Origin of the sequence: Caulobacter sp. CCUG 60055 (assembly GCF_022750545.1) — a bacterium.
In the GTDB taxonomy this organism is placed as follows: domain Bacteria; phylum Pseudomonadota; class Alphaproteobacteria; order Caulobacterales; family Caulobacteraceae; genus PUIC01.
In genome coordinates, this window is sequence record NZ_PUIC01000001.1 from 559,942 (window position 1) to 780,960 (window position 221,019).

A 221,019-nucleotide genomic window follows, 5' to 3' on the forward strand; every position below is an offset into this window, starting at 1 on the left:
TCGGTCCGATGCGGGAAAGCGGCGTAGACCCGCTCGCGATAGGCCGTCAGGAAGGCCTCGCGCTCGCCGTCGTCGACCAGGGCTTCGAGATAGGGCCGCAGCCCCGTGCCGCGCATCCAGTCGACCACCGCGTCCTCGCCTTCGAGCACGTGCAGATAGGTGGTCGTCCAGATGTCGACGCTGCGGGCGAGCGGCCGCAGCCAGTCGTAGTATTCGCTGGCCGAGGCCACCGGCCGCACGCCGCGAACGCCGCGAAGCCGCTCGGCCCACGGCCCGTGGGCGGCGGCGTCGCGCAAGGTGCGGTGCCAGTCGCTGTCGAAGGACACCGGCATCTGGCAGGCGAAGACGCCGCCCGGAGCCAGGCCGCCGACCAGCCGGGGGAACAGCGCCTCGTGGCCGCCGACCCATTGCAGCGCGGCGTTGGTGAAGATCAGATCGGGCGGCGAGGCCGGCGCGAAGCCTTCGATGTCGCCGAGAATCCAGTCGACGCGGGCGTTGCGACGCCGCGCCTCGGCCAGCATTTCAGGACTGGAATCGAGTCCGTGCACCACGGCCTGGGGATGGCGCGCCGCCAGCACGGCCGCATGCTCTCCGGTGCCGCAGCCGAGGTCCCAGATTTCGCGCAACGCCGCGTCCTGCGGAATCTGCAACAGCAGATCCAGGGCCGGACGGTCGCGGTAGGTCTTGTAACGCTCGTAGAGCGCCGGGTCCCAGGTCGTCATGCAGCCTTCCTACACCGGAACGCCGCCGCCCGTCATGCTTCGACCGCGTCGCGGCCGGGCCGCCGCGTCGTGGCGGCCCGCCGGTCAGTCAGTCGTCCCGATGCACGCGCTCGCGCCGCTCGTGGCGCTCCTGGGCTTCCAGGCTGAGGGTGGCGATCGGCCGCGCGTCGAGCCGGGCCAGGCCGATCGGCTCGCCGGTCTCTTCGCAATAACCGTAGCTGCCGTCCTCGATCCGGCGCAGGGCTTCGTCGATCTTGGAGATCAACTTGCGCTGCCGGTCGCGCGTGCGCAGCTCCAGAGCCCGATCAGTCTCCGACGAGGCGCGGTCGGCCAGGTCGGGATGGTTCTCGGTCTCTTTCTGGAGATGGGAGAGCGTCTCGCGGGATTCGCGAAGAATCTCTTCCTTCCAGTCGAGCAGCTTTTGCTTGAAGTACTCGAGCTGACGCTCGTTCATGAATTCCTCGTCCTCAGAAGGACGGTAAGCTTCTTTTTGCACCAGTACCGCGGTCGCCTGCATTGACGTTCCCACGCTGTTACCTGCATGCCCCCAAAGCAGAGCGTGGCCGCTTATACCAAAACGTGTGCGGCGTTCAACGCACGTCGTGCGCCCAACGCCTTCAGACCGCCGCCCGGGCCGCCTCCAGCTTGGCCATTTCGACCGCCGCACGCGCCTCGATCTCGTCGAGCACGCTCTCAAGCCTTGAATCTTCAGTGTTTTCCCGCTGATCGCGAACGGCCGCGGTGAGACGTCGCAGGGCGTCCGGCGACACCTCTCCATCGAGCAGCGCGACCTTCACCTCGTCGAGGACGTCGAGAATCCGCCCGGCGCGACTCACCGCCCGCCTGCGGCGCTCCAGCGGGCCGCCGACGTCCTGCAGCGCCAGGAGCGCGTCGAGCGAGGCGATTCCGGAGGTCGCCCCGGCGCGGGCGGCGGGCGCGGCCTCCTGCGCGCTGTCGGCCGGGCCCAGCGAAAAGCTGTCCGCGCTCGCCCGCCGCGCCGAGCGCGACGGCGACGCCGAACCCACGTCGCTGGAGCCATTGACCTTCATCGTCCACCTCGACTCGTTTGCGCCATGATGACCGAGTTCTCGGGCAAGGTGCAGCTTTGTCCCTTGCAGTATGGTTAACCCCGGCAAATCTTGCCGCCGCCGAAACGCCGGCGTTAACGATAAATCCTGCTGATTTCACAGGTTTTCCCGCGCCCTCCAGTTGGCACGAAGCTCGCATGTCGCGCAGGGCCGGCGATCCCGCCGTCTGGCCCTGCAGGTAGTCCATGCGCCTCCCGTCGCTTCGCATGCTCGCTCTCGCCCTCGCCGTCGCCGCCCTCGGCGGCGCGCCGGCCATGGCCAAGTCGCGCATCAAGGACATCGTCGATTTCGAGGGCGTGCGCAGCAACAGCCTGGTCGGCTACGGCGTCGTCGTCGGCCTCAACGGCACCGGCGACACCCTGCGCAACTCGCCGATGACCAAGCAGAGCCTGGAGGCCATGCTCGAACGCCTGGGCGTCAACACCCGGGCCGGCAACCTCAACACCAAGAACGTCGCCGCCGTTATGGTCACCGCCCGGCTGCCGGCCTTCGCCGCTTCCGGCTCGCAGATCGACGTCACCGTCTCGGCGATGGGCGACGCCAAGAGCCTCCTGGGCGGCACCCTCCTCGCCACCCCGCTGGTGGGCGCCGACGGCGAGGCCTACGCCCTGGCCCAGGGCACGGTGCAGACCGGCTCGGTCTCGGCCCAGGGCGCTTCGGGCTCGTCGGTGACCAAGGGCGTGCCCACCGCCGGCCGCATCGCCAGCGGCGCCTCGGTCGAGCGCGAGATCGGCTTCCAGCTCGCCAATATGGGCCAGCTGCGGATGACGCTGCGCAACCCCGACTTCACCACCGCCCGCCGCATCGCCGACGTCATCAACCGCGTCTATCCCGGCGCGGCCGCGGCCGAAAATCCGACCATCGTGGCGCTGCGCGCGCCCGCCGGCCGCGACATGGTCAGCTTCATCACCGGCGTCGAGCAGCTGGAGATCGAACCCGACGCCCCCGCCAAGGTGGTGATCGACGAAGTCGCCGGCGTCATCGTCATGGGCGAGGCCGTGCGCATCTCCACCGTCGCGGTGCAGCAGGGCAACCTGACCATCTCGGTGCAGGAGACCCCGGCGGTCAGCCAGCCGCCGCCCTTCGCGCCCAAGGGCGCCCAGACCGTGGTGGTCCCGCAGTCGCAGATCACCGTCAGCGAGGAGCAGGGCAAGAAGTTCATCCAGCTCAAGCAAGGCGCTTCGCTGGCCACCCTGGTCGCCGGGCTGAACGCCCTGGGCGTCACGCCGCGCGACATGATCTCGATCCTGCAGACCATCAAGGCCGCCGGCGCCCTGCAAGCCGACATCGAGGTGCTGTGATGAGCGTCGGAGCCGCCGCGACCGCCGTCCCCCTCGACGTCCTCAAGCCGTCGACGCCCGCCGCGGCGCACGCCGCCGACCGCGAGAAGATCGCCAAGACCGCCAGGACGTTCGAGGCCCAGGTGCTGTCGACGATGCTGCAGTCGATGTTCGCCGACGTGAACATCTCGCCCCCCTTCGGCGGCGGCGCGGGCGAGGACGCCTTCAAGTCGTTCCTGACCGACGCCTTCGCCAAGAAGATCGCCGCCCGCGGCGGCGTCGGCATCGCCGCCTCCGTCCAGCGCGAAATGCTGAAGATGCAGGGACTGACCTGAGGATCACGCCATGAGCCAGACCACTTCCGCCCCCTCCGAGCAGGTCGAGCAGCTGATCGCGCTGACCGAGCGCCTGACCGGACTGATCGCCCAGGAATGCCAGGCGTTCGAGGCGCGCCGTCCCCAGGACGCCGCCGCCCAGCTGGAGGAGACCTCCAAGCTGGCCAACCTCTACAGGCATGAATCGATCCGCGCCCGGCGCGACGCCAAGATCATCGCCGACGCCCCGTTGGAGCAGCGCCTGCGCCTGATCCGCGCCACCGAGGGCTTCGACGCCGTGCTGGCCCGCCACGGCCGGGCGCTGGAGGCGGCCAAGACCGTCACCGAGGGCCTGGTCAAGGCCATCGCCGAAGAGGTGGCCTCGCAGCGCGCCAGCGGCGCCGGCTACGGCCCGGGCGCCGAGCCGACGACCGCCGACGCCACGGCCATCACCCTCAACAAGCGGGCCTGACCCCCGTCAGCGTCACCGTGTGGCCGACGCCGACGGCTTCCAAGAAGTCGGCGTCGTGGCTGACCGCCAGCAGCGCGCCGTCATAGCCGCGCAGGGCGCTCTCGACGGCCTCGATCGACTCCAGGTCGAGGTGGTTGGTCGGCTCGTCGAGGATCAGAAGCTGCGGCGGCGCCGGGCCGCAGAGCACGCAGGCCAGGGCCGCCCGCAGCCGCTCGCCGCCGGACAGCTCGCCGACGCGCCTGTCCCCCGCCTCCGCTCGGAACAGGAACCTGGCCAGGGCCGCGCGGCCGAGGTTGTCGGCGGCGGCGGGATGCAACCGGCGGAAATTGTCGATCAGGCTGTCCTGCGGCCGCAGGATCGCCGCGTGCTGGTCGAGCATGGCCACGCCGCCAGCCCGGACGATCCGTCCCCGCCGCGGCGCCAGCCGCCCCGCCGCCAGCTTCAGCACGGTGGTCTTGCCCGCCCCGTTCGGCCCGGCCAGGGCGACACGCTCGGGGCCGGTCAGGCGAAGCGACAGGCCGGCGACGAGATCGGGACCGGCGCCATAGCCGAACGAGACCTCCTCCAGGGCCAGCAGCGTCCTGCCCGGCGGCAGGCCGGTCGGCGGCAGGTCGAAGACCAGCGACGACGCCCGCTCGACCCTGCTCTCGGCGGCGGCGCGAGCCTCGGCGGCTTCGGTCCGCCGGCGCTCGGCCAGCCGGTTCTCCTTGCCCCCGCTCTCTTCGGCCCGCTGGGCCCGGGCGCCGAGCAGTATCCTCGGCTCGCCGCCCTTGGCGGCGGAGCGGCGGCCGGCGCCGTCGCGGCGGGCTTTTTTCTCGCGGGCGCGCTGCGCCTCGCGCGAGGCCTGCGCCACGGCCCGCTCGGCCTCGTCCAGGTCGCGCCGGGCCGCCGCCCGCTCCTGGGCCCTCCGCTCGACGTAGAGGTCGTAGTTTCCGCCGTAGACGCCGGCGCCCAGGGCCGACAGCTCGACGATGCGGTCCATCCGGCGCAGCAGATCGCGGTCATGGCTGACCACCACAGCGCCGCCGCGCCAGCCGGCCAGGACCTCGGCGACGATGCGCCGGGCGTCGCGGTCGAGGTTGTTGGTCGGCTCGTCCAGCAGCAGCATGTCGGGCTCGCGCGCCAGCAGCCCGGCCAGGGCCGCGCGGGTCGCTTCGCCGCCGCTGAGCGACGCCGCCGCCCGCGCCACGTCCAGGCCCGCGAGGCCGACTTGGGCCAGCGCCGCGTCGAGGCGCGCCGGCAACAGCCAGTCGGCGTCGGCGAGGTCGGCGGCCTCGCCCTCGCCCCGTTCGATGCGGTCGAGACGCTCCAGATCGGCGGAAACGCCCAGCAGGTCGGCGACCGTGGCCTCCGGGTCGGGCGCGACGCTCTGGCGCAGGACGCCGACGCGCCCCTTGACCGAGATCGTTCCGGCGGCCGGCGCGGCGAGACCGGCGATCAGGTTGAGCAAGGTGGTCTTGCCGGCGCCGTTGCGGCCGACGAGGCCGGTGCGTTCGCGGGCGAAGGCGAGGTCGAGGCCGTCGAAGAGAAGCCGGCCGTCAGGCGTGCGGCAGGACAGGCCCGCGAGCGTGATGATGGAAGACATGGAAGACCGTGATCGAGTGGGCGGAGCGGGCGAAGCTGGCGTCCGTCGCGCTGATCATGGCGGCCTCCATCAAGGGTTACGGGGTTCGATATAGGCGGGTCCGGCGGCCGACGCTAGCCGGGCGGCTGCGCCTGCCGCCGGACGACGGCGTCGATGTCGGCGCCGGCCGGCAACGTCCCGTAGCTTCGCCCCCAGTCGCCGTCCAGGCGCGAGGCGCAGAAGGCGTCGGCCACGGCGGGCGGAGCGTGCCGGACCAGCAGGGCGCCCTGAAGCAGCAGCGCCATGTCCTCGGCCAGGCGCCGGGCCCCGGTTTCGGCGACCGGTCCGGCCAGCCGGTCGGCGACCGACCGCACCGCGCGGTCCAGGCGCGGATCGGCGCCCTTGGCCAGAGCCGTTTCGGCGACATAGGCCTCGACCGCCGCCGGCTCCTTGCGCAGGGTGCGCAGGACGTCGAGGGCGATGACGTTGCCCGAACCTTCCCAGATCGCGTTCAGCGGCGCCTCGCGATAGAGCCGGGCCAGGGGCGCCTCTTCGACATAGCCGGCGCCGCCGTGGCACTCCATGCACTCGTAGACGAAGTTCGCATTGCGCTTGGTCAGCCAGTATTTGCCGAGCGCCACGGCCAGGCGCGAGAACGCCTTGTCCTCCTCGGTCTCGGCGTCGAAAGCGCGGGCGACGCGCATGGTCATGGCCGCGGCGGCCTCGTACTCGACCGCCAGGTCGGCGATCACCGCCTGCATCGCCGGCTGGTCGATCAGGGTCTTCTGGAACACCCGCCGGCCGCTGACGTGGTGCGCCGCCTGGGCCAGGGCCATGCGCATGATCCCCAGCGTGCCGGCCATGGTGTCGAGCCGGGTGTGGTGGACCATGTCGATGATGACGTTGACGCCCCGCCCCTCCTCGCCCAGCAGCAGGGCGTAGGCGTCGTGGTACTCGATCTCGCTGGAGGCGTTGGACTTGTTGCCCAGCTTGTCCTTCAGCCGCATGACCTGGACCCCGTTCCGCTCGCCGTCGGGCGTGATGCGCGGAACCAGGAAGCAGCTCAGGCCGCCCTCGGCGTAGGCCAGGGTCAGGAAGGCGTCGCTCATCGGCGCCGAGCAGAACCACTTGTGGCCCACCAGACGGTAGGCCTTGCCGGGCCCGCCCTGGCCGTCGAGCGGATAGGCCTTGGTCGAGTTGGCGCGCACGTCGCTGCCGCCCTGCTTCTCGGTCATGGCCATGCCGATGGTGACGCCGGCCTTCTCGGCGACCGGCCGCAGCGGCGCGTCGTACTTCCCGCCCAGCAGCTTGCCCAGCCAGGGCGCGGCGACGTCGGGCTGGTGGCGCAGGGCCGGCACGCTGGCGTAGGTCATGCTGATCGGGCACATCACCCCGGCCTCGGCCTCGGTGAACAGGGCCAGCAGGGCGGCGTGGGCGACGTGGCCGCCTGGACGGCCGGCGGTCCAGGCGATGTCGTGGATGCGGTGGTCCATCGCCAGCGTCATCAGCTCGTGATAGGCGGGATGGAACCGCGCCTCGTCCAGGCGGCGGCCGTAGCGGTCGAAACCGACCAGCTCGGGCGGATAGCGGTTGGCCGTCTCGCCCAGGTCGAGCACCTGCTCCGAACCCGCCGCCTCGCCCAGCGCCGACAGCGGCGCCTCGGTCCAGGCCCCGCCCTCGCGCACCGCCGCCTCGCGCAGCGCCGCGTCGGTCAGGAACAGGTTGCGTCCGGCGAACGGCGGCGGCTGGTTGAAGACCTCGTGCGTCTCCAGATGGGTCGCGGGGGCGAAGCGAAGCATGACGGCGTCCTCCTGCCGGCGATCATAGCCCGGCGGACGCCAGGGCAGGCAACCGATGACACCCTGCTGACAAGTCCTGTCAGCAGGGTGACGTTTGTTCGCAAATTGTTCTTGTGTTAATAGCGACTCCAAGCACTACATTCCGGTATCCCGCTGCGACCCTCCGCGGCTGAAGGCGTTTCGTTCAGGTCATGGCCGATCATCAGAATTTCATCCGCGTCCGCGGCGCGCGCGAACACAATCTGAAGGATGTCAGCGTCGACATCCCGCGCGGCGAGCTGGTGGTGCTGACCGGCCTGTCCGGCTCCGGCAAGAGCTCGCTCGCCTTCGACACCATCTACGCCGAGGGCCAGCGCCGCTATGTCGAGAGCCTGTCGGCCTATGCGCGCCAATTCCTGGAGCTGATGTCCAAGCCGGATGTCGACCTGATCGAGGGGCTGTCGCCGGCCATCTCCATCGAGCAGAAGACCACCAGCCGCAACCCGCGCTCGACCGTCGGCACCGTCACCGAGATCCACGACTACATGCGCCTTTTGTGGGCGCGGGTGGGCGTGCCCTATTCGCCGGCCACCGGCCTGCCGATCGAGAGCCAGACCATCAGCCAGATGGTCGATAAGGTGACCGCCCTGCCCGAGGGCGAGCGGCTCTACCTGCTGGCCCCCGTCGTGCGCGGGCGCAAGGGCGAGTACCGCAAGGAGATCGCCGAGTGGCAGCGCGCCGGCTTCCAGCGGCTGAAGATCGACGGCGAGTTCTACGCCATCGAGGACGCCCCGGCCCTCGACAAGAAGTTCAAGCACGACATCGACGTGGTGGTCGACCGCATCGTCACCAAGCCGGGCCAGGAGCAGCGCCTGGCCGACTCGATCGAGACCGCCCTGCGACTGGCCGAGGGCGTGGCCGTGGCCGAATGGGCCGGCGTCGAGGACGGCGAGACCGAGCCCCGGCGCATGCTGTTCTCGGAGAAGTTCGCCTGCCCGGTCAGCGGCTTCACCATCACCGAGATCGAACCGCGGCTGTTCTCGTTCAACAACCCGTTCGGCGCCTGCCCGGTGTGCGACGGCCTGGGGGTCAAGCTGACCTTCGACGCCGACCTCGTCATCCCCGACAAGGACAAGACCCTCTACAAGGGCGCCATCGGGCCGTGGGCCAAGTCCCCCTCGCCGTTCTACACCCAGACCCTGCAGGCCCTGTCGACCCACTACGGCTTCTCGATGGAGAAACCCTGGCACAGCCTCCCCGACCAGGCCAAGCGGGTGATCCTGCAAGGCACGGGGACCGAGAAGATCAAGTTCGCCTATGATGACGGCGCGCGGAAATACGAGGTCGCCAAGCCGTTCGAGGGCGTCATCCCCAATATGGAGCGCCGCTTCCGCGAGACCGACAGCGCCTGGGTGCGCGAGGAGCTGGGCCGCTATCAGTCCGAAACCCCGTGCGAAGCCTGCGGCGGCGCCCGCCTGAAGCCCGAGGCCCTGGCGGTCAAGATCGCCGGCCGCAACATCGCCGAGGTCTCGACCCTGGCCATCCGCCCGGCGCGGGACTGGTTCTCCGGCCTGGAGACCCAGCTCACCGACAAGCAGATGGAGATCGCCCGGCGGATCCTGAAGGAGATCAACGACCGCCTGCGGTTCCTGGTGGACGTCGGCCTCGACTATCTGAACCTGTCGCGCGGCTCGGGCACGCTGTCCGGCGGCGAGAGCCAGCGCATCCGCCTGGCCAGCCAGATCGGCTCGGGCCTGACCGGCGTGCTCTACGTGCTGGACGAGCCGTCGATCGGCCTGCACCAGCGTGACAACACGCGCCTGCTGACCAGCCTCAAGGGCCTGCGCGACCTCGGCAACTCGGTGCTGGTGGTCGAGCACGACGAGGAAGCCATCCTCACCGCCGACTACGTGATCGACATGGGGCCGGCCGCCGGCGTGCACGGCGGCAATATCGTCGCCGAGGGCAAGCCGGCCGAGATCATGGCCAACCCCAACAGCCTGACCGGCCAGTACCTGACCGGGACCCGCGAGATCGAGGTTCCCGAGGACCGCCGCCCCTTCTCGAAGAAGAAGATGCTGCGGGTGGTCGGCGCGCGCGGCAACAACCTCAAGGACATCACCGGCGAGATCCCCGTCGGCGTGTTCACCTGCATCACCGGCGTCTCCGGCGGCGGCAAGTCGACCTTCACCATCGAGACCCTGTACAAGGCCGCGGCCCGGCGGCTGAACAACGCCTCGGACGCCCCTGCCCCTTACGACCGCATCGAGGGGCTGGAGAATTTCGACAAGGTCATCGACATCGACCAGTCGCCGATCGGCCGCACGCCGCGCTCGAACCCGGCCACCTATACCGGCGCCTTCCAGCCCATCCGCGACTGGTTCAGCCAGCTGCCGGAAGCCAAGGCCCGCGGCTACGGCCCCGGCCGGTTCAGCTTCAACGTCAAGGGCGGCCGCTGCGAGGCCTGCCAGGGCGACGGCCTGATCAAGATCGAGATGCACTTCCTGCCCGACGTCTACGTCACCTGCGACGTCTGCAAGGGCAAGCGCTACAACCGCGAGACCCTGGAGATCCTGTTCAAGGGCAAGTCGATCGCCGACATCCTCGACATGACCGTCGAGGAGGCCGCCGAGTTCTTCAAGGCCGTGCCGCCGGTGCGCGACAAGATGGAGACGCTCAAGCGGGTCGGCCTGGGCTACATCCATGTCGGCCAGCAGGCCACCACCCTGTCCGGCGGCGAGGCCCAGCGGGTCAAGCTGTCCAAGGAGCTGTCACGCCGGGCGACCGGCCGTACGCTCTACATCCTCGACGAGCCGACCACGGGCCTGCACTTCGAGGACACCAAGAAGCTGCTCGAGGTGCTGCACGAGTTGGTCGACCAGGGCAACACGGTGGTGGTGATCGAGCACAATCTCGACGTCATCAAGACCGCCGACTGGCTGGTCGACTTCGGTCCCGAGGGCGGCGACGGCGGCGGCCTGATCGTCGCCTCGGGCACGCCGGAGAAGGTCGCGGCCACGCCGGAAAGCTGGACCGGCCGCTATCTGGCCGAGGTGCTGGAGCGGCACGAGACCCGTCGCCGCGAACGCGTCGCCGCGCTCAAGCGCGCCTGACGCCGCCGGGCGAAGGCGTAACGCCTTCGTCCGGGGCCTTTGCTCGGACCGCCCGTTAGAACACCTCGGAAGGATCGGCGGTCAGGGACTGGTAGATGCTGGCGGACGGCCCGACGAGCAGGGTCAGGCCCAGCGGCCAGAGCAGGGCCGAAAACACCAGATAGATCAGGGTGATCGGGGTGAAGTACGTGGCCATGGAGGTGGTGTCGGGCTTGAACACCGCGCCCGCCGCGCCGACGCCGCCCGTCACCGCCGCCAGCGCCATGAAGATGGTCAGGCCCAGCATGTAGACGATGAAGGCGAAGATCGCCGCCAGCATGTAAGCGCCGAGGATCGGCCAGAACCGTCCCTTGGTCAGCCGCCACGAGGTCGGCAGGCTGATCTGGCGGGTGTCGAAGGCGACGGCGTTGGTCAGGGACAGCCGCACGACGATGAACAGCAGCGCGCCGATCGCAGAAATGACGACGGGGACGCCGACGAAGACCGCCGCCACCTTGCTCATCGCCGCGACCGAGATGATGACCACGACGGCGGCCAGGACCAGGCCGAAATAGGCGGCGAACACCACCAGCCCGACCAGCAGCAGGGCGCCCAGCTGCAGCAGTTCGTCGACGCCGAAACGCAGATAGCCCGCCCGATCCTCCTGGGGACGCAGGACGGCGCGGTAGGTCGCCGCGTAAAACACCGCATAGACGGCGAAACCGATCAGGGACGCCACCAGCAACGCCGGGGCGGCCTGGGCGAAGGCCGCGCTGATGGCGGTGGGATCGTTCTTCAGTTCGGGCGATTCCAGCCGGGCCAACGCGCCGCCGCCGAACAGGATCATGCAGCCGCCGCTGATCACGGTCTGCACGAACATGACGGCGGCCCACCACAGGATGATCTGCGGCTTGGACTGGATGAGCCGAAATCCGGTGAAGGCGGCATGCGTCGCCGAGAACTTGTTCATCGCTTCCCCTTGTCGCCCGCGCCGGCGGGATTCGCGCCGACGCCCCTTGGCGGCGCGCAGTTAGACACAAGTTCGGACGCGAGGCGACAGGCCCTGACCCGGCGGCGGCCCCGAACGCCTAGTCCATGCCCGCGCCGTGGTGGGCGACGAACGCCTTGTAGGTGTCGAGCGCCACGCCGGTCATGATGGTGACGAGCACGGTCTGCATCAGGGCGTAGAACACCTGCGAGACCACGGCGCCGAAGGTGAAGTACCCCGCCAGGGTGCTGGTGTCGGGCGCCAGCGCGGCGCCGACGTCCGAGAGCGCCCCGCCGGTGGAGAGCACCACCACGGCCATCAGGATGAAGGCCAGGACCATCACCGCCACGAACACCACCAGATACATCACCGCCGCCAGCAGATAAGCCCCGGTCAGCCGCCAGAACACGTTGCGGGTCAGGCGCCAGGGCTCGCGCAGGGCGATGCGGTGCTCGTCGATGGCCAGGGCGGCGGCCGGGGCCAGCCGCACGAACACCACGATGGGGATCAGGAAGCTGGCGATGTCGCCCAAGAAGTGGACGACGACGCCGGCCGGGGTGTTCTGCAACAGGGTCAGGGCGACGCTGAGCAGGCCCTTGACCGCCGTCACCGCCACGAACCCGACCAGGAACACGATGAGCAGCAGCCGCAGGATGCGCCATTCGTCCGAGCCGAAGCTCAGGGTCGCGGGGCGGCTGCGGTGCAGATAGAGGCGGAAGGCCGAGGCGGCGACGATGGCCATGGTCAGCACGCCGAGCAGGTTCGAGACGATCAGCACCGGGGCCATGGACGGCAGCAACGCGACCATGGCCGCCAGGTCGGGCGGATTGGCCTGGCGCAGGGCGTTGAAGGCGACGAGCACCGAGCGCGGGGTCATGTAGTCGTTGGCCAGGGCCGTGGCCAGGTTACCGATGAAGAACACGCCGGTCCACGCGGCCAGGGCGCCCGGATGCTCGCGCCCCAGTCGGAACCCCTCCAACGCCGCGTCGGCGGACGAAAACCTAGCCATGCCCCAACGGCCTCCCAAGGCGCGATCGCGCAGGCCCATATAGTCGGAAGCGGAACCGCCCGCCATGCGCCATATGGGATTTTTATCCGCGCGCGGAACGGCCTATAAGACCCCCATGTCCATCAAGCCCATCCATGTCGTCGGCGGCGGTCTCGCCGGCTCCGAAGCCGCCTGGCAAATCGCGCAGGCCGGCGTCCCGGTCGTGCTGCACGAGATGCGTCCCGTCCGCCGGACCGACGCCCACCATACCGACGGCCTGGCCGAACTGGTCTGCTCCAACTCCTTCCGCTCGGACGACTGGGAGTACAACGCCGTCGGCCTGCTGCACGCCGAGATGCGGCGCTGCGGCTCGATCATCATGGCCAGCGGCGACGCCCACCAGGTGCCGGCCGGCGGCGCCCTGGCCGTGGACCGCGATGGCTTCTCCCAGGCGGTGACCGCCCGGCTGGAGGCCCACCCGCTGGTCAGCATCGTCCGCGAGGAGGTCGCCGGCCTGCCGCCGGAAGACTGGGACAGCGTGGTGGTCGCCACCGGCCCCCTCACCTCGCCGGCCCTGGCCGAGGCGGTTCTGGCCCTGACCGGGGAGGACCAGCTGTCGTTCTTCGACGCCATCGCCCCCATCGTCCACGCCGACAGCATCGACATGTCGAAGGCGTGGCGGCAGTCGCGCTATGACAAGGAAGGCCCCGGCGGCGACGCCGCCGCCTACATCAACTGCCCGATGGACCAGGCCCAGTACGAGGCGTTCATCCAGGCGCTGCTCGACGGCCCCAAGGCCGAGTTCAAGGATTGGGAGAACGTCCCCTATTTCGACGGCTGCCTGCCGATCGAGGTGATGGCCGAGCGTGGCCGCGAAACGCTGCGCTACGGCCCGATGAAGCCGGTCGGCCTGACCAATCCGCACACCCCCGGCGTCAAGCCTTGGGCGGTGGTCCAGCTGCGCCAGGACAACGCCCTGGGCACGCTCTACAATCTGGTCGGCTTCCAGACCAAGCTGAAGCACGGCGCCCAGACCGAGGTGTTCCGCACCATACCGGGCCTGGAGAACGCCCAGTTCGCCCGCCTCGGCGGTCTGCACCGCAACACCTTCATCAACAGCCCGCGCCTGCTCGACGCTTCGCTGCGCATGAAGGTCCAGCCACGTCTGCGCTTCGCCGGCCAGGTGACCGGGGTGGAAGGCTATGTCGAGAGCGCGGCGGTCGGCCTGCTGGCCGGCCGGTTCGCCGCCGCCGAACGCCTGGGCGCGGACCTCGCGCCGCCGCCGCCGACCACGGCCCTCGGCGCCCTGATCGCCCACATCACCGGCGGCCATCTCGAAGGCGGCAAGTTCCAGCCGATGAACGTCAATTACGGCCTGTTGCCGCCGATGGAGGCGCCGAAGAAGGACGCCGAAGGCCGCCGCTTGCCGACCTCGGAACGCGGCCGGGCCAAGAAGCGGCTGATGAGCCTGCGCGCCGTCGCCGACCTGGGCGCCTGGCTGGACCCGGCCGCCCAGGCCGCGGCGGAATAGGACGCCGGGGCTTCAGAGCCGCCCCAGCAGGACCGCCGCCGTCAGCCGCAGCCGCCGCTCCAGATCGGACGGCGCGCGGCCCCCCGCGTAGACCGTCGCCAGGGCGGCGTAGGCGACCGCCGGGAACGCCGACACCGGCAGCGCCCGCGCGCCGCGCCGCGCCGCGCCCACCTCGGCCGACACCAACGCCCGCATGTCCAGGCCCGCCGGCGCACGGCCGAGGCGCATCAGGCCGGCCAGTCCCCAGGCCTGGGCCGCCGGGCGCAGCGCCTGGGCGTCCGCCGCGCCGAGGACGCCGGCCGCCAGGGCCATCAACGCCCCCGACGCGCCGTCGACATAGGCCCTCGCCGAGGCCTCGTCCGCGAACGGCGTCCGGTCCAGGTCGGCGAAGCGGGCCTCGACCATCGCCTCCAGCGGCTCGCGGGCCAGCCCGCGCCGGCGGGCGGCCGTCGCCAGGGCCTCCAGCACCGGATGGCGGCGCGGCGGCTCGCCCGCGAAGATCGCGTCGATCGCCTCGCGCCACCATGTCAGCCGGATCTCGCCGACCAGCGGCTCGCGAACGGTCTCGGCGACGTGGGCCAGTTCGTAGTTCAGGGCGTAGAGCGCGACGACGTCGGCGCGCTGCTCGGCGTCGGCGATGAAGCGGCTGGCCAGCCATCGATCCGGATCGACCCGGCGCACAAGGGCGTCGAGGTCGTCGTCTGCGGCGGGGCTCGAAGGGTCGGTCATGGTCCGAAAAGCAAGGGGCCCGCCACACGGGCGGGCCCCGATTCTCCTGAAAGGCTCGACGTCAGCCGAACAGCGTCTGGTTCATGGTCATGGTCGCCAGCATCGGGATGCTGAGCAACAGGTTGGTGCGCGAGAACAGCATGGCCGTGCGCCCGGCCTTGGCCTTGGCGTCGGCGTCGGCTTCGACGATGCCGAGGGCGATCTTCTGGTTCGGCCAGATGAACACCCACACGTTCAGGAACATGATCGTGCCCAGCCACATGCCCAGGCCGATGAAGGTGTCCTTCGGATTGGCGAAGCCTTCGGTCGCGCCCAGGGTGACGGCGCTCAGCAGATAGCCGCGCGTCACGGCCAGGATCAGCCCCATCACCCAGGTGGCCAGGGCCGCCCAGCGGAACCAGAACAGCGCCTCGGGCGCGATGTACTTGGAGACCGCCGGCTTCAGCTCGGCGGGAATGTCGGGCATCTTCCGGATCTGCACGAAGTTGAAATAGTAGAGCAGGCCGATCCAGAGGATGCCGAAGAACACGTGAAGCCAACGGAACACGGCTTCCCAGAAGATCACGCCGCCGCCGCTATGCATGAAGTAGCCGACGACGATGACCAGCGCCAGGATCACGCTGACAATCACGGTATTGCGAAAATTCGACAGAAGACCAGCCATGGTCCAGCGCCCCTTAAGAGTCCATCCCTGCCCTATTCTATAGGCGGAACGGCGGCGGCTGACAGCGGAGATTTCGCCCCGGCCGCACGGCCGCTGGTCAGACCGCAATCAGCGCCGCGGCCAGGCGGCGGCCCTCGGCGGCCAGGACGTTGTACTCGCGCGCGGCGGTGGGGGTGTCCATGAACTCCAGGCCGACTCCGGCGGCCTTGAGCGCCTCGCGCACGGCGCGGGGCGGCAGGGCCTGGACCGTCCCGGTGCCCAGCAGAACGAACTCGACCTCGCGCGGGCCGGCGGCGATGACCTCGGCGAAGTGCTCGGGCCCCAGCTCGGCGAAGGCGCGCACGGGCCAGAGGCGCGGCTCGTCCGACAGGATGAGCAGCGAGCCTTCCCGCCGCTCTCCCGACACACGGAACCCGCCCCCGCCATAGGCGTCGATCGAGGGCGGCTGACGGGCGGCCATCGACCCCGTCCCGGACTAGCGGGCCGTCGCCGGCTTGATCGGCTCGGCCTCGTCGAGGTCGCCGCGCTTGACGCCCCAGAGCAGGATCAGCGGCAGGGCGACGTAGATCGACGAATAGGTGCCGATCAGGATGCCGAACACCATGGTGAAGACCAGGGGGAACAGCACCGGCCCGCCCATGAACAGGGCGCCGACCAGCGCGATCAGCGCGGTGGTGCCGGTGATCAGGGTCCGCGACAGCCGCTCGTTCTCCGACAGGTCGATGACGTCGCGCAGCGGCATCTTGCGATACTTGCGCAGGTTCTCGCGCAGACGGTCGAAGGTGATGACCTTTTCGTTCATCGAGTAGCCGATGACGGTCAGCAAGGCCGCGATCGAGGTCATCGAGAACTCGATCTGCATCACCGCCAGCACGCCCAGGGTCAGCACGATGTCGTGGAACACCGCCAGCACGGCGCCGAAGCCGAACTGATAGGGGAAGCGGAAAGCTATGTAGCAGAGCATCAGGAACAGGGCGACGCCCAGCGCCATGAAGCCGTGGGTCAGCAGCTCGCCCGACACCTTGGGGCCGACCACGTCGACCTTCTTGAACTGGATGCCGGGAATGTCGGCCGACAGCCGGGTCTTGATGTCGTTGACCACCTGCACGGCGCTCTGGCCGGGCTGGGGGCTGAAGCGCAGCATGGCCGAGTTCGGGGCGCCGAAGCCCTGAACCTGGGCGTCATGCGCGCCCATCTTGCCCAGGTCGGCGCGCAGCTGGGCCAGCGGCGCCGGACCGGGGGTGACGATCTCGATGAGCGTGCCGCCCTTGAAATCGATGCCAAGGTTGAGGCCGAGGAAGATCAGGGCGGCCACGGCGGCGATCAGCGCCACCGCCGAGATTCCGGCGGCGATCGGCGCGAAGCTGACGAACTTGAAGTGCGTCTGCCGCGGCAGGTAGCGGATGAGGGGCCAGCGCATTCTCAGCGTCTTCCTTAGGCGATCGGCAGGGCCTTCGGCTTGGCGGCGCGGAACCACCAGCCGATGAGGACCTGGGTAATGAGGACGGCGGTGAACACCGAGGTGATGACGCCGATGAACAGGGTCCAGGCGAAGCCCTTGATCGGTCCCGAGCCGAACTGGAACATGATCAGGGCCGAGATCAGGGTGGTGACGTTGGCGTCGATGATCGACACCAGCGCCCGCCGGTAGCCCTGGTCCGCCGCGCCCATCGGACTGCGGCCGGCATGGGCCTCGTCGCGCATGCGCTCGTAGATCAGCACGTTGGCGTCGACCGCCACCGCCAGGGTCAGGATCAGACCGGCGATGCCGGGGAAGGTCAGCGTCGCCTGGGTGAACGACATCGCCCCCAGGATCATCAGCACGTTGACGGCCAGGGCGACCGCGGCGAACACGCCGAACAGGCCGTAGGCCAGGACGATGAACACCACGATGGCGGCGGCGCCGATGGCCAGCGAGATGCTGCCCGCCTTGATGGCGTCGGCGCCCAGTTCGGCCCCGACGGTGCGCTGCTCCTCGATCTTCAGCGGCGCCGGCAAGGCCCCGGCGCGCAGCAGCACCGCCAGGTTGTTGGCCGTCTCGGGCGTGAAGTTGCCGGTGATGATCCCCGAGCCGCCGGTGATGGCGGTCTGGATGACCGGGGCCGAGATCACCTTGTTGTCCAGGATGATGGCGAAACGCTTGCCGATGTTCTGCGAGGTGACGTCGCCGAACTTGCGGCCGCCCTGCCCGTTGAAGCGGAACGACACCGCCGAGCGGCCGTGGTCGTCGAAGGTCGAGCTGGCCGTGGTCAGCATCTCGCCGGTGACGAGGGCGCGGCGCTTGACCAGGATGAGTTTCTCGGGCGCGTCGGGATAGGGCAGCAGCACCGAACCCGGCGGCACGCGGCCGGCGGAGGCCTCCTGCACGCTGACGGTGTCGTCGACCATCTGGAAGGTCAGCTTGGCGGTCTGGCCGATGACGTTCTTCAACCGCTCGGGATCGCTCTCGCCCGGCGCCTGGACGACGATGCGGTTGACGCCCTGACGGTTGATCGACGGCTCCTTGGTGCCCAGTTCGTCGATCCGGCGACGGATGATCTCGATGGACTGGTCGACGGCCTTGCCGGCCTCGGCCGTCATGGCGTCGTTCGACAGGGAAAGCTGGATGCGCTGGTCAGACTGGGTGCTGACGCTGAGGTCGCGCCCACCCCCGGCCAGCGGCTGGCCGAGCTTGTTCAGCTCCTGAAACGCCGCCTGCATCTGGCCCGGATCGGTGATCCGGACGCTGACCACGCCGTTCACCTGGCCAAGGCCGGTGAAGGTGATCTGCTTCTCGCGCAGGCTGTTGCGGACGTCCTCCAGCAGGTTGCTCAGCTTCTCAGCCTTGAGGGCGTCGACGTCGACCTCGTAGAGCAGCGAGGAGCCGCCCTGCAGGTCGAGCCCCAGGTTCAGCTTCTTGTGCGGAACCCAGACGGGCAGAGAGTCGACCATCTTCTGCGGCATCAGGTTCGGCGCCGTGAAGGCGATCCCGAACACCGTAGCCAGCACGCAGACGATGATTTTCCAGCGCGACAGATTGATCATCGGCGAGCAGCCTTCCCCCAGACGACCGTAGTCAGGACTTGCCGTCGTTGGCGGGGGCGGGCTCGCCGCGGGTGCGGACGTCGGCGATCATCGACTTGACCACCTTCACCGTGACGCCCTGGGCGATCTCGACGCCGACCTCGGCATCCTCGACGCGGACGATCTTGCCGACCATGCCGCTCGACAGCACGACGACGTCGCCGCGCTTGACGGCGGAGATGGCGGCCTGGTGCTCCTTGGCCCGCTTCTGCTGCGGACGGATCATCAGGAAATAGAACAGCACGATCAGCAGGACGATCGGCGCGAACTGGATCAGCATTTCCTGCGGGCCGCCGGCGGCGGCTCCAGCGGCTCCGACGGTCTGCGCCATGGCCGGGGTAGCGAACATGGGGTCTCCAAGCATTACGGTATCGGCCGCCGGACGTCGGCGGCCTCAAAAGGTCGGCGGAAGCTATGCGTTCGCCTCCCCTTTTGCAATGCGCCGCGCCCGCCGCTAAGTGTTCGCCCCGTCGGGAGGGGCGGCCTCGCCCCGCATCCACGGGGAAGTGTGCGTCGTGAAGATCAAGGATCAACTCGCCCGGATCGCCGAGGCGCTGGAGCGCCTGGCGCCCGCCGCCGCGCCCGAGGCCGACCTCTCCGCCGCCCGCCTGTTCCGCTACGAGGCCGGCGAGGCGCGGTTCGCGCCGGCGCCGGACTATCCGCTCGACATCGCGCTGCTGGTCGGGGTGGACCGCCAGAAGAACCGCTTCGCCGAGAACCTGTCGCGGTTCGCCCGGGGGCTGCCGTTCAACCACGTGCTGCTGTGGGGCTCGCGCGGAGCCGGCAAGAGCTCGATCTCCAAGGCCGCCTTCATGGCCTGCGCCCGCGAGAACCCGGCCCTGCGCATGGTCGAGATCGACCGCGACGAAGTGACGGCGCTGCCCGGCCTGTTCGACCGCCTGCGCGGCCGCGCCGAGCGGTTCGTGGTGCTGTGCGACGACCTGTCGTTCGAGGAAGGCGCGTCGGCCGCGAAGTCGCTGAAGTCGGCGCTGGAGGGCGGCGTGGCCGGCCCGCCGGAGAACGTGCTGTTCGTGGCCACCTCTAACCGCCGCCACCTGATGCCCAGGGCGCACGAGGATCGCGGCCTGATCGATTCCGCCGAGGACGCCGAGGAGGAGGTCAGCGTCTCCGACCGCTTCGGCCTGTGGATCGGCTTTCCGCCGATGGACCAGAACGCCTATCTGGCGGCGGTGAACATCTACGCCGACCGCTTCGACCTGCGCGTCGAGGACCTCGACCGCCGGGCGCTGCAATGGGCGCAGCTGCGCGGCGGCCGCTCCGGACGGGTGGCCTGGCAGTTCGTCCGCGACCTCGCCGGCGAGCTGGGCAGACCCCTGCCCCTCTGACCGGCGTCGACCGGGGGCCTCGGCCCCCGGCCCGCTACTTCGGCAGGACCAGCGTCGGGTCGACGGGGCGAGCCTTGTCCTTGGGCGACGGCGCGTAGCGGATCTCGAAGTGCAGCTGCGGCTGGTCGACGCCGCCGGTGTCGCCGACCTGGCCGATCTCCTGGCCCTGGACCACGCGGTCGCGGTTCTTGACCGACGCCTTCTGCAGGTGGGCGTAGGCCGTCACCCAGCCGCCGTCGTGCTTGACCAGGACCAGATTGCCGAAGCCCGGCACCTGGTTGCCGGAATAGACCACTTCGCCGCCGGCCGCCGCCCGGACGCTTTCGCCCATGCCGGCGGCCAGATCGACGCCGTCGTTGCGTTGGCCCGCGCCCTTGGGGCCGAAGCCGGCCAGCAGCCGTCCGCGCAACGGCCATTCGAAGCGTCCGCGCCCGGCGGCGGCCACGTCGGAATCCGAAGGCGGCGTGCTGCTTTCGACGATGGCCGGCGCCCCGCTGGCCGGCGGAATGGTCGGCCGGGAATTGGGATAGAGCGACGAATAGGGCCGCGGTCCCGCCGTGGTCGAGGCCGAGCGGCTCGGCGGCGGGGCGGCGGACGGCGGCGGCGTCGTGGCCGGGGGCTGGACGACGGGCGGCGGGGCGGCGGCGACCTCCCTGGGCGGCGCCGGCTGCGGGCGGCGCGGCGCGGCGACCGTCACGGTCTTGGACAGGGGGCCCCCGTCCTTGAAATCGGCCGGCAGGACGACGCGGCTGCGCGCCTTCAGACGCGGATTGGCCGAGCTGAAGTCGTTCAGCGCCTGCAGAACCTTGGGGTCGGCGTCGAACCGCTTGGCGATCCCCGCCAGGGTGTCGCCGGACTCGACCACATAGGCCTTGGGCGCCGGGATCTTGATCGTGTCGCCCGCGCGCAGGTGATAGGGCGACTTCAGCTTGTTGGCCTCGATGATGGCCTTCTTGGCGGCGCCGAAGCGGTCGGACAGCGCCTCGACATTGTCGCCCTTGCGCACCTCCACCTCGGCGACGCCGCCCGGATTGGCCTGCACCTTGCCTTCGATCGAATAGACCGTCTTGGTGGTCGGCTTGGCCGGCGCCTCGACCTCGGCCGCCGGCTCGACCGCCTTGCGGCCCTTCAGCGGCGGCTCCGCGGCGGCGAGGCCCGCGCCGCCGTCCACGGCGTCGATGGGCAGGCTCAGCTTCTGGCCGACATGCAGGCTGGTCGATTCCATGCCGTTCAGGCGCATCAGCGCCTTGGGCTCGACGGCGAAGCGGCGGCCGATGGCCGACAGCGTGTCGCCCGACTGGACCACATAGGCCTGGCGGCTGGGCACGGTCAGCACCTGCCCCGGCTTCAAGGCGTAAGGCGATTTCAGGCCGCTGGCCGAGGCGATCTCCCGGCGCGGCGTCTTCACGCTGGCGGCGATCAGGTCGAGCGTCTCGCCCTCGGCGACGGTGATCTCGCGTTCCGAGGCGAGGGCCTGCACCGCCCCCCGCGCGATCGGCTTGGACGAAACGGCCGGAGCCTCGGCCGCCGGCGGCGGGACGGCGGGCCTGGAAGGCGGCGGCGCGGTCGTCGAGCCGGCCAGCGGCGGCAGGGACTGGGTCTGGACCGAGGCGCTGGGCGCCGCGCCCGTCACCCCGCCCGAGGCGGTTTCCGGCGACGGAGAAGGCGGCGGCGCGGCGGTCGGCGGCCGCGAGGTCGGCGCGACCGGTTCGGCGCCGCCGGGCGCGGCGTAGCCCTTGTAGGGGGCGTACTGGGAGCGCGTCTCGCAGGCGGCCAGGGCCGCGGCCGCGGCCAAGACCAGGGCCGCGCGACCCGCCGTTCCGATCCAGAATTTCGTCATCGCCGCTCCGCTCTTCACACTGCGGGACTCAATTGAAAGGCGGGCGGACAGCATCGACAAATCCACGCGTGTCCGCCAGGCCCGCAAACTACTACAAAGGGGCTAGCCCCCGACGGCTTCGTCCAGACCGGACGGGCCGACCATGCTCGACCGTTCAAAGTTCCTTGGCGACCCCGTCGAGGAGCGGCACGAAGCGCACCTCGCACAGGGTCTCGCTGACGAAGCCGCCGCGGCCGTCGCCGGCGTAGCGGATCAGCTTCTGCACCGGCCCCTTCCCTATCGGCGCGACGAGAACCCCCGACGGCTTCAGTTGAGCCAGCAATTTCTTGGGTTCGGAAGGCGCCGCCGCCGTGACCAGAATGCGGTCAAAAGGCGCCTGCTCGGCCCAGCCCTCGCCGCCGTCGCCGAACTTGGTGATGACGTTGGTCAGCTGCAGGGCCTTGAAACGCGTCTCCGCCTCGCCGAGCAGCGTGCGGTAGCGTTCGACCGTGTAGACCAGCCGCGCCAGGCGCGACAGCACCGCCGTCTGATAGCCCGAGCCCGTGCCGATCTCCAGGATGCGGGCGCGCGGCTCGATGGTCAGGGCCTGGGTCATCAGGCCGACGATGAACGGCTGGCTGATGGTCTGGCCGCAGGCGATCGGCAGGGCCGAATCCTCGAACGAGCGTTCCTGGAACAGCTCGGGCACGAACAGTTCGCGCGGCGTCTTCTCGATGGCCGACAGCACGGCCGGGTCCGTCACCCCCTGCGAGCGCAAGGCGAGGACCAGCTTGGCCAACCGCTCGTCCGAAGTCGTCTTCTTCTCCGCCACGCTCATCCTTTCGGCGGCGCCCCGCCCAGAACCTGTTTCAGGTCGCTGACGGTTTCAAGGTGGGTCAGATCGATATGCAGCGGCGTCACCGAGATGCGCCCCTCGTAAATGGCGTTGAGATCGGTTCCCGGCGCCGGCGTCGACGGCCGCCCATGGAAGCCCATCCAGTAATAGTCGCGGCCGCGCAGGTCGACCCGCCGCTCGGCGTGCATGTTGGAGACGTCGCGGAAGCCCTGCCGGGTGACCTCGACCTCCTTGACCAGCTCGGGCGGCAGGTTCGGGAAATTGAGGTTCATCACCACGTTGGCGGGCCAGCCGACCGCGATCAGGCGCTTGACGATCCCCGGAGCGAAGGCCTCGGCGGTCTCCCAGTGCGCCTTCACATCGTCGTGAAACAGCGCCAAGGACTGGCTGAGGGCGATCGACGGCACGCCGAGGGCCATGCCCTGGATCGCCCCGGCCACGGTGCCCGACATCGTCACGTCCTCGGCGATGTTGTGGCCGCGATTGACGCCGGAGAGCACCAGGTCCGGCTTGCCGTCCGTCACCAGGTCCTGGATCGCCAGCATGACGCAGTCGGTCGGCGTGCCGGCCACCGCGAAGCGCCGGTCGTCCAGCTTGCGCACCCGCAAGGGCGAGGTCAGGGTCAGGGCGCGCGAGGCCCCCGACTGTTCGACCTCGGGCGCGCAGATCCAGATATCGTCGGACAGCTGGCGGGCGATCCGCTCCAGCGAACCCAGGCCCTCGGCGTGGACGCCGTCGTCGTTGGTGAGCAGGATGCGCAAGCTCAGGCCTCGCCGCCGATATGCGTCGCGCCGCCCATATAGGGCTGCAACGCGGCCGGGACGGCGATGCGCCCCTTCTCGTCCTGATAGTTCTCCAGCACGGCGACCAGGGTGCGGCCCACCGCCAGGCCAGAGCCGTTGAGCGTGTGGACGTACTGCGTGCCCTTCTCGCCGGCGCGCTTGAAACGGGCGTCCATGCGCCGGGCCTGGAAGTCGCCGCAGTTCGAGCACGAACTGATCTCGCGATAGGTGTTCTGCGACGGCAGCCAGACCTCGAGGTCGTAGGTCTTGCGGGCGCCGAAGCCCATGTCGCCGGTGCACAGCAGCATGGTGCGGAACGGCAGCTCCAGCTTCCTCAGCACGGCCTCGGCGCAATCGACCATGCGCTGATGCTCGGCCTCGGACTGGTCCGGGGCGGTGATCGAGACCAACTCGACCTTGTAGAACTGGTGCTGGCGGATCATGCCGCGGGTGTCGCGGCCCGAGGCGCCGGCCTCCGAACGGAACGACGGCGTCAGGGCCGTCAGGCGCATCGGCAGCTCCTCGGCCCCGACGATCTGGCCCATGACCATGCTGGTCAGCGACACCTCGGCGGTGGGGATCAGCCAGCGGCCGTCGGTGGTCTGGAACAGGTCGTCGGCGAACTTGGGCAGCTTGTCGGTGCCATAGGCGGCCGCGTCGTTGACCAGCAAGGGGGGCGACACCTCGGTATAGCCGTGCTCGCCGGTCTGCACGTCGAGCATGAACTGGCCGAGCGCCCGCTCCAGCCGCGCGATCTGGCCCTTCAGCACCACGAACCGCGCGCCCGACATGCGGGCGGCAGCCTCGAAGTCCATGCCGCCGAGACCGCCGCCAAGGTCGACGTGATCCTTCGGCGCGTTCAGCCGTGCGGCCGGAACGCCGGCGGGGTCGCCCCAGCGGCGTTGCTCGACATTGCCGTGCTCGTCCTCGCCGAACGGCACGTCGGCGGCGGGGATGTTCGGCAGGGCGGCGAGGATTTCGCGCAACGCCTCGGCGGTGTCGCGCTCGATCTCGGTCTGGGCGGCGATGTCGCCCTTGAGCGCCTCGACCTCGGCCATCAGCCGCTGGGCTTCGGCCTCGTCCTTGCGGGCCTTGGCCTGGCCGATCAGCTTAGAGGCGTCGTTGCGGCGCGACTGGGCGTCCTGCAAGGCGGTCTGGGCCGCGCGCAGCCTGGCGTCGAGGACCAGGATCGCCGAGGTCTGCGACGACAGCCCCTTCGACTCCCAGGCCCGGTCGAACGCCTCGGGATTGTCGCGGATGGCCTTGATGTCGTGCATGGAGGGACGCCGAATGCAGGTGGAGCGGCCTTCCTTAAGGCGCGTCGCGGGATCAGCCAACCTCTAGGACGTTACAATCTGGCGCGCGCCGACCCGAAAGCACGGCCGCCGCGCCAGGGGATCGGCGCATCAGGGGATCGTCGCCACGTCCTGGCTCGACGCCTCGTCCTCGCGCTTGCGGCGAAGCTCGATCAGCTTCACGCACCAGATCGACACCTCGTAGAGCAGGCAAAGCGGCAGGGCGAGGCTGATCTGGCTGATCGGGTCCGGCGGCGTGACGATGGCGGCGACGACGAACACGCCGACGATGGCGTAGCGGCGGCCCGACGACAGCATCTTGGAATCGACGATGCCGGCCATGCCGAGCAGGCTGAGCACCACCGGAAGCTGGAAGCACAGGCCGAAGGCCAGCAGCAGGGTGGTCACCAGGCTGAGATAGTCGGAGACCTTGGGCAGCAGTTCGACCGACACGTCCGGGCCGATGATCTGCTGGCTGAGCGAGAACCACAGCACGAAGGGCAGCATGACGAAATAGACCAGCGCCGCCCCCATCAGGAACAGGGCCGGCGAAGCGACCAGGAACGGCAGGAAGGCCCGGCGTTCGCGCTTGTAGAGCCCCGGCGCCACGAAACGGTAGAGCTGCCAGGCCAGAACCGGGAAGGTGATCGCCACCGAGCCGAACGCCGCCAGCTTGACCTTGGTGAAGAAGAACTCCAGCGGCGCGGTGAAGACGAACTTCAGCCCCTGCCCGCCGGGCGCATGCGGCACTTCCTTCAGGCCGGTCAGGGCCAGCAGCAGGTCGAACGGTCCGTGCTTGCCGCCCGAGGCCTTCTGCGCCGCCAAGAGCTCCGCCCCGACCTGGAACGGGTGCAGCAGGAACATGTAGATCCTGTCCGAGAAATAGAAGCAGAGCAGGAAGCCGGCGAACAGCGCAGCGATGCTGACGACCAGCCGGTAGCGCAGCTCGACCAGATGTTCGAGCAGCGGCGCGCGCGAGGCTTCGATCTCGGTGTCGTCGTCGGTGTAGCTCAAGACGCGGTTTCCGGCGCGGCGGCCTTGCGGCGCGCGGTTTTGGAGGGGGCCTTGGCCGTCTTGGCGGCGGGCGCACGGCGAGCCGCCGGCGCGGCCGGCGAAGCGGCCTTGGCCTTGGCGGCCTTCGGCTTGGTCGCCGTCTCGCCCTTCGGCTTGGCCGGGGCCTTGCGCTTGGGCTTGGCGGCCGGCGCGGCGGCGGCCTCGGGAACGGTCGCCGGGGCGGGGGCCAAGGGCGCGTCCGGCGCGTGGGCGGCGATTTCCGACGACATCGGCGGCGAGAACTGCATCTGCGCCCCGCCCAGACCGCGGTCGATCTCGTCGAACACGCTCTGGACCTGAGGATCATGGCCCTCGGCCACCGGCAGGGGCGGCGTGTAGCGGGCCTGGCGCATGGCCTCGACCTCGCGGCGCAGCTCGTCCAGCTCGGATTGCCGCGCCATCTCGTCGAAGCTGGCGCGGAACTCGGCGGCCATCCCGCGCATCTTGGCGACGAACTGGCCGATGCGGCGCAGCAGGATAGGCAGGTCCTTCGGCCCGACGACCACGAGGGCGACGATGGCGACAACCAGCAGGTGGGGTCCGAAATCGGGCAGCATCAGACGGCCTTAGCGCGTTTCGGCGCGGATCGACAACAGATCAGCCGCCCACCAGCCGCGCGGCGGCTCGGCCGCCGGCTTCCGGACGGACGGCCGCCGGCAAAATCAGCTGCGCAGTTCTTCCTTCTCCGCGTCGGTGCGCGGAAGGGGCGCGGCCGGCTTTTGCGCCGCCGGCGTTTCTTCCTCGGTCTTGAGGCCGTCCTTGAATGCGCGGATGCCCTTGGCGGCGTCGCCCATGATGCCCGACAACTTGCCGCGCCCGCCGAACAGCAGCAGCACGACGACGGCGACGACAACCCAATGTAGGGGACCAAAGGTTCCCATGGAACTCTCTCCTGAGGCCGGTCGGCCGGTCGCAAGTTCGCGTCGCGGCCCGGTTCAACACGTTAAGTCGCAGTATAGGCGATCGTGCGGCGGGACGCCAAGGATGCTGTCGCCGAACGCTCCGACGACGGTCAGTCCGCCCCGCCCTCTCCTTCCGCCCCCAGGAAGTCCTGGTGGAATTCGGGCTCGTCGCCCTCCTCCAGCGGGTCCTCGTCGTCGACCGGAGCGGCCGGATTGGGCACGCTGAAGTCGGAGGGCAGGTCGAGGTCGAGCAGGCCCATGGCCCGCATCTCCAGCGCCCCGGGAAGATCGGCGAGGCTGGACAGGCCGTAGTGCTCGAGAAAGGCGTCGGTGGTGCCCAGGGTCACAGGCCGGCCCGGGGTGCGGCGGCGGCCGCGCAGCCGCACTAGCCCCAGCTCCAGCAGCACGTCCAGCGTGCCCCGGCTGGCCTGGACGCCGCGAATAGCCTCGATCTCGGCCCGGGTCACCGGCTGATGATAGGCGATGATGGCCAGCGTCTCCTGCGCGGCCTTGGACAGGCGGCGCGGCTCCTCACGCTCCTCGGTCATCAGGAAGGCCAGATCGTCGGCGGTCTGAAAACGCCAGCGGTCGGCGACGCAGGCCAGCCGCACGCCGCGTTCGGCGTAGGCCTGCTTCAGCCCGGCCAGCGCCGCTCCGACATCCGCCCCCTCGGGCAGCCGACGCGCCAGATCGGCGGCGCTCAGGGGTTCGGCCGCCGCAAACAGCAGCGCCTCGATCATCCGCTCGACCTGGACCCGCCCGCTCACGCCGTCGCCTCGCCGCCGGCGCGGGCGCGGGCGCGCAGATAGACCTCGGCGAAGTGTTCGAGCTGACGCGCCTCCAGCGCGCCCTCCTTCACCAGCTCCAGGCTGGCCGACAGGGTCGAGGCGACATAGGAGGCCCGCGACGGCCCGCCGGTCTCGGCCGCCGGCGCGAAGGGCGCAATGGCCTGCAGGGCGGTCCAGCCGCCCAGTTCGGGCAGCTTGCCGCGCAGGCGGGCGCGGGCCTCCTCCAGGGGATAGGCCTCGGGAGGGCGCGGTTGATAGTGGCGGGCGTGGTCGCGCTTGCGCTGGCCGATATAGGCCTGCATCAGCGCGTAGAGATTGGCGTCGAACCGCGTCGACGACACGATCCGCACCGCCTCGGGATCGCCCCGCACGAAGACGTCTCGCTTGAGCTGAGGGCCGTCGCGCAGCGCGTCCGCGGCGCGGCGCATAGCGTCGAGCTTGGCCAGGCGGAAGGCCAACTGGGCGGCGACCTCCTCGGCCGGCGGCTCCTCGGCCGGCAGCTTCTCGGGCTTGGGCAGCAGCAGGCGCGACTTCAGATAGGCCAGCCACGACGCCATCACCAGATAATCGGCCGCCAGCGAGAAACGCAGCCGCCGGGCCTGGTGGACGAAGGCCAGGTACTGCTCGGCCAGTTTCAGCACCGACAGCTTGAGCAGGTCGACCTTCTGGCTGCGGGCCAGGGCCAGGAGCACGTGCAGGGGCCCTTCGTAACCGTCGATGTCGACGATCAGCGCCTCGCCGTCCTCGGCCGCCTCGGTGGCGGCCTCGAAGTCGAGCTGCGGCTGGAAGGGCTTCTGGCTCACGCGAACGCCGCCTCGAACCGGGCGCGCCCGGCCTCGACGTCGAACGGCTCGGGCTCGCGGGCGAGCCGGCCCAGGGCGGCGGCGGCGCGGCGGCGGGCCTGGCCCGCCAGCGGCTTGCAGCCTTCGAGCACGGCGCGCATCTCGGCCATGTCGCCGTTGCAGTGCAGGACGACGTCGCAGCCGGCCGCCAGCGACGCACGGGCGCGGTCGGCGAACGAGCCGGCCAGGGCCTTCATCGACAGGTCGTCGCTCATCAGCAGGCCGTCGAAGCCGAGCGCGCCGCGGATCACCGTCCGCACCGCCTTGCGCGACGTGGTCGCCGGCCGCTGGCGGTCGATGGCCGTGTAGACGACGTGGGCGGTCATCGCCATCGGCATGTCGGACAGAGCGCGGAAGGGCGCGAAATCCCAGGCGTCGAGCGCGTCGTAGGGGGCGTCCACCACCGGCAGGGCCAGGTGGCTGTCGGCCGTCGCCCGGCCATGGCCCGGGATGTGCTTGATCACCGGCAGGACGCCGCCGGCGATCAGGCCCTCGGCGGCGGCCCGGCCCAGCACGGCCACCGTCGCCGGGTCCTCGCCATAGGCGCGGTCGCCGATCACGTCGTGGGCGCCGGGCTGGGGCACGTCGAGCACCGGCACGCAGTCGGCGTTGACGCCCAGGGCGTGCAGGTCGTGGGCCAGCAGGCGTCCGCCCAGGCGGGCGATCTCGCGCCGCGTCAGGGGATCGTTCCCCGCCAGCGCGCCATAGGCCCGGCCCGGCGGGTATTTAGGCCAGTGCGGCGGGCCCAGCCGCTGCACGCGGCCGCCCTCCTGGTCGATCAGCACCGGCGCGTCCGGGCGGCCGACGCAGTCGCGCAGCGCGGCGACGAGGTCCCGCACCTGGGCGGGCGTCTCGACGTTGCGCTTGAACAGGATGAAGCCCCAGGGAGCCGCGTCGCGGAAGAAGGCCTGCTCGTCGGCGGTCAGGACCGTCCCCGAGCAGCCCAGTATGCAGGCCGACGTCACACGCGCACCGCTCACCCCGACCTCAGCCCTTCACGATGCAGGTCTTGCCGACGAACTTCAGCGACTCGCAGAAGGCCACGGCGTCGGCGTGGTTGGCGAAGCCGCCGACGAAGGTGCGGTAGAAGGTGGAGCCGTCCTTGTCGATGGTCTCGACCCGCTTGGTCTTGCCGGCCATCTGGCCCGGCAGGACCTTGGCGACGTCGTTCCAGCCCTTGTCGGCCAGGGCCGCCGAGGAGAAGGCGCCGATCTGCACCACCGACGCGCCCGAAGCCGGCTTGGCCGCCGGCGCGGCGGTCTTGGCCGGGGTCGCGGCGGCGGTCGCGGGCTTGGGCGCGGCCTCGGCCGTCTTCACCGGCGGCGTGGCCGCGGCGGTCGCCGGCGCCGGCTTGGCGGCGGGCGGCGCGGCGGGCGGCTCGGCCGCGGCGGTCTGGGCCGGGCGCAGCGGCTGGGCCTGGATCGGCGTGGTCGGCTGGGCGGCGGGGACCACCGGCGCGGGGGCCGGACGGGCCATCGGCTGCTCGGGCGGCGGCGCGAAGTTCGGCGCGGCGGCCTGGGGCGTTCCGTTGTCGTTATAGACCTGAAGCCCGGCGGTCGGCTCGGACGGCTGGGCCGAAGGCGGCGCAGCGGACTTCATCGACGCCACCGGCGCGCCCACCGGCTGGGGCTGGTCGCCGGCGTGGCGGACCCCAGAGCGGTAGAACAGCACCAGGGCCACCACCAGCACCGCCAGCACCAGGCCGCTGAGGATCAGCGTCATGGGCACGGGGCGGCGGCCGTCGCGCGACTGGCGCGCGTCGAACGACAGGGGGGCGTCGGCGTGGGGCGTATAGGCGCCGCGGTCTTGGTCGGTCATGAGCGAAAGCTCCTTGGGCCGGCGGAGGCCCGAACATGCTGGTGCGGAGGCGAGGCGAATCGCTGCTCCGATTCGATTGAGTTTAGCGAAGCCGGCCCGGCGCTCGAAGCGTCCTGGCGAGGTTTCGGCGGTCCTTCGGACCGGGGGCCGTCCAGGCGGGTCTGCGGCGGCCCGGCCGGGCTATAGGAGATCGTCGGCCGGATGGCCATGGCGGCGTTGACGGGCGCTTCCGATTTCCGGTCCCTCCGTTATGGTCCCCACCGGATTGCGGCGTTTCGCCGCTTAGAACGATTTAGGGGGAACAGAACATGCCGACCATGTCGAGATTTGGACGCCGGGCCGCCGTCGCGGCCTCCAGCGTGGCGCTGGCCTTCGCGGCGGCGGGCTCGGCCAGCGCCAAGGACGTGGTGATCCACGCTGGACGACTGATCGACGGCGTGTCCAAGACCCCGCGCGAAAAGGTGTCGATCCTCGTCCGCGACGACCGCGTCGTCGAGATCCAGCCCGGCTTCACCACCCCGGCCGGGGCCGAGGTCGTCGATCTCTCGCAGGCGACGGTGCTGCCCGGCCTGATCGACTGCCACGACCACATCACCGGCCAGTTCACCGGCAAGAACCCCATCGCCGAGGCGGTGACGACCACGCCGTTCGATTCGGCGTTCGGTTCGGTCAACTACACCCGTCGCACCCTGCAGGCCGGCTTCACCTCGATCCGCGACGTCGGGGCCAATCCCGACGTGGTCATCGCCCTGAAGAAGGCCATCAACGCCGGCGAGATTCCCGGTCCGCGCCTGTTCGTGGCCGGCCCGCCCCTGGGCCCCACCGGCGGCCACGGCGACGCCGCCAACGGCCTGGACCCCGAGCTGTCGCACCCGCACTGGGGCGACAACCTGATCGACAGCCCCGAGGCCGCCCGTCGCGAGGTGCGCGCCCTGCGCCGCCAGGGCGCCGACCTGATCAAGATCATGCCGTCGGGCGGCGTGCTGTCGATCGGCGACGACCCGAACCTGCAATTGATGACCGACGACGAGATCAAGGCCGTGGTCGACACCGCCCATTCGCTGGGCATGAAGGTCGCCGCCCACGCCCACGGCAAGCAGGCCATCGACCGCGCGGTCTCGCTCGGGGTCGACTCCATCGAGCACGGCAGCTTCGCCGACGCCGAGTCCTACAAGCTGTTCAAACAACACGGGACCTACCTCGTCCCCACCCTGCTCGTCGCCAAGACGGTCTACGACATCGCCAAGACCCACCCCGAGCAGCTCAACCCCTCGTCCGCCGCCAAGGCCATCGCCGTGACGCCGCGCATCCAGAAGAACCTGGGCGAGGCCTACAAGGCCGGGGTCAAGATCGCCTTCGGCACCGACCAGGGGTTGGCGCCGCATGGGACCAACGGCAAGGAGTTCGCCCTGATGGTCCAGGCCGGCATGACGCCGATCGACGCCATCTGGGCCGCCACTGCCAACGCCGCCGACCTGATCGGCGACGCCCAGGACATCGGCTCGGTCCAGGCCGGCCGCTACGCCGACATCATCGCCGTGACGGGCGATCCGCTGAAGGACGTCACCGAACTGGAGCGGGTGTCGTTCGTGATGAAAGGCGGCGTCGTCTACAAGGCGGGCGGCAAGCCGGTCGCCGTGCAGCAGTAGGCGCGAGCGGTAAGCGCCTCCGGAGGCCGCCTGGCGCGTCCAGGCGGCCTCAGCCGTTCCAGAGCTCCAGGTTGAACAGCTTGCGATGCTCCTCGATCGCGAAGCGGTCGGTCATGCCGGCGATGTAGTCGCAGACCAGCCGGGCGCGGCCGGCCTGGTCGCGGTTCTGGGACATGTCGTACCACTCGGTCGGCAGCACCTCGGGCTCGTTCATGAACAGGTGGAACATCTCCGAAAGGATGCGGCGCGCCTGGCTGCGCGTGCGGTTGACCCGGAAATGGCGGTACATCCGCTGGTGCAGGAAGTAGCGCAGCTTGGCCAACTCCTCGGCCATGTCGGCCGAGAACGCCACCAGGGCCTTGCCCAGCATGCGCACGTCCTCGGCCGTCGCCACGCCGCCCTCGGCGGCCCGGCGCTGGGTCTCGGCCATGACGTCGTCGACCATGGTCCCGATCATCCGGCGCACGGATTCGAGCCGCAGCATGCGGTCGTCCAGTTCGGGCCGCTCGGCCTTGAGGGCGCGCAGGATCGGGCCGATCAGCGCCACGTCCATCAGCTCGTCGATGCGGAAGATGCCGGCCTGCAGCCCGTCATCGACGTCGTGGTTGTTATAGGCGATGTCGTCGGCCAGGGCGGCCACCTGGGCCTCCGCCGACGCCCAGGTGCCCAGGCGCAGGTCGTATTTCCCATTGAACTCGACGATCGAGCACCAGGACGGGCGGTCCAGCTTATCAGTCACCGGACCGTTGTGCTTGATGACGCCCTCCAGGGTCTCCCAGGTCAGGTTCAGGCCGTCGAAATCGGGATAGCGCCGCTCCAGCTTGGTGACGACGCGGAAGGTCTGGACGTTGTGGTCGAAGCCGCCGAACGGGCGCATGCATTCGTCCAGTTCGTCCTCGCCGGCGTGACCGAAGGGCGGATGGCCGAGATCGTGGGCCAGGGCCACCGCCTCGGCCAGATCGTCGTCCAGCCCCAGGGCGAAGGCGATCGAGCGGGCGATCTGGGCGACCTCCAGCGAATGGGTCAGGCGCGTGCGGAAGTGGTCGCCCTCGTGGGCGACGAACACCTGGGTCTTCTCCTTCAGGCGGCGGAAGGCCTGGGAATGGATCAGCCGGTCGCGGTCGCGGGCGAAGGGCGTGCGGGTGCGGCTCTCCGGCTCGGCGAACAGCCGCCCCTTGGAGCGGGTGGGGTCTTCGGCCCAGGAAGCGCGGGCCGGCGGCTGGAAAATCGGAGCGGACGCCATGCGCTTTTCCTTGCAACCCAAGTCGTGACCACTTCCTTAGCGGAGCGGCCGCCCTCATATAGGACGAACCCGAGTTGTCCACAGCCATGACCGACCCCGCCGTAACCCTTTCCGAAACCGCCGCCCGCCGCTTGCGCGACATTTCCGCCGCCGAGGGCCGTCCCGTCATGCTCCGCGTCGCCGTCGACGGCGGCGGCTGCTCGGGCTTCCAATACCGGTTCGACCTGGTCGAAACGGCCGAGGACGACGACCTGCGCATCGAGCGCGACGGTTCGGCCGCCCTGGTCGACGAGATCTCCCTGGCCCTGCTCAAGGGCTCGGAGATCGATTTCGTCGACGACCTGACCGGGGCCGAATTCAAGGTGCGCAACCCCAACGCCCGCTCCAGCTGCGGTTGCGGCGTGAGCTTTTCCATCTAGGATCGAGACGGCTTCTGCTGACGGGAGGGTCAAGCGTGGGCGTTCTTGGACGTGCGTGCGGGGCGGCTCTCGCCCTGGTCCTGACCGGGTTCGCCGCACGGGCGGCCGACCGCGAGGCGACCATCGACGCCGGCGCCGGCGCCCAGTTGCACGGGGCCCTGCGGGTTCCGGACGGCTGGACGGGCGGCCCGGCCGTGCTGATGGTCCCTGGCTCCGGCGCCCCGGACCGCGACGGCAACACCGCGGCCGCCGGCTTCTTCGGCAACAATCTCAAGCTGCTGGCCGACGGACTGGAGGCGGCGGGCGTGGCCTCGCTGCGCATCGACAAGCGTTGCATCGCCGAAAGCGCCCTCGCCTGCCCTGGCGAAGAAAAGCTGACCATCGGGCTCTACGCCGACGACGCGGCCGCCTGGGCGCGCTTCCTGGCGGCCCAGCCCAAGGTGTCCTGCGTGGTGCTGCTGGGCCACTCCGAGGGCGCGCTGGTCGTCGCCCTGGCGGCGGCCAAGGTGAAGACCTGCGGCGTGGTGTCGGTGTCCGGCGTCGGGCGCAACCTCGCCGACGTCATCGAGGAACAGGTGCGCAACGCCGGCGCGCCGACGACTGTCCAGGCCAAGATCCACGAGATCGACGGCGAGCTGCGGGCCGGCCGGCCGGTCAAGGATGCGCCGCCCGCCCTGGCCGGACTGTTCCGCCCGTCGGTGCAACCCTTCGTCATCTCGGAATACGCCGTCGATCCGGCCGCCGCCTTCGCGGCCTTCAAGGGCCCGGCCCTCATCGTCCAGGGCTCGACCGACCTGCAAGTGTCGGTCGACGACGCCCGGCGACTGGCGGCGGCCCGCCCCGGCGCCAAGCTGGTGGTGGTCGAGGGGGCCAATCACGTGCTGAAGAGCGCGCCCCTCGATCGCGCCGCCAACCTGGCCACCTATCGCGACGTCGGCCTGCCCCTGGCGCCCGGCGTGCTCGACCCCATCGTCGCCTTCGTCAAGGCCGAGGCGAAACCCGCCGCGTAGACCCGGCGCCTAGACCGGGCGCCTTGAGCAAACCGACGACGCGCTCTAGCGTCCCCGCGCCTGCTGTCGCCGGGCGGGAGTCTTCGATGCGCATCGCCACCTGGAACGTCAATTCGGTCAACGCCCGGCTGGAGACCGTGCTGCAATGGTTCCGCGACGCCCAGCCGGACGTCGCCGCCCTGCAGGAGATCAAGTGCGTCGACGAGAAGTTCCCGAGCGAAGCCTTTGAATCCCTGGGCTACAACGTCGCCGTCCACGGCCAGAAGACCTATAACGGCGTCGCCCTGCTCTCGAAGCATCCGCTGGAGGACGTCCGCAGGGGCTTGCCGCCGCTGACGCCCGAGGACGAGGCCGACGAGCAGGCCCGCTACATCGAGGCCGTGGTCTCCGGCCCCAGGCCCGTGCGGGTCTGCGGCATCTACCTGCCCAACGGCAATCCGATCGGAACCGAGAAGTTCAACTACAAGCTGGCCTGGATGGCTCGCCTCAAGGCTCACGCGCGGACGCTGCTGGCCTATGAGGAGCCCCTGGCGATCATCGGCGACTACAACGTCATCCCCGAGCCCGAGGACGTCGACAAGCCGGAGGCGTGGCTGGGCGACGCCCTGTTCCAGCCGGAAAGCCGGGCGGCCTTCCGATCGCTGCAATGGCTGGGCCTGACCGACGCCTACATGCAGGCCGACGGCGCGCCGGGCGGCTACACCTTCTGGGACTATCAGGCCGGGGCCTGGCCGCGAAACCACGGCATCCGCATCGACCACCTGCTGCTGTCGGCCCAGGCCGCCGACCGCCTGCGCGGCTGCGAGATCCACCGCGACGTCCGCGGCTGGGACAAGCCGTCCGACCACGTGCCGGTGGTGATCGACCTCGACCTCTGACGCCGCCCCCGCCCGGCGATCGGCGTCGCGCGCCCGACGCCGAATCTTGATACCGTCGGCGCGATGATCGACTCCATGCGCCTGCTGCTGCTTCTCGGCATAGCGGGGTCCGCGGTGACCCTGCTGGGCAGCGGCGCGGCGTGGTGGCTCGACGAGGAGCGCCGTCTCAAGCGCCTGATGCGCCGGGCGCTGGGCGGCGAGCCCGACGCCGTGATCGTCGCGCGCGGCCGCAACGCCGCCGCCGGCTTCCGCCTCAAGCCCCAGCAGGCGGTGGTCATGTGGAACGGCGGGGCGGACGCCCTGCTCTATCAGCTGCGCGCCCTGCTGGGAGCCGAGCTGATCGTCGACGATCAGGTGGTGGCGCGGGTCTACAAGGGCGAGACCCGCCGCGCCCTCGAACAGATCGCCGGCGGCGCGCGCCAGGTGACGCTGCGCCTGATCTTCGACAATCCCCGCGACCCGGATTTCGAACTCGACCTGTGGCTGCCGTCCGACGCCAGCCGCCGCAACGCCGCCGGCCCCGGCCCGGCCATCCAGGAAGCCCGCCGCTGGCTGGCCCGCGCCGACGCCATCCTTCGCCGCGCCGCGCCGCCGAGGGTCGCCGCGCCCGCCCCGGCCGAGCCGCAGGAGGCGCCTCCCTCCGCCGCCGCCCCGCCGCCGCCATCGCCGGCCCCGACGCCCGCGCCGGCGCTGGTCCCGGCCCGGCCTCAGATGAGACCGCAGGCGAGGCCGCCCTGGGAGGACGCCCCCGAGGAAGAGGTCCTGGCCGACGACGGCGTCCAACGGCGCTTGCTCTAGCGGCCGGCCGGCGCCCATCCTCGCACTCGCGCGAAGCTCGCGCACCGGGAGGGATGACATGCTGAACCTGATCGCGGCGGCGGCTTTCTTCGTCCTGCTTCACCTGCTGGTCTCGGGCACGCGCCTGCGCGGGGCGCTGGTCGGCGCCATCGGCGAGGGGCCCTATATGGGCCTGTTCTCCCTGGCCTCGGTCGGCGGCCTGGCCTGGCTGATCGTGGCCTTCGCCGCCGCGCGGGGCGGCGCCGGCGACGTCGGCTGGTGGTCGGCCGCGCGGCCGACACGGCATCTGGCGGCGGCGATCCAGCTTGTCGCCTTCCTGTTCATCGTGCCCGGCCTGCTGACCAAGAACCCCGCCAGCGTCAAGCAAGAGGGCGCCCTGGACGATCCGGACGTCGCTCGCGGCATGCTGCGCGTCACCCGTCACCCCTTCCTGTGGGGCGTCGCCGTCTGGGCGGCCGGGCATCTCCTGGTCAACGGCCGGCTGGCCGATCTCATCCTGTTCGGCTCGCTGCTGGCCCTGGCGCTGCTGGGGCCGCCCAGCATCGACGCCAAGCGGCGCGCCGCCCTCGGCGACCGCTACGCCGCCTTCGAGGCGATGACCTCGAACGTCCCGTTCGCCGCCATCGCGGCCGGCCGGCAGTCGTTCAAGATCGGCGAGATCGGCGCCTGGCGCATCCTGCTGGCGGTGCTGGTCTGGGCCGCCGTGCTGTGGGCCCACCCGCTGCTGTTCGGGGTCTCGCCGCTCGGCTGAGCGCCCTTCAGCCGGCCCCAGGCGCGTTCAGGGCCGCCTCGATGGCCCCGATCAGCTTGGGGTCGTCGGGCGTCACGCGCGGTCCGAAGCCGGCGACGGGGCGGCCGTCGCGGCCGATCAGGATCTTGTGGAAATTCCACTTGGGCGTCCCCGCCTCGCCCATGGCCGCCTTGGTCCAGCGATAGAAGGGATGGATCTTGCCGCCCTTCACGTGCGCCTTGGCGGTCAGCGGGAAGGTCACCCCGAAGCGCAGCTCGCAGAAGGCCTTGATCTCGCTCTCGCCGCCCGGCTCCTGCCACAGGAAGTCGTTGGCCGGCACGCCGATGACCACCAGCCCCCGGCCGGAATAGGTCTCGTACAGGCTCTCCAGTCCCTTGTACTGGGGCGTGAAGCCGCATTTGGAGGCGGTGTTGACCACCAGCATCACCTTGCCGCCGAACCCCGACAGGGGCAGCGGCAAACCTTCGATGCTGGTGAAGTCGAAGTCGTAGGCCGTTCCGTCGCTCATCGCCGCCTCCGGGGTTTTCGCGAAGGCCAGCTTAGCGCGACGGCGCAGGTCCGCTAGAGCCCGGTGGCGTGCTCGACGGCCAGGGCCAGGTCGAGCGCCCGGGCGGCCTCCTCGCCGGTCACCGCCGGGCGGGCCGCCTCGCCGCGCACGGCGGCCAGGAAGGCGGCTACGCTGGCCCCCAGCGGGTCCTTGCCCGTCGCGCTCTTGGCGAAATCGGCGTCGAGCGCAAAGCCGGTGGTGTTGCGGAAGGTCCGGCTGAGGAAGTCGACCTCGACCTCGCCCGAAGGATAGACCAGCCGCATCGCCCGCCTGCGCTCGTCGGCGATGCGCGAGGTGTCGAACACCGCCGTCATGCCGTCGGCGAACAGGACCTCGGCCCGGACCTCGTCGGCGAACGGGCCGTGGGTGATCCGGCCCTCGGCCTCGACCGTCAGCGGCTCGCCGCCGGCCAGTTGCAGGGCCAGGTCGATGTCGTGGATCATCAGGTCCAGCACGCAGGTGACGTCGGTGGCGCGCGGGCTCCACGGCCCGCGTCGCGCCGCCTCCAGGCGCAGCGGCCGTTCCGGCGCGTCGAACAGGCCCATGGCCTTGAAGACGATGCGCTCCTGGTGGCCGCAGGCCAGGACCACGCCCGAGGCGGCGGCCGCCGTCACCAGGGCGTCGGCCTTGTCCATCGCGGTCGCCAGCGGCTTTTCGACATAGACGTGCCGCCCGGCGCGCAACGCCGCCAGGGCGACCTCGGCGTGGGTGTGGGCGGGCGAAGCGACAGTGACCACGTCGACCGCGGCCAGGAAGGCGTCGAGGTCGGTGAAGGTCTCGGCGTCGAGCGGCCCGCCAAGCGCCTCGCTGCGCTCGACGTGCGGGTCGAAGACGGCGGTCAGGGTCACGCCGGGCAGCGCCGCGTATTTGTTGGCGTGGTAGCCGCCGAAAATTCCGGCGCCGACCACGCCGGCCTTCAAAACGTCGCTCATCAGCGCCTATCCTGCTGCACGCACCTGCAAGGCGGCCTAGCGCGGTTCGTCCCCAAGGGAAAGCCGGGTCGCCGGGGCGGCCGGCGCGAGATCGCCCCTTGGCGCGCGCGCCGGAAGAGCGTTAAACATCCGTTTGAACCGTATCGGGCCATGATACGGACAATTCGAGGGAAGCGCCCATGAGCACCACCGTCTCGCGTGAAATCCGCCTGAAGTCGCGGCCGGTCGGCACGCCGACCGCCGCCGCCTTCGACCTGGCCTCGGTCGAGGTGCCCGCGCCCGGCCCCGGCGAGGTCCAGGTGCGCAATCTGTGGATGTCGGTCGACCCCTACATGCGCGGCCGCATGTACGACCGGCCGAGCTACGTGCCGCCGTTCCAGATCGGCGAGGCGCTGCAGGGCGGCGCCATCGGCGAGGTGACGGCCTCCAACGACCCGGCGCTCAAGCCCGGCGACATCGTCTCGACCATGTTCGGCTGGCGCGAGGTCTTCAACGCCCCCGCCGCCGCATTGCAGAAGATCGACACCCACGGCCTGCCGCCCCAGGCCTTCCTCGGGGTCGCCGGCATGCCAGGCCTGACCGCCTATGTCGGCCTGCTGAAGATCGCGGCCCTCAAGCCCGGCGACGTGGTGTTCGTCTCCGCCGCCGCCGGGGCCGTGGGCTCGGTGGTCTGCCAGATCGCCAAGATCAAGGGCTGCACCGTCATCGGCTCGGCCGGCGGCGACGACAAGGCCGCCTTCCTGCGCGAGATCGGCGTCGACCACGTCATCGACTACAAGAAGACCCCCGACCTGACCAAGGCGCTGGCCGAAGCCGCGCCGCGCGGCATCGACGTCTATTTCGAGAACGTCGGCGGCGCCCACCTGGAGGCGGCCCTCAACGCCGCCCGCCCGTTCGCCCGCTTCGCCCTTTGCGGCATGATCTCGCAGTATAACGAGACCGGCGAGGCCAAGGGGCCGGGCAACATCATCCTGGCCGTCGGCAAGAGCCTGCGCCTGGAAGGCTTCATCGTCTCGAACCACTTCGACATGATGCCCGCCTTCGTGAAGGACATGTCGGGCTGGATCGCCGAGGGCAAGGTGAAGTGGCGCGAGACGGTGGACGTCGGCGTCGAAAACGCCCCCGCCGCCTTCATCAAGTTGTTCAACGGCGAAAATCTGGGCAAGATGCTGGTCAAGCTGGCCTAGCCTGGGCGTAGACCGGCCGCGTCGCGGCCGGTCTTAATTCCCGCCAAGCCGGCGTTTCGCCCGGAAATCGGGCGTCGAGCGCCCGTTCGGGACGCATGAAATCCCTCCCCTCGAAATTTTTCTTCGGAAAATTTGCTGCGGCGCCGTGACGGATCACAAGTCTGTGATATGAAGTCATCACGGAAGCGTGAGTCCCTGGTCGATCAGGGAACGCGAGCAGCTTTGGCGTCAAGGCGAGGAGCCGGATGGTGGTCCTTAAGCGGTCGCGAACGGGTCGGATCGGCCAAGAGGGAATGATCGGGCGATGAGGTTCGCCGCAGAAGATCGCTGGGCCAGCGCGACTGTGCTGGAGCAGTACGATCCGCAAGTCCGCTATGGCCGCGGCCGCGTCGCCGACCTGCCCGCCGAGACCGCTCTCGACATGCCGGTGCAGTCGATGGCGCGCGACGTCGAGGCCGGCGCCAAGCCGAAATCCACGCCTTCGGACATCGTCCGTCGCCGCGCCCTGCTGTTCGGCTTCGCCGCGCTGCTGCTGGCGCTGGCTTACGCCATCGCCTTCAAGGCGGTCAGCCGCGAAGGCATCAGCCCGCTGGAATGGGTCGGGCTGGCGCTGATCGGGCCGCCCTACGCCGTGCTCGCCTGCTGGTTCTGCAGCTCGATCGCCGGTCTCGGCGTGCTGATCAAGGGCGGCGGCGATCCGCTGCGCATCAACGCTGCAGCCTGGCCGGCCCGTCCGGCCACGCGCACCGCCATCCTGATGCCCGTCTACAACGAGGACCCCGAGGCGGTGCTCGCCCGCCTGTGGGCCATGGACGCCTCGCTGGCCGAGTACGGGGCCAATCCGCAGTTCGACATCTTCATCCTCAGCGACACGACCGACATGGCCGTGGCCAAGGAGGAGTACGCCGCGTTCGAGCGCCTGCGCGCCAACGCCGCCTCGGCGGTGTACTACCGCCGCCGCGAAGCCAATGTCGGCCGCAAGGCCGGCAACATCGCCGACTGGGTCCGCCGCTTCGGCGGCGCCTACGAGCAGATGTTGATGCTCGACGCCGACAGCCTGATGAGCGGCGAGACCATCCTGCGCCTGGTCTCGGCCATGGAGCGCCACCCGAGCGCCGGCCTGATCCAGACCCTGCCGCTGGTCATCAACGGCGAGACCCTGTTCGCCCGCTGCCTGCAGTTCGGCTCGCGCCTCTACAGCCGCGTCGCCTGGGCCGGCCTGTCCTGGTGGTCGGGCGCCGAAAGCAGCTATTGGGGCCATAACGCCATCATCCGCGTGCAGGCGTTCGCCGACTGCTGCGGCCTGCCCGACCTCAAGGGGCCCCGCCCCTTCGGCGGCAAGGTGATGAGCCACGACGCCCTGGAATCGGCGCTGATCCGCCGGGGCGGCTGGGGCGTGCACCTGGCCCCGTTCATGGAGGGCTCCTACGAGGAGGCCCCGCCCACCCTGCCCGACTTCGCCGCGCGCGACCGGCGCTGGGCGCAGGGCAACATCCAGCACATCCCGCTGCTGGGCGCCGGCGGCCTGCACTGGATGAGCCGCCTGCACCTGTCGCTGGGGATCATGACCTACCTGCTGTCGCCGCTGTGGGCGCTGTCGCTGGTGGTCGGCGTCGCCGCGCGCGTGCTGATGTCCGAGAAGTTCCTGACCGTCGACCTGATCAAGCACCATCACATCGACTGGTCGCAGGCCGGCGTGCTGCTGGCGGCCATCGGCCTGACCGCGACCATGCTGTTCGGGCCCAAGCTGATGGGCGCGGCGGTGGTGCTGTTCAACGCCAAGGAGCGCAAGGCGTTCGGCGGCGCCGGCGCCATCCTGGGCGGCGTGCTGGTCGAGACCCTGCTGTCCGCCCTGGTCGCCCCCATCGTGATGATGACCCAGACCCGCGCCCTGATCGAGATCATGACCGGCCAGGACTCCGGCTGGAAGCGTCAGCGGCGCGAATGCGACCGCCTGCCGCTGGTCGAGGTGTGGGCGCATATGGGCTGGATCAGCTTCGTCGGCCTCGCCGCCTATGTCGGGCTGTCCTACTATCCGGACCTGGTGTTCTGGATGGCCCCGATCCTGTTGGGCCTCGCCTGCGCTTCGCTGCTGATCTACGTCACCGCCCGCGCCGACTGGGGCCTCAAGGCCCGGCGCGAAGGCCTGTTCCTCACGCCCGAGGAGCTTCAGGCGCCCCCGATCGTCCGCAAGGCCCAGGCCGGCCTGCCGGCGATGCCGGAGACGCCGCCGGCCGCGCCGATCTGGACCCAGCAGGTCGAACTCGAGCTGCGCAGCGCCCGCGTCGCCTCGCGCTGAAACCGGGCCGGCCGCCCCGTCCCGGGCGGCCCGGCGCGATTTCGGCGGCGGCGCGATTGGCCCGTCCCGTCTCAGGCGCTAAAAGCCCGGAAGGTCTCGCCAAGTGGGTATTCCGGTGTCGCGTCTGTTCAACGCCTATGTCATCGCCGACTGGAGCGCGGCGGCCAAGCCGCGCACGGGCAAGGATTCCGTCTGGATCGGCGTGGTCAAGCGCGACGTCCGCTTCAAGCTGGCGTTCGAGGCGCACAATCCCGCCACCCGCGTCGAGGCGGAAAAGCTGCTGCGCGACCTGCTGGCCGATTTCCAGCGACGCGGCGAGCGCGCCCTGATCGGCTTCGACTTCGCGCTGGGCTATCCGGCCGGCACCGCCTCGGCGCTCAAGCTGGCGCGGCCCGACTGGTCCGGCCTTTGGGATTTCCTGGCCGCCAACGTGGTCGACAAGGCCGGCAACGTGAACAACCGCTTCGCCGTCGCGGCCAAGATGAACCGGCTGATGACCGACGCGCCCTCGCCGTTCTGGGGGTGCCCCGCCAACGACGCCCAGCGTTGGCTGACCACCACCAAGCCGGCCGAGCACGGCGCGCATCTGCCGCCGCAGCAGCGGCGCGCCGAGGCGGCCGCCCAGGACCGCAACGGCAAGGCCGCCGCCAAGACGGTCTGGCAGGTGTTCGGCAACGGCACCGTCGGCAGCCAGGCCATCGTCGGCATGCCGGCCGTCAAGCGGCTGGTCGCCGACCTGGGCGACAAGGCGGCGGTCTGGCCGTTCACCACCGGATGGCGGGCCCTGACGCCGGCCGACCTCGCCGCGTCGTCGGCGGTGATCGCCGAGATCAGCCCCGCCCTGGCCAAGGCCGCGCCGGAGCCGGGCGAGATCGCCGATCGCGCCCAGGTGCGCGCCGTGGCCTACCACCTCGCCAAGCTGGACGAGGCCGGCAAGCTGGGGGCCTTGTTCGCCCCCTCGCCGGCCCAGGCCGCCGACGCCGAACTGGTCGGCGTGGTCGAGCGCGAGGAGGGCTGGATACTCGGCGTCTGACCGCCCGGCCTCAGAGGCTCCTCGCCAGCATGGCGAAGCGGCCGAGCAGCAGGCCGGCCGACATCAGGCTGGCGACGATCACGCCCCAGACGATGCCGTCCAGGCTCATGCCCATCGGATGGGCCAGCCACCAGCCAAGCGGCCCCATGACCACGGCGTAGCTCAGCACATGGGTCGCCGTCGGCACCCAGATGTCGCCGCGCGCGCGCAGGGCCTGGGCCACCACCACCTGCACCCCGTCGGCGACGAAGAACAGGCAGCACAGCACCAGGGCGGCGGCCGTCATGGCGATGACCGCCGGATCGGTGGTGTAGACCCGGGCGATCAGCGGCGCGGTCGGCCAGACAATCAAGGCCACCACCAGGCCGACCACGGCGGCCACGCCGAAGCCCAGCACCCCGCCCCTGACCACGCCGCCGCGGTCGCGCGCGCCATAGGCCCGCCCGACCAGGACCGCCGTGGCGGTGGCGAGGCCGAGCGGCGCCATGAAGATCACGGCCGCGACGTTGAGCACGATGGCCCAGCCGGCCACGGCCAGTTCGCCCAGCCAGCCGGCGACGATGTTCATGCCGGCGAAGGCGCCCGCCTCGACGAAATAGGACGCGCCCGCGCCGTAACCGACCTTGCGCTGGGCCACCGCGTCGGCCTTGTCATTGACCGGCTTGCGGAACACCCCGAGGGCCCGCGCCTCCGGCATGCGGGCGATGTAGGCCAGGATCCAGATCATCAGCACCAGCCGCGCGCCGAAGGTGGCCCAGGCCGCGCCGACCGCGCCCATGGCAGGCAGGCCGAACACGCCGGGCACCAGCAGCAGATTGAGGACGAGGTTGGCGGCGTTGGCGCCCCACATGGCCCACATGCCCGGCTGCGGCTTGGACAGCGCCTCGAGGTAGAAGGTCGCGGCCACCGAGACGAGATAGGTCGGCAGCGACCAGGCGAAGACGCGCAGGGCGTGGGTGGCGCCGTCGGCAAGGTCCTTCTCCAGGCCCAGGGCGTGCAGGAACAGCGGTCCGAGGAAGAAGATGGCCAGGGCCGAGACCATGCCGATCCAGAAGGCGTAGACCAGCCCGCGCCGCAGCACGGCGCCGGTGTCGGCGCGCCGCCCCTCGCCGATATAGCGCGCCGTCATCACCTGCACGCCGATCAGCAGGCCGACGGCCATGGTCAGCACCACCGAGGTCGGCGCCCAGCCAAGGGCGTGGTAGCTGAGCTGCACCGCCGAGAACCGGCCGACGACGATGGCGTCGGTCAGGCCCATGGTCATGATGCCCAGGCGGGCGAGGACCACCGGCCCGGCCAGCCGGAGAAGTTCGCCGAGGTCGTTACGGATCGGATCGTTCTGAGGGTTACGCCGGAAAGCAAACAGGCCCCGCCCCGTGCGGGGGGTCGCTGCGGCGGCATCGCGCGCCATGGTCAAGCCTTTCAAAGAGGCGCGGAGCCTGACGGAGCGCCATCGAGGATGCAACCCCTCCGACCATAGCGACGACGCTTCGCCCGCCGGGGTGTTCCCAGGGTCACAGCCCGAAGGCGACGAAAGGACTTGCCTTAGAATCTAAACATCGATTAGATACAGCGTAAATGAAAGGCCCCGCCATGCCCGCCATCATCGCCGACCGTGTCTGCGCCGAAATCGACGGCGACTTCGTCGTCTTCCTGATCGGCATGAGGGTGAACCGCTGGTGGAAGATCGGCAAATGGCTACCGGTGGCGACGGCCATGCCGGGCATGCTGATCGAACTGGCGAAGAAGCCGGAGCTGGGCCTCCTGCACGCCCGCACCCATTTCGGCTTTCCGAACGTGCTGGTGGTGCAGTACTGGCGCAGCTTCGAGGCGCTGGAGGCCTACGCCCGCAGCCCGGACGCGGCGCACCTGCCGGCCTGGCAGGCGTTCAACAAGGCGGTGGCCTCCAACGGCGACGTCGGCATCTGGCACGAGACCTATCTGGTCAGGCCGGGGGCCTATGAGGCCTTCTACAACAACATGCCGCCTTATGAGCTGGGCGCGGCGGGCCGCCTGGTCGAGGCCAAGGGCGCTCGCAGATCCGCCCACGAGCGTTTGAAGGCCGCCGCTGGCTGACACTGGCCGAGTCGAAGGATACGAGGAGGCATGAGCCAAGCCCCCTCGCCCGCCCGTCTCGCCTGCGCCGGCCTGATCAGTCTGGCCGTGGGCATGGGCTTCGGACGGTTCGTCTACACGCCGATCCTGCCGGTGATGGCCGCCGCGCTGCACCTGACCAAGGCCGAGACGGGATGGATCGCCTCGGCCAACTTCGCCGGCTATCTGGCTGGGGCGCTGCTGGCCGCCGCGCCGGGGTTCAAGGGATCGGCCCGGCGATGGATGCTTCTGGCCCTGTTCGCCAGCGGCCTGACCACCCTGGCCATGGCCGCCGCCTCGACCAGCATAGCCTTCGCGGCCATCCGCTTCCTTGGCGGCGTCGCCAGCGCCTTCGTCCTCGTCTTCGCCTCCACGGCCGTGCTCGAACGCCTGGCCCGCCTGGGACAGCCGCAATGGTCGGCCCTGCATTTCGCCGGCGTCGGCCTGGGGATCGCCGCCTCGGCCGTGCTGGTGGCCGGCCTGGGCGCGGCCGGTCTCGACTGGCGCATGCTGTGGGCCGCCAGCGGCGCGCTCTCCCTGCTGGGCGCCCTGGCGGCGCTGCAGCTGCTGCCGCCCGACGCCGCCGCCGTTCCCGCGGCCAGCAGGGCCGCCGCCCCGCCCCCCGCCGGGCGTTTGCCGGCGGCCCTGCTGGCGGCCTACGGCCTGTTCGGCTTCGGCTATGTGATCACAGCCACCTTCCTGATGGCCATCGTGCGCGCCTCTCCGGCCGCGCGAAACGTCGAACCCGTCGTCTGGCTGCTCGTCGGCCTCGCCGCCGTGCCGTCGGTGTGGCTATGGACCAAGGTGAGCCGGCGCATCGGCCTGCTGCCGGCCTACGCCCTCGCCGCCTTGCTGGAGGCGGGCGGCGTGGCGGTCAGCGTGCTGCAGCCGACGGCGGCGGGCGTGGTGCTGGCCAGCGTGATCCTGGGCGGAACCTTCATAGGCATGACCGCCCTGGGCCTGGTCGCCGCCCGCGAGAGCGGCGGGGAGCCACACCGCGCCCTGGCGGCGATGACGGCGGTGTTCGGCGTCGGCCAGATCGCCGGGCCCAGCTTCGCCGGCCTGGTCTCACAGAAGACCGGCGACTTCACCCTTCCCAGCCTGGTCGCGGCGGCGGCCCTGGTGGCCGCCGCCGTCGCCAGCCTGGCCGCCCGGCGTCAGCTGGCGGCGGCCTGACGCTCGGCCTCGCGGGTCGATTTCAGCTTTTCCGCCACCAGGAACGCTAGCTCCAGCGCCTGGTCGGCGTTGAGACGCGGATCGCAATGGGTGTGGTAGCGGTCGGCGAGGTCGCCCTCGCTCAACGCCCGCGCCCCGCCCAGGCATTCGGTGACGTTCTGGCCGGTCATCTCCAGGTGGACGCCGCCGGGATGCACGCCCTCGGCCTGGGCCACCTCCACGAAGGTCTTCACCTCCGACAGGATGCGGTCGAACGGCCGGGTCTTGTAGCCGTTGGCGGCCTTGAGCGTATTGCCGTGCATCGGGTCGGTGGCCCACACCACGGCGCGGCCGGCGCGCTTGGTGGCGGCCATCAGGCGCGGCAGGCGGTCGGCGATCTTGTCGGCGCCGAAGCGGCCGTACAGCGTCAGGCGGCCCGGCTCGTTCTTCGGGTTGAGGATGTCGATCAGGCGCAGCAGCTCGTCACCTTCCAGCATCGGGCCGACCTTCATGCCGATGGGGTTCTTGACCCCCTTCATGAACTCGATGTGGGCGCCGTCCGGCTGGCGGGTGCGCTCGCCGATCCACAGCATGTGCGCCGAGGTGTCGTACCAGTCGCCCGAAGTGGAATCGACGCGGGTCATCGCTTCCTCGAAGCCCAGCAGCAGGGCTTCGTGGCTGGTGAACACCTCGACCCGGCGCAGGTCGGGATGGCTGTCGGGCGTGACGCCGACGGCGGCCATGAAGTCGAGCGCCTCGGAGATCTTGGACGACAGTTCGCGGTAGCGCGCGCCCTGCGGGCTGTCGGCGACGAAGCCCAGCGTCCAGCGGTGGATGTTGTAGAGATCGGCGTAACCGCCGCCGGCGAAGGCGCGCAGCAGGTTCAGCGTCGAGGACGACTGGCCATAGGCCTTGAGCAGGCGCTCGGGATCGGGCGCGCGCTCGGCCGCCTCGAAGGCCATGCCGTTGATGATGTCGCCGCGATAGGACGGCAGGGTGACGCCGTCGATGGTCTCGGTCGGCTCGGAGCGCGGCTTGGCGAACTGGCCGGCGATACGGCCGACCTTCACCACCGGCTTGCCGCCGGCGAAGGTCAGCACCACCGCCATCTGCAACAGCAGGCGGAAGGTGTCGCGGATGTTGTCGGCGTGGAATTCCTTGAAGCTCTCGGCGCAGTCGCCGCCTTGAAGCAGGAAGGCCTTGCCGTCGGCGACCTCGCCCAGCAGCGACTTCAGCCGACGCGCCTCGCCCGCAAAGACCAGGGGCGGCATCGAGCGAAGGGTGTTTTCGACACGCTCCAGCGCCGCCATGTCCGAATAATCGGTCGGCAGGTGCTTGGCGGGTTTCTGTCTCCAGGACGACGGCGTCCAACGCTCGGTCATGATCTTACTCGCGGAAGGAAGGCGCGGCTTTTATCGCAAGCCGCGCGTTTAGGCAAAATATGCCTGAATTGGCGCCGACTAAAGCGGTTCCAGGAAAGTGATTTCCGGAGGCGACCGTTCGGCGCGCGCGCGCGCCAGGACGGCGCAGGCGGCGAAGGCCAGCGCCCCCAGGGCCAGCCACCACTCCTGCCAGACGCCGAAGCTCAGCGCGCCGACGGTTAGGTAGCTGGCCGCCGTGGCGGCGCACACCGCCGCCAGCACCCGGTCGGTGCGGGCGAAGACCGCCACCGGCGCCAATATGCAGGCCCAGATCGCCGACACGATCAGCGCGCCGACGAGGCCGAGCTCCAGCCAGATCTGCAAGGCTCCGTCGTGGGTGTGGAGCGGGATGGCCAGGCCGAACATCCGGCTGGAATCGAGGCCCCAGCCCGTCCAGGGCTTCTCGACGATCTTGGCGGCGGTGAAGCTCCAGATGTTCAGGCGCGCCCCCCAGGACGGGCCGACATGGGGATGCAGATAGGCGAACAGGCCATGCTGCACGCCCGCCAGCACGACATAGGGCGCGGCGACGAAATAGACCGCCGAGCCGGCCGCCAGCAGCCAGACGCCGATCGGGCCCAGCATGCGCACGCACAGGAACACCGCCAGACCGACGCCCATCGCCGCCAGCACCGCGTCGGTGTTGAAGACGGCGACGCCGACGAACAGCAGGCCCACCAGGAAGACCACGGCCGCCTTCCAGCCGCGCTCCATCAGGAAGGCGCAGGCGACCCACATCAGCATCACGCCGACATAGCCGCCGCGCGCGACGTTGCGCGCGGCCAGGTCCGGCCGCGTCGGCTGTCCCAGCGCCTGCTTGATCCACAGATAGAGCTCGGCGCCCCGCAGCGCCTCGAAGGCGATCATGGCCGCCAGGGCCAGCACCCCCACCCCCAGCACCAGCCCGGCCCGCTCGGCCCATCGCCGCGACAGGCTCGCGGCCGCGGCGACGAAGGCGCAATAGAACCCAAGCTGCAGCACCAGCTTGGCCGGCGTCAGCCGCTCAAGGTCCTTGTATTTGCGCAGGCTGGCCGGATCGACGGCCGCCAGGCTCCATTTCATGCTGACCAGGGCCCAGACCACCAGCACGATCAGCGCGAACACCACCGGCCGCCAGGGCCGCGAGAAGCGCAGGGTGGGAACGGCCAGGATGCCGGCCAGCGCCACCATCGGCGCGTAGCCCAGGTTGGCGACATAGCCCATCACCGCCGCGATGGCGAAGACCGCCGTGGTCAGGCCGCCCGACCACGGGGTCTGGCTTTCCTCAAACGCGTCGTACGTCTGCGCCGGAACTTCGGCGCGATCCCAGGTCAAGGTCATTCAGCGGCGGCCAGTTCGTGCGGCACGTATTTCTCGCGCAGGGTGACGATCTCCTCGGCCGCCGTCGGGTGCAGCGCGCAGGTCTGATCCCACTGGGCCTTGGTCGCGCCCATCTTCACGGCGATGGCCGCCATCTGGATCATTTCCGGCGCATCGGGGCCGACGATGTGCACGCCGACCACCCGGTCCGTGGCGCATTCGACGATCAGTTTCATCAGCATGCGCTCCTGGCCGCCGATGAAGGCCTGCTTCATCGGTCGGAACCGGGTGACATAGATGTCGACCTTGCCGCACTTCTTGCGGGCCTCGGCCTCGGTCAGGCCGACCGTGCCGATCGGCGGCTGCGAGAAGACCGCCGTCGGCACGTTGTCGTGGTCGAACGCGGTGGGCGTGTCGTGGAACACCGTCTGGTTGAAGGCCACGGCTTCGCGGATGGCGACCGGCGTCAGGTTCATGCGGCCGGTGACGTCGCCCACGGCCCAGATGTTGGCGGCGGTGGTCTGCGAGAACCGGTCGACCTTGACCGTACCGTCGGCCTCGACCTCGACCCCCGCCGTCTCCAGGCCCAGGCCCTCGGTGGCCGCGCGGCGGCCCACGGCGAACATCACCTGTTCCGTCGTGCAGACCAGGCCGTTGGTCAGGTGGTTGACCAGGCCCTTGTCGGTCTTTTCGATGCGTTGATGCTGGGCGCCCAGGACGATCTTGATCCCATGCTTCTCCATCTCGTCGGCCAGATGGGTGCGCACGTCCTCGTCGAAACCCCGCAAGATGTTGGGCCCGCGATAGACGAGGGTGGTGTCGACCCCCAGGCCGGCGAAGATGCCGGCGAATTCGACGGCGATGTATCCGCCGCCGGCGATGAGGATGCTCTTGGGCAAATGCGGCAGATGGAAGGCGTCGTCCGAGGTGATGACGTGCTCTATGCCCGGCACGGCGTCCGGGGACGGCAGCCACACCTTGCCGCCGACCGCGATCAGGATCTTGTCGGCGGTGACCGTCCTGTCCTTGCCGACCAGCTCGACGGTGTGGGCGTCCTTGAGCACGGCGCGGGCGTGGAACAGCTCCGCCCCGGCCTTCTCCAAGTTGGTGGTGTAGATGCCCGACAGGCGGGCGATCTCGACGTCCTTGCGTTCGACGAACTTGGCCCAGTCGAACGACCGCTCGCCCACAGTCCAGCCGAAGCCTTCGGCGACGTCGAAACCGTGCGAGAACTCGGAGGCGTAGACCATGAACTTCTTGGGCACGCAGCCGCGGATCACGCAGGTGCCGCCGACCCGGTAGGATTCGGCGACCGCCACCCGGGCGCCGCCCATCGCCGCCAGCCGCGCGGCGCGCACGCCGCCGGAGCCGGCGCCGATGACGAACAGGTCGTAGTCGTAGGTCTTGGCCATCAACAGGCTCCCAACTGGATCACGGCGTCAGGGAGACGACGCCGGCGTCCGTGCCGATCAACGCCTCGTCGGCGAGATCGAGAAACAGGCCGTGATCGACCACGCCGGTGACGCTCTTCAACGCGTCGGCCAGCATCGCCGGGTCCTCGATCGTCCCGCAGGGCGCATCGTAGATAAGGTTGCCGCCGTCGGTCCGCACCGGCGCCCCGTCCTTGACCCGCAGGCGGGCCCCGACGCCGATGTCGCATTCCGAAAGGGCGTCGCTGATGCGCAGGGCCGTCGACCGATGGCCGAAGGCGACCACCTCGATCGGCAGGGCGAACCGGCCCAGCGTCCGCACCTGCTTGGCCGCGTCGGCGATCACCACGCAGCGGCGCGACGCCTCCCAGACCAGCTTCTCGCGCAGCAGGGCCGCGCCGCCGCCCTTGATCAGGGCGAGACCCGGACCGATCTCGTCGGCGCCGTCGACGGTGAGGTCGATCTGGCGGACCTCGTCGAGGTCGGCCAGCCGCAGGCCCAGCGACAGGGCGAGATCGGCGGTGGCCTGAGACGTCGGCACGCCGACGACGTCGAGGCTTCGCGCCGCCAGCGCCTTGACGAACCAGGCCGCCGTCGAGCCGGTGCCCAGCCCGACGACCATGCCCGGCTGCACGAAGGCGGCGGCGGCCTCGCCGGCCATCTGCTTGTGGTTCTCTGCGCTCATTTCCTGCGTCCCGACAGTTTCAAGGCCCGGAAGCGCGCGGCCCAGCCCGGCTTCTCTGTCTGTTGCGTCCGCTCGATCGCCAGGGCGTCGTCGGCCACGTCGCGGGTGATGACCGAGCCCGACCCGGTCATGGCGCCCTTGCCGACCCGCACCGGAGCCACCAGGGCGGTGTTCGAGCCGATGAAGGCCCCCTCGCCGACATGGGTCTCGAACTTGTCGAAGCCGTCGTAGTTGCAGAAGATCGTCCCCGCGCCGATGTTGGCCCCCGCGCCGACGGTCCCGTCGCCGAGATAGGCCAGGTGGTTGGCCTTGGCCCCCGCGCCCACCTTCACCTTCTTGACCTCGACGAAGTTGCCGATGTGGGCCTCCGGTCCGATGTCCGCGCCAGGACGCAGGCGGGCGTAGGGCCCCACCAGCGCGCCGGGGCCGACCGTGCAGCCCTCGAGGTGGCTGAAGGCGCGGATCACCGCCCCGCTCTCGACCGTGACGCCGGCGCCGAACACCACATAGGGCTCGACCACGACGCCGCCGGCGATCTCGGTGTCCCAGGACAGGTGCACCGTGTCCGGCGCGGCCATGTTGACGCCGGCGGCCATCAGGGCGGCGCGGCGCCCGCGCTGGAAGACCGCCTCGGCCGTCGCCAGCTGGGCCTGGGAATCGGCGCCCATCACCGCCGTCTCGGGCGCGACGGCGGCCTGCACCGCGCGGCCGTCGCCGACCGCCAGCCCGACGATGTCGGTCAGGTAGAACTCGCGCTTGGCGTTGTCGTCGCGCACCCGGCCCAGCCAGTCGAACAGCAGCCCGGCCGGAGCGGCCAGCATGCCGGCGTAGCAGGTCGTCACCTTCAGTTGCTCGGGACTGGCCTCGCGCGCCTCGACGATGCGCTCGACGCGGCCGTCGGCGGCCCGCAGCACCCGGCCGTACAGCGCCGGATCGGCGGCTTCGAAAGCCAGCAGCGCCAGGTCCGCCCCGGCGGCGCGCAGATCGAACAGCGGCGAAAGGTCGTCCGGCGAAAGCAGGGGGCAGTCGGCGTTGGTCACGACCACGTCGCCCTCGAACCCGGCCAGGGCCTCGCGCGCCGCCAGCACGGCGTGGGCGGTGCCCAGCGGCGGGTCCTGGATGGCCACGGCGCCGCGGCCCAGGCGCGCCGCCGCATGCTCGGCCACGGCCGGACTATGCACGCCGGCGACCACCACCACGCGCTCGCAGCCGAGGGCCTCGGCCACGTCTATGGCCCGGTCCAGCATGGCGCGCCCGCCCACCCGGTGCAGCACCTTGGGAAGCGGCGACTTCATCCGCGTGCCCTGGCCGGCGGCCAGGATGACGGCGGCGCGTGAGCTCATGGAGATCAGGTCCTTCGACTCGAAAGATTGCGCTTGCGCGGGATTTAGCGGAAACGGCAGCGGGATTCGACCGGAGATCGCCGTGACCTCAAACACCGACCGCCCCGCTCCCCGCCGATTCGACGGCCTCACCGTCGCCTTCGACCTCGACGGCACCCTGGTCGACACCGCCCCCGACCTGGTCGATGTGCTCAACATCGTCCTGACCGGCGAAGGTCTCGCCCCCCTGCCCTACGAAGCCGCCCGGCTGATGATCGGACGCGGCGCGCGCGGGCTGCTGGAACGGGGCTTCGCGGCCGAGGACGCGCCGCTCGACGAGGCGCGCGCCGGACGCCTGACCGAGACCTTCATCGCGCTCTATCGCGAACGCATCGCCCGCGACAGCCGGCCCTTTCCCGGCGTCGAGGCCGCCCTCGACGCCCTGGCGGCGGAGGGCGCCAGGCTCTGCGTCTGCACCAACAAGCGCACGGACCTGTCGGCGGCGCTGCTGGACGCCCTGGGTCTCAAGAAGCGATTCGCCGTCGTCGTCGGGGCCGACGCCGCCCCCGCGCCCAAGCCGGACCGGCGGCATGTCATCGCCGCGGTCGAGGCCGCGGGCGGATCGGCCGAGCGGGCGATCATGGTCGGCGACAGCGCCGCCGACGTCGACGCCGCCAGGGCGGCCGGCGTGCCGTCGGTGCTGGTCAGTTTCGGCTACACCGAGATTCCGCCGATCGACCTGGGGGCCGACGTCCTGATCGACGACTACGCCGAACTGGTCGATGCGATCGAGGCGCTCATCGCCCCTTGCTCCGCGCAGGCGGTCGGGCTATAGGCGTCGCCTCCCGAGGCCCACCGGCCTTCCCCGGCGGACGCGTAGCTCAGCGGGAGAGCATTCGCTTCACACGCGAAGGGTCGCAGGTTCAATCCCTGCCGCGTCCACCATCCTTCTTCCCACGATCGATCTGATTACGCCGGCGAAGGCGCGCGGCGCAGCCGCGTGGCGTGCAGGCCGACGATGATCGCCACCCCGACCACGATCCAGGTCGCGGCCATGCCCAGGGCGCCGTGGGCGTCGCGGTCGTTGACCACGAACGAAGCCGCCAGCGGGCCAAGCGACGAGCCGAGCAGTTGGGCCCCGCCGCTGAGCATGGCCGCGCGCCGGCTGGGGTCGGCCTCGATGGCCAGCGGCACCAGATAGGGCGAGACGAACATGCCGACGAAGCCGGTCGCGGCGACGCAGGCGACGAACACCGCCGCCGACGGCTCCATGGCCAGGACGGCGTAGGCCCCCAGGCACACGAGGCCCGAGACCACGAAGGCCGCGACATAGGTGATGCGTTCGGCGACCAGGGTGGCGGCGGCCGCCCCCAGGATCTGCACGCCCAGCGAGGCCGGCGCGGCGATGGCGATCACCTCTGGCCCCAGGCCCGACTGGTGCGCGAGCGAGGCCATGTACACCCACACCGCAACCCCCGCTCCGGTGTAGATCAGCGTGGCCAGCAGCGCGATCCAGCCGCGCGGCGGCGGCAGGCCCTCGACGCCGCCTTCGTGGGCCAGCGGCGGATAGCGGTGCGGAACCAAGAGCGCGATCAGGGCGGCCAGGCCCGCGCCCGCCGCCAGGAAGCCGAAGCCGCCCTCGACGCCCAGGCGCGGCGCGATCAGCTTGGCCATGATCACCGCCACGGTCAGCTGCAGCACCGTCAGGACCGTGAAGAACACGCCGGCCCAGCGTTCCGGCGAGGCCTGCCGGCCGATCAGGCTGATGGTGATCCACAGAAGGACGCCCGACGGCAGGCCGGCCAGCCCCCGGATCAGCAGGATGGCCGCGCCGGCGGCGTGCATGGTGGCCAGGTTCGCCGCCGCCAGCGCCAGGGCGGCCGCGACGCCGAACAGGCGCATGTGGTGCGGCTTGAACAGGGCCCCGGCCCCGGCCGCCGCCACGCCCATGACGAACAGCTCGAGCATCGCCGCCTCGCCGATCTGGGCGGCGCTGATGCGATGGGCGTCCGACATCGCCCCGAACAGGATCGGCTGCACCCCCGCCCCGAGCAGGGCGGCCACCCCCATGAACAGGGCCGCGGCGCTGGCCAGCCTGGGCGGCCGCCAGGCCTCCAGCTCGGCGTCGGCGATATTCGACATCGGGTTTCCTCGCCTGCGGACTTACTGGCCGCTTTGAGGAAAGGCTGATCGGCCTCGCCGCCGAAGGCAAGCCCCTCGCGAGGCGGACGCGCCCCTATCGCGCCGCGGCGATCAGCTTGCGGGCTTCGGCGACTGAGGCGGCGACCTCGGCCTTGCCGGCGGCGATGTCGTCGGCCATCCCCATCAGCTTGGGCGCCAGCACCGATCCGCTTTCGGCCTCCTCGGTCACCGAAACCCCGCCGCCGCGCCGGATCGCCTCGTCCCAGGCCGCGCGGACCTCGGCCCAATAGTCCTTGGTCCTGGCCCAGTAGGCGTCGGCGGCGGCGACCGGGAAATCGTCTGCGCGCTGGTAGGTGTTGAGCACCGCCTCGTGCACGAAGGTGACGCTGGCCCCGTCCTTGGTCCCGATCTTGGCGTTGTCCTGTTCGTGCACCCACCCCGTCGGGGTCAGGGCGTGCCGGTTGGTCCCGACATAGCGGTCATAGACCGGATGGCGGACCGCGTCGCGCCGGGCCAGGGGGCGCCAGGTCTCGTTGCTGGTCCAGCGCGCCACGCCGTCGTCATAGACCCAGCGCCCGACCCCGCCGTAGCGCGGCGAATCGTCGGTCTGCCAGACGGTCTGGGACCATGCGCCGGACCGCTCGGCGGCCGCCACGGCGGTCAGCCCCCAGCGCCCCTTGCCGCCATAGGTCAGCACCGACTGCGGCTCGTAGACCCAGTCCTGACGCCAGTGCTTGACCACGGCGGGCTTGCCGTCGTGGTCCTCGACCACCAGCAGGTGCTGCAGGCGGATGAGGCCCGGGCGGTCCTCGATGACGCGGACCACCTCGTGGCCGCCGCTGATCTTGGCGGGGATGGGCTGGTAGCCGGGGGTGAAGGCGGCGGTCTCGCGGAAATCGAACCGCACCTTGTATGTCCCGGCCATGGCCAGGATCGCCTGGCGGTCGCGCTCGTAGCGGGCGCTGGGCGCCGTCGCGGCGGCGGGCGCCGCCTGGCCGGGCCCGCCCTGGGCCGGCGCGGCCTGGGCGGCGGTCGCGGCGGCGAGGAGCAGGCCGCCGGCGAGCGCGGCCTGGGCGAGAACTTGGATCATGGTCTTGTCGTCCTTGTCGGCGTGCATGGCGGCGGATCAGAAGCGCACGGTGAGCGAGGCGCCGGCGTTGCGGCCGGGCTGGGTGTAGGCGTCGGTCACGGTCGAGGCGGTCGAGAGCCCGCGCACGTCGCTCCACCACCAGTATTTCTGGTCGAACAGGTTGAAGACGCCGGCGCGCAGCACGGCGCGGTCGCCGAGGCTCCACCAGCCGGTCAGGTCGACCACCGTGAAGCTGGGCGGGGTGAAACAGTTCGGCGCGCAGGTTCCGCCGGTCCGCGACCGGCTCTTGCCGTCCGAATAGGTGGCGCTGAGCTGGCCGCCGAAACGTCCCGCCGGCTCGCGCCAGCCCAGGCCGGCGACCAGCTTGAACGGCTCGATGCTGGCCAGGGGCGTCGAGACGCCGTCCGACTTCTGGGTTCCCCGGGCGTAGGAGGCGGCCAGGCGCCCGGTCAGCCCGTGGCCGAGCTCCGCCTCGGCCTTGGCCTCGACGCCGGTGATCCGCACCTCGCCCAGATTGACGTATTTGAACAGCGCCGGGTCGGTCGGGGTGAACGAGCCCGACACCTGCACCTGCTCGATGAAGTCGTCGTACCAGCCGGCGAAACCGGTCACGCTCGCCGACCACCGCCGCCCCTTGAAGCGGGCGCCCGCCTCCAACGTCTGGCTGGTCTCAGGCTTGAGGTCGGGATTGGGAACCGAGCGGTAGTTGATGATCGGGTTGGAGAAGCCGTTGTTGACCTGGGACGGCTCGGGCGACTTGAAGCCCTGGGCGTAGTTGGCGAACAGGCCGATGTTCGGCGTCGCCTGGAACACCGCCGCCAGCCTCGGCGTCAGCCGCCCGTCGCTCTGGGCGCGCGGCGTGAAGGTGGTGAACAGCGGGTCGGCCTTGGGGTCGAGGTCGTAATAGTCGTAGCGCAGCGCCGGATAGAGGTTCAGCCGCCCGCCCATCAGGCCGATCTCGTCCTGCACGAACAGGCCTGCCAGCACGTAGTCGGTGACCGGGAAGGCCCGCGTCGGGAAGCTGTCGCCCATCGACGGGACCGTGCCGTCGCGCACGCCGGTCTGGCGGGTCAGCGAGACGTCGCCGCCATAGACGAAGTGATGCTCGACGGCGCCGGTGGTCAGACGGCTCTCCAGCTGTCCCGACAGGCCGTAGACACGGTTGTCGAAGGTGTTCAGCCGCGTGCGGGCCAGGGCCGTGTTGCGGGTCTCGAAGGAGAACTGCTCGGTGCGGCTGGTCTGGAAATAGCCGACCAGGTAGCCGGCCGAGATCGGGCCGCCGTCGCCCTTGTAGCGGTAGTCGAGGCTGAGGCGGTCGCGTTTGATGTCGTCCTGCGCCCGCAGGCCGACGGCGCTGGTCGCCGTCAGCGGCGGCTTGGCGATGGCGCTGAGCACGTTGGTGTCGAGCTGGCTGTCCAGGTGGTCCCATGTCAGGCGGACGCGATGCGTGTCCGACGGCGCGTAGACCAGCTTGGCCAGGGCCGCGTTCGAGCCGGAATCCTGAGGATTGGGCGTGGTGCGGTCGACATTGGCGACGCCGTTCGAGCCCTTGTTGTCGAGCTCGTGGCCGTCGCGGCGGGTATAGGCCAGCATCACGCCCCAGGGGCCGTCGCGGCCGGCGACGGTCGCCCCTTCGCTCCAGCTGTCGTTCTGCGAGGCGTAGCCGACGCGGGCCTGGCCGCCCCAGACCTGCCCTGGCTTGAGGAAGTCCTCCGGGTCCTTGGTGACGTAGCTGACCGCCCCGGCCAGGCCGTCGCCGCCGTACAGGGCCGAGGCCGGGCCGCGCAGGATCTCCACCGACTTCAGCAGGCCCAGGTCGGCGTAGTCGCCCCGGCCGACCGATTGCGGACCGAAGCTGTAGGCGTCGGGGATGCGCACGCCGTCGATCTGGATCAGCACCCGGTCGCCTTCCAGGCCGCGGATGTTGAAACCGCTGTCGCCGTCGCGGCCGGTGGACGAGCCGGCGGCGGTGAAGCGGGCCGGGCTGCGGCGGACGGCCACCCCCGGCTCGTAGCGGACCAGATCCTTGATGTCGTTGACCAGCTGGTCGTCGATCTGCTGGCTGGAGATGACGCTCACCGTGGCCGGCGCCTGATCGACCGGCTTGGCGGTCCGGGTCGCGGTCACCGTCACCGGCTCGACCGGCGTCGCCTCGTCGGCGTGGGCCGCCGCGAACCCCAGAACCCAGACCGGAACCGTCAACATCAGCACGCGACGCATCGCCACCCCCAAATGAGAATCCAAGATGGCGAGGAGTTATTGCAATTCATTCTCAGAATCAATTTCAATTATGAAGGCGGCGCGACGGCCTGCCCGAACGGCCGGTCTGGAAAGGCAAACCGATCGGCGGGCTTGCGCTGGCGCGCCGGAACCGCTTAGGGAGCGCCGACATCCCGCAGCATCCGGAGCCCCGCCATGGCCGAAGCACGCATCATCGACGGCAAGGCCTTCGCCGACGGCCTGCGCGCGCGCATCGCCGAAGAGGTGGCGAGCCTCCAGGCCGAGCACGGCCTGACCCCCGGCCTGGCGGTGGTGCTGGTCGGCGACGACCCGGCCAGCCAGGTCTATGTGCGCAACAAAGGCGAGCAGACCCTGGCCGTCGGCATGCATTCGGTCACCCACCGCCTGGCCGCCGACACCCGGCAGGAGGACCTGATCGCCCTGGTCGAACAGCTCAACGCCGACCCGGCGATCCACGGCGTGCTGGTGCAGCTGCCCCTGCCCGCCCACCTCGACCCGGCGGTGGTGATCGCCGCCCTCGACCCGGACAAGGACGTCGACGGCCTGAGCGTGATCAGCGCCGGCCGCCTCGCCTCGGGCCTGCCCGGACTGACCTCCTGCACGCCGCTGGGCTGCATGATGCTGCTGCGCGACGCCCTGGGCGACCTGACGGGCAAGAACGCCGTGGTCATCGGCCGCTCGAACCTGATGGGCAAGCCGATGGCGCAACTGCTGCTGCAGGCCGACTGCACGGTCACCATCGCCCATTCGCGCAGCCGCGACCTGCCGGCCATCTGCCGCCAGGCGGACATCGTCGTCGCCGCCGTCGGACGCGCCGAGATGGTCAAGGGCGACTGGATCAAGCCGGGCGCGGCGGTGATCGATGTCGGCATCACCCGCTTCCCCGCCCGCGACCCGCAGGCCGCCGCCGCCGGCAAGACGCGGCTGGTCGGCGACGTGGCCTTCGACGAGGCCAAGGCGGTCGCCGGGTGGATCACCCCCGTCCCCGGCGGCGTCGGGCCGATGACCATCGCCTGCCTGTTGCAGAACACCCTGACCGCCGCCAAGCGGCGGAGCGGCCTGGCCTGACCGGTCGGACGCCGTAAGGTAGTCCTAGCTATCTCTTTCCTGCCTGGACGTTTTCGCTACAGTGCCGAAAACGCGAAAGACCGGGGAGGAACGGCGTGAGTCGTCTGCTGATCATCGCCGCGGCGGGCCTGGGCCTGGCCGCCTGTGGTCCCAAGAAGCCGCCGACGCCGGCCGAGGCCGCCGCCCTGCGCCCCGCCGACGCGCGGCTGGCCCAGCTCTACGACGCCTCTTGCAAGGCCTGCCACGCCCAGGCCGACACCGGCGCGCCGCTGGTCCACGACCACGCCGCCTGGGACCCGCGCTGGAGACAGGGCGAACCGGTGCTGCTCGACCACGTCGTCCAGGGCTATCAGGCCATGCCGGCCCTGGGCCAATGCGCCAGCTGCGCGCCCGACGACCTCAAGCGGCTGATCCGCTTCCTGGCCGACCGCGAAGGAGACGGCCGATGATCTCGCGTCGCGGAGCCCTGATCGCCGGCGGAGCGACCGTCGCCGTAGTTGGCGCCGGCGCCGGCGCGGTCGCCGTGGCCAAGCACGACAAACCCGAGCCGGCCGCCCCGCCCTCGACCGACAATCAGGGCCGGCTTCTTTGGCGCAACTGGTCGGGCATCCAGCACAGCTATCCGCAGGCGCGGCTGGCGCCGAAGTCCGAAGACGAGGTCGCCCAGGCGCTGAAGACCGCCCCCGGCCCGATCCGGGCGGTGGGAGCCGGCCACTCCTTCACCGCCCTGGTGCCGACCGCCGGCAGCCTGATGTCGCTGGACGGCCTCGCAGGGATCGCCGGCTGGGAGGGCGAGGACCAGGCCGTGGTCTGGTGCGGCACCCGCCTGGGCCAGCTCGGCCCGGCCCTGGCGGCCAAGGGCCGGGCGATGGCCAACCTGCCCGACATCAACAAGCAGTCGCTGGGCGGCGCGCTCAGCACCGCCACCCACGGCACGGGCAAGACCCTGGTCGCGATCCACGCCGACGTCACCGCGCTGAGGCTGGCGACGACCAGCGGCGAAATCCTCGAATGCGACGCCGACAAGAACCGCGACATCTTCGACGCGGCCCGCGTTTCGCTGGGCGCTCTCGGCGTCATCACCCAGGCCCGCCTGCGCACCACGGCCAATCGCCGCCTGCATCGCCGCGTGTTCGCCGAGCCCTTCGAGGAGACCCTGGCCAAGGCCGAGGAACGCTGGGCCCGGCACCGCAACTACGAATTCTACGCCGTGCCGTTCACGGGCCTGGCCGCCAACATCACCCATGACGAGACCGACGCGCCGGCGATCCCGCGCGGCCCGGACACCGACACCGATTTCCTCAACATGCTCCGGGCCATGCGCAACCTGCTCGGCTTTTCGACGCCGTTGCGCAAGGCGGCGGCCAAGACCCTGCTGTCGGCCGCCGCCCAGCCGGAGGAAGCCGTCGACGAGGGCTGGAAGCTGCTGTCGACCGAGCGGCCCATGCGGTTCAACGAGATGGAGTTCCACCTGCCGGTCGACGCCCAGCTCGCCGCGCTCAAGGAGGTGGTGGCGGCCATCGAGGCCAAGCGGCCGGACGTGTTCTTCCCCATCGAGGTGCGGCGCATCGCGCCCGACGACGCGTGGCTGTCGCCGTTCAACGCCGGGCCGCGCGGCTCGGTGGCGGTGCACGCCTATTATCGCGACGACTACGCCTTCCTGTTCGAGCTGATCGAGCCGATCTTCCGCCGCCATGACGGCCGCCCCCACTGGGGCAAGCTGCACAGCCTGCACGGCCAGCAGCTCCAGGCGCTCTATCCGCGCTGGGACGATTTCCTCGACCTGCGGCGACGCCTGGACCCGGACGGACGGCTGCTCAATCCCTATCTGAAAGGCCTGTTCGGGCTCCAGAACGCCTGACGCCTCTCCTCGTCACTGGCCGCCGCCGGCGCTCCCTCGGGGAGCCAGGCTGGCGGCGCCGGTCTGGTCGGTCCAGGCGACGATCTGGCCCAGCACATCGCCCACGGCCGCGTCATAGGCCGGCACGATGGCCCCGACGCGGTTGTCGGCCGCCCTGCTGCGCCCCTCGAACACCTTGTCGCCCAGCAGCGCCCGGTCGCTCGGCCGCGCCATCACCGCGCGCACCTGCACCACCACCGTCGGCGCGCCCTTGCCGGCCTCGTCGTAACGCGCCTCGAAGGTCCGCACGTCGAGGCGGATCACATAGTCGGCGCGGGTGACGTCGGTGCGCTGCACCAGCCGCGCGGGGCCGTCGGAGGCGTCGAACGCCCGTTGCAGGGCCTCGTCGAACAGGGTGGCGGCCGGCGCGAGCCAGCGGGCCTCGGCGATATAGGCGGCCTGCTGCCGGTTGACGGTCAGGATGCGGTCGGTGGCCGCCGCGCGGGTGAAGCCGGTCGGCCCGCGCAGCACGGTGAACCGGGTCGACGCCGCCGCCGGCCTGGCCGCCGCGGAAGGCTCGCCGCCGAACCGGTAGAGCTGGGCCGGCTTGGTCTTGGGGAAGACCGTGATGCAACCGGCCAGGCCCAGGGCCAGGATCGACGCGGCGACGGGCAGGATCTTGCGGATGCTCACGGCTTCACCTCGATTTCCTTGGCCGGCGCCTTGGAGGCCAGGCCGCGCGGGTTCTGCTCCACCTCGCCGACCAGCCGGTCGAGGGACTCGGCGGCCCCCTGCAAGGTCACGATGGCCGACTGCAGCTGCGGGATGCCGGTGGAGGCGAAGTCCGAGGTCGGCCCCTGCAGCTTGTCGATCATGCCGCGCGTCTCCTGGGCGGCGGTCTTCAGTTCGGCGGCGGCGTCGGCGATCTGGGCCATGGCGCGCTTGCCGTCGCCATTGACCAGCTGCTGGCTGGATTCACTCAGCTTGCCGATATTGGTCGCCGCCTGGTCGATCGACTTCAGGGCCTGGTCCGCGTCGGCGATGATGGCCTTCTGGCGGCGCGCTTCCGCGGTGACGGCGCTGATGTCCTGCAAGGTGGCGTTGAGCGTCTTGATGTTGCCGTCCGAAAGGATGCGGTTCACCCGGTCCAGGGCCTCGACGGTGCGGGTCAACACGGTGCCGCCGCCTTCCAGCAGGTCCTGCAAGGTGCTGCGCTGGCTCTGGATCACCGGGATCTTGCCCTCGGGCGTCACGTCGTTGAGCAGCTTCGTCGTCGCCTTGCCGGCGGTGATCTGGATGTAGTTGACGCCGGTGATGCCCTGGGGCTCCAGGGTGGCGAAGCTGTCGGTCTTGACCGGCACGTCCGAGGTCATGCGCACGCGGGTGATGACCCGCGTCGGGTCGGCGTGGTCCAGGGCGATCTTGGTCACCTCGCCGACCTTGATGCCGTTGAAGTGCACCTCGCCGCCCTCGGACAGACCCCGCACCGGACCGACGAAGACGATGTCGTAGATGTCGTAGTCGCGCGTGAACTGCACCCGGGCCAGCCAGACGACGAAGGCGACCATGCCCGCGAACAGGATCAGGGACGCCAGCCCGACCAGCGCGTAGTTGGCGTTTCTTTCCATCAGGCCGCTCCTTGCGGATTTTTCCGCTGCGCTTGCGTCGTGGGGCTTTCCGCCGCCGCGGCGGCGCGGCCGCGAGGGCCGCCGAAATATTCTTTGATCCACGGGTGGTCCGAGCGTTCCAGCTCGCGGACCGGCTCGACCGCCACCACCTGCTTGTCGGCCAGCACGGCGACGCGGTCGGTGATCGCATAGAGGCTGTCGAGGTCGTGGGTGATCATGAACACCGTCAGGCCCAGGCTCTCGGACAGGTCGGCGATCAGTTGGTCGAAGGCCCCGGCGCCGATGGGGTCGAGGCCCGAGGTCGGCTCGTCCAGGAACAGCAGCTCCGGGTCCAGCGCCAGGGCGCGCGCCAGGCTCGCCCGCTTGATCATCCCGCCCGACAGCTCGGACGGCTGCAAGGCGCCGGCGAACTTGGGCAGGCCGGCCAGGGCGATCTTGAGCTCGGCCAGTTCGTCGATCATCGCCCGGGGCATGTCGGTGTGCTCGCGCATCGGCGCGGCGACGTTCTGCTTGACCGTCAGGTTCGAGAACAGGGCGCCGCGCTGGAACAGCACGCCCCAGCGGCGCTCGATGGCGCTCCATTGGGCGTTGGAGGCCGATCGCAGGTCGCGCCCGAAGATCTTGACGCTGCCGGCCTCGGGCCGCTTCAGGCCGATGATGGTGTTGAGCAGCACAGACTTGCCGGTGCCCGATCCGCCGACCACGCCCAGAACCTCGCCGCGGCGGACGGTCAGGTCGAGGTCCTTGTGCACGACATGGTCGCCGAACTGCGACAGCAGGCCCTTGACCTCGATGGGCGGAGCCTCCTCGTCGATCAGGCGCTCGTCGCCCCTATCGCCCTGTTCGCCGCTCATATCTTGAGCTCCATGTAGATCAGGGCGAACACCGCATCGATCATGATGATCGAGAAGATCGCGTGGACCACGGCGGCCGTCACCCGCCGGCCCAGGGATTCGACGTCGCCGCCGACCTCCATGCCCTGGCGGCAGCCGATGGCGGCGATGACCACGGCCATGACCGGGGCCTTGGACAGGCCGATCCAGAAATGGACGGCGCCGACGTTGTCGAGGATGCGCTGGAGGAAGAACGCCGGCCCGAGATCGAGGACGCCCCAGGTGACGATCAGGCCGCCGACCAGGCCGGCGAGGGTCGCCACGAAGGTCAGCAGCGGAATGGTGAACAGCAGGGCCAGGAAGCGCGGCAGCACCAGGGCCTCGAACGGATCGACGCCCATGACCACCATGGCGTCGACCTCCTGGCTCATCTTCATCGAGCCGATCTCGGCGGCGAAGCTGGAGGCCGAGCGGCCGGCCAGCAGGATGGCGGTGATGATGATGTTGAACTCGCGCAGGACGGCGATGCCGATCAGCTCGACCACGAACACCTGGGCGCCGAACTGCGAGAGCATGTTGGCGCCCAGCAGGGCGACCACCGCGCCGATGAAGAAGGCCGTCACCGACACGATCGGTATGGCGTCGAAGCCGGCGCGCTCGGCCAGGCTGAAGCAGGCCGCCCAACGGATGCGCCGGGGATTGGCCAGCATCTTGCCGATGACCACTAGCAGCCGGCCGTAGAAGGCCAGCGTGCCGACGAAGTCCCGGCCGACCCCGAACAGGCCGCGGCCGATGCGTTCGAGCATGTCGACCACGCCCCGCCGGCGCGGCTCCGGGGTCGGCTCGGACTGCATCGCCTCGTGGACCAGCAGCAACAGCCGGACGGTCTCGGGCCGGGCCCTGACATTGGCCCGGGACAACGGCCGCCCCTCGGCGGCGCTGATCGCGCCATAGGCGCCGGAGGTGTCGCAACGGCCGATGCCGTTGAGGTCGAGCGCGACCGACGGCGCGCCGGCCAGCGCGGCGCGCAGCCGCACGGCGGCGTCGCCCAGGCAATGGGCGGTCCAGTCCCCGGTGAACACCGCTGTCCGGGTTCCGTCGGCGTCGTCGATGGCGAAATCGGCGGGGATGTCCATGCCGGAGAGAGGTCCACAAGACTCGAACAAGTCAACCGACAACGCCGCAGCTTGCCGGAGGTTGCCCTCGGCTTCGGCCGGACAGCCGTCAGGAACTGACATAGAGATGTTCACGGCGATCTCCTAGCCGGACAAATATCGGCGGAGCGTTTACCTTGTCTCGCAATCCAGGCTTAAGGCGGGCTCCGGCATGGTGAACGCATGACGGATCCGATGTCTCGCGCCGCCGGGGCGGCCCCGCCCCCTTCGACGCCGACGCGCCTGCGGCTGCTCGGCGGCGAGGTCGACGTGGTCACGCCGGGCGAGGTGATGGCCTTCGCCGCCGACCGGATCGCCGCCGGCCGCAAGGCGGTGGTCGCCAACCACAACCTGCACAGCCTGCACCTGATCCGCCGCGACGCAGCGATGCGCGCCTTCTACGCCTCGGCCGACCTCGTCGAGATCGATTCGACGCCGCTGATCCTGTGGGGCCGCCTGCTGGGCCGGCCGGTGGGACGGGCGCACCGCTGCACCTATCTCGACTGGCGCGAGGACTTCTGGCGGCTGGCGGCCGAACGGGGCTGGCGGGTGTTCTATCTGGGCGGCGCGCCCGGCGTGGCGGCCAAGGGGGCCGAGGCCCTGGCCGACCGCTGGCCAGGCGTCCGGCTGGCGGTCCGCGACGGCTTCTTCGACATGGACGATCTGGCGGTCTGCGCCGAGGTGGTCGAGACCGTCAACGCCTTCCGTCCAGACGTGGTGTTCGTCGGCATGGGCATGCCCCGCCAGGAACGCTGGATCGCCGCATCCTACGATCGGCTGGACTCCGGCGTGGTCTTTCCTATCGGCGCGGCGTTCGACTACGAGGCCGGCGCCGTGCCGACCCCGCCGCGCTGGAGCGGGCGCGTCGGCCTGGAGTGGCTGTTCCGCTTCGCCGCCGAGCCGCGCCGCCTGTTCGCCCGCTATTTCGTCGAGCCCTGGAGCCTGATCGGCCCGGCCATCGCCGATCTGGCCGCCCGCGGCCGCGCCGCGTCCTAGCCGCCATCAGGCTCCGCCGCCGCGCAGCCGGCGGGCCACCGCCCAGGCGTGGCTGTCGTGGCGCAGGAGGCGAAGGGCGGCGTCGGGCTCCATCCAGACCAGTTCGTGGTCGTCCTCGATCTTCAGGCCCGGCCGTTCCCCGACGACGCGGGCGAGGAACAGGCCCGAGCGGTTGTTCACCGCCTGGCCGTCGGTCTTGACCATGTACTGGTCGGCCCGGCTGAGCAAGTCGCCGGCCTCGACCACAAGGCCGGTCTCCTCGCCGAACTCGCGGATCAGGGCCTCGATCTCGGTCTCGCCGGGATCGATCGCGCCGCCGGGCAGGTCGTAATAGCTGGCCTCACCCGCCCGGCTGACGCGGACCAGGGCGATGCGGCCGTCCCGCTCGGCGACGCCGAAGGCGGCGGGACGGTCCGCGTAGGCGCGCCCCGCCTCCGCGACCCCGAACTGCAGGGGCGCCGCGCCGGCCATCGTCAGTTGACGCCGTAGAGGGCGTCCCAGGGATCGACCTTGCCGGCCACCATGTCCTCGACGCTGACGGGCGGGTAGCCGAGCGTTCCCTTGGCGCTGGCGTTCCAGGCGTCGACCACGAAGTCGCGCAGCGCCGAGGCGCCGGCCGCCAGGCGCTCGGCCGCGAAGGCCTGGCCACGCGGATCGCCGTCCTTGAACCCGCCGGCCTTCTCCAACTGGTAGAAGGGAACCACGGTCTTCCAGGTGGTCTGCAGGTAGCGGGCCGTGCAGGCGTCGACCGGCTGGGAGCAGGCCTGATAGGGCGTCATCTTGGCCCGGACCATGTCGGCGGTGACGAAGCGGCCGACGAAGGCGTCCTCGAAACGCGAATGGGTGCGGCGGTCGGTGGTGAAGCCCTCGGGATTGGGCCCCTCGCCCCAGCCGTTGTAGTGGATGGTCAGGTGCAGCGGCTGGCTGGCGTCGCCGATGAAATGCGCCCAGACGCCGAGATTGACCCGGATAAGCTCCTCGCGGCGGCGCAGGTCGGCGACGTACCAGGCCTTCTTCTTCGGGTCCTTCTCGGCCTTGGCGGCGACGGAATCGACCCGCCAGTAAGCGAAGTCCTTGGCCAGCTGCTGCCAGCCGTCGACGATCGAATACGGCAGATACCCGGCCTTGTAGGTGTCGGCCTGGGCGGCGCGCAGAGCCGTCTCGTAGTCCGCTCGCGTCGTCGGCAGGGCCATGAGGTCGGGGCCGCCCATCACCTTGCCGGCGTCGTCGACATCGACGAAGTGGCCGGCGTCGCGGCCGGTGTCGTGGGTCTTGCCCGCCCCCTTGGAGCGGTCGGGCTCGCGCGCGTATTCGCCGATGTCGGCCGCCGCCTGGGGCGTGCGCAGGAAGGCCGGGACATCGGCCGGCAACGCCGCCGCGCCGAGCGCGCCGACGAGGCGGTGGCCCTCCGGCCCCCAGGCCAGGGCCGGCCCGGCCGAAAGAAGGGCGACGACGCCGGCGGCGGCGAAAACCTTGCAGATCATGCTCAAAGCTCCGGAACGCCGGTCAGGCGATGTTCAGTTCGGCCTCGACCCGGCCGACCCAGACCTTGACGGCCGGATAGTCGTCGAGATCGAAACCGCCCTCATGGGCGACGCGGGTGTAGGCGACCAGGGCGACGTCGGCGAGGCTGAGCCGCCCGCCCGCCAGATAGTCGGTCTCCTTAAGCGCGTCCTCCAGCCGTTGCAACGCGGCCCGGCCGCGCTCGACCACCCTCGGCTCCAGCTCGGAGACGGCCTTGCCGAGATAGCGCACCTGGAAGCGGGCCACGGCCACATAGGGCTCGTGACTGTACTGCTCCCAGAACAGCCATTCGAACATCTTGGCGCGCTCGAACGAGTCGCCTGGAATCAGGTCCGAGCCCTCGGCGAGGTGCAGGATGATGGCGTTGGACTGGGCCAGGGGCCGGCCGTCCGGCAGTACGACGAGGGGCACCTGACCGGCCGGGTTCAGCGCCAGGAAATCGGGCGTCCGGGTGGCCTTGGCCAGCACGTCGGTCTCGACCCAATCGTAAGGCGCGCCAAGCTTTTCGGCGACCCATTTGACCTTGAGACAGTTACCCGAAATCGAGTCGCCGTAGACCTTGAGCACAGTTCGATCCTCCGCGGGGAACGCCGCCATCTTACTACCGGATTCGACCTCCGGGCGCCTCGGGGGTTGGATTCTCGATCCATCTCCGCTAGGAGTCCTGCCCACATCGAGACGAGAACAACAGGGGGGCGCTGTGAAGCGTATCCTGGCATGCCTCGCCACGCTGGCGATCGCTACCGCCGGTTTTTCAGGCGGCGCTCAAGCAGAACAACCGGCTTCCACTGATCCGCTCGGCGAGCTGATCGGCAAGGTCATCGGTTTCCCATCCACCGACCTCGTGCTCAAGGCGACGCTGTACCACGCCGGCGCCAAGGGCATTCGCAGCCTGGACTCCCTGGGCTGTTCGGTGACGCCGATGCGCACCCTGGCCGTCGATCCGACCGTCATCCCCCGCCGCACCATCGTCTTCATCAAGGAGACGGTCGGCATGGCCCTGCCCGACGGCAGCAAGCACGACGGGCTGTGGTACGCCACCGACATCGGCGGCGCGATCAAGGGCAACCGCATCGACCTGTTCACCGGCAAGGGCTCCGGCTCGATGCAGCAGTTCTTCCAGCGCGGCCTCACCAGCGGCGCGCTGAACGCCGCCAAGATCGGCACCTTCCAGGGCTGCCCCCCGAAATAGGCGCCTCTCCCCGCCCCCGCCCAGCTTGGCGCAGGGCGAAAGCGGACGCACAAAAAAGTCCTCCCGACGCTCTCGGGAGGGCTTTTTCGATTGAGCAGGTTTCGTTTCGGCCGGCCGGCTGAGGCTCAGGCCTCGACGAAGGCCTTTTCCAGCACGAAATCGCCGGGGTTGGCGATCGAGCCCTCCTCGAAGCCGCGCGCAAGCAGGATGGTCTTCAGGTCGGCCAGCACCGACGGGCCGCCGCACAGCATCAGCCGGTCCGCGGCCGGGTCGAGATCGGGCAGGCCCAGATCGGCGAACACCTTGCCCGACTGGATCAGGTCGGTGATGCGGCCGTTGGTGACGAACGGCTCGCGCGTCACGGTGGGATAGTAGAGCAGCCGCCCGGCCACCAGCTCGCCCAGATCGGGGTCGTTCGGCAATTCCTCGGACAGGAACTCGCGATAGTTCAGGTCGGCGACCTCGCGCACGGTGTGGGTGACCACCACCTGTTCGAAACGCTCATAGACCTCAGGGTCGCGCACCAGGCTGAGCCAGGGCGCCAGGCCGGTGCCCGTGCCGATCAGATAGAGGGTCCGCCCCGGCTTCAGGCCGTCCAGCACCAGGGTGCCGGTCGGCTTCCTGCCGACCAGGACCTCGTCGCCGACCTGGATCGCCTTGAGGCGCGAGGTCAGCGGGCCGTTCTCGACCTTGATGCTGTAGAATTCCAACTCGTCGTGCCAGGCCGGGCTGGCGATGGAATAGGCCCGCAGCAGCGGCTTGCCCTCGACCTCCAGGCCGAGCATCACGAACTGTCCGCTCTGGAAACGGAAACCGGGATCGCGGGTGGTGCGCAGGCTGAACAGGCTGTCGGTCCAGTGGCGCAGCCACGTCACGCGTTCGACATTGAAGGCGCCGCGGGCCTTGGCGGGCGCGGGGGCAAGGGCGGCGGAGGCGTCGGTCATGGCGAGGATCTAGGTGCGGGGTCTGTGGATTGTTAGGGCTATATGCGAATGAAAATCAGCAGCGATCAAATATCGCCGCCAACATCGCCGGATTTCAGCTTGGCCCGGCTCACATGTATCCCGCATTCGGTCTTTTCGGAACCCGCCCAGCGGCCGGAGCGCACGTCGCCCCCCTCGTCCACGGCCTGGGTGCAGGGCCAGCAGCCGACCGAAGGATAGCCGAATTCGACCAGGGGGTGGGCCGGCAGGCCGTGCTCGGCCGCATAGGCGTCCAGCAACGGCTTGTCCCAGTTGGCCAGGGGATTGAACTTCACGTGCGCCTCGCCCTGCTCCACCACCGCCAGGCGCAGGCGGTCGCCGCCATGGAAGCGCTTGCGCCCGGTGATCCAGGCGTCGAAGCCCTCCAGCGCCCGGTCCAGCGGCAACACCTTGCGGATGTGGCAGCAGGCGTCGGTGTTCGACTTCCACAGGTCGGCGTCGGGATCGTGGATGGCCAGGTCCTGATATTGCGGCCGCAGGTCACGCACGTCGGTCAGGCCCAAGCTGGCCGCCAGCTGCTTGCGATAGTCGAGCGTCTGGCCGAACAGCATGCCGGTGTCGAGAAACAGCACGGGAATGTCCGGCTTCACCCGCGCCGCCAGGTGCAGCAGCACCGCCGACTCGGCCCCGAACGACGACACCAGCGCCAGCCGGTCGCCGAAGCTCTCGACCGCCACCTTCAGGATGGTCGCCGGGTCGGCCTCGCGCAGTCGCGCGTCGAGCGCCGCCGCCGAGTTCAGTCTCTCGACGCCCTCAAACGCCATGGGCCCGCTCCTCGAAGGCGGGCCGGCGGCCGTCCGCCGAGCGCTGATAGACGTGGCGGAAGCGGAACGCCGCCCTGACCCAGGCCTCCGGCGTCGATCCGTCGGCGGGCTCGAAAGCGTCGAAGCCGCAGCGGACCATGAACTGGGCCTGCTCCTGCAATACGTCGCCGACGGCGCGGATCTCGCCGCCGTAGCCGAGGCGCTCGCGCAGCAGGCGGGCCGAGGTGAAGGCGCGACCGTCGCGGAACTTGGGGAAGGCCAGCGCCACCACCGCCAGGCGCGGCAGGTCATAGGCCAGGGCCTCGACCGCCTCGTCCGATTGCAGCACGACGCCGACCTCGCGGCCCTCCGACAGCAGGGCGTCGCCCTCGGCCTGGAAGCGCGCCAGCGACAGGATCACCCCGCCGGCGGGAAGGGCCTGGTCGTCGGCGACCACGGTGAAGCGGTCGTTGGCCCAGGCGGCCGCACGCGGCCCGGTCAGCTTAATCAGCTTCGGCATAGACGGCCTCCTTGAACGGGGCGACGCCGGCGCGGCGGAAGGTGTCGAGGAAACGCTCCCCTTCCTGGCGTTCGCGCAGATAGACCTCCACCAATTGGTCCACCGCCTCGGCGACGCGGCCGGCCGGCAGGGCCGGCCCGAGCATCTTGCCGACCTCGGCGTCCTCGGCGCCCGAGCCGCCGAGCGTGAGCTGGTAGAACTCCTCGCCCTTCTTATCGACGCCCAGGATGCCGATGTGGCCGACATGGTGGTGGCCGCAGGCGTTGATGCAGCCGCTGATCTTGATCTTCAGCTCGCCCACCGCCTCGGCGCGGTCCGGCTCGGCGAAGCGCTCGGCGATCGACTGGGCGATCGGGATGGCGCGGGCGTTGGCCAGGGCGCAGTAGTCCAACCCCGGGCAGGCGATGATGTCGCTGACCAGATTGATGTTGGCCGTGGCCAGCCCCGCCGCCTGCAGGGCGGCGTGCACCACCGGCAGGTCGTCGAGCCTGATGTGCGGCAGCACCAGGTTCTGCTCGTGGGTGATGCGGATGTCGCCGAAGCCGTAGCGCTCGGCCAGGTCGGCGACGACCTCCATCTGCTCGGCGGTGGCGTCGCCGGGCGTGTCGCCGGGGCGCTTCAACGAAACATCGACGATGGCGTAGCCGGCCTGCTTGTGCGGCTGGACGTTGTTGCGCGCGAAGCGGGCGAAATCGGCGTCCTTGGACTTGGCCTCCTCGAAGGCGGCCGAGACCCGCGGCAGCACGTCGAAGGCCGGCGGCGCGAAGAAGCCGCGGATGCGCGCCAGCTCGACGTCGGGCAGGTCGACCTGGGCCGCGTCGATCTTGGCCCATTCCTCCTCGACCTGACGGCCGAACTCCTCGGCGCCGAGGGCGGCGACCAGGATCTTGATACGGGCCTTGTAGATGTTGTCGCGGCGGCCGTGGCGGTTATAGACCCGCAGCACCGCCTCCAGATAGGACAGCAGCCGCCCGACCGGCAGGTGCTCCTTGATGGTCGGGCCGACGTGGGGCGTGCGGCCCATGCCGCCGCCGACGATCACCTCGAAGCCCAGCGCGCCGTCGCGCGAACGACGCAGCATCAGGCCGATGTCGTGCAGCTTGGCCGCGGTGCGGTCCTTGGCCGCCGCCGTGATGGCGATCTTGAACTTGCGCGGCAGGAACGAGAATTCCGGATGCAGGGTCGACCACTGGCGGATCGCCTCGGCCCACACGCGCGGGTCGTCGATCTCCTCGGCCGTGGCCCCGGCGCGTGGGTCGGCCGTGGTATTGCGGATGCAGTTGCCGCTGGTCTGGATGGCGTGCAGGTCGACCTCGGCCAGGGCGTCGAGGATGTCCGGCGCGTCCTTCAGCTTGATCCAGTGGAACTGCAGGTTGGTGCGGGTGGTGAAGTGGCCGTAGCCCTTGTCGTAGGTGCGCGCGATCCAGGCCAGCCGGCGTAGCTGGCGCGGGTTGAGCGTGCCGTAGGGAATGGCCACCCGCAGCATGTAGGCGTGCAGTTGCAGATAGAGGCCGTTCATCAGCCGCAGCGGCTTGAACTGGTCCTCGGTCAGCTCGCCCGACAGGCGGCGGGCGACCTGGTGGCGGAACTCGTTGGCCCGGTCGGTCAGGAATTCGCGGTCTATGGCGTCGTACTGGTACATGGCGCCGGCCTCACTTGCGCTTGATCAGGTTGACGCGGCCGCTGGAGCGCGCCGCGCCGTGGGCGGCCAGGATGGCGGCCACCTCGGCCCCGCCCTCGGCCTGCTTGCCGTGCTGGGGCGTGTTGGACGGTCCGAGCGCGCGCAGGCGCTCGCGATAGCTGATCGGCGCCGGCCCGGCCTCGCCCTGCTCGATGTCGATCAGATAGGGGTCGATCACCACGTTCGGCTGAGCCTTGGCGCCGGTCGCGGCCGCCTCGGCCGGGGCCTCGGCGTCGAACAGCTCGGCGTCGCCGAAATGCTCGACCCAGCGGCCCTGGGACCAGAACACGACTTCGCCGTCGATCAGGCGGTTGGCGGTCAGGGCCTTCATCACCGCACGCCTCCGACCAGCGCCGCCGGAACGGCCGCGGGTTCGCGGACAGGCGGCGCGACGTCGGCCAACGCCGCCGTCTCGCCGATGATCAGTATGGCCGGACCGTCCAGGCCCTCCACGGCCTGGGCCAGCCCCAGCAGGGTGCTGGCCACGCGGCGCTCGCCGGGCAGGCTGGCGTTCTCGACGATCAGCACCGGGGTCGACCCCGCCCGCCCCGCCGCCATCAGGTTGCCGGCGACGGCCGGCGCGGTGGAAAGGCCCATATAGACCACGACGGTCTGGTTGGTCCGGGCCAGGCTGGTCCAGTCGAGCTCGGGCGTCTCGCCCGAGGCGGCGTGGCCGGTGACGAAGGTGACGGCCTGGGCCAGGCCCCGGTGGGTGAGCGGCGCTCCGGCGGCGGCTGCGGCGGCCAGGCTGGCGGTGACGCCAGGCACCACATGGGCGACCGCTCCGGCGGCGCGGCAGGCTTCCAGCTCCTCGCCGCCGCGACCGAACATGAAGGGGTCGCCCCCCTTGAGGCGGACGACGGTGAGGCCGTCCAGCGCCAGGGCGGTCAGCAGGCGGTTGATGTCCTCCTGCGGCAGGGTGTGGCGCGACTTGCGCTTGCCGACGTCGATCAGGCGCGCGTCGGGCCGGGCGAGGTCGAGGATGGCCGGCGGCGTCAGACGGTCGTGCACCACGACGTCGGCGGACTGGAGGATGCGAAGGGCCTTGACGGTCAGCAGCTCGGGATCGCCGGGCCCGGCGCCGACCAGCCACACCTCGCCGGCTCGCGGCGGCGCGGCGGGGCGAGAGGACGACCGACCCAGGACGACCAGGCGGTTCACGGGGGCGCGACGGCCGGACAGACCACTCATCCGGTTTAGGTCCTCTAAACGCTGGCCCGCCAAATGGGTGAACGGGACGGACCTCGCGGTCCGCCCCGTCCTTGTCCGCCGTCGAAAAGGGCCGATGCGGCGGCGGTGGTTGCAAAATCGGGAGAACGCCGCCATTTCGCAAACGAGGACTTCTGCCGGGGGCTTTAGCAAAACTCATGGAACGTAGACGCCTGCCCCCCCTGAACGCCCTGAGGGCCTTCGAGGCCGCCGCGCGGCATCTGAACTTCAGCCGCGCCGCCGACGAACTGGCCGTCACCCCGGGCGCCGTCAGCCAGCAGATCCAGAACCTGGAGGACTATGTCGGCGCGGCCCTGTTCAAGCGCACGCCAAAGGGCCTTTTGCTGACCGACGCGGCCCAGACCGCCCTGCCCGCCCTGCGCGAGGCCTTCGACCGCCTGGCCGAGGCCGCCTCGATGCTGACCGCCGCCGTCGACGGCCGGCGGCTGACGGTGTCGGTGGCGCCGTCCTTCGCCGCCAAGTGGCTGGTGCCGCGCCTGGGCAAGTTCGAGGAGGCCCATCCGCATGTCGACGTCTGGGTCTCGGCCGGCATGGAGCTGGTCGACTTCGCCTCGGGCGAGATCGACATCGCCATCCGCTACGGCGCCGGCCGCTATCCGGGGCTCGAGGTCGCCCGGCTTATGCAGGAGACGGTGATCCCTGTCGCCGCGCCTGAGCTTCTGGCCGCCAACCCCTTGAACGACATAGACGAACTGGCGGGCCACATCCTGCTGCACGACGGCTCTCCCGACGCCGACGACAGCTGCCCCGACTGGACCATGTGGCTGGCCGCGCGCGGCATCCGCGGCGTCGACGGCGCGCGCGGACCGCGCTTCAACCAGTCGAGCCTGGTGATCGAGGCGGCGGTCAACGGCCGGGGCGTCGCCCTGGCCAAGCGCGCGCTCGCCCAGGCGGACCTCGACGCCGGCCGGCTGGTCGCGCCGTTTCAGATCGCCACGGCGGTCGACTTCGCCTATTACGTCGTCCATCCCAAGGCCAAGGGACGTCTGCCGCAGGTCAAGGCGTTCGTCTCCTGGCTGACCGCGGAGGCCCAGGCTCACGAAGCCGCGCTTCTCACCATCGACAACGGCGCCGGAATCTAGTCCCGCATGTCCTCTTCCGCTCTCGCCGCGACCCGGGTCGCGGCCGCCTCAGACGCCACCCTCATCCATGTCGACCCGCACAAGGCGCCGGCGGACTGCACGACCATGGCCGAGGTCCGCCAGGGCGTCGACGCCCTCGACCGCGCCCTGGTCCGCCTGCTGGTCGAACGCCAGGGCTTCATGGACGCCGCCGCCCGCATCAAGCAGGACCGCAACGTCGTCCACGACCGGGCCCGCATCGAGGACGTGGTCGCCAAGGTCAAGGCCGCCGCCCGCGAGGCCGGCCTGTCGGAAGCCATAGCCGAGCCGGTGTGGCGCACCCTGATCGACCGCTGCATCGCCTATGAGTTCAACGCCTGGGACCAGCTGAAGCGCTGATCCCGCGCAGGAGCGCACGCCCCCGCGCCTCATCCCTTGGCCTCACCCCTTGAGCGAGCGCAGCGCCAGTTCGTGCTGATAGGCGGCGATGTCGAACAGCACCGCGTTCAAGGCGTCGTGGACGGCGGCGAGGCCGGACGCGCCAAGCCGCTCCGCCGTCTCGCAGGCGTCGCCGAGGGCGAAGGCGCCGACCCCCCGCGAAGCCCCCTTCAGGGTGTGAAGAGCGTCCCGCCACCCCTCGGAGCCGGGGTCGAGCATCGCCGACCATAGCCGCGCCTGCTCGCGGAACAGGCCCAGCACTTCCTGGACGACGGCCTCGTCGCCTGCGGCGAAACGCTCCAGGTAGTCGAAATCCACCGCCCCGGTGATGTCTCGCCGCGCCATGACGCCTCCCAGCTCGCCGCGATCAGCCGCGGGTCGCGGCGAAGTGATCGACCAGGATGCTGGCGATCGAGATCGACACCCGCTTGCCTGTGGGAATATGCAGGAATTCGTTGGGGCCGTGGGCGTTGGAGTGCGGGCCCAGCACGCCGGTGATGACGAATTGCGCCGCCGGGAACTTCTCGCCGAGCATGCCCATGAACGGGATCGAGCCGCCCTCGCCCATCATCGCCGCCGGGCGGCCGAAGGCGGTCTGCGAGGCCTTCTCGACCGCCTGCTCCAGCCACGACGCCAGGGCCGGGGCGTTCCAGCCGGTCGAAGCCTTCTCCAGCTTGAACTCGACCTTGGCCCCGTAGGGCGGGTCGCGCTCCAGCAGAGTCTTGACCAGTTCGCCTGCCGTGGCCCCGTCGGTGGTCGGGGCCAGACGCAGGCTCAGCTTGGCCGCCGTCATCGGCCGCAGCACGTTGCCGGCGTTCTCCAGGTTCGGCGCGCCCTCGAGGCCCGTGATCGCCAGCTGCGGCCGCCAGGTGCGGTTGAGCACCAGCTGGGTCACGTCGTCCGTCACCGGCTGCATGCCCTCGACGAACGGGAACTTGGCGAAGACCTCCTGGCCCAGGGCGTCCGCCGCCCGCCGCGCCTGCGCCGCCCGCTCCTCGGGAATCTCGGCGTGCAGGGCCGCGGGCAGGATCTGGCCGGTGGCCGGGTCCTCCAGCCGCGACAGCAGTTCGCGCAGGATGCGGAAGCTCGACGGCACCACGCCGGACGCGTCGCCCGAATGCACGCCCTCCTCCAGCACCTGCACGCTGAGCGCGCCGCCGGTCATGCCGCGCAGCGAGGTGGTCAGCCAAAGCTGGTCGTAGTTGCCGCAACCGGAATCCAGGCAGACCACCAGGGACGGCGCGCCGATGCGCTCGGCGAGGTGGTCGACATAGTAAGGCAGGTCGTAGCTGCCCGATTCCTCGCAGGCCTCGATCACCACCACGCAACGGGCGTGGTCGAGGCCCTGATCGCGCAGCGCCAGGATGGCGCTCAGCGCGCCGAACATGGCGTAGCCGTCGTCGGCGCCGCCGCGGCCATAGAGCTTGTCGCCCTTGATCACCGGCGTCCACGGCCCGAGATCGTCGGCCCAGCCGGTCATTTCCGGCTGCTTGTCGAGGTGTCCGTACAGGAGGACCGTCTCGGCGCCGGCGCCAGGAATGTCGATGAAGATCAGGGGGGTGCGGCCCTCCAGGCGCACGACCTCGACCGAGGCGCCCGCAAGCCCGGCGAGCTTGGCCTTAGCCCAGGCCTCGAAGCGGCCGACCACCTGCTCCATGTAGCCGTGCTCGACCCATTTGGGATCGAACATCGGCGACTTGTTGGGGATGCGGATGTACTCGACCAGTTCGGGGACGATCTCGGCGTCCCACAGGCCTTCGACGAACGACTTGATCTTGGCGGTGTCCATGCCGCGAGCTCCTGAAAGCGATGTCCTGCCGCCGCGCCGTCGGCGCGGCCGTATCCGTTTTTGAGTTGGTTAGCCCATCCGCCCGGCCGCGTCTGCGGCGTCGGGTGAAACCCGATCGCCTCCCGGCGAGTTTCGTCTTTCCCAACCGGAAAGGCGATGATGATGTTTTTCAACAAGAAGCATGATCAGAAAGACAAATCTGGCCGACACTTCACCCATGGTTCCAGCGCCTCCACCGCCGACATGGCCGTCGACGGCAAGGTCAGGCACGAAGACAAGCACTTCGCCGCGCCCCACGCTCGCAAGGCGCGACGGCTGCCGGAAGGCCGTAAACACGACCATCTGGCCGAAAAGGTCGCCGCCGCCGAAAGTCGCCAGGAGGCCCTGCTTGACGAGGCCATCGAGGAGAGCTTTCCGGGCAGCGACCCTATCAGCCCAAAGCGCATCACCTGAAACCCCGCATCAATCGGCGACGCTGAACTGGTGATAGGCGCGGGTCTCGTAGTCGTAGAGGTCGACCCGGTCCCCCGTCACCGTGGCGCTGTAATGGGCGTTGCTCTTGTAGTCGAACCCCTCGACCCGGCCCTCGACGAGACCGAAGGTCAGATAGGCCTGCTCGCCGTGATTGAACACGCGATCCGGCAGCGGGCCGCCGATGGCGAAGGCGCCCTGATGGTCATAGGCCTCGACCCGCCCCTGGACGACGCGCGCCGTGATCCGGACATACCCCCCCGCCGCGTGGTCATAGACGGCGCCATAGGCCTTGCCGTTGGCCAGGGCCGCGGCGATGGCGGCGACGGCGGGACGCGACTGTGCTTTCATGGCGGCGATCTCCTCGACCCGCCCATCCCTACAGGCGAAGACGCGCCAAGACGAGACCGGCGGATCGTGCGAAATCAACGCTTGCGATCCGATCGAAACGCGGCTAACAGAACGCCTCCCTGACGGGGCCCGGCCGTTCCCGACCATCGGAAAGGCCAGCCGACGCCGCTTCAGGGAACGCCGAAACGCCTTATGGCGCAACGGTTCGGGTGTATAGCTCAGTTGGTAGAGCAGCTGACTCTTAATCAGCGGGTCCAAGGTTCGAATCCTTGTACACCCACCATTTTCCGCTTCATTTTCAATGAGTTAGAAGCCCCCTCCGGGGCCTCGAAGTTCGCCGCGCTGTTAAAACGGCGCTAAAACGGCATTCTTCTGTTTCAGAAAAAATCCGAGGTCCAAGGTTCAAATGGGCCGTTGAACATACCTGCAAACCGCGGTCGAAGCCGGCTTGATCGCATCAAACAACCGGAATGTTGGGTTCGCTTCCGCTGTAGCCCCGACGCCATCGCCTTCTCGGACGCCAGCTGTGAAACGGCATGGAATTTTGCTCCGTACCCGGGATGATCGGCATGCAAAATTGCCCCCCCAATACCCGCCGAGATCGCCCAGCAGATCGCCACCGAACAAGCGATCGCGCCGCTGATCGTCGACTTGGCCGCAGCTAAAGCGAGGGTGGAGGAAACCGAGGTCGAGGTCCGCGATCAGTTCGGGTTCGACCGGGGATCGATCCGCGTAGCCGGTTTGGCGGCGACCAAAAATGATCCCCTTCACCGGCGCCCCTGAACTCTGGCGCCTGCACCCCGGTTCGTGGAGCAGCAATCCGCCGCGTGGCGAGGTCCACCGTGACCGGCTGGTGATTGGCGTCACGGTCCCGGCTCAACGTGCCGACGACGCGGCGCGATACCGTCGTCATCGGCTTCTCCGCCCATGGGGCAGAGACCCACGAACTCGTCGCCTTCGACACCGACATAAATAACTAGAGCGCAACGGCCATCTCGCTCCACGTCGTGCAGGAATGGTTGTCCCGCAACCGCTCTGCCGCGTGGGCGCGAGACGCCGCGCCGATTCAGGCCCTGACCCCAGCAGAACCGTACTGCTCAACATGATGCTTCGCCGCTTCTTCGGCATGCTCCTGCGCATGGACGTGATGACCGTGCGCGATAAGTGCATGATGGGCGCCTATCTCATGACGCCCAGCTTCGAGGTGGGTCGCGGCTTCGCGATGGTGCTTGGCCGCGGCCTCATGGTGTTGCGCAGCAGACTTATGGCGCTCTGCGCCCTTATGCGTAGGCATGTCATCCTCCTTGGAAGCCCCATTTCAAGTTTGGACGGCGTTTAGAGATCGAGCCTTGATCTGGCTCAACCCCCCGCCGACAGGCGGCCGAACTGGATGAGGGCAAGTCGCTCCGGATACTCTGCAGCAACGCAGACGGCGATCCGCGCCGTTCGAAAATCACCAGCGACGCGCCGTTGAGGGCGGCCCGATCTCGGCCCCGGCGAGACCGCTGGGGGCCGTCTATCGAAGCTCCGAGATAGGCGCCGAAGGTGAACAGAGGCCCGGGCATGGCCTGCGCGGCGCAGTAGCCGGTGAGGAACCTTTCCTGGCTGACCCAGCGGTATCCACCACCGCCTCATTGCCGCCGAGGGCAGGCGAGGCAGGCGGAGCGGGGAGCTCTGCGCGCCGTCTCGACAGGCTATGAGCCCCGCGAGCGCGCCCATCACGAGGCGGCGACCTGACCGACGCTCGCCGCGACCAACGCCACGATGCCGGCGGCGGCCACGGCGATGCCGACGCGGCGAAGGTCCGGCGGGAGGGTGCGGGCCGTCCCAAGGACGGCCTGGGCGACGACGGCGACCGCCACGAGCTTCAACCCGTGGATCCCCCTGCGCGAGCGGGCCTGACATCTTCGCCGCTCCGAAGGCGAAGGCGGTCATCAAGATGGCGGACGGCAAGGTGAATCCGGCCCATGCGGCGGCGGCGGCGAGTGGCCCCGCACGCATCAGACCGAGGCCGAAGCCCACCTGGCTGGAAGCGGGGCCGGGCAGAAACTGGCAAAGCGCCGCCAGATCGGCGTAGGCCTCTCTAGAAGCGGCGCTCGACCGCCCCGGCGACCTGCCTCAGACAGGCTTCGACCGCCTCATCAGTGATGTCCGACGTTATGTCGCCAAAATGGACATGATCCACGATCGACAACCCGCAGACCTGCGCCAGATGCGTGTCGAAAAGGGCCCGGATCGCGCCCCAGGCTCCTTCCTGTTCGACCCAATGGGACGGAGCGCCCGACGAAGTGAAGGTGATCATTCGCCTGTCCGAAAGCAGCCCCCGATTGCCGCCGCCTTCAAGCGGCCCATAGCCGAACCCCATGCCGAAGACCCGGTCGATATAGCCCTTCACGATCGCCGGAGGGCTATAGAACCAAAGTGGATAGACGAACGCGAACACCTTGCAGTCGCCGATCAGCGCCCGTTCGGCCTTGACGTCGTCGGCGGGACCGAACTCGGTTCCCGGCAGCTCCCCCGCCTGGAGCCGGGGTTCGAAGTTCAGCCGATAGAGATCGCGCAGCAGAGCCTCATCGCCCCGGGCCCGCACGGCTTCGCAATAGGCCTGGGCCACGGAGAGATTGAAACTATCGACCTTGGGGTGACCAACGATGACCGCGTGCTTCATGACCCTCTCGACTGATAGAATTCGATGATCATGGCCTCGACCGAGTAGAACCGCGCCGACGACCAAGCGGCCGCGCCAGAGGGCCGGCCGCACCGTTCAGCGTCCGACGCCCCTACGCGCCCGGCCGGACCTGGACGGCGGTCGCCCCGCCGGACGCGATCTTGGGGACGCTGATCTTGAGCACGCCGTCGCTCATCACGGCCGAGACCTGTTGCAGGTCGGCGCTGCGCGGCAGGCTGATCGTGCGGGAGAAGGCGCCGTAACAGCGCTCGCAGACGCGGTAGTCCTCGTCCTTGGCGGTCTTGTCGGTCTTCTTCTCGCCGCTGATCCTCAGCAGGTCGTCCTCGATGGAGACCTTGACCTCGTCGCGGCTCATGCCGGGAAGCTCCAGGTCGATCTCGACCTTATCCTTGGTTTCCCGAACGTCCATCCGCGGCGACAGCTCGAAACCGCTGAAGGCGCTCCAGCCGGCGCCGAGCTGGTCGAACAGTCGATCGAACTCGCGCTGGATCGGCGCAAAGGCGCCCGATTGAGGCAGGAAATGGCGCCGGGCGAGCTGAGTTGAGGGTTGGGCGGTCATAGCTTGGGCTCCTCCGATTGGGCTTACGCCGCATTCTGGCGGGCGCCGCCAGGGACGTCCTTGATCCGGCTCAAAGCGGCGGCCGGCGCTGAGGCGTCTGCTTCCAAAGAGCCTGAGGAAGACGCCATGTCCGACACGTGGTTTGCGGACCGCCACGCCGCCGGGCGCCGCCTTGGCGAGCGCCTGATGCGCCTGAAACTGGAAGCGCCGGTCATTTTCGCCTTGCTGCGCGGCGGCGCGCCGGTCGCCGTCGAAATCGCCCGGATGCTCGCCGCGCCGTTGGAGGTGTTGCTCGTGCGCAAGATCGGCGCTCCCGACGAGCCGGAACTCGCGCTGGGCGCAGTGGTCGACGGCGCCGAGCCGCATCTGGTGGTCAATGAGACCGTCCGCAGCCTGACCGGCGCCGGCCAGGCCTATCTCAAGGCCGCCATGCGCCGTGAACTGGCCGAGATCGAGCGGCGGCGCTCGCTCTATCCCGGCGCGGCGACGATTACGGATATCCGAGGCCGAACCGCCGTGGTCGTCGATGACGGGCTGGCGACGGGCTCTACGGCCCGCGCCGCCGTCGAGGCGCTCCGGGCGCGGGGAACCGGCCGCATCGTGGTCGCCGCCCCGGTCGCATCGCAAGAGGCCGAAGCGCTCTTGCGCCCCTATGTTGACGACCTGGTCGTTCTGGCGGCCCCGCCCCGGTTCAGCGGCGTCGGCCAGTTCTATGGCGACTTCCATCAGCTGGACGACGACGAGGTGATCGGCCTGCTCAACGCAGCCCGCGCTCCGGCTCGAGCGGCCGGCTCGACAGGCCTTGATCCGCCACAATCACCAACGCCGCGCCCTTGATCCCGATCAAGGCCCCTGCTCCCAGCGGCCGGATGCTGGGGCCCTCGGCCCCTCGCAGGTCCGCGCGATCAGGAGGATTTCGATGCGCATGAACCTCAACACCGCCGGGTGGACGCTTGGCGGCTTCTTCGGCCTGATCCACTTGGCTTGGGCGCTGATGGTCGCGGCCGGATGGGGACAGCCCGTCGCGGACCTGGTGCTGCGCCTGCATTTCATCGATCTGCAGGTGACGATCGCGCCCTTCAACGCCGGCGCCGCCCTCCTGCTGGTGGTGCTGACCACGATCAGCGGCTTCCTCGGCGGCGTGGTTCTGGCCGCCCTTTGGAACCTGAGCATCGCCGCGCCGGCGCCTCGCACACGCCGCCGGCGCGCACGCCCCGGCGTCGGCGACGCCCACGGCCTTTAGCGCCTTTCACGAACGGAGACCCATCATGCACCCCGAACTCAAGATCGAGCGGAAAACCGATTTGAAGACGCGGGACGACATCCTGGCCGAGCTCGCTCAGGAGCCGCGCGTCGACGCCGCCGCCGTGGCGGTGTCGGTCAAGGACGGGGTGGTCAGTCTGACCGGACATGTCTCCAGCTTCGATCAGAAAATCGCCGCCGAGGCCGCCGTGAAACGCGTGATGGGCGTGCGCGCCATAGCTGAGGAGATCGAGGTACGTCTGCCCCTGGCCGATGTGCGCGATGACGGCGAGATCGCCGAGCGGGCCGCCAGCCTGCTGGCCTGGACGATCACGGCGCCGCCTGGTGGGATCAAGGTCAAGGTCGAACACGGCCATGTCACCCTCAGCGGCCAGGCCGACTGGGGCTACCAGCGCCAGGACGCCGAAAGGGCTGTCCGCAGGCTGGCCGGGGTGCGCGGCGTCGACAACCTGATCACCCTGCGCAGCGGCGTCAAACAGAGCGACCTCGAAGAACGAATCCGCAAGGCCTTGATGCGCAACGCTCTGGTCGACGCCGCCTCGATCCACGTCGCCATTGACGGCGACAAGGTCACCCTGACCGGCCAGGTGCGAATGTGGTGCGAACGCGACGCCGCCGAGGAGGCGGTGTGGACATCGCCTGGGGTTCGCGAGGTCGTCGACAGACTGGTCATCATCTAACCCGACGCCCACGGGGGCTGGCGGTTTGGCAGTCTGGTCCCCTCAGCGGGCGGTATAGCCGCCGTCGATGACCAATTCGGAGCCGGTGACGAACTTGGCTTCGTCCGAGGCCAGATAGACCGCGCCCCAGGCGATGTCGTCGGGTTCGCCGACATGGCCTAGCGGATGCAGGGCGTCGACCAATCGCCGCCCCTCGCCGACATCGCCATGGCCCTCCAGATAGCCTTCGACCATGGGAGTCCAGATGAACCCAGGATGGATCGAGTTCACCCGAATGCGGTCGGGCGCGTAGATCAGGGCGTCGGTCTTGGTCATCAGCCGAACTGCTCCCTTGGAAGCGTGATAGGGCGGCACGTCGGGCGCCCCGACCAGGCCGTAGATCGACGACAGGTTGATGATCGATCCGCCCCCGGCGCGGCGCAGGTGCGGGACGGCGTGCTTCACGCCCAGAAACACGCCCTTGACGTTGATCGCCTGGACGCGATCCCACTCGGCCTCGGTCAGCTCGTGGGTCGGCTTGTCAGGGCCGGCGACGCCGGCGTTGTTGACCAGGATGTCCAGCCGGCCGAACACCTCGACGACGTGGGCGATGGCGGCGGCGATCTCGGCCTCGCGACTGACGTCGCAGGCCACGAACAAGGCCCGGTCGCCGCCCTGGGCGATTTGGTCCGCCACGGCGCACCCTGGTTCGACCATGGTGTCCAGCAGCGCGACGGCCGCCCCCTCCGCGCTCATGCGCAGAGCGATGGCGCGACCGATGCCCATCGCCGCGCCCGTGACGACGGCGACCTTTCCCTTTAAGCGACCCATGACAGCTCTCCGTTATTGGACTGGCGCAAACGCCGCGCTCCGGACGCGGCCTTTCTGGCGCAGACGCAAGATCCGGGATCAGGCCCCGCCACGAGGGGCGTAGCTCATCAGGGTCACGGTCTCGCCCCGCTCATCGACGCGCCGGATATCGGTGGCCCCGCCCAGGCCGGCGCGGGCGATCGCCAGCCGGCAGGCGTAGGCTTCGGCGTCGGCGCCGCTCAGGAACATCAGGGACGCGCCCCGCGTGGCGGAATCGACGCGCCAGCCGCCGTGCGTCGGCGACAGCAGAATGTGGCGAAAGTTGTTCATGGCCGGTCTCCGCCCCCGAGGCGCGACTGCGTTCAGGCCTGGGCGTCGGCCAAGGCCTGGCGGTCGCGAACCACGACATGCCGGGAAGTCGGCAGACCGATGATCCGCGCCCGCTCGAACTGGGTGAAGGTGCGCGACACCGTCTCGATGGTCAGACCCAGATAGTCGGCGATGTCCAGGCGGGACATCGGCAGATCGATCTCGGGCATGCGCACACGCCCCGACGCGGCGTCCAGTTCTGTCGGGATCTGAACGGCCCGCTCGGCCATCTCCAGCAGGAAGCCCCCCACCCGCTCGGCGGCGCTGCGCCGCCCCAGCAGCACCATATGCTCTTGCAGGCGCTCGAGGTCGCGGCGCGAAGCCGCCCAAAGCGCATGGGCCGCGGCGGGACGGCGCTCGACCGCCTCGACCAGGACCGCCTGGCGGACAAGAGCGATCTGACACTCGCCCACCGCCTCAGCCGAGAAGCGATGAAGGCCGCCGCTTTCGACGCCGAACAGCTCGCCGGGCAGATGAAAGCCGCATACGCGCCGACGGCCGTCGGCTAGAAATCGCGTGGTGCGCACGACGCCGGCGACCACCCGATAGACGAAATCGGCTTCCTCGCCCTCGCCGAAGATTTCCTCATTGCGGCCGAAACGCATGACGAAGCCCGGCAGGATCAAGCGCTCGGCCAGTTCGACCTGTCCGGCGGCCTGCGGGCCGCCCGAGGCGGGCGCGTCGAAATCCTGGGTGCGCATGGCGTCCTCCGTGGACTGTGGCGCACCATCGCTACGCCCCTTTGCGGAACGCGGAAATTTGTGTCTCCTACCTACGTGAAAATACGGAATTGGGCGGCGCGGCCGACGGACTAGGCTTGCCGGCCGACACGTCCAGGCGCGCGACAGCCCATGGCCAATCACCACCGGAACCCACCGCCGACAGCCAATTCGCCCGAGACCAGACCATTCGGCGCGGGCGAGCCCTCGCTGCGCCTGTGGCGCGGCTACGCCACCGCCGCCATAGTCGCCATGGTCGGGCTGCTTGCGCGCCTGGCGCTGGCGCCGCTCCTGGGTGACCGTCCGCCATTCATCTTTCTGCTGCCGGCGGTGATCGTCGGCGCCGCTCTCGGCGGCTGGGGGCCGGCGTTGCTGGCCACCGCCCTGGTGATACCGGCCAGCGCGTGGATCATGGCTCCGCGCCTTTCCGACCGGGCCGACCTGATCTCGTTGCTGCTGGTGCTCGGCATCTGTCTGGGCGTCGCCGCCGGCGGCGGCTGGCTGCAACGGGTGCGCCGCCGGGCCCTGCGAAACACCCGTGACCTGGCCGAACGCGAAGCGCATCTGCGCTCGATCCTCGACACGGTGCCGGACGCCATGGTGGTGATTGACGAGCATGGCCTGGTGCGCTCGTTCAGCCGCGCCGCCGAGCGCCTGTTCGGCTGGCCGGCCGCCGAGATCGTCGGCCGTAATGTGGCGATGCTGATGCCCGAGCCATACCGCTCCGGTCATGACGGCTTCCTCGCCCACTACCGCGCCACCGGCGAGCGACGCATCATCGGCCTTGGCAGAGTGGTGGTCGGCGAGCGCAAGGACGGCTCGACCTTTCCCATGGAGCTGTCGGTGGGCGAGACCGCCGGGCCGGCCCGCTTCTTCACCGGCTTCGTACGCGATCTCAGCGAGCGCCAGCGGACCGAGGCTCGACTGCAGGAGCTGCAGTCCGAGCTGGTCCTTATCGCTCGCATGACCGCCATGGGTGAAATGGCCAGCGCCTTGGCGCACGAGCTGAACCAGCCGCTGTCGGCCATCGCCAGCTACCTGCGCGGCTCGCGCCGCTTGCTGGAGAGCGAGCCGCTGAACCGCACTCGCCTCGAGCAGGCCCTGGGCCAGGCCGTCGACCAGACTCTGCGCGCCGGCCAGATCATCCGCCGCCTGCGCGACTTCCTGGCGCGCGGCGAGACCGAGCGCCGCATCGAGAGCCTGCCCAAGCTGGTCGAGGAGGCCTGCGCCCTAGCCCTGGTCGGGGCCAAGGACGAGGGTGTGCGGGTGCGCTTCGCCTTCGACCCAGCCGTCGATCTGGTCATGGCCGACAAGGTGCAGATTCAGCAGGTGGTGCTGAACCTGATCCGTAACGCCGTCGACGCCATGTGCGACAGCGAGCGCCGCGAACTCCTGATCGCCCTGAAGCCGGCGCCGGGCGAGATGGCCCTGGTCGAGGTCGCCGATTCCGGCCCCGGTCTCAGCCCGGCGGTGGCCGATCAGTTGTTCCAGCCCTTCGTCACCACCAAGCAGACCGGCATGGGGGTCGGCCTGTCGATCAGCCGCACCATCATCGAGGCCCATGGCGGCCGCATCTGGGCCGAAACTCGGCCCGAAGGCGGAGCCGTGTTTCGCTTCACCCTGCGCGCGGTCGCCCGCAAGGAGGACGTCCATGCCGCATGAGCCCTTGATCCATCTGATCGACGACGACGACGCCGTTCGCGGCGCCCTGCAGTTCCTGCTCGAGACCGAAGGCCTGAAGGTGCGGACCTATCCCGACGCGGAAGCCTTCCTCGACCAGATCCGCATGAACGGCGCCGGCTGCGTCGTCACCGACATCCGCATGCCTGGCATGAGCGGGTTGGAGCTGATCGAGCGACTCAGGGCGCTGCATATCCACCTGCCAGTCGTCGTCATCACCGGCCACGGCGACGTCCCCTTGGCCATCCAGGCCATGCAGGCCGGCGTCATGGATTTCCTGGAAAAGCCGTTCGACGACGAACGGCTGCTGACGGCCGTGCGCGGGGCGTTGAACGAAGGTCAGGCCCGCATGCGTCAAACGCAGCTACGCGAAGAGGTCGAGGCGCGGCTGGCCGCCCTGTCGGCCCGCGAGCGTCAAGTGCTGGAGGGCGTGGTCGCTGGTCAGGTCAACAAGGTCATAGCCCACGCCCTTGGCATCAGCATGCGCACCGTCGAGGTCTATCGGGCCAACCTGATGAGCAAGATGCGCGCCGAGAGCCTGTCGGACCTCGTGCGGATGACCTTGATGGCCAACGGCCTGGCGGCGGGGGAAGCCGGAACGACCCAGACGCCTGCGAAGATTGAGCCGCATCAAGGCCCTCGCCTGCCGCAGGCCTAGTTTGAACATCGGGTTTTCGGCGAAGAGACTTATCCATTCATGTCAGCGCCGTCGCGGGCCGCCCCGCCCTCCCCCGCCTCTTCCGACCTTCCTGCGAAGCCTGCACGCCCCGTGGTGATCGTCGTCGATGACGATCCCGCCTTGCTGAGAGCGCTGGAATTCTCGCTCGGCCTGGAAGGTTTTCGCGTCCGCGCCTACGGCTCTGGAATAGACCTGTTGGCCGACGCCGTGGCGATCGAAGACGCCTGCCTGGTGCTGGACTATCGCCTGCCCGGCCTGGACGGCCTGGCCCTGCTCTATCGGCTGCGCCAGCGCGGCTGGCGGGGCCCCGCCGTCCTGATGACCAGTCATCCGACCGCGAGGCTGCGCGCCGCCGCCGCCGCCGCCGCCGGCATCATCGAAAAGCCGCTGGTCTCGGATGACCTGCTCGACTGGATCCGGGCGGCCAGCCGGCCGTCCGGATCCAGTCCCCCAGCCTCGATCAGCGGCTGAACAGCACGAACTTGGTCGAAGCCGCGATCAGGTCTTCTGTGACGCCGCCCAGCGCCCATTCGCGCACGCGCGAGTGCCCATAGGCGCCGATGACCAGCAGGTCGGCTCCGTGGCGGCTGCAGGCGCTCTCCAGGTTCTCGGCGATGCTCGTTTCGCTGCGGGCGACAACCTCGGCCTCGACGGCGACCCCATGACGGGCGAGGCGCTTGACGACGGCCTGCATCAGCCCCGCATCGGCGGCGACGCCGCTTTCGTTGATTTCGACCAGATGCACGCTGTGAGCGCGCATCAAGAACGGCAGGGCGTCGGCGATCGCCCGCCGGGCCTCACGGGCGTCCTTCCAGCCGATCACCACATGGCTGGCCTTGAGCGAACCGCCGCCGGTCGGCGGCAGCAGCACCGGACAGCCGCATTCCATGACCACGTCGCCGGGCTTGGCGCTGAAGGCCGGATCGCTTCGCCCGACCGGGCGGTCGGCGACCACCAGGTCGGCGCCGGCGGCCTGGCTGGCGATCACCTGATCGGGGAAGTCCAGCCGTGAAATCCAGAACGCGCCGCCAGGAACATCGGCGGCCAGATCGCGGAAACGGGCATGAGCGGCCGTGATGTCCTGATCGATGGCCTCGCGCAACCCCTGGATCAAGGAGCCGTCGACATAGGCGAACTCGGCGCCGACCACCGGGCGGAAGGCTTCGGCTCCGACGCCCAGCACGGCGGCGTCGAACATGCCCGCCACCTCGACGGCGAGACGGATACGGCGATCGGTCTGTTCGCCAGGCTCGGCGTGGACGAGAATGGTCTTATAGGACATGGCGGCGGCCCCGTTTGCGGTGGATCGAACCTCGCCAGCGTGACGCCCCGGGCCAGGGGCGATATGATCTGGATCAACCCGGCGCCCGGTCCCTATGGAACAAGCACGGCCGCCCCCTGGAAGCGGCCGCGCCGAAGGTCATCCAGGGCCTGGTTCGCGGCCGCCAAAGGGTAGACGACCGGCGCGGTGACCACGCCGGCCCGACGCGCGACGGGCAGAAAATCATCTCCGTCCCGACGGGTCAGGTTGGCGACCGAAACCACCTCGCGCTCCTCCCACAACAGCGAATAGGGGAAGGACGGGATGTCGCTCATATGAACGCCGGCGCAGACGACCCGGCCGCCCTTGCGCACCTGGGCGAGCGCGAGCGGAACCAGGTCTCCGGCCGGGGCGAACAGGATCGCCGCGTCCAGCGGCGCAGGCGGAGCCTGGTCCGAGCCGCCGGCCCAGACCGCCCCCAGCGTCCGGGCGAAACCCTGGGCGGCCTCGTCGCCGGGACGCGTGAAGGCGTAGACCGTGCGCCCCTGCCAGCGGGCGACCTGAGCGACGATGTGGGCGGCCGCCCCGAAACCGTAGAGTCCCAGACGCCAGGCGTTCCCCGCCCTGACCAGCGATCGCCAGCCGATCAGTCCGGCGCACAGGAGCGGCGCCAGGGCCGTGTCCTCTCCCTCTTCGCCCAAGGGAAACACGAAGCGCGCGTCCGCGACGGTCGCGGTGGCGAAGCCGCCGGGGCGGGTGTAGCCGGTGAACAGGGGCGCATCGCACAGGTTTTCGCGACCGGCGCGACAATAGGCGCAACACCCGCAGACATGGCCGAGCCAGGGCACGCCGACCCGCTGCCCCAGCTCCAGTTCCTCTACGCCCTCTCCCAAGGCGTCGATGCGGCCGACGATCTCGTGCCCTGGGATCACCGGCGGCCGCACGGCCGGCAACTCGCCGTCGACCACGTGCAGGTCGGTGCGGCACACCCCGCAGGCCAGCACGCGTAAGCGCACTTCGTACGGCCCGGGCTCGGGATCGGGCGACCGGGTCTCCACCAGCGGTCGGCCGATCGCCGTCAGCGTCATGGCGCGCATTTCGCCGCTCCATATCGGACCTAGGCGCGGAGCGCGATCAGTCGCTCGTGCTCGCCGACCTGCAGCAGATCGGTTCTGCCGAAGCCCTTTCGATAATCGAGCACCGAGATCACGGTGGGAACGATCTCGAAGAAGGCCAGGGGCGTCTCGCCGAGACTGACGTACTGAGCGGTCTCGCTGAACTTGTCGAAGAATAGCGACACCACGTGATCGGTCTCGTCGCCGTCGATCAGCCGCCGGGCGGTCCCCGTCATCGACAGGCCCCGTATCTCGCCCCAGTCGGCGTAGGGCAGGTTGATGGTCAGCGCCACCCGCGGATCGCGCGCCAGATTGGCCGCCTTCTGGGACGAGGCCGCGCACCCGAAATAGAGGCGCAGGCCGTCGCTGGCGTAACTGACCGTGGTCGCCTGGGGACCGCCGTCGGGCCGCAGGGTGGCGAGGGTCAGGTCCGTCCCCTCGTGCAGGATGGCCAGGACCTCTTCCTTCAGGCTCATGCCCATCGGCGTTCTCCCTGAATTTCACATGGGGCAGGCTCTATCTGGCCGCTGCGGGAGCCTTCCGCCTTGACCTGCATCAAGTCCGCCGCCGGGCGGCAAGATCACCAAGCTCGACGGAAGGAACCGCGTTGGCGGTCAGCGCCGCCGTTCCCCATCGCGCGCCGACGGCTCCCGCGCCCCGGCGCGCGACGCAGCCGCCAGCCGATCCAGGCCAGCCAACTCGTCGCTCGCCTCGGCGAGCAGCCGCTCGACCAGAGCGCGTTCGGCTGGATCGTTGAGCGAGCACAACAATTCGCGATAGCGACGAATGTTCTGCGTCAGCACGAAGCGCTGCATGGAAACGTCGTCCAGGCATGGATGCGGCACCTTATCACTTGCCTTGGGTCGGCGCATGCCCGACGACGCGCCAGATCGTCACATGCTGGTCATCTGGCGTCGCACAACGACCGGCCGGGGGCGAACCTGGCCGGCGCCGGCCTCGCCTGCCCGGGCGGCGGCGAACGACTGTCCGAACCAGTCGGCGGCCAGCGCGATCACCTGGTCCATGGCGCCGCGCTCGGCGAACAGGTGGGTCGCGCCCTCGATCACCGCCAGACGCGTCGAGGGGCCAAGCGCGCCCTGGGCCTGACGGTTCAGGTCCAGCACCTGCGGATCACGGGAGCCGACGATCAGCAGGGTCGGGGTCGCCAGCCGCGGCGGTCCTGCGAGGTCGGGACGCCCCCCGCGCGAGACCACCGCGGCCACGGGGCGTTGCGCCGCCGCGCGCAGGGCGGCCGCAGCGCCGACGCTCGCGCCGAACAGGCCGATGCTCAGCCGCTCCAGACCCGGCGTCTCGCGCGCCCAGTCGATGGCGCCGACCAGCCGGTTGGTCGGCAAGCCGACGTCGAAGGCGGCGCCGCGGACTGCGGCCTCGTTCGGGCGCAGCAGGTCGAACAATAGAACGGCCATGCCGCGTCCAGCCAAGGCGAAGGCGATCTTGCGGTTGCGGGGATTGAACCGGCTCGATCCGCCGCTATGGGCGAAAATCACCAGCCCCATGGGGTCCTTGGGGGCGATCAGGTCGCCGCGCAGATCGGCGGGGCCGATCCATACGCCGCTCTGGCTCGGCGGCATGGCCTTGCGCTCCATCCAGCTTCATCGCACGCATTTCGACGGCTGGGCGGGGCTCGCGCCTTGATCCGCCTCAAGGCGACTTCGATCCGCGCGCTCGAGGCGATGTTCGCAGCATCGCCGCGCAAGATCAGCCCCGCAGCCAGCGGATATCGGGATCGCGCCTTCCCCGGGCCGGCGGCCAGACGGTCGGACGCCCCAGAATGATCGGCGCCACGGCCTTGGCGCGCCGGGGCGCGCCCAGTTCCCGCTTGGCTTGCGGCTGGTTCAGCCAGGCCGTGGCGAAACCGATCCAGCATGTGCCGATCCCCAAGGCCCGCGCCGCCAACATCAGGTTCTGCGCCGCCAGGCAGACGTCTTGCTCCGCCATCGGATCGGGGTTGTCGGCATAGATCGCCGCCAGAACCGGCGCTCCGTAGAAGATGTCGAAATCCGGGGCGGCGAGCATGCTGCGGGCCTCCTCGGGTCCGTCATCGGCTTCCAGCCGCGCCAGCATGAAGGCTTTGGCCCGCGCCGCGATCGAGGCGAGGCGCTCGCGATCGCTGACGATCACGAACAGCCAATCCTGACGGTTCATGGCGCTGGGAGCCTGAATCGCCGCATCGATCAGCACCCGGATCGTCGCCTCCTCGATGGCTTCAGGCAGGTATTCACGCACCGCGCGCCGCAGACGCATCGCCTCCAAAAGCTCCACGTCGCACCTCGTTTCGAACTGATCTGAAAAGGGAAGCCCGCGCCGCCGGCCCCGGGGGCAGAACCAGTCGACGCGAGCCCCGTCGGCTGCGACCCTGGCGAAGGGCTCTTCGTTCAAACGAGGTCACGCAGGAAGCGGTCTCGCCTGGCCTTCCCTTCCGCGTCCGCAGCGACGATTCATCATCCCAGATCGACGGCGGCGCTCCTTGATCGGGATCAAGATCCCAGCCTCGCCGCGCCTTGAGCCGGGTCAAATCGCGCCGGATCGGGTTGAGTGGGGTCAAGGCGGCGAGCCTACCTGCCCGGCAGACTGGTCCAACCGTTCCGGAGGCTCCGCGCCATGGATATCCGCGACATCCTGCTGTTTCTGCACGCCGGCGCCCCCAGCGATCGGGCGATCGCCCTGGCCGCCGGCTGGGCCAAGGGTCACGGCGCGACCGTGACGGCCTGCTGCCTTTGCGCCGACCCGGCCCCGTCGAACGCCGATTGCTTCGCCATCGGCTTCGCCGGGGCCGCCGACGTCCTCGATCGCCGCATGGCTCGGATCGAAGCCGCCGGGCGTCCTGTCCAGGTTGCCCTGTGCGCCGCCGCCGCGGCGGCGGGGATCGTCGTCGATTGGGTCCTCCCGGACCCGAACGAGCCGCCCGAGGCGCTGGCCCTGCGAGCGCTGTTCTTCGACCTCGCCATCGTCCCGCGGGCGCCGGTCGACGACCATCCCGCGCGCGAGCTGGCCGAAGCCTTGGTCCTGCGCAGCGGCGCGCCCTGCGTGATCACGCCGCAAACCCCCGCCGCCAAGGCCGTTTCAAACCCCTCCGGCCGGCGGATCGTGCTGGCCTGGAACGGCTCGCCCCCCGCCCGGCGCGCCATCGATGACGCCTGGCCGCTGCTACGGCGCGCCGAGGCGGTGGAATTGCTGGTGCTGGGCGAGGACCCGCGCTGGCTGGACCATTGCCGCCCCGAGCAGATGCTGCGACGACTGGAGCGGCATGGGGTTAGGGCCGAACTGCGCGTCTCGCCCCGCGACGGAGGGACCGCCGGTACGCTGGCGCAGGCCTGCGCCGAGTTCGGGGCCGACCTGCTGGTCATGGGTGCCTACAGCCATCCTCGAGCGCGGGAAACGGTGCTGGGCGGGGCGACCCGCACCGTGCTGGCCGATTTCCCGATCCCGGTCCTGATGTCTCGCTAGGCCTGGAGCGCGGACAGATGTTCAAGGAAATCCTGGCGCACGTCGACGGCAGCGAGGCGGGCGCCGAGCGCCTGCGGTTCTGCAAAAGCCTCGCGGCCGCCTCCGCCGCGCGTCTCATGGGGTTGCATGTCCGTCCGCCCGTCGCCGTCAGGCCGATGGGACGGGCGACCGATCTGAACGCGCTGATCGCCGCGTCGGAACATGAAATCGAGCGCGAAGCCGCCGCGTCCGCCGCACTGTTCCACTCGCTTCTGGAGGGCTCCGACCTGGAACACGAATGGCGCGAAAGGAGCGGCGATGTCGCCGCCGTGCTTTGCGCCGAAGCGGCCTACGCCGATCTTGTGGTCGTCGGTCAGTACGAATCCCAGTCGCCGCCCCATCAGCACCCCCTGCCCATATCCTTGTCCCTGGCGCTGCACAGCGGCCGCCCGACCCTGGTCATTCCGGCGGCCGCCAGGCCGCGCACGCCCTTCCGGACCGTCTTGATCGCCTGGGAGCCGAGCGCCCAAAGCGCCAGGGCGGTGCACGACGCCCTGCCGCTTCTGGGCGAGGCCTCGATGGTGCGCATTCTGACGGTTTCCCAGACCACGCACGCCGCCATGGCGGCCGACGCCGGCGTCAAGCTGAAGGCCCATCTCGAAAGACATGGCGTGCCAAACCTCTCGGTCATGGACCTCCGGTTCGACCTTCGCGACGAAAGGACCCTCGCCGAGCAGATTGGCGGCGGCGGGTTCGACCTTCTGGTCATGGGAGCCTATTCCCACCCCATGTGGCTGGAGTTCCTGTTCGGCGGCGCCACGCAGTCCCTTGCGCTCGGCTCCAGAACGCCTCTTCTGCTGTCCCATTGAATTCGAGGATCGCCGGTGTCTTCAAAGGGCTCGGGCCGAACTGGCCGCTGGTTCAGACAGGCGCTGACGCGCCTGAAGGAACATCCTCTCGCGCGCATCGGTCCTGGCCTGATCACCGGGGTCGCCGACGACGACCCCAGCGGCATCGCCACCTATTCCCAGGCCGGCGCCCAGTTCGGCCTGAACATGCTCTGGACGATGCCGCTGGCCTTTCCGCTCATGGCCGCCATCCAGTCGATGTGCGCACGCATCGGCAGGGTCACCGGCAAGGGCCTCGCCGCCAACATCAAGGCCGCCTTCCCGCCGATCGTGCTGCGCGGCGTGGTCTTGCTGTTGCTGGTGGCCAACACGCTCAACATCGCCGCCGACGTGGCCGCCATGGGCGAGGTTTCCGAACTGGTCACGGGGATCGGCCGCCATGTCATGACGGTGGTCTTCGTCCTGGCGACGCTGCTGCTGCAGATCTTCGTTCCCTATCACCGCTATGTCTACGTCCTGAAGTGGCTCACTCTGTCGCTGCTGGCCTACGCCGCGGTGCTGTTCACGGTCCATGTGCCGTGGGCGGAGGTCTTGCGCCGCACCCTGTGGCCCAGGCTCGCCCTGAACGCCGACACCGCCACCGTGGTGGTCGGCGTCTTCGGCACGACCATCAGCCCCTATCTGTTTTTCTGGCAGGCCTCCGAGGAGGTCGAGGACATGCAGGCCAAGCGCCGCTCGGCGCTGGTGAACGACGCGCCGATGGCCGCCTCCGAACTGCGTCGCATCCGTTGGGACACCTGGAGCGGCATGTTCTATTCCGATGTCTCGGCCTTCTTCATCATCCTCGCGACGGCGGTGACGCTGCACGTGGCCGGGATCAGCGACATACAGACAGCCGCCCAGGCCGCGAGCGCGCTGCGACCGCTCGCCGGCGACTTCGCCTACGCCCTCTTTGCGATGGGCATCCTCGGCGTGGGCTTCATCGGCGTTCCAGTGCTCGCCGGGTCCGGCGCCTACGCCCTGTCCGAGGCCATGGGCTGGAAATGGGGCCTGGAGCGCAAGACCGCCGACGCGCGGGGCTTCTACGGCGTCATCGCCGTCAGCGTCCTGCTCGGCATGGTCATCCAGTATTCTCCCATCAGCCCGATGAAGGCTCTGTTCTGGAGCGCGGTCATCAACGGGATCGTCGCGGTGCCGCTGATGGTGGTCATCATCCTGCTGGTGTCCAAGACCTCGGTCATGGGCCGCTACACGGCCAGCCGCACGCTGATCGTGCTCGGTTGGGCGGCCACTGCGGTCATGGCGGCGGCGGCGGCGATGATGCTGATCCCGCGGGGCCATTGAGACCGAGCGCGAGGACGCCAGGATCTAGACCTCGATAATCACCTTCAAGGCCGAGGTGGCGGCCGCCCGGCTGAAGGCGTCGTAGGCCTCCTCGATCCGGTCCAGGCTGAAGCGATGGGTGATCAGGCGGGCTGGATCGAGCCGGTGAGCGCAGACCGTCTTCAGCAGCATGGGCGTGGTCACGGTGTCGACCAGCCGGGTGGTGATGGAGATGTTCTGCGACCACAGCCGCTCCAGGTGCAGGTCGGCCTTGACGCCATGCACGCCGATATTGGCGATCACGCCGCCGGGGGCGACGATGTCCTCGCACATGACGAAGGTGGCCGGCGCGCCCACGGCCTCCATCGCCGTGTCGACGCCCACGCCGTCGGTCAGGGCCAAGACCTGCTCCACCGCGTTTCCGGTCGCGGCGTCGACGACGTGGGTGGCGCCGAGCCGCTGGGCGACATCGAGCCGGTTGGCGTCGAGATCGATCATGATGACCTGCGCGGGCGAGTAGAACTGAGCGGTCAGAAGGGCGGCCAGGCCGATCGGTCCGGAGCCGACGATGGCCACGCTCGAGCCCGGCGCGACCTTGCCGTTGAGCACCCCGCACTCGAAGCCGGTGGGCAGGATGTCGCTCAGCATGACCAGCGCCTCATCCTGGACGCCCTCCGGCGCGGGATAAAGACTGGTGTCGGCGTGAGGAATGCGCACGTACTCGGCCTGGGTCCCGTCAATCCGGTTGCCCAGGATCCAGCCGCCGGTCTCGCAGTGAGAATACATTCCCCGCCGGCAGTATCGGCATTTGCCGCAGGCCGAGATGCACGAGATCAACACGCGGTCCCCCGGCTTGAACCCGCTCACCCCGGCCCCGACGCTGTCGACGACGCCCATCCCTTCGTGTCCCAGGACGCGGCCAGGCTCGCAGCTGGGCACGTCGCCCTTCAGGATGTGAAGGTCGGTGCCGCAGATAGTGGTCTTGAGAACACGCACCACCGCGTCTCCCAGCCCCTCGACCTCGGGCTTGGGCCGGTTCTCGAAAGCCTTTCCGCCAGGCCCATGATAGACGAGCGCTTTCATCGCATCCTCCCATGACGCGCGGGATCGCTTTCCTCCCTGCTCGCACCCCGTCGCGACGCCCGCGTTGACCCTGATCAAGGCGCAATGAACCGGTGCGCCGAATGCTGGACTTCAGCAAACTGGGAGTTTCTCATGCGCATCAGCCTCCTTTCCGCTGGCGGGACGCTGGCCCTCTTCGTCGGGCTCGGCCATCTGGCATGGGCGTTGATGGTGGCGATCGGTTGGGCCGAGCCGCTGCTCGACCTGATCTTCCGCCTCCATTTCCTGACCGTTCAGCTCTCGGTCGCGCCGTTCGATCTGGGCCGCGCCCTGGCCTTGGTGGGACTGACCGCCTTCGGCGGCTTCGTGAGCGGATGCCTCCTCGCCGCCATCTGGAACCTCATCGCCTACATTCCCGAACAGCGCTGGCGGGCGCGGCCGCTCTGACCTCGGTCGCGCCGAGGCGATGGCCGTGACGCCGGCCTGCACATAGTCGGCCAGGGTGAAGACCCGGCCGGCGAGCTTGCGCAGGGAGAAGGTCGGGGCGGCGACCGTGGGCGGCAGGAGCCCTTCGAACCGCTCGCCGGTCCCCGGCAGTTCGGCCGCCAGGCGCGGCCGGTCGGCATGGACCTCGCCGCCGACATGATGGGCGACCAGGCGCGGAATCCGCTCGCCGTCGGCCGCCGACCGGGTCAGCCCCGCATCGACCAGCCCGGAGTCGAAGCGGTCGATCCAGACCCGGTCGTCGCGGTTGAGCATGACCTCGGCAAGGAACACGGCCGCTTGCAACGTAAGGCGCCGTCGACGCATCCCGCGACACAAGGCCGGATGTTGGGTCTGCGCGGAGAAGGAGAAGCGAAGCTTGAGACGGTGATCGCTCGCTAGTCGTCCACCTGTCGCGCAACTATGGCGTTCGCCTCGCGGATCGCGCGCACCTCGTCGCCCGTCCGCTCCAGGGCTTCATTGGCGACTTTCGCCCAAAGCGCCTGCAGCGCCGGCGTCTTCGCCTTGCGTGTGTGCCTCTCGGCGTCATCTGAAGTCCACGGCACCGGCTGGGCTTTCCCTGACTTGCGACCGCCCACCTTGGTGGCGCCAACCGACGAGAAGTCGTTGACGGATGTCAATCGGCGTCAAGCTCGCGTCTCAGCCTCAGGCGGCGCATCGTCCTGCGGCTGGTCCGGCGGCGTCCTCGCCGCCTGCGCGCACGGTCGGGGTGGGCTTCCTCCATCCTTCGCCGGGCCTTGAGCGGGCTCAATTCCGCCCCTTCGCCACCACCGATTGATCCGCCTCAGAGCGCCGACCGTCCGAACCGCCGATCCTGACAGCGCCTGTAGTCGGCGTCGCCTCCGCGAGCCGAGCCAAAAGGCGGATGGCCATGACTGTTCACAACACCGAAATCGCGGACATCTTCAACCGCATGGCCGAGTTGCTGGAGATCGAAGACGCCAGCCCGTTCCGCGTGCGCGCCTATCGCCGTGCGGCCGCGACGCTGCAGGACCTTGGCGAGTCCGCCGCCAGCCTGCTGGCTCGGGGCGGGACCTCGACGACCTGCCGGGCATCGGCGAGGACTTGGCCTGCAAGATCGCCGAAATCTGCCGAACCGGACGGCTCAAGGCGCTCGAGGAGCTCGAAACCCGGACCCCAGCAAGCCTGGCGGTGTTGATGACGGTTCACGGCCTCGGCCCCAGGCGGGCGAAGGTTCTACATGACCGCCTGGGCGTGGAGACCGTGGAGGATCTGGCGCGGGCGGCGGCGGCCGGCAATGTGCGCTCCCTGCCCCGGTTCGGCGAAGCCCTGGAGAAGCGCTTGCTGGATAGCCTGCAAGCGACGCTCCCAGCCGGCCAGGGCCGTCGGCGCCTCGACTCGGTCGAGGAGACGGTCGACGAGCTCCTCGTCTTTCTGAGCCGCCTTCCAGGCGTGACCCGGGCGGAGGCGGCCGGCAGCTATCGACGCCGGTGCGAGACCGTGGGCGACATCGACCTTCTGGCGGTCGCGCCGAACGGTCAAGCCGTGGCCGACGCCTTCGCGGCCCATGAAGACACGGCGCGAGTGCTGGAGAAGGGATCGACCCGGGTGACGATCATATTGAGGAGCGGCCTGCAGGTAGACCTCAGGATCGTGCCCGAGGAGAGCTACGGCGCGGCTCTGGTCTATTTCACGGGATCGAAGGAACACAATATCACCCTGCGCAAGCTCGGTCAGGCCAAGGGGCTAAAGGTCAACGAATACGGCGTATACAATGAGGGCCGGCGGATCGCCGGGCGCACGGAGGCGGAGGTCTACGCCAGCGTGGATCTCCCCTTCATCCCCCCAGAACTGCGCGAAGCGCGAGGCGAGATCGAGGCGGCCAAAGCCAACGCCCTGCCTCAACTCGTGACCCTGAGCGACCTGAAGGGAGACCTGCATCTGCACACTCGCGCCTCGGACGGGCGGAGCCGCCTTGAGGACATGGTCGAGGCCGCCCGCGCGCGTGGCTACGCCCATGCGGCCGTCAGCGACCATTCCCGCCACGCGACGGCGGCCCACGGCCTGACCCCCGAACGCCTCTCAGCCCAACTCGAGGCCATCGATCGCCTGAATGACGACCTGAAGGATTTCCGAGCGCTCAAGGCCGCCGAAGTCGACATCCTCGCGGACGGCTCGCTCGATTTCCCGGACGACCTGCTGGCGCGGCTGGACGTGGTGATCGGCGCCATCCATTCCGACTTCGACCTGCCGGCCACGGTCCAGACCCAGCGGGTGCTCCGCGCCATGGATGACCCATTGTTCCACATTTTCGCCCATCCGACCGGCCGCTTGATCGGCGAGCGGCCAGGCTACCAGATCGATCTGGACAAGGTGATGAAGGGCGCGCTCGATCGCGGCTGCTTCTTGGAGCTCAACGCCCTTCCGAGCCGCCTAGACCTCGATGACGTCCACTGCCGGACGGCCAAGGCCATGGGCCTGAAGGTGGCGATCTCCTCGGATGCGCATTCGACGCTCGGCCTGGCCAATATCCGTTACGGCGTCGACCAGGCCCGTCGCGGCTGGCTGGGTTCGGAGGATGTGCTCAACAGCCGAAGCTGGTCCGAGTTGAAGGCCTTGCTGGCCCGCTAGGAGGACCGCACCATGCCGGGGTGCCGTTGATGAGCAGGTCTGTTCCCGCACGCGCTTCCGGAACGGCGGCGCTGGTCCGGACGCTTTGGGAGACCAGATACCGCTGCGTGGGGGGTGCGTTTCCCGAGCGCACGATCGAGGATAGCCAGAGAAGGGTGAGCCGGGCGGTCGCCGCCGCCGAGACGGCTGAAACGCCGTTCTGGGCCGAGGCGTTCGCCAACCTGCTGCGCGACTTCCGGTTTCTGCCGGGCGGCCGCATCCAGGCCGCCGCCGGGACCGCCCATCAAGCCACCCTGTTCAACTGTTTCGTCATGGGGCCGATCACCGACGCCAATGCGCCGGCCGCCTTGCGCGAGGCGGAAATGACCTTGGCCTTTGGCGGCGGAATCGGCTGCGATTTCTCCGCCCTCGCCCCGCACGGCGTCCGGACCTCCACGACCGCGGCCCCCGGGCCGCTAGGTTGGCTGAAGGCGTGGGAGGCCATGTGCGCCCGCAGTCAATCGATCGGCTTTCGACGCGGAGCGATGATCGCCACCCTCCGATGCGACCATCCGGACATAGAGGCCTTCATAAGGGCCAAGCAAGACAGCGCAGGCTTTCAGCACGTCAATCTGTCCGTCCTCGTCACCGACGCCTTCGTGAAGGCGGCGCGGGCGGACGCCAGCTGGGCGCTACGGCTCCTCCCTACCGGGACCGAACCAGGATCCTCCCGCGTAGTTCGGCGGCTTGCGGCAAGAGACCTGTGGCGCTCGATCATGCAGTGCGCTTATCACAGCGCCGAGCCGGGCGTGCTGTTCATCGATCGGATCACCGCCGAAAACAATCTCGCCTACTGCGAACGGATCGCCGCCACCAATCCCTGCGGCGAGATTCCCCTGCCCGCCTATGGTGCCTGCGACCTGGGCTCACTTAACCTGACACGGTTCGTATCGCGGCCGTTCGCCCCTGGGGCGGCCATCGACTTCGACGGCCTCTCCCGCGCCGCACGCCTGGCCGTCCGCTTCCTCGACGATGTGATCGATATCTCCCGCTTCCCGCTGCCGCAGCAGGAAGCGGCCGCCAAGGCCAGCCGGCGGGTGGGCCTGGGCATCACAAGGCTGGCCGACGCCCTGGTCATGTTGGGGCTGCGCTACGGCCAGCCGCGATCGCTCGCCCTCGCCGGACATCTGATGGAGGTCATTCGCGATGCGGCCTACGGCGCATCGATCGCCCTGGCCCGCGAGAAAGGATGCTTTCCCGCGTTCCGGCGCGAGCCCTATCTGGCGGCTCCCTTCATCCAGCGCCTGCCCGGCGCGCTACGCGACGAAATCGCCCGGCATGGCGTTCGCAACAGCCATCTGCTCGCCATCGCCCCCGCCGGCAGCATCAGTCTTCTGGCCGGCAACGTGTCGAGCGGTCTCGAGCCCATCTACGCCCCAACTTGGCGCCGGACGATGACCACGCCTCGCGGTCCTGAGGTTTTCGATCTGACCGATGCGGCCGTCGCCGCCTGGCGCGAGCGGAGCGGCGGCGACGGCCTGCCGCCGGCTTTCGTATCGGCGCAGGACCTGAGCATCGAGGAGCATCTCGGCATGCAGGCGGTTTTGCAGCCCTTCATCGACAACGCCATCTCAAAGACGGTGACGGTCGCCGAAGATTGCCCCTTCGAGATCTTCGCCCGCACCTATCAGCAGGCCTACGATCTCGGCCTCAAGGGATGCACGCTCTACCGCCCGAACGCCGCGATGGGCGCGGTGCTCCAGGCGGGGCCGAGGGCGCGCTGCGACGCCCCCTCGTCGGTGTTGACAGCTCAAGTCTCGACGGACGCAGAGCGCCCCTCCCCGCCCCGACCGTCAGGCGGCGATCGTCGCCTCCGCCCCCACCTGGGTGAGCCGCGGCCCGGAATTAGCGAAGCGTCGACCGGCGGATCAGATGGGGCTGCAGGTTGAAGGTGTTGTAGACGGTGGCGTGAATGGCGAGAAAGCGCTGGGCTGAGCCCTGGCTTTTGAACTTCTGCATCTTCCGCTCCCGTCGTCGGATCGGCAGGTGCGAGTTTTCCGCTCGGTTGTTTTCGCGCATACTGCTTGGCCGGTGACGCTCCTGCAGGTTCAGCGCCTCCTCGACATCGCGAAAGCTCAGGGTGAAGCGGAAATAAAGCCACACCGCGTAGTGAATCACCGGCGCCGGAAATCGATGACGCTTAAACGACAACCGCTTCATCCGCCCCCTGCCCCCGATCTCCGCCCCGCAGGACCCAGACTAGCGACAAGTTAGGGTTAGCCTGAAGCACCCTTCACCCGGCCGCGGACAAGCGCACGTCGGCGCGCGCCAGGCGCCGATAGAGACTGCGGCGGCGAATAAGCGGCTGCCAGTCATAGAGGAATATCTGGATTGGCCGCCAATTGGCGACCCAACCCAGGATGATCAGCCCCTCATTGAAAAAGCGAGCGACATAGCCTTCGCCGAGCAAACCGTTCAAACCGCTGCCCAACACGATGGAGATCGCCAACATGGCCAGGCTGACGGCGAGCGACGTTCGGCCGACCCGAAACAGATCACGCAGTTCCCAGCCTATGATATCGGCGCGGTAGGCGAAGTAGTTGCGGACGGCTTCGCCAACATGGGCGGCCTCCTCTCGCGCCGCCTGCTGCGCCGGCAGGTGCACCACGATCTGCAGCGCGCCTCTCGGCATCTCGCCCGCCCAGCCAACCACGTATTCCTCCACCCGCTCATCAAGATCGCGTTCGCGATAGGGCAACGGATCAAGAGTGTGGAAGAGCTGACCAATATCGTGCACACGCAGTTCGATCGGCCGCAATCTCGCAACTCGCGCCGTTAGACCGCCTTTCCCATCGCCATGGTGGAAAGCGCGCAAATCGAGCCCATCCTTAGAACGGGTCGACTTGTGAAAGGGTGGTGATCCCCTGGCCGCTCAGAACGAATATGCGATCTTTGGTTCGCCCCGCCGAAAGGGACCTCAGCAACCCTTGCTCTTCAAGCCGCTCCGCCTCTTGAAAGAGAGATTTTCCCGGGGAAAGCCTCACGCCTCCCTGAACATTGAAGCTTCGAAGGAACATGCGATCAGGCGCATTTCCAGGAAACATGGCGCACCTTTCCATATATCGACCATGCTAAGACATATTCATACACGCGATCACTGAACAATTGTCGCAAAGAACTGTTCTTAACGACAACCGCCCTGGTCGCGATCGAAACCTGCCATATCGTCACACGCTTCGCCCCTTCAGCTGATTAGACGCTGGCGCAGCGAAATGATGACTGAACCACGCCTGCGACAGGCCGATCACCTCGTCGAGCGCGCCCGGCTCTTCGAACAAATGCGACGCGCCATCGACGATCGCCAGATGCGCCGCCGGGCCAAGCTGCCGCAAGGCCGCGCGATTGAGCGCCAAGACCTCGACATCGCGCGAACCGACGATCAGCAGGGTCGGCGCCGCCGCCGGCCCAAGCGCGCCGGCCAGGTCGGGCCGTCCCCCGCGTGAGACCACGGCCGCGACCGGCCTGCGCGCCGCGGCGCACAACGCGGCGGCCGCACCGGTGCTCGAACCGAATAGGCCGATGTCCAGCCCGCCCAAGCGCTGAGTCTCGCGAGCCCAGTCGATCGCCTCGACCAGACGGCTCGTCAGCAACGCGACATCGAAGACATTGGCACGAAAGGCGGCTTCGTCTGCATTCAGCAGGTCGAACAGCAACGTCGCCACCCCCTTCGCCGCAAGGGCGAAGGCGACTTTCCGATTGCGGGGACTGAACCGGCTCGATCCGCTGCCATGGGCGAAAATCACCAGCCCGCGCGGTCTATTCGGCGTAATCACGTCTCCCAGCAAACTCAGCGGGCCGACCTCTACGCCGCTTTGGCTGGGCAACATCGCACAGCTCCAATTTCAACCTCTCCATCCAGCCATGTTGAACAGGGAAAGGCGAAGCGCCTTGAGCCCGCTCAAGTCGAGCCGGCGCGTCATGCTGATGCGGATCAAACCGTTGGCGGGGTGTTGTCACGTTAACCGTCATCAGCCCGCGAACGCCCCTCCCCGCCCCGACCGTCAGGCGGCGATCGTCGCCTCCGCCTACGCTTGATGCGCCGCGGCCCGGAATTGGCGGAGCGTCGATCGGCGGATCAGATGGGGTTGCAGGTTGAAGGTGTTGTAGACGGCGACGTGAGTGGCGAGGAAGCGCTGGGCTGAGCCCTGGCTCTTGAACTTCTCCATCTTTCGCTCCCGTTGTCGGATCGGCAGGTGCGAATTTTCCGCCCGATGGTTTTCGCGCATGCCGCCCGGCCGGTGACGCTCCTGCAGGTTCAGTGTCTTGGCCGCCGCCCGATACGAGGCCAGCTTGTTCGTCGTGATCGTTTCGGGATGAACGCCCTGGCTTTTCAGCAATTTTCTCAGCAGCTTCAAAGCCGCCGCCTTATTGCGGCGCTTCTGGGCCAGCATGTTGAGGACCTCGCCCTCATCGTCGACGGCTCGCCACAGAAACATCCATCAGCCGCCGATCTTCACCACCATCTCGTCCAGACGCCAGCGGCCCGTCGGCGGCGCAGCGGCCTATGGCCGGCTGGGCGCAACATCAATCTGGTTCGTCGCCGCGATGGTCCTGTTGACCGCCAGCTCCAAGCGTCTGTTTCCCGCTCCCGAAGCGCCGTGAAGGTCCGCCCCGTGAAGGGTATTGATGCGGATCAAGGAGGCTCCGGGGCCAATCCGACAGGATTCGAAAGGCTGTTCACAGGAGAAGCCTCATGAAGCGCATCTTGATCGCCGTCGCCAGCATCGCCATTGCGTCCCCCCTCACGGGTCACACGGTCGCCGCGGAACACTTCAAGGGCGAGTCCCTGGCGAAGTCGGCCAAGCTCGACATCGCCAAGGCCCGATCCATAGCCCTGAAGGCTCGCCCTGGACGTATCACCGAAGAGGAGCTCGAAAAGGAAAAGGGAGGCAGCGGTCTACGCTACTCCTTCGATATACTGAGCAACGGAACGACGTACGAGGTGGGCGTAGACGCCAACTCCGGCGATATCCTCGAAAACGGGCACGAAGGCATGGTGAGCGAGGCCGGAGAAGCCGTGAAGGAAGGCGCCGGGCGGGTGACCGACGCGTTGAAGAAGAAAAAGCCCGATTAAGGCCCGTCGCCCCCCGATCCACGCATGGCCCAGACTGGAGATGGTGTGGACGGCGCTCACGCGGCAACTGCGTGTCATGATGGCTGCCGTCGAACATGTCATCAGAGGAGCGCCGCCCACCGAGGAGATGACCACTGTTGGAGTTGATCTGGCGAGGAGCGTCTTCCGGGTTCACGCGCTCGACGCCACCGGACGCGTCGGCCTCGAGGCCGGCAGCAGCGCGCATCACTGGGGTCGTGTCCTAAGACAGCTCGGCCATGACGTGCGTCTGCTCCCGCCAGTCTATGTGAAGCCCTGTGTTCGCCGGCAAAAGAACGACGTCGCCGACGCGACGGCGACCTGCGAGGCGGTGACCCGGCCGTCGATGCGTTTCGTATCGATCAAGTCCGAGGAACAACAGGCCGCACTGATGCTGCACAGGGCGCGCTCGTTACTACCGTCGCAGCGCACCGCGCTGATCTGCGTGATACGCGGCCATATGGCCGAGTTGGACCTCACGGCTCCCCGCGCCGTGCGCAACCTACGCCCTCTGCTCAGTGTCCCTGGCCGATGAGGCGGACGATAGTCTGCCGCCGATCCCAGGCTGCGCTCAGCCCCCTGTCCGATCAACTCGGCTACATCGAGATCCAGATCGCCAGCCTCGACCGCCAGCTTCTGGAATGGCGTCGCTCGAGCTCTGTCAGCCAGCGCCTAGCGAGCATCCCAGGCGTAGGGCCAGTCGCCGCAACGGCGCTCGCCGCCAGCGTCACGGAACCCGCGATGTTCGCATCCGGGCGAGAGTTCTCGGCTTCCTGGGTCTGATACCCCGCCAAAACTCTAGCGGCGGCAAGGTCCGGGAGCATCGTTCAGTTCGGGGCGACCGGGCCGTTGACGCCCCTCAGGCGCTAACAAAAGCTATCAGCGCCCCGCCAGGAGGGGCGATCCAGGCGATCCGAACCGGGACAGACGTAGATCACGTCATCTGCCGGGCGTGAGCTGCACGCCAATCCTATTCATCCCGCAGCCACCCGCCCGTTTCCGGCACTGCGAAGGTCAGGTCATCAAGCCAGGCTCCAAGCGCGTGATCCGGGGTTTTGGTCAGATCCTTCGCGAGCGCGCCAGCGATTGGCGTCGAGGGCTCAAGACACCGGCGCAGAGCGCCGATCAGTCGTGGGGGCGCAGCGAGGACGACGCCGGTCAGGCCCGTGCTGGAGACGATGCCCGCCGCCTGCGCCGCAACCTGCGCCACGAAAGCTGTCTTCGCCCGCCGCACATGCCCCTCGCGACCGACACGATGGCGGACCGGCTCGTGACTGCCAAACACCCTGGCCTGCGGACTCGCGTGCAGCCTGTCGCGCAAGGTCTTGAGCCGGCTCATTTGGTTTAGCTCGGCGACCGTGACGAAGTCGCCGTTGGACGATGATCGTTCGACCATGCGCGCTCGGCCGCCATCGGTCAAAACAAAGAGGAACTTCCGGCGCTTAGCCACGGGGCGCCTTCCTTTCGGATTTCGGAACGGCGATATCGCGCGACTTCTGCGCCGCTCCAGGAAGATGCGCCTTGATCCACGTCAACGCAGTTTTGCGGCATGGCGCAAGACTGCCCTGCCGGGCTGGAGGATGGAGCAAAGACTATGGGTAACGACAGCAATATTCGAAACGATGTCCTTGCGGAGCTCAAGTTTGAGCCGCAAGTCGCCGACGCCGCCGTCGGGGTGACGGTGGCCGACGGCGTCGTGACCTTGAGCGGTCACGTGTCGAGCTATGCTGAAAAGCTGGCGGCGGAAGCGGCGGCCAAGCGCGTCAAAGGGGTTCGGGCCATCGCCGAAGACATCGAGGTCCGCCTTCCGTACGAGGTGGTCCACGACGATGCGGAGATCGCCAAACGCGCAGCCAACATCATGACGTGGAACATCGTGGCGCCGAAGACGGGGGTGAAAGTCAAGGTTGAGAACGGCTGGGTCACCCTTAGCGGCGAGGTCGACTGGACTTACAAGAGAGAAGAAGTCGAACGCATCGTCCGCCATCTGACGGGCGTAAGGGGGGTGACGAACCTGATCACCTTGCGAAGCGGCATCAAGCAAGGCGACGTCAAGAGCCAGATCAAGAAGGCGTTTCATCGCAACGCCGAGATCGACGCCTCAGGCATCGAAATCGGCATAGACGGCGGCAAGGTGACGCTTTCTGGCGACGTCAAGCTCTGGCGAGAACGCGAGATGGCGGAGAACGCCGTTTGGGCCGTCCCAGGCGTCTATCAGGTGATCGACAAACTCGTGGTGATCTAGGCCGAAGGCAGGATCGCGGCGGGGACGCCCCGTCCTCGCCAGCTCCTCTGCTTCAAGCAAAGCTTCATGCCGCCCCAGACAAGCGCAGGACTGCTCGTTTTCCGCAACGCCCCGACCGGAGCGGAATTTTTGCTGGTTCATCCTGGCGGACCGTTCTGGAAGAACAGGGACGATGGAGTTTGGTCCATTCCCAAGGGCTTGATCGAACAAGGCGAGGACGGGCTTTGCGCCGCCGCTCGCGAGTTCACGGAAGAAACCGGCGCATCGGTTTCCGGTCCGTTCGCCCCCTGACGCCCTTGCGCCAGAAAAGCGGCAAGATGGTCCTGTGCTGGCTCGTTGAAGCGGACATCGATCTGGGCCGCTTTAGCAACAACCTGATGACCCTCGAGACGCCGACGGTTTCGGGACGGATGGGCCGCTTCGCAGAATGCGACCGCGCCACCTATATGCCCGCAGATCTTGCGATGCGAAAAATCCTCCCCGGCCAACGTGGCTTCGTCGCCCAGGCGCTCAACCAGCTAGGCGCGGGATAAACGCCTCCAACCGCCACGGTTACGGCATGGCGAAAGGACTGAGTTTGACGACCTCGGCGCCGCGTTACGCGCCACCGGGCGCGGCGTCGATCCGCACGAGATCCGAGTACAGCTTGCCGTCCCTCATCTCGATTAGGGACACGATCGCGGGCGTCGCGCGCATCACCGCCACGGAGGACGCCGGCGGCGCGAACAGGCTGGCCTCCGGATACCGGCTGTGGATCAGATCGTTAAGATGCCGGATTTCTGCGAGATCGACGATCTCCGCCGCGTGGGCGGCCATCGACAGCCCCCGTCGAGGCGATTGATCGCCTCCGGTTCCGATCGCGATCGAAACCCGCGGATCGTGCTGGATATTGGCGAGCTTCTGGCTGGTGCGTGAGACGACGAAATAGAGCGTCGTCGCCTGGTTCACGTACCCGACCATGGTGTTCTGCGGCCAACCATCCGGCCGCAGGGTCGCCAGACACATCAGCCTATGGGCGTCCAGCATGGCTTGAATCCGCCCTAAGGCGCCCGGATCAGCGGCTTTTGGCTCTTCCACGGTTCGCTCTCCATAGCATCGACACTTGATTGAATGCTGATCCCCGACAACGCGCTTCTCATTGCGACGTCTCAAAGTCCGTCGACGCCGATGCGCCCATTATCGAAACCGTTGTCGCGCTTCGCGGGACAAGGCCATGATCGAAAGCCTGTCGCATCGCCCCGAATGGTCCCTGCTGGTCGCACTGGCCACGGGCCTCCTGATCGGCGCGGAGCGCGAACGCCGTAAGGAGGAAGGCGAAGGCCACGCGCCAGCCGGGGTGAGAACCTTCGCCCTCGTCGCCCTGCTCGGGGCGGTCACCGCCCAACTCGGCGAGGGCATGGCGCTGCTGACCGGCGCCTTGGTCGGCGTCGGCGCGATCGTCGGCTACAGCCTCGAGGACCGGCGCGACCCTGGGCTGACCGGCGAAATCGCGCTCGTCCTCACCTTCGCGCTAGGGGTGCTCAGCCATGTCAACGCGATCCTGACCTTCGCGATTGGCGTGGTCGTCACCGCTTTGCTGGCCTATCGCACGCAGATTCACCAACTGGTCCGCAAAACCCTGACACAGCAGGAATTGCTCGACGGCGTCACCTTCGCCATCGCCGCCGCCGTCATATTGCCGCTGCTGCCAAACCGGGCGCTCGATCCGATGGGCCTCTTCAATCCGTTCACGCTCTGGCGCCTGGTCGTGCTGGTCATGGCGCTGAGCTCGCTTGGCCACATCGCCCAGCGCATGATCGGCGCCCGCTACGGCTTGATGATCGCTGGCCTCTTCGCCGGCTTCATTTCGGCGACGGCGGCCATCGCGGCCATGGCTCATCGTTCGAGAGCGGACCCAGACCTGACCGCCGCAAGCGCGGCCGGCGCGGCCGCGTCGCTGCTGAGCAGCATGATCTACATGATGATCCTGATCTTTGTGGTCAGTCCTCGTCTTCTGTCTGCGTTGACCGCGCCGCTCGGCGCCGCTGCACTGACCTTGCTGGGCTACTCGGTGGTTCTGGGAGCCCGGTCCAGCATCCAGGGCGATCATGCGAACGCCCCCGGCCGGGCGTTCAACTTCGGCGCCGCCTTGCTGTTCGTTGGGCTGGTCGCCACGGTCACCGTGCTCTGTCGATTGCTGGCGGCGCGCCTGGGATCGGCGGGAGCATTGATCGGCGCGGCGGCGACCGGCCTGACCGACGCCCACGCCGCCGCCCTATCCATGGCCACCCTCGATCAATCCGGACAAATCGATACGCCGACGGCCGTGATCGGCGTGCTGGTCGGCCTGACGACGAACATGGCGATCAAGATTCCAGTGGCCTTCGCGCTCGGCTCCCGGCGCTTCGCCGTCCGCATAGCCGTCGGCGGCGTTCTGGCGGTCGCCAGCTTATGGGCGGCCCACGGACTGTCATCCTGACTTCCTCATCTCGGGTCGATGGATGGCCGGACGACCAGCCCCAGGGCGCAAACCCGCCTTTGGCCGCCCGTCCGCCCGAGATCCGAAACGCCTATCGCGGTCGAACGGCGATACGGCCCGCGGGGCGCTCTCGAAGAGACCATGCCCATCCGCCGGTTCGACGGCCCAGTTCTGGGCGCGCCCTTACGCCTTGAGTTGCATCAAGGCCCGGCTGGGACGGCCGGGCCACAAACGGCGGAGACCTTGGAGGCCATCATGTCGATGACGCTCACCTGCCTCGGCGGCGCCGGCGCCGTCACCGGATCGCGGCACCTGCTGGAGTCCGATAACGACAAGCTGCTGATCGACTGCGGCCTGTTTCAGGGGCTGAAGACCCTGCGCCTGCGCAACTGGGCCCCCTTCCCGATACAGCCGGCCTCCATCGACGCCGTGATCCTGACCCATGCTCATCTCGATCATTGCGGCTATCTGCCCAAGCTGGTCCGCGAAGGCTTCAGACGCCGGGTGATCGCGACCTCTTCGACCATCGACCTTTGCGAGATCATTCTGAGAGATGCGGCTCATCTGCAGGAGAAGGATGCGGAGTACGCCAACCGCAGCGGCTTCTCGCGCCACCATCCAGCCCTGCCGCTTTATACGGCGAACGACGCCGAGCGCGCTCTGAAACGGCTGACGCGGGTCGCATTCCACAACGACCTGCCTCTACCGGCCGGCGCGCAGCTCACCTTCCGCCGCGCCGGCCATATCCTGGGTGCGGCGACCGCTGAAATCCGGTGGCGAGGCCGCACCATCGCCTTTTCCGGCGACCTTGGCCGCTATGGCGATCCCATGATGGTCGATCCCGAGCCGATCCCTCAGGCCGACTATCTCGTCGTGGAATCGACCTATGGCGACCGACTGCACGATCCCGTCGATCCAACGGCCGCGCTCGGCGACATCATCGAACGGACGACGCGGCGCGGGGGAACCGTGATCATCCCCGCCTTCGCGGTCGGCCGGGCGCAGCTGCTGCTGTACCATCTGTGGCGCCTACGCCAGTCGGGCCGCCTTGGTCTGACCCCTATCTATCTGGACAGCCCGATGGCGATCGACGCGAGCGACATCCTGCGCCGCCATCCGGACGACTATCGCCTTTCTCCGTCCGATTGCCGCCAGGCCTGCGCGGTCGCGACCTATGTGCGCGACGTCGAAGAATCCAAGGCCATAAGCGCCAGTCCCGTGCCCAAGGTCATTTTGTCGGCCAGCGGCATGGCGACCGGCGGACGCGTGCTTCATCACATCAAGGCGTTCGGTCGCGACCCACGCAACACCATCCTGTTCTCGGGGTTCCAGGCCGCCGGCACCCGCGGCGCGGCCCTGATCGCCGGCGCCGGCGAAACCAAGATTCACGGCCAATGGATTCCGATCCGCGCCGAGATCGCCGCCCTCACCATGTTGTCAGCCCATGCCGACGCCGCCGAAATCGTGCGCTGGCTCAAGGGTTTTCGGCAGCCGCCTCGCCACACTTTCATCGTGCATGGCGAGCCCTCCGCCTCCGAGGCCCTGCGTGTAAGGATCGGCCGGGAACTGGGATGGGACTGCACGGTGGCCGAGCCCATGGCCCCCTACGACCTTTCCGAGGCCGCGCGGGCGTGACCAGAAGCCTGGGCTGATCCCGGACCCACTGCTTCGAGCCGGCAGGCGATCACCGCATTGGCGGCGCTTCCTTTGGCTCCGCCAATTCGTCCGCCAAGGCCTCCGCCAGCAGGGGCGCCAGCGGCGCGACGGCGGTGGGGTGGAGGACGGAATCGCTGGAGATGAAACGTCGGACCCCGGCGGCGCGCAGCCGATCGACGGCATCCATGGCCAACAGCGCGTGAGTGACCGCGACCTCGACGCTCGCGGCTCCGGCATTGATCAGCAGGCGCGCGGCGGTCAGAAGGGTCGCCCCGCTGGAACAGACGTCGTCGGCGAGAAGGACCCTTTGGCCGGCCACCGAGCCCATATCCGCCGATGGTCGCAACATCACGACGTCGTCGCCGCGGCGGATCTTGTCGAAGGCCAGCAGCTTGGTCCCGAGCCGCTCGGCGAGCGGCCGCGCCCAGTTCACCGATTCCGCGTCGGGACCGACCACTAGATCGACCCTGTCCGCTCCGACCGCCGCAGCCAGGACGCCGGTGGCGGACAAGGTCGTAGTCTCGGCCGTCCCAAAGACCTCGCCCAGGCCGTGGGTGCGATGGAGATGCGGATCGACGGCGACGATGCGGTCGAAACGTTGGCCGAGCAGGGCGCCGACGACATCGCGGCTCAGCGGCTCACCGGGTGCGAACACCGCGTCCTGACGCATATAGCAGAGATAGGGAGACACCAGCACGAGCCGACCCGCGCCGCTGCGTCGCCATGCGTCCGCCGACAGCATCAAGGCCAGCAGTTTCTCGGTCGGGCGGTCGAGGCTGCAATAGATGATCACCGTCCTGGCCGGTGAGACCCGCGGCAGCAATTCCCCGTCGGGAAAGCGGTGAAGGTCGATGATTTCGAACGGGACGCCCAATCGCGTGGCCAGAGCCTGGGCGACGCCGGCCTGGTCAGCGAAAGCCTGAACGCTGACGGGCCTCATGTCCGCGCCAGGCGAAAGCCGCTGTCCTCTTCGGCCGCCTCGCGGGCGAAACCGAAGTCCGCCGGATCGACGCCATAGATGCGGAACAGCGGATCGCCCGCCCGGACAGGATCGCCGGCGCCCCTCAACAGCTCGACGCCCGCGCCAGGATCGGTCGGCGCGCCGCTGAGGCGGGCTATCGTGGCGATGCGCCGACAGTCGACGGCTTCGATCCAGCCGGAGGTGCGGGCGACGACCTCGTAACACAAGGAACCCAGTTCCCGCCGGATCGGCGAGGGCCCCTGCATCTCGATGATCTCGTCCATCTTCCGACGAGCAGCGCCGCTCTCCAGCAGTTCACGCGCCCGGGCTTCGCCTCGGCCGCCATCCAGGGCCGGGTCGAATTCCAGAACCCTCCCGGCCAAGCGGATCGCCTTTTCCCGTAACGCCGCCGGCGCCCCGCTGCGTCCTTCCAGGATCGCGGCGACGTCGCGGGCCTCGAGCACAGGCCCCACGCCGCGCCCGATCGGCTGAGAGCCGTCGGTGACCAAGATTTCAAGCGTGAGGCCAAGCCTGCCGCCGACATACTCGAAAAGCTTGCGCAGGCGCAGCGCCTGGCCGGCGTCCCGCACCTTGGCTGATGGCCCGACGGGAATGTCCAGCACGAGGTGGCTGGAGCCTGCGGCGGCTTTTTTCGACAGGATGGAAGCCGTCATTTGTTCCAGCGTGTCGATGGATAACGGACGTTCGACCGAGATCAGGACGTCATCGGCCGGCGACAGATCGACCCTGCCGCCCCAGACGATGCAGGCCCCGCAATGGTCGACCGTCCGGCGCATCTCGTCCTCGCTCAGATCAACCCGCGCGAACACCTCCATGGTATCGGCCGTGCCGGCCGGCGAAGTGATCGCGCGGGAGGAGGTCTTGGGGATCAGCAGGCCGTGCGCGGCGACGATCGGCGCCAAGATCAGGGATGTCCGATTGCCAGGAACGCCGCCGATACAGTGCTTGTCGACTACGAGGCTGCGCCCCCAGGAGAGCTGGCGGCCGGCGGCGATCATCGCGCGGGTGAGATCGAGGGTTTCATCGGGCGTCATGAAGCTGGCGCAGGCGACCAGGAACGCCGCCGTCTCCATGTCCGAATAGCGATGCGCGACCAGATCGGCGACGATCTGGTCGAGGCGTGCGCCATCGAGCGTCTCGCCCCGCACCTTGTCGCGGATGGCGTCAAGGCTGAGCGGCGCCCGCGCCGGCGCCACGTGAACCGCCGCGCCGGCTTCGACGCCCAGGCGGCGAAAGGCTGGCTGGGTCAGGCCCGCCTCGTCATGATCGAGCAAGGCCGTGTCGTCGCAGATGATCAGCTTGGCCAGGATGAGGCGATCGCCGGAAGAAACCTCGACCTTGCGGGCCGCGGCCATCCGCTCGGGGCGCAAGGCCACACAGCGCCGCGACAGCAGTAGGACGTTCTCGTGCACCGTGTCGATCGCCAGGGCTTTCGCCCGCAGGGCGATCGCCGGCGCTGTCCCGCCAAGCTTCATCTCCAGCATTGCGCAAGCGCCCGACGATCAAGCCCCGCGACATGTCCCGAGGGCGGCGGCGCAACGGCTCTTTCCCGTTCCGGCCAGTGGGTCGGACCAAGATGACCGTCGAACACCCGCAGCCCCCGCGGACCACCGCTGGACAGCCAGCGCATTCGCCCCAGGCCGCTGAAGACGCCGCAGGCGACATCCCTTCCGGCGACCGGTTCCAGATATCCGGATGGTCTTTCGACACCCGAAGCCGCGGCCTCGCAGGTTGGGATGCGCATGTCATCCTCCGCTTCGCCCTTGGCTTTAAGCCTGCTCTCCTCACGCCGAAATTCGTGGAAGGTACTTACGTGTTGCTACGGAGGCGGCGATACCAGCCTTGATCGGCAGGCCGGCGCAGTCGCCCCCCAGAGCCGGACGAAGAGCGCGATCGTCTCGTTGGCGATGGTGAAGTCCCGCTCGAGCCGCTCGATCTGACGGGACATCCGGTCCAGCCGCCGTGTCACCGCCGCATCGCCGGTCTCGGCGCCGTCAGGCGACAGGTACGCCGCGACGGCCGCGCGGACGATCTCCGACTTGGGCTAGCGCAGTCGTCGGGACGACTGGTCCAAGCCTCGCACGAGATCGCCAGGCAGAAAGACCTTGGTCTGGATTTTCATCAGCCGATCTACAGCTGGACGCCGTCATCTGGATCTATAACGGCCTGGCGCGCCCTGATCGGCCTTCGAGCCTCGCGAAAGGCCTCGGCGACAAGCCCCCACACGGTCCGGCGGGCGCGTCGCGCCAGCAGGCCAAGAGCGCGCGTCAGGCTCTGATCACGACCGGCCCCGCGCCAAAAATCCGCGGCCAGCGCCGCCGGCGCCATCTGATAGAAGACCGCATCCCCCTGCCCGTGAACAGGGCGTCGGCGCCAGTCTTTTCGAGCCAGCGCTCATCGTCCCGCCATAGCCGGGATCGACGGCCAAGGGCGCGAGGCGGTCACTCCGCCGCGCCTTCCGTCACCACCAGCAAGACGACGCTGTCTTCGGTCAGCCCGTGCTCGACGCGCAAGGCCGGCTGTTCGGCGACCTCCAGCAGGCCGGCCAGGCCCGCGGCGCCGGACGCGGTGGAGGCCACGCCCGTCGCGTCGCCCAAGGCGCGCACCGCCGCCGCCAAGCGATCCTCGTCCACCAGCACCGAACCGACCCCCCGACGCCGCAGCACCTCCAGCGCCGGAGCCGAGGCGAGCCCGCAGGACAGCATCTCGGCCGAGGTGTGCAGGTCGCCGTCGATCTGCACCGGCCGCCCGGCCCGCAGGGCGGCGGCGACGCAGGCGGCGGCCCGGGGCTCGACGGCAAAGGTCCGTCGCGGCCCGCTCATGGTCTCGGCCAGGCTGTCGACCAGGGCGGCGGCCAGCCCGCCGACGCCGGCCTGCACATACAGGTGCGTCGGCGACGCGCCCGCTTCGCGAAGCTGGTCATAGAGCTCCCGCGCCAGGGCGGCGTAGCCGGCCATGACGTCATGTACCACCGGATCGGCCGGATCGGGGGCGGTGTCGGCGATCAGCACGCCCTCGCCGCGCGCGGCGAAGGCGGCGGCGGCCTCGACCGCGTCGTCATAGGTGCCCGCCACCCAGATGACCTCGCCGCCGAGCCCGCGGATGCGCTCGGCCCGCACCGCCGTGACCGTGTCCGGCAGGAAGACCGACGCCTTGGCCCCCGCCGACTGCGCCGCCGCCGTCACCGCGAGGCCATGGTTGCCGTCGCTGGCGCAGATCAGGTGGGCGGGCGCGCCGGCGGGGCGGCGCGCCAGGGCGAGCAGGCCGGCGAACATGCCGCCGAGTTGCTTGAAGTTGCCGAGCGGCCGGTCGGCCTCGATCTTCAGCAGGACGCGTCCGACACCCGTCCGCCGCGCCAGTTCGGGCGAGGCGATCAATCGCGTCGGTTGCAGGGTCTCCAGGAAATGGAAGGCGGTTTCGGCCAGGCCGGCGTCGGTCATGATGGTCATGCCGCGAGGATGACGATCTTCGTGGACGCCGCGCCGCGAAGATCGGACGCCTACGCCTAAAACGTGCATCAGGCCGTATCAGAACGCCGAAAAAAGCCGACGCTCAATCGTCCTCGCTCAAGGGCACCGGAATCGTCAGCCCACGCTTGACGACGTTGAGCGCGACATTGGTCGTGAACCGGCGGACATTGGGGTTCTCGCTGACCAGCCGCGCCATCAAGGCGTCGTAGCTCTCGGTGTCTGGAACCGAGACCACCAGGATGAAATCGGCTTCGCCCGTCACGTAGAAGGCCTGCTGGACGTGCTCCTGCTCGGAAAGCCATTTGCGCAGTTGGGCCAATAATTCAGGGCGTTCGCGCTCGATCTGCAATGATACGATGAAGAAGGTCGGCCGCCCCACCTTGCGGGGATCGACCACCGCGATCTCGCGGGCGATCACCCCCTCCTCGCGCATTCGCCGCAGGCGGCGCTGGACCGCCGAGGCCGACAGCCCGATCTCGGCCGACAGGACCTCGGCCGTCCGCCCGGCGTCCTCCTGCATCAGGTTCAGGAGCCGCCGGTCAAGCTTGTCGAGCTGCATTCTCTCACCCCGTATCGGCGCGCTTGCGCGGAAATCAAGCGCCATTCACCGCCACAACGCCGCCAAGCCTCGCATGCGGACGGATAATGTCCAACCGCCCGCCACGCCGCCTTCAGCCGAAACGCACGACCGCCTTCCACCACGGCTCGAAAGGCGCGCTTCCGGCCGGATCGCGTGACATTGGCGGCGATCGAGGCTATCAGCGGCGGCGCGGGGCTCGCCTCCACGACGCGGCTGCGCCAAACGGCGCGGCGCGGAGAGCGACGGCGCCCACGCCGCCCGACCACATCAAAGCCTCCCCACAGGACGCGCACGCCGATCTGACCCTCGCCGCCCACGCGGCGCGCACGCCCATTACGCCCTCCCCTCGCCAACCTCCCGCACGTCCGCGCCCGAATGGCCGCCGGAACGTGTATTCTAGTTCCGTCGGCGTCCCCGCCGGGCCGCCGCAAAGGATTTCGATGCCCTTCCCCCTCACCCACCCCGCCCTGGCCGAGGCCCTCGCCGCCCAGGGCTACGAAGAGCCGACGCCGGTCCAGGCCGCCGTGCTCGAGGAAGGCGCCGGCGACGTCGACCTCCTGGTCTCGGCCCAGACCGGCTCCGGCAAGACGGTCGCCTTCGGACTGGCCATGGCCTCCAGCCTGTTCGCCGGCGACGGACCGCTGACCCCGGCCGGCGCGCCCTCGGCGCTGATCATCGCCCCGACCCGCGAGCTGGCCCTGCAGGTCAACCGCGAACTGAGCTGGCTCTACGCCAAGGCCGAGGCGCGGGTCGTCTCGTGCGTCGGCGGCATGGACGCGCGTCGCGAACAGCGGCTGCTGGCCGCCGGCTGCCATATCGTCGTCGGCACGCCGGGCCGCCTGCGCGACCACCTGGAGCGCGGCCACCTCGACCTGTCGGACCTGTCGGTCATCGTGCTGGACGAAGCCGACGAGATGCTCGACCTCGGGTTCCGCGAGGACCTGGAGTTCATTCTCGACGCCGCGCCTGAGGAACGGCGCACCCTGCTGTTCTCGGCGACCATCGACAAGGAGATCGCCGCCCTCGCCCGGCGGTTCCAGCGCGCCGCCCACCGCATCGACACCACCCGGCGCAACGAGCCGCACGGCGACATCGACTATCAGGTCATCCGCGTGGCCCCGAACGAGATCGAGCACGCCGTCGTCAACGTGCTTCGCTATTTCGAGGCGCCCGGCGCCCTGGTGTTCTGCTCCACCCGCGAGGCGGTGCGCCACCTGCACAGCAACCTGCGCGAACGCGGCTTCGCCGTGGTCGGCCTGTCGGGCGAACTCAGCCAGCGCGAGCGCGCCGACGCGCTGCAGTCGCTTCGCGACGGCCGGGCGCGGGTCTGCGTCGCCACCGACGTGGCCGCGCGCGGGCTCGACCTGCCCGACCTCGGCCTGGTGATCCACGCCGACCTGCCGCAGAACAAGGCCACGCTGCTGCACCGCAGCGGCCGGACCGGCCGCGCCGGCCGCAAGGGCTCGTCGGTGCTGATCGCGCCCTACACCCGCCGCCGCAAAGCCGAACAGCTGCTGGCCGCCGCCCACATCCAGGCGGCGTGGAACGATCCGCCCAGCGCCGAATCCATCCGCGCCAAGGATCACGACCGCATGCTGCAGGACGCGACCTTGACCGACCCGCTGGGCGAGGACGAACTGGCCCAGGGCCGCCGCCTGCTGGAAAGCCGCTCCGCCGAGGAGATCGCCGGCGTGCTGGTGCGGCTCTACCGCGCCAAGCTGCCCGCGCCCGAAGAGCTGTTCCGCGAGGATCGCCCCCGCGACGGCGGCGCACGCGCGGCCGATCCCGACGCGCCTCGTCCGGCGCGGATGGGGGCCGACGAGGTGGTCTGGTTCCGTCTGAACGTCGGCCGTCGCAACAACGCCGACCCCAAATGGCTGCTGCCGATGATCTGCCGCCTCGGCCACGTCACCAAGAAGGAGATCGGCCAGATCCGCATCTTCGACCGCGAGACCAAGTTCGGCGTCGCCCGCGAGGTCGAGGCCAAGTTCACCGCGGCGGCCAAGGCCTCCGCCGAGGACGACATCCGGCTGGAGCCGACCGCGCCGCCCGACGCCGACGGCATGTTCGAGCGTCCCGCCAAACCGTTCAAGGCCGCGCCGCGCAAGCCGGCCGGCCGGCCGAACGACCGGCCCGACGCGCGCCCGTCGTTCCGCGGCAAGCCGCGCAAGGCCAACCGCGAGCGCCGCTGAGCCCCGCCGCGTGGACGCCTTCGACGTCGTAGTGATCGGCGCCGGCGCCGCCGGCATGATGTGCGCCATCGAGGCGGGCAAGCGCGGCCGCTCGGTTCTGGTCCTCGACCATGCCGCCGCCGCCGGCGAGAAGATCCGCATCTCCGGCGGCGGACGCTGCAACTTCACCAACCTGCGCGCCACGCCCGCGAACTACATCTCGGGCAACCCCAGGTTCTGCATCTCGGCGCTGCGGCGCTACACCCAGCACGACTTCGTCGCCTGGGTCGAGCGCAGCGGCGTGGCCTATCACGAGAAGACGCTGGGGCAGCTGTTCTGCGACGGCTCGTCCCGCCAGATCGTCGACATGCTGCTGGGCGAGATGACCCGGCGCGGGGTGAAGCTGCAACTGCGCGCCACGGCGACCGACGTGTCCAGGACCGACACCGGCTTCGAGCTGGCCGCCGGCGGCCGGCGGATCGCCTGCGCCTCGCTGGTGGTCGCCACCGGCGGCAAGTCGATCCCCAAGATGGGGGCCACCGGCTTCGGCTACGACCTCGCCGCGCGCTTCGGGCTCAAGGTGACGGAGACCCGTCCAGCCCTGGTCCCGCTGACGCTGGAGACCGGCGCCCTGGAGCGGCTGAAGCCCCTGGCGGGCGTCGCGGTCGACGCCCGGGCGGCCAGCGCCAGGACCGCCTTCGACGAGGCCATGCTGTTCACCCATCGCGGCCTCAGCGGCCCGGCCATCCTGCAGATCTCGTCCTACTGGCGCGAGGGCGAGGAGATCATCGTGTCGATGGCGCCGGGCGTCGACGTGTTCGAGCGCCTGCGCGAGGCGCGGCGGGCCAACGGCAGACAGGCCGCCCAGACCGCGCTGGCGACCCTGCTGCCCAGGCGCCTGGCCCAGCTTCTGGCCGAGGAACACGGCGCGGCCGGCAATCTCGCCGACCTTCCCGACCGGACGCTGCGCGCCCTGGACCAGGCGGTGAACGCCTGGCGCTTCAAGCCGGTCGGCTCGGAGGGCTATCGCACGGCCGAGGTGACGCTGGGCGGCGTGGACACCGACGAGCTCGACTCGCGCACCATGCAGGCGCGGCGCGCGCGCGGCCTCTATTTCATCGGCGAGGTGGTCGACGTCACGGGCTGGCTGGGCGGCTATAACTTCCAGTGGGCCTGGTCGTCGGGCTGGGCCGCCGGACAGGCGGTCTAGACAAGCGGTCCCAGCCCCCCAGGGCGGTCAGGAGCCGGCGCGCGCCAGCACCACCCCGATCAGCACGGCCGCGTAGTGCAGTCCCGCGCCGCCGAGCACGTGGCCGTGCCAGATGGCCCGGCGGAAGCGCAGCCGCTTCATCAGGTAGAAGGCCGCGCCGGTCGAATAGACCAGGCCGCCGATGGCGAGCAGCAACAGCGCGACCCAGGACAGGCCGGCGATCATCGGCTTGATCGCCACCAGCACCAGCCAGCCGAGCGCCAGATAGACCCCGACCCAGAACCGGCGCCCAAGGCCCGGCAGGAACAGTTTTCCCGCCACCCCGGCCAAGGCCACGGTCCACACGGCGGCGGTCATGCCGACGCTCCAGGCCCCGGTCAGGCGCTGGGTGGTGAACGGCGTGTAGGAGGCGGCGATCATCAGGAAGATGCCGGCGTGGTCGAACCGGCGCAGGATCGGCCGCCAGGACGCCTTGGCGAAGTTGTAGGCGGTGGACACCCCGAGCATCAGCACCAGGCCGACGGCGTAGATCGACACCGACACCACCTGACCGATCGATCCGCCCAGGGCCAGGCCCAGCAGCACCCCGCCGCCGAACAGGGCGAGCGCCAGCCCGGCCAGATGCACGCACAGGTCGGCGCACTTGGCGGCTGGGGTCGGATAGTGAAGACCGGACGTGGGCATGGCGCGACAAGCCTAAACATCTTGGAGCGACGGATAAATGACGATCATTCGTGTCATTTCGTGGACAGGCGCGAACCTTCCGAACCTGTCCTTTCCGGCCTCGTCGCGATAGTAGACGCCGCAAATCAACACAGGCGACACCGTGGCGGATGACGATCGAGTGATGGAAGGCGTTTATGGCGAGCCGCCCCGGGCGCTGGCGCAGGCCGGCGCGCGGGCGGCGCAGTTCTCTCCGCTGATTCCCGGCGCCTCTGCGCTGGAGGAGGTCGCGCCGGAAAGCCTCGCGGCCATGACCATGTTGGCTCCGCCGGGCGCGGTCGAGCGCCGACGCGTCCTGGCCCTGGCCCTGCGCGCCCTTACGCCGGACGCCCCGCTGACGGCGATGGCGCCCAAGGACAAGGGCGGCTCGCGCCTCGGCAAGGAGCTGGCCGCGTTCGGCTGCGAGGTGATCGAGACCGCCAAGCGGCACCACCGCATCTGCGTCGTCCGCCGGCCCGCCGCGCCCCAGGGGCTCGATGCGGCGATCGCCGCCGGGGCGATGCAGCGCCCGCCGGGCCTCGACCTTTGGTCGCAGCCCGGCGTGTTCAGCTGGGACAGGGTCGACCCCGGCAGCGCCCTGCTGGCGGCGCAACTGCCGGCGATGACCGGCGCGGGCGCCGACCTCGGGGCCGGCGTCGGCGTGCTGGCCCGCCGTGTCCTGGCGTCCGCCGCGGTGACCCGCCTGCATCTGGTCGACATCGACCGCCGCGCGGTCGAGGCGGCGCGGCGCAATGTCGACGATCCGCGCGCGACCTTTCAATGGGCCGACGTCCGCGCCGGCGGACCGGCGGCGCAGACGCTGGACTTCGTAGTCATGAACCCGCCGTTCCACGACGGCGGCGCCGAGGACCGCACCCTGGGCCAGGCGTTCATCCGTCACGCCGCCGCCCTGCTCCGCAAGGGCGGCTGCTGCTGGCTGGTGGCCAACCGGCACCTGCCCTACGAGGCCGAGCTGTCGTCGGCCTTCGCCAAGGCGACGCTCAAGGCCGAGGCCGGCGGCTATAAGGTCTACGAGGCCCGGCGATGAGCAAGGCGCCCGCCGCCATGCGGCTGGACCGCCTGCTCGCCAACATGGGCTACGGCTCGCGGCGGGAGATCCAGCAACTGGCCCGCGCCGGCCAGGTGACGCTGGACGGGGTCGCAGTCGCCGACGCCGATCTTCGCGTCCCGGTCGCCCCGGAGCTGTCGCAGCGCCTGCGCGTGCAGGGCCGTCCCCTCGATCCGCCGCCGGGGCTGGCGCTGATGCTGCACAAGCCCCTCGGCGTCACCTGTTCGCACAAGGAGGCGGGCGCGCTGGTCTACGACCTGCTGCCGTCGCGCTGGCGGCGACGCGAGCCGGCCGTCTCGACCATCGGCCGTCTCGACAAGGACACCTCGGGCCTCTTGCTGATGACCGACGACGGCGGCCTGCTGCACCGGGTGATCTCGCCCAGGGCGCATGTGGCCAAGCGCTATCGCGTCGACCTCGACCGCCCCCTGCGCGGCGACGAGGCGGCGGTATTCGCGGCCGGAGACCTGATGCTGGACGGCGAGGACAAGCCCCTGTCCCCGGCGGTCATGACCACGCTGTCGCCGACCTCGGCCCTGCTGACCATCACCGAGGGCCGCTATCATCAGGTCCGCCGCATGTTCGCGGCGATGGGCAACCACGTCACGGCCCTGCACCGCGACAGAATCGGCGGCCTCGACCTGCCTGGCGACCTTGAGCCCGGCGCCTGGCGGCTGCTGTCCGAGGCCGACGTCGCGGCGATCTTCCGGGCCGATTGACCACAAAGTGCGGCCTTGACGCCACGTTCGACGCTGTTTTCGCGCGAACCATCTTTTCCTGGCGGCCATCTGGCCTTAAGTACGCGCCGTCCAGGCTGCGTAACGCTTTCACGCGCGCGGCCGGACCCCATCAAAACCTAGGACAAGCATGAAACACCTGAAGACGACCGGTTTTGCCGAACGCCGCGAAGCATCCGCCGAGGCCAAGAAGGCCCTGCTCGCCAAGTTCAAGCCCAAGCCGGCCGTGACCGCCAACGACTTCGTCGACCGCGCCACTGAGCGCGAGCGCGAACTGGACGCCGTGCGCGCCGCCCGTCAGGCCGAACGCGAAGCCGCCCGCGCCGCCCGCGCCGCCGCCGTCGCCGCCGAGCAAGAGGCCCAGGCCGCGCTGGAACAGGCCGCTCTCGAGGTCAAGCGTAGCGAACGCAAGGAGCGCAAGGCGCTCGAAAAGTCCGAGGCCCAGGCCCGTCGCGCCTCTCGCCTGGCCGCCTACGGCCGCATGTGAGCCTGATCCGGGCGCCCCGGCGCCCGGACGCGCGCCATGACCACGGCCGAGAACGCGATCCGCGCCCGCCGGCGGCTGACGAACAAGTTCATCGCCGCCCATGACGCCGAACGCCTGCGGCCGTTCTTCGCCCCCGAGGTCAATGTCGTCGTCGGCGACGGCGCGCTGATCTGCGGGGCCGATGCGGTGATCGCGGCCTTCGCGGCCCAGTTCCGCGAATCCGGCTTCGTCCGATACGAACGGTCGCCGGATACGGTCACGCCCGACCAGGACGGCGGCCGCGCCGCCGAGAACGGCCGGTGGACCGGCGTCTGGCGCGACGCGGCGATGGCCGGGGCCTACATGGCCGTCTGGCGCAAATCCGTCGGCCAATGGGTCATAGAATCCGAACTCTACGTCACCCTGACCCGCACGGAGCCGTCGTCATGAACATCGGCATCCTCGAAACCGGCTCGCCGCCGACGCCCCTCGACGAGGGCTTCGGCTCCTATGGCGACATGTTCCGCCGCCTGCTCGGGCCGGCCTTCCGCTTCACCATGTTCGACGTCCGCAACGGCGACCTGCCCCCCTCGCCCCGCACCTGCGAGGCATACCTGATCACCGGCTCGGCCTCGGGCGTCTATGACGGCGACCCATGGATCGCCGCGCTGGAGGCGTTCGTCCGCGGCCTGGACGGCGACGTGAAGATCCTGGGCGTCTGTTTCGGGCACCAGCTGCTGGCCCAGGCCTTCGGCGGCCGGGTCGAGAAGTCGGCCAAGGGCTGGGGCCTCGGCCTCCAGACCTATGCGGTGACCAACCGGCCCTACTGGATGGACGAGGTCGAGACCTTCTCCCTGCCCGCCTCGCACCGGGATCAGGTGGTCGAACCGCCGCCGCAGAGCGTGGTGCTCGCCGCCAGCGACTTCACCCCCTACGCCGCCCTCGCCTATCCGGGCCGCCTGGCGGCGTCGTTCCAGGCCCATCCGGAATTCAGTCCGGACTACGCCGCGGCGCTGATCGAGTCCCGCCGGGGCCGCAGCATCGACGAGGCGCAGGCCGCCGCCGCGACCGCCAGCCTGGCCCAGCCCAACGACTCCCAGCGCGTGGCGATCTGGCTCAGGCGCTTCCTGGGCGGCTGAACCCGGCCCTCCGCCGCAATCCAGCGTCGAACCTCCATCGGTTGAGCATCCGCGCCGGCCGCCTCCGCGGCCGAAGACGCCGCCGTGCGGCCGCCAAACCCCTTGCGGTCCAGGCCGCGCTCGTCAGGCGACAAAATCCCTGGTTTCGGCGAGACTTCGCGGACGGCTTCATTTCAGCGCCGACATAGAGGCCGAAGGGATGTGTGGGAGTTGTATCACCGCCGCCTCTTTTGAGTCGGGCCGCTGAGGCATAAGCGCCCACTCGCCCTGCGGTAATGCGTCAAGAGGAGACCTCATGGACCGGCAGCCAGCGCCGATGGAAGGCGGATCGCAGCAGGGGCGGTCAACCCAGGCACGGCGAGCGGGCCAGTCTCGCGGCCGGGTGATCGGGGCGGCCCTGGCGGTCGGCGGGCTCGCCGCGCTCGGCGCCCTGGCCTGGCATCTGACGCACCGCGCGCCGGCCGGTCCCGGCGGTCCGGGAGGCCCCGGCGGCGGGCGGCGGCCGACCACCACCGTCGGCGTCGCCATGGCCAAGAACATCGACATCCCCATCACCATCGAGGCCCTGGGCGCGGTGACGCCGCCGGCCACCGCCACGGTCCGCCCGCAGGTCGCGGGCGTCATCACCCAGATCCTGTTCCGCGAGGGCCAGATGGTCGAAAAGGGCCAGACGCTGGCGGTGATCGATCCCCGTCCCTTCCAGCTGGCCCTCGGCCAGGCCCAGGGCAATCTCGCCCGCGACGAGGCCCAGCTCCAGGTCGCCCAGCTGACCCTGACCCGCTATCGCACCCTGCTGACCCAGGACAGCATCGCCCGCCAGGACGTCGACACCCAGGCCGCCACCGTCAAGCAGCTGCAAGGGGTGGTGGCCACCGACCGCGCGGCCGTGGGCTCGGCCCAGCTCAATCTCGGCTACAGCCGCATCGCCGCCCCGGTTTCGGGGCGGATCGGCCTGCGCGTCGTCGACATGGGCAACTACATCGCCGCCGGCGACGCCGCCGGCGTGGCGGTGATCACCCAGGTCAATCCCATCGACGTCGAATTCTCGGTGCCGCAGGACGACCTGCCCCGCATCCAGGCCCGGGTGAAGGCCGGCGCGGCCATCGCCGTCACCGCGCTCGACCGCACGCGGACCACGACCCTCGGCCAGGGCCAGTTCCTGACACTGGACAACCAGGTCGACGCCGCCACCGGCACGGTCAAGGCCAAGGCCCGGTTCGCCAACGGCGACGGCGCGCTGTTCCCCAATCAGTTCGTCAACGTCCGCATGCTGCTCGACACGCTGAGCGGCGCCGTGGTCGTGCCGGCGGCGGCGCTGCGGCACGGGCCGCAAGGCGATTTCGTCTACGTCCTCAACCAGGATCGCACGGTCAGCCTGCGCGCGGTGACGCGCGGCCCCGGCAGCGGCGACAACGTCTCGATCACCCAGGGCCTCAAGCTCGGCGAGCGGGTGGTCACCGAGGGCGGCGACCGCTTGACCGACGGCGCGCGGGTGCAGTTGCCTGGCGACAAGCCGCACCAGGGCGGCCCGGGCGGTCCGGGCGGCGGCGGCCGTCGTCATGGCGGCGGCGCGGCCCAGGCGGGCGCCCCGCCGGCCGGCCAGCCGGCCTCGGCCCAGCAGGCCGCGCCCGGCGGCGACGGTCAGGGACGGCCGCCCGGCGGCTGGCGTCACCGCCAGAACGGTCAAGGCGGGGGCGGCCAGAACGGCGGCGGTCAGAACGGGGCGGGCCAAGGCCAGCCCCCGGCCGGCGGGCCGGCCAATTGACCGCTCGGCGTCAGCGTAGCGTCGGAGCTGAGCGCCGATGAATCCGTCTCGCCCGTTCATCATGCGGCCGGTGGCGACGTCGCTGTTCATGGCGGCGATCCTGCTGGCCGGCCTGGTCGGCTTCAAGTTCCTGCCGCTGTCGGCCCTGCCCGAGGTCGATTATCCGACCATCCAGGTGCAGACGCTCTATCCCGGGGCCAGCCCCGAGGTGATGAGCAACACCGTCACCGCGCCCCTGGAGCGGCAGTTCGGCCAGATGGCCGGCCTGCAGCGCATGAGCTCGACCAGTTCTGCCGGCGCCTCGGTCATCACCTTGCAGTTCGACCTGAGCCAGACCCTGGACGTAGCCGAACAGGAGGTGCAGGCGGCGATCAACGCCGGCGGCAACCTGCTGCCGGCCGACCTGCCGGCCCCGCCGGTCTACGCCAAGGTCAACCCCGCCGACGCGCCGGTGATGACGCTGGCGGTCACCTCCGACACCCTGCCGCTGACCCAGGTCCAGAACCTGGTCGACACCCGGCTGGCCCAGAAGATCTCGCAGGTCGGCGGCGTCGGCCTGGTCAGCCTCAGCGGCGGCCAGCGGCCGGCGGTGCGCATCCAGGTCGACACCCAGGCGCTGGCCTCCTACGGCCTGGGCGTCGACACCCTGCGCACGGCGATCGGCAACGCCAACGCCAACGGCGCCAAGGGCAGCTTCGACGGCCCGACCCGCGCCTACACCATCAACGCCAACGACCAGCTGACCACCGCCGACGACTACCGGAACCTTGTCGTCGCCTACAAGAACGGCGCGCCCATCCGCATCAGCAACGTCGCCGACGTGGTCGACAGCGCCGAGAACGTCCGGCTGGGCGCCTGGGCCGACATGCGGCCGGCGATCATCGTCAACGTGCAGCGCCAGCCCGGGGCCAACGTCATCGGCACGGTGGACGCCATCAAGAAGCAGCTGCCCGAACTTCAGGCGGCGCTGCCGTCCGGCCTGAAGGTCACGGTGCTCAGCGACCGCACGACCGGCATCCGCGCCTCGGTCCACGACGTCGAGTTCGAACTGGTGCTGGCCGTGTTGCTGGTGGTGCTGGTGATCTTCCTGTTCCTGCACAGCATCCAGGCGACGATCATCGCCAGCCTGGCGGTGCCGATCTCGCTGATCGGCACGTTCGGGGTGATGTATCTGCTCGGCTACAGCCTGAACAATCTCAGCCTGATGGCCCTGACCATCGCCACCGGCTTCGTGGTCGACGACGCCATCGTCATGATCGAGAACATCTCGCGCTACCTCGAGGAAGGCGACACCCCGTTCGACGCCGCGCTCAAGGGCGCCAAGCAGATCGGCTTCACCATCATCTCTCTGACGGTGTCGCTGATCGCCGTGCTGATCCCGCTGCTGTTCATGGGCGACGTGGTCGGCCGGCTGTTCCGCGAGTTCGCCGTCACCCTGGCCATCACCATCATCATCTCGGCCGTGGTGTCGCTGACCCTGACGCCGACCCTGGCCGCGCGCTGGCTCAAGCAGCACGCCACCCACCCGGAAAAGGGGATCGGCAAGCGGGTCCAGGACCTGTTCGACCGGGTGATCGACCGCTACGACGCCGCCCTGCGCTGGGTGCTGGGCCGGCAGACCGCCACCCTGGTGGTGGCCGTCGCCACCCTGATCGTCACCGCCCTGCTCTACATCGTCATCCCCAAGGGCCTCTTCCCGACCCAGGACACCGGCCAGCTCCAGGCCGAGGTCCACGCCCCGCGCACCGTGTCCTACGAGAAGATGGGCGAGATCCAGCAGGCGGTCGCCAAGGCGGTCCTGGCCGATCCGGACGTCCAGTCGCTCAGCTCGTTCATCGGCGTCGACGGCGCCAACACCACCATGCTGTCGGCCGGCCGCATGCTGATCAACCTCAAGGCCCGTCGCACCAGCTCGCAGGCGGCGACCATGGACCGCCTGCGCCAGCGGGCCGCCGCCGCCGCGGCCGGCGTCACCCTCTATGTCCAGCCGGTGCAGGACCTGACCATCGACGCCGAGACCGGGCCCACCCAGTACCGCCTGTCGCTGGAGGGCGCCGACCAGAAGATCGTCGACCAGTGGGCCAATACGCTCGCCGCCCGCCTGCAGTCCGACGCGACCAAGGTCCGCAACGTCGTCACCACCGCCGGCGAACAGGGCCTGGCCGCCTATGTCGACATCGACCGCGACAGCGCAGCGCGGATGAACATCACCGCCTCGACGGTGGACGAGGCCCTCTACAGCGCCTTCGGCCAGCGGATCATCTCGACCATCTTCACCGAGACCAACCAGTACCGGGTGATCCTGGAGGCCAAGCCCAGCCTGGTGCGCACGCCCCAGGACCTCAACAACCTGCACCTGCCGACCAGCGGCGCGCCCACGCCCCTGTCGGCCTTCTCCACGGTGCGCGAGCAGACCGCGCCCCTGCAGGTCACCCATGTCGGCCAGTTCCCCGCCGCGTCGGTGAACTTCGACACCGCCCCCGGCGTCAGCCTCGGCGCGGCGGTCGACGAGATCCGCAAGGTCGAGAAGAGCGTCGGCATGCCGACCAGCGTGACCACCACCTTCCTGGGCGCGGCCAGCGCCTACCAGGCCTCGCTGAAGAACGAGCTGTGGCTGATCCTGGCGGCGGTGGTCTGCGTCTACATCGTGCTGGGCGTGCTCTACGAGAGCTACATCCACCCCCTGACCATCCTGTCGACCCTGCCGTCGGCCGGGGTCGGCGCCCTGTTGGCGCTGATGGTCACCGGCAGCGACCTTGGGGTGATCGGCATCATCGGCATCATCCTGCTGATCGGCATCGTCAAGAAGAACGCGATCATGATGATCGACTTCGCCATCGACGCCGAGCGCAACGAGGGCAAGTCGCCGCAGGAGGCCATCCACCAGGCGGCGCTGCTGCGCTTCCGGCCGATCATCATGACCACCCTGGCGGCGCTGTTCGCGGCCGTGCCGCTGATGCTGGGCTGGGGCGAGGGGTCGGAGCTGCGCCGCCCCCTCGGCGTGGCCATCTTCGGCGGCCTGATCGTCAGCCAGATCCTGACCCTGTTCACCACGCCGGTGGTCTATCTCGCCTTCGACCGCCTCGCCCGTCGCGGCCGCAGGGACGCCGACGCGGCTGAACCCAAGCCGGTGACGCCGTGAACCTGTCGGAGCCCTTCGTCCGGCGGCCGATCGGGACCGTCCTCCTGACCATCGGCCTGGCCCTGGCGGGGGCGGCGGCCTTCTTCGCCCTGCCCGTCTCCCCCCTGCCCCAGGTCGATTTCCCGACGGTGTCGGTCTCGGCCAGCCTGCCGGGGGCCAGCCCCGAGACCATGGCCTCCAGCGTGGCGACGCCGCTGGAGCGGCGGCTGGGCTCCATCGCCAATGTCAACGAGATGACCTCGTCCAGCTCGACGGGCTCGGCGCGGATCACCCTGCAGTTCGACCTCGGCCGCAATATCGACGGGGCCGCCCGCGACGTGATGGCGGCGATCAACGCCGCCCGCGCCGACCTGCCGGCCTCGCTGAAGAGCAACCCGACCTATCGCAAGGTCAATCCGGCCGACGCGCCGATCATGATCATCGCCATGACGTCGAAGAGCAAGACGCCGGGCCAGATCTACGACGCGGTCTCCAACATCGTCTCGCAGAAGCTCCTGCAGGTGAAGGGCGTCGGCGACGTCGAACTGGGCGGCGCCTCGCTGCCCGCCGTGCGGGTCGAGATCATCCCCTACGCCCTGGCCAAGTACGGCGTCGGGCTCGAGGACGTGCGGGCCGCCATCTCGGCGGCCAACGCCAACCGGCCCAAGGGGGTGGTCGAGGACGGCCGGCGCGGCTTCCAGATCTACACCAACGACGTCGGCAAGGCGGCGGCCGACTTCCGCAACCTGGTGGTGGCCTGGCGCAACGGCGCCCCGGTGCGCCTGAGCGACGTCGCCCAGGTGATCGACAGCGTCGAGGACGTCCACACGCTGGGCCTGTTCAACGGCGAGCCGGCCGTGGTCGCCGTCATCAGCCGCCAGCCCGGCGCCAACATCATCCAGACCGTCGACTCGGTGAAGGCGCTGCTGCCCGAGCTGCGCCAGGAGATGCCGGCCGACGTGCAGATGGAGGTCGCGTCCGACCGCACCACCACCATCCGCGCCTCGCTGAAGGAGGTCGAAACCACCCTGCTGATCGCCCTCGTCCTGGTGGTGCTGGTGGTCAGCGTGTTCCTGCGCAGCGCCCGCGCCACCCTGGTGCCCGCCGTGGCGGTGACCGCCTCGCTGCTGGGCACGCTGGGGGTGATGTACCTTTTGGGCTTCAGCCTGAACAACCTCAGCCTGATGGCCCTGACCGTGGCCACCGGCTTCGTGGTCGACGACGCCATCGTGGTGCTGGAGAACACCAGCCGCCACCTCGAACAGGGCATGGACCGCATGAAGGCGGCGCTGCTGGGCGCGCGCGAGGTCGGGTTCACCGTGCTGTCGATCAGCATCTCGCTGGTGGCGGTGTTCATTCCCCTGCTGTTCATGGGCGGGCTGGTCGGGCGCCTGTTCCGCGAGTTCGCGGTCACCCTGTCGGCCGCGGTGCTGATCTCGCTGGTCATCTCGCTGACCACCACGCCGATGATGTGCGCCTTCCTGCTCAAGCGGCACGAACCCGGCCGCGAGCCGGGCCGCCTCGGCCGCTGGTCCAAGGACGGGCTGGACTGGGTGATGCGCACCTACGGCAAGAGCCTGAACTGGGCGCTCGACAACGGCGCCCTGATGATGGTGGTCCTGGCCGTGGTGGTGGCGCTGAACGTCTATCTGTTCATCGCCTCGCCCAAGGGGTTCTTCCCCGAACAGGACACCGGCCAGCTCAACGGCGGCCTGCGCGCCGACCAGAGCATCTCGTTCCAGGCCATGCAGGGCAAGCTGAAGAAGTTCGTCGACGTGATCCGCAAGGACCCGGCGGTCGACGCCGTGGTCGGCTTCACCGGCGGCTCCCGCGCCGGCGGCGGCTTCCTGTTCGTCAATCTCAAGCCGCGGTCGGTCCGCAAGGAAAGCAGCCAGGACGTCATCACCCGCCTGCGCCCGCAGCTGGCCCGCATCTCGGGCGCCAGCCTGTTTCTCAACCCGGTGCAGGACGTGCGCATGGGCGGACGCCAGAGCAACGCCGCCTATCAGTACACGCTCAAGAGCGACAACATCGCCGATCTGCGGCTGTGGGCCAGCCGGCTGGCCGACGCCATGAAGACCCAGCCGGCCCTGACCGACATCGACACCGACCAGCAGGACCACGGCGTCGAAACCTTCCTGACCGTCGACCGCGACAGCGCCGCGCGGCTGGGGATCGCCGCCAAGGACGTCGACAACGTCCTCTATGACGGCTTCGGCCAGAGGCAGGTTTCGACCATCTACAAGGACCTGAACCAGTACCACGTCATCATGGAGGTGGCGCCGCAGTACGCCCAGGAGCCGGCGGCTCTGAACGACGTCTATCTTCCGACCGGCGGATCGACGCCCTCGGCGACGCAGTCGGCCGCCGCCAGCGCGGCCCAGACCGCCGCCGCGGCCGCGCCACGCTCGGGACCGACGGCCTCGCCGATCCGCGACGCCTCGACCGGCTCCGCCCTGGCCCAGACCGCCCACGCCATGACGCCGCTGTCGGCCATCGCCCGCTTCGCCGACAGCTCGACGCCCACGGCGATCAACCACCAGGACGCCCAGCTGGCCACCACCATCGCCTTCAACCTGGCGGAGGGCAAATCGCTGAGCGACGCCCAGGCGGCCATCGCCCAGGCCGAGGCCGACATCGGCATGCCCGCCACCGTGCACGGCAGTTTCCAGGGCACGGCCAAGGTGTTCCAGAGCTCGCTCAAGGATCAGCCGGTGCTGATCCTGGCGGCGATCCTGGCCATCTACATCGTGCTGGGCGTGCTCTACGAGAGCTATGTGCACCCGGTCACGGTGCTGTCGACCCTGCCCTCGGCCGGCATCGGCGCGGTCATCGCCCTGATGCTGTTCCGGATGGAGTTCTCGATCATCGCCCTGATCGGCGTCATCCTGCTGATCGGCATCGTCAAGAAGAACGCCATCCTGATCATCGACTTCGCGCTGGAGGCCCAGCGGTCGCGGGGCCTGACCGCCCGCGAGGCCATCTACGAGGCCTCGCTGCTGCGCTTCCGCCCGATCCTGATGACCACCCTCGCCGCCGCCCTGGGCGCCCTGCCCCTGGCCATCGGCTTCGGCGAGGGCGCCGAGCTGCGCCGCCCGCTCGGCGTGGCCATCATCGGCGGCCTGATCGCCAGCCAGATCCTGACCCTGCTCACCACCCCCGTCGTCTACATGTACATGGACCGGCTGCGTCGCCCGCGCGCCGACGAGGCCAAGCTGGCCCGTCTCGGCGATCCCGCCGCCGATCCCGCCTGAGGAACCCTCGATGCCCGCCCTGTCCGCCTCCCGCGCCCGCCTCGTCCTGCCGCTGCTGTGCGGCGCCGCACTCGGCGCCTGCGCCGTCGGGCCCAACTACGTACGGCCGACCACCCCGGCCCCGGCCGGGTTCAAGGAAGCTCAGGGCTGGAGCGTGGCCGCGCCCGCCGACACCCTCGACCGCGGCGAATGGTGGACGCTGTTCAACGATCCAGTCCTCAACGACCTGGAGCGCAAGGTCCTGGTCTCCAACCAGACCCTCGCCGCCTCCGAGGCGGCCTACCGCGAGGCGCGGGCCGTGGTGCGCGGCCAGCGCGCAGCCCTGTTCCCCACGGTGTCGCTGGACGGCTCCGGCTCGCGCGCCAAGTCGCAGGGCGCCGGCGGCGCCTCGGGCGGAACCAGCAACAGCTACAAGGTCGACATCGGGGCCACCTGGGAGATCGACGTCTGGGGCCGCATCCGCCGCACCGTCGAATCGGCCAAGGCCAGCGCCCAGGCCAGCGAGGCCGACCTCGCCGGCGCGCGGCTGTCGGCCCAGGGCGAACTGGCGGCCGACTACCTGCAGCTCCGCGAGACCGACGCCGAGATCGCCCTGCTCGACGCCACCGTCCAGGCCTACGCCCGCGCCCTGGAGATCACCCAGAACCGCTTCCAGGCCGGCGTCGCCGCCAAGACCGACGTGCTCCAGGCCCAGACCCAATTGGCCAACGCCCAGGCCCAGCGCGTCGGCCTCGACCAGCAGCGCGCCCAGCTGGAGCACGCCATCGCCGTGCTGGTCGGCCAGGCGCCGGCCGATTTCTCGATCGCCGCCCAGCCGCAATGGTCGCAGGTCGTTCCCGACGTCCCGGCCGTGGTGCCGTCGCAACTGTTGCAGCGCCGACCCGACATCGCAGGGGCCGAGCGCCGCGTCGCCGCCGCCAACGCTCAGATCGGCGTGGCCGAGGCCGCCTATTTCCCCGACCTCAGCCTGACGGGAACCTATGGCTATGGCGGCTCCAGCCTGAGCCGGCTGTTCGAGTCCTCGGCCAGCTTCTGGTCGCTGGGCGGCGCCCTGGCCGAGACCCTGTTCGACGGCGGCGCGCGCGGGGCCAAGACCGCCCAGGCCAAGGCGACCTACGATCAGACGGTCGCCCAGTATCGCCAGACCACCCTGGCCGCCTTCCAGTCGGTCGAGGACCAACTGGCGGCGTCGCGCGTCCTCGCCCAGCAATTCGACCTGCGCAAGCAGGCGTCGGCGGCGGCCGACGAGGCCGAGCGGCTGAGCCTCAACCAGTACCGCGCCGGCCAGATCGCCTATTCGGCCGTCATCACCACCCAGACGGCGGCCCTCACCGCCCGGGTGGCGCTGGCCCAGGCCGCCCGCAACCGGCAGACCACCGCGGTGGCCCTGATCCAGGCGCTGGGCGGCGGCTGGCAGGCCGCGCCCCCCGACGGGGCGGTCCCCCGCAGGTCCTGACGGCGACGAGGATGGCCGGCGGCGACCCCGATTGGCTGGCGGCGTTCCTGGCGCAGGAGCGCCTGCCGCCTGAGTTCGCCGAGACGGTCGAGCGATTGTGCGTTCCCCTGGCCGCCTGGATCGCCGGGCGGCGCGAGGCCCTCGGCCGCGGCGTGACCGTCGGCCTGAGCGGGGCCCAGGGCGGCGGCAAGTCCACGGTCGCCGCCGCCGCCGCCCGCCTGCTGCGCGACAGGGGGCTGGCGGTGGCGGTGCTCTCGCTCGACGACCTCTATCTGGACCGGAGCGACCGTCTGGCCCTGGCCGAGCGGGTCCACCCGCTGTTCCGCACGCGCGGACCGCCCGGCACCCACGATCCCGCCCTGGGCGAGCGGGTGCTGGACGCCCTGGCGACCTCGGTGACGACGGCCATCCCGCGCTTCGACAAGGCCGAGGACGGCCGCCTGCCGCCGTCCGAATGGACGCCGTTTCAGGGGCCGGCCGACGTGGTGCTGTTCGAAGGCTGGTGCGTGGGCGCCGCGCCGCAGACCCCGGCGGCGCTGTCGATCCCGATCAACGCCCTGGAGCGCCGCGCCGACGAGGACGGCGTCTGGCGAGGCTACGCCAACGCGGCCCTGGCCGGGCCCTACCATGCGCTGTTCGCGCGCCTCGACGGCCTGGTCTATCTGCGCCCGCCCGACTTCGAGACAGTGCTGGGCTGGCGCACCGAACAGGAGCGCAAGCTGCGCGCCCGCCTGGCCGAGCAGGGCCGGCCCGCCGCGCACGCCATGTCCGACGCCGAGGTCGCGGGCTTCGTCCAGGTCTATGAGCGCCTGACCCGGCACATGATGGCCACCACCCCGCGCCGCGCCGACGTCGTGGTCCGCCAGGACCGGCGGCGGCGGCCGATCACGTGGCGCGAACGCCAAACAGCGGGCCCTGGCGACACAAACTGAAACCCACGATACGGCGCCGCAACATCCGCCCTGAAATGACCTTGCCTCAGCCATCTTGCCGATGCGGCCAGGAACCATTCTGTCCTCATCGGACAACTGACATCCCTTCGGGCTCATCCCCCCGGCCCGAAACCCCGTCCGATCAGCGTAGGCGCCCGCGGCATCCCCCTCCCCGCGGGCGCCTTTTCTTTTGCGCCTCAGTGGGAATCCGAGGGCGGCGGCGCGGCCGCCGCCTTAGGCGGCGTGGCGAACAGCGAGGCGGCGGCGGCGATCAGGCAACCCAGCGCCAGCAGGGTGAAGGCGTCGCCGAAGGCCAGCACGGTCGCGTTCTTGACCAGCAGGCCGTTGAACGCCTTGTGCGCCGCGCCGGCCGGGTCGGCCACGCCCAGCTGGGCCATGCGCTGGGTCAGGCCGCCGACCATGGCCTGCGACTGGGCGCTGGCGATGCTGACCCCGCTCGACAGGTCGTTCAGGTGCAGGGCGGTCTGGTTGGTCAGGGTGGTCGACAGCAGGGCCAGCCCCACCGCGCCGCCGGTGTTGCGCGCCAGGTTGATCAGCCCCGAGGCGTTCTTGACCATCTGCGGCGGCAGGGTGGCCATGGTCACCGTCTGCGTCATGGTCATGGCGATCATCACCCCGACGCCGCGCCAGGCCTGCAAGGCGGCGAACTCCCAGAACCCCCAGTTCTCGGTGAGGTCGTGGCCGAGCCAGAAACCCCAGGCCGCCATCGAAAAGCCGACGAACATCGGGATGCGCGCGTCGAGCTTGCGCACCAGGCCGCCCAGGGTCGGGCCGGTGAGGAACATCGAAAGGCCCGAGACCAGCATGGTGGTGCCGACCTCGGCCGACGAGTAGCCGCGCACGCGCCCGAGGAACAACGGCAGCAGGAAGGTGCCGCCGAACAGGGACGCGCCGGTGACGAAGGTCATCGTCACCCCGATCAGGAAGTTCTTGTTGGCGAAGGCCCGCAACTCGACGATCGGCTGGCGGTAGGTCAAGGATCGCCAGATGAACACCGCCCCGCCCGCGAACGCCGTGATGGTCAGGAGCAGGATGACGTCGTCGTCGAACCAGCTGTTCTTGGCCCCCTCCTCCAGCACGTACTGCAGGCTGAGCAGGAAGATCGCCATCACCGCCAGGCCGAACCAGTCGAACCCCTTGGCCAGGCGCGGGTCGCCCTCGTCGAACTTGCCGTAGCGCCCCACCAGGAACAGGGCCAGCATGCCGGGGAAGACGTTGATGAAGAACAGCCAGCGCCAGTTCAGCATCTCGGTCAGGTGGCCGCCGAGGGTCGGGCCGACGGTCGGCGCCAAGGTGACGATGAGGCCCATGACGATGCTGGCGGTCATCCGACGCTCGGGCGGGAACGCCGTGAAGGCCACCGCGAACACCGTTGGGATCATCGCCCCGCCGATGAACCCTTGCAGGGCCCGGGTCAGGATCATCATGTCGACGCTGGTCGACAAGCCGGTCAGCACGCTCATGACGATGAAGCCGATGCAGGAGGCCAGATAGACCCTCTGCGTGCCCCACAGCCGCGACAGGTAGCCCGAGAGCGGGATCATCACCACCTCGGCCACCAGATAGGCGGTCTGGACCCAGCTGACCTCGTCGGCGCTGGCGCCGATGCCGGCCTGGATCTGGGGCAGCGAGGCCGAGACAATCTGGATGTCGAGGATGGCCATGAACTGGCCGATGACCATGCCGCCGAAGCCGAGCATGAGCTTGCCCCAGTCGACCTTCGCCGCCGCGGACGCGGGGGCGGCCTGAGCCGGTCTGACGGCGGCGCTGGCGGCATCACTCATTGACGAATCCCGAAACTGCCCTTGATCTGGATGGTAGCCAAAGCCCGCCCGCAGATGCGAGCGCGTTCATCGGACGCTCATGCGTGCGGCATGACCAAAATTTCATGTTACGGCCGTTGCCCTGCCGCGCGCGCGGATGGATAACCGCGTCGTTCGAGCTCGCCCAGGGGATTCGGCCGTGCACGCCGTCGTGGAGTTCTTCGCAACCTTGATCGTGGCCCTGGCCACCATGGCCCTCGGCCATTTCGGCGTGGTCATGAAACCGGTCGCCGAATGCTCCGCCATCCAGCTTTCTCCCAAGGACCGGGCCGAGGTGGTCAAGACCTCCGCGCCGCTCGCCGCCCCGCGTCCTGCGCCGTTCGCCGAGGCGGACAGGCCGCACATCGCCGTCACGGTGCGGCTGGCTCGGACCTGAGCGTCGAAGCCCGCACCGCCTCCGCTCCCGCCGCCGTCAGGCGACACACCAGCCAGTCCGGCGCCAGGGGGTTCTTGAACCAGGGCTCGGCCCATCCTCGCCTGAGGCAGGCGCGTATGGTCTGTTCGCTGATCCTTTGTCCACGGCTGTCGAACAGCGGCAGCTTGCCGCCCGGCTGGTCGAGGCCGAGACGCAGATAAGCCCGCTCGGCCCGCGTCGGGCGCGCCGCCGTCTCCGCTCCAGAACCCCCAGCCATCGCCTGTTCTCCGCGCTCGCGGCCGGCCTGCACCATAGTCGCGGACGGGGCGGTCCGCAGCGAATATCAACGCCCACGCTAAAGCGGCTTTGCGACGGCGGCTTTCGCCCGTAAATTTCATCCGATGCGCGAAGTTTTTGGGCGGGCGCGCAGTCGCGGGACAACCCTGCCCACAGGACGGTCGCTGATGAAGGTTAAGAGGCCTAAGCCGTTGGATTTCGGCGCAGTCCCGAAAACGTCGGAGGACGCCGCCGCGCGGCTGGGGCCAGCCTTCGTTTTCGACGACGCCGCCGCGCCCGCGCCGCCGCCGACCGCCGATCCCGAGATCGAACTGGCCGTCCCCGCGATGGCGCCGGCCGAACCCGAGGCCGCCCTGCCCGCCTCCGGTCCGGCCCCGCGCCCGCCAAAACGCGCCGCGCCGCCGACGCGGGCTCCGGTCGACCACCTTCAGCCTTCGGTCAAGGAGCCGGCCGCCGGCCGCTTCGTCTATCTGGCCGCCCTGGTGGTTTCGGTGATGTGGGGCCTTGGCCCGATCGCCTACGCCCTGGGCTATCTCGGGCGGGTGTCGCCGCTGGACCAGCCGGTCTTCGCGCTGATCGTCCTCGGCCTGCTGGCCATCGGACCGATCGGCCTGGTCTGGGTCGCCGCCTTCGTTCTCAAACAGGGCCTGCGGCTGGCCGCCGAGGCGAGGCGCAACAAGGCTCTGGCCCGCGACATGCTGGAGCCGGCCGTCCTCGCGGCGGCCAAGACCGGATCGATTGTCGAGACAGTCCGTCGCGAGATCGACAGCGCCACCGCCGCCGCCGCTCAGGCCCGCAACGAACTGGCCGCCCTGCGCGAGGTGTTGGCTCTGGAGACCGAACGGTTGGTCGAGGCGGCCGGCGCCTCGGCGCGCACGGCCGAGGCCGTCACGCAGGGGCTGGGCAAGGAACGCGAAGCCCTCGGCGCGCTGTCGACGACGCTCGACGCCCAGGTGGTCGGGGTGGCCGACGCCATCACCCGCCAGGCCCGCATGGTCGCCGAAGCGTCCGACTTGGCCGAGACCCAGCTGCGCGAGGCCGAGGCCGCCCTGGCGGCCCGCGCCGCCGACCTCGCCGCCGCGGCCGGCGAGACCGGCGACGTGGCCCGGATCGCGTCCGAGGACCTGACCCGCCAGAGCGCCCGCCTGGAGGCGGCCGGCGCCACGGTCGGCGAACAGGCCCGCCTGGTCGAGGAAGGCCTGGCCGAACAGCGCGGCGCTCTGGTGGCGATCGTGCACGGTCTGCGCACCGAGCAAGAAGACTTCGCCGCCCAGATCGAGAGCCAGCAGGCCCAGCTCGCCGAACTGGTGGCCAAGGCTTATGGCGGTGCCTCCGAACTGGGCGAGGCCGCTTCGCGCAACGCCGAGAACCTGCAGCGCCTGATCGGGGCCGCCGCCGACCAGTTCCGCGAACTGGCCGAGGCCGCCAAGGAAGAGCGCGACCTGTTCGGCGCCTCGGCCATGCACTCGCTGAACGCCATCGCCGACGCCGCCTCACAGCAGCGCCTGTCGATGGAGAGCGAGGCGCGACGCGTGATCGACGACCTGGCTTCGGCTGCGGAACAGGCCCGCGAGGCGGCGGCGGCCCAAGCCGAGGTCGCGCGCCTGAAGATCGACCAATTGGGCGAGGCCGCCTTCGGCGTCGGACAGAAGGCGGACGCCCTGTTCGAATCCCGCCTGAACGAGGCGCGCACGCTGATCGAGCGGTCCGCCAACCTGGTCGACGAAGCCGGCGCCCGCTCGGCCAAGCGGCTGGAGGAAAGCGTCGGCTCGACCCGCCAGACCCTGGCCGAACTGGAAAATCTGCTGGCCGAGTTGGAGGCGCGCACCGCCCGGCTCCCGGCCGACGCCCAGAGCCGCAGCCAGGAGGTCCAGGCCGCCGTCGAGCGCGGCGTCGACCACCTGCTGGCCTCGGCGCGCAAGGCGGCCGAGGAGACCCAGGCCATCGACGCCGCCTTCCAGGAGCGCGTGCGCCGCAACTACGAGATGCTCAGCGAGGCCGTGCGCCTGATGGGCGTCGTCGGCGGAGCCGCCTCGGGCGCCGCCTCGGCCTCGCGGCCGGCGCGCTCGCCGCTGTCGTCGGTCTCGGCCCAGTTCTCCCTGCGTCCCGACCCAGCTCCGACCGCCGCGCCCCGCGCCGCGCCGCCCGCGCCCCCGCCGGCCCCGGACGCCGCCGCGACCTCCGGACTGCGCCCTCGCCTCAAGCTGACGCCGACCGCCAGCGACGCCGAGTTCGCCGACGTCTTCGACGCCGCCGGCGGCCGCGCCCCGGCCGAGCCCCAGGCCGCCGAGACCGACGGCTGGACCTGGAAAGAGCTGCTGTCCTCGATGGACGACGACGTCGAGGGCGGCGAGCAGACCGCCGTCAAGCTGATCGCCGAGATCGAGGCCCTGGGCATCGACGCGGCGGCGCTGCTGCCGCGGGCGCGGATCGAGGAAGTCGCCGCCGAGCTGCAGGACGGCGACATCGCCGCCGCCCGCGAGATGGTCAAGCGCCTGGCCCCGGCGGCCGTCCGGCGCCTGTCCCGCCGCCTGCTGGCCGATCGCGGCCTGCGCACCCAGGCCGAGCGTTTCGTCCGCCGCTACGAAGGCCTGCTGGCCGACGGCGCGCGGCGCGATCCGCAAGGCGAGCTGGCCCTGTCCCTGCTGACCACCGACCAGGGCCGCGCCTTCCTGCTGCTGGAAGCGGCGACCGGCGACGTCGGCTGATGCGCCGCCTCGAGGCGCGCGACGAGCGCTGGCCCATAGCCGGGGCCTTCACCATCGCCCGCGGCTCCAAGACCGAGGCGCATGTGGTGGTGGCCGAGCTGCGCTGCGGCGACGCGGTCGGACGCGGCGAATGCACGCCCTACCCCCGCTATGGCGAGACGGTCGAGGGCGTGCTGGGCGAGATCGAGGCCGCCCGCGGGCCGCTGGAGGCCGGCTGCGACCGCGCCGCTTTGCAGGACCTGTTGCGTCCCGGCGCCGCCCGCAACGCCCTCGACTGCGCCTTGTGGGACCTGGAGGCCAAGCAGAGCGGCGTTCCAGCGCACGTCCGCGCCGGCCGACAGCGCCTCGATCCGGTCAAGACCTGCTACACCATCAGTCTCGCCGCCCCCGAGGTCATGGCCGAACAGGCCCGCGCCGCCGCCCGCCGCCCGATGCTCAAGCTCAAGATCGGCGGCCCAGGCGACCTGGAGCGGGTCGAGGCGGTGCGTCGGGCCGCGCCCAGGACGCGGCTGGTGGTCGACGCCAACGAAGCCCTGTCCTTCGACGACCTCGTCCGGCTGGCCCCCGAGTTCGCGCGCCTCGACGTGCTGCTGATCGAACAGCCGCTGAAGGCCGGCGCGGACGAGGCGCTGGAGGGTTTCGCCAGCCCGGTGCCGCTGTGCGCCGACGAAAGCCTGCACACCCGCGCCGATCTCGCCGCCATCGCCCGGCGGTACGGCTGCGTCAACGTCAAGCTGGACAAGACCGGCGGCCTGACCGAGGCCCTGGCCCTGGTCGCCGACGCCAGGGCGCTCGGCCTGGAGATCATGGCCGGCTGCATGGTCGCCACCTCCCTGGCCATGGCGCCGGCGATGATCCTCGCCCAGGGCGCGCGGGTGGTCGATCTCGACGGCCCGCTCCTTCTCGCGCGAGACCGCGAGCCTGGATTGATTTTTCATGGTTCCATGATTGAACCCCCGTCGCCGGCCCTGTGGGGTTAGGGCGACGCCGGCCCGGCGCGAAGGGCGCCCCTATCGGAGGCTGAACGCCTTGGAGCAGCACTATATCGAGATCATCCTGCGTCTCGGCGCGGCTTGGGCGGCGGGCGCGGCCATCGGGCTGGAGCGGACCTTCCATGGCCGCCCGGCCGGCTTTCGGACCCACGCCCTGGTCTCGCTCGGCTGTTCGCTGGTGATGATCCTGGCCCTCTTCGAGTTCTTCCTCTACCCGCCCGGAATTCCGCATCAGATCGTCAGCTTCGCCCCCGGCCGCATCGTCCAGGGGATCATGACCGGGATCGGCTTCCTGGGCGCGGGGGTGATCTTCAAGGAGGGGCTGACCGTCCACGGCCTGACCACCGCCGCCTCGATCTGGGTCACTGCGGCGATCGGGGTGCTGATCGGCGCGGGCTTCTGGTTCCCGGGCCTGGCCGCCACGGCGATCCTGCTGATCACCCTGTCGCTCATGCGCAAGGTCGAGGACCGCATGCCGCAGCAGATCTACAGCCATGTCGAGCTGCGCTTCGCCCGTGAGACGGCGCCCGGCCCGGACGAGATCCGCTCGCTGCTGCGCGACTACGGCTTCGTCGCCGCCCGGCTGGCCTACTGCACCGACGAGCAGGACGACGCCTTCATCTACAAGATCATGGCGGCCACCGAGGATCGCGGCGCGGTCGAAGCGCTGGCGCTGCGGCTGCGCACCATGTCCGAGGTCCGGGCGTTCGAGGTCAGCCCGACCGACTGGTGACCCCGGTCACGCCAGTTCGGAAGCCGGCCGCCGCACCAGGATCAGGGCGCCGGCCAGGCCGCAGCCGGCCGTCGCCGCCATCGCGAAATAGCCGGCCGCGCCGACGGCGTCGAACAGCGGTCCCGAGGCCAGGGTGGCGATCCCGATCAGCAGCCCGGTCGACAGGGCCGAGCTGAAGGTCTGCGCCGCCGAGGCGCTCTGCGGCGGCGCCAGCCGCTCCATCATCTGCAACGACGCCATGTAGGTGCTGGTGAAGCTGAACATGTGCAGGCCCTGCAACGGAACCAGCAGGGCCACCGGCGGCGACAGGCCCAGCGCCGTCCAGCGCACGACGGCGCCGAGGCCGCCCAGGGCCAGGAGGCGCGCCGGCCCGAGCCGCCGACGCCACGGCTCCATGAACCACATGAAGGCCACCTCGGCCGCGACCCCGACCGCCCAGAGCATGCCGATCAGGGCGGCGGAGAGCCCCTGCGCCTTCCAGATCAGCGTCGAGAAGCCGTAGTAGAAGGCGTGCCCGGCCTGGATCAGCCCGGCCGAGACCGCCGCCAGCAGGAACGTCCGGTCGCGCAGGAGGCCGCCCAGCCCACGCAGGCGGTCGCGTCCGCCCACGCGCGCGCCGTCATGCACCGGGTCCGGCGGCAACAGCACGCGCGCCGCCGCGATCGTCAGCACGGCCAGGACCACGATCCACCACAGCACGATCTGCGGCGGCCAGCGGGTCAGCAGCAGCCCCATGGTCAGGTTGGCCAGCACATAGGCCGTCGAGCCGACGCCGCGCGGCAGGCCATAGACGAAACCGTCCAGCCGCGCCCGCCGGATGGCGACGACGTCGGCCAGCGGGGTCAGGGCGGCGATGGCGGTGGCCCCGACGAACCAGGCGACGAACCAGGCCCAGAACCCGTGCATGAACCCCAAGGCGGCGTAGCCCGCCGCCGCCGCCGCGCCCAGCAGCGCCATCGGGGTGCGCCGCAGCCGGAAGCCGTCGGCCCAAAGGCCGAGGGCCGGGCCGGTCAGCACGCGGGCCAGCATCGGCGCGGACAGGATGGCTCCGATCTGCGCCCCGTTCAGCCCCTGGGCCCGGAACCAGACGGCGATATAGGGCAGGCTCACGCCCGTCCCCGCGAAGATCGTGGCGTAGTAGAGGCCCAGGCGCAGGGTGATCGGCATGGCCCCGCCCTATCAGAGTCGCGCGGACCGAGTCGCGGCGATCGGGCGGCCGGTCAGCGGACCACGGCGCGGTAGACCGTCGGCCAGTCGTCCGGCCCGACGCCCTTGCAAGCCGACATGGCGACGTCCTCGACCAGGCGGAAGGCGGCGCCGTCCCACACCCAGGTCAGGCTCTCGCCGCAGTCGCCCGGGCCTCGCCCCTTGCCGAAGCTGGTCAGGGTCTGGGTCTTGGGGTCGAACCCGATGTTCATCAGCGAACTGGTGACGGCCGGGTTGGAGCCGGGCGACAGGGGCAGGTCGGCCAGGCGCGCGCGCCTCCCCCGTTCGTCCGCCAGCATCAGGCCGTAGACCAGATTGTAGGCGCCGCGCATGCAGGGCGCGGCGAACAGCACGACGCCGGGCGAGAGGCGATGGATCTCGATCTCGTCCGAGGCCGGCGCGCCTTCGCTGTCGCAGTCGCTGAAGGCGCCGGTCCGGGCGAGCGATTTGGGCAGGGCGGCCGGCAGCCCCGACTGCGCCACCGGCGGCGCGCGGCGCACGACCGGCAGGGCCGGCGGCGGCGGGACGGCGGCGGCCGGCTTGGCGCCGCGCGCCACCAGGGCGGTGGCCCCGCCGGCGCGCCCCTGGCGATCGTCGATCCACAACAGCGAAGCCGTGCTGCCGGCGAGGCTGATCGACAGGATGGGCGTCGCGCCCTCCTCCACCGTCAGGACGCCGCCGTTGCGCAAGGCCGCGATCAAGGCGCTCGCCTGCGTCGGCGAAAGATCGATACGGCGGTCGTCGTCGCGCCCGGCTGGGCGCACGCCGCCCAGGCCCGGCAGGGTCCGGCCGTCGATCTTGACCGTCCAGGGCTTGGGCGGGCCCGCGCCGGCGTCGGCGCTGGCCACGGAGACGGCCGGCGCGGCGGCCGGGCCGGCCTGGCGCTGGATGCGCAGGAAGCCCCGCTGATCCGACCCGTCCTCGGTGAACCCGAAAGCGGTGCAGGCGCGGGCGTTGTCGCACGCCGCGCTCCAGCTCTTGAACGTCTTGGTCTCCTGGGCGCGAGCCGCGCCGAAGACCAACCCCGCGACCGACAACGCCGCAATCGCGGCCGTGCGCTTGCGCATGGCGACCCTCCCAGCCCCCGCCCTGGAATAGGCCTCGCCGCCGCCGGCCGCAAGCGGCGGGCTTCAGCGGGCCGGCATCGGCGGCAGGGTCAGCAGGCGACGGTCGGCCATCTGCTGGTAGAGGCCGAGGATACGACGGTCCAGCGCCCGGTCGCCCGCCGTCTCGGCGGCGACATGCAGCTCGATCAGCAACCGGCGCAGCCCGGCGTTGCCCCGGTCCAGCGCCCCCAGCGAGAGGTCGCGGTCCTCGCCGGCCGCGGCCGCGGCCAACCGATCACCGAGGTCCGATGGAACGGCGGCCGCGGCCTCGGCGAACAGCGCGCGCAGGGCAGCGTTCTCCCAGACGCGGGTTTCGACCCCGCTCTGCGCCTCCTGCGCCGCCAGCAGGCCGATCAGGCCGGTCACGGCCACCTTGCCGGCCATGAACTCGCCCATCGCCTCGGGCTGCGGCGGCTCGATCAGGCAGAGGAAGTTGCCGACCAGCAGCTCGGGAACGGAGGGCGTCATGTCCAGGCCTCCAGAGCGACCAGGCGGTCGGCGATGATCTTGTCGTGACGCCGGGCCGTGTACCAGCCGGAGAAGCCCAGCACCGGGTCGCGATAACCGCCGTCGGCGTATTCCTTGGCCGCCGAGGTCCAGATGCCCTGCCCCTTGACGGCGTTGAACAACTCCCACCAGGCCAGGGCGGCGGGGTCGGCGGCCAGGCCGCTCTCGCGCTCCCAGATGGCGATCGCCTCGGCGCGGGGAAGCATCCCGCCGACGCGCTCGGTCTCGAAGTGCGCCCATAGCGGATCGATGGCCCAGCCCAGGTCCTCCAGCGGATCGCCAAGATGCGCCATCTCCCAGTCGAGCACCGCCACGATGCGACCGCCGCCGTCGTGCATGAAGTTGCCGCTGCGATAGTCGCCATGGACCACGCTGATCTTCTGGGCCGACGGCGGCGGGTTGCGGCGCAGGCGGCGGATGGCGGCGCGCACGATGGGCTGGGGGTGCTGCTCGTCGGAGTCGATGACGCCCTCCCAATGGTCGAGCTCGCGCAGCCAGCAGGCGTCGGCCGCCGGGGTCTGACTGAGCCGGGCGATAGGCAGGCCGGCCGGATCGGCGCGGGCGATACGGCCGAGGATGGCGAAGAACTGCTCGCCCAGGGCCCGCGCGTGGGCGCCGTAGGGGTCGGCGGTGAACGGCCCGGCGGCCCGGCCGCCGTCGATCCGCTCCATCAGGAAGAACGGTCGTTCGAGCTCGCTTTCGCCGGCCTCCAGCGCGACCGGCCGCGGCGTCGGCGCCTCGCGGCCGTGGAAGCTCTCATAGGCCGCGTATTCCAGCCGGCGGTCGGTGTCGATCAGGCTGCCCGGCGGGTCGCGCCGCAGGATCAGCCCCCGCGTCTCCCCGCCGACCACGGCGTCGAAACGATAGGTCTCGCGGCTGGCGCCGCCGGGAATGCGCGACAGGTCGCGGATCTCGACCGGCCCGTCCCAGAGCCGGGACAGATAGGCCGCCAGGCGCTCGGCGAGACCGCCGGCGAAGATCGGCGCGGTCACGGCGCGAAGTCCAGCAGGTCCTTGAATCCAGAGGGCGCGTGCGGCCCGAGCGCCAGTTGCTCCAGCACCCCGCGCCCGACCTGGACGCGGCCGGCGGCGTCGCTGTATGTGACCTTGGACAGGGCCTGGACGTGCAGGTGGTGCGGCAGGCGCGGATCGACGGCGGCGAGGTCGAGGTCCTCGCGCTCGACGGCCAGCGGCCCGTGCGCCAGGCCGTGTCCCCACTTCGGATGGCCGTAGCCCAGGCCGAGCATGTAGAATTCGTAGGTGGGCTCGAAGACGATCCGCCGCTCGCCCTGTGCATCGGTCAGCCGCACCACCGCCCGCCGGGCGTGGCGCGTGCCGGACTTCCAGTCGATCTCGACGCTCGCCTGGTCGATATGGCGCAGCCCGGCTTCGTCGGCGCCGTCCGGCGCCCAGACCGCGCGACGGTTCCAGGGCCGCCCCTCCCCGTCGTCGTTGGTGTGGAAGAAGAAGCCGCCGGACGGAAAGTTGCAGGGCGACCACAGCCAGAAGAACTGCGGCGGCTGGGGCGGCGGGGTCTCCTGCGGATCGCGGGCGCCGACCGGCCGCACGCCCCAGGACCGGTCGCGCGTGCCGACGAACCCGTCGACGGAGCGCCGCTCGCCGTCCCGCTCGACCCAGCCGGAATAGCGGCCGTTCTGGGTCATGCGGGTGTAGTCCATGAAGGTGCGTGGCCCGATCCGGCGGGTGAAGCGCGGCTCCTCGACGGGAAAGGCGCGGCCCTCGAAGACCAGCTCGGCCCGCAGGCCATGCTCGGGCGCCTCGACCGTGACCTTGAGACGGCGCAGCGGCTCCAGCACCTCGACGGCGATCGGCCCGACGCGCAGGTCCATCCGCTCCATGCCCAGCCAGCGGCTGGCGTGCAGGGCGGTCTCGACCCCGCCCCGCACCATCGTGAACGCGGCGTCGGCGATGTTCAGGTGCGGATAGACCCCGAACGCCACGGCGAAGAAGTCCTCGCCCCCGTCGTCCGGATCGGGGCCGTAGCCGTTGAAAAAGTAGCGGTCGTAGAAATTCCGGTCCGTGCCGGAATAGGCGACCGGCTCGGGCGTCTGGTGGATGGGATAGTCGTCGCCCCGGGTCAGCGGCATCCGGCAGTCTCCTCCTGCATCGGCGCCCGCCCCCTGTTTCCGGGGCTTTCGGCGTCCGACCGGTTCAGCCTAAGGTCGGCGCGCTCGAATGCAATTGTGACCTAAGGGAAGGCTTTCGCGTGACCAGACAGGATCGGATGTGGACGGCCCTGGCCGCCGCCAGCGGCTTTCTGGCCGTGGCGCTGGGCGCCTTCGCCGCCCACGGCGTCGCCGACCCGCAGGCCAAGGAGTGGCTGCGCCTGGGCTCGCAGTACCAGATCGTCCACGCCCTCGCCGTGCTGGCGGCGGTGGCGATCGGCCGCCTCGCCGGCCGGGGCGCCGGCGTGACGGCGACGCTGTTCCTGGCCGGCGCCGTGCTGTTCTCGGGATCGCTCTACGCCATGGCCCTGGGCGGCCCGCGCTGGCTGGGCGCGGTCACGCCCCTGGGCGGCGCCGCCTTCCTGGCCGGCTGGGTCTGCCTGGGCTGGTCGGCGCTGCGGAGCCGTCAGGCCGAGGCCTGAGGCCGGCGCAGGGCGAGCAGGAACAGGGCCGCGCACGAACCGGTCAGGCAGACCAGCATCACCGTCGCCATCGGCCGGGCCGTGCCGTCGTGGAAGGCGCCGCCGAGCCACGAGGCGATCGCCCCGGCGGCGAACGAGGCCCCACCCATCAGCGCCGATATCGAGCCGGCCCGGCGGGGATCGACGCTGAGCGCGCCGGCCATGGTGTTGCCCTGCATCAGGCCGAACGAGGCCAGCACCACGAACAGCAGCCCCAGCACCGACCAGCGGCCGCCGAGGCCGGTGAAGGCCGCCCCCGCCAGCAGGACCGCGGCGGCGACCGAGACGATCGAGGCCTTGGCCAGGATGGCGTCGGCCGTGCGCCGCCGCAGCAGGCGCCGGTTGACCTGGCTGGCGCCGATGACGCCCAGGGCGTTGATCCCGAACACCCAGCCGAACGCCTGGGGCGACACGCCATAGGCGCCGATCACCAGGTCGGGCGAGGCCGAAATGTAGGTGAACAGCGTGGCCCCGTTCAGCGCCCCGGCGATGGCGTAGCCCAACAGGCGCGGCTCGCTCAGCAGGGCGGCGTAGGCCCGCAGCGGATGCTCGGCCCTGGCCTGGGCGGCCGTCTCGGCCGAGCGCGACTCGGCCAGCCGCGTCGCCACCCAGACGCCGATCAGCACGCCGAACCCGGCCAGGGTCCAGAAGATCGCCCGCCAGCCGGCCGCCGCCAGGATCGCGCCGCCGGCCAGGGGCGCCAGGATCGGCGCCAGCCCCATGATCAGCATCAGCAGCGACAGGATGCGCGCCGTGTCCTGGTGGTTGAAGCGGTCGCGGACGATGGCCCGCGCCACCACCGCCCCGGCGCAGCCGCCCAGGGCCTGGACGAACCGCGCGCCCTGCAGGGCCTCGATCGTCGGGGCGAGCGCGCAGGCGGCCGAGGCGAGCGCGTAGACCAGGGCGCCGATCAGGATCGGCGCGCGGCGGCCGAAACGGTCGGACGCCGGCCCATAGAGGAACTGGCCCAAGGCCATGCCCAGAAAGAAGGTCGACAACGTCGCCTGGGTCGCCTCGGGGCTGGCGCGCAGCGTCGCGCCGATCGCCGGCAGGCTCGGCAGGTACATGTCGATCGACATGGGGGCGAAGGCGGTCAGGGCGCCGAGCAGGACGACGAGGCCCCAGGGCGTGCGGGCGGGGCCTTCGATCTGTTGGGTCGGAATGGACAAGCGGGCTCCCGGTCGGCGGAAGGCCCGCTTTTATCCGCTTTCGACGGCGAGAAAACCCTGCACCGCCCTTGCCAGACCGGCGAACGCCGTTCAGCCTAAACAATTGTTTGAGACAACGCCTCGGGGAACGCCATGTCGGACGCGCTCGCTCGCCAGATGCCGCCGGTCCAGTACGCCCAGCTCGGCGAGGTGCGGCTGGCCTATTACGAGGCGGGGCCGCGCCGCGGAACGCCGGTGATCCTCTGCCACGGCTGGCCGGAACTGGCCTTCTCGTGGCGCCACCAGATCAAGGCGCTGGCCGACGCCGGCCGCTGGGTGATCGCGCCCGACCAGCGCGGCTACGGCCTCAGCGACCGACCGGCGGCGGTCGAGGACTACGACATCGAACGCCTGACCGGCGACCTGGCCGCCCTGCTCGATCACCTGGGCGTCGACAAGGCGGTGTTCTGCGGCCACGACTGGGGCGGCATCGTCGTCTGGCAGATGGCCCTGCTGCATCCCGACCGCGTCGCCGGCGTCATCGGGATCAACACCCCGTTCATGCCCCGGCCGCCGGCCGACCCCATCGCCATCATGCGCGCCCGCTTCGGCGACGACATGTACATCGTGCATTTCCAGACCTATGGCGACGCCGACGCCATCCTGGCCGCCGACGTCGGCAAGACCATGGACTTCTTCATGCGAAAGCCGCCGCCCGACCAGCCGCCCTCCGCCGGCCTGGCCGGGGCCCGGTCCGGATCGGGTTCGGGGTCGGGTTCTAGCTTCGCGCTGATCCGCATGCTGGAGGCCTACGACCCGGCCGCCGACCGCCGCGACCGCTTCCTGACCGACGAAGAAACCGCCGCCTTCGTCGAAACCTACCAGGCGACCGGCTTCACCGGCGGGATCAACTGGTACCGCAACTTCACCCGCAACTGGGAGCGCACCGCCGGGGTGGAGCAGAAGGTCGCGGCCCCCGCCCTGATGATCATGGCCGAGAAGGACGCGGTGCTGCCGCCCTCGGCCGCCGACGGCATGGAGGCCTATGTCCCGGACCTGGAGAAGGTGCTGGTGCGCGATTCAGGCCACTGGACCCAGCAGGAGCGGCCCGAGGCGGTCAACCTGGCCATTCTCGACTGGCTGGATCGTCGCTTTCACCAATAGCTGTATGGCGGGCGGCGACGGCCCGCAGTAGGCTGGGGACATGGAACGCCACGCTCCCTCGCCAGACGCCGCCGTCGCCCAGGCGCCCCGTCGCGGACTTTACTCCGACAACGAGCCGTTCGCGGCCGGATGGCTGCCCACCGGCGACGGCCACGAGATCTATTACGAGGAGTGCGGCAAGCCGAACGGCAAGCCCTGCGTCATCCTGCACGGCGGCCCGGGCGGGGCCATCAACCCCACCATGCGCCGCTTCTTCGACCCCAAGCGCTGGCGGATGGCGCTGTTCGACCAGCGCGGCTGCGGCAAGTCGCGGCCGAACGCCAGCCTCGACAACAACACCACCTGGAGCCTGATCGAGGACATCGAGCGACTGCGCGTCCACCTGGGCGTCGAGCGCTGGACGGTGTTCGGCGGCTCGTGGGGATCGACGCTCGCCCTCGCCTACGCCGTCACCCATCCCGAACGGGTCGAGGCGCTGGTCCTGCGCGGCGTGTTCCTGCTGACCGACCGCGAGCTGGGCTGGTTCTACCAGGACGGGGCCTCGTACCTCTTCCCCGACGCCTGGGAGCGGTTCCTGGCCCCGATCCCCGAGGCCGAGCGCGGCGACCTGATGGCCGCCTATCACCGCCGGCTGACCCATGCCGACCGCGCCGTCCAGGCTGAGGCCGCCGAGGCCTGGAGCCAGTGGGAGGGCGACACCATCTCGATCCGCGGCCCCGAGGCGCGGCCGGCCAAGTTCAACGAGGCCGACTTCGCCATCGCCTTCGCCCGCATCGAATGCCACTTCTTCGCCAACAAGGGCTTCTTCGAGGAGGACGGCTGGCTGCTCAAGAACATCGGCCGCATCCGCCACATCCCCGGCTGGATCGTCCAGGGCCGCTTCGACGTGGTCACGCCGATGGAAAGCGCCTGGAGGCTGCACAAGGCCTGGCCCGAGGCGCGGTTCGACCTGATCTGGGACGCCGGCCACGCCTCGACCGAACCCGGGGTGGTCGACGGCCTGGTGCGCGCCACGGACCAGGCCTTCACGGTCTAGCGCCGCCCGGGCGGCGGCGAGCCTGCCGAAGCGCCGGTCAGACCAGCGTGCCCTTGCCGCTGGTCACTTCCGAATAGCGGTGCACCCGCACGGCCTGGACCAGGCCGAAGCCGACCATCACCGTCAGCATCACCGTGCCGCCGTAGGACAAGAGCGGCATCGGCACGCCCACCACCGGGGCCAGGCCCATGACCATCGCCCCGTTGATCAGCACGTAGAGGGTGAAGGTCGCCGTGATCCCGGCCGCGCACAGGCGGCCGAAATGGCTGTGGGCGGTGGCGGCGATGCGCAGGGCGATGAAGATCACCGCGGCGTAGAGGATCAGGATCGACACGCAGCCGACGAAACCGAACTCCTCGGCCAGGGTGGCGAAGATGAAATCGGTCTGCTTTTCGGGCAGGAAGTTGAGCTGGCTCTGCGAGCCGAGGCCGTAGCCCTTGCCGAGCAGGCCGCCCGAGCCCAGGGCGATCTTGGCCTGCAAGGTGTGGTAGCCGGCGCCCGAGGGGTCGTTCTCGGGATTGAGGAAGGTCAGGATGCGGTCGCGCTGATAGTCCTTCATCACGAACATGATGAAGGGCGGCACCGCCACCGCCGCGCCGACCACCCCGGTCAGGATCACCCGCCAGTCGAGCCCGGCCAGCACCACGATGGCCGCGCCCGTGGCCGACAACAGGATCGCCGTGCCGAGGTCGGGCTGGTGCGCCACCAGCAGGGCGGGCATGCCGATCAGCCCCGCCGGGATCAGCAGCTTCCACGAGAAGCGCGCATCCTTGGCCGAGACGCCGTGATAGAAACGCGCCAGGGCGAGGACGAGGCCGACCTTCATGATCTCGGACGGCTGGATGCGCACGAAGCCGAGGTGCAGCCAGCGCTGGGCGCCCAGCGAGACCTCGCCCACAAGGGCCACGGCGATGAGCATCAGCAGCCCCATGCCGTAGACCGGATAGGCCAGGGCGAACCAGACGCGGATGTCGATCAGGGCCAGGACGATCATCAGGCCGAAGAAGATCGAGAAGCGGATCAGGTGGTCCGCCGCCCACGGCGTCCACGAACTGCCGGCGATCGAATAGAGCATCACCCCGCCCGCCCCCGCGATCAGCGACAGCAGGACGCAGAGCGCCCAGTCGATCTGGCCGAACTTGACGATCAGGCGATCGCGCTCGCCGGGGCGGGTCAGGGCGCTGGCGGTCATTGCGGGTCCGGCGGTGGGCTGGAGGGGAACGGCGACGGCTGGCCCGACGCGTCGGTGGGCGGCGGCGGCGCGGCGCCCTCGACCTCGCCGGCGGCGGCCGGCGGGGCCTCGGGCATGGGCATCGGCTTCTCGATCCGCGCCCGCACCTCCGGGTCCTTGAGCAGGGCCACCCGCATCACCTCGCGCGCGCGGGGCGCGGCGGCCGTCGCGCCGCCCAGGCCGCCGTGCTGGATGATCACCGACATGGCGTAGCGCGGATCGTCATAGGGCGCGAAGGCGACGAACAGGTTGTGGTCCTTGAACCGCCACTCCGACGCCTTGCGGGTGGTCGCCTTGTCGTAGTTGCGCACCTGGGCGGTGCCGGTCTTGCCGGCCATCTTGACGTCGCCGAGACCGAGCTGGCTCTGCTTGTAGGCCGTGCCGGTGACGTCGTTGGCCACCGCCGCCATGCCGCCGCGGACGATGTCGAGGTGCTCCTTGCTGAACGGGAGGTCGGGCACGTCGGCGCCGGACGGGGTGGCCACGCCGCCGATCGACTTGATCAGGCGGGGATTGAGCGCCTTGCGGCCGTTGGCCAGCCGCGAGGTCATCACCGCCAGCTGCAGGGCGTTCACCGCCAGAGCCCCCTGCCCGATGCCGAAGCTCGGCGACTCGCCGGGATGCCAGACCGGGTCCTTGGGGAAACGCTTGCGCTTCCAGTCGCGGTCGGGAAGCGTCCCGCTCTTCTGGCCCGGAATGCCGATGTCGAAGATCTGGTTGATGCCGAACGCCCGCGCGGTCCTGGCGATGACGTCCGGGCCGATCCGCAGCGCCATCTGGTAGAAGTAGACGTCGCACGAATTCTTGATGGCGTCGTGCATGCTCTGCGCGCCATGGCCGCGCTTCTGCCAGCAGTGGAAGGTGCGGCCGCCGAAGAACCAGCCGCCCGAGCAGACGATGCGCTCCTCGGGATTGATCCCCGACTCCAGAGCCGAGAGGGCGGTCATGGTCTTGAAGGTCGAGCCCGGCGGGTAGGTGCCGCTCAGCGCCTTGTCCAGCAGCGGCTTGCGCTCGTACTCGGCCAGGGCCTTGTACTCGGGGCCCGACAGGCCCTTGACGAAGCGGTTGGCGTCGAAGCTGGGCGTGGAGACCATGCACAGAAGATCGCCCGACCGGCAGTCCATCAGCACGATGGCCCCGCTCTCCTCGCCCATCACCTCCAGAGCCCGGTTCTGGACGTCGGCGTCGAGGGACAGCGCCACCTCCTTGCCGGGCACGGCCTTGATGTCGCCGCGCGGGTCCTCGCGGATCACCCGCCCGCGGGCGTCGACCTCGACCTTCTTGCCGCCGGCCTTGCCGCGCAGTTCGCGGTCCAGGGCCTTCTCGACGCCCTGCTTGCCGATGCGGAAGCCCGGATTGTGCATCAGCGGGTCGTTCATCGCCCCCGGCGCCTTGAGGTCGACGTCCGAGACCTTGGAGACATAGCCGATCACATGGGCGAAGGCCCCGCCGAACGGATAGACGCGCACCTCGCCCATGTCGGCGGTGACGCCGGGCAGTTGCGGCAGGCGGACGTTGACCGCGGAGAACTGCTCCCAGGTCAGGTCGTCCATCACCGAGACCGGCGCGAACCGTGGGCTCTGCTCGATGTCGCGCATCACCGCCTTGCGCCGGTCGGGCGACAGCGGCGAGATCAGCGACAGCGTGTCGAGCGTGGCGTCGACGTCGTCGACCTGGTCCTTGGTCAGCATCACCCGGAAGTTCGGGCGGTTGGAGGCCAGGGCCACGCCGTTGCGGTCGACGATCAGGCCGCGCGGCGGCGGCACCAGGCGGAAGTTGAACTGGTTGTCGGCCGCCATCAGCTTGTAGCGGTCGGCGTCGACGATCTGCAGCTGCGCCAGCCGTCCGGCCAGGGCCAGCACCCCGACGCCGGCCAGGCCGCCCATCAGGAAGGTCCGGCGGGAGAACACCCCCTGCCGCTCATTGACCTCGCTGAAATAGATTGAGGGTTCGCTCAAGCTGGACGCCCATCACCGGAAGCGGACATCGGCGTCCTCGAAGCGCTGGATCAGCCGGTTCGCGAACGGATAGAGCGCGGCGTTGACCAGCACCTGCCACCCCGCCCCGATCAGGCTGGGCACGGCGATGGAATCCAGCATGGTCAGCATGTAGGCCGTGCCCGTGGCCAAAAGACAGGCCGCCCCGTACCAGGCCCAGATCACCAGGGGGCCCTGGTTGTTCATCACGCTGCGGGTGGCCAGCACCCCGGCGTAGGCGGCCAGGAGCGAGATCGCCCAAAGCCCCAGCGGACCACCCCAGAACAGGTCGAGGAACAGGCCCATCCCGAGCAGGAAGAACGGCGGCAGGATCGACGGCCGGATCACCGCCCAGGCGAAGGCCGGCGCCAGCGGAAAGACGAACTCGGGAAGCTGCAGGCCGAACACCCGCAACGGAATGGCCAGGAAGATGGTCGCCACGACGCAGATCAGGGTCGGAGCGACCAGCCACCGCCAGGGGTCGAGCGGCCGGGTGGCCTGGAAGCCGCTCATACCTGGCCTCCGCCCGGCTGGGCGGCGTCCGCGCCGGCGGCGGGCGCGGCGGTTTCGGGCTGCCTGGCCGGCGCGGGCTTCGGCTTCGGAGCGGCGGCGGGTTTGACGGCCGCGGGCTTGGCGACGGCCGGCGCCTGGGCGGCCGGCGCGGCGGCCTGAGCGGCCTGCGTCGTCGGGGGCGACGCCGTCGAGGCTTCGAGCTGGGCCTCGCTGACGGCCTGGGTGAAATCCTTGAACTTCAGGATGCGGACATAGTCGATCGGCGCGTAGTCGGAATCCAGACGAACCCGCCAGCCGCCGTCGACGCCCTTGACCGCCGTGCCCACCGGCAGGCCGCGGGGCATGACGCCGCCGTCGCCCGAGGTCAGCAACCGGTCGCCCGCCTTCACCGGATCGCGGCCGCGCAGATAATCGAGCCGCGGGTCGGAGCCGCCGTCGCCGGTCAGGATGGCCCGGGCGTTGGTGCGCTCGATCATCACCGGCGTGCGTGAGGCGATGTCGGTCAGCAACAGCACGCGGCTGGCCCCGTCGGCCACGCCGATCACCCGGCCGACCAGGCCGCGCTCGCTCATCACCGGATTGCCGACCACGACGCCGGCCTCCTTGCCCGCATTGGCGAGCCGGGTGTTGGCGAAGGGGCCGCGGGCGTCCATCACCACGCGGGCGGCCACCATCGGGATCGGCGGATCGGTCTTCAGGCCGAGGATGGCCTCGTATCGCCGGGTCTTGTCCTCCAGCGCCATGGCCTTGTCGCGCCACTGCCGCGCCTCGATCAGCTCGGCGCGCAGGCGACGGTTCTCAGAGATCGCGAAGAAATAGCCTCGCACGCCGTCGATCCCGGCCCCGGCCCAGCGCACGGGCGCGGAGATCACGCCGCCGACCGGCGCCTCGACCGTGTCGACCACGTTCTTGCTGGCCCCGTAGGCGGAAGCCTGCAGGGTCTCGCGACGGTCGCTCATCAGGAACGCCACGGCCGCGACGGCGGCCACTATGAGCGCCACCGCCGCCGTCCAGGTCAGCGGAACCTTGAGATCGCCGAAAGGTCCGTCCCGTAAGGACACGTCCGCGCCTCCGCGCCCCCGCGCTTGCTAGAGAGCTATCAGACGAGGGTCGATTCCAGAACGCCCTTCATCCACTTGGGATGCTCGAGGACCTTGCCGCAGCCCAGGGCCACGCAGGACAGCGGATCGTCGGCGACGGTGACCGGCAGGCCGGTGTGGTCGCGGATTTCGGCGTCCAGGCCGCGCAGCAGCGCGCCGCCGCCGGTCAGCATGATGCCCTTGTCGGCGATGTCGGAGGCCAGCTCCGGCGGGGTGGCTTCCAGGGCGACCTTGACCGCCTCGACGATCTGGCTGACCGGCTCGGCCAGGGCGTCGGCGGCCTGTTTTTCGGAGATGCGCACTTCGCGCGGCACGCCCTGCATCAGGTCGCGGCCCTTGACCTCGATGGCCAGGCCCTCGCCGTCGGCCGGCGCGCGGGCGGTGCCGATTTCCTTCTTGATGCGCTCGGCGGTGGTCTCGCCGATCAGCAGGTTATGGTGCCGGCGCATGTAGCTGATGATGGCTTCGTCCATCTTGTCGCCGCCGACGCGGACGCTGCGCGAATAGACGATGCCCGACAGCGACAGGACCGCCACCTCGGTGGTGCCGCCGCCGATGTCGACGACCATCGAGCCGGTCGGCTCGTGGATCGGCAGGCCGGCGCCGATAGCGGCGGCCATCGGCTCGTCGATCAGGCCGACGCGGCGGGCCGAGGCGTTCAGGCAGCTGTCGTTGATGGCGCGGCGCTCGACCGCCGTGGCGCCGGACGGCACGCACACGATCACCTTGGGGTTCACGAAGCCCTTGCGGTTGTGAACCTTGCGGATGAAGTGCTTGATCATCTCCTCGGCGACTTCGAAGTCGGCGATGACCCCGTCGCGCATGGGGCGGATGGCCTCCATGTGCCCAGGCGTGCGGCCCAGCATCTGTTTGGCCTCGATGCCGACGGCGTGCACGACCTTGCGCCCCCCGACGTTGCGCAGGGCGACCACCGATGGCTCGTTCAGGACGATGCCCTTGCCCTTCATATAGATGAGCGTGTTGGCGGTGCCGAGGTCGATGGCGATGTCGTTCGAGATGACGCCGAAGATAGAGCCGAACATGAAAGGCCTTGGGGTGATGATGCGGACGAGCATGATCCAACGCCGGCCGAAAACCGCGTCAGTCACGCGTCTCCCCAAGACGCGGCCGCGCTCTTCGCCTTCTGCTCAGCGGTCGGATGAGCCGATGTGCCCTGCTAAAAAAGACATTTCAAGGACTTTTAAGAATCCCCCACAGTTTCAAGGCCGTGATCGAGTCGCGGCGGCTCACCACAACGACGTCATCACCACCCCGGCGAGGACGGCCAGGCCGGCCAGAATCTGGGCGGGACGCAGGGTCTCCTTGAAGAACCGCCGCCCGGCCAGCGCCGCGATCGGCGCCTCGATCACCCCGACCGCCCTCACCGGCCCGGCGGGGGACAACGCCACGGCGATGAACCAGCAGGCGGACGCCGCCGCGCCGAAGAAGCCCGCCCCGACCGAAGCGCGCCAGCCGGCCGCCACCGCGCGCAGGGCCGCCCGGTCGCGCGCCGCCAGGTAAAGGCCCAGGCCGGCCGCCTGCATGGCCTGGACGACGCAGAGGCTGACGATCGCCGCATAGACCCTGTGCGCCGGCTCCAGCTCCAGGCCGGCGCGGCGGAACGCGTTGAGCGAGAACCCGAAGGCCAGGCCGGACGCCAGGCCGAACACCGCGCCCGTCGCCGGCCGTTCGCCCGCCGCGCCGCGCCGGGGCCAGCTCAACGCCGCCAGCCCGGCGCTGGTCGCGGCCACGCCGATCCAGGCCGTGGCGCTCAGCCGGTCGCCGAACACGAACAGGCCGGGGATGGCGGCCAGGGGCAGCGAGCTCTGTTGCAAGGCCGTGGCCACGGCGAAGCCGCCGCGCCGCATCGCCACGAGAAGCGCGGCGGTGGCCAGCACCTGGGCCAGGGCCCCGGCCGCCGCCACGCCCCAGAACCCGATCGAGAAGCTCGGGCGGGCGCCCGGCGTCAGCAGGCAGGCGACGACCGCCAGGATCAGCGAGAACGGCAATCCGAACAGGAAGCGCACCAAGGTCGCGCCCCAGGGCCCCGCCCCGGCCATCAGGCTGCGCTGGAGGCCGTTGCGCGCCACCTGCAGGGCGGCGGCGGCGACCGTCGCGGCGATCCAGATCATCGCCGCCGCCGCATCAGGGAATCTTTATGCGCCGGGCCGCCGATCGCCATCGAAGCCTTACGCCGGCGGGACCAGATTCCGGATCGTCGCGAAACCGGCGCTTCGGCGTCCCCGGCGACATCTGAAAGGCTTTGCATCATGAAACCCTCTCCCTGGAACCGCGCGGCCCTGTTCTTCCTGGGCCTGCCCGAGGCGGCCGACGACGAGCCCCTGGACCGCATGCTGGGCCTGGCCGAAGCCACGCCCCTGTGCGCCATCAGCGTCGCCGGTCCCGAGGCAGGAGACGCGATCAGCGGCCTGTGGCGGCGCGGCTACCAGCGGGTCGAGGCGGCGCGCCGCGCCACCTGCCCGTCGGCCGACGAGCGGTGCGACGTCCTTCTGGTGGTGGGCTGCGAGCACGCTGAATCGGCGGCGGCCCTGGCCGCGAACACCGCCGCCATGCTGCGCCCCGGCGGCGCGCTGGTGGTGGACGCCAGCCGCATGGTGTCGGCCGACGCCCGCCGCACCCTGTGCCGCCTGCTCGACGGCTACGGCTTCGCCTGCGCCGAGGGCGCGCACCTCGGCGCCGAGATCAAGGCCGAGCGCCGCCCCACGGCGCCCCGCCTGCGCGTCGTCGACTGAGCCGGCTCAGAACCCGCTGGCGATCGCCGGGTCGGGCCGCGTCTTTTCCTTACGCGCGAAGAGGTTGTTGAGCGCGTTGACATAGGCCTTGGCGCTGGCGGTCAGGGTGTCGGTGTCGGCGGCCTGGCCGGTGGCGATGCGACCGTCCTCTTCCAGCCGCACCGAGACCTGGGCCTGGGCGTCAGTGCCCTCGGTGACCGCGTGCACCTGGAACAGGCGCAGCGTCGCCCCGTGCGGAGCGACCACGTGGATGGCGTTGAACACGGCGTCGACGGGGCCGTCGCCGGTGGCGCTGGCCGAACGCTCCTCGCCGTCGATCTCGACGGTCAGCTGCGCCTCCTGCGGCCCCTCGGTGCCGGCGACCACGCGCAGGTTCTTGACACGGATGCGCTCGGCGCCCCGCGCCAGGGCGTCGTCGACCAGGGCGACGATATCGTCGTCATAGACGTGCTTCTTGCGGTCGGCCAAATCCTTGAACCGGCCGAACGCCTCGTTCAGCGCGTTCTGGCCCAGCTCGTAGCCCAGGTCCTTGAGCTTGGCGCGGAAGGCGTGGCGGCCGGAGTGCTTGCCCATCACCAGGCTCGACGGCGCCTGGCCGACGTCCTCGGGCCGCATGATCTCGTAGGTCTCGCGGTTCTTCAGCATCCCGTCCTGGTGGATGCCGCTCTCGTGGCTGAACGCGTTCTTGCCGACGATGGCCTTGTTGTACTGCACCGGGAAGCCGGTGATCGCCGAGACGTAGCGCGACGCCCGGGTGATGTGGGTGGTGTCGATGCGGGTGTCGTAGGGCAGCCGGTCGCCGCGCACGCGCAGGGCCATGACGATTTCCTCGAGCGCGGCGTTGCCGGCCCGCTCGCCCAGGCCGTTGATGGCGCACTCGACCTGACGCGCCCCGCCCTGCACCCCGGCCAGGCTGTTGGCGACCGCCAGGCCCAGGTCGTTGTGGCAATGGGTGGAGAAGATCACCCGGTCGGCCCCGTCGACGTTCTCGACCATGTATCGGAACAGGTCGGCGTATTCGGTCGGATAGGTGTAGCCGACCGTGTCGGGCAGGTTGATGGTGGTGGCGCCGGCCTTGATCGCCGTCTCGACCGCGCGGCGCAAGAACTCGCGCTCGCTGCGGGTGGCGTCCTCGGCCGACCACTCGATGTCGTCGCACAGGTTGCGGGCGTGGCCGACGGTGCGGGCGATGACGTCCAGCACGTCGCCCGGCTCCATCTGCAGCTTGTGCTTCATGTGCAGCGGGCTGGTGGCGATGACGATATGGATGCGGCCGCGCCTGGCCGGCTTGATCGCCTCGGCGCAGCGGTCGATGTCCATGGTGTGCGCCCGGCACAGGCCGGCGATGGTGCTTTCCTTGACGATCTTCGAGACCTCGCGCACGGCCTCGAAATCGCCGTTGGAGGCGATAGGGAAGCCGGCCTCGATCACGTCGACCCCCATCTCCTCCATGATCTTGGCGAGTTCCAGCTTCTCGTCCAGCGACATGGAGGCGCCCGGCGACTGCTCGCCGTCACGCATGGTGGTGTCGAAGATGATGACGTTCTCGCGCTTGGCGGCGGCGTCGGATACGGAGGTCATGGGAAGGGCTCGTCGGTCTGGTGCGTTTGTCGGGCGGCGGGCTTTCGAGATCCCCTGCACGCCCGGCCGCGACGAAGCGCGGCCCCTAGAGCGCCCAGGGGCTGATAAGCAGGAGCGAAAGCAGGTCGCGGCGGCCGTTCATAACGCTCCTCCTACACATCCAGGCGGAATCGAGCAAGCTTTTTGCGCGAGAGCAGCCCTTTTCGATCCATGACGCAAGAATTTCGCGAGAGCGGCCGGTTGCTCAGCGCGTAACGATCGGAAAATCGGCGGGCGCGGCATCGAACCACCCCGCCAGCCGGGCGAAGGCGGAAGCATCGCCCTCCAGCTTGACGTCGCCGCTGGCGATCTTGGCCTGCAACGGGACGTGATTGAACAGCGCGTCGAGCAGCACGGCGCGCGGCGCGGTGAGGACGGCGTCGGTCCGCTCGCTCCCGGTCGCGGCCTGCGGGACGAGGACGCCGTTGCGGACCTGCACGACGAAGCGCTCGCCGCGCTCGGGGAACACGAACCCCAGGCTCAGCCGGGCGTCCCCCGCCCTGCCGGCGTCGAGCCGCACCGACAGCAGGTCGAAGATCATCTCCGACGGCAGGTTGCGCACGAGGTCCGCCGAGACCTGGCCCGCCGGCCCGCGCCTGACGCCGTCGCGCAGCTCGGCCGCCCCGGTCAGGTACATGTTCCGCGCCAGCGAGTTCTCGCTCTGATAGCCCAGTTGGTCATAGGTCCGGGCCAGCAGGGCCTTGGCCGCCGGATCGCCCCCCGCCATGACCAGATGGTCGAGCAGCACGGCCGCCCAGGCGTAGTCGGCCCGGTCGTAGGCCGCCTGGGCCATGGCCAGCACCTTGGCCGCCCCGCCCATGGCCTCGACATAGCGCTTGCCGACGTCCGCCGGGGGCCGCGGCTCAAGGTGCGCGGGATTGGCGTCGTACCAGCCCATGTAGCGTTGATAGACCGCGCGGCTGTTGAAGCTGAGGCTGCCGTAGTAGCCGCGGTCGAACCACTCCCGCGCCAGGGTCTTGGGCAGGGCGATGCGGGCGGCGATCTCATCGCCGGTCATGCCCTGGTTCATCATCCGCACGCTCTGGTCGTGCAGGTATTTGTAGGCGTCGCGATGGTCGGCCAGGAAGTCGGCGATCGCCGCGCCGCCGAAGCGCGGCCAGCCGTGGCTGGTCATCATCACGTCGCTCTTGTCGCCGAACAGGCGGATCGACTCGGTCAGATAGTCAGCCCAGGCCTTGGAATCGCGGACCAGCGCCCCGCGCGGGGTCAGCACGTTGTGCATGGTGACGTTGGCGTTCTCGGCCATGTCGAGCACATGCAGGTCCGGGAGGTAGAAGTTCATCTCGGCCGGCGCCTCCGTGCCCGGCGTCACCTGGAACCGGAAACGCACCCCGTCGAGCGTCAGCTCCTGCCCGGTGCGCTCGATGCTGACCGTCGGCGGAATCAGGGTGATCGTCCCCTTGGAGATTCCCAGACCGATGCCCGACCCGAGCTGGCCGGTCGGCGAAGGGGCGAGCAGGTGGCCGAACTGGTACTGGGCCCGGCGGGTCATGGCCGGGCCGGCGATGACGTTCTCGCTGACCACTTCCTTGAGGAAGCCCTGCGGCGAGACGACGGCCACCTTGCCGGCGTCGACGTCCTTCTGGTCGACCACGCCCCGGACGCCGCCGAAATGGTCGACATGGCTGTGGGTGTAGATCACCGCCGTCACCGGGCGGGGCCCGAGCTTGTCGGAGACCAGGGCGTAGGCCGCTCTGGCGGTCTCCAGCGAGGTCAGCGGATCGACGACGATCCACCCCGCGGCTCCCCGGATGAAGGTGATGTTGGCCACGTCGAAGCCGCGCACCTGATAGACGCCGGGCGCGACCTCGAACAGGCCGCTCATGGCCAGCAGCTGCGCCTGCCGCCACAGGCTCGGATTGACGGTCGGCGGCGCCTCGCCCTTGAGGAAATCGTAGGCCGAGAGGTCCCAGGCCGCGCCGCCGTCGGCGCGGCGGATCACCGGGTCCTTGAGCGTTCCGAGGTAACCGCGCGAGGCGAAGTCGAAATCACGGCGGTCCTCGAACGGCAGCTCGCGGGCGACCTCGGCCTGGCGGCGCACGGTGGCGGCCGACGGCGCCTCGCCCGCCGTGGCGGCGCCCGCCCACAGGACGGCGGCGGCCAGGGCCGCCCCGCAGACCATGCCGCCCACGCCCATCGCCGCCTCCTGGATTTAGATTTTGAAACCAGATGGTTTCATTTTAGGTATCATCGAACATGGCCGATGCAAATCCCTCCCCTCGCCCCGCGCCCGGACGCGGCCGCCAGGGCCTCCCCAAGCCCCGCGTCGACCGCGCCGCACGGCGGGAGCTGATCTTGCGCTCGGCGGCCGAGACCTTCGCCGAGTTCGGCCTGCAGCGGGCGACCATGCAGGACATCGCCGACCGCGCGGGCATGGCCAAGATATTGATATACCGCCTGTTTCCGTCAAAGGAAGCCCTGGCCGCCGCGCTGTTCGAACGGGTGCTGGACCGCCTGAAGGCCGCCGCCGCCGAACCTTGGACCGGCTACGGCTCGGGCCAGATGCGGCTGCTGAACGAGGCGCGCCAGGACCGCGCCGCCTTCCTGCTGCTGCTGCGCGACGGGCGCGCCGATCCCGAGGCGCGCCGATGGTGCGACGCCTATCAGGACCTGCTGGCCGGCTTCGTCTATCCGCTGCTCGCGCCCGCCGCCGGGAGCGACGCCCAGGCCGAGGACCGCGCCCGCTTCGCCGCGCGGCAGTTCACCGGCTTCATCACCGAAACCCTGATCGTCTGGCTGGAGGACGGCGACGGCCTGAGCGACGCGGCGCGCGTCAAATGGTTCGGCGACATCATCCGCAACTGGCGGCGGGCGACCCGCGAGGCCTATCGCCTGGACGGCGGGAGCTGAGGCCTCAGCTCTCGGCCTGCTCGCGGGCCTTGAGCCAGCGGCGGGCGATCAGGCCGCCCCCGATCCAGATCGCCGCGGCCAGCACCAGCATGACGATGGGCTGGCGCCCGCCCCCCTTCATCGCCTGGACGATGGAATTGCCGGCGAAGGCGGTCAGGGCGATCTTCGGCACGATGCCGATCCCCGTCCCGATCAGGAAATCGGCGAAGCGCATCGGCGTGACGCCGGCGGCCATGTTGACCACGATGAACGGCGCCGAGGGCACCAGCCGCACGATCAGGCTGGCGGTCAGGCCGTTGCGCCCGATCAGCCGCATGAAGCGGTTGACGCCTTCGCCGGCGAAGTCGCGCAGCACGCCGGCGCCGAACTGGCGCCCGAGCCAGAAGCCGACCACCGACGAGACCAGGGTGCCGATCCAGCTGTAGAGGAACCCTGTCCACGGGCCGAAGGCGACCACGGCGGCGGCGATCAGCACGAACTGCGGCACGCCCAGGAAGGCCAGCACCGCGAAGGCCCCGACCGCCACCGGCAGCGCCCAGGGGCCGTGCGAGGCGAGGCCGAGCCAGCGCTCCACGGTCGCCTCGCCGTTGAAGCCCAGCATCTGCGCGCCGAACAGGAAGACGACGCCGACGCCGCCGAACAGCAGGAACGAGACGGCCAGGGTCCGCCAGGCGCGGGCGTCCATGTTGAGGACGAACTGGAAGAGTCGACGCATCGACCGCTTATAGCGGCCCGCCCGGACGCCGACGAGGCCGCAGAGAGGAATTTTGCGTCCGGCGCGCTTATTCCTCGACGGAGCTTCCGCTGTTTGTCACATTAATCATGTATAGACGACATTTACGCTTGCCGACCCTCTCCAAGGTTCGCCCACCTGAACCGCAGAGTCTTCCTGGGGAATGGCGACGGGGGAACGCTTCGGATACTTGGCGGACGGCATGCGCACCATCGCCATCATTTCGAGCAAGGGCGGATCGGGCAAGACCACCCTTACTCTGCACCTCGCCCTGGCGGCCTTCGCCGAGGGCGCGCGCGTCGTCATCGCCGACGTGGACGGACAAAGATCGGTCGGCCAGAGCCTTCGCGCCCGCCAGAGCCCCGGCCCGGGCCTGGTCGAGACCACCGTCGGCAAGTTGTTCACCCTGCGCGTCACCGCCGAGCGCGAGGGCTGCGACTATGTGTTCATCGATACGCCCAACGCCCCCGACCGCGACCTCGTCACCGCCATCGGCGTCGCCGACCTGTGCGTGCTGGTGGGGCGCCCGACCTTTTTCGACATCACCGCCGCCGCGCGCGCGGCCGCGGCGGTGCGCCGCCTGGGCAAGCCGGGCCTGATCGTCCTCAACCAGGCCCCGCCGAAGCGCATGGGCGTCGAGTCCTCGGCGGTCTCGCGGGCGGCCGAAGCCCTGCGCCTGACCGGCCTGCCGCTGGCCCCCTACGGCCTGCGGTCGCGGACCGTCTATCAGCTGTGCGTCGCCCACGGCCTGTCGGCGGCCGAATATCAGGCCGCCGGGGCCGGCGCCGCGGAGGTCGGCCTGCTCTGGCGGCACGTGCGCGATCTCGCCGCCGCCCTTCCCGTCGCCGGCCCGGCCAGGGCCGCCCGCGCCGCCGACGCTTCCTGAGGCCGGATTCAAGAACCGTCCGCCTCCGCATTGCACCGCCCGGCGAGCCCGCGTAAACAGCGCCCAATCCTTTCAGCAAAAGGGGGAGTCCCCGGTTATGTCGCTTGAATCCGCCACCCTTCGCCGGGTGAAGCCGTCCGCCACCATCGCGGTCAGCGCCAAGGCGCGCGCGCTGCAGGCGGCGGGGCGCAAAGTCATTGCGCTCTCGGCCGGCGAGCCGGATTTCGACACGCCCGACAACATCAAGGACGCCGCCATCAAGGCGATCCGCGAGGGCAAGACCAAGTATACCGACCCCGACGGCATGCCCGAGCTGAAGGCGGCGATCTGCGCCAAGTTCGCCCGCGAGAACGGCCTGACCTACAAGCCGTCGCAGATTCACATCGCGCCGGGCGGCAAGCCGGTGATCTACAACGCCCTGGTCGCCACCGTCTCGCCGGGCGACGAGGTGATCATCCCCGCCCCCTACTGGGTGTCCTATCCCGACATGGTGCTGCTGGCCGGCGGCGAGCCGAGGCCGGTCGAGACCCGCGCCGCCGACGGCTTCAAGCTGCAGGCCGCCGACCTGGAGGCGGCGATCACGCCCAAGACCAAGTGGCTGATCCTCAACTCGCCGTCCAACCCCTCGGGCGGCGCCTACACCCGCGCCGAGCTGAAGGCCCTGGCCGACGTGCTGATGCGCCATCCGCACGTGTGGGTGCTGACCGACGACATGTACGAGCACCTGGTGTTCGACGACTTCGAGTTCACCACCATCGCCCAGGTCGAGCCCGGCCTCTACGACCGCACCCTGACCATGAACGGCGTATCCAAGGCCTACGCCATGACCGGCTGGCGCATCGGCTACGCCGGCGGTCCCGAGCCGCTGATCAAGGCCATGGGCAAGATGATCAGCCAGACGACCTCGAACGCCTCGTCGATCTCGCAGTGGGCGGCGGTCGAGGCGCTGAACGGTCCGCAGGACTTCATCAAGACCAACCAGAAGCTGTTCCAGCAGCGGCGCGACCTGGTGGTGTCGATGCTGAACCAGGCCAACGGCCTGCGCTGCCCGACGCCGGAAGGCGCGTTCTACGTCTACCCGTCCTGCGAGGCGCTGCTGGGCAAGACCGCGCCGACCGGCAAGGTGATCAACAGCGACGAGGATTTCGCCTCCGAGCTGCTCGAAGCCGAGGGCGTCGCCGTGGTCCATGGCGCGGCCTTCGGGCTGTCGCCGTTCTTCCGCATCTCCTACGCCACCTCGAACGATATCCTGGAAGACGCCTGCCAGCGCATCCAGCGGTTCTGCGCCAGTCTGAAATAGGACGCCATGACGGGGGAATGGGCGGCCATCGTCGCCGGCGCCGCGGCGCTGGCGACCTCGGGAGCGGTCGCGGGCCTCGTGGCCCGGATCGGGCCCGTCGACGCTCCCCGCGCCCGGGGCCTGCATCGCCGGCCCACCCCCACCAGCGGCGGCGTCGGGATCATGGCCGGCGTCGCGGTCGGGCTGCTGCTGTTCGCCTGGCTGTCGGGGCCCGGCGCCTCGCCGATGCTCGGCCGGATCGGCGGGCTGCTGCTGCTGGCGGCGGGCGTCGGCGTGTTCGGCGCCCTGGACGACATGGCCGACTTCGGCGCCAGGGCCAAGCTGGCGGTCGACGTCCTGCTGGCGGCCGTCTTCGCCGTTTTCGTCGGCCGCATCGAAGCCCTGCCGCTGGCCCCCGGCGTGATCCTGCCGCTCGGCCCCATCGTCGGCGGGCTCGGCACGGTGCTGTGGATCGTCACCTTCAGCAACGCGGTCAACTTCATGGACGGCGCCAACGGGCTGGCGCCAGGGGCGCTGATCGTGGTGTTCGCGGGGCTGGCGGTCGCGGCCGGCCTCCATGGCGCGCCGCTGATCGCGGTCGCGGCCATGATCGCGGCGGCGGCCGGCCTCGGCTTCCTGCCCTGGAACCACCCCGGCGGGCGGCTGTTCCAAGGCGACGTCGGGGCGCTGTTCTCAGGCTTCTTCGCCGCCGGGCTGGCGGTGCTGGCGGCGGGCCGAAACGACGACGGACCGCTGTCGCTCTATTTCGTGGTCCTGGCCGGGCTGCCGCTGCTGACCGACGTGCTGCTGACCCTCCTGGACCGGGCGCGGGCGCGGCTGTCGCTGTTTCAGGCCCACCGCGGCCACGTCTATCAACGCTGGCTGGACCGTGGCGGCCGCACTCACGGGGCGCTGGCCTGGCGCGCATGGCTAGTCATGGCGGCGTTCACGCTGGCGGCCCTGGCGATGGAGGCCGCGCCGCGCGGCTGGCGGCCCGTCATCTTCGCCGCCGGGGTGGCGACGGCCGCCGCCGGCTGGGCGGCGCTGCGCCGCCGCCTGCGCTGAGACCGGACGGGAAAGCCCCTCAGGCCGAGCGGCTGACCGCGAAGTCGGCGAGATCCTCCAGCGCCGTCCGCCAGGGATTGGCGGGGAACGCGGCCAGGGCCGCCTTGGCCCCGGCGGCGTAGTCGGCGGCCAGGTCCAGCGTCGCCTCCAGCGCGCCGACCCCGACGATCAGCTCGCGCGCCCGGCGGAAATCGGCGTCGGTCTGCTCCAGCCGGCCGATGACCCGCTCCCAGAACGCCGTCTCGCGCGGGCCGGAACGGGCGATGCCCAGCAGCAGCGGCAAGGTGGCCTTGCCTTCGCGGAAATCGTCGCCGGCGTTCTTGCCCAGGGTCTCGGTGGCGCCGCCATAGTCGAGGGCGTCGTCGGCGAGCTGGAAGGCGAGGCCGAGCTTGAGACCATAGGCGCGCAGGGCGGCGATCCGGGTCTCGTCGACGCCGGCCGACACCGCGCCGGACTCGGCGGCGGCGGCGAACAGCTCCGCCGTCTTGGCCTGGATGATCTCCAGATAGGTGGCCTGGTCGAGATTGAGGTCGTGGGCGCGGGTGAGCTGCAGCACCTCGCCCTCGGCGATGACGCTGGAAGCCTTGGCCAGGATCTGCAGGGCCCGCAGCGAGCCGGTCTCGACCATCAGCTCGAACGCCCGGGCGAACAGGAAGTCGCCGACCAGCACGCTGGAGGGGGCGCCCCAGATCAGGTGGGCGGCCACCTTGCCTCGGCGCAGCTTGGAGCTGTCGACGACGTCGTCGTGCAGCAGGGTGGCGGTGTGGATGAACTCGACGGCGGCCGCCAGCTTCAGGCAGGCCTCGTCGGTCGATCCGGCCAGGCGGGCGGCGGCCACGGTGAGCAGCGGACGCAGCCGCTTGCCCCCGGCGGCGATCAGATGGTCGGCCAGCGCCGGGATCACCGGCACCTGGCTGGCCATGCGCGCGGCGATCAACGCGTTGACCCCCTGCATGTCGGCGGCCGACAGACGCACGAGTTCGTCGACGCCGCCGGCGGGCGCGCCCTTCGAATGGACCGGGATCGCGTTGACTGCGTCCAAAACTGCCGGCTCCTGAACAAGACCGATGCGAGGCGCGCCGGTTGCGGCGGACAATGGTTGCGGGATAGGTCAGGGTCAAGACAAGCACAAGGCTTGAAACGAGCACAGTGACCGCCCAGGACGACCCGCCGCCGCCGAATCGATCACCGGAGCCGAACACCGAGGACAAGGTGCTGGGCGGCCGGGTGACGCTGGCCCAGCCGCGCCGGGGCTATCGCGCCGGACTGGACGCCGCCCTCCTCGCCGCCGCCTGCGACGCCGGCCCCGGCCAGCGCGTGCTGGAGGCCGGCTGCGGTCCGGGCGCGGCCCTGCTTTCCGCCGCCGTCCGCCGTCCGGGCGCGCGCTTCGTCGGCGTCGAGCGCGACCCCGAGGCCCTGGCCCTGTGCGTCGACAACATCGCCCGCAACGGCCTGGGCGGCCGGGTCGAGGCGATGGCCGGCGACGTGACGGAAGGCTTTCGCAGCCTGGGCTTGGCCCCGTTCGACGCGGTCCTGGCCAACCCGCCGTTCTTCGACGACCCCGCCGCCCTCCGCCCGCCCTCGCCCGCCCGGCGCGGCGCCTGGATCGCCGACGGCGGCCTGAAGGCCTGGACCGATTTCCTGCTCAAGGCCGTGCGCGAGGGCGGCTCGATCACCGTCATCCACCGCGCCGACCGCCTGGCCGACCTCCTGGCCTTGCTCGCGCCCAAGGCCGGATCGTTCCGCGTCCTAGGCATTCATCCGTTTACGGATGAACCGGCAAAGCGGGTGCTGGTGCGGGCGGTCAAGACCGGCAAGGCGCCGCTGGCCCTGCTGCCGCCCCTGGTCCTGCACGACCGGGGCGGGGCCAAGCACCGGCCCGACGTCGAGGCGATCCTGCGTGGGACCGCAGATTTGAAATGCGCCCAGTAGATCATCAATGCGCGACTTAAACCTTCCAGCACATCAACTTTCGCTGACGCCTGAAGAGCACGCCAAGATCGGCGAGATGGCGGAGCTTACTGAGCAATTTCGGATTTTGCTCGCAAGCGCCGGGAAGAGCTTGACGGGGAAGAGCTATGAAGAATGGCTAGAGCTCTCGAACGACAATTTTCCAAAACAACTTAACGCACTCTCGTTACACGCTATCGAAGACCCAGAATTGAAGGAGCTCTTAGATGAACTATCCGAGAAGGGGTCAGTAGCATTGACGCGCAGGAATCAGTTTGTTCATGCAGCTTGGGGCTTCAATACCGAACTCGGCCGGGTAGCGGGTTTTGATGCCAAACGCCGAGCCGTTATAAATTTTGACGACGCAGAGGCGGCAATCCGAGGTCTGAGAGAGCTCACTTGGATTGCAAAAGAGATTCTAATGCGCGCAGCTAGCCTTGTTCAGATAGACAAGCGGGCAGCAGGTTCCTTAGATGAGCCGGGACCATGGGTCGGCACGTCAACGGGCAATCTCAAACTATAGCTCAATCTGAGTACATCTTTATTGCCTCGAGGCAGAGCTGCAGCCCGGTCAGGTCGCCCTGCACGTCCGGCGTTATGATGACGTAGAGCCGGCGCGCCTCGGCCCATAGCATCAGGTTCTCGGGCAAGCCGAAATCCTCGATCTCGCAGTCGTCGCCGTCGCGCCAGACGCCGTCTTCGCCGAGATGGGCGCCGATGAGCGCCTCGATGCGCTCGCGCGGGTCGGCCTCGACCTCGGTGGCGACGTTCATGTAGGCGAACACCGGCTTGCCCAGCGCCGCCAGGAAGCCGGCCTCGAACGCCGCGCCGGCGTCGCAGCTCGGCCCGCGGAACGGCGTCAGGTTGACGATGCCCGCATCCGTCAGGCGCATGCGCGACACCCGGTCGGCGTAGATCTCGCGGGCCATCGCCTCGGACGGCTCGGTCTCGACCAGGAAGCCGTCGCCCGACAGCACGGGAACGAAGCCGGCGGTCTCGCAGAGGGCGCGCTTCTCCGCCGCCAGCGCCGCGGCGTCAGGAAAGCTCGCGTCCGGGCCGGCGAGATAGATCGAGGTGATGCGGCGCATGGCCGCTTCTTAGCGGCATAGGCGGTGGCCGCCTAGAGCACGAAAAAGCCCGCCCGGCGCGGAGCCGGGCGGGCGGATTCGCAAGGACGACGCCGAGGCGTCGACCGAGAACTTAGTTGCGGGCCTTGTCGACCAGCTTGCCCTTGGTGATCCAGGGCATCATCGCGCGCAGGCGGCCGCCGACCTGTTCGATCTGGTGCTCGCCCAGCAGCGCGCGGCGAGCCTTCAGCGAAGGCTGGCCGGCGATGTTCTCCAGCATGAAGTCGCGCACGAAGCGGCCTTGCTGGATGTCTTCCAGCACGCGCTTCATCTCGGCCTTGGTCTCCGGCGTCACGATCCGCGGACCGGTGACGTACTCGCCGTACTCGGCGGTGTTGGAGATCGAGTAGTTCATGTTGGCGATGCCGCCCTCATAGATGAGGTCGACGATCAGCTTCACCTCGTGCAGGCACTCGAAATAGGCCATCTCCGGCGCGTAGCCGGCCTCGACCAGGGTTTCGAAACCGGCACGGATCAGCTCGACCAGACCGCCGCACAGCACGGCCTGCTCGCCGAACAGGTCGGTCTCGCATTCCTCGCGGAAGGTGGTCTCGATGACGCCCGAGCGGCCGCCGCCGATGGCCGAGGCGTAGGCCAGGCCCAGGTCCTGGGCGTTGCCGGTGGCGTCCTGGTGGACGGCGATCAGGCACGGCACGCCGCCGCCCTTCTGGTATTCGCCGCGCACGGTGTGGCCGGGGCCCTTGGGCGCGACCATCAGCACGTCGATGGTGGCCTTGGGCTCGATCAGCTTGAAGTGCACGTTCAGGCCGTGGGCGAACAGCAGGGCCGCGCCGTCGCGGATGTGCGGAGCGATCTCGTCGCGATAGATGTCGCGCTGATGCTCGTCGGGGGCCAGCACCATCAGCACGTCCGCCCAGGCGGCCGCTTCGGCGACGGTCATGACCTTGAGCCCCTCGCCTTCGGCCTTCTTGGCCGAGGCCGAACCGGGGCGAAGCGCGACGGCTACGTCCTTTACGCCGCTGTCCCGAAGGTTCAGGGCGTGGGCGTGCCCTTGCGAACCATAGCCTACGATCGCCACCTTGCGGTCGAGGATGCGGGCGAGATCGGCGTCGCGGTCGTAGTAGACGCGCATGATTTTGTCTCCAGCAAGCATGAATTCACCGCCGTCGCGCAACGCGACGAGCGAGCGAAGGCCGCTTTCGACCGTTTTTTTGCGCCTGCGTCAAGGGTGCGGCGGATGCGAAAAGCCCCGGAGGGTCGCTCCGGGGCTCGCAAGGGCGGCGCGGGCCGCCCGTCACCAGTAGAAGACGCCGTAGACCACCTGCACGACCTGGCCGGTGTCGGCCTCGACCAGCAGGGCGTCCGGGCCGACGCGCACCCATTCATAGCCCCAGGGGGCGACCGGCAGGCCGTAGCTCCACCAGTCCTGAACGAACCAGCGCGGACCGATGAACGCCCACGGCAGATAGTCGCCATAGGCCCAGCGGCGATAGCCGTAACCGCGCGGATAGTAGTAGGGCGCGACGCGGTAGCTGCGGCCCGGCCGGACGGACGGCGGGTAGTAGCGGCGGTCGTAGCGCGGCCGGTCGCGGTCTGACCAGCCCGGCCGCCCCGAGCCGTTGTTCCAGCCGGGACGGCCGGGATCGCCGGGACGGTTCCAGTCGCCGGGGCGGCGATCCCCCGGCCGGTCGCCCGGACGCCAATCGCCCGGACGCCAATCTCCGGGACGTCCATCGCCGGGCCGTCCGCCATGGCCCCAGTCCGGCCGGTCGGGCGTCGTGGACGGTTGGCCGGGCCCGCCGGGAGGCGGCGTCGGCGTTCCTGGGCGTCCTGGCGGGTTCGACGGCGTGGACGGGTCCCCGGGCCTGCGGTCGCGCCAGTCCGGCCCGCGCCCGCCGCCCCAGCCGGGGGGATTGCGCGCGCCGTCCGGTCCGTTGCGGGACGGCCCGTCCGAACGGTCCTGACGCCAGGAGGGCTGCGGGCCGCCTCCAGGCGCATTCTGAGGCGAGCCTTGGGGCGAGCCTTGGGGCGAACCTTGCGGCGCGCCCTGGGGCTGCTGTTGCGGCGGGTTCTGCGCGGCGGGGCGGCCGCCGCCTTCGCGCCAGCGGCCGCGGTCGCCGTCGGGCGGGTCCGCCAGGGCGGCCGTCCCGCCGAGCAGCGAGAGCAACAGGGCCGCCGTCATCAGGCGTTTCATCGACTTAGACTTTCCTTTTCCGGCGCGCACACGCGCCGATTGTCCCTTCAAGGACTATATTCCGCCCCGGCGAATGAACCGCCCTTGAACGGGAAACGGGGTTCGGGTTCCCTTCGTCCAACCAGGAGATCGCGTCAGTGCCCGCTCATCCCGCAGACGTCGTCGGCTTCTGGCGCCAGGCCGGCGCCGACAAGTGGTTCGCCAAGAACGCGGCGTTCGACGAGGCGATCCGGCTGAAATTCGAGCCGGTGCACCACGCCGCCGCGCGCGGCGAGCACGACGACTGGCGCGAAACGGCCGAGGGCGCCCTTGCGCTGCTGATCCTGCTCGACCAGTTCCCGCGCAATCTCTATCGCGGCTCGGGCCACGCCTTCGCCACTGATCCCCTGGCCCGCGCCGTGGCGCGCCACGCGATCGCCGCCGGCCACGACCAGACGATGGAGCCGGAGCTTAGGCCGTTCTTCTACCTGCCGTTCGAACATTCCGAGGACCCGGCCGACCAGGCGCGCTCCATGCAGCTGTTCGAGGCGCACGACGCCGCCACCGGCGACCTGAGCAGCCTGAAATGGGCGGCGGAGCATCGCGACATCATCGCCCGCTTCGGCCGCTTCCCGCACCGCAACCAGGCGCTCGGCCGCGAGAGCACCGCCGAGGAGCAAGCGTTCCTCGACACCGGCGGCTTCGCCGGCTGACGGCCGCAGGCGGTTGTGGAAAAGCCGAATCAGCGATCCCCCGGCCCGGCCGAATCGCGCGACCCTGCCGACTCTGTTAGGAGGCGCGCCATGAACGCCATCGCCCCCATCCTGGCGCCCCGACCCGCGCCGGACGACCACCCCGAGCGGCAGTATCTCGGCCTGCTGGCCGACGTGCTGGTCAACGGCGTCCAGCGCGGCGACCGCACCGGCACCGGCACCCTGGGCGTCTTCGGCCGCCAGATGCGCTTCGACCTGGCGCGGGGCTTTCCGCTGCTGACCACCAAGAAGCTGCACCTGCGCTCGATCATCGTCGAGCTTCTGTGGTTCCTGCGCGGCGAGACCAACATCGCCTGGCTGAAGGACAACGGGGTCAGCATCTGGGACGAATGGGCCGACGCCGAGGGCGAGCTCGGTCCGGTCTACGGCAAGCAGTGGCGCTCGTGGGCGGCGCCCGACGGCCGCGTGATCGACCAGATCGCCAATGTGGTCGAGGCGATCCGCGCCAACCCCAACAGCCGCCGCCACATCGTCTCGGCCTGGAACCCGGCCGACGTCGACGACATGGCCCTGCCGCCGTGCCACTGCCTGTTCCAGTTCTTCGTGGCCGACGGAAAACTGTCCTGCCAGCTTTACCAGCGCTCGGCCGACCTGTTCCTCGGCGTGCCGTTCAACATCGCCTCCTACGCCCTGCTGACCCTGATGACGGCCCAGGCCAACGGCCTGCAGCCCGGCGAGTTCGTGCACACCCTGGGCGACGCCCACCTCTATCTGAACCATGTCGAGCAGGCGAAACTGCAGCTCTCCCGCGAGCCCCTGCCCTTCCCGACCATGACCCTGGCGCCGAAGACCGACCTGTTCGGCTTCACGCTGGAAGACTTCGCCCTGGAGGACTACCAGGCTCATCCGCACATCAAGGCGCAGGTGGCGGTGTGACCTCGCTGAACACGCTTTCGGACATGGTCGCCCGCGTCTCGGACATCTACGCCGAGCGTTACGGCGTCCGCCGCGACGACGACTGGGCCCTGCTCAAGCTGCAGGAGGAACTGGGCGAGCTGACCCAGGCCCATCTGCGCCTCACCGGCCGCGGCCGGGGCGAGGCCGACGAGACCGGCCGGGCCGACGAGGCCGCCGACGTGCTGTGCATGCTGCTGCTCTATTGCCGCCGTTTCGGGATCGACCTGGAAAGCGCGGTGGCGCGAAAGTGGCTGTCGCACCTCGACCGCGCGGCCTAGAACCCCAGCATGTCCGTGATCCTCACCGTCGGCCCGGTCGCCCGCGCCCGCAACGGCGTCATCGGCCGCGACGGCGGCCTGCCCTGGCGGCTGAAGTCCGACCTGGCGATCTTCAAGGCCTGCACCCTGGGCAAGCCGGTGATCATGGGCCGCAAGACCTGGCAGTCGTTGCCACGCCGCCCCCTGCCCGGCCGCATGAACATCGTCCTGACCAAGGACGGCTCGTTCGCGGAATCCAAGGAGGCGGCCGGCGCGCTGATCTGCGAACGGCTGGACGAAGCCTTGCAGATCGCCCGCGAGCAGGCGGCCGAGGACGGCGTCGACGAAGTCTGCGTCATTGGCGGCGCGGCGGTGTTCGCCGCCGCCCTGCCCAAGGCCCGGCGCGTCTATCTGACCGAGGTCGCGGCCGAGGTTCCCGGCGACGTCGTCTTTCCCGACTTCGACGAGTCCGGCTGGCGCGAGGTGCGGCGCGAGGAACACCCCGCCGGCGAACACGACGACTTCCCCTTCACCTTCCGGGTGCTGGAACGGATCTGAAGGCTAGCGCCGCTTTCAAACGCTTGTTTATAGTCCTCCCCTGAACGCCGCTCGCCAACGAAGCGGCCTGGAGGACGTCCATGGACAGCCAACTCGTCGCCGAAGGTCTGCAGTTTCCCGAAGGCCCCATCGCCATGGCCGACGGCTCGATCATCCTGGTCGAGATCCAGCGCCGGACGCTGAGCCGCATCACGCCGGACGGCGAGCGCGAGACCATCGCCGATGTCGGCGGCGGCCCCAACGGCGCGGCCATCGGCCCGGACGGCGCGGTGTACATCACCAACAACGGCGGCAGCTTCACCTATCACGACGTGGGCGGCGTCAACGTGCCGGGCGCCACCCCGCCCGAGCACGAGGGCGGCCTGATCCAGCGGGTCGACCTGAAGACCGGCGAGGTCCGCACCCTCTACACCGAATGCGACGGCAAGCGCCTGGTCGGCCCTAACGACCTGGTGTTCGACCGCCAGGGCGGCATGTGGTTCACCGACCACGGCTGCTCGACGCCGGACGGCCGCAAGTTCGGCGGCCTCTACTACGCCCTGCCGGACGGCTCGAAGATCGTGCGCTGTCGCGACGGCCTGATCGCGCCCAACGGCGTCGGCCTGTCCCCGGACGAGACCGTGGTCTATGTCGCCGACACCTATCTGGGCCGGTTGTGGGCGTTCGAAGTGGTCGAGCCCGGCGTGCTGGCCGAGGGCCCGCCGTTCCAGCCCGGCCGCGTGGTGTGCAACCTGCCCGGCTATCAACTGCTCGACAGCCTGGCGGTCGAGGCCGGCGGCAAGGTGTGCGTGGCGACCATCATCAACGGCGGCGTCACCGCCTTCGATCCGGACGGCTCGACCGAGCACTTCGCCTTCCCCGACCTTCTGTGCACCAACATCTGCTTCGGCGGGTCGGACATGCGCGACGCCTGGGTCACCGCCTCGGGCAGCGGCAAGCTCTACAAGGCCCGCTGGCCGCGGCCGGGCCTGAAGCTGAACTACAATGCCTGAGACGCGGCGAAGTAGCGGCTGGGCGGCTCGCCGAGCACGCGCTTGAACATGGTGGTGAAGGCCGCCGGGCTCTCATAGCCAAGGTCGAGCGCGACGCCGGTGACGGGCTCGCCCGCCGACAGCCGGGGCAACGCCGCCAGGGCGCAGGCCTGCTGACGCCAGGCGGCGAAGCTCAGCCCCGTCTCGCGACGGAACAGGCGGGTGAAGGCGCTGCGGCTCATGCCCATGGCCTGGCTCCAGTCGTCGATCTCGACCCGCGCGGTCGGGGCGGCCAGGAAGGCGCGGCATCGGGCCGCCAGCGGCGCCTGGCGCGGGAACGGCAGGGACAGCGGCAGGGCGGGCAGCCGGCGCAGCTCGGCCAGCAGCAGCGCCATGATCAGGGCGTCGCGGCCATCGGGGTCGTACTCCAGCGGCAGATCCACCGCCTCCTGCAGCAGCGCCTGCATCAACGGCGTCGCGCCCAGCACCTGACAGTGCCCGGGCATGTCGGCCACGGCGGACGGCTCGATGAACAGGCTGTGCGTCGAATAGCGGCCGACGCCGCGGATCTCGTGCTCGACGCCGAGCGGGATCCACAGGCTGCGCTCGCGCGGCACGACCCAGGCCCCGTCGCCGGTCGTCACCGCCGCGAGGCCGCTGGCGACATACAGCACCTGGCTGCGCAGCGGATGCCGGTGCGCCCGGACCAGATGGTTGGGCGCATAGTCGTTGCCGATCGCCACCACCGGGCGGAGCGCAGTCTCATAGTCGACGCCGCGGGCGTTACGGACCATCTGACCCACTCGCGAAATTCTAAGACCCGCCAACGATTGCGGGTCCACCTTCCTTCCCTATCTTGACCGGCCGTCGAAGTCGAGTTGGGACACGCCGCATGACCGCCATAACCCTGGACCGCCAACGCAACGCCGATACCGGCGGCACGGTGTTCACCGTGCTGTTCGCCATCAGCTTCTGCCACCTGCTCAACGACATGATGCAGTCGCTGCTGCCGGCCATCTACCCGACCCTCAAGACGCAGTTCCACCTTAGCTTCGCCCAGATCGGGCTGGTGACGCTGACCTATCAGCTCACCGCCTCGCTGCTGCAGCCCCTGATCGGCTTCTACGCCGACAAGCGGCCGACGCCCTGGTCGCTGCCGGCCGGCGCCCTCTTCACCCTGGCCGGCCTTTTGGTGCTGTCGATAGCCCGCAACTATCCGGTGCTGCTGGCCGGGGCGGCCCTGCTCGGCATGGGCTCGTCGGTGTTCCATCCGGAATCCTCGCGCGTGGCGCGGATGGCCGCCGGGCCCCGCCACGGCCTGGCGCAGTCGCTGTTCCAGGTGGGCGGCAACCTCGGCTCGGCCATCGGGCCGATCGCCGCCGCCTTCGTGGTGCTGCGCTGGGGCCAGACCAGCCTGGCCGGGTTCTCGCTGATGGCGCTGCTGGCCTGCGCCGTGCTGTGGAACGTCGGGACCTGGTACAAGCACCACGGCCTGGCGCGGCTGAACGCCGGCGGCGGACGGGCCCGCGTCGGCCACGGCCTGCCGCCGCGCAAGGTGATGGGCGGCCTCGCCCTGCTGCTGGTGCTGATCTTCTCGAAATATTTCTATCTGGCCAGCCTGACCAGCTACTACACCTTCTACCTCATCCACCGCTTCCACCTGTCGGTGCGCGACGCCCAGCTGTACCTGTTCATGTTCCTGGCGGCGGTCGCGGTCGGCACCATCGTCGGCGGCCCGGTCGGCGACCGCTTCGGCCGCAAGTACGTGATCTGGTTCTCGATCCTGGGCGTGCTGCCCTTCACCCTGGCCCTGCCCTATGTCGACCTGTTCTGGACCGGCGTGCTCAGCGTGGTCATCGGCCTGATCCTGGCCTCGGCCTTCTCGGCGATCGTGGTGTTCGGCCAGGAGCTGGCGCCGGGCAAGGTCGGCACCATCGCCGGCCTGTTCTTCGGCTTCTCGTTCGGCATGGGCGGCGTCGGCGCGGCGGTGCTCGGCCAGCTGGCCGACGTCACCAGCATCGAGTTCGTCTACAAGGTCTGCGCCTTCCTGCCGCTGCTGGGCGTGCTGGCGGCGTTCCTGCCTGACATCAAGGAAAAGGCGGCGGACTAGGCCCTCCGGCGTCATCCCGGACAGCCTGCAGGGCCGTCCGGGATGACGCAGAACGGGATCAGACCAGCGTGCCCAGCGCCTCGCGATGGAAAGGCTTCAGATCGGCGAAGCGGCCTTCGTGAACTTTCCTGGCCCATTCGGGGTCGACGATCAGGGCGCGGCCGACGCCGACCAGATCGAACTCATCCCGCTCCAGCCGCTCCAGCAGGCCGTCGATCGAGGCCGGCTCGGAGCTTTCGCCGCCGAACGCGGCGATGAACTCGCCGCTCAGCCCCACCGAGCCGACGGTGACGGTCGGCTTGCCGGTCAGCTTCTTGGCCCAGCCGGCGAAGTTGAGGTCAGAGCCCTCAAACTCCGGCTCCCAGAACCGGCGCTGCGAGCAGTGGAAGATGTCGGCCCCGGCGTCGGCCAGCGGCGACAGCCAGGCCTCCATCTCCTTGGGCGTGTGGGCCAGCTTGACCGCGTAGTCCTGCTGCTTCCACTGCGACAGGCGGATGATGACCGGATAGTCCTCGCCGACCGCCTTGCGCACCGCCTTGAGGATCTCGGCGGCGAAATTGGCGCGCTCGGGCAGGCTCGGCCCGCCGAAGGCGTCGGTGCGTTCGTTGGTGCCGTCCCAGAAGAACTGATCGATCAGATAGCCGTGGGCGCCGTGCAGCTCGACCGCGTCGAAACCCAGCCGCTTGGCGTCGGCGGCGGCCTGGGCGAAGGCGGCGATGGTGTCGGCCACGTCCTCGTCGCTCATCGGCTCGGTGAACTTCTTGCCGGGCTTGGACAGGCCAGACGGGCTGTCGACCGGCCCAGGCGCGACCCAGCCCGACTGGCTGCGGGCGGCGCCGACGTGCCAGAGCTGCGGGGCCATCACCCCGCCCTTGGCGTGGACGGCGTCGATCACCTGCTTCCAGGCCGCCAGCTCGGCGTCGCCATGGAAGCGCGGCACGTTGGGGTCGTTCAGCGAGGCGCCGCGCGCCACCCCCGTGCCTTCCGACACGATCAGGCCGACCTCGGCCTCGGCGCGGCGGGCGTAATAGTCGGCGACTTCCTTGGTCGCGACGCCGCCGGGCGAGAACGACCGCGTCATGGGGGCCATGACGATGCGGTTCTTGAGCTTGAGCGACTTCAGCTCGAAGGGACGAAACAGGGCGTCGACGGACATGCGTCGGTCTCCAGAGGATGACGTTCGGATGAAGATAGGTGCTCGAACGGGCGTTTGAAGTGCAGAAAATCTTCAGGATGTTGCAGCGCAACAGAAAACCGCGACGCCTTCCCCCACGCCAGCGCCCGCGCGGCCGAAGGGGAAGGCCCGAGGATTCAGAGCCCCAGCACCAGCTTGGCCATGATGTTCTTCTGGATCTCGTTGGAGCCGGCGTAGATCGAGGCCTTGCGATAGTTGAAATAGGCCGGCGCCACGGGGGCGGCGTAGTCGGGGCCGGGACGCGGCTCGTTGGTCTCGCCGCGCAGTTCGGCCCAGGTGTCCTGGACGAAGGGCGCGGCGTAGGTCCCCACCGCCTCCAGCGCCAGTTGGGTGATGGCCTGCTGGGTCTCCGACCCTTCCAGCTTGAGCATCGACGAGGCCGAGCCCACCGACGCGCCCGAAGAGCGCGAGGCGAAGATGCGCAACTCGGTGGCGTTCAGCGTCTCGACCTTGATCTGCATGTCGGCCAGCTTGCACCGGAACTCCGGATCGTCGATCAGCCGGCCGCCGCCGTCGGCCGCCTCGACCGAGGCGATGCGCCGCACCTTCTTCAGAGCGTTCATCAGGCCCGGCGCGTAGGCGTTGCCGCGTTCGAACTCCAGCAGGTACTTGGCGTAGGTCCAGCCCTTGCCCTCCTCGCCGATGCGCTGGGCGACCGGCACGCGGACGTTCTCGAAGAAGACCTGATTGACCTCCTGCTGGCCGTCGGGCGGCCCGTCGAGGGTCGGCAACGGCCGCACCACGACGCCGGGCGTGTCCATGCGCAGCAGCAGGAACGAGATGCCGTTCTGCGGTTTGGCCTCCTGGCTGGTCCGCACCAGGCAGAACATCCAGTCCGCCCACTGGGCGTGGGTGGTCCAGATCTTGGAGCCGTTCAGCACATAGTCGTCGCCGTCGCGGTCGGCCTTCATCTGCAGGCTGGCCAGGTCCGAGCCCGACCCCGGCTCGGAATAGCCCTGGCACCACCAGACGTCGGAACGCAGAATGGCCGGCAGGTGTTGGGCCTTCTGCTCGGGCGAGCCGAAAGCCATGATCACCGGCGCCACCATCTTCAGCCCCATCGGCGAGGAGGTCGGCACGCCGGCCAAGCTCATCTCCATGTTGAAGATGTAGCGCTGCGAGGGGGTGAAGCCGGGTCCGCCGTATTCGACCGGCCAGTCGGGCGCGACCCAGCCGCGCTCGTACAGCTTCTTCTGCCATTTCACCTGGCCGGCCTTGTCGAGATAGCCGTTCTTGGACTGGGCCATCTGCTGGCGCAGGTCCTGGTCGTAGGCCTCGGCGATCCAGGCGCGGACCTCGTCGCGGAACTTCAGGTCCTCGGGCGAAAAGGCGAGATCCATGGCCGCCTACTCCACCGCGTCGAGGTATTCGATCTCCGGACGACCGGCCAGGGTCGGGCCCATGGCCGCGCCGGCGGCGCGGAAATAGTCGCTGCCGCCGTGGGCCTTGAGCGCGTCCTCATTGGCGTAGAGCTCCAGCACCTTGTAGGTGTTCGGCTCCGCGCGGCTCTTGGTCAGTTGATAGACCAGCGCCCCCGGCTCGTTGGCCTTCACCTTGGCGGCGAGGTCCAGGAACACCTTCTCGAACTCCGCGGCCTTGCCGTCCTGAACCGTGATTGTCGCAACGACGCCGATCATGGCCGTCTCCTCCGAATGCGAATTCAAACGGATGTTAGACGGCTGGCGGCGATGGGCAAGCGTGTCGTGGCGGAAACCTGCCCGGCGCCGCGCGGTCAGGCGCCCTTGAACACCGCCGCCCGCTTTTCGAGGATGGCGTCGACGCCCTCCATGTGGTCGTCGGTCAGGTGCGAGATGGCCTGGGCCGCCGCGCTCATCTCCATCAGGGTGTCGTAGGACGCCGTCTGGCCGTGCTTGAGCAGGCTCTTGGCCAGGCGCAGGGCGTGCGGCGGCTGGGCGGCGATCCTCTCGGCCAGCGCCAGGGCCTCGTCCATCAGGGCTTCGGCCGGGACGGCGCGGCTGACCAGCCCCCACTCGACGGCCTTGGCCGCGTCGATGACGTCGCCGGTGAACAGAAGTTCGGCCGCGCGGCTCATGCCGACCGTGCGCGGCAGCAGCCAGGCGCCGCCGTCGCCGGGGATCAGGCCGAGCTTGAGGAAAGTGACGCCGAACCTCGCGGTGTCGGCGGCGATGCGGATGTCGGTCATGCAGGCGACGTCGCAGCCGAGGCCGATGGCCGGGCCGTTCACCGCCGCGATCGAGGGAACCTCCAGGCCGTAGATCGAACGCACCACCTTGTGGATGTTGCCGCGATAGCCGTCGCGGATGGCGACGCCCGATCCGGCGAAGGCCCCTTCCCGCGCCTTCATCGCCTTGACGTCGCCGCCGGCCGAGAAGGCCCGCCCGGCGCCGGTCAGCACCACGCAGCGGATGTCGCGGTCGGCGTTGACCTGCTCGCAGACCGCCTGGACCTGGTCGCCGTCGCCCGGCGCGCCCAGGGCGTTCATCGCCTCGGGGCGGTTCAAGGTCAGGATGGCGACATGACCGCGCTTTTCCAGCGTCAGCAGGCTCATCGAACGTCTCCCTATGTGTCGGCCACCGGCCTAGCCGGCGGCCGTCGCCGTTTCAACGCAAAAGGCGCGGCGCGGGCGCGGCTATATAGTTGACTCTTGCAACTAATTGTCCGAGTCTCGCCCGCACGCCATAGCGAGACCCGACATGACCGCCGCCGCTCCCGAACAGATCGCCCGCCTGCGCGCCTTCAACCGGCGCTACACGCGGGCCATCGGCCTGCTCGGCGACGGCTATCACGACAGTCCGTTCACGGTGACCGAAAGCCGGGTGCTGTACGAGATCGCCCGCGAAGACGCGGGCTCGGCCGCCGACCTGCAACGCTCGCTCGGCCTCGACCGCGGTCATGTCAGCCGCCTGCTGGCGCGGCTGGAGCGGCGCGGCCTGCTGACCCGCGCCGCCTCGCCCCAGGACGGCCGGCGGCGCGTGCTGGCCCTGACCCAGGCCGGCGAAGCCGCCCTCGCCGAACTGGATCGCGGCTCCCAGCGGCAGGCCGCCGCCCTGCTTGACCCGTTCGCGCCGGCCGTGCGCGAGGCGGCCCTGAACGCCCTCGACGACGTCGAGCGCCTGTTCGGCGAGCCGGCGCCGGCCGAGATCGTCCTACGCGATCCGCGCCCCGGCGACATGGGCTGGATCGTCGAGCGCAACGCGGTGCTCTATGCGCGGGAATACGGCTGGAACAGCGAGATCGAGGCCGTCTGCGCCGAGTTGGTGGCGGCGTTCATCCGCAATTTCGACCCCGCCGGCGAGCGGTGCTGGATCGCCGAACGCTATGGCCGGCGGGTGGGCTGCGTCTATGTCAGCCGCGACAGCGCCGAGACCGCGCGCTTGCGCCTGCTGCTGGTCGAGCCCGAGGCGCGGGGAACGGGCCTGGGCGGGCGGCTGATCGCCGAATGCCTGAGCTTCGCCCGGCAGGCTGGCTATCGCGAAATGGTGCTGTGGACCCACTCGGTCCTGGTCGAGGCGCGCCGCCTCTACGCCCGCGCCGGGTTCGAACTGGTCGAGAGCCATGCCTACATAGCCTTCGGCCATCCCCTGGTCAGCGAGACCTGGCGGATGGACCTCTAGCTCGGCTCCGGGGCCGCCCTCTTCCGCCGCCGGAACTCGGCGACCTTGGCGTTGTTGCCGCAGCCGGACATCGAGCACCAGCGCCGGTCGCCCGAGCGCGAGGTGTCGACGAAGAACAGGGTGCAGGTCTGCGACGCGCACTGACGGATGCGCCCGGCCTGCGGCCCGCCGAACAGCTCTACGGCATGGCGGGCCAGAGTGGCCAGGAAGGCGCCGGCGTCGCCGAACAGCCGCACCCGGCCGTCCGCCTCCAGCTTCGGCGTGGCCGGAACGCCGGCGGCGGCGGCGTTGAGCGTCGCCAGCGCCTCGCCGGGCGGCGAACGCCCGTCCGCGACGGCCCCGGCCAGGACGAAGATCGCCTCGCGCAGTCCGATCGCGACCTTCAGGTCGGCCTCGCCGGCGTCGGGCCTGAAATCCGCCAGGCCGGCCGCCACCAGCCAGCGGGCGAGGTCGTCCGGCGTGTTCAGCCGTTCGCGCGGCTGGGGCTTCAGGCGTCCGGCCAGGGTCGCCGGCAGGTCGATCGCATAGTCCCCGCCCCGGAAGCGGAAGCCGTCCCGCTCCTCGAGGCGAACATCTGAGCCGCTGGTCGTCGCCATCCGTTCCCATTGACAGGGTAGCCGGCCTGTCGCAAGCACAATGTAACCTTCCAAATAGGTTACAACGCCGGAGCAACATAGTGCGCAAGCTGAAGATGGGCGTCGCCGCCCTGGCCGTCGCCTTGGCCGCCGTCCACGCCGCGGCCGCGGCCGAGCTGCGATCCCTCGAAGGGGTCTGGGTGATGGAGTCCGCCTACGAGATTCGGGCCGACGGGACCCGCACCACCAATTACGGCGCCCACCCCAAGGGCCTGCTCACCGTCGACGCCGCCGGGCGCTACAACATGCAGATCTTCCGGCCCGACCGGCCGGCCTTCGCCAGCGGCGACAAGACCCGCGGCACGGCGGAGGAGTACCGCCAGGCCGTGCTCGGTTCGAGCACCCACTTCGGCCGGGTGTCGATCGATCCCGGCAAGCATCAGCTGGCCTTCGACGTCGAGGCGGCCTCGTTCCCCAACTGGGAGGGCAAGCGGCAGGTGCGCGACTACACCTTCGAAAACGGCGTGCTGAGCTACGCCGTGCCGGCCAGCGCCTCCGGGAACGGGACGGTCGCCTATTCCGTCTGGCGGCGAGCGCCGAAGGCCGCCGCCCGCTGAAACGAAAGGGCCCGCCGGATCGCTCCGGCGGGCCGCTCGCGTCTTGCTGTCGCCCGCTCTCAGGCGGCCTTGTCGATCGACAGGGCCTCGTAGCGGCGCAGGTGATGGTCGACCGAGCCGAACAGGCCCTCGATCATCGTCGCGCGCTTGAAGTAGTGGCCGATGGCCAGTTCGTCGGTCATGCCCATGCCGCCGTGGATCTGGATGGCGTTCTGGCCGACGAACTTGCAGGCGCGGCCGATCTGCACCTTGGCGGCGGAGACGGCCTTGGCGCGCTCGTCGTCGCTCTCGTCCAGCTTGATGTTGGCCATGTAGGTCATCGACACCGACTGCTCGACATTGATGAACATGTCGACCATGCGGTGCTGCAGCACCTGGAAGCTGGCGATGGCCGCGCCGAACTGCTTGCGCTGCTTGGCGTAGTCCAGGGTGCCTTCATGCAGCTTGCGCAGCACGCCGACCGCCTCGGCGCCGATGGCGGCGGTGGCCTCGTCGATCACCTTCTGGACCAGCGGCAGGCCCGCGCCTTCCTGGCCGATCAGGGCGTCGGCCGGCAAGGAGACGTTCTCGAAGAACACTTCCGAGGCGCGCAGGCCGTCGACGGTCGGATAGTCGCGGGTGACGACGCCCTTGGCGTTCTTGTCGACCAGGAACACCGACACGCCCTGCGTGTCGCGCTGGCCGCCGCCGGTGCGGGCGGTGACCACCAGGTGCGTGGCCCACGGCGCGCCGACCACCACCGCCTTGTGGCCGTTCAGGGTCCAGCCGGAGCCGTCCTTCTTGGCCGTGGTCTTCAGGTCCTGCCAGGTATAGCGGGCCTGTGGTTCGGCGTAGGCGAAGGCGAGGATGGCTTCGCCGCCGATGATCTTGCCGATCAGGTCGGCCGCGCCGGCGTAACCGGAATGCTTCAGGAAGCCGCCGCCGATCACCACCGTGCCGAGATAGGGCTCGACCACCAGGGCTTTGCCGAACTCCTCCATGACGATCATGTTCTCGACGGCGCCGCCGCCCAGGCCGCCCAGTTCTTCCGAGAACGGCGCGCCCAGGATGCCCAGCTCCTCGGCGAAGGCCTTCCAGTAGTCCGGCCGCCAGCCGGCCTCGGAGGCGACGATCTTGCGGCGGGTTTCGAAGTCGTACTTGTCCTGCAGGAAGCTCGCGACCGTGTCGCGCAGCATCGACTGTTCTTCGGTGAAGTTGAAATCCATGGCTCTTCCCTAGAATTCGGCTGTTTTCGTTGCGGCGGTCAGAGGCCCAGCACCATCTTGGCGATGATGTTGCGCTGGATCTCGTTCGAGCCGCCGTAGATCGACGTCTTGCGGACGTTGAAATAGGTCGGCGCCGTGCGGTGGGCGTAGTCGGGTCCGATCGGATGGGCGTTGTCGCCGTCGGTCGGGAAGCCGCGGAAATACGGCGCGCCGTAGTGACCGGCCGCCTCCAGCGCCAGTTCGGTGATGCGCTGCTGAATCTCGGTGCCCTTGATCTTGAGCACGCTCGATTCCGGTCCCGGCCCCTTGCCGGCGCTTTCCGAGGCCAGGGTGCGCAGTTCGGTGAACTCCAGCGCCGTCAGGTCGATCTCCAGCTCGGCGACCTTGCGCTTGAAGAACGGGTCCTTGAGCAGGGCCTCGCCGCCGTCGGCCAGTTCGGTCGAGGCCATGGCGCGGATGCGCTCGATGCCGCGCTTGGAGCGGGCGACGCCGGCGATGCCGGAGCGCTCGTGCGCCAGCAGGAACTTGGCGCAGGTCCAGCCCTTGTTTTCCTCATAGATGCGGTTCTCGACCGGCACCTTGACGTTCTCGAGCCAGACCTCGTTGACCTCGTGCTCGCCGCCCAGGGTGATGATCGGACGCACGGTGATGCCGGGGGTCTTCATGTCGATCAGCAGGAACGAGATGCCTTCCTGCTTCTTGGCGGCGGGGTCGGTGCGGACCAGGCAGAAGATCCAGTCGGCGTGCTGGGCCAGGGTGGTCCAGGTCTTCTGGCCGTTGACCAGATAGTATTCCTTGCCGTCGTCGCCGGTGATGCGCTCGGCCTTGGTCGACAGGCCGGCGAGGTCGGAGCCCGCGCCCGGCTCGGAATAGCCTTGGCACCACCAGATGTCGCCCGACAGGGTCGGCGGCAGGAACTTGGCCTTCTGCTCGGGCGTGCCGAAGGTGTAGATCACCGGGCCGACCATGTTGATGCCGAAGGGCAGGATCGGAACCGTGTCGGCGCGGGCGCACTCTTCCGACCAGATGTAGCGCTGGGTCGCGCTCCAGCCGGGGCCGCCGTACTGGCTCGGCCACGCCGGGTTGACCCAGCCCTTCTTAGCCAGGACGCGGTGCCAGGAGAGGAAGTCCTCCTTGGCCATCTCCTCGCCCTCTTCCTGACGCTCGCGCAGCCCGGCAGGGTAGTTCTCGGCGATGAAGGCGCGGACCTCGTCGCGGAAGGCTATGTCTTCGGGGGAAAAGTCGAGGTTCATGGCGGCGTCTCCGAACTGGCCTTGGCGGCGCTATCTCTGTCGCGGCGATCTTATGGCTCGAACAGACGTTTGCAATGGTGACGCAAACGTCAACGTCAAGTTTTTCCAGGCTTTGCGACCAATCGCCGGCTGGGGCATTGATGGAGCATGACCCGGATCCTGACCTACAACGTCCACCGCTGCGTGGGCGTGGACCGACGGCTCGACGTCGGCCGGATCGCCGATGTCGTCGCCGCCCTGGAGCCCGACATCGTCGCCCTGCAGGAGCTGGACGTCGGCCGGGCCCGCACCGGCGGCGTCGACCAGGCGCACGAGATCGCCCGGCGGCTGGAGATGGCCTTCCACTTCCATCCGGCCATGTCGGTCGAGGAGGAGCTGTACGGCGACGCCATCCTGACCCGCCTGCCCGAACGCCTGGTGCGCGCCGACGCCCTGCCGCCCTACCCCATCCGCGGGCTGGAGCCGCGCGGTGCGCTGTGGATCGAGGTCGATCTGGGCGAGGACCGGCTGCAGGTGATCAACACCCATCTGGGGCTGGTTCCGCAGGAGCAGAGGCGGCAGGCCCGCGCCCTGGCCGGCCGCGACTGGGTCGGAGACCACCGCCGCGTCGGTCCCACCGTGCTGCTGGGCGACTTCAACGCCGTCGCCGGCTCGGCCGTGCACCGGATCCTGACCGCCGACCTCGCCGACGCGCGCCGCGTCGCGCCCGCCCGCGCGCCGACGCCCACCTTCCCGTCGACATTTCCGCTGGTGCAGATCGACCATGTGTTCGTCAGCCCCGAGGTCGAGGTGAGAGCGCTGTTCGCACCCTACACCCAAGCCACGCGGAAGGCCTCCGACCACTTGCCCCTGGTCATGGATTTCGAGGTGCGCCGCCAGGGTCCGGCGGACGCCGCCGCCGCGGCGTCGTGAACGCCCGGTCTCAGCCGGCGGCGCGCCAGCGGCCGGCGAACTCGACCACCTGTCGCGCCAGAAGGTCGAGCTGCTGCGACACCCGGCCGTCCTGGCACGATCCCGCCTCGTCGAACACCGGCTCGGCGGTGTTGATGGTGACGCCCAGCGGCGTCGGCCAGCCGCGCAGGGCGTGGACCACCCCGCGCAGGCCGACCAGGGTGGTGGCGGTGGCCTGCCATCCGGCGGCGGTGACGATGCAGCCCACCGCGCGGCCTTCGAGATAGGGACGCAGATCGCCGCTCATGTCCTCGACATAGTCGATGGCGTTCTTCATCAGGCCGGACATCGCGCCGTGATAGCCGGGCGTGGCCAGGATCACCCCGTCGGCCCGGCGCAGCTCGGCCACCAGCCGGGCGGCGGCGGCGGTGCGGCCGGCGGAATGCGGCGCATAGAGCGGCAGGTCGAGATCGGCGCCGCCGAGCAGCAGGGTCTCGGCCCCGGCCTCGGCCGCGGCGCGCAGGGCGACGGCGACGGCTTTCTCGGTCGAGGAGTCGGGCCGGAGCGTGCCCCCCAGGCCGACGATGTAAGGCTTGGCGGACATAAGCGCTCCCCGTCACGGACGTAACGCTATGCACCGCCGCGCCTGGGCGCGGCAAGCCTGACGCCGCGTCGCCGCCCCGCCTAGCGGCCCTTGAACTCGGGTTTGCGCTTGTCGACGAAGGCGCTCATGCCTTCCTTCTGGTCGTCGAAGGCGAACAGCGAGTGGAACAGCCGCCGCTCCAGCGCCACGCCGGTGGCGAGCGTCGTCTCATAGGCGGCGTTGACCAGCTCCTTGTTCATCGCCACGGCCAGCGGCGACTGCGCGGCGATCTTCTTCGCGGCGGCCATGGCCTCGTCGAGCAGCTTGTCGACCGGCACGACGCGGGAGACGAGGCCCGAACGCTCGGCCTCGGCGGCGTCCATCATCCGGGCGGTGAGGATCATGTCCATGGCCTTGGACTTGCCGACGAACCGGGTCAGGCGCTGGCTGCCGCCGATGCCGGGGGCGACGCCCAGATTGATCTCCGGCTGGCCGAACTTGGCGTTCTCGGCGGCGATGATGAAGTCGCACATCATCGCCAGCTCGCAGCCGCCGCCCAGGGCGTAGCCGGAGACGGCGGCGATGATCGGCTTGCGGCAGGCGACGATGCGCTGCGAGCTCTTGGTGAAGAAGTCGGCCTTGAACATGTCCGCATAGGACTGGGTCGACATCTCCTTGATGTCGGCGCCGGCGGCGAAGGCCTTCTCCGACCCGGTGACGACGATGCAGCCCACCGCCGGGTCGGCCTCGGCCGCGTCGAGCGCCAGGCCGATCTCCTCCAGCAGCTGGCTGTTGAGGGCGTTGAGGGCCTCGGGCCGGTTCAGCCGGATCAGGGTGACGCCGTCGGCGGTTTCGACGATCAGGGTCTCGTAGGCCATGGCGGGGTTCCTCAAGCGAGCTCGGCGATCTTGCCGCGCAGCATCTGGATGAAGGCGGAGAAGTCCTTGCCCCCATAGCCCAGGCCGTCGAACATCGCATAGAGGGCTTCGGCCTGGGCGCCCATCGGCGTCGAGGCGCCGGCCTTGGCGGCGGCGTCCTGGGCCAGCTTGAGGTCCTTGAGCATCATCGCCGTGGCGAAGCCGCCGGCGTAGCCCTTGTCGGCGGGGGTCTGCGGCCCGACGCCAGGGACCGGGCAATAGGTGGTCACCGACCAGCACTGCCCCGACGACTTGGAGGCGATCTCGAAAAAGCGGTCGGCGGCCAGGCCCAGCTTCTCGGCCAGGGCGAAGGCCTCGCAGGTCCCCAGCATCGACACGCCCAGCAGCATGTTGTTGCAGATCTTGGCCGCCTGCCCCGCCCCGGCCGCGCCGGCATGGATCACCGCCCGCGCCATCGGCGTCAGCACCGCCTCGACGGCGGCGAAATCGGCGTCCTCGCAGCCGACCATGAAGGCCAGGGTGCCGGCGTCGGCCGCCATCACCCCGCCCGAGACCGGCGCGTCGGCGACGCGGAAGCCCGCCGCCTTGGCCTCGGCCGCCACGGCGCGGGCGCTGTCGACGTCGATGGTCGAGCAGTCGATCAGCAGCGCCGTCTTCGGCGCGTTCGGGAGGATGTGCTCGGCGTAGACCTGGCGCACATGCGGCCCGGCCGGCAGCATGGTGACCACCGCCTCGGCGTCCTTGACCGCCTCGGCCACCGAGGCGGCGGCGCGGCAGCCGCTGGCCGCGGCGCGGTCGAGCGCGGCCTTGGACAGGTCGAAGGCGACGACCTCGTGGCCGGCCTTGGCCTGGTTGGCGGCCATGCCGCCGCCCATGTTTCCGAGCCCGATGAAGGCGATCCGGGTCATGCGTTCCTCTCCAGTCTTTTCGTTCTCGCGCCGTCCCTCTCAGGGCAGCGGCGACCATTCCTGATCGGCCGGCAGGGGCGCGAAGATTTCGTCCAGCATGGCGTCGGTGACGCCTTCCAGCGTCGCCGGAGACCATTTCGGCGCGTTGTCCTTGTCGACGATCACCGCCCGCACGCCCTCGATGAAGTCATGCCGCTGAACGACGCGGGCGCCGATGCGGTATTCCATGCGCATGTTGTCGGCGAAGTCGGTCATCGCCCCGCCGGCGGCCAGTTGGCGCAGGGCGACCTTCATGGTCTGCGGCGACTTGGTCTTGAGAAGCGCGAGCTGGGCCTTGGCCCAGTCCGAGCCGTCAGCCTCCAGCGCCGCGAAGATCGCCTCGACGCCGCCGGCGCCGAACAGGCGGCCGATGTCGTCCTGATGCGCGGCCAGGGGCGGCCGGCCGGCGTCGGCCTCGTATTCGGTGAGCAGTTCCTCGATCCGGTCCGGCTCGGCCAGGATCGCCGCCTTCAGCGCCTCGACGCGCCCGCTTTCCACATAGTCGGTGGCGATGCCCAGCAGCAGGCAGTCGGCGGCCTTGATGCGCGCGCCCGTCAGGGCCAGCCACAGGCCGGTCTTGCCCGGCAGCCGGGGCAGGAACCAGCCGCCGCCGACGTCCGGGAACAGGCCGATGCCGGTCTCGGGCATGGCGAAGGTGGTCCGCTCGGTGGCGACGCGATAGCGCGCCGGCATCGAGACGCCGACCCCGCCGCCCATGGTCACCCCGTCGGCGATGGCGCAGATCGGCTTCTCGTAGCGATACAGCAGCGCGTTCAGGCGATATTCGACGAAGAAGAACTCCCGCGCCGCCGCGCCGTCCCCCGCTCCGCTCTCGGCCAGCATGCGGATGTCGCCGCCGGCGCAGAAACCGCGCTCGCCGGCGTGGTCGATCAGCACCAGCCGCACCGCCGCATCGTCCCGCCAGGCCAGCAGCGCCTCGGTCATCAGGCGGCACATGTTGGTGGTCAGGGCGTGCAGCGCCTTGGGGCGGTTCAAGGTGATGCGGCCGACCGCGCCCTCGACGCGGGTGAGGACTTCCGGCTCCTGGCTCATTGGCGGAACATCTCCCGGGCGGTGATGACGCGCATGATCTCGTTGGTGCCTTCCAGAATCTGGTGCACCCGCAGGTCGCGCACGATCCGCTCCAGCGGATAGTCCTTCAAATACCCATAGCCGCCGTGCAGTTGCAGCGCCTGGTTGGCGACCTCGAAGCCGGCGTCGGTGGCGAAACGCTTGGCCATGGCGCAGTACTTGGTGGCGTTGGGGTCGCGCCGATCCAGGGCGTCGGCGCCGCGATAGACCATCAGCCGCGCCGCCTCCAGCTCGGTGGCCATATCGGCCAGCTTGAACTGCAGGGCCTGGAACTCCTTCAGCGCCCGGCCGAACTGGTTGCGGGTCTCCATGTAGGCCTTGGCGGTGTCGAGGGCGAGCCTGGAGCCGCCCAGCGAGCACGAGGCGATGTTCAGCCGCCCGCCGTCCAGGCCCATCATGGCGAAGCGGAAGCCGTCGCCCTCGGCGCCGATGCGGTTCTCGACCGGCACCCGCACGTTGTCGAAATTGACCTGGGCGGTCGGCTGGCTGGTCCAGCCCATCTTGCGCTCGTTGGCGCCGAAAGACAGGCCCTCGGTCCCCTTCTCCACCACCACGGCCGAGACGCCCTTGGGACCGTCGCCGCCGGTGCGGACCATGACCACATAGATGTCCGACACCCCGGCGCCGGAGATGAACGCCTTGGAGCCGTTCAGCACGTAGTGGTCGCCGTCCAGGACGGCCTTGGTCTTCAGCGCCGCCGCGTCCGAGCCCGAGCCCGGCTCGGTCAGGCAATAGGAGGCGATCAGCTCCATCGAGGTCAGGCGCGGCAGGTACTTGCGGCGCAGCTCCTCCGAGCCGAAGCGGTCGATCATCCACGAGGCCATGTTGTGGATCGAGATGAACGCCGCCGTCGAGACGTCGCCATAGGACAGCGCCTCGAAGATCAGCGCCGCGTCCAGACGCCCGAGGGCCGAGCCGCCGACATCTTCCTTCACATAGATGCCGGCGAAGCCGAGGCTGGCCGCCTTGCGGATCACGTCGACGGGGAAGTGCTTCTCCTCGTCCCAGCGGGCCGAATGCGGCGCCAGCTCCGCCGCGGCGAAAGCCTGGGCCGCTTCCTGGATGGCGCGTTGGTCTTCAGTCAGTTCGAAATTCATCTAGGGCGTCACTTCATGGTCGGGATGACGAAGGCGGAGTCCTCGCTGACGCCTTCGGGCCAGCGGGCGGTCACGGTCTTCACCTTAGTGAAGAACTTCACGCCTTCCATGCCATGCTGGTTGGTGTCGCCGAAGGCCGAACGCTTCCAGCCGCCGAAGGTGTGGTAGGCGACCGGCACCGGGATCGGCACGTTGATCCCGACCATGCCGACATTGACGCGGGCGGCGAACTCGCGGGCGGCGCGGCCGTTGCGGGTGAAGATGGCGACGCCGTTGCCGTACTGGTGCTGCGACGGCAGGGCCACGGCTTCCTCGAAGGTTTCGGCGCGGACCAGCTGCAGCACCGGGCCGAAGATCTCTTCCTGGTAGGTCTTCATGCCCGGCTTGACGTGGTCGAACAGCGTCGGGCCGATGAAGAAGCCCTTCTCGTAGCCCTGCAGGGCGAAGTCGCGGCCGTCGACCACCAACTCGGCGCCCTCTTCCTGACCGATGCGGATGTAGTCGGCGATCTTGGCGCGGTGCTGGGCGCTGACCACCGGGCCGTATTGGGCGGCCGCGTCGGTGGAGACGCCGACCTTCAGGGTCTCGATCTCGACCAGCAGGCGCTCGCGCAGCTCGTCGGCGGTCTTCTTGCCGACCGGCACCGCCACCGGCAGGGCCATGCAGCGCTCGCCGGCCGAGCCGAAGGCGGCCCCGACCAGATCCTTGACCGTCTGATCCATGTCGGCGTCGGGCAGGATGACGCCATGGTTCTTGGCCCCGCCCATGGCCTGGATGCGCTTGCCGTGCGCCGTGCCGGTCGCATAGACGTACTGGGCGATGTCGGACGAGCCGACGAAGCTGACCGCCTTGATGTCGGGATGGGTCAGGATGGCGTCCACCGCCGCCTTGTCGCCGTGGACGACGTTGAGCACGCCAGTCACGTCCAGGCCCGCGGCGGCGCCCGCCTCCATGAACAGCTCGGCCAGGCGAACCGGCACCGACGGGTCCTTTTCCGACGGCTTGAGGATGAAGGTGTTGCCCACCGCGATGGCCACGCCGAACATCCACATCGGGATCATGGCCGGGAAGTTGAACGGGGTGATCCCTGCGACCACGCCAAGCGGCTGGCGCATCGAATAGACGTCGATCCCCGGCCCGGCGCCTTCGGTGTATTCGCCCTTGAGCACGTGGGGCACGCCGCAGGCGAACTCGATCACCTCCAGGCCGCGCTGGATGTCGCCCTTGGAGTCGGCGATCACCTTGCCGTGCTCGGACGACAGCAGTTCGGCGAGCGTGTTCATGTTCGCCTCGACCAGGCGCTTGAACTCGAACATCACCCGGGCGCGACGCTGGGGATTGACGGCCGACCAGCGGTGCTGGGCCTTCACCGCCGCCTGGACGGCGGCGTCGAGTTCGCCCGCCGCAGCCAGGGCGACACGGGCCTGAACCTCGCCGCTGTTGGGGTTGAACACGTCGCCGAAGCGGCCGGACGTCCCGGCGACGGCCTCGCCGTTCACGAAGTGGCGAATGTCACGCATGGCGGTCTCCCAAAAAGTCGTTGGGCGGAGGGCTATCATTTGACGGCCGCCGCCTGTCGAGCGATTTTTCAGTGCTGGAATTGCATTTTCGCAGGATGGGGCCGTGCTCGACTGGGACGACTTGCGCATCTTCCTGGCCGCCGCGCGCGGCCGGTCGTTCGCCACCGCGGGGCTGAAGCTCGGCATGGACGCCACCACGGTCGGGCGGCGGGTCCAACGCCTCGAGGCGGCCCTGGGGGCCACCCTGTTCGGCCGCTCGCCCCAGGGCCTGCACCTGACCTCGGCCGGAGCCCGTCTGCTCGAATCCAGCCTCGACGTCGAGACGGCGGTGGAATCGATGCAGACCGTGCACACTGGCGTGTTCGGCACGGTGCGGATGAGCGCGTCAGAGGGGTTCGGCGCCCACGTGCTCGCCCCCGCCCTGCCCGATCTGCTGCAGCGACGCCCCGACCTGACGGTCGAGCTGGTGGCCAATTCCGGCTTCCTGTCGCCGTCGATCCGCGAGGTCGACGTGGCGGTGACCCTGAACCCGCCGGTCTCCGAGCGGCTGAGCGTCGAGCGCCTGACCGACTATGAGCTCGGCCTCTACGCCGCCGCCGCCTATCTCGACCGGGCCGGGCGGCCGACGACGCGCGCCGACCTCTTCGACCACCCGCTGATCGGCTATATCGACGACCTGATCTACGCGCCGGAACTGCGCTACCTGGCCGAGGTCGAGCCGGGTCTGCGCCCGCGCGCGTCCAGTTCCTCGATCCGGGCCCAGCTGGCCATGATCGCCGCCGGCGCCGGCGTCGGCATCCTGCCCCGGTTCATGGCCGAGCCCGGCGCCGGACTGGAGCGCGTGCTGCCGGACGAGGTCCGCCTGAGACGGACCTTCTGGGTCGCGGTGCACCAGGATCTTCGCGCCACCCCGCGCGTGCGGGCCGTGCTCGAATGGATGTCGGAGACCGCGAGCCGCAACCGGGACCGACTGCTGGGCTGAGGGCCTCGCGAAACACAGCTCATGGACGTCCGCGCCCCGACGCTTGCGCTTAGGTTGCGGCCGCCATAGTCTCGCGCGATGCCCATCGCGGGCAGACTTACTTTCGGGGGTAAAATCATGGGCTCTTATGTCCAACAGTCCTTGGTCGGCAACGAGCGGGTCGTAGCGTCCGCCAAACTGCATTGGATCGCGTTTCTCTGGCCGTTCTCGATCTTGAGCGCCCTGAGCACGGAACTGGCCGTGACCGACAAGCGCGTCATCGCCAAGACCGGTCTGATCTCGCGCAAGACCATCGAGCAACGCCTGGCCAAGGTCGACGCCATTCGCGTCAACCAGGGCATCCTGGGCCGCATCCTCGGCTACGGCACAATCATCGTGTCGGGCTCGGGCATGTCGGCCGAGGGCATCAAGAACATATCCAACCCCCTCGCCTTCAAGCGGGCGGTGGAAGAGCAGATCCAGCGTCACGAGGATGAGGCGCGCGCGCCGGTCCCCGCCTAGGCCCTATCCAGCCTGGCGAAGCCTCCGGCCGGACGCCGCGCCCCGGCTCGGAGCGGTCGGCCCAGTCAAACGACCGGTCAAACGGGAAACGCCGGCGGTTCGATGAACCGCCGGCGTCTTTCTTCGAGCGTCTTTCCTTCAGCCTGCGTCCCGCCTCAGGCCGCCTGGCGCGCCTCCGCCGCCGCCAGCCGCGCCGCCAGGGCGACATGCTCCTCGCGCAGGGCCTGCGGCAGCCGCTCGCCGAAGCGGTCGTAGAAGGCCGGGATCAGCGCCGCCTCTTCCTTCCAGACATCGACGTCGACCGAGAGCAGCAGGTCGAGCTGCGCGTCGCTGAGGCCGAGGCCGGCGACGTCCAGCGCCTCCCTGGCCGGCACGCGGCCGATCGGGGTGTCCTCGGCGCCGGCGGCGCCGTCGAGCCGCTCGACGATCCATTTCAGCACGCGGCTGTTCTCGCCATAGCCCGGCCAGACGAACTTGCCGTCGTCGCCCTTGCGGAACCAGTTGACGAAGTAGATGCGGGGCAGCTTGGCCGCGTCGGCGCCCTCGCCCAGCTTCAGCCAGTGGCTGAAATAGTCGCCCATGTTGTAGCCGCAGAACGGCAGCATGGCGAAGGGATCGCGCCGCAGCTCGCCCACCTTGTTCTCGGCGGCGGCGGTTCCTTCCGAGGCGACGTTCGAGGCCAGGAACACGCCATGACGCCAGTCGAAGGCCTCCGTCACCAACGGCACAGCGCTGGCGCGGCGGCCGCCGAACAGGAAGGCCGAGATCGGCACGCCCCGGGGGTCTTCCCACTCGGGGGCGATGATCGGGCATTGGGCCGCGGGGACCGCGAACCGCGCGTTGGGGTGCGCCGCCGGCTCGCCCAGCTCGGGCGACCAGGCCCGGCCGCGCCAGTCGGTGAGACCGGCGGGAGCTTCGGGGGTCAGGCCTTCCCACCATACGTCGCCGTCTTCGGTCAGGGCGACGTTGGTGTAGACGCAGTTCGAATGCAGCGTGTCCACGGCGTTGCGGTTGGTGTGCTTGCCGGTGCCGGGCGCCACGCCGAAGAACCCGGCCTCGGGGTTGATGGCGTAGAGCCGGCCGTCGTCGCCGAACCGCATCCAGCAGATGTCGTCGCCGATGGTCTCGGCCTTCCAGCCGGGGATGGTCGGCTGCAGCATGGCCATGTTGGTCTTGCCGCAGGCGCTGGGGAACGCCGCCGCCACATAGCGCACCGCGCCCTCGGGCGAGGTCAGCTTGAGGATCAGCATGTGCTCGGCCAGCCAGCCCTCGTCGCGGGCCATCACCGAGGCGATGCGCAGGGCGTAGCACTTCTTGCCCAGGAGAGCGTTGCCGCCGTAGCCCGAACCGTAGGACCAGATCTCGCGGGTCTCGGGGAAATGGACGATGTACTTGGTTTCGTTGCAGGGCCAGGCGACGTCCGGCTGGCCGTCCGCCAGCGGCATGCCCACCGTATGCACCGCCGGGACGAAGAAGCCGTCGTCGCCGATCTGGTCGAGGGCGGCCTTGCCCATGCGGGTCATCACCCGCATCGAGATGGCCACATAGGCGCTGTCGGTGATCTCGACGCCGAGGGCGCTGATCTTGGAGCCCAGCGGCCCCATGCAGAACGGCACCACATACATGGTGCGGCCGCGCATGCAGCCCTCGAACAGGCCGCGCAGCTCGGCGCGCATGCCCTCGGGCTCGCGCCAGTTGTTGGTCGGGCCGGCGTCGGCCTGATCCTGCGAGCAGATGAAGGTCCGGCTTTCCACCCGCGCCACGTCGCGGGGGTCGGAGGCCGCGTAGAACGAATTGGGCCGCTTGTCGGGGTTCAGGCGCCGCAGCGTGCCGCCGGCCACCAGGGCGTCGGTCAGCTGGGCCCATTCCTCGTCGGAGCCGTCGCACCAGTGAACCCGGTCGGGCTGGGCGAGCTCGGCGATCTCACGCACCCAGGCGAGGAGGCGCGCATGCTTGGTCGGGGCCCCGTCGAGGCCCGCGATGGTCGTATCGTGCATTTTTCCCTCGGAGCAGTTTGCGCGACCGAGCGCTCTTTTCGGCGCTTCGGCGCTAGGGTCTCTCGACCGATGTTTCGCTCGCTCTCCCTGTTGCGACTAGCCCTAGCCGGCTACCGCAAACTTTGCGATTTGGCGACAGTTTCTTGATCAAACGAATTCGACGAGCACCTCGTCGGCGGCGACCGGATCGCCGGACTTGGCCCCCACGGTCTTGACCACGCCCTCGCGCTCGGCGCGGATGATGTTCTGCATCTTCATCGCCTCGATGATGCAGACCACCTCGCCCTCGCGCACCGTCTGGCCGACGGCGACGTCCATCGACACCACCAGGCCCGGCATCGGCGAGATCACCATCTTGGAGGTGTCGGGCGCCTGCTTTTCGGGAAGCCGCTGGTGCAGGTCGGCCGAAAGCGGCGTCAGCACCAGCACGGCCCGCCGGGCGGCGCGATGGCGGATGACGAAGCCTTCGCCGGCCGGCTGCACCGTCGCCGTGAAGGGCTCGCCGTTCAGTCGCCCGCGGTAGAGCGCCTTGCCGGGCCGCCAGTCGACGGTCTCCAGGGTGAGCGCGCGATCCTCGTCGAGGATGCGCACCTTCAGCGCCCCGCCCTCCTCCGACAGCGCGACCGCCCGACGGGTCTTGCCGACGAACACCGCCCACTCGGTGCGCGACAGCGGCGCGGCCAGACCGTTCCCGGCCTCCCTGGCGCGCGCGGCCAAGGTGCGGTGCATATGGGCGGCGACGGCGGTCATGACGTCGGTCTGAAACGGGGTCGGCTCGACGCCGGTGAAGCCTTCCGGGAACTCGTCGGCGATGTAGCTGGTCGCCAGCTCGCCGCTCTTGAACCGCTCCTGGTCCATCACCGCGGCCAGGAACGGCACGTTCTGGCCCAGGCCCTCGATATGGAAGTCCTCGAGCGCGCGGGCCATGCCGGCGACGGCCTGGGCGCGGGTCGGCGCCCAGGTGCACAGCTTGGAGATCATCGGGTCGTAGAACATCGAGATCTCGTCGCCTTCGCGCACGCCGGCGTCGTTGCGGACCTTGCAGCCCTCGGCGGTGTCGCCCTCGACCGGCGGCTCGTAGCGGACCAGCCGGCCGATCGACGGCAGGAACTTGCGGTACGGGTCCTCGGCGTAGATGCGGCTCTCGACCGCCCAGCCTTTGATCTTCAGGTCGCCCTGCCCGAAGGCCAGCTTCTCGCCATAGGCGACGCGGATCATCTGCTCGACCAGGTCAAGGCCGGTGATCAGCTCGGTGACCGGGTGCTCGACCTGCAGACGGGTATTCATCTCCAGGAAATAGAAGCTCTTGTCCTGGCCGGCGACAAACTCGACCGTGCCGGCGCTGTCGTAGCCGACCGCCTGGGCCAGGGCGACGGCCTGGGCCCCCATGGCGGCGCGGGTCGCCTCGTCGAGCAGCGGGCTCGGCGCTTCCTCGATGACCTTCTGGTTACGGCGCTGGATCGAGCATTCGCGCTCGAACAGGTGCACGACATTGCCGTGCTTGTCGCCCAGCACCTGGATCTCGATATGGCGCGGGCTGGTGATGAACTTCTCGATGAAGATGCGGTCGTCGCCGAACGCGCCCTTGGCCTCGGCGCGCACGGCCGGGAAGCCTTCCTCGACGTCCTTGCGGTCATGGGCGACGCGGATGCCCTTGCCGCCGCCGCCGGCCGACGCCTTGATCATCACCGGATAGCCGATCTCCTCGGCGATGCGCACCGCGTGGGCGGTGTCGTCGATCTCGCCGATATGGCCGGGGACGGTGTTGACCTTGGCGGCGCTGGCGAACTTCTTCGACTCGATCTTGTCGCCCATGGCCTCGATGGCCTTGGGATTGGGGCCGATGAACACGACGCCCTCGTCGGCGCAGCGCTGGGCGAACTCGGCCTTTTCCGACAGGAAGCCGAAACCGGGGTGCACGGCTTGCGCGCCGGTCTGCTTGCAGGCGGCGATGATCTTGTCGGCGACGAGGTAGGATTGCGCCGCCGGGGCCGGGCCGATGAACACCGCCTCGTCGGCCATCTCGACCGCCAAGCTGTCGGCGTCGGCTTCCGAATAGACCACCACCGTCTTGATGCCCATGCGGCGGCAGGTCTTGATGACCCGCACGGCGATCTCACCCCGGTTGGCGATCAAAATCTTCGAGAACATCGGCCGAACGCCCCTCGCACGCTTTATGTCGTTCGGCGTTCGAGTAAACGCCGGCCCGGGGCTTGGCAATGCGCGACGTCGCGGCAGTCCGGCGCGCGCCCTCCCCGCGCCGGCGCGCGAAACCATGGCGCCGAACGAAGACGCCCCCTAAGTTCTAGGCTGCACGCCGTTCACGACGAAAGAGCCCGCCATGTCCACCGGGACCCCGCATGTTTCCGCCTCGGGCTTCGACCTCTCCGCGCCCTCGGCCGCCGAGCGCCAGCGGCTGGAGGCGTCCCTGACCCAGGAGGAACGCGAGGTGCTGCTGCTTCACGGCACCGAGGCGCCGTTCTGCGGCGGGCTCCTGAACCAGAAGTCGGCCGGGGTCTATGGCTGCCGGCTGTGCGGCCTGCCGCTGTTCCGCAGCCTGGCCAAGTTCGAGAGCGGCACGGGCTGGCCGAGTTTCTTCGAGCCGTTCGATCCGGCGCACGTCAAGCTGGTCGAGGACCTCAGCTACGGCATGCGCCGGGTCGAGACGCGCTGCGCCCGTTGCGACAGCCACCAGGGCCACGTGTTCCCCGACGGGCCGCCCCCGACGCGCCTGCGCTACTGCATCAACTCGGTGTCGCTGACCTTCACCGCCGACGGCGAGCCCCTGCCGGACCTGCTGGGGCGCGGGCCGCCCGAGGGCGTCAGCATCTGACGGATCGGCTCGGACTCAGCAGCCGCCGCCACCGGTGGCCCCGGCCACGCAGTTGCGGGTGAGCGCCTTCTGGCCGCTATCCTCGACCATCTCCCGCGCCTGACGCGCGGTTTCGTCCCACTCCGCCTTGGTCCGGCAAATCTTATGGCCGCCAAGGCGAGAACCAGTGACCGTGATCGTCTTGCAGATCTTATCCGGCTCGGCCGGTTTGGCCGAAGACTGAGCGGCTGCCGGCGGATGGGTGCCGTCACCCTGAGCAGGAGCTTGAGCAAAAGCGACGGCCGCTGACAGCCCGCACGCAATCACCGCCACGACACCCAACGACTGAGAAAAGCGCTTCGACACTGAAAATCCCCTAAACAGATGGCGGGACCATAAACCTTCCGTTGCAATCGTCAAACGCGCCACACATCCGGGAGGCGCACACGCGCCCGCCCTTAGAGCGGGATGTTGTCGTGCTTCTTCCAGGGGTTGGAGAGCTGCTTGTTCTTCAGGCTCTTCAACGCGCGCACGATCCGCCGGCGCGTGCCGTGCGGCATGATGACGTCGTCGATATAGCCGCGCTGGGCCGCCACGAACGGGTTGGCGAACCGCTCCTTGTACTCGGCCTCGCGGGCGGCGATGGCCTCGGCGTCGCCGATGTCCTGGCGGAAGATGATCTCCACCGCCCCCTTGGCGCCCATCACCGCGATCTCGGCGGTCGGCCAGGCGTAGTTGACGTCGCCGCGCAGGTGCTTGGAGCTCATGACGTCATAGGCGCCGCCATAGGCCTTGCGGGTGATCAGGGTGATCTTCGGAACCGTGGCCTCGGCGTAGGCGAACAAGAGCTTGGCGCCGTGCTTGATCAGCGCGCCGTACTCCTGCTTGGTCCCAGGCATGAAGCCCGGCACGTCGACCAGGGTCAAAAGCGGGATGTTGAAAGCGTCGCAGAAGCGCACGAAACGCGCGGCCTTGCGGCTGGCGTCGATGTCCAGCACCCCGGCCAGCACCTGCGGCTGGTTGGCGACCACGCCCACCGTCTCGCCGTCCATCCGGGCGAAGCCGCAGATGATGTTCTTGGCCCATTCCGACGAGATCTCGAAGAAGTCCGCCTCGTCGACGACCTTCAGGATCAGCTCCTTCATGTCGTAGGGCTTGTTCGGATTGGCCGGGACCAGCGTGTCGAGGCTGCGCTCCTCCCGGTCGGGGTCGTCGAAGCTGCGCCGGGCCGGCGGCTTCTCGCGATTCGACAGCGGCAGGAAATCGACCAGGCGGCGGATCTGGGTCATCGCCTCGAGATCGTTCTCGAACGCCCCCTCGGCCACGCCGGACTTCATGGCGTGGACCCGCGCCCCGCCCAGCTCCTCGTGGGTGACGACCTCGTTGGTGACGGTCTTCACCACGTCCGGGCCGGTCACGTACATGTAGGAGGTGTCCTTCACCATGAAGATGAAGTCGGTCATGGCCGGCGAATAGACGTCGCCGCCGGCGCAGGGGCCCATGATCACCGAGATCTGCGGGATGACGCCCGAGGACAGCACGTTCTCGAGGAAGATGTCGGCGTAGCCGGCCAGGCTGTCGACGCCCTCCTGGATGCGGGCGCCGCCGGCGTCGAACAGGCCTATCAGCGGCGCGCCGACCTTGGCGGCCTGGCGCTGGACCTTGACGATCTTGCTGGCGTGCGCGGCCGACAGCGAGCCGCCGAACACGGTGAAGTCCTTGGAGAACACGTAGACGACGCGGCCGTTGATCGTGCCCCAGCCGGTGACGACGCCGTCGCCGGGCACCTTCTGGTTCTCCATGCCGAAGTCGTTGCAGCGGTGCTCGACGAACATGTCGAACTCCTCGAACGAATTCTCGTCGAGCAGGAGGTCGATGCGCTCCCGCGCGGTCAGCTTGCCCTTGGCGTGCTGGGAGGCGATGCGCTTTTCCCCGCCGCCCGCGCGAGCCTGGGCGCGGCGACGATCGAGTTCCTCAAGAATATGCTGCACGACCCTGGCGTTCCCTCGTCATCCGGTACGGGCGAAGGCGTAGAGAAACGTCAGGGTGATGACAAGCGGCGCCGTCGCGGCAGCGGTCAGACGCGCAGGGCCGCGAACCAGCGCTCCAGCAGGACCGCCTCGCCCTTCAGGCGCTCCGCCCGCTCGGCGGCCTCCTCGTCGACGCCCCATTGTTCCTGCTGGAAAACCTCGTCCAGCCGCGAGAGGTCGAAAGCCGCCTCCCCGTCCAGCTTGTCGTGCAACATGGCCAGGGCCAGCACCGTCGAGCCCAGCAGCCCCGCCGCCATGGCCAGGCCGGCCAGGGCGAAATCGTCGAGGGCGGCGGCGGCGGCCTCGATCCGGGCCAGGGTCTCGGCCGGCTGGGCCTGGTGGACGACGCCGGTGACGCGGACGAATCGCAGGCCGAGGTCGCTTTCCGCCCAATCGAGCACGGCGCCCCAGCGGCGGGCCTGCCGTTCGACCAGGGCCTCCGGCCCGTCGGCGAAATAGCAGACCAGATCGGAGCCGGCGTAGCGGGCGACCTCGGCCGCCGTCTCGGCATGGGCGCCGGCCACGCGGTCGAGCGCGGTGTAGGCCAGCCGGGTCGCCGGCATGTCGGGCAATACGACGGTCTCGCCCTGCGCCGACCATTCGCCGGCGATCAACGCGGCCAGACCGGCGGTCGGGACCACCAGCGGCCGACCGGCGGGAGTCTTGGGCGCGCGCCCGTCGAGGAAGACGCCATGGCCGGCCTCCGAGGGCCGGGCCTCGACCGACGCATAGAAGCGCCGGGGGCGCTCGGGACCGTCGCCGAACTTCTTGGGCGGCTGCATGATGGGGGACCTCGCTGTTCGGTCGCGACGGATCGCGACCGCGCTCCCGTGCAAGACAGGAGCCGACTTTGCAAGATGCGGAGAGCATGAGGTGACCACCAGCGACCGCGACATGACGGCGGCTGTCGCCGCCACCCGGTTCGGTCTCGGCGCCCGGCCCGGCGAGATCGCCGCCGCCCGGAGCGACCCGAGGGGCTGGCTGAAGGCCCAGATCCGCCCGGAGGGCGCCGAGCAGCCCGACCCCGCCCTGCCCTCGACCGCCGACCGCATCGCCGACTTCCAGGACTATCAGCAGGCCAAGAAGGACCCGAACGCCCTCAAGTCGATGCTGCGCAAGGAATATCTGGGCACGGCCGACGAGTTCATGGCCCGCGCCCGTCTGGCCGCCCAGACCGACGGCGGCTTTCGCGAGCGCTGGACGCTGTTCTGGATCAACCACTTCGCGGTGGCGGCCAACAAGGGCCTGATGCCCGCCGTCGTCGGCCCGTTCGAGCGCGAGGCCCTGCGCCCCCACGTGTTCGGCCGCTTCGAGGACCTGCTGACGGCCTCGACCCGCCATCCGGCCATGCTGGTCTATCTCGACCAGGCGCAGTCGGCGGGACCGGACAGCCCGGCGGCCCGGCGCAACCGCAAGCTCGGCCTCAACGAGAATCTCGGCCGCGAGATCATGGAGCTGCATACGGTCGGCGTCGACGCCGGCTACCAGCAGGCCGACGTCACCGAATTCGCCCGCGCCCTGACCGGATGGAGCTTCGGCGGGCCACGCGATCCCGATCCGTCGACGCGCGGGCGGTTCATCTTCCGGGCCAACCTGCACGAGCCTGGCGCGCGCCGGGTGATGGGCCGCGCCTACGGCGACGGCGGCGAGGCCCAGGCCCGCGCCGTCCTGCGCGACCTGGCCGCCCACCCGGCCACCGCCCGCCATGTGGCGGTCAAGCTCGCCCGCCATTTCGTCGCCGACGATCCGCCACCCGCCCTGACCGCCCGCCTCGAACACAGCTTCCGCGACAGCGACGGCCGCCTGGATCAGGTCGCCGCCGCCCTGGTCGACGCGCCCGAGGCCTGGAGCCCGGCCGCGGCCAAGTTCAAGACCCCCTATGAATTCCTGATCTCCAGCTGGCGCGCGCTGGGCGCCGCCCCCGCCGCCCCGCGCGACATCATCGCCCCGCTCAACACCTTCGGCCAGCGCGCCTTCACGCCGCCCTCGCCCAAGGGCTGGGCCGACGTCGCCGGCGACTGGGCCGCCCCGGACGCCATCGTCAAGCGCATGACGTGGTCGGAGGCCTTCGCCGCGGCCAACATGGGCGACGCCGACCCCGCCCAGATCGCCCAGAACGCGCTGGGCGCCCGCCTGTCCCCGGTCGTCGCCAAGGCGGTCGACCGGGCCGAGAGCCGCAAGGAGGCCCTGGCCGTCCTGCTGATGTCCCCGGAGTTCCAACGCCGATGACCCGCCTCCTGACCGCGCCCAGCCGCCGCGCCGCCCTGTTCGCCGCGGCCGGCCTCGGCCTCTCCGTCACCTTCCTCGGCCGTCAGGCCTTCGCCGCCTCGGAAGGCGCGGCCGCCCGGCGCAAGCTGGTGGTCGTCATCTGCCGCGGGGCCATGGACGGCCTGTCGGTGTCGCCGCCGGTGGGCGATCCGGACTATCGCGGCCTGCGCGGCGAGATCGCCATCGCCGGCTTCGGCCAGCCCGGCGGCGCGCTGCCGCTGGACGACACCTTCGGCCTGCACCCCAAGCTGACCGCCATCCACGACCTGGCCATGAAGGGGCAGGCCCGCATCGCTCCAGCCATCGCCACGCCCGACCGGGCGCGCTCGCACTTCGAGGCCCAGGACGTGCTGGAGACCGGCATGAGCGGCGTCTATGCGGCCGACTCCGGCTGGCTCAACCGCGCGCTCCAGGCGCTGTCGGCCCAGCGCAAGGTCGAGGCCCTGTCGGTCGGCGCCCAGGCCCCGTTGATCCTGCGCGGCAAGGTCCAGGCCGCGTCCTGGTCGCCTGGCGGCTATCGCGACGCCGATCCGCGCCTGCCCGGCATCCTGGCCGACCTCTACGCCGGCGACCCATTGCTCGGCCCGGCCCTCGCGGCCGGCCTGCGCACCGAGGCCATGGCCAAGGCCGCCGTCGATCCGGCTCCGCCCGCGCCCGGCCCTATGGCCGCCGACGTCGCCATGAATCAGGCGGGCGGAGCGCAACAGCTCCAGGCCCGGGCCCAGCAGGCCGCCGCCGGCCAGGCGCGCAACCTGGGCGCCACGCTGGCCAAGTTCATGATCGAGCCCAACGGCCCGCAGATCGCCGCCGTCTCGCTCGACGGCTTCGACACCCACGCCAACCAGGGCGCGGCCGAGGGCCAGCTGGCCAATCGCCTGCTCTATCTGGACTCGATGATCGACGGCCTGACCTCCGGGCTCGGGCCGGCGTGGAGCGACACCCTGATCCTGGTCTGCACCGAGTTCGGCCGCACCGCCCGCGTCAACGGCACGCGCGGCACCGACCACGGCACCGCCTCCACCGCGTTGATCCTGGGCGGCGGGCTGAAGGGACGCGGCGTCGTCGGCGACTGGCCGACCCTGCGCCAGGCCCGCCTGTTCGAGAACCGCGACACCGCGCCGACGCTGGACATGCGCAGCCTGTTCAAGGGCGCCCTGGCCGACCAGCTGGGCCTTGACCGACGAACGCTCGACACCGTGGTCTTTCCGGGCGCCGCCGACGCCCCGCCGGTGCGCGATCTGGTCTAGCGGCCGTCAGGCCGGCGCGACGTCGAAGGCCATGGTCAGCCGGCTTTCCTCAGTCGTGAACGGCTCGGTCCCGTGCCACATGTAGGACGGGAACAGCACCAGCCGCCCCGGCTTGGGCTTGACGTAGTGCTCGGGGCCCTGACGCGGCGTGATCTTGGACGGCGGCTGGCCGAAACGGATCCATCCCTCGCGCGCGCCGCCGTCGAGCGCCGCCTGCGGCACCTCGACATAGAAGGCCGACGACAGCCAGCCCTTGGGATGGAAGTGGTCGACATGGAAACCGTTGGGCCGCAGCAGCACCGACCACGAGCCGGCGATCCGGTAGCGGCCGGTGTTCTTCTGGGTCAGCGGATGCTCGCGCCCAGTCCCGACCGCCGCCATATAGGCTCGGATCGGCGCGTCAATGGCCTTGAAGAAGGCCTGTACGGCCGGATCGTCCAGGGTCCGCAGGTCGACCATGGTCTGGCCGCCTCCGCGCAGGGTCTGCTCGGGCGGATGGAACGAGAAGCCGTGGATGCGCCGCAGGCTGGTCGCCAGGTCGGCCAGATAGGCGTCGAGGTCGGGCCAGCCCTCGGGCGTCTCAATGTCGTAGGGGCGCACGAAACGGTCGTAGTCGTAGAGCCACCGGGCCGCCGGATCGCCGACGGCGCGGGCGGCGGTGGCCAGCCAGCCGCAGGCGGCCTGGTTGGCGGGCTCCAGCCGCACGGCCTGGACGATGGTGTCGAACGCCTCGCGCGCGCGGCCCTGGGCCAGCAGCAACGAGGTGAGCAGCACCTTCACCGACACGTCGGACGGCGCTCGCGCCTCGGCCTGACGCGCCAGCACGACGCCTTCGTCCTCGCGCCCTTCGTCGAGGGCCAGTTGGGCCAGGCCGATCAGCAGCAGCAGATCGCCGGGCGTGCGGCGGAGCGCGTCCTCCAGCACCACCCGACGGCGGTCGGCCCGGTCGCCGGCCTGAAGCAGCCTCGCCTTGGCCAGGGCGATCAGGGCTGTCGGCCCCCCGGCCCGCGCCGCCGCGTCGAGCGGGCGCAGCGCCGCCTCGACGTCGCCCGTGCGCATCCAGCGCAGCCGGCCGTGCTCTTCGGCCGCTTCGAAATAGGCCGGCCGGCGCTTCAGCACCTGGGCGTAGGCCTTGTCGGCGCCGTCGAGGTCGTTGAGGTAGTGCAGCGCCCGGGCGTAGACCAGCCAAGTCTCCGGGGCGTCGAGCTTGAGCGCGAACGCCTTCTCGACCGCCGCCTTGGCCTCGGCGGCCTGCAGCATGTCGCCGAGGGTGGCGGCGAGGTTGTGCCAGGCCACGCCGCTGTTGGGATAGAGGGCGATGGCCCGGCGGTTGGTCGCCAGCGCCGCCTCCGGCCTGCCGACGCCCTTGAGCGCCGAGGCGTGGGCGACCAGCGTCGCATGGCTGGGCGTCAGGCCGGCGGCCAGCGGCGCCAGCAGGTTCACCGCCTCGGCCGGACGTCCCTGGGCGATCAGCCCCTCGGCCAGGGACACCGGATCCTGAGATCCGGGGATCAACGGCGCTTGCCCTTGCCGGCGAACGGCTCGGGGTCGGCCTCGTGTTCGTCGAAGCCGAAGTGGGCGAAGCCGGCCTTCAGCTCCTTGCTGATCGGCGCCTCGACGATGAGCATGCCGCCGGACGGGTGCGGCAGCACCACGCGGCGAGCGTGCAGTTGCAGCTTGAGCGGCCCCGACAGGGCGTTCGAGGCCTCGTCGCCGTATTTCGGGTCGCCCAGGATCGGATGGCCTATGGCCTTCATGTGCGCCCGCAGCTGGTGGGTGCGGCCGGTATGGGGCCGCAGCGCCATCCAGGCGGCGCGACCGGCGGCCCGCGACACGGTGACATATTCCGTCTCGGCGGGATCGGCCTTGGGGTCCTTGGGATCGGCGGGGACCACCAGCTCGCGGTCGTTGAGGCCCTTCTTGGCCAGATGCAGCTCGATCACCCCCTCGGCCGGCTTGGGATTGCCGGCGACGATGGCCCAATAGGTCTTCTGGGCCCGGCGCTTGGCGAAGGCGCCCGACAGCTTGGCCGCCGCGGCCGGGGTCTTGCCCAGCAGCAGCACGCCCGAGGTGTCGCGGTCGAGACGATGGACGAGGCGCGGCCGCTCCAGGCCCTCGCCCCAGGCGCCGAGCAGGCGGTCGATGTGCTTGGTGGTCTTGGTGCCGCCCTGCACGGCCAGGCCCGACGGCTTGTTCAGGGCCAGGACCTCTTCGTCCTCGTAGATCACCAGCGAACGGGCGAAGGCGGCGTCGCGGGCCGAGATCGTCGCCTTCTCGGCCGGATCGGGCGCGTCGGGCAAAGGCGGTACGCGCACCTGCGAGCCGGCCGCCAGCCGCATGTCAGCCTTGGCGCGCGCGCCGTCGACGCGGATCTGGCCCGAGCGGACGAGCTTCTGGATCTGGATATGGTTCAGGTGGGGCCAGCGGCGCTTGAACCAGCGGTCGAGCCGCACGCCGTCCTCGCCGGCGTCCACATAAAGGGTGCGGACCTCCTTCATGCGAAGATCCGCCGCGCCACGGTGAGGCCGAGGAACAGCGCGCCGACCGCCAGCAGGACCGACGCGGTCACATAGCTGAACGCCTGGCCGTAGGACCGCTTCTCGATCATCAGCGCCACCTCCAGCGAGAAGGCCGAGAAGGTGGTGAAGCCGCCCAGCACCCCGACGCCGAGCAGGACGCGCCACTTGTCCTGGCCGATCCCGCCGCGATGGGCGAGCCAGCCGGCCAGCAGGCCCATGAACAGGCCGCCGATGACGTTGACGATGAAGGTGCCGAACGGCCAGCCGGAGCCGAAGACCTGCAGCGCGCGGGCGCCGACGACGTAGCGGGCCACGGCGCCCGCCGCCCCGCCGACCGCGACAAGAAGAACTCTGTTCATGTGCTGCTTATAACCGAACCGCCGCCCGGCGCGAGCCGCCGTTTAGGTCAGGGTCCCGCCCCGCCCGCCGATGGTCCGCCTCACGTCGCGGGCGTCGTAGACGTCGGGCTCGCGCGGGGTCGGGCCGCGCCCGAGCTTGATCTCCAGCGTGGTCGACAGGCGCGGGCCGCCGCCGAGGTCGAACGCCGCGCCTACGCCGACGCCGACCGAACTGCGCCCGCCGTATCCCGAGCCGCCGCCCACCGACATGGTCGAGCCGCTTCCCGCCGCCTGCTCGCGGCGGCCGACCACCCGGAACCAGTCGTAGCCGGCGTCGAGGGTGATGATCGCCGACCGCAGCAGGGCGTAGTCCTCGACCTGGGCCGCGGGCGCGCCGCCGCCGCCCTGGAAGGTGACGCGGTAGCGGTCCTGTTCGATGCGCATGTCCGAAAAGCCGACGCCGTTCGGCCCGGCGGCGGGGGCGAAGGCCGTCGGCGTCGCGCACGCCGCCAGCGAAAGTCCGAGAAGACCGATCAGTGCGAGACGTTTCATCGCTGGCTCCTCCGTCGTGCGCCCGAGCATTCAATCCCTAAGACGGCGAGGCGTTCCTCAACCCTCGACCAGGCCGGCGGCCGCCGCCACGGCCAGGAAATCGGCCGGAAGCGGCGCCTCGATCCGCCGGGTTCCGCCGCCCGGATGGGGAAACTCCAGCGCCGCCGCGTGCAGCATCAGGCGCGGCGCGGCGCGGCCGGCCAGGGTCAGGGCGCCGCCGTAGCGGACGTCGCCGACGATGGGCCGGCCGATCGAGGCCATGTGCACCCGAAGCTGATGCATTCGTCCCGTCTCCGGCGACAGCTCGACCAGCGCCGCGCCGCCCGCCGCCGCCAGGGTGCGATAGCGGCTGCGCGCGGCCTCGGCGTCGGGATGGTCGGGGGCGCAGACCCGCATATAGGCCTCGCGGCCGATTTCCTCGCGCCGCAGCGGCGTGTCGATCAGCCCCTGGGCGGGATCGGGCGCGCCCGGCGAGACGATGGCCTGGTAGGTCTTGCGAAACTTGCGCGCCATCAACGCCTTGCCCAGGAAACCTGCGGCCGGCTTGGTGCGGCCGGTGAGGATGACGCCGGAGGTGTCGCGGTCCAGCCGGTGGATCAGGCGAGGCCGGTTGCCGTTCGAGCGGGCGAAGGCGTGCAGCAGTTCGTCCAGGGTGTTCACCGGCGCGCGCCCGGCCTGGCTGGAAAGGCCGGCGGGCTTGTTCAGCGCGATGACATGGTCGTCCTCGTAGAGCACGAGCCCCCGGACGAAAGCGACCTCCTCGGGGCTCAGCAAGATCCCGCCGTCCGCCGCCCTGGGTTGGGACGGGGTGCGCGGGCGGCCGGCGGCGGGCCGGTTCACGCCCCCGCCTTCCGCGCCCGCAGGTCGGCCCAGTGTTGCAGCCGCTCCTTGACGCGCGCCTCGGCGCCGTCGCCCTTGGGCGCGTAAAACACCGGTCTTTCCATGCCTTCGGGGAAATAGTTCTGACCGGAGAAACCATCCGGGGCGTCGGGGTCGTAGGCGTAGCCCTTGCCGTAGCCCAGTTCCTTCATCAGCCGCGTCGGCGCGTTGCGGCTGAGGGCCGGCGGCGGCAGCGAGCCGGTCTCGCGGGCGGCCTTCTGCGCGGCCTTGAAGGCGACGTAGACGGCGTTGGACTTGGGGGCCGAGGCCATGTGGACCACCGCCTGGGCCAGGGCCAGCTCGCCCTCCGGGCTGCCGAGGAAGTCGTAGGCGTCCTTGGCGGCCGTGGTCAGCAGCAGCGACAGCGGGTCGGCCGCCCCGATGTCCTCGCTGGCCATGCGCACCAGCCGGCGGGCGATGAACAGCGGGTCCTCGCCCCCCGCCAGCATCCGCGCCAGCCAGTAGAGCGCCGCATCGGGGTCTGAGCCCCGTACCGATTTATGCAGCGCCGATATGAGGTTGTAGTGTTCTTCTCGATCCTTGTCGTAGGCCGGGCTGCGCTTTTGCAGGATGCGGCCGAGGCCGGCGGGATCGAGCGGCTTGGCCGCGCCGATGTTGAACAGCGTCTCGGCCAGGGTCAGCAGATAGCGGCCGTCGCCGTCGGCCATGGCGACCAGCGTCGCGCGCGCCTCGTCGTCCAGCGGCAGCGGCCGGTCCTCGAAGGTCTCGGCCTTGGCGAGCAGCCCCTCCAGCGCCGCCTCGTCCAGGCGCTTGAGCACATAGACCTGGGCCCGCGAGAGCAAGGCGCCGTTCAGCTCGAACGACGGGTTCTCGGTGGTGGCCCCGACGAGCGTGACGACGCCCTCCTCGACGAAGGGCAGGAAGCCGTCCTGCTGGGCGCGGTTGAAACGGTGGATCTCGTCGACGAACAGCAGGGTCGCCTGCCCCGCCGCCCGGCGGACACGGGCCTGGTCGAAGGCCTTCTTGAGGTCGGCGACGCCCGAGAACACCGCCGAGATCTGCTGGAACTCGTACCCCCCCGCCTTGGCCAGCAGCCGGGCGATGGTGGTCTTGCCGGTGCCCGGCGGCCCCCACAGGATCATCGACGACAGGCGGCGCGCCTCGGCCATCCGGCGGATCGGCCCGTCGGGGCCGAGCAGGTGGTCCTGGCCCGCCACCTCGTCCAGGGACTGGGGCCGCAGGCGGTCGGCCAGCGGCCGCGGCGCCTCGGGCGCGAGGCCCGCCGCTTGGAACAAATCGGTCATGCGCCGCAACCTAGCAGAAGCGGCGCCGACGCGCCCCTTCCCGCCCCCGCCTCAGAGCGAGAAGTTGCCGGTGATCACCTGCTCGCCGCGCTGGACCGTGATCTGCCAGCGGCGGGAGGTGGCCTGGACCGCCTGCTCGACGTCGCGGGTGGAGCGCACCGCCTTGCCGTTGACGGCGCGCAGGATGTCGCCCGGCTGCAGCCCCGCCCGCACGGCGTAGCCCTGGCCGACCTTGGTCACCACCACCACGCCCTCGGTCCCGCCGGCGAAGGGGTCGGCGCCCAGTTCGTCGGCCACAGCCGGCGACAGATTGACCACGGTCGCCCCTTCGAGCGGGTTGCGGCCGGCGATGACGCGCTCGTCCCGCGCCGGGGTGGCCGGCGGCGGCTGCACCTTGGCGGTCAGGCTGCGGGGCGTCTTGTCGCGACGAATCTGCAAGGTGACGTCGTCGCCGGGGCGATGGGTGCTGACGCGGTAGTTGATCCCGGCCGGATCGTCGACCGGCTGGTTGTCGATCGACAGGATCAGGTCGCCGGGTTTCAGCCCGGCGCGGTCGGCCGGGCCGCCCGGATAGATCTCGCCGACCAGCACGCCCTGCGGGCGGTCCAGATTGAGGCTGCGGGCGATCTCGCTGGTCACCGGCTGGCCGCGCACGCCCAGCCACGGGCGCACGAAGGCGCTGCCGCCGCCGACGGCGGTCTCGACCACCCGGCGGACCATGGCGGCGGGAATGGCGAAGCCGACGCCGCTGGAGGTGCCCGAACGCGACAGGATGAAGCTGTTGACCCCGATCAGGTCGCCGTCCATGTCGACCAGGGCCCCGCCGGAATTGCCCGGATTGATGGCCGCGTCGGTCTGGATGTACGACGACGGGTCACCGCCGGCCTCGGCCGTGCGGTTGACCGCCGAGATGATGCCGTTGGTCACGGTCTGGCCGACGCCGAACGGGTCGCCGATGGCCAGGACCAGATCGCCGACCTGGAGCTGCTCGCGGTCGTCGATGGCCAGGACCGGCAGGCGCTCGCCCTTGGCGTCGATCTTCAGCACGGCCAGGTCGGTGCGCGGATCGGCCAGCAGCACCTTGGCCGGAAACTCGCGGCGGTCGGACAGGACGACCATGATCTCCTGCATGCCGTCGACCACGTGGTTGTTGGTCACCACCACGCCGTCGGCCCGCACCAGGACGCCCGAGCCGAGCGACTTCTCGACCCGGTTGCGGGGCACGCCGCCGCCGCCCATGAAGAAATCCCAGAACGGATCGACGCGCTGGCGCACGACCCTCTGGCTGTAGACGTTGACCACGGCGGGCGCGGCCTTCTTCACCACCGGCGCGAACGACATCTTCATCGCCGCGACGTCGCCGGGAACGTGGCGCGCCGGCTCGGCCAGGGGCGGCCCCGGCAGGTTCTGCGCGGACGACTTGGCGGCGGGATCGGAACAGGCGGCCAGCACGGCCAGGGCGGGGATCAGGACGCGGGCTGCGCGCATGGAGTCTGAAGCCTTTGGTGGACCTTCTGGGTGAAAGTACAAAGCCGAGGTTTCGGGCGCAATCAAGGCGGGTGATCGCGCCCGGCGATCAGGCGGGTTGCGCCTGATCGGCCGCCTCGGCCGGCGGTCTCGCCACCCTCAGCGCCAACAGGAAGCCCAGCATCATCAGGGCGGCGGCGATCACCACGGCGAGGCCCGGCGCGTGCAGGACGGCGTCGTGTCGCACCGACCACGCGAAGGTCAGGCCGAACAAGGCCGGGCCGATGATGGCCGAAACCCCCATCAACGCCGAATTGGCGCCCTGGAGCTGGCCCTGCTCGTCGGGGCCGACACGGCGGGTCATCAATCCCTGCAGGCCCGGCTGGATGAAGCCGGTCAGGGCGAAGATGGGCAGGCCCAGCAGATAGATGGTTCCCGTCGGCGCCAGGGCGTAGATCAGAAACCCGATCGCGCCCGAAACCAGGCCGATCAGCAGCACGCCCCGCTCGCCGAAGCGCTTGACCGCCGGCCCGACCAGGCTGGCCTGGACGATGATGCCGGCGACGCCGGTGGCCATCAGCGTGTAGCCGACCAGGGCCGGGCTCCAGCCGTAGCGATAGCCCATATAGAGCACGAAGATGCTGGGCAGCACGTTGTGCGACAGCTGGAACAGGAAGCCGACGCCGGCCAGGCCCAAGAGGTTGGCGCGGCTGGCCAGCAGGCGCAGCGAGCCGACGGGATTGGCCTTGCGCCAGTTCAGCGCCTTGACCCGGCGCTCCGGCGGCAGCGATTCCGGCAGGATCAGGAAGCCGTAGAGCCAGTTGCACAGCGCCAGCCCCGCGCAGACGATGAACGGCAGGCGCAGGTCGATCTGGGCCAGCGTGCCGCCGATGGCCGGGCCGATCACGAAGCCGGCCCCGAAGGCCGCGCCCATCAGGCCGTAGGCCTTGGCGCGCTGGTCGGGCGGGGTGATGTCGGCGACATAGGCGCTGGCGGTCGAGAAGCTGGCGGCGGTGATCCCGTTGATCACGCGCCCGACGAACAGCCAGGCCAGCGTCGGGGCGAAGGCCATGAACAGGAAGTCGATCCCCAGGCCGAAGATCGAGATCAGGATCACCGGCCGGCGGCCGAACCGGTCGGACAGCAGCCCCATGACCGGGGCGCAGAAGAACTGCATCACGCCCCAGGTGGTGGCGAACAGCACGTTCCACTGCGCGGCGGCGGCGGTGTCGCCGCCGGCGAACTGCTTCACCAGGTTGGGCAGCACCGGGATCATCACCCCCAGCGACAGCACGTCCATCAGGGCGGTGGCGAAGATGAAGCCGAGGGCGGCCTGTCTCTTGCCGTGCTTGAGCGGCGAAGCCATGTCCTTCATAGGGTCCGCCCTCCCCCGGCGGCGCTCAGAGCGGCCGGCGCGACAGCGCGCCAGGCCAGGCGGATCAGGTCGGCGAGCACGTCGTCAGGCGTCGCCGCCGCCGTCAACAGGGTCGAGCCGCCGCGTCCCCACGCTCCAGGCAGCGGCAGGAAGGCGTTCGGATGGGCCTCGCGCACCGCCGCCTTGATCTCCAGCGGCAGCTTGACCATCACCCGTTCCCCGTCCGGGGTCAGGGTGCAGAAAATCTTGCCGCGGACGCGGAACGAAGTCCGGTCGAAATGCGGCGCCTCGACCGCCTCGGGCAGGCTCAAGGCGACCGCGCGGATGTCGTCGGCGGTCACGCCAGCCTCCCGCGATAGGCGTCCATCAGGGCCTGCCACCAGTCGCCGTGCCGACGCAGGAATACTCCGTCCGGGAAATGATGGCGAGCGACGTGTTCGGCCGGCACGCTGTCCCAGCCGCGATGCTCGACCGTCACCCGCGTCTCGGCCGGGCCGAGGGCCTCGAAGACGACCTCGACCTCGGTGTCCTGGCCAGGCGCGAAGGTCGCCTGCCGCCAGCCGAACACCAGCCGCCGTCCCGGCTCCCAGGCCCGCACCCGGCCGATCTCGAACACCTTGCCGTTCGGCAGGGTCTCGACGAACCGGCCGCCCTCCCCGCCGTCGAAGGACAGCACGCCCGGGTCGCGCGGGGTGAACTGGAACAGGGCGTTGGGCCGCCACCACAGCCCGATCTCCTGGGTGAACACCGTGAAGGCGGTCATCGCGTCGGCCGGCACGCGGATGGACACCAGCACGCGCGAGGTCATGGAGCCCGGGCCGCCAGATGGTCGCGGAAGGCCGTGAGCTGATCGCTCCACAGCGCCTCCATCTGGTCGAGCCATTGCTTGAGATAGGCCATCGGTTCGGGCCTCAGGCTGTAGATGCGCACGCGGGCGTCGGGACCGTCATGCCGCTCCTCGACGAGGCCGCAATCGCGCAAGTGCTTCAGATGGCGGCTCATGGCCGGGGGCGCCAGCCCGATCTGGCGCGCCAGATCGCCGGACCGCCGGGGCCGTTCGCTCAACAGGTCGACCACCCGGCGGCGATGCGGGTCGGCCAGCGCCGCCAGGGTATCGTCGAGCCGAGCCGCGTCGAAGGCGGCGTCGAGGACGGCGGCCGGGGTCACGGCCACAGTTGGGTCTTGAAGCCGCTCGCCTGGTCCCAGGTCTCCGGCCCCAGGTCCGTGACGGTCTGGCCGAAGGTCCAGATATGGCCCTCGGGATCGCGGGCCCGATAGGTGCGGTCGCCGTAGAACTGGGTCTCGGGCTCTATCAGGATCTCGGCCCCCGCCTTGCGGGCGCGCTCGCAATGAGCGTCGATGTCCTCGTCCATCTGCACATGGACCGTCTGGGTGTTGAGGCCGCCAAGGTTGGCCGGGCTCCGGTGCTGGGCGGACCATTCGTTGCCGATCATCACGACGCCGTTGCGGAAACGCATTTCGGAATGCGCCAGATTGCCGTCCTGATCGGTGATCAGCATGGCCATCTCGAAGCCGAACGCGTCCTGCAGCCATTGCAGGGCGGCCTTGGGGTCCTTGTAGACGACCGCCGAGATCAGGGCGGGACGGCGAGCAGGCTGGGACATGGCGCGACCTCCTATATGCTTCTGGAGGAAATATTTAACAGAAATCGAAAATATATCAAGCCGGGCCCGCGCGGGAAGCCGCGCCTGAGATCGAACCGGCGGGCCGGCAGATTCCGTCGCGCCGGGCCTCGGTCTTGCATCCTTGGGGCGCCCTCAGGGCTTGAGCAGCGCCGGGGCGACGTCTTCCAGCCGGCCGTCGCCGGGCTCGGGCTTCACGCCGAGCAGCCTGGCCAGCAGCGGATAGACATCGACGTTGTCGAACGGCGGCAGAACCGCGCCCGGCCGGATGTCCGGGCCCCGGGCGATGAACAGCGCCGCCATGGTCGGGTCGGCGGGGTCGTAGCCGTGGTCGCCGCCGACCTTGCCGGGCTGATGGCTCGGATCGGCGTCATACCTGGCCGCCTGCTGGCGGGTGGCGACCTTCCAGCCGGTTTCGGCCAGGCACACGATCGGCGGCGCGCGCGGGTTATGGCCGTAGGCGAAGCGCGCCGGAAGCTGAGCCTTGCGCCAGCACTGGATGTGATCGTGAGGCGCGAGCAGATGGCGCTCGACCTCGGCCTCGCGCCCTGGAAGGGGCGCCAGCCCGGTGACCGGACCGGTCACGATCGTCCGGACATCGGCCAGCGGGACGAGGTCGTCCAGCAGGATGCGCCGCTGGGCCGAGGTGGCCGCCATGCCGTGATCGGCGACGACGACCAGATCGGTCGCGTCATAGAGCCCCCTCGCCTTCAAGCCGTCGATCAGCCGGCCGATCGCCGTGTCGACCGTGGCCGCGGCCTGGTTCACCTCGGGCGAATCCGGGCCGAACTCGTGGCCGGCGCCGTCGACGATGTTGAAATAGAGCGTGAGGAAACGCGGACGCTCGGCCGCCGGCCGGTCGAGCCATTCGAGCAACCGGTCCGTCCGCTGGTTCGAGGTCGTCGCCTTGTCGAAGGCGGCCCAATAGGACGGCCGCACGCCGAATATCGCCGCTTCCGAGCCGGGCCAGAACATCGTCGCGGTCCGCACGCCCTGGCGCTCGGCGCTCACCCAGAGCGGCGCGGCCCCTTCCCACCAGCGGGGCTCGTTGGCGGTCGCCTTGTCGTTCTTGTCGAACCGCGGCGGCGTCATGGCCGGGTCTTCGAAGACGTTGTCGACGACGCCGTGGCCGTCGGGCCGGCGGCCGGTGACCAGCGTGTAGTGATTGGGGAAGGTCACCGACGGAAAGGACGGGCGCATGCCCGGCGTCGTCGCCCCTTCCGCCGCCAGCCGCGCCAGCGTCGGCGTGTGTCCGCGTCCGATATAGTCGGCCCGGAAGCCGTCGATGGAGATCAGGATCACCGTGCGGGCGGCCGCCGCGCCGGCGGCGGAGGATGCGACCCGGCTGGCGGGCGGCGCGGGCGCGGGCGCCGGCGAATGGGCGCAGGCGGCGATATGGGCGACAAGGCCGAGGGCGGCCAGGAACCTGAGAACGCGCAAGGGACGATCCGTGTGTCTGATGTCGGACCGGCATAGCGCCTTGATGTGACCGGCGCGTTGCACGCCGCCCTGCGCAAAGAAGAACCCCCGCCGCGCGAGCGACGGGGGTTCCAAAATCTGACGACTGGCGCGAGCCTCAGTCTTCGGCGTCGACCACGTGCACCGGGCCGGAATCCTTGCCCTTTTCCGACGGGTCGCGATCGACGAACTCGATCACGGCCATCGGGGCGTTGTCGCCGTAGCGGAAGCCGGCCTTCAGGACGCGGATATAGCCGCCTTCGCGGGTCTTGTAGCGCGGGCCCAGCGTGCCGAACAGCTTGCCGACCTGCTCGACGTCACGGACGCGGCTGATGGCGATGCGGCGGGCGTGCAGGTCGCCGCGCTTGGCCAGGGTGACCAGCTTCTCGACGAAGGGACGCAGTTCCTTGGCCTTCGGCAGGGTGGTGACGATCTGCTCGTGCTTGATCAGGCTGGCGGCCATGTTGGCGAACATGGCGGTGCGGTGAGCCGTGGTGCGGCCGAGTTTCCGGTGAGCGTAACCGTGACGCATAGTACTGTCTCCTGGGCCTTGGCCCGCACGGCGCGATATCCTGCGCCCGATTGCACGAAATCCAGCCCATTTCCCGGCTGGAACCTATCGAAGCGCCGGGGCCCTCCACCGCCTTGGCGGCATCTGCGGGCCCCTGACCGGCCCTTGCGGAACGGTCAGGGAGAACAGCGCGAAACGATCTTAGATCTGGTCTTCGAACTTCTTGGCCAGGTCTTCGATGTTTTCCGGCGGCCAGTTGGCCACGTCCATGCCGAGATGCAGGCCCATGCCGGCCAGCACTTCCTTGATCTCGTTCAGCGACTTGCGGCCGAAGTTCGGGGTGCGGAGCATCTCCGCCTCGGTCTTCTGGATCAGGTCGCCGATATAGACGATGTTGTCGTTCTTCAGGCAGTTGGCCGAGCGGACCGACAGCTCCAGTTCGTCGACCTTCTTGAGCAGGGCCGGATTGAACGGCAGCTCGGGCTTGGCCTCGCCTTCCGTCTTCTTCTTCGGCTCTTCGAAGGTGATGAAGATCTGCAGCTGGTCTTGCAGGATGCGGGCGGCGTAGGCCACCGCGTCAACCGGGCTGACCGCGCCGTTGGTTTCGACTTCCATGACCAGCTTGTCGTAGTCGAGCGACTGGCCCTGGCGGGTCGGCTCGACGCGATAGGCCACGCGCTTGACCGGCGAATAGAGCGCGTCGACGGCGATCAGGCCGATGGGCGCGTCTTCCGGACGGTTGCGGTCGGCCGGGACGTAGCCCTTGCCGTTCTGGACGGTGAACTCCATGCGCACCGAGGCGCCGTCGTCCAGCGTGCAGAGCACGTGGTCGGGGTTGAGGATCTCGATGTCGGCCGGGGTCTCGATCTGGCCGGCGGTGACCGGGCCAGGACCTTCGGCGCGCAGGGTCATGCGCTTGGGCCCCTCGGCGTGCATGCGCACGGCGAGTTGCTTGATGTTGAGGACGATGTCGACCACGTCCTCGCGCACGCCTTCCATGGAGGAGAACTCGTGCACGACGCCGTCGATCTGAACGGCGGTGACGGCGGCGCCTTGCAGCGACGACAGCAGCACCCGCCGGAGCGAGTTGCCGAGCGTCACGCCGAAGCCGCGCTCGAGCGGCTCGGCGACGATGCGCGCCTTGCGCAGCGCGTCGGCGCCGGTCTCGATTTGCGGCTTCTCAGGACGGATCAGCTCGTTCCAGTTTCTTTCGATCACGATGCAGTCCTTGAACGCGGCTCGCCGGCCTCGAAAATCGGGCCGGCGACGGGAGTTTTGAAATTAAGCCGAACTAGACCCGGCGACGCTTGGGCGGCCGGCAACCGTTATGCGGGATCGGGGTCACGTCACGGATGGTGGTGATCGTCATGCCGGCGGCCTGAAGGGCGCGCAGGGCCGATTCACGGCCGGAGCCGGGACCGGAGACGTTCACTTCCAGCGTACGGACGCCGTGTTCCATCGCCTTCTTGCCGGCGTCTTCGGCGGCCATCTGGGCGGCGTACGGGGTCGACTTGCGCGAACCCTTGAAGCCCATCATGCCGGCGCTCGACCAGGAGATGGTGTTCCCCTGCGCGTCGGTGATGGTGATCATGGTGTTGTTGAACGAGGCGTTCACGTGCGCGACGCCCGAAGTGATGTTCTTGCGTTCGCGCTTTTTAACGCGCGTCGGTTCTTTGGCCATCGGACTTCGCTCTTACTTCTTCTTGCCGGCGATGGGCTTCGCCGGGCCCTTGCGCGTGCGCGCATTGGTGTGGGTGCGCTGGCCGCGGACCGGCAGGCCCTTGCGGTGACGCAGGCCGCGATAGCAGGCCAGGTCCATCAGGCGCTTGATGTTGACGGCCGTCTCACGACGCAGGTCGCCCTCGACGGTGTAGTCGCGGTCGATCGTTTCGCGGATCTGCAGCACTTCCTGGTCGGTGAGGGAATTCACCCGGCGCGCGTCCTCGATGCCGACCTTGTGCACGATTTCCTTGGCCTTGGCCTGACCGATGCCATGGATGTACTGCAGCGCGATGACGACGCGCTTGTTGGTCGGAATGTTGACGCCTGCGATACGAGCCACGTCTCTAGATCTCCTGGTCACGCCCACAAAAGGCGCTAAGCGTAATTTCAACGCAAAAGCCGCCCCGGCTCTTCACAGACGTGAGAGAACCGGCGCGATCCTCGCGCCCTTTCGCGGAAGCGCACCGTTATAGGGACGATTGCGATTCCGTCAATGGCGAAGGCTTCGAAAAACCTTCATTTTCTGCGGCCTGGGGCGGATCGCCCCCGACCGCCGTCAGACCGTGACGCCGCCCAGGGCGCCGTCCATCTCTCCGGCCACCTGTTCGACCGAACCCATGCCGTCGATCTCGACCAGCTTGCCCTGCCCCTTGTAGTAGGGCAGCAGCGGCGCGGTCTGGGCGTTGTAGGCCGCCAGGCGGGTGACGAAGACGTCCGGATTGTCGTCCGGGCGGCCCTCGTCGGCGAAACGCTTGCTGATGCGGGCCAGCAGGGCCTGCTCGTCGACGCGCAGGCGGACCACGACGTCGATCTTGCGGCCGCGCTTGGCCAGCATGACGTCGAGCGCCTCGGCCTGGGCCAAGGTGCGCGGAAAGCCGTCGAAGATCGCGCCGCCGGCGCGCTCGGCCTCGGGCAGGCGCTCCTCAATCAGGCCGATCACCACCTCGTCGGGAACCAGTTCGCCGCGATCCATGATCCCCTTCGCCCTCTGGCCGAGCTCCGAGCCCGAGGCGATGGCGGCCCGCAGCATGTCCCCCGTGGACAGCTGCACCATGCCGCGCGCCTGGACCAGGCGCTTGGCCTGGGTGCCCTTGCCCGCCGCCGGCGGACCGAAAAGGATCAGGTTCATCTTTGCTCCCCCTTAACGACCACGGCCCCCGCCGCGAAGCTTGGACTTCTTGATGAGCCCTTCGTACTGGTGCGCCAGAAGATGCGACTGGATCTGGGCCACGGTGTCCATGGTCACCGACACCACGATCAGGATCGACGTGCCGCCGAGATAGAACTGGGTGCTGTTGAGATAGCCCATCAGCGCCTCGGGCAAGATGCAGACGGCGGTGATGTAGGCCGCGCCGATCACCGTCAGCCGGGTCAGCACGAAGTCCAGATATTCCGCCGTGCGCTTGCCCGGCCGGATGCCCGGCATGAAGCCGCCGTACTTGCGCAGGTTCTCCGCCGTCTCGTCGGGATTGAACACGATCGAGGTGTAGAAGAACGAGAAGAAGATGATCAGGAAGGCGTAGAAGAACATGAACGCCGGGCGGCCGTGCTGAAGCTGGCCGACCGCGCCGGGCAGCCACTGCGCCCACTGCGGCAGGTTGGCCTGGGACAGGAAGCCCATGGCGGTGGCCGGCAGCAGCAGCAGCGACGAGGCGAAGATCGGCGGGATGACGCCGGCGGTGTTGATCTTGAGCGGCAGGAACGAGGTCTCGCCGCCGATCATGCGGTTGCCCATCTGGCGCTTGGGGTACTGCACCAGCAGACGGCGCTGCGAGCGCTCCATGAACACGATGGCGAACACCACCACGATGGCGATCACGGCGATGGCGAACAGCGAGAAGCCGGACATCGAGCCGTTCTGGGTCAGGGTCAGCGCCTGCCAGATGGCGGTCGGCAGACGCGCCACGATGCCGGCGAAGATGATCAGGCTGACGCCGTTGCCGACGCCGCGGCTGGTGATCTGCTCGCCCAGCCACATCAGGAACATGGTGCCGCCCGTCAGGGTGACGATGGTCGAGGCCACGAAGAACACGCCGGGGTTCAGCACCAGGCCGGGGCTGTTCTGCAGGCCGATGGCGATGGCCGCCGACTGCACGACCGCCAGCACGACGGTCAGGTAGCGGGTGTACTGGTTGAGCGTCTTGCGCCCCGCCTCGCCGCCTTCCTTGCGCAGCTTCTCCCACGGCGGATAGACCGTGCCCAGCAGCTGGACGATGATCGAGGCCGAGATGTAGGGCATGACGTTCAGCGAGAACACCGCCATGCGCTGCACGGCGCCGCCCGAGAACATGTTGAACATGCCCAGGATGCCCTTCGACTGGCCTTCGAAGGCCTGGGCGAAGGCGATCGCGTCGATGCCGGGAATCGGGATGTAGGCGCCCAGCCGGTAGACGATCAGCGCGATCAGGGTGAACCAGATTCGCTTGTGAAGCTCCTTCGCCTTCGAGAAGGCGTCGAAGTTCATGTTCGCTGCGAGTTGTTCGGCGGCCGAGGCCATTCAATACCCCACGACAGATCGCGGTTTAGCGACGCGGACACACATAGGGGAGGCGGGCCCGATTGGCGAGCCCCCTCCCCTGTCCGTTCCCGGAGGAACGATGATTACTCGGCGGCTTCCTTGGCCTTGGCCGTGGTCGTCACCTTGCCGCCGGCGGCTTCGATCGCCTTGATCGCCGAAGGCGTGCCCGAATGCACGGTCAGTTCCAGCTTGGCCTTGATCTCGCCGTGGCCCAGCAGGCGCACGCCGTCCTTCTCGCGGCGGATGACGCCGGCGGCGATCAGGGCGGCCGCGTCGACCGGCTTCTTGGGATCGAGCTTGCCCGCGTCGACCGCCTTGGCCAGGCGCCACAGGTTCACCTCGACCAGCTTCAGGGCGAAGGGATTGTTGAAACCGCGCTTGGGCATGCGCATGTGCAGCGGCATCTGGCCGCCTTCGAAGCCCGCCAGGGCCACGCCGGTGCGGGACTTCTGGCCCTTGACGCCGCGGCCGCCGGTCTTGCCCTTGCCCGAACCCGGGCCGCGGCCGACGCGCATGCGGCCCTTGTGGGCGCCTTCGTTGTCGCGGATTTCATTCAGCTTGGTCATGTCGCCTCTCCTTGGAGATCTGTCGCCGGGCGAGCGCCCGACTCGGCTTGGATATGAAAGTCAGAAATCCCCCCGCCGGCTGGCGGGAGGATCTCGAAAGCGCTGTTTAGGCTTCCTCGACGATCGACACAAGGTGGTGAACCTTGGCGATCATGCCCCGCACGGACGGCGTGTCCTGCAGGGTCGAGACGCGGCCCAGGCGGTTGAGGCCCAGGCCCACCAGCGTGGCCCGCTGGTCCTTGCTGCGACGGATCGGGCTGCCGATCTGGCGGACGGTGACGGTCTTGGCCATGTCTATCTACCTCAGCCTTCCACGGCGCCTTCGGCCGAGGCGCCGTCGGCGCGACGGCCGATGATATCGCCGACCTTCTTGCCGCGCTTGTTGGCCACCTGGCGGGGCGAGCTCTGGGCCTTCAGGGCCTCGAACGTCGCACGAACCATGTTGTAGGGGTTGGACGAGCCGGTCGACTTCGCGACCACGTCCTGGACGCCCAGGGTTTCGAGAACCGCGCGCATCGGGCCGCCGGCGATGACGCCCGTGCCCGGAGGGGCCGCGCGCATCATCACCTTGCCAGCGCCCCAACGGCCATTGCCGTCGTGGTGCAGGGTGCGGCTTTCACGCAGCGGAACGCGGACCATCGACTTCTTGGCTTCCTCGGTCGCCTTGCGGATGGCTTCCGGCACTTCGCGCGCCTTGCCATGACCGAAGCCGACGCGGCCTTTCTGGTCGCCGACGACCATCAGAGCGGCGAAGGAGAAACGACGGCCGCCCTTCACGGTGGCGGCGACGCGGTTGATGTGTACGAGCTTTTCGACGATGTCGCTGTCGACCCGCTCTTCGGGGGCGTTGCGGTCGCGGCGGTCCCGGCGTTGGCCGTCACCGCGCTGTTGTTCACCACGAGCCATGCTCTATTCCCTTAGAAGTTCAGGCCGGCTTCGCGCGCGGCGTCGGCCAGGGCTTTCACCCGGCCGTGATAGATGAAACCGCCGCGGTCGAAGACGACGTCCTTGACGCCCTTCTCCAGGGCGCGTTCGGCGACGAGCTTGCCGACGCGGGCGGCGGCTTCCTTGTCCGAACCCTTCTGGTCGCCTTCCAGCGACGAGGCGTGGGCCAACGTCACACCCTGAGCATCGTCGATGATCTGGGCGTAGATGTTCTTCGACGAGCGGAAGACCGACAGACGCGGACGGCCGTTCGACAGCGCCTTGAGCCGGGTGCGGGTGCGCTGGGCGCGGCGCTTGGTGGTATCGCGAGGAGAGAGCGCCATGGCTTACTTCTTCTTGCCTTCCTTGCGGCGAACGGTCTCGCCCGCGTAACGCACGCCCTTGCCCTTGTAGGGCTCCGGCGGA

The 221,019-nt window shown here is 69.8% G+C and carries 225 protein-coding genes, 2 tRNA genes and 3 pseudogenes (2 of these 230 cut by a window edge); 88 read left to right on the plus strand and 142 right to left on the minus strand.

Annotation, left to right across the window (positions count from 1 at the left end):
- The 3 genes from C5708_RS02630 to C5708_RS02640 form a co-directional block, all read right to left on the minus strand.
- A protein-coding gene (locus tag C5708_RS02630) for a methyltransferase domain-containing protein (protein ID WP_242917542.1) crosses the window boundary here: on the minus strand, positions 1-722 show its 5' portion. It extends 52 nt beyond the left edge of the window; 722 of the gene's 774 nt are visible here — the first part of the coding sequence; its start codon is at positions 720-722; its stop codon lies off the left edge, out of view.
- Positions 723-810: 88 nt separating this feature from the next.
- A complete protein-coding gene (dksA, locus tag C5708_RS02635; RefSeq protein ID WP_242917544.1) occupies positions 811-1,239 on the minus strand; it encodes an RNA polymerase-binding protein DksA in 429 nt (142 codons plus the stop codon).
- 100 nt (positions 1,240-1,339) lie between these two features.
- Positions 1,340-1,771, minus strand: a complete 432-nt coding sequence (locus C5708_RS02640; RefSeq protein ID WP_242917546.1) for a flagellar assembly protein FliX — start codon at positions 1,769-1,771, stop codon at positions 1,340-1,342.
- A 224-nt stretch (positions 1,772-1,995) separates the two neighbouring features.
- Here C5708_RS02640 and C5708_RS02645 point away from each other — a divergent pair, with 224 nt between their 5' ends.
- The 3 genes from C5708_RS02645 to C5708_RS02655 are packed head-to-tail and all read left to right on the plus strand — an operon-like array spanning position 1,996 to position 3,876.
- Positions 1,996-3,111 carry a flagellar basal body P-ring protein FlgI gene (locus tag C5708_RS02645; protein WP_242917548.1) on the plus strand — a complete coding sequence of 372 codons (1,116 nt, stop codon included), beginning with the start codon at positions 1,996-1,998 and terminating at the stop codon, positions 3,109-3,111.
- Positions 3,111-3,425 carry a rod-binding protein gene (locus C5708_RS02650; RefSeq protein WP_347566991.1) on the plus strand — a complete coding sequence of 105 codons (315 nt, stop codon included), beginning with the start codon at positions 3,111-3,113 and terminating at the stop codon, positions 3,423-3,425. Before C5708_RS02645 ends, C5708_RS02650 begins: the two co-directional genes overlap by 1 nt.
- Before the next feature lie 10 nt (positions 3,426-3,435).
- A complete protein-coding gene (locus tag C5708_RS02655; RefSeq protein WP_242917550.1) occupies positions 3,436-3,876 on the plus strand; it encodes a flagellar basal body protein in 441 nt (146 codons plus the stop codon).
- Here C5708_RS02655 and C5708_RS02660 read toward each other — a convergent pair.
- Together C5708_RS02660 and C5708_RS02665 are read right to left on the minus strand one after the other, a co-directional pair.
- Positions 3,860-5,461 carry an ABC-F family ATP-binding cassette domain-containing protein gene (locus C5708_RS02660; protein WP_242917552.1) on the minus strand — a complete coding sequence of 534 codons (1,602 nt, stop codon included), beginning with the start codon at positions 5,459-5,461 and terminating at the stop codon, positions 3,860-3,862. The genes C5708_RS02655 and C5708_RS02660 overlap by 17 nt on opposite strands.
- A gap of 113 nt (positions 5,462-5,574) precedes the next feature.
- On the minus strand, positions 5,575-7,239 hold the full coding sequence (locus tag C5708_RS02665; RefSeq protein WP_242917554.1) for an isovaleryl-CoA dehydrogenase: 1,665 nt from the start codon (positions 7,237-7,239) through the stop codon (positions 5,575-5,577).
- A 191-nt stretch (positions 7,240-7,430) separates the two neighbouring features.
- Here C5708_RS02665 and uvrA point away from each other — a divergent pair, with 191 nt between their 5' ends.
- On the plus strand, positions 7,431-10,331 hold the full coding sequence (gene uvrA, locus C5708_RS02670) for an excinuclease ABC subunit UvrA (RefSeq protein WP_242917556.1): 2,901 nt from the start codon (positions 7,431-7,433) through the stop codon (positions 10,329-10,331).
- 55 nt (positions 10,332-10,386) lie between these two features.
- Here uvrA and C5708_RS02675 read toward each other — a convergent pair whose 3' ends face one another.
- Together C5708_RS02675 and C5708_RS02680 are read right to left on the minus strand one after the other, a co-directional pair.
- Positions 10,387-11,280 carry a hypothetical protein gene (locus tag C5708_RS02675; RefSeq protein ID WP_242917558.1) on the minus strand — a complete coding sequence of 298 codons (894 nt, stop codon included), beginning with the start codon at positions 11,278-11,280 and terminating at the stop codon, positions 10,387-10,389.
- A 118-nt stretch (positions 11,281-11,398) separates the two neighbouring features.
- Complete coding sequence (locus C5708_RS02680; RefSeq protein WP_242917560.1) at positions 11,399-12,307, minus strand: hypothetical protein; 909 nt, start codon at positions 12,305-12,307, stop codon at positions 11,399-11,401.
- Between the two features lie 115 nt (positions 12,308-12,422).
- Here C5708_RS02680 and trmFO point away from each other — a divergent pair, with 115 nt between their 5' ends.
- Positions 12,423-13,817: a methylenetetrahydrofolate--tRNA-(uracil(54)-C(5))-methyltransferase (FADH(2)-oxidizing) TrmFO gene (gene trmFO / locus C5708_RS02685; RefSeq protein ID WP_242917562.1), complete on the plus strand. Its 1,395-nt coding sequence runs from the start codon at positions 12,423-12,425 to the stop codon at positions 13,815-13,817.
- Positions 13,818-13,829: 12 nt separating this feature from the next.
- Here trmFO and C5708_RS02690 read toward each other — a convergent pair whose 3' ends face one another.
- The 6 genes from C5708_RS02690 to yajC all read right to left on the minus strand — a co-directional run bounded on the left by C5708_RS02690 (position 13,830) and on the right by yajC (position 18,553).
- Positions 13,830-14,546 carry a squalene/phytoene synthase family protein gene (locus tag C5708_RS02690; RefSeq protein WP_242917564.1) on the minus strand — a complete coding sequence of 239 codons (717 nt, stop codon included), beginning with the start codon at positions 14,544-14,546 and terminating at the stop codon, positions 13,830-13,832.
- 61 nt (positions 14,547-14,607) lie between these two features.
- On the minus strand, positions 14,608-15,210 hold the full coding sequence (locus C5708_RS02695; RefSeq protein WP_242917566.1) for a urate hydroxylase PuuD: 603 nt from the start codon (positions 15,208-15,210) through the stop codon (positions 14,608-14,610).
- A gap of 97 nt (positions 15,211-15,307) precedes the next feature.
- On the minus strand, positions 15,308-15,670 hold the full coding sequence (locus C5708_RS02700) for an Mth938-like domain-containing protein (RefSeq protein ID WP_242917568.1): 363 nt from the start codon (positions 15,668-15,670) through the stop codon (positions 15,308-15,310).
- A 15-nt stretch (positions 15,671-15,685) separates the two neighbouring features.
- Entirely contained in the window at positions 15,686-16,630 is a 945-nt protein-coding gene (secF, locus tag C5708_RS02705; protein WP_242917569.1) for a protein translocase subunit SecF, read from the minus strand.
- Positions 16,631-16,644: 14 nt separating this feature from the next.
- Complete coding sequence (gene secD / locus C5708_RS02710; RefSeq protein ID WP_242917571.1) at positions 16,645-18,234, minus strand: protein translocase subunit SecD; 1,590 nt, start codon at positions 18,232-18,234, stop codon at positions 16,645-16,647.
- A gap of 31 nt (positions 18,235-18,265) precedes the next feature.
- Positions 18,266-18,553 carry a preprotein translocase subunit YajC gene (yajC, locus tag C5708_RS02715; RefSeq protein WP_242918049.1) on the minus strand — a complete coding sequence of 96 codons (288 nt, stop codon included), beginning with the start codon at positions 18,551-18,553 and terminating at the stop codon, positions 18,266-18,268.
- A 235-nt stretch (positions 18,554-18,788) separates the two neighbouring features.
- On the opposite strand from yajC, the gene C5708_RS02720 reads away from it, so the two are divergent.
- Entirely contained in the window at positions 18,789-19,619 is an 831-nt protein-coding gene (locus tag C5708_RS02720) for an ATP-binding protein (RefSeq protein ID WP_242917573.1), read from the plus strand.
- 34 nt (positions 19,620-19,653) lie between these two features.
- Here the strand turns inward: C5708_RS02720 and C5708_RS02725 are convergent, their stop codons facing one another.
- The 11 genes from C5708_RS02725 to C5708_RS02775 all read right to left on the minus strand — a co-directional run bounded on the left by C5708_RS02725 (position 19,654) and on the right by C5708_RS02775 (position 29,774).
- Positions 19,654-21,459 carry a LysM peptidoglycan-binding domain-containing M23 family metallopeptidase gene (locus C5708_RS02725; RefSeq protein ID WP_242917575.1) on the minus strand — a complete coding sequence of 602 codons (1,806 nt, stop codon included), beginning with the start codon at positions 21,457-21,459 and terminating at the stop codon, positions 19,654-19,656.
- A 154-nt stretch (positions 21,460-21,613) separates the two neighbouring features.
- A complete protein-coding gene (locus tag C5708_RS02730; protein ID WP_242917577.1) occupies positions 21,614-22,270 on the minus strand; it encodes a protein-L-isoaspartate(D-aspartate) O-methyltransferase in 657 nt (218 codons plus the stop codon).
- Positions 22,271-22,272: 2 nt separating this feature from the next.
- Positions 22,273-23,055, minus strand: a complete 783-nt coding sequence (surE, locus tag C5708_RS02735) for a 5'/3'-nucleotidase SurE (RefSeq protein ID WP_242917579.1) — start codon at positions 23,053-23,055, stop codon at positions 22,273-22,275.
- 2 nt (positions 23,056-23,057) lie between these two features.
- Positions 23,058-24,353 carry a serine--tRNA ligase gene (gene serS, locus C5708_RS02740; RefSeq protein ID WP_242917581.1) on the minus strand — a complete coding sequence of 432 codons (1,296 nt, stop codon included), beginning with the start codon at positions 24,351-24,353 and terminating at the stop codon, positions 23,058-23,060.
- A 129-nt stretch (positions 24,354-24,482) separates the two neighbouring features.
- Positions 24,483-25,385, minus strand: a complete 903-nt coding sequence (gene tatC / locus C5708_RS02745; protein ID WP_242917583.1) for a twin-arginine translocase subunit TatC — start codon at positions 25,383-25,385, stop codon at positions 24,483-24,485.
- Positions 25,382-25,981, minus strand: coding sequence for a Sec-independent protein translocase protein TatB (tatB, locus tag C5708_RS02750; protein WP_242917585.1), 600 nt, complete (start codon positions 25,979-25,981; stop codon positions 25,382-25,384). Before tatB ends, tatC begins: the two co-directional genes overlap by 4 nt.
- 105 nt (positions 25,982-26,086) lie before the next feature.
- Entirely contained in the window at positions 26,087-26,305 is a 219-nt protein-coding gene (tatA, locus tag C5708_RS02755; RefSeq protein WP_242917587.1) for a twin-arginine translocase TatA/TatE family subunit, read from the minus strand.
- A gap of 131 nt (positions 26,306-26,436) precedes the next feature.
- Positions 26,437-27,066 (minus strand): SMC-Scp complex subunit ScpB, encoded by a 630-nt coding sequence (gene scpB / locus C5708_RS02760; protein WP_242918051.1) that lies wholly within the window; start codon positions 27,064-27,066, stop codon positions 26,437-26,439.
- A 23-nt stretch (positions 27,067-27,089) separates the two neighbouring features.
- On the minus strand, positions 27,090-27,917 hold the full coding sequence (locus tag C5708_RS02765; RefSeq protein ID WP_242917589.1) for a ScpA family protein: 828 nt from the start codon (positions 27,915-27,917) through the stop codon (positions 27,090-27,092).
- Positions 27,914-28,936, minus strand: a complete 1,023-nt coding sequence (nagZ, locus tag C5708_RS02770) for a beta-N-acetylhexosaminidase (RefSeq protein ID WP_242917591.1) — start codon at positions 28,934-28,936, stop codon at positions 27,914-27,916. The genes C5708_RS02765 and nagZ overlap by 4 nt, the downstream gene beginning before the upstream one ends.
- Before the next feature lie 7 nt (positions 28,937-28,943).
- Positions 28,944-29,774, minus strand: coding sequence for an SPOR domain-containing protein (locus C5708_RS02775; protein WP_242917593.1), 831 nt, complete (start codon positions 29,772-29,774; stop codon positions 28,944-28,946).
- A 317-nt stretch (positions 29,775-30,091) separates the two neighbouring features.
- Here C5708_RS02775 and C5708_RS02780 point away from each other — a divergent pair, with 317 nt between their 5' ends.
- The gene (locus C5708_RS02780; RefSeq protein WP_242917595.1) at positions 30,092-31,423 is read left to right on the plus strand and encodes an amidohydrolase family protein; all 1,332 of its coding nucleotides are present in this window, start codon (positions 30,092-30,094) and stop codon (positions 31,421-31,423) included.
- Positions 31,424-31,472: 49 nt separating this feature from the next.
- On the opposite strand, the gene C5708_RS02785 is transcribed toward C5708_RS02780, so the two are convergent.
- On the minus strand, positions 31,473-32,666 hold the full coding sequence (locus C5708_RS02785) for a deoxyguanosinetriphosphate triphosphohydrolase (RefSeq protein WP_242917597.1): 1,194 nt from the start codon (positions 32,664-32,666) through the stop codon (positions 31,473-31,475).
- An 86-nt stretch (positions 32,667-32,752) separates the two neighbouring features.
- Here C5708_RS02785 and erpA point away from each other — a divergent pair, with 86 nt between their 5' ends.
- The 5 genes from erpA to C5708_RS02810 all read left to right on the plus strand — a co-directional run bounded on the left by erpA (position 32,753) and on the right by C5708_RS02810 (position 36,522).
- Positions 32,753-33,085, plus strand: a complete 333-nt coding sequence (gene erpA / locus C5708_RS02790) for an iron-sulfur cluster insertion protein ErpA (RefSeq protein ID WP_242917599.1) — start codon at positions 32,753-32,755, stop codon at positions 33,083-33,085.
- Positions 33,086-33,120: 35 nt separating this feature from the next.
- On the plus strand, positions 33,121-34,095 hold the full coding sequence (locus C5708_RS02795) for an alpha/beta fold hydrolase (protein WP_242917601.1): 975 nt from the start codon (positions 33,121-33,123) through the stop codon (positions 34,093-34,095).
- An 86-nt stretch (positions 34,096-34,181) separates the two neighbouring features.
- Positions 34,182-34,973 (plus strand): exodeoxyribonuclease III, encoded by a 792-nt coding sequence (xth, locus tag C5708_RS02800; RefSeq protein WP_242917603.1) that lies wholly within the window; start codon positions 34,182-34,184, stop codon positions 34,971-34,973.
- Positions 34,974-35,036: 63 nt separating this feature from the next.
- Positions 35,037-35,771, plus strand: coding sequence for a hypothetical protein (locus C5708_RS02805; RefSeq protein ID WP_242917605.1), 735 nt, complete (start codon positions 35,037-35,039; stop codon positions 35,769-35,771).
- 58 nt (positions 35,772-35,829) lie between these two features.
- Positions 35,830-36,522 (plus strand): NnrU family protein, encoded by a 693-nt coding sequence (locus tag C5708_RS02810; RefSeq protein ID WP_242917607.1) that lies wholly within the window; start codon positions 35,830-35,832, stop codon positions 36,520-36,522.
- Between the two features lie 7 nt (positions 36,523-36,529).
- On the opposite strand, the gene C5708_RS02815 is transcribed toward C5708_RS02810, so the two are convergent.
- On the minus strand, positions 36,530-37,030 hold the full coding sequence (locus tag C5708_RS02815; RefSeq protein ID WP_121449899.1) for a glutathione peroxidase: 501 nt from the start codon (positions 37,028-37,030) through the stop codon (positions 36,530-36,532).
- Between the two features lie 53 nt (positions 37,031-37,083).
- Complete coding sequence (locus tag C5708_RS02820) at positions 37,084-38,001, minus strand: Gfo/Idh/MocA family oxidoreductase (protein WP_242917609.1); 918 nt, start codon at positions 37,999-38,001, stop codon at positions 37,084-37,086.
- Positions 38,002-38,180: 179 nt separating this feature from the next.
- On the opposite strand from C5708_RS02820, the gene C5708_RS02825 reads away from it, so the two are divergent.
- The 3 genes from C5708_RS02825 (at position 38,181) to C5708_RS02835 (ending at position 42,520) form a co-directional block, all read left to right on the plus strand.
- The gene (locus C5708_RS02825; protein ID WP_242917611.1) at positions 38,181-39,188 is read left to right on the plus strand and encodes an NADP-dependent oxidoreductase; all 1,008 of its coding nucleotides are present in this window, start codon (positions 38,181-38,183) and stop codon (positions 39,186-39,188) included.
- Between the two features lie 304 nt (positions 39,189-39,492).
- Positions 39,493-41,487, plus strand: a complete 1,995-nt coding sequence (gene mdoH, locus C5708_RS02830; protein WP_242917613.1) for a glucans biosynthesis glucosyltransferase MdoH — start codon at positions 39,493-39,495, stop codon at positions 41,485-41,487.
- A 115-nt stretch (positions 41,488-41,602) separates the two neighbouring features.
- Positions 41,603-42,520, plus strand: coding sequence for a cobalamin biosynthesis protein CbiG (locus C5708_RS02835; RefSeq protein WP_242917615.1), 918 nt, complete (start codon positions 41,603-41,605; stop codon positions 42,518-42,520).
- A 10-nt stretch (positions 42,521-42,530) separates the two neighbouring features.
- Here the strand turns inward: C5708_RS02835 and C5708_RS02840 are convergent, their stop codons facing one another.
- Positions 42,531-43,931 (minus strand): MATE family efflux transporter, encoded by a 1,401-nt coding sequence (locus tag C5708_RS02840; RefSeq protein ID WP_242917617.1) that lies wholly within the window; start codon positions 43,929-43,931, stop codon positions 42,531-42,533.
- A gap of 182 nt (positions 43,932-44,113) precedes the next feature.
- Here C5708_RS02840 and C5708_RS02845 point away from each other — a divergent pair, with 182 nt between their 5' ends.
- Together C5708_RS02845 and C5708_RS02850 are read left to right on the plus strand one after the other, a co-directional pair.
- Positions 44,114-44,596, plus strand: a complete 483-nt coding sequence (locus C5708_RS02845; RefSeq protein WP_242917619.1) for a DUF4188 domain-containing protein — start codon at positions 44,114-44,116, stop codon at positions 44,594-44,596.
- A gap of 30 nt (positions 44,597-44,626) precedes the next feature.
- Positions 44,627-45,790 (plus strand): YbfB/YjiJ family MFS transporter, encoded by a 1,164-nt coding sequence (locus C5708_RS02850; protein ID WP_242917621.1) that lies wholly within the window; start codon positions 44,627-44,629, stop codon positions 45,788-45,790.
- Here C5708_RS02850 and C5708_RS02855 read toward each other — a convergent pair.
- The 5 genes from C5708_RS02855 to glmU all read right to left on the minus strand — a co-directional run bounded on the left by C5708_RS02855 (position 45,772) and on the right by glmU (position 51,947).
- A complete protein-coding gene (locus C5708_RS02855) occupies positions 45,772-47,151 on the minus strand; it encodes a 3-deoxy-7-phosphoheptulonate synthase class II (RefSeq protein WP_242917623.1) in 1,380 nt (459 codons plus the stop codon). The genes C5708_RS02850 and C5708_RS02855 overlap by 19 nt on opposite strands.
- A gap of 78 nt (positions 47,152-47,229) precedes the next feature.
- Positions 47,230-48,510 carry an O-antigen ligase family protein gene (locus C5708_RS02860; protein WP_242917625.1) on the minus strand — a complete coding sequence of 427 codons (1,281 nt, stop codon included), beginning with the start codon at positions 48,508-48,510 and terminating at the stop codon, positions 47,230-47,232.
- Complete coding sequence (gene gor / locus C5708_RS02865) at positions 48,507-49,901, minus strand: glutathione-disulfide reductase (RefSeq protein WP_242917627.1); 1,395 nt, start codon at positions 49,899-49,901, stop codon at positions 48,507-48,509. The genes C5708_RS02860 and gor overlap by 4 nt, the downstream gene beginning before the upstream one ends.
- Before the next feature lie 19 nt (positions 49,902-49,920).
- A complete protein-coding gene (gene rpiA / locus C5708_RS02870; RefSeq protein ID WP_242917629.1) occupies positions 49,921-50,604 on the minus strand; it encodes a ribose-5-phosphate isomerase RpiA in 684 nt (227 codons plus the stop codon).
- Positions 50,601-51,947, minus strand: coding sequence for a bifunctional UDP-N-acetylglucosamine diphosphorylase/glucosamine-1-phosphate N-acetyltransferase GlmU (glmU, locus tag C5708_RS02875; protein ID WP_242917631.1), 1,347 nt, complete (start codon positions 51,945-51,947; stop codon positions 50,601-50,603). Before glmU ends, rpiA begins: the two co-directional genes overlap by 4 nt.
- A gap of 82 nt (positions 51,948-52,029) precedes the next feature.
- On the opposite strand from glmU, the gene gph reads away from it, so the two are divergent.
- The gene (gene gph / locus C5708_RS02880; RefSeq protein ID WP_242917633.1) at positions 52,030-52,761 is read left to right on the plus strand and encodes a phosphoglycolate phosphatase; all 732 of its coding nucleotides are present in this window, start codon (positions 52,030-52,032) and stop codon (positions 52,759-52,761) included.
- Between the two features lie 35 nt (positions 52,762-52,796).
- Positions 52,797-52,871: transfer RNA gene (locus C5708_RS02885), tRNA-Val, on the plus strand.
- A 24-nt stretch (positions 52,872-52,895) separates the two neighbouring features.
- Here C5708_RS02885 and C5708_RS02890 read toward each other — a convergent pair.
- From C5708_RS02890 to C5708_RS02900, 3 genes are all read right to left on the minus strand, one after another.
- Complete coding sequence (locus C5708_RS02890) at positions 52,896-54,068, minus strand: MFS transporter (protein ID WP_242917635.1); 1,173 nt, start codon at positions 54,066-54,068, stop codon at positions 52,896-52,898.
- Between the two features lie 94 nt (positions 54,069-54,162).
- On the minus strand, positions 54,163-55,185 hold the full coding sequence (locus C5708_RS02895; RefSeq protein WP_242917637.1) for a DUF6607 family protein: 1,023 nt from the start codon (positions 55,183-55,185) through the stop codon (positions 54,163-54,165).
- A gap of 9 nt (positions 55,186-55,194) precedes the next feature.
- Positions 55,195-57,378 (minus strand): TonB-dependent hemoglobin/transferrin/lactoferrin family receptor, encoded by a 2,184-nt coding sequence (locus C5708_RS02900; RefSeq protein WP_242917639.1) that lies wholly within the window; start codon positions 57,376-57,378, stop codon positions 55,195-55,197.
- A 195-nt stretch (positions 57,379-57,573) separates the two neighbouring features.
- Between C5708_RS02900 and folD the strand changes: the two genes are divergently transcribed.
- The 3 genes from folD to C5708_RS02915 all read left to right on the plus strand — a co-directional run bounded on the left by folD (position 57,574) and on the right by C5708_RS02915 (position 60,328).
- On the plus strand, positions 57,574-58,467 hold the full coding sequence (folD, locus tag C5708_RS02905) for a bifunctional methylenetetrahydrofolate dehydrogenase/methenyltetrahydrofolate cyclohydrolase FolD (RefSeq protein WP_242917641.1): 894 nt from the start codon (positions 57,574-57,576) through the stop codon (positions 58,465-58,467).
- Positions 58,468-58,562: 95 nt separating this feature from the next.
- Positions 58,563-58,916, plus strand: a complete 354-nt coding sequence (locus tag C5708_RS02910) for a c-type cytochrome (protein ID WP_242917643.1) — start codon at positions 58,563-58,565, stop codon at positions 58,914-58,916.
- On the plus strand, positions 58,913-60,328 hold the full coding sequence (locus C5708_RS02915; RefSeq protein WP_242917645.1) for a D-arabinono-1,4-lactone oxidase: 1,416 nt from the start codon (positions 58,913-58,915) through the stop codon (positions 60,326-60,328). The genes C5708_RS02910 and C5708_RS02915 overlap by 4 nt, the downstream gene beginning before the upstream one ends.
- Positions 60,329-60,340: 12 nt before the next feature.
- Here C5708_RS02915 and C5708_RS02920 read toward each other — a convergent pair whose 3' ends face one another.
- The 4 genes from C5708_RS02920 to C5708_RS02935 are packed head-to-tail and all read right to left on the minus strand — an operon-like array spanning position 60,341 to position 63,904.
- Complete coding sequence (locus C5708_RS02920) at positions 60,341-61,000, minus strand: ABC-type transport auxiliary lipoprotein family protein (protein ID WP_242917647.1); 660 nt, start codon at positions 60,998-61,000, stop codon at positions 60,341-60,343.
- Complete coding sequence (locus C5708_RS02925; protein ID WP_242917649.1) at positions 60,997-61,935, minus strand: MlaD family protein; 939 nt, start codon at positions 61,933-61,935, stop codon at positions 60,997-60,999. Before C5708_RS02925 ends, C5708_RS02920 begins: the two co-directional genes overlap by 4 nt.
- On the minus strand, positions 61,935-62,789 hold the full coding sequence (locus C5708_RS02930) for an ABC transporter ATP-binding protein (RefSeq protein WP_242917651.1): 855 nt from the start codon (positions 62,787-62,789) through the stop codon (positions 61,935-61,937). The genes C5708_RS02925 and C5708_RS02930 overlap by 1 nt, the downstream gene beginning before the upstream one ends.
- Positions 62,786-63,904, minus strand: coding sequence for an ABC transporter permease (locus C5708_RS02935; protein ID WP_242917653.1), 1,119 nt, complete (start codon positions 63,902-63,904; stop codon positions 62,786-62,788). The genes C5708_RS02930 and C5708_RS02935 overlap by 4 nt, the downstream gene beginning before the upstream one ends.
- Before the next feature lie 213 nt (positions 63,905-64,117).
- Here C5708_RS02935 and C5708_RS02940 point away from each other — a divergent pair, with 213 nt between their 5' ends.
- Positions 64,118-64,918, plus strand: a complete 801-nt coding sequence (locus C5708_RS02940) for a WecB/TagA/CpsF family glycosyltransferase (protein WP_242917655.1) — start codon at positions 64,118-64,120, stop codon at positions 64,916-64,918.
- Positions 64,919-64,924: 6 nt separating this feature from the next.
- Here C5708_RS02940 and C5708_RS02945 read toward each other — a convergent pair whose 3' ends face one another.
- Genes C5708_RS02945 through C5708_RS02955 form a run of 3 tightly spaced genes read right to left on the minus strand, consistent with a single transcriptional unit; the run spans position 64,925 to position 67,009 of the window.
- Entirely contained in the window at positions 64,925-65,389 is a 465-nt protein-coding gene (locus C5708_RS02945; protein WP_242917657.1) for an NUDIX domain-containing protein, read from the minus strand.
- 2 nt (positions 65,390-65,391) lie between these two features.
- On the minus strand, positions 65,392-66,402 hold the full coding sequence (locus C5708_RS02950) for a S1/P1 Nuclease (protein ID WP_242917659.1): 1,011 nt from the start codon (positions 66,400-66,402) through the stop codon (positions 65,392-65,394).
- Between the two features lie 22 nt (positions 66,403-66,424).
- A complete protein-coding gene (locus C5708_RS02955) occupies positions 66,425-67,009 on the minus strand; it encodes a glutathione S-transferase family protein (RefSeq protein WP_242917660.1) in 585 nt (194 codons plus the stop codon).
- 133 nt (positions 67,010-67,142) lie between these two features.
- On the opposite strand from C5708_RS02955, the gene C5708_RS02960 reads away from it, so the two are divergent.
- A complete protein-coding gene (locus tag C5708_RS02960; RefSeq protein ID WP_242917662.1) occupies positions 67,143-67,634 on the plus strand; it encodes a 3D domain-containing protein in 492 nt (163 codons plus the stop codon).
- Positions 67,635-67,759: 125 nt separating this feature from the next.
- On the opposite strand, the gene C5708_RS02965 is transcribed toward C5708_RS02960, so the two are convergent.
- The 6 genes from C5708_RS02965 to cobA all read right to left on the minus strand — a co-directional run bounded on the left by C5708_RS02965 (position 67,760) and on the right by cobA (position 72,752).
- Positions 67,760-68,578, minus strand: coding sequence for a ferredoxin--NADP reductase (locus tag C5708_RS02965; RefSeq protein WP_242917664.1), 819 nt, complete (start codon positions 68,576-68,578; stop codon positions 67,760-67,762).
- Between the two features lie 65 nt (positions 68,579-68,643).
- Positions 68,644-69,381 carry a phosphoadenylyl-sulfate reductase gene (locus C5708_RS02970; RefSeq protein ID WP_242917666.1) on the minus strand — a complete coding sequence of 246 codons (738 nt, stop codon included), beginning with the start codon at positions 69,379-69,381 and terminating at the stop codon, positions 68,644-68,646.
- The gene (locus tag C5708_RS02975; protein ID WP_242917668.1) at positions 69,371-69,880 is read right to left on the minus strand and encodes a DUF934 domain-containing protein; all 510 of its coding nucleotides are present in this window, start codon (positions 69,878-69,880) and stop codon (positions 69,371-69,373) included. Before C5708_RS02975 ends, C5708_RS02970 begins: the two co-directional genes overlap by 11 nt.
- A complete protein-coding gene (locus tag C5708_RS02980; protein WP_242917670.1) occupies positions 69,864-71,522 on the minus strand; it encodes a nitrite/sulfite reductase in 1,659 nt (552 codons plus the stop codon). Before C5708_RS02980 ends, C5708_RS02975 begins: the two co-directional genes overlap by 17 nt.
- 10 nt (positions 71,523-71,532) lie before the next feature.
- Entirely contained in the window at positions 71,533-71,892 is a 360-nt protein-coding gene (locus C5708_RS02985; RefSeq protein WP_242917672.1) for a DUF2849 domain-containing protein, read from the minus strand.
- Complete coding sequence (gene cobA, locus C5708_RS02990) at positions 71,892-72,752, minus strand: uroporphyrinogen-III C-methyltransferase (RefSeq protein WP_242917674.1); 861 nt, start codon at positions 72,750-72,752, stop codon at positions 71,892-71,894. The genes C5708_RS02985 and cobA overlap by 1 nt, the downstream gene beginning before the upstream one ends.
- Before the next feature lie 176 nt (positions 72,753-72,928).
- Between cobA and gcvA the strand changes: the two genes are divergently transcribed.
- Both gcvA and C5708_RS03000 read left to right on the plus strand, forming a co-directional pair.
- Entirely contained in the window at positions 72,929-73,873 is a 945-nt protein-coding gene (gcvA, locus tag C5708_RS02995) for a transcriptional regulator GcvA (protein ID WP_242917676.1), read from the plus strand.
- A gap of 105 nt (positions 73,874-73,978) precedes the next feature.
- On the plus strand, positions 73,979-74,251 hold the full coding sequence (locus tag C5708_RS03000) for a chorismate mutase (RefSeq protein WP_242918053.1): 273 nt from the start codon (positions 73,979-73,981) through the stop codon (positions 74,249-74,251).
- 42 nt (positions 74,252-74,293) lie between these two features.
- Here C5708_RS03000 and C5708_RS03005 read toward each other — a convergent pair whose 3' ends face one another.
- Positions 74,294-74,635, minus strand: a complete 342-nt coding sequence (locus C5708_RS03005) for an Hpt domain-containing protein (RefSeq protein ID WP_242917678.1) — start codon at positions 74,633-74,635, stop codon at positions 74,294-74,296.
- A 22-nt stretch (positions 74,636-74,657) separates the two neighbouring features.
- Positions 74,658-76,079: a M20 family metallopeptidase gene (locus tag C5708_RS03010; RefSeq protein ID WP_242917680.1), complete on the minus strand. Its 1,422-nt coding sequence runs from the start codon at positions 76,077-76,079 to the stop codon at positions 74,658-74,660.
- A gap of 156 nt (positions 76,080-76,235) precedes the next feature.
- On the opposite strand from C5708_RS03010, the gene C5708_RS03015 reads away from it, so the two are divergent.
- A complete protein-coding gene (locus C5708_RS03015; protein WP_242917682.1) occupies positions 76,236-76,532 on the plus strand; it encodes a hypothetical protein in 297 nt (98 codons plus the stop codon).
- Positions 76,533-76,541: 9 nt separating this feature from the next.
- On the opposite strand, the gene C5708_RS03020 is transcribed toward C5708_RS03015, so the two are convergent.
- Positions 76,542-76,901, minus strand: coding sequence for a hypothetical protein (locus tag C5708_RS03020; RefSeq protein ID WP_242917684.1), 360 nt, complete (start codon positions 76,899-76,901; stop codon positions 76,542-76,544).
- A gap of 207 nt (positions 76,902-77,108) precedes the next feature.
- On the opposite strand from C5708_RS03020, the gene C5708_RS03025 reads away from it, so the two are divergent.
- Together C5708_RS03025 and C5708_RS03030 are read left to right on the plus strand one after the other, a co-directional pair.
- Positions 77,109-77,184, plus strand: a tRNA-Lys gene (locus C5708_RS03025).
- An 819-nt stretch (positions 77,185-78,003) separates the two neighbouring features.
- Positions 78,004-78,240, plus strand: coding sequence for a hypothetical protein (locus tag C5708_RS03030; protein ID WP_242917686.1), 237 nt, complete (start codon positions 78,004-78,006; stop codon positions 78,238-78,240).
- 175 nt (positions 78,241-78,415) lie between these two features.
- Here C5708_RS03030 and C5708_RS19520 read toward each other — a convergent pair.
- The 3 genes and pseudogenes from C5708_RS19520 to C5708_RS03055 form a co-directional block, all read right to left on the minus strand.
- Positions 78,416-78,977: pseudogene (locus C5708_RS19520) on the minus strand (chromate transporter); the annotation flags it as partial.
- A gap of 7 nt (positions 78,978-78,984) precedes the next feature.
- A complete protein-coding gene (locus C5708_RS03050; protein WP_242917690.1) occupies positions 78,985-79,569 on the minus strand; it encodes an NAD(P)H-dependent oxidoreductase in 585 nt (194 codons plus the stop codon).
- Positions 79,570-79,681: 112 nt separating this feature from the next.
- Positions 79,682-80,149: an Hsp20/alpha crystallin family protein gene (locus C5708_RS03055; protein WP_242917692.1), complete on the minus strand. Its 468-nt coding sequence runs from the start codon at positions 80,147-80,149 to the stop codon at positions 79,682-79,684.
- 126 nt (positions 80,150-80,275) lie between these two features.
- Between C5708_RS03055 and C5708_RS03060 the strand changes: the two genes are divergently transcribed.
- From C5708_RS03060 to C5708_RS03070, 3 genes are all read left to right on the plus strand, one after another.
- Positions 80,276-80,986 (plus strand): phosphoribosyltransferase family protein, encoded by a 711-nt coding sequence (locus tag C5708_RS03060; RefSeq protein WP_242917694.1) that lies wholly within the window; start codon positions 80,276-80,278, stop codon positions 80,984-80,986.
- Positions 80,987-81,068: 82 nt separating this feature from the next.
- Positions 81,069-81,392: a hypothetical protein gene (locus C5708_RS03065; protein WP_242917696.1), complete on the plus strand. Its 324-nt coding sequence runs from the start codon at positions 81,069-81,071 to the stop codon at positions 81,390-81,392.
- Positions 81,393-81,417: 25 nt separating this feature from the next.
- On the plus strand, positions 81,418-82,092 hold the full coding sequence (locus C5708_RS03070; protein ID WP_242917698.1) for a BON domain-containing protein: 675 nt from the start codon (positions 81,418-81,420) through the stop codon (positions 82,090-82,092).
- A 42-nt stretch (positions 82,093-82,134) separates the two neighbouring features.
- Here the strand turns inward: C5708_RS03070 and C5708_RS03075 are convergent, their stop codons facing one another.
- The 3 genes from C5708_RS03075 to C5708_RS03085 form a co-directional block, all read right to left on the minus strand.
- Complete coding sequence (locus tag C5708_RS03075; protein ID WP_242917700.1) at positions 82,135-82,902, minus strand: glucose 1-dehydrogenase; 768 nt, start codon at positions 82,900-82,902, stop codon at positions 82,135-82,137.
- A gap of 78 nt (positions 82,903-82,980) precedes the next feature.
- On the minus strand, positions 82,981-83,211 hold the full coding sequence (locus tag C5708_RS03080) for a hypothetical protein (protein ID WP_242917702.1): 231 nt from the start codon (positions 83,209-83,211) through the stop codon (positions 82,981-82,983).
- Positions 83,212-83,243: 32 nt separating this feature from the next.
- Positions 83,244-83,951 (minus strand): helix-turn-helix domain-containing protein, encoded by a 708-nt coding sequence (locus tag C5708_RS03085; RefSeq protein ID WP_242917704.1) that lies wholly within the window; start codon positions 83,949-83,951, stop codon positions 83,244-83,246.
- 150 nt (positions 83,952-84,101) lie between these two features.
- On the opposite strand from C5708_RS03085, the gene C5708_RS03090 reads away from it, so the two are divergent.
- From C5708_RS03090 to C5708_RS03100, 3 genes are all read left to right on the plus strand, one after another.
- Positions 84,102-85,631 carry a PAS domain S-box protein gene (locus tag C5708_RS03090; RefSeq protein ID WP_242917706.1) on the plus strand — a complete coding sequence of 510 codons (1,530 nt, stop codon included), beginning with the start codon at positions 84,102-84,104 and terminating at the stop codon, positions 85,629-85,631.
- The gene (gene fixJ, locus C5708_RS03095; RefSeq protein ID WP_242917708.1) at positions 85,621-86,307 is read left to right on the plus strand and encodes a response regulator FixJ; all 687 of its coding nucleotides are present in this window, start codon (positions 85,621-85,623) and stop codon (positions 86,305-86,307) included. Before C5708_RS03090 ends, fixJ begins: the two co-directional genes overlap by 11 nt.
- Before the next feature lie 111 nt (positions 86,308-86,418).
- Positions 86,419-86,799, plus strand: coding sequence for a response regulator (locus C5708_RS03100; RefSeq protein WP_242917710.1), 381 nt, complete (start codon positions 86,419-86,421; stop codon positions 86,797-86,799).
- Here the strand turns inward: C5708_RS03100 and C5708_RS03105 are convergent.
- The 6 genes from C5708_RS03105 to C5708_RS03130 form a co-directional block, all read right to left on the minus strand.
- On the minus strand, positions 86,789-87,610 hold the full coding sequence (locus tag C5708_RS03105; protein ID WP_242917712.1) for a universal stress protein: 822 nt from the start codon (positions 87,608-87,610) through the stop codon (positions 86,789-86,791). The two genes, C5708_RS03100 and C5708_RS03105, sit on opposite strands and share 11 nt — an antisense overlap.
- Before the next feature lie 92 nt (positions 87,611-87,702).
- A complete protein-coding gene (locus C5708_RS03110) occupies positions 87,703-88,686 on the minus strand; it encodes a zinc-dependent alcohol dehydrogenase family protein (RefSeq protein WP_242917714.1) in 984 nt (327 codons plus the stop codon).
- Between the two features lie 20 nt (positions 88,687-88,706).
- Positions 88,707-89,186, minus strand: a complete 480-nt coding sequence (locus C5708_RS03115) for a pyridoxamine 5'-phosphate oxidase family protein (RefSeq protein ID WP_242917716.1) — start codon at positions 89,184-89,186, stop codon at positions 88,707-88,709.
- 132 nt (positions 89,187-89,318) lie between these two features.
- Positions 89,319-89,519: a hypothetical protein gene (locus C5708_RS03120; RefSeq protein WP_242917717.1), complete on the minus strand. Its 201-nt coding sequence runs from the start codon at positions 89,517-89,519 to the stop codon at positions 89,319-89,321.
- Between the two features lie 78 nt (positions 89,520-89,597).
- Positions 89,598-90,296 (minus strand): dienelactone hydrolase family protein, encoded by a 699-nt coding sequence (locus C5708_RS03125; RefSeq protein ID WP_242917719.1) that lies wholly within the window; start codon positions 90,294-90,296, stop codon positions 89,598-89,600.
- A 127-nt stretch (positions 90,297-90,423) separates the two neighbouring features.
- Positions 90,424-90,987 carry a nitroreductase family protein gene (locus tag C5708_RS03130; protein ID WP_242917721.1) on the minus strand — a complete coding sequence of 188 codons (564 nt, stop codon included), beginning with the start codon at positions 90,985-90,987 and terminating at the stop codon, positions 90,424-90,426.
- Positions 90,988-91,326: 339 nt separating this feature from the next.
- Here C5708_RS03130 and C5708_RS03135 point away from each other — a divergent pair, with 339 nt between their 5' ends.
- Genes C5708_RS03135 through C5708_RS03145 form a run of 3 tightly spaced genes read left to right on the plus strand, consistent with a single transcriptional unit; the run spans position 91,327 to position 94,343 of the window.
- Positions 91,327-92,172 carry a universal stress protein gene (locus tag C5708_RS03135; protein ID WP_242917723.1) on the plus strand — a complete coding sequence of 282 codons (846 nt, stop codon included), beginning with the start codon at positions 91,327-91,329 and terminating at the stop codon, positions 92,170-92,172.
- 17 nt (positions 92,173-92,189) lie between these two features.
- Positions 92,190-93,020, plus strand: coding sequence for a universal stress protein (locus C5708_RS03140; RefSeq protein ID WP_242917724.1), 831 nt, complete (start codon positions 92,190-92,192; stop codon positions 93,018-93,020).
- 15 nt (positions 93,021-93,035) lie between these two features.
- Positions 93,036-94,343 carry a divalent metal cation transporter gene (locus tag C5708_RS03145; protein ID WP_242917726.1) on the plus strand — a complete coding sequence of 436 codons (1,308 nt, stop codon included), beginning with the start codon at positions 93,036-93,038 and terminating at the stop codon, positions 94,341-94,343.
- A 24-nt stretch (positions 94,344-94,367) separates the two neighbouring features.
- Here the strand turns inward: C5708_RS03145 and C5708_RS03150 are convergent, their stop codons facing one another.
- On the minus strand, positions 94,368-95,405 hold the full coding sequence (locus C5708_RS03150; RefSeq protein WP_242917728.1) for a zinc-dependent alcohol dehydrogenase family protein: 1,038 nt from the start codon (positions 95,403-95,405) through the stop codon (positions 94,368-94,370).
- Between the two features lie 132 nt (positions 95,406-95,537).
- Between C5708_RS03150 and C5708_RS03155 the strand changes: the two genes are divergently transcribed.
- A complete protein-coding gene (locus C5708_RS03155) occupies positions 95,538-95,831 on the plus strand; it encodes a hypothetical protein (protein ID WP_242918067.1) in 294 nt (97 codons plus the stop codon).
- Positions 95,832-95,858: 27 nt separating this feature from the next.
- On the opposite strand, the pseudogene C5708_RS03160 reads toward C5708_RS03155, so the two are convergent.
- Positions 95,859-96,194, minus strand: a pseudogene (locus C5708_RS03160) (P-type conjugative transfer ATPase TrbB); the annotation flags it as partial.
- Between the two features lie 71 nt (positions 96,195-96,265).
- A complete protein-coding gene (locus C5708_RS03165; RefSeq protein WP_242917730.1) occupies positions 96,266-96,508 on the minus strand; it encodes a hypothetical protein in 243 nt (80 codons plus the stop codon).
- Positions 96,509-96,662: 154 nt separating this feature from the next.
- Between C5708_RS03165 and polX the strand changes: the two genes are divergently transcribed.
- Both polX and C5708_RS03175 read left to right on the plus strand, forming a co-directional pair.
- On the plus strand, positions 96,663-98,480 hold the full coding sequence (gene polX / locus C5708_RS03170) for a DNA polymerase/3'-5' exonuclease PolX (RefSeq protein ID WP_278253695.1): 1,818 nt from the start codon (positions 96,663-96,665) through the stop codon (positions 98,478-98,480).
- Between the two features lie 29 nt (positions 98,481-98,509).
- On the plus strand, positions 98,510-100,408 hold the full coding sequence (locus C5708_RS03175) for an adenosylcobalamin-dependent ribonucleoside-diphosphate reductase (RefSeq protein WP_278253696.1): 1,899 nt from the start codon (positions 98,510-98,512) through the stop codon (positions 100,406-100,408).
- Here C5708_RS03175 and C5708_RS03180 read toward each other — a convergent pair.
- The 4 genes and pseudogenes from C5708_RS03180 to C5708_RS03195 all read right to left on the minus strand — a co-directional run.
- Positions 100,365-100,679, minus strand: coding sequence for a DDE-type integrase/transposase/recombinase (locus C5708_RS03180; RefSeq protein ID WP_242917735.1), 315 nt, complete (start codon positions 100,677-100,679; stop codon positions 100,365-100,367). The genes C5708_RS03175 and C5708_RS03180 overlap by 44 nt on opposite strands.
- Before the next feature lie 73 nt (positions 100,680-100,752).
- Entirely contained in the window at positions 100,753-101,277 is a 525-nt protein-coding gene (locus C5708_RS03185) for a hypothetical protein (RefSeq protein WP_242917736.1), read from the minus strand.
- 409 nt (positions 101,278-101,686) lie between these two features.
- Complete coding sequence (locus C5708_RS03190; protein ID WP_242917738.1) at positions 101,687-102,346, minus strand: hypothetical protein; 660 nt, start codon at positions 102,344-102,346, stop codon at positions 101,687-101,689.
- 198 nt (positions 102,347-102,544) lie between these two features.
- Positions 102,545-102,997: pseudogene (locus C5708_RS03195) on the minus strand (DDE-type integrase/transposase/recombinase); the annotation flags it as partial.
- Between the two features lie 215 nt (positions 102,998-103,212).
- Between C5708_RS03195 and C5708_RS03200 the strand changes: the two are divergent.
- Both C5708_RS03200 and C5708_RS03205 read left to right on the plus strand, forming a co-directional pair.
- A complete protein-coding gene (locus C5708_RS03200; RefSeq protein ID WP_242917740.1) occupies positions 103,213-103,593 on the plus strand; it encodes a PepSY domain-containing protein in 381 nt (126 codons plus the stop codon).
- Positions 103,594-103,633: 40 nt separating this feature from the next.
- Positions 103,634-104,146, plus strand: coding sequence for a transposase (locus C5708_RS03205; RefSeq protein ID WP_242917742.1), 513 nt, complete (start codon positions 103,634-103,636; stop codon positions 104,144-104,146).
- 435 nt (positions 104,147-104,581) lie between these two features.
- Here the strand turns inward: C5708_RS03205 and C5708_RS03210 are convergent, their stop codons facing one another.
- The gene (locus C5708_RS03210) at positions 104,582-105,061 is read right to left on the minus strand and encodes a host attachment protein (protein ID WP_242917744.1); all 480 of its coding nucleotides are present in this window, start codon (positions 105,059-105,061) and stop codon (positions 104,582-104,584) included.
- Between the two features lie 144 nt (positions 105,062-105,205).
- Here C5708_RS03210 and C5708_RS03215 point away from each other — a divergent pair, with 144 nt between their 5' ends.
- From C5708_RS03215 to C5708_RS03225, 3 genes are all read left to right on the plus strand, one after another.
- Complete coding sequence (locus C5708_RS03215; protein WP_242917746.1) at positions 105,206-105,856, plus strand: BON domain-containing protein; 651 nt, start codon at positions 105,206-105,208, stop codon at positions 105,854-105,856.
- 66 nt (positions 105,857-105,922) lie between these two features.
- Positions 105,923-106,147, plus strand: coding sequence for an NUDIX domain-containing protein (locus C5708_RS03220; RefSeq protein ID WP_242917748.1), 225 nt, complete (start codon positions 105,923-105,925; stop codon positions 106,145-106,147).
- A gap of 26 nt (positions 106,148-106,173) precedes the next feature.
- Positions 106,174-106,389 carry a hypothetical protein gene (locus C5708_RS03225; RefSeq protein WP_242917750.1) on the plus strand — a complete coding sequence of 72 codons (216 nt, stop codon included), beginning with the start codon at positions 106,174-106,176 and terminating at the stop codon, positions 106,387-106,389.
- Positions 106,390-106,453: 64 nt separating this feature from the next.
- Here C5708_RS03225 and C5708_RS03230 read toward each other — a convergent pair whose 3' ends face one another.
- A complete protein-coding gene (locus C5708_RS03230; protein ID WP_242917751.1) occupies positions 106,454-106,882 on the minus strand; it encodes a pyridoxamine 5'-phosphate oxidase family protein in 429 nt (142 codons plus the stop codon).
- Between the two features lie 187 nt (positions 106,883-107,069).
- Here C5708_RS03230 and C5708_RS03235 point away from each other — a divergent pair, with 187 nt between their 5' ends.
- The gene (locus C5708_RS03235; protein ID WP_242917753.1) at positions 107,070-108,314 is read left to right on the plus strand and encodes a DUF4010 domain-containing protein; all 1,245 of its coding nucleotides are present in this window, start codon (positions 107,070-107,072) and stop codon (positions 108,312-108,314) included.
- Positions 108,315-108,569: 255 nt separating this feature from the next.
- The gene (locus C5708_RS03240; protein ID WP_242917755.1) at positions 108,570-109,949 is read left to right on the plus strand and encodes an MBL fold metallo-hydrolase; all 1,380 of its coding nucleotides are present in this window, start codon (positions 108,570-108,572) and stop codon (positions 109,947-109,949) included.
- Positions 109,950-109,998: 49 nt separating this feature from the next.
- Here the strand turns inward: C5708_RS03240 and prs are convergent, their stop codons facing one another.
- From prs to C5708_RS03260, 4 genes are all read right to left on the minus strand, one after another.
- Positions 109,999-110,910 (minus strand): ribose-phosphate diphosphokinase, encoded by a 912-nt coding sequence (prs, locus tag C5708_RS03245; protein ID WP_242917757.1) that lies wholly within the window; start codon positions 110,908-110,910, stop codon positions 109,999-110,001.
- A complete protein-coding gene (locus C5708_RS03250) occupies positions 110,907-112,436 on the minus strand; it encodes a thymidine phosphorylase family protein (RefSeq protein WP_242917759.1) in 1,530 nt (509 codons plus the stop codon). The genes prs and C5708_RS03250 overlap by 4 nt, the downstream gene beginning before the upstream one ends.
- 957 nt (positions 112,437-113,393) lie before the next feature.
- The gene (locus tag C5708_RS03255; RefSeq protein WP_242917761.1) at positions 113,394-114,392 is read right to left on the minus strand and encodes a pyridoxal-phosphate dependent enzyme; all 999 of its coding nucleotides are present in this window, start codon (positions 114,390-114,392) and stop codon (positions 113,394-113,396) included.
- Between the two features lie 112 nt (positions 114,393-114,504).
- On the minus strand, positions 114,505-114,981 hold the full coding sequence (locus C5708_RS03260) for an Lrp/AsnC family transcriptional regulator (RefSeq protein ID WP_242917763.1): 477 nt from the start codon (positions 114,979-114,981) through the stop codon (positions 114,505-114,507).
- A 461-nt stretch (positions 114,982-115,442) separates the two neighbouring features.
- Here C5708_RS03260 and C5708_RS03265 point away from each other — a divergent pair, with 461 nt between their 5' ends.
- Together C5708_RS03265 and C5708_RS03270 are read left to right on the plus strand one after the other, a co-directional pair.
- Positions 115,443-117,194, plus strand: coding sequence for a DEAD/DEAH box helicase (locus C5708_RS03265; RefSeq protein WP_242917764.1), 1,752 nt, complete (start codon positions 115,443-115,445; stop codon positions 117,192-117,194).
- A 10-nt stretch (positions 117,195-117,204) separates the two neighbouring features.
- Entirely contained in the window at positions 117,205-118,383 is a 1,179-nt protein-coding gene (locus tag C5708_RS03270) for an NAD(P)/FAD-dependent oxidoreductase (protein ID WP_242917766.1), read from the plus strand.
- 27 nt (positions 118,384-118,410) lie between these two features.
- Here C5708_RS03270 and C5708_RS03275 read toward each other — a convergent pair whose 3' ends face one another.
- Positions 118,411-119,067 carry a hemolysin III family protein gene (locus C5708_RS03275; protein ID WP_242917774.1) on the minus strand — a complete coding sequence of 219 codons (657 nt, stop codon included), beginning with the start codon at positions 119,065-119,067 and terminating at the stop codon, positions 118,411-118,413.
- Between the two features lie 163 nt (positions 119,068-119,230).
- On the opposite strand from C5708_RS03275, the gene C5708_RS03280 reads away from it, so the two are divergent.
- The 10 genes from C5708_RS03280 to C5708_RS03325 all read left to right on the plus strand — a co-directional run bounded on the left by C5708_RS03280 (position 119,231) and on the right by C5708_RS03325 (position 133,024).
- Positions 119,231-120,133 carry a class I SAM-dependent methyltransferase gene (locus C5708_RS03280; RefSeq protein ID WP_242917776.1) on the plus strand — a complete coding sequence of 301 codons (903 nt, stop codon included), beginning with the start codon at positions 119,231-119,233 and terminating at the stop codon, positions 120,131-120,133.
- Positions 120,130-120,873, plus strand: coding sequence for a pseudouridine synthase (locus tag C5708_RS03285; RefSeq protein WP_242917778.1), 744 nt, complete (start codon positions 120,130-120,132; stop codon positions 120,871-120,873). Before C5708_RS03280 ends, C5708_RS03285 begins: the two co-directional genes overlap by 4 nt.
- Positions 120,874-121,021: 148 nt before the next feature.
- Positions 121,022-121,378 (plus strand): DUF6481 family protein, encoded by a 357-nt coding sequence (locus C5708_RS03290; RefSeq protein ID WP_242917780.1) that lies wholly within the window; start codon positions 121,022-121,024, stop codon positions 121,376-121,378.
- 36 nt (positions 121,379-121,414) lie between these two features.
- A complete protein-coding gene (locus tag C5708_RS03295) occupies positions 121,415-121,807 on the plus strand; it encodes a DUF4440 domain-containing protein (RefSeq protein ID WP_242917782.1) in 393 nt (130 codons plus the stop codon).
- Positions 121,804-122,496, plus strand: coding sequence for a type 1 glutamine amidotransferase (locus C5708_RS03300; protein ID WP_242917784.1), 693 nt, complete (start codon positions 121,804-121,806; stop codon positions 122,494-122,496). The genes C5708_RS03295 and C5708_RS03300 overlap by 4 nt, the downstream gene beginning before the upstream one ends.
- Before the next feature lie 295 nt (positions 122,497-122,791).
- On the plus strand, positions 122,792-124,261 hold the full coding sequence (locus C5708_RS03305) for an MdtA/MuxA family multidrug efflux RND transporter periplasmic adaptor subunit (RefSeq protein ID WP_242917786.1): 1,470 nt from the start codon (positions 122,792-122,794) through the stop codon (positions 124,259-124,261).
- Between the two features lie 37 nt (positions 124,262-124,298).
- Complete coding sequence (locus C5708_RS03310) at positions 124,299-127,403, plus strand: efflux RND transporter permease subunit (RefSeq protein WP_242917788.1); 3,105 nt, start codon at positions 124,299-124,301, stop codon at positions 127,401-127,403.
- A complete protein-coding gene (locus tag C5708_RS03315; protein WP_242917790.1) occupies positions 127,400-130,636 on the plus strand; it encodes an efflux RND transporter permease subunit in 3,237 nt (1,078 codons plus the stop codon). Before C5708_RS03310 ends, C5708_RS03315 begins: the two co-directional genes overlap by 4 nt.
- Positions 130,637-130,646: 10 nt before the next feature.
- On the plus strand, positions 130,647-132,092 hold the full coding sequence (locus C5708_RS03320) for an efflux transporter outer membrane subunit (protein WP_242917793.1): 1,446 nt from the start codon (positions 130,647-130,649) through the stop codon (positions 132,090-132,092).
- Positions 132,093-132,103: 11 nt separating this feature from the next.
- Entirely contained in the window at positions 132,104-133,024 is a 921-nt protein-coding gene (locus tag C5708_RS03325; protein WP_242917795.1) for a kinase, read from the plus strand.
- A 197-nt stretch (positions 133,025-133,221) separates the two neighbouring features.
- Here C5708_RS03325 and C5708_RS03330 read toward each other — a convergent pair whose 3' ends face one another.
- On the minus strand, positions 133,222-134,829 hold the full coding sequence (locus C5708_RS03330; protein WP_242917797.1) for a DHA2 family efflux MFS transporter permease subunit: 1,608 nt from the start codon (positions 134,827-134,829) through the stop codon (positions 133,222-133,224).
- A gap of 178 nt (positions 134,830-135,007) precedes the next feature.
- Between C5708_RS03330 and C5708_RS03335 the strand changes: the two genes are divergently transcribed.
- A complete protein-coding gene (locus tag C5708_RS03335; protein WP_242917799.1) occupies positions 135,008-135,244 on the plus strand; it encodes a hypothetical protein in 237 nt (78 codons plus the stop codon).
- On the opposite strand, the gene C5708_RS03340 is transcribed toward C5708_RS03335, so the two are convergent.
- Entirely contained in the window at positions 135,219-135,500 is a 282-nt protein-coding gene (locus C5708_RS03340) for a hypothetical protein (protein ID WP_242917801.1), read from the minus strand. The genes C5708_RS03335 and C5708_RS03340 overlap by 26 nt on opposite strands.
- A gap of 187 nt (positions 135,501-135,687) precedes the next feature.
- Between C5708_RS03340 and C5708_RS03345 the strand changes: the two genes are divergently transcribed.
- Genes C5708_RS03345 through C5708_RS03355 form a run of 3 tightly spaced genes read left to right on the plus strand, consistent with a single transcriptional unit; the run spans position 135,688 to position 139,953 of the window.
- Positions 135,688-138,228: a polar localization protein TipN gene (locus tag C5708_RS03345; RefSeq protein WP_242917803.1), complete on the plus strand. Its 2,541-nt coding sequence runs from the start codon at positions 135,688-135,690 to the stop codon at positions 138,226-138,228.
- On the plus strand, positions 138,228-139,208 hold the full coding sequence (gene dgcA / locus C5708_RS03350; protein WP_242917805.1) for an N-acetyl-D-Glu racemase DgcA: 981 nt from the start codon (positions 138,228-138,230) through the stop codon (positions 139,206-139,208). Before C5708_RS03345 ends, dgcA begins: the two co-directional genes overlap by 1 nt.
- A 49-nt stretch (positions 139,209-139,257) precedes the next feature.
- On the plus strand, positions 139,258-139,953 hold the full coding sequence (locus tag C5708_RS03355; RefSeq protein WP_242917807.1) for an MgtC/SapB family protein: 696 nt from the start codon (positions 139,258-139,260) through the stop codon (positions 139,951-139,953).
- A gap of 6 nt (positions 139,954-139,959) precedes the next feature.
- On the opposite strand, the gene C5708_RS03360 is transcribed toward C5708_RS03355, so the two are convergent.
- From C5708_RS03360 to C5708_RS03380, 5 genes are all read right to left on the minus strand, one after another.
- Complete coding sequence (locus tag C5708_RS03360; protein ID WP_242917809.1) at positions 139,960-141,120, minus strand: MFS transporter; 1,161 nt, start codon at positions 141,118-141,120, stop codon at positions 139,960-139,962.
- Between the two features lie 53 nt (positions 141,121-141,173).
- Complete coding sequence (locus C5708_RS03365) at positions 141,174-142,226, minus strand: DUF1176 domain-containing protein (RefSeq protein WP_242917811.1); 1,053 nt, start codon at positions 142,224-142,226, stop codon at positions 141,174-141,176.
- 63 nt (positions 142,227-142,289) lie between these two features.
- Positions 142,290-142,733, minus strand: a complete 444-nt coding sequence (locus C5708_RS03370) for a hypothetical protein (RefSeq protein ID WP_242917813.1) — start codon at positions 142,731-142,733, stop codon at positions 142,290-142,292.
- Positions 142,730-143,764 (minus strand): phosphotransferase family protein, encoded by a 1,035-nt coding sequence (locus C5708_RS03375; protein WP_242917815.1) that lies wholly within the window; start codon positions 143,762-143,764, stop codon positions 142,730-142,732. The genes C5708_RS03370 and C5708_RS03375 overlap by 4 nt, the downstream gene beginning before the upstream one ends.
- Positions 143,761-144,879, minus strand: coding sequence for a hypothetical protein (locus C5708_RS03380; RefSeq protein ID WP_242917817.1), 1,119 nt, complete (start codon positions 144,877-144,879; stop codon positions 143,761-143,763). The genes C5708_RS03375 and C5708_RS03380 overlap by 4 nt, the downstream gene beginning before the upstream one ends.
- Before the next feature lie 119 nt (positions 144,880-144,998).
- Between C5708_RS03380 and C5708_RS03385 the strand changes: the two genes are divergently transcribed.
- Positions 144,999-145,379: a DUF423 domain-containing protein gene (locus tag C5708_RS03385; RefSeq protein WP_347566992.1), complete on the plus strand. Its 381-nt coding sequence runs from the start codon at positions 144,999-145,001 to the stop codon at positions 145,377-145,379.
- On the opposite strand, the gene C5708_RS03390 is transcribed toward C5708_RS03385, so the two are convergent.
- Entirely contained in the window at positions 145,364-146,587 is a 1,224-nt protein-coding gene (locus C5708_RS03390; RefSeq protein WP_242917819.1) for a multidrug effflux MFS transporter, read from the minus strand. The genes C5708_RS03385 and C5708_RS03390 overlap by 16 nt on opposite strands.
- A 132-nt stretch (positions 146,588-146,719) precedes the next feature.
- Between C5708_RS03390 and C5708_RS03395 the strand changes: the two genes are divergently transcribed.
- Together C5708_RS03395 and pip are read left to right on the plus strand one after the other, a co-directional pair.
- Positions 146,720-147,730, plus strand: a complete 1,011-nt coding sequence (locus tag C5708_RS03395) for an alpha/beta hydrolase (protein WP_242917821.1) — start codon at positions 146,720-146,722, stop codon at positions 147,728-147,730.
- 40 nt (positions 147,731-147,770) lie between these two features.
- Positions 147,771-148,766 carry a prolyl aminopeptidase gene (gene pip / locus C5708_RS03400; RefSeq protein ID WP_242917823.1) on the plus strand — a complete coding sequence of 332 codons (996 nt, stop codon included), beginning with the start codon at positions 147,771-147,773 and terminating at the stop codon, positions 148,764-148,766.
- Positions 148,767-148,803: 37 nt separating this feature from the next.
- On the opposite strand, the gene rodA is transcribed toward pip, so the two are convergent.
- From rodA to C5708_RS03430, 6 genes are all read right to left on the minus strand, one after another.
- A complete protein-coding gene (gene rodA / locus C5708_RS03405; RefSeq protein ID WP_242917825.1) occupies positions 148,804-149,958 on the minus strand; it encodes a rod shape-determining protein RodA in 1,155 nt (384 codons plus the stop codon).
- A complete protein-coding gene (mrdA, locus tag C5708_RS03410; protein WP_242917827.1) occupies positions 149,955-151,955 on the minus strand; it encodes a penicillin-binding protein 2 in 2,001 nt (666 codons plus the stop codon). The genes rodA and mrdA overlap by 4 nt, the downstream gene beginning before the upstream one ends.
- A 12-nt stretch (positions 151,956-151,967) precedes the next feature.
- Positions 151,968-152,486 carry a hypothetical protein gene (locus tag C5708_RS03415; protein WP_242917829.1) on the minus strand — a complete coding sequence of 173 codons (519 nt, stop codon included), beginning with the start codon at positions 152,484-152,486 and terminating at the stop codon, positions 151,968-151,970.
- Positions 152,483-153,547, minus strand: coding sequence for a rod shape-determining protein MreC (mreC, locus tag C5708_RS03420; protein WP_242917831.1), 1,065 nt, complete (start codon positions 153,545-153,547; stop codon positions 152,483-152,485). The genes C5708_RS03415 and mreC overlap by 4 nt, the downstream gene beginning before the upstream one ends.
- Before the next feature lie 38 nt (positions 153,548-153,585).
- A complete protein-coding gene (locus C5708_RS03425) occupies positions 153,586-154,629 on the minus strand; it encodes a rod shape-determining protein (RefSeq protein ID WP_242918057.1) in 1,044 nt (347 codons plus the stop codon).
- A gap of 204 nt (positions 154,630-154,833) precedes the next feature.
- Positions 154,834-155,718 carry a DMT family transporter gene (locus tag C5708_RS03430; protein WP_242917833.1) on the minus strand — a complete coding sequence of 295 codons (885 nt, stop codon included), beginning with the start codon at positions 155,716-155,718 and terminating at the stop codon, positions 154,834-154,836.
- Between the two features lie 138 nt (positions 155,719-155,856).
- Between C5708_RS03430 and C5708_RS03435 the strand changes: the two genes are divergently transcribed.
- The gene (locus C5708_RS03435) at positions 155,857-156,339 is read left to right on the plus strand and encodes a hypothetical protein (protein WP_242917835.1); all 483 of its coding nucleotides are present in this window, start codon (positions 155,857-155,859) and stop codon (positions 156,337-156,339) included.
- A gap of 6 nt (positions 156,340-156,345) precedes the next feature.
- Here C5708_RS03435 and C5708_RS03440 read toward each other — a convergent pair whose 3' ends face one another.
- Together C5708_RS03440 and C5708_RS03445 are read right to left on the minus strand one after the other, a co-directional pair.
- Positions 156,346-157,920, minus strand: a complete 1,575-nt coding sequence (locus tag C5708_RS03440; RefSeq protein WP_242917837.1) for a 2-isopropylmalate synthase — start codon at positions 157,918-157,920, stop codon at positions 156,346-156,348.
- A gap of 244 nt (positions 157,921-158,164) precedes the next feature.
- Positions 158,165-160,117: an alkyl sulfatase dimerization domain-containing protein gene (locus tag C5708_RS03445; RefSeq protein ID WP_242917839.1), complete on the minus strand. Its 1,953-nt coding sequence runs from the start codon at positions 160,115-160,117 to the stop codon at positions 158,165-158,167.
- A gap of 158 nt (positions 160,118-160,275) precedes the next feature.
- On the opposite strand from C5708_RS03445, the gene C5708_RS03450 reads away from it, so the two are divergent.
- Entirely contained in the window at positions 160,276-160,830 is a 555-nt protein-coding gene (locus C5708_RS03450) for a TetR/AcrR family transcriptional regulator (RefSeq protein WP_242917841.1), read from the plus strand.
- 4 nt (positions 160,831-160,834) lie between these two features.
- On the opposite strand, the gene C5708_RS03455 is transcribed toward C5708_RS03450, so the two are convergent.
- The gene (locus C5708_RS03455) at positions 160,835-161,545 is read right to left on the minus strand and encodes a TVP38/TMEM64 family protein (protein WP_242917843.1); all 711 of its coding nucleotides are present in this window, start codon (positions 161,543-161,545) and stop codon (positions 160,835-160,837) included.
- A 220-nt stretch (positions 161,546-161,765) separates the two neighbouring features.
- Here C5708_RS03455 and C5708_RS03460 point away from each other — a divergent pair, with 220 nt between their 5' ends.
- From C5708_RS03460 to C5708_RS03470, 3 genes are all read left to right on the plus strand, one after another.
- Positions 161,766-162,449: a ParA family protein gene (locus C5708_RS03460; RefSeq protein WP_242917845.1), complete on the plus strand. Its 684-nt coding sequence runs from the start codon at positions 161,766-161,768 to the stop codon at positions 162,447-162,449.
- Between the two features lie 97 nt (positions 162,450-162,546).
- Entirely contained in the window at positions 162,547-163,749 is a 1,203-nt protein-coding gene (locus tag C5708_RS03465; protein ID WP_242917847.1) for a pyridoxal phosphate-dependent aminotransferase, read from the plus strand.
- Positions 163,750-163,755: 6 nt separating this feature from the next.
- On the plus strand, positions 163,756-164,793 hold the full coding sequence (locus C5708_RS03470; RefSeq protein ID WP_242917849.1) for an MraY family glycosyltransferase: 1,038 nt from the start codon (positions 163,756-163,758) through the stop codon (positions 164,791-164,793).
- A gap of 19 nt (positions 164,794-164,812) precedes the next feature.
- On the opposite strand, the gene C5708_RS03475 is transcribed toward C5708_RS03470, so the two are convergent.
- Positions 164,813-165,748 carry a polyprenyl synthetase family protein gene (locus C5708_RS03475; protein ID WP_242918059.1) on the minus strand — a complete coding sequence of 312 codons (936 nt, stop codon included), beginning with the start codon at positions 165,746-165,748 and terminating at the stop codon, positions 164,813-164,815.
- Positions 165,749-165,942: 194 nt separating this feature from the next.
- Here C5708_RS03475 and C5708_RS03480 point away from each other — a divergent pair, with 194 nt between their 5' ends.
- Together C5708_RS03480 and C5708_RS03485 are read left to right on the plus strand one after the other, a co-directional pair.
- Positions 165,943-166,725, plus strand: a complete 783-nt coding sequence (locus C5708_RS03480) for a methyltransferase domain-containing protein (protein ID WP_242917851.1) — start codon at positions 165,943-165,945, stop codon at positions 166,723-166,725.
- Between the two features lie 7 nt (positions 166,726-166,732).
- The gene (locus C5708_RS03485; RefSeq protein ID WP_242917853.1) at positions 166,733-167,266 is read left to right on the plus strand and encodes a hypothetical protein; all 534 of its coding nucleotides are present in this window, start codon (positions 166,733-166,735) and stop codon (positions 167,264-167,266) included.
- A 1-nt stretch (position 167,267) separates the two neighbouring features.
- Here the strand turns inward: C5708_RS03485 and C5708_RS03490 are convergent, their stop codons facing one another.
- The 3 genes from C5708_RS03490 to C5708_RS03500 form a co-directional block, all read right to left on the minus strand.
- Complete coding sequence (locus C5708_RS03490) at positions 167,268-167,831, minus strand: nucleoside 2-deoxyribosyltransferase (RefSeq protein WP_242917855.1); 564 nt, start codon at positions 167,829-167,831, stop codon at positions 167,268-167,270.
- 112 nt (positions 167,832-167,943) lie between these two features.
- Positions 167,944-168,963 (minus strand): ketol-acid reductoisomerase, encoded by a 1,020-nt coding sequence (gene ilvC, locus C5708_RS03495; protein ID WP_242917857.1) that lies wholly within the window; start codon positions 168,961-168,963, stop codon positions 167,944-167,946.
- Between the two features lie 162 nt (positions 168,964-169,125).
- Positions 169,126-170,025 (minus strand): RcnB family protein, encoded by a 900-nt coding sequence (locus C5708_RS03500; RefSeq protein WP_242917859.1) that lies wholly within the window; start codon positions 170,023-170,025, stop codon positions 169,126-169,128.
- Positions 170,026-170,162: 137 nt separating this feature from the next.
- On the opposite strand from C5708_RS03500, the gene C5708_RS03505 reads away from it, so the two are divergent.
- The 5 genes from C5708_RS03505 to C5708_RS03525 all read left to right on the plus strand — a co-directional run bounded on the left by C5708_RS03505 (position 170,163) and on the right by C5708_RS03525 (position 173,481).
- Positions 170,163-170,717, plus strand: coding sequence for a DUF924 family protein (locus C5708_RS03505; RefSeq protein WP_242917861.1), 555 nt, complete (start codon positions 170,163-170,165; stop codon positions 170,715-170,717).
- 90 nt (positions 170,718-170,807) lie between these two features.
- Positions 170,808-171,653: a thymidylate synthase gene (locus C5708_RS03510; protein WP_242917863.1), complete on the plus strand. Its 846-nt coding sequence runs from the start codon at positions 170,808-170,810 to the stop codon at positions 171,651-171,653.
- Positions 171,650-171,952: a phosphoribosyl-ATP pyrophosphohydrolase gene (locus tag C5708_RS03515; protein WP_347566993.1), complete on the plus strand. Its 303-nt coding sequence runs from the start codon at positions 171,650-171,652 to the stop codon at positions 171,950-171,952. Before C5708_RS03510 ends, C5708_RS03515 begins: the two co-directional genes overlap by 4 nt.
- 9 nt (positions 171,953-171,961) lie before the next feature.
- Positions 171,962-172,489: a dihydrofolate reductase gene (locus C5708_RS03520; protein WP_242917865.1), complete on the plus strand. Its 528-nt coding sequence runs from the start codon at positions 171,962-171,964 to the stop codon at positions 172,487-172,489.
- An 80-nt stretch (positions 172,490-172,569) separates the two neighbouring features.
- A complete protein-coding gene (locus C5708_RS03525) occupies positions 172,570-173,481 on the plus strand; it encodes an SMP-30/gluconolactonase/LRE family protein (protein ID WP_242917867.1) in 912 nt (303 codons plus the stop codon).
- Here C5708_RS03525 and C5708_RS03530 read toward each other — a convergent pair.
- Entirely contained in the window at positions 173,469-174,254 is a 786-nt protein-coding gene (locus C5708_RS03530) for a helix-turn-helix transcriptional regulator (protein WP_242917869.1), read from the minus strand. The genes C5708_RS03525 and C5708_RS03530 overlap by 13 nt on opposite strands.
- A 98-nt stretch (positions 174,255-174,352) precedes the next feature.
- On the opposite strand from C5708_RS03530, the gene C5708_RS03535 reads away from it, so the two are divergent.
- The gene (locus C5708_RS03535) at positions 174,353-175,570 is read left to right on the plus strand and encodes an MFS transporter (RefSeq protein WP_278253697.1); all 1,218 of its coding nucleotides are present in this window, start codon (positions 174,353-174,355) and stop codon (positions 175,568-175,570) included.
- A gap of 58 nt (positions 175,571-175,628) precedes the next feature.
- Here the strand turns inward: C5708_RS03535 and C5708_RS03540 are convergent, their stop codons facing one another.
- From C5708_RS03540 to C5708_RS03555, 4 genes are all read right to left on the minus strand, one after another.
- Entirely contained in the window at positions 175,629-176,726 is a 1,098-nt protein-coding gene (locus C5708_RS03540; RefSeq protein WP_242917871.1) for an NADH:flavin oxidoreductase, read from the minus strand.
- 155 nt (positions 176,727-176,881) lie between these two features.
- The gene (locus C5708_RS03545; RefSeq protein WP_242917873.1) at positions 176,882-178,105 is read right to left on the minus strand and encodes an acyl-CoA dehydrogenase family protein; all 1,224 of its coding nucleotides are present in this window, start codon (positions 178,103-178,105) and stop codon (positions 176,882-176,884) included.
- Positions 178,106-178,111: 6 nt separating this feature from the next.
- Positions 178,112-178,402 carry a putative quinol monooxygenase gene (locus C5708_RS03550; RefSeq protein ID WP_242917875.1) on the minus strand — a complete coding sequence of 97 codons (291 nt, stop codon included), beginning with the start codon at positions 178,400-178,402 and terminating at the stop codon, positions 178,112-178,114.
- A gap of 95 nt (positions 178,403-178,497) precedes the next feature.
- Positions 178,498-179,295 carry a crotonase/enoyl-CoA hydratase family protein gene (locus tag C5708_RS03555; RefSeq protein ID WP_242917877.1) on the minus strand — a complete coding sequence of 266 codons (798 nt, stop codon included), beginning with the start codon at positions 179,293-179,295 and terminating at the stop codon, positions 178,498-178,500.
- Between the two features lie 145 nt (positions 179,296-179,440).
- On the opposite strand from C5708_RS03555, the gene C5708_RS03560 reads away from it, so the two are divergent.
- Positions 179,441-180,361, plus strand: a complete 921-nt coding sequence (locus tag C5708_RS03560) for a bifunctional helix-turn-helix transcriptional regulator/GNAT family N-acetyltransferase (RefSeq protein WP_242917878.1) — start codon at positions 179,441-179,443, stop codon at positions 180,359-180,361.
- On the opposite strand, the gene C5708_RS03565 is transcribed toward C5708_RS03560, so the two are convergent.
- A complete protein-coding gene (locus C5708_RS03565) occupies positions 180,358-180,957 on the minus strand; it encodes an ABATE domain-containing protein (protein ID WP_242917880.1) in 600 nt (199 codons plus the stop codon). The two genes, C5708_RS03560 and C5708_RS03565, sit on opposite strands and share 4 nt — an antisense overlap.
- Before the next feature lie 80 nt (positions 180,958-181,037).
- Here C5708_RS03565 and C5708_RS03570 point away from each other — a divergent pair, with 80 nt between their 5' ends.
- Positions 181,038-181,553 carry a lipocalin-like domain-containing protein gene (locus tag C5708_RS03570; RefSeq protein ID WP_242917882.1) on the plus strand — a complete coding sequence of 172 codons (516 nt, stop codon included), beginning with the start codon at positions 181,038-181,040 and terminating at the stop codon, positions 181,551-181,553.
- Between the two features lie 59 nt (positions 181,554-181,612).
- On the opposite strand, the gene C5708_RS03575 is transcribed toward C5708_RS03570, so the two are convergent.
- Both C5708_RS03575 and C5708_RS03580 read right to left on the minus strand, forming a co-directional pair.
- A complete protein-coding gene (locus tag C5708_RS03575; RefSeq protein ID WP_242917884.1) occupies positions 181,613-182,758 on the minus strand; it encodes an acyl-CoA dehydrogenase family protein in 1,146 nt (381 codons plus the stop codon).
- Positions 182,759-182,796: 38 nt separating this feature from the next.
- A complete protein-coding gene (locus C5708_RS03580) occupies positions 182,797-184,011 on the minus strand; it encodes an acyl-CoA dehydrogenase family protein (RefSeq protein ID WP_242917886.1) in 1,215 nt (404 codons plus the stop codon).
- A 147-nt stretch (positions 184,012-184,158) separates the two neighbouring features.
- Between C5708_RS03580 and C5708_RS03585 the strand changes: the two genes are divergently transcribed.
- Positions 184,159-184,923 (plus strand): endonuclease/exonuclease/phosphatase family protein, encoded by a 765-nt coding sequence (locus C5708_RS03585; RefSeq protein ID WP_242917888.1) that lies wholly within the window; start codon positions 184,159-184,161, stop codon positions 184,921-184,923.
- A 10-nt stretch (positions 184,924-184,933) separates the two neighbouring features.
- Here the strand turns inward: C5708_RS03585 and C5708_RS03590 are convergent, their stop codons facing one another.
- The 6 genes from C5708_RS03590 to C5708_RS03615 form a co-directional block, all read right to left on the minus strand.
- Entirely contained in the window at positions 184,934-185,506 is a 573-nt protein-coding gene (locus tag C5708_RS03590; protein WP_242917890.1) for an NAD(P)H-dependent oxidoreductase, read from the minus strand.
- Between the two features lie 80 nt (positions 185,507-185,586).
- Entirely contained in the window at positions 185,587-186,363 is a 777-nt protein-coding gene (locus tag C5708_RS03595) for an enoyl-CoA hydratase (protein WP_242917892.1), read from the minus strand.
- 11 nt (positions 186,364-186,374) lie between these two features.
- Positions 186,375-187,271 carry a 3-hydroxyisobutyrate dehydrogenase gene (mmsB, locus tag C5708_RS03600; RefSeq protein WP_242917894.1) on the minus strand — a complete coding sequence of 299 codons (897 nt, stop codon included), beginning with the start codon at positions 187,269-187,271 and terminating at the stop codon, positions 186,375-186,377.
- A gap of 39 nt (positions 187,272-187,310) precedes the next feature.
- Entirely contained in the window at positions 187,311-188,363 is a 1,053-nt protein-coding gene (locus C5708_RS03605; protein WP_242917896.1) for an enoyl-CoA hydratase/isomerase family protein, read from the minus strand.
- On the minus strand, positions 188,360-189,499 hold the full coding sequence (locus C5708_RS03610) for an isobutyryl-CoA dehydrogenase (protein ID WP_242917898.1): 1,140 nt from the start codon (positions 189,497-189,499) through the stop codon (positions 188,360-188,362). The genes C5708_RS03605 and C5708_RS03610 overlap by 4 nt, the downstream gene beginning before the upstream one ends.
- Before the next feature lie 8 nt (positions 189,500-189,507).
- Positions 189,508-191,019 carry a CoA-acylating methylmalonate-semialdehyde dehydrogenase gene (locus C5708_RS03615; protein ID WP_242917900.1) on the minus strand — a complete coding sequence of 504 codons (1,512 nt, stop codon included), beginning with the start codon at positions 191,017-191,019 and terminating at the stop codon, positions 189,508-189,510.
- Positions 191,020-191,122: 103 nt separating this feature from the next.
- Here C5708_RS03615 and C5708_RS03620 point away from each other — a divergent pair, with 103 nt between their 5' ends.
- Both C5708_RS03620 and C5708_RS03625 read left to right on the plus strand, forming a co-directional pair.
- Entirely contained in the window at positions 191,123-192,001 is an 879-nt protein-coding gene (locus tag C5708_RS03620) for a LysR family transcriptional regulator (RefSeq protein WP_242917902.1), read from the plus strand.
- Between the two features lie 240 nt (positions 192,002-192,241).
- The gene (locus tag C5708_RS03625; protein ID WP_242917904.1) at positions 192,242-192,502 is read left to right on the plus strand and encodes a PH domain-containing protein; all 261 of its coding nucleotides are present in this window, start codon (positions 192,242-192,244) and stop codon (positions 192,500-192,502) included.
- A 155-nt stretch (positions 192,503-192,657) separates the two neighbouring features.
- Here C5708_RS03625 and C5708_RS03630 read toward each other — a convergent pair whose 3' ends face one another.
- Positions 192,658-194,499 carry a phosphoenolpyruvate carboxykinase (GTP) gene (locus C5708_RS03630; RefSeq protein WP_242917906.1) on the minus strand — a complete coding sequence of 614 codons (1,842 nt, stop codon included), beginning with the start codon at positions 194,497-194,499 and terminating at the stop codon, positions 192,658-192,660.
- Positions 194,500-194,646: 147 nt separating this feature from the next.
- Entirely contained in the window at positions 194,647-196,650 is a 2,004-nt protein-coding gene (locus tag C5708_RS03635) for an acetyl/propionyl/methylcrotonyl-CoA carboxylase subunit alpha (RefSeq protein WP_242917908.1), read from the minus strand.
- Positions 196,651-196,840: 190 nt separating this feature from the next.
- Between C5708_RS03635 and msrB the strand changes: the two genes are divergently transcribed.
- Complete coding sequence (gene msrB, locus C5708_RS03640) at positions 196,841-197,332, plus strand: peptide-methionine (R)-S-oxide reductase MsrB (protein WP_242917910.1); 492 nt, start codon at positions 196,841-196,843, stop codon at positions 197,330-197,332.
- 15 nt (positions 197,333-197,347) lie between these two features.
- On the opposite strand, the gene C5708_RS03645 is transcribed toward msrB, so the two are convergent.
- From C5708_RS03645 to C5708_RS03655, 3 genes are all read right to left on the minus strand, one after another.
- Positions 197,348-197,677, minus strand: coding sequence for a hypothetical protein (locus C5708_RS03645; RefSeq protein ID WP_242917912.1), 330 nt, complete (start codon positions 197,675-197,677; stop codon positions 197,348-197,350).
- A gap of 92 nt (positions 197,678-197,769) precedes the next feature.
- Positions 197,770-199,302 carry an acyl-CoA carboxylase subunit beta gene (locus C5708_RS03650; protein ID WP_242917914.1) on the minus strand — a complete coding sequence of 511 codons (1,533 nt, stop codon included), beginning with the start codon at positions 199,300-199,302 and terminating at the stop codon, positions 197,770-197,772.
- Between the two features lie 86 nt (positions 199,303-199,388).
- Positions 199,389-200,123: an ATP12 family protein gene (locus tag C5708_RS03655; RefSeq protein WP_242917916.1), complete on the minus strand. Its 735-nt coding sequence runs from the start codon at positions 200,121-200,123 to the stop codon at positions 199,389-199,391.
- A 91-nt stretch (positions 200,124-200,214) separates the two neighbouring features.
- On the opposite strand from C5708_RS03655, the gene C5708_RS03660 reads away from it, so the two are divergent.
- Positions 200,215-201,570 carry a DUF1800 family protein gene (locus C5708_RS03660; protein ID WP_242917918.1) on the plus strand — a complete coding sequence of 452 codons (1,356 nt, stop codon included), beginning with the start codon at positions 200,215-200,217 and terminating at the stop codon, positions 201,568-201,570.
- On the plus strand, positions 201,567-202,856 hold the full coding sequence (locus C5708_RS03665) for a DUF1501 domain-containing protein (RefSeq protein WP_242917919.1): 1,290 nt from the start codon (positions 201,567-201,569) through the stop codon (positions 202,854-202,856). Before C5708_RS03660 ends, C5708_RS03665 begins: the two co-directional genes overlap by 4 nt.
- Positions 202,857-202,862: 6 nt before the next feature.
- On the opposite strand, the gene C5708_RS03670 is transcribed toward C5708_RS03665, so the two are convergent.
- The 24 genes from C5708_RS03670 to rplF all read right to left on the minus strand — a co-directional run.
- On the minus strand, positions 202,863-204,347 hold the full coding sequence (locus C5708_RS03670; protein ID WP_242917921.1) for a putative 2OG-Fe(II) oxygenase: 1,485 nt from the start codon (positions 204,345-204,347) through the stop codon (positions 202,863-202,865).
- A gap of 20 nt (positions 204,348-204,367) precedes the next feature.
- A complete protein-coding gene (locus tag C5708_RS03675) occupies positions 204,368-205,354 on the minus strand; it encodes an RluA family pseudouridine synthase (RefSeq protein ID WP_242917923.1) in 987 nt (328 codons plus the stop codon).
- Positions 205,351-205,734 carry a fluoride efflux transporter CrcB gene (crcB, locus tag C5708_RS03680; RefSeq protein ID WP_242917925.1) on the minus strand — a complete coding sequence of 128 codons (384 nt, stop codon included), beginning with the start codon at positions 205,732-205,734 and terminating at the stop codon, positions 205,351-205,353. The genes C5708_RS03675 and crcB overlap by 4 nt, the downstream gene beginning before the upstream one ends.
- Before the next feature lie 42 nt (positions 205,735-205,776).
- A complete protein-coding gene (locus tag C5708_RS03685; RefSeq protein ID WP_242917927.1) occupies positions 205,777-206,265 on the minus strand; it encodes a hypothetical protein in 489 nt (162 codons plus the stop codon).
- 57 nt (positions 206,266-206,322) lie between these two features.
- Complete coding sequence (locus C5708_RS03690; protein WP_242917929.1) at positions 206,323-207,105, minus strand: RluA family pseudouridine synthase; 783 nt, start codon at positions 207,103-207,105, stop codon at positions 206,323-206,325.
- Complete coding sequence (locus C5708_RS03695; protein ID WP_242917931.1) at positions 207,102-208,409, minus strand: replication-associated recombination protein A; 1,308 nt, start codon at positions 208,407-208,409, stop codon at positions 207,102-207,104. Before C5708_RS03695 ends, C5708_RS03690 begins: the two co-directional genes overlap by 4 nt.
- A 51-nt stretch (positions 208,410-208,460) precedes the next feature.
- Entirely contained in the window at positions 208,461-209,897 is a 1,437-nt protein-coding gene (locus C5708_RS03700; protein WP_242917933.1) for a Do family serine endopeptidase, read from the minus strand.
- Positions 209,898-209,985: 88 nt separating this feature from the next.
- Positions 209,986-211,251: a TCR/Tet family MFS transporter gene (locus C5708_RS03705; RefSeq protein WP_242917935.1), complete on the minus strand. Its 1,266-nt coding sequence runs from the start codon at positions 211,249-211,251 to the stop codon at positions 209,986-209,988.
- Positions 211,248-211,592 (minus strand): MmcQ/YjbR family DNA-binding protein, encoded by a 345-nt coding sequence (locus C5708_RS03710; RefSeq protein WP_242917937.1) that lies wholly within the window; start codon positions 211,590-211,592, stop codon positions 211,248-211,250. The genes C5708_RS03705 and C5708_RS03710 overlap by 4 nt, the downstream gene beginning before the upstream one ends.
- Positions 211,589-212,059: an SRPBCC family protein gene (locus C5708_RS03715; protein WP_242917939.1), complete on the minus strand. Its 471-nt coding sequence runs from the start codon at positions 212,057-212,059 to the stop codon at positions 211,589-211,591. The genes C5708_RS03710 and C5708_RS03715 overlap by 4 nt, the downstream gene beginning before the upstream one ends.
- Positions 212,056-212,424, minus strand: coding sequence for a metalloregulator ArsR/SmtB family transcription factor (locus C5708_RS03720; protein WP_242917941.1), 369 nt, complete (start codon positions 212,422-212,424; stop codon positions 212,056-212,058). The genes C5708_RS03715 and C5708_RS03720 overlap by 4 nt, the downstream gene beginning before the upstream one ends.
- Complete coding sequence (locus tag C5708_RS03725; protein WP_242917943.1) at positions 212,415-212,876, minus strand: VOC family protein; 462 nt, start codon at positions 212,874-212,876, stop codon at positions 212,415-212,417. The genes C5708_RS03720 and C5708_RS03725 overlap by 10 nt, the downstream gene beginning before the upstream one ends.
- Before the next feature lie 153 nt (positions 212,877-213,029).
- Entirely contained in the window at positions 213,030-214,334 is a 1,305-nt protein-coding gene (locus tag C5708_RS03730) for an ectonucleotide pyrophosphatase/phosphodiesterase (protein ID WP_242917945.1), read from the minus strand.
- A 136-nt stretch (positions 214,335-214,470) separates the two neighbouring features.
- On the minus strand, positions 214,471-214,884 hold the full coding sequence (gene rplQ, locus C5708_RS03735) for a 50S ribosomal protein L17 (RefSeq protein WP_242917947.1): 414 nt from the start codon (positions 214,882-214,884) through the stop codon (positions 214,471-214,473).
- Positions 214,885-215,064: 180 nt separating this feature from the next.
- Positions 215,065-216,081, minus strand: a complete 1,017-nt coding sequence (locus tag C5708_RS03740) for a DNA-directed RNA polymerase subunit alpha (RefSeq protein ID WP_242917949.1) — start codon at positions 216,079-216,081, stop codon at positions 215,065-215,067.
- 73 nt (positions 216,082-216,154) lie between these two features.
- Positions 216,155-216,544 (minus strand): 30S ribosomal protein S11, encoded by a 390-nt coding sequence (gene rpsK / locus C5708_RS03745; RefSeq protein WP_242917951.1) that lies wholly within the window; start codon positions 216,542-216,544, stop codon positions 216,155-216,157.
- Between the two features lie 12 nt (positions 216,545-216,556).
- Positions 216,557-216,925, minus strand: a complete 369-nt coding sequence (rpsM, locus tag C5708_RS03750; RefSeq protein WP_242917953.1) for a 30S ribosomal protein S13 — start codon at positions 216,923-216,925, stop codon at positions 216,557-216,559.
- A 216-nt stretch (positions 216,926-217,141) separates the two neighbouring features.
- Positions 217,142-217,714: an adenylate kinase gene (locus tag C5708_RS03755; RefSeq protein ID WP_242917955.1), complete on the minus strand. Its 573-nt coding sequence runs from the start codon at positions 217,712-217,714 to the stop codon at positions 217,142-217,144.
- Positions 217,715-217,726: 12 nt separating this feature from the next.
- Complete coding sequence (gene secY / locus C5708_RS03760; protein WP_242917957.1) at positions 217,727-219,082, minus strand: preprotein translocase subunit SecY; 1,356 nt, start codon at positions 219,080-219,082, stop codon at positions 217,727-217,729.
- Positions 219,083-219,186: 104 nt separating this feature from the next.
- On the minus strand, positions 219,187-219,669 hold the full coding sequence (gene rplO, locus C5708_RS03765; RefSeq protein ID WP_242917959.1) for a 50S ribosomal protein L15: 483 nt from the start codon (positions 219,667-219,669) through the stop codon (positions 219,187-219,189).
- 106 nt (positions 219,670-219,775) lie between these two features.
- Complete coding sequence (gene rpmD, locus C5708_RS03770; protein ID WP_242918063.1) at positions 219,776-219,967, minus strand: 50S ribosomal protein L30; 192 nt, start codon at positions 219,965-219,967, stop codon at positions 219,776-219,778.
- Between the two features lie 5 nt (positions 219,968-219,972).
- Complete coding sequence (gene rpsE, locus C5708_RS03775) at positions 219,973-220,575, minus strand: 30S ribosomal protein S5 (protein ID WP_242917960.1); 603 nt, start codon at positions 220,573-220,575, stop codon at positions 219,973-219,975.
- Positions 220,576-220,586: 11 nt separating this feature from the next.
- Positions 220,587-220,937: a 50S ribosomal protein L18 gene (gene rplR / locus C5708_RS03780; RefSeq protein WP_242917962.1), complete on the minus strand. Its 351-nt coding sequence runs from the start codon at positions 220,935-220,937 to the stop codon at positions 220,587-220,589.
- A gap of 3 nt (positions 220,938-220,940) precedes the next feature.
- A protein-coding gene (gene rplF, locus C5708_RS03785; protein WP_242917964.1) for a 50S ribosomal protein L6 crosses the window boundary here: on the minus strand, positions 220,941-221,019 show its end. It continues 455 nt past the right edge of the window; the window shows 79 of its 534 coding nt (coding positions 456-534); its start codon lies beyond the right edge, outside the window; the stop codon is at positions 220,941-220,943.

Excerpts from the sequence above, each read along its gene's own strand:
- dksA (WP_242917544.1), bottom strand. The coding sequence starts at position 1,239 with ATGCAGGCGACCGCGGTACTGGTGCAAAAAGAAGCTTACCGTCCTTCT.
- C5708_RS02640 (WP_242917546.1), bottom strand. The coding sequence starts at position 1,771 with ATGAAGGTCAATGGCTCCAGCGACGTGGGTTCGGCGTCGCCGTCGCGC.
- C5708_RS02645 (WP_242917548.1), top strand. The coding sequence starts at position 1,996 with ATGCGCCTCCCGTCGCTTCGCATGCTCGCTCTCGCCCTCGCCGTCGCC.
- C5708_RS02650 (WP_347566991.1), top strand. The coding sequence starts at position 3,111 with ATGAGCGTCGGAGCCGCCGCGACCGCCGTCCCCCTCGACGTCCTCAAG.
- C5708_RS02655 (WP_242917550.1), top strand. The coding sequence starts at position 3,436 with ATGAGCCAGACCACTTCCGCCCCCTCCGAGCAGGTCGAGCAGCTGATC.
- C5708_RS02660 (WP_242917552.1), bottom strand. The coding sequence starts at position 5,461 with ATGTCTTCCATCATCACGCTCGCGGGCCTGTCCTGCCGCACGCCTGAC.
- C5708_RS02665 (WP_242917554.1), bottom strand. The coding sequence starts at position 7,239 with ATGCTTCGCTTCGCCCCCGCGACCCATCTGGAGACGCACGAGGTCTTC.
- uvrA (WP_242917556.1), top strand. The coding sequence starts at position 7,431 with ATGGCCGATCATCAGAATTTCATCCGCGTCCGCGGCGCGCGCGAACAC.
- C5708_RS02675 (WP_242917558.1), bottom strand. The coding sequence starts at position 11,280 with ATGAACAAGTTCTCGGCGACGCATGCCGCCTTCACCGGATTTCGGCTC.
- C5708_RS02680 (WP_242917560.1), bottom strand. The coding sequence starts at position 12,307 with ATGGCTAGGTTTTCGTCCGCCGACGCGGCGTTGGAGGGGTTCCGACTG.
- trmFO (WP_242917562.1), top strand. The coding sequence starts at position 12,423 with ATGTCCATCAAGCCCATCCATGTCGTCGGCGGCGGTCTCGCCGGCTCC.
- C5708_RS02690 (WP_242917564.1), bottom strand. The coding sequence starts at position 14,546 with ATGACCGACCCTTCGAGCCCCGCCGCAGACGACGACCTCGACGCCCTT.
- C5708_RS02695 (WP_242917566.1), bottom strand. The coding sequence starts at position 15,210 with ATGGCTGGTCTTCTGTCGAATTTTCGCAATACCGTGATTGTCAGCGTG.
- C5708_RS02700 (WP_242917568.1), bottom strand. The coding sequence starts at position 15,670 with ATGGCCGCCCGTCAGCCGCCCTCGATCGACGCCTATGGCGGGGGCGGG.
- secF (WP_242917569.1), bottom strand. The coding sequence starts at position 16,630 with ATGCGCTGGCCCCTCATCCGCTACCTGCCGCGGCAGACGCACTTCAAG.
- secD (WP_242917571.1), bottom strand. The coding sequence starts at position 18,234 with ATGATCAATCTGTCGCGCTGGAAAATCATCGTCTGCGTGCTGGCTACG.
- yajC (WP_242918049.1), bottom strand. The coding sequence starts at position 18,553 with ATGCTGATCCAGTTCGCGCCGATCGTCCTGCTGATCGTGCTGTTCTAT.
- C5708_RS02725 (WP_242917575.1), bottom strand. The coding sequence starts at position 21,459 with ATGACGAAATTCTGGATCGGAACGGCGGGTCGCGCGGCCCTGGTCTTG.
- serS (WP_242917581.1), bottom strand. The coding sequence starts at position 24,353 with ATGCACGACATCAAGGCCATCCGCGACAATCCCGAGGCGTTCGACCGG.
- tatB (WP_242917585.1), bottom strand. The coding sequence starts at position 25,981 with ATGCTGCCCGATTTCGGACCCCACCTGCTGGTTGTCGCCATCGTCGCC.
- tatA (WP_242917587.1), bottom strand. The coding sequence starts at position 26,305 with ATGGGAACCTTTGGTCCCCTACATTGGGTTGTCGTCGCCGTCGTCGTG.
- scpB (WP_242918051.1), bottom strand. The coding sequence starts at position 27,066 with ATGATCGAGGCGCTGCTGTTTGCGGCGGCCGAACCCCTGAGCGCCGCC.
- C5708_RS02775 (WP_242917593.1), bottom strand. The coding sequence starts at position 29,774 with ATGACCGACCAAGACCGCGGCGCCTATACGCCCCACGCCGACGCCCCC.
- C5708_RS02780 (WP_242917595.1), top strand. The coding sequence starts at position 30,092 with ATGTCGAGATTTGGACGCCGGGCCGCCGTCGCGGCCTCCAGCGTGGCG.
- C5708_RS02785 (WP_242917597.1), bottom strand. The coding sequence starts at position 32,666 with ATGGCGTCCGCTCCGATTTTCCAGCCGCCGGCCCGCGCTTCCTGGGCC.
- erpA (WP_242917599.1), top strand. The coding sequence starts at position 32,753 with ATGACCGACCCCGCCGTAACCCTTTCCGAAACCGCCGCCCGCCGCTTG.
- xth (WP_242917603.1), top strand. The coding sequence starts at position 34,182 with ATGCGCATCGCCACCTGGAACGTCAATTCGGTCAACGCCCGGCTGGAG.
- C5708_RS02805 (WP_242917605.1), top strand. The coding sequence starts at position 35,037 with ATGATCGACTCCATGCGCCTGCTGCTGCTTCTCGGCATAGCGGGGTCC.
- C5708_RS02810 (WP_242917607.1), top strand. The coding sequence starts at position 35,830 with ATGCTGAACCTGATCGCGGCGGCGGCTTTCTTCGTCCTGCTTCACCTG.
- C5708_RS02815 (WP_121449899.1), bottom strand. The coding sequence starts at position 37,030 with ATGAGCGACGGAACGGCCTACGACTTCGACTTCACCAGCATCGAAGGT.
- C5708_RS02820 (WP_242917609.1), bottom strand. The coding sequence starts at position 38,001 with ATGAGCGACGTTTTGAAGGCCGGCGTGGTCGGCGCCGGAATTTTCGGC.
- C5708_RS02825 (WP_242917611.1), top strand. The coding sequence starts at position 38,181 with ATGAGCACCACCGTCTCGCGTGAAATCCGCCTGAAGTCGCGGCCGGTC.
- mdoH (WP_242917613.1), top strand. The coding sequence starts at position 39,493 with ATGAGGTTCGCCGCAGAAGATCGCTGGGCCAGCGCGACTGTGCTGGAG.
- C5708_RS02840 (WP_242917617.1), bottom strand. The coding sequence starts at position 43,931 with ATGGCGCGCGATGCCGCCGCAGCGACCCCCCGCACGGGGCGGGGCCTG.
- C5708_RS02845 (WP_242917619.1), top strand. The coding sequence starts at position 44,114 with ATGCCCGCCATCATCGCCGACCGTGTCTGCGCCGAAATCGACGGCGAC.
- C5708_RS02850 (WP_242917621.1), top strand. The coding sequence starts at position 44,627 with ATGAGCCAAGCCCCCTCGCCCGCCCGTCTCGCCTGCGCCGGCCTGATC.
- C5708_RS02855 (WP_242917623.1), bottom strand. The coding sequence starts at position 47,151 with ATGACCGAGCGTTGGACGCCGTCGTCCTGGAGACAGAAACCCGCCAAG.
- C5708_RS02860 (WP_242917625.1), bottom strand. The coding sequence starts at position 48,510 with ATGACCTTGACCTGGGATCGCGCCGAAGTTCCGGCGCAGACGTACGAC.
- gor (WP_242917627.1), bottom strand. The coding sequence starts at position 49,901 with ATGGCCAAGACCTACGACTACGACCTGTTCGTCATCGGCGCCGGCTCC.
- rpiA (WP_242917629.1), bottom strand. The coding sequence starts at position 50,604 with ATGAGCGCAGAGAACCACAAGCAGATGGCCGGCGAGGCCGCCGCCGCC.
- glmU (WP_242917631.1), bottom strand. The coding sequence starts at position 51,947 with ATGAGCTCACGCGCCGCCGTCATCCTGGCCGCCGGCCAGGGCACGCGG.
- C5708_RS02890 (WP_242917635.1), bottom strand. The coding sequence starts at position 54,068 with ATGTCGAATATCGCCGACGCCGAGCTGGAGGCCTGGCGGCCGCCCAGG.
- C5708_RS02895 (WP_242917637.1), bottom strand. The coding sequence starts at position 55,185 with ATGCACGCCGACAAGGACGACAAGACCATGATCCAAGTTCTCGCCCAG.
- C5708_RS02900 (WP_242917639.1), bottom strand. The coding sequence starts at position 57,378 with ATGCGTCGCGTGCTGATGTTGACGGTTCCGGTCTGGGTTCTGGGGTTC.
- folD (WP_242917641.1), top strand. The coding sequence starts at position 57,574 with ATGGCCGAAGCACGCATCATCGACGGCAAGGCCTTCGCCGACGGCCTG.
- C5708_RS02915 (WP_242917645.1), top strand. The coding sequence starts at position 58,913 with ATGATCTCGCGTCGCGGAGCCCTGATCGCCGGCGGAGCGACCGTCGCC.
- C5708_RS02925 (WP_242917649.1), bottom strand. The coding sequence starts at position 61,935 with ATGGAAAGAAACGCCAACTACGCGCTGGTCGGGCTGGCGTCCCTGATC.
- C5708_RS02930 (WP_242917651.1), bottom strand. The coding sequence starts at position 62,789 with ATGAGCGGCGAACAGGGCGATAGGGGCGACGAGCGCCTGATCGACGAG.
- C5708_RS02935 (WP_242917653.1), bottom strand. The coding sequence starts at position 63,904 with ATGGACATCCCCGCCGATTTCGCCATCGACGACGCCGACGGAACCCGG.
- C5708_RS02940 (WP_242917655.1), top strand. The coding sequence starts at position 64,118 with ATGTCTCGCGCCGCCGGGGCGGCCCCGCCCCCTTCGACGCCGACGCGC.
- C5708_RS02945 (WP_242917657.1), bottom strand. The coding sequence starts at position 65,389 with ATGGCCGGCGCGGCGCCCCTGCAGTTCGGGGTCGCGGAGGCGGGGCGC.
- C5708_RS02950 (WP_242917659.1), bottom strand. The coding sequence starts at position 66,402 with ATGATCTGCAAGGTTTTCGCCGCCGCCGGCGTCGTCGCCCTTCTTTCG.
- C5708_RS02965 (WP_242917664.1), bottom strand. The coding sequence starts at position 68,578 with ATGACCGACGCCTCCGCCGCCCTTGCCCCCGCGCCCGCCAAGGCCCGC.
- C5708_RS02970 (WP_242917666.1), bottom strand. The coding sequence starts at position 69,381 with ATGGCGTTTGAGGGCGTCGAGAGACTGAACTCGGCGGCGGCGCTCGAC.
- C5708_RS02975 (WP_242917668.1), bottom strand. The coding sequence starts at position 69,880 with ATGCCGAAGCTGATTAAGCTGACCGGGCCGCGTGCGGCCGCCTGGGCC.
- C5708_RS02980 (WP_242917670.1), bottom strand. The coding sequence starts at position 71,522 with ATGTACCAGTACGACGCCATAGACCGCGAATTCCTGACCGACCGGGCC.
- C5708_RS02985 (WP_242917672.1), bottom strand. The coding sequence starts at position 71,892 with ATGAAGGCCCTGACCGCCAACCGCCTGATCGACGGCGAAGTCGTGTTC.
- cobA (WP_242917674.1), bottom strand. The coding sequence starts at position 72,752 with ATGAGTGGTCTGTCCGGCCGTCGCGCCCCCGTGAACCGCCTGGTCGTC.
- gcvA (WP_242917676.1), top strand. The coding sequence starts at position 72,929 with ATGGAACGTAGACGCCTGCCCCCCCTGAACGCCCTGAGGGCCTTCGAG.
- C5708_RS03000 (WP_242918053.1), top strand. The coding sequence starts at position 73,979 with ATGGCCGAGGTCCGCCAGGGCGTCGACGCCCTCGACCGCGCCCTGGTC.
- C5708_RS03005 (WP_242917678.1), bottom strand. The coding sequence starts at position 74,635 with ATGGCGCGGCGAGACATCACCGGGGCGGTGGATTTCGACTACCTGGAG.
- C5708_RS03010 (WP_242917680.1), bottom strand. The coding sequence starts at position 76,079 with ATGGACACCGCCAAGATCAAGTCGTTCGTCGAAGGCCTGTGGGACGCC.
- C5708_RS03015 (WP_242917682.1), top strand. The coding sequence starts at position 76,236 with ATGATGATGTTTTTCAACAAGAAGCATGATCAGAAAGACAAATCTGGC.
- C5708_RS03020 (WP_242917684.1), bottom strand. The coding sequence starts at position 76,901 with ATGAAAGCACAGTCGCGTCCCGCCGTCGCCGCCATCGCCGCGGCCCTG.
- C5708_RS03030 (WP_242917686.1), top strand. The coding sequence starts at position 78,004 with ATGATGCTTCGCCGCTTCTTCGGCATGCTCCTGCGCATGGACGTGATG.
- C5708_RS03050 (WP_242917690.1), bottom strand. The coding sequence starts at position 79,569 with ATGAAGCACGCGGTCATCGTTGGTCACCCCAAGGTCGATAGTTTCAAT.
- C5708_RS03055 (WP_242917692.1), bottom strand. The coding sequence starts at position 80,149 with ATGACCGCCCAACCCTCAACTCAGCTCGCCCGGCGCCATTTCCTGCCT.
- C5708_RS03060 (WP_242917694.1), top strand. The coding sequence starts at position 80,276 with ATGTCCGACACGTGGTTTGCGGACCGCCACGCCGCCGGGCGCCGCCTT.
- C5708_RS03065 (WP_242917696.1), top strand. The coding sequence starts at position 81,069 with ATGCGCATGAACCTCAACACCGCCGGGTGGACGCTTGGCGGCTTCTTC.
- C5708_RS03070 (WP_242917698.1), top strand. The coding sequence starts at position 81,418 with ATGCACCCCGAACTCAAGATCGAGCGGAAAACCGATTTGAAGACGCGG.
- C5708_RS03075 (WP_242917700.1), bottom strand. The coding sequence starts at position 82,902 with ATGGGTCGCTTAAAGGGAAAGGTCGCCGTCGTCACGGGCGCGGCGATG.
- C5708_RS03080 (WP_242917702.1), bottom strand. The coding sequence starts at position 83,211 with ATGAACAACTTTCGCCACATTCTGCTGTCGCCGACGCACGGCGGCTGG.
- C5708_RS03085 (WP_242917704.1), bottom strand. The coding sequence starts at position 83,951 with ATGCGCACCCAGGATTTCGACGCGCCCGCCTCGGGCGGCCCGCAGGCC.
- C5708_RS03090 (WP_242917706.1), top strand. The coding sequence starts at position 84,102 with ATGGCCAATCACCACCGGAACCCACCGCCGACAGCCAATTCGCCCGAG.
- fixJ (WP_242917708.1), top strand. The coding sequence starts at position 85,621 with ATGCCGCATGAGCCCTTGATCCATCTGATCGACGACGACGACGCCGTT.
- C5708_RS03105 (WP_242917712.1), bottom strand. The coding sequence starts at position 87,610 with ATGTCCTATAAGACCATTCTCGTCCACGCCGAGCCTGGCGAACAGACC.
- C5708_RS03110 (WP_242917714.1), bottom strand. The coding sequence starts at position 88,686 with ATGCGCGCCATGACGCTGACGGCGATCGGCCGACCGCTGGTGGAGACC.
- C5708_RS03115 (WP_242917716.1), bottom strand. The coding sequence starts at position 89,186 with ATGGGCATGAGCCTGAAGGAAGAGGTCCTGGCCATCCTGCACGAGGGG.
- C5708_RS03120 (WP_242917717.1), bottom strand. The coding sequence starts at position 89,519 with ATGCAGCGCTTCGTGCTGACGCAGAACATTCGTCGCTATCGCGAATTG.
- C5708_RS03125 (WP_242917719.1), bottom strand. The coding sequence starts at position 90,296 with ATGCCGCCGAGCCAGAGCGGCGTATGGATCGGCCCCGCCGATCTGCGC.
- C5708_RS03135 (WP_242917723.1), top strand. The coding sequence starts at position 91,327 with ATGGATATCCGCGACATCCTGCTGTTTCTGCACGCCGGCGCCCCCAGC.
- C5708_RS03140 (WP_242917724.1), top strand. The coding sequence starts at position 92,190 with ATGTTCAAGGAAATCCTGGCGCACGTCGACGGCAGCGAGGCGGGCGCC.
- C5708_RS03150 (WP_242917728.1), bottom strand. The coding sequence starts at position 95,405 with ATGAAAGCGCTCGTCTATCATGGGCCTGGCGGAAAGGCTTTCGAGAAC.
- C5708_RS03155 (WP_242918067.1), top strand. The coding sequence starts at position 95,538 with ATGCGCATCAGCCTCCTTTCCGCTGGCGGGACGCTGGCCCTCTTCGTC.
- C5708_RS03175 (WP_278253696.1), top strand. The coding sequence starts at position 98,510 with ATGAGCAGGTCTGTTCCCGCACGCGCTTCCGGAACGGCGGCGCTGGTC.
- C5708_RS03180 (WP_242917735.1), bottom strand. The coding sequence starts at position 100,679 with ATGAAGCGGTTGTCGTTTAAGCGTCATCGATTTCCGGCGCCGGTGATT.
- C5708_RS03190 (WP_242917738.1), bottom strand. The coding sequence starts at position 102,346 with ATGTTGCCCAGCCAAAGCGGCGTAGAGGTCGGCCCGCTGAGTTTGCTG.
- C5708_RS03200 (WP_242917740.1), top strand. The coding sequence starts at position 103,213 with ATGAAGCGCATCTTGATCGCCGTCGCCAGCATCGCCATTGCGTCCCCC.
- C5708_RS03205 (WP_242917742.1), top strand. The coding sequence starts at position 103,634 with ATGGTGTGGACGGCGCTCACGCGGCAACTGCGTGTCATGATGGCTGCC.
- C5708_RS03215 (WP_242917746.1), top strand. The coding sequence starts at position 105,206 with ATGGGTAACGACAGCAATATTCGAAACGATGTCCTTGCGGAGCTCAAG.
- C5708_RS03220 (WP_242917748.1), top strand. The coding sequence starts at position 105,923 with ATGCCGCCCCAGACAAGCGCAGGACTGCTCGTTTTCCGCAACGCCCCG.
- C5708_RS03225 (WP_242917750.1), top strand. The coding sequence starts at position 106,174 with ATGGTCCTGTGCTGGCTCGTTGAAGCGGACATCGATCTGGGCCGCTTT.
- C5708_RS03230 (WP_242917751.1), bottom strand. The coding sequence starts at position 106,882 with ATGCTGGACGCCCATAGGCTGATGTGTCTGGCGACCCTGCGGCCGGAT.
- C5708_RS03235 (WP_242917753.1), top strand. The coding sequence starts at position 107,070 with ATGATCGAAAGCCTGTCGCATCGCCCCGAATGGTCCCTGCTGGTCGCA.
- C5708_RS03240 (WP_242917755.1), top strand. The coding sequence starts at position 108,570 with ATGTCGATGACGCTCACCTGCCTCGGCGGCGCCGGCGCCGTCACCGGA.
- prs (WP_242917757.1), bottom strand. The coding sequence starts at position 110,910 with ATGAGGCCCGTCAGCGTTCAGGCTTTCGCTGACCAGGCCGGCGTCGCC.
- C5708_RS03250 (WP_242917759.1), bottom strand. The coding sequence starts at position 112,436 with ATGCTGGAGATGAAGCTTGGCGGGACAGCGCCGGCGATCGCCCTGCGG.
- C5708_RS03255 (WP_242917761.1), bottom strand. The coding sequence starts at position 114,392 with ATGACCGACGCCGGCCTGGCCGAAACCGCCTTCCATTTCCTGGAGACC.
- C5708_RS03260 (WP_242917763.1), bottom strand. The coding sequence starts at position 114,981 with ATGCAGCTCGACAAGCTTGACCGGCGGCTCCTGAACCTGATGCAGGAG.
- C5708_RS03265 (WP_242917764.1), top strand. The coding sequence starts at position 115,443 with ATGCCCTTCCCCCTCACCCACCCCGCCCTGGCCGAGGCCCTCGCCGCC.
- C5708_RS03275 (WP_242917774.1), bottom strand. The coding sequence starts at position 119,067 with ATGCCCACGTCCGGTCTTCACTATCCGACCCCAGCCGCCAAGTGCGCC.
- C5708_RS03280 (WP_242917776.1), top strand. The coding sequence starts at position 119,231 with ATGGAAGGCGTTTATGGCGAGCCGCCCCGGGCGCTGGCGCAGGCCGGC.
- C5708_RS03285 (WP_242917778.1), top strand. The coding sequence starts at position 120,130 with ATGAGCAAGGCGCCCGCCGCCATGCGGCTGGACCGCCTGCTCGCCAAC.
- C5708_RS03290 (WP_242917780.1), top strand. The coding sequence starts at position 121,022 with ATGAAACACCTGAAGACGACCGGTTTTGCCGAACGCCGCGAAGCATCC.
- C5708_RS03295 (WP_242917782.1), top strand. The coding sequence starts at position 121,415 with ATGACCACGGCCGAGAACGCGATCCGCGCCCGCCGGCGGCTGACGAAC.
- C5708_RS03300 (WP_242917784.1), top strand. The coding sequence starts at position 121,804 with ATGAACATCGGCATCCTCGAAACCGGCTCGCCGCCGACGCCCCTCGAC.
- C5708_RS03305 (WP_242917786.1), top strand. The coding sequence starts at position 122,792 with ATGGACCGGCAGCCAGCGCCGATGGAAGGCGGATCGCAGCAGGGGCGG.
- C5708_RS03310 (WP_242917788.1), top strand. The coding sequence starts at position 124,299 with ATGAATCCGTCTCGCCCGTTCATCATGCGGCCGGTGGCGACGTCGCTG.
- C5708_RS03320 (WP_242917793.1), top strand. The coding sequence starts at position 130,647 with ATGCCCGCCCTGTCCGCCTCCCGCGCCCGCCTCGTCCTGCCGCTGCTG.
- C5708_RS03325 (WP_242917795.1), top strand. The coding sequence starts at position 132,104 with ATGGCCGGCGGCGACCCCGATTGGCTGGCGGCGTTCCTGGCGCAGGAG.
- C5708_RS03330 (WP_242917797.1), bottom strand. The coding sequence starts at position 134,829 with ATGAGTGATGCCGCCAGCGCCGCCGTCAGACCGGCTCAGGCCGCCCCC.
- C5708_RS03340 (WP_242917801.1), bottom strand. The coding sequence starts at position 135,500 with ATGGCTGGGGGTTCTGGAGCGGAGACGGCGGCGCGCCCGACGCGGGCC.
- C5708_RS03345 (WP_242917803.1), top strand. The coding sequence starts at position 135,688 with ATGAAGGTTAAGAGGCCTAAGCCGTTGGATTTCGGCGCAGTCCCGAAA.
- dgcA (WP_242917805.1), top strand. The coding sequence starts at position 138,228 with ATGCGCCGCCTCGAGGCGCGCGACGAGCGCTGGCCCATAGCCGGGGCC.
- C5708_RS03360 (WP_242917809.1), bottom strand. The coding sequence starts at position 141,120 with ATGCCGATCACCCTGCGCCTGGGCCTCTACTACGCCACGATCTTCGCG.
- C5708_RS03365 (WP_242917811.1), bottom strand. The coding sequence starts at position 142,226 with ATGCGCAAGCGCACGGCCGCGATTGCGGCGTTGTCGGTCGCGGGGTTG.
- C5708_RS03370 (WP_242917813.1), bottom strand. The coding sequence starts at position 142,733 with ATGACGCCCTCCGTTCCCGAGCTGCTGGTCGGCAACTTCCTCTGCCTG.
- C5708_RS03380 (WP_242917817.1), bottom strand. The coding sequence starts at position 144,879 with ATGCCGCTGACCCGGGGCGACGACTATCCCATCCACCAGACGCCCGAG.
- C5708_RS03395 (WP_242917821.1), top strand. The coding sequence starts at position 146,720 with ATGTCGGACGCGCTCGCTCGCCAGATGCCGCCGGTCCAGTACGCCCAG.
- pip (WP_242917823.1), top strand. The coding sequence starts at position 147,771 with ATGGAACGCCACGCTCCCTCGCCAGACGCCGCCGTCGCCCAGGCGCCC.
- rodA (WP_242917825.1), bottom strand. The coding sequence starts at position 149,958 with ATGACCGCCAGCGCCCTGACCCGCCCCGGCGAGCGCGATCGCCTGATC.
- C5708_RS03415 (WP_242917829.1), bottom strand. The coding sequence starts at position 152,486 with ATGAGCGGCTTCCAGGCCACCCGGCCGCTCGACCCCTGGCGGTGGCTG.
- C5708_RS03425 (WP_242918057.1), bottom strand. The coding sequence starts at position 154,629 with ATGTTCGGCTCTATCTTCGGCGTCATCTCGAACGACATCGCCATCGAC.
- C5708_RS03430 (WP_242917833.1), bottom strand. The coding sequence starts at position 155,718 with ATGATCTGGATCGCCGCGACGGTCGCCGCCGCCGCCCTGCAGGTGGCG.
- C5708_RS03435 (WP_242917835.1), top strand. The coding sequence starts at position 155,857 with ATGAAACCCTCTCCCTGGAACCGCGCGGCCCTGTTCTTCCTGGGCCTG.
- C5708_RS03440 (WP_242917837.1), bottom strand. The coding sequence starts at position 157,920 with ATGACCTCCGTATCCGACGCCGCCGCCAAGCGCGAGAACGTCATCATC.
- C5708_RS03445 (WP_242917839.1), bottom strand. The coding sequence starts at position 160,117 with ATGGGCGTGGGCGGCATGGTCTGCGGGGCGGCCCTGGCCGCCGCCGTC.
- C5708_RS03455 (WP_242917843.1), bottom strand. The coding sequence starts at position 161,545 with ATGCGTCGACTCTTCCAGTTCGTCCTCAACATGGACGCCCGCGCCTGG.
- C5708_RS03460 (WP_242917845.1), top strand. The coding sequence starts at position 161,766 with ATGCGCACCATCGCCATCATTTCGAGCAAGGGCGGATCGGGCAAGACC.
- C5708_RS03465 (WP_242917847.1), top strand. The coding sequence starts at position 162,547 with ATGTCGCTTGAATCCGCCACCCTTCGCCGGGTGAAGCCGTCCGCCACC.
- C5708_RS03470 (WP_242917849.1), top strand. The coding sequence starts at position 163,756 with ATGACGGGGGAATGGGCGGCCATCGTCGCCGGCGCCGCGGCGCTGGCG.
- C5708_RS03475 (WP_242918059.1), bottom strand. The coding sequence starts at position 165,748 with ATGCAGGGGGTCAACGCGTTGATCGCCGCGCGCATGGCCAGCCAGGTG.
- C5708_RS03485 (WP_242917853.1), top strand. The coding sequence starts at position 166,733 with ATGCGCGACTTAAACCTTCCAGCACATCAACTTTCGCTGACGCCTGAA.
- C5708_RS03490 (WP_242917855.1), bottom strand. The coding sequence starts at position 167,831 with ATGCGCCGCATCACCTCGATCTATCTCGCCGGCCCGGACGCGAGCTTT.
- ilvC (WP_242917857.1), bottom strand. The coding sequence starts at position 168,963 with ATGCGCGTCTACTACGACCGCGACGCCGATCTCGCCCGCATCCTCGAC.
- C5708_RS03500 (WP_242917859.1), bottom strand. The coding sequence starts at position 170,025 with ATGAAACGCCTGATGACGGCGGCCCTGTTGCTCTCGCTGCTCGGCGGG.
- C5708_RS03510 (WP_242917863.1), top strand. The coding sequence starts at position 170,808 with ATGAACGCCATCGCCCCCATCCTGGCGCCCCGACCCGCGCCGGACGAC.
- C5708_RS03520 (WP_242917865.1), top strand. The coding sequence starts at position 171,962 with ATGTCCGTGATCCTCACCGTCGGCCCGGTCGCCCGCGCCCGCAACGGC.
- C5708_RS03525 (WP_242917867.1), top strand. The coding sequence starts at position 172,570 with ATGGACAGCCAACTCGTCGCCGAAGGTCTGCAGTTTCCCGAAGGCCCC.
- C5708_RS03530 (WP_242917869.1), bottom strand. The coding sequence starts at position 174,254 with ATGGTCCGTAACGCCCGCGGCGTCGACTATGAGACTGCGCTCCGCCCG.
- C5708_RS03535 (WP_278253697.1), top strand. The coding sequence starts at position 174,353 with ATGACCGCCATAACCCTGGACCGCCAACGCAACGCCGATACCGGCGGC.
- C5708_RS03540 (WP_242917871.1), bottom strand. The coding sequence starts at position 176,726 with ATGTCCGTCGACGCCCTGTTTCGTCCCTTCGAGCTGAAGTCGCTCAAG.
- C5708_RS03545 (WP_242917873.1), bottom strand. The coding sequence starts at position 178,105 with ATGGATCTCGCCTTTTCGCCCGAGGACCTGAAGTTCCGCGACGAGGTC.
- C5708_RS03550 (WP_242917875.1), bottom strand. The coding sequence starts at position 178,402 with ATGATCGGCGTCGTTGCGACAATCACGGTTCAGGACGGCAAGGCCGCG.
- C5708_RS03555 (WP_242917877.1), bottom strand. The coding sequence starts at position 179,295 with ATGAGCCTGCTGACGCTGGAAAAGCGCGGTCATGTCGCCATCCTGACC.
- C5708_RS03560 (WP_242917878.1), top strand. The coding sequence starts at position 179,441 with ATGACCGCCGCCGCTCCCGAACAGATCGCCCGCCTGCGCGCCTTCAAC.
- C5708_RS03565 (WP_242917880.1), bottom strand. The coding sequence starts at position 180,957 with ATGGCGACGACCAGCGGCTCAGATGTTCGCCTCGAGGAGCGGGACGGC.
- C5708_RS03575 (WP_242917884.1), bottom strand. The coding sequence starts at position 182,758 with ATGGATTTCAACTTCACCGAAGAACAGTCGATGCTGCGCGACACGGTC.
- C5708_RS03580 (WP_242917886.1), bottom strand. The coding sequence starts at position 184,011 with ATGAACCTCGACTTTTCCCCCGAAGACATAGCCTTCCGCGACGAGGTC.
- C5708_RS03585 (WP_242917888.1), top strand. The coding sequence starts at position 184,159 with ATGACCCGGATCCTGACCTACAACGTCCACCGCTGCGTGGGCGTGGAC.
- C5708_RS03590 (WP_242917890.1), bottom strand. The coding sequence starts at position 185,506 with ATGTCCGCCAAGCCTTACATCGTCGGCCTGGGGGGCACGCTCCGGCCC.
- C5708_RS03595 (WP_242917892.1), bottom strand. The coding sequence starts at position 186,363 with ATGGCCTACGAGACCCTGATCGTCGAAACCGCCGACGGCGTCACCCTG.
- mmsB (WP_242917894.1), bottom strand. The coding sequence starts at position 187,271 with ATGACCCGGATCGCCTTCATCGGGCTCGGAAACATGGGCGGCGGCATG.
- C5708_RS03605 (WP_242917896.1), bottom strand. The coding sequence starts at position 188,363 with ATGAGCCAGGAGCCGGAAGTCCTCACCCGCGTCGAGGGCGCGGTCGGC.
- C5708_RS03610 (WP_242917898.1), bottom strand. The coding sequence starts at position 189,499 with ATGAATTTCGAACTGACTGAAGACCAACGCGCCATCCAGGAAGCGGCC.
- C5708_RS03615 (WP_242917900.1), bottom strand. The coding sequence starts at position 191,019 with ATGCGTGACATTCGCCACTTCGTGAACGGCGAGGCCGTCGCCGGGACG.
- C5708_RS03630 (WP_242917906.1), bottom strand. The coding sequence starts at position 194,499 with ATGCACGATACGACCATCGCGGGCCTCGACGGGGCCCCGACCAAGCAT.
- C5708_RS03635 (WP_242917908.1), bottom strand. The coding sequence starts at position 196,650 with ATGTTCTCGAAGATTTTGATCGCCAACCGGGGTGAGATCGCCGTGCGG.
- msrB (WP_242917910.1), top strand. The coding sequence starts at position 196,841 with ATGTCCACCGGGACCCCGCATGTTTCCGCCTCGGGCTTCGACCTCTCC.
- C5708_RS03655 (WP_242917916.1), bottom strand. The coding sequence starts at position 200,123 with ATGCAGCCGCCCAAGAAGTTCGGCGACGGTCCCGAGCGCCCCCGGCGC.
- C5708_RS03665 (WP_242917919.1), top strand. The coding sequence starts at position 201,567 with ATGACCCGCCTCCTGACCGCGCCCAGCCGCCGCGCCGCCCTGTTCGCC.
- C5708_RS03675 (WP_242917923.1), bottom strand. The coding sequence starts at position 205,354 with ATGAAGGAGGTCCGCACCCTTTATGTGGACGCCGGCGAGGACGGCGTG.
- crcB (WP_242917925.1), bottom strand. The coding sequence starts at position 205,734 with ATGAACAGAGTTCTTCTTGTCGCGGTCGGCGGGGCGGCGGGCGCCGTG.
- C5708_RS03685 (WP_242917927.1), bottom strand. The coding sequence starts at position 206,265 with ATGAAACGTCTCGCACTGATCGGTCTTCTCGGACTTTCGCTGGCGGCG.
- C5708_RS03695 (WP_242917931.1), bottom strand. The coding sequence starts at position 208,409 with ATGACCGATTTGTTCCAAGCGGCGGGCCTCGCGCCCGAGGCGCCGCGG.
- C5708_RS03700 (WP_242917933.1), bottom strand. The coding sequence starts at position 209,897 with ATGCGCGCAGCCCGCGTCCTGATCCCCGCCCTGGCCGTGCTGGCCGCC.
- C5708_RS03705 (WP_242917935.1), bottom strand. The coding sequence starts at position 211,251 with ATGAAGGACATGGCTTCGCCGCTCAAGCACGGCAAGAGACAGGCCGCC.
- C5708_RS03715 (WP_242917939.1), bottom strand. The coding sequence starts at position 212,059 with ATGACCTCGCGCGTGCTGGTGTCCATCCGCGTGCCGGCCGACGCGATG.
- C5708_RS03725 (WP_242917943.1), bottom strand. The coding sequence starts at position 212,876 with ATGTCCCAGCCTGCTCGCCGTCCCGCCCTGATCTCGGCGGTCGTCTAC.
- rplQ (WP_242917947.1), bottom strand. The coding sequence starts at position 214,884 with ATGCGTCACGGTTACGCTCACCGGAAACTCGGCCGCACCACGGCTCAC.
- rpsK (WP_242917951.1), bottom strand. The coding sequence starts at position 216,544 with ATGGCCAAAGAACCGACGCGCGTTAAAAAGCGCGAACGCAAGAACATC.
- C5708_RS03755 (WP_242917955.1), bottom strand. The coding sequence starts at position 217,714 with ATGAACCTGATCCTTTTCGGTCCGCCGGCGGCGGGCAAGGGCACCCAG.
- secY (WP_242917957.1), bottom strand. The coding sequence starts at position 219,082 with ATGGCCTCGGCCGCCGAACAACTCGCAGCGAACATGAACTTCGACGCC.
- rplO (WP_242917959.1), bottom strand. The coding sequence starts at position 219,669 with ATGACCAAGCTGAATGAAATCCGCGACAACGAAGGCGCCCACAAGGGC.
- rpsE (WP_242917960.1), bottom strand. The coding sequence starts at position 220,575 with ATGGCTCGTGGTGAACAACAGCGCGGTGACGGCCAACGCCGGGACCGC.
- rplR (WP_242917962.1), bottom strand. The coding sequence starts at position 220,937 with ATGGCGCTCTCTCCTCGCGATACCACCAAGCGCCGCGCCCAGCGCACC.